We start from the raw sequence: 225,609 nt of genomic DNA, 5'->3' as shown, positions 1-225,609 counted from the left end.
AAACAGGCATGCCCTTGGCTGATCAGGCGTTTTTCCAAAGCAAAGGCCAAGGTAGATTTCCCTGCTCCACTCAAACCTGTCATCCACAGCGTGACCGGATACTGTTTCAGTAGATCGCGACGATGTTCAGGGGTGGTCTGAGGCGACTGCCAGACAAGATTACTCGCAGTGTGAAGTTGATTCATGGCTGGTTCCTGAAAAGGTCAGAGCTTGCCGAGTAAGGCGGCCAGTAACAGTCCCAGATTACCTGGGACGGTCTGTCGATACACCCCGGAACGGCTGATACGCCACAGTCGCAATGGCAATGGAGAGCGTCGGGCTCTGGCGAATGCTTGCAAACGACGTAAGCTTTCTTCGCTAAGCATTTCCCGACAGTGATGCAACGATTCAATGTTGGTCTCGTTCCAACTCTGAAAATGTCCGGCGAACATCCGACGAATGCGATGCAATCGGTCCTTGAGGCTGGAGTTTGAGCCAACCAGGTTGCCTCCGTGCTGGCGGTAGTCTACAGATGGGCTCGCACTGTAATGAACCCGACCTCCGGTACCGCTGACCAAGAGATAGGCCCACCAGTCATGAGAGACGACAGGCAAACTGGCGGTGCGCTCCAGTAATTGCTTAGCGCTGTGGTTGAACACCATGGTGTTACCACCGGCGATGCTTTGCACCAAGGCGTTCTTGAATGATGGCGCTCGAGGGAAAAGAGGCGAAACCCCAAAAGGTTGTCCATCCTCCCGTATCAGGCGAGTCCGCCCACAGTGCAACGCCGGGACAGACGGATCGGCGGATTGCATCCACGCTATCGCTTTGGATAAATGATCAATATGCCAAATGTCATCTTGGTCGCAGAAAGCGAAGTACTCTGCACGAATAAAGGGGGTACTGACCAACGACATGAAGTTGGCTACGAAGCCGCGCCGCGGTCCCGCTATCACCCTTAGTCGGTGTTCGCCGAGTTGCTGTTGATAGCGCAGCAACAGAGTAAGGGTGCCGTCGCAAGAGCCATCATCCGACGCCACTATCATCCAGTTATCGTGGCTTTGTTGAATAATCGACTGCAACTGTTCGGCTAAAAAACGCTCGCCGTTGTAACAGGCGAGCAGGATCGCAACCTTCGGAATGGTTGGGCTGGGTACAACCGAAGAGCGCTCTCGGGCCGTGCTCGCTTCCTGAATGGCCTCGTTATACATACTGCTTCCTCTTTTGGGGATGGAGAGAGCGCTGTTTAAGGATGTGGCAATCGTGCGCCGCTTACCGCTTATGAAGGACACGGCGTCGTTTTGGCGAAGGCGTAGGACCGATTCGCTACACTGCTTTCGCTGCTACTTACTTCCAGCCCTGCCGCTTTGGCGCTAACACTGAAGGCGCGCTCCAAGGCATGAGCCAATGTGCCGTCGACCTGCCCCGCTTCCTCTTCGAAACTGTCCTCTTCCAGCGCAAGGTTGAGCAATGGTAGGAAAGCGCGGGTCTGAGCGAAGAACATCGTGCCCGCGACGAAGTTGAGTGCGCCGAGGTCGTCGGGCTCTACTCCGAGGCGGCAGGCAAGTCCCTCGACGCGGCGTGCGTTTGAGCCCCAATAGAAGCTCATCGGAACCAGGTGCCCGGCAGGACCGAGAATGCCGGTAATCGGCGCTCGAGAGAAATGATCCAGCGCTTGACGCATGGCGTTTTTGGTCAGCAGCTTGTCGTAGAGATCCCGCCGCCAGGTTTCCCCATCGTCCCTGTGTGGGGACTTCTTGGTGTGAACTTTCAGCAGCAGGTTATGGCCGTCGGCGATGATGCGTGGCAGCAGCTTTATGAAAGGCAGTACGTCACGCCCTCGATTGATAACTTCCTCCAAATGCCATGGGTGGCGGCTGCCTGCCAAGAGACCTCTGGTTATGCGTGCTTTATCTGTGGGGCAGGACAGATACAGCTGCAAGGCAACCCCTTCGATTTGTTGCAAATAAGCAAGGATGTCGCGCAGAACGTCCGGATAATAAGCGTGTATTACCACAGCCAGACGCTCGCCGCGCTGGAATACGGGCGGTTGGGGCAGGCTGGCGCGTAGGCTAGCCATGCGCGTGGCCTCGAGAAACCCATAGCCATGACGCTGATCTGGCTCCAGATGGGCCCCTTCGGCCCATTCGTTCCAGGCATTGATGAACACCAAACGCTCATCAGGATTGGATTCGCGCGCCAGCGTATCGCGCATGGCATTGAGCAGCCATTGCTGATAACCGCGTGGCGAACTGTTGACGAACGAGGTGCCGCGATTGCGGCGACGTGCCGTGTTGTCCCATGAGGGGCAAACGCCTCGGAACAGCTTATAGGCAGGCTTGCTGTACTGACCACTGCGCTTGAGGTAGATGCTCCAGTCAAAGACCTGTCCGCGGAAATCTTCCTGTAAGGATCGGACGCGGTCGGTAACCGGCGGTGGTTGTGTGGCATTCGGAGGGAATTCGATAGCGGCATCGAAGCCGAATCGTGAGGGCGCTACGTTATCGAAGGACTGAGTGTAGGCAAGGTAGATCTCACCGATTCCATTTTCCCTGCACCAGGTACGCCAGCGCGATGCGGTGGCCTTCGCATCCGGGAGTTCGCTAGGGCGGTAGACCAGTAGCATCGGCCTGCCATTGACGCGGATATAGCGAGGGTCACGCATGTAGCGCGCTATATAGGCGATAAACGCCAAGTCATCCTCAGCACTGTGGTTCTGTCCAATGAGAATCTCGTTGTCGAGGCCGTCCCAACGACGGCTCCAGTTCTCGTTGGCCCAGCACAGGCAGAACGGCAGATCGAGACTTTCGTCCGCGAGATAGCGCTCGATAGGCGCCTCTAGTAGACGCTTGCCGCCGAACCAATAGAAGTAAAAGCAGAAGCCGCCTAGGCCGTACAGCTTGGCGAGTTCGACTTGGCGCTGCTGTGTCTGTCCATCTAGCAGGTCATAGTAGCCGAGGTCGCCGGGCACATGTGGCTGATAATGTCCCTCATACTGAGGTAGGGCCGGGCGAACATTGGTCCACTCGGTGAAGCCCTCTCCCCACCAAGCATCGTTTTCTGGAATCGGATGAAACTGTGGCAAATAGAAGGCAATCAGCTTGACCGGGGTTGCAGCCGGGGTCTCCGAGGCTAGGCGAGGAACTGCCAGTATCGGTTCATTGAGCCATTTCAACCGGCCGACGGAGGAGGGCGCAGGCTGTAACTCCTGCTCCTGACTCCATAGCCAGTCACGGTAGGCTTGGGTTTTGCTGAACAGCGGGGCTGCGTGAGTGAACAGCCTTTGCTTGATTGCCTGTTTCTGGGAGACGGATAGAGGAATGAGTCGCCACAAGCCGCGGGCGCTTTCCGACAGTACGCTGCGTAACAGCAGGGCCGGATTGCGATGGTGGCGCCGCAAGCCCCGGAATGGCCGCATTAGTCGCCAGGAACGGCTGGCATAGACCCGTGCGAGTTCGGCGCGCAGCTCATCCTGGCGCAAGAGGCAGTTGCTCAGCTCGCTAGCCAGTTCGTGGCGATCTTGCACCGCCTGAGCATGCATATGCCAGGCGGTGCCGCACTCGGTTGTGGCCGTGGCGAGCTGGGTGCGTAGCCGATCCAGCTCTTCGCTGAGACGAAGGGTCATTTCATCATGCCGGGTGCCTAATTGTTCCTGCTCAATGGCATGACGGCGGAGCAACTGTTGGCGCTCATGGTCGGTTTCGTCGAAAGCTCGGCTGAGCGGTTTCAGTTCGCCTAAAGCGGCAGTCAGATCGACGCAGCTTCGGGTTACGCTGTCGTCGAGAAAATCTAGGCGATCAGCGGCGATCTGGCGCATCAGTTGATAGAGGTTGGCGACGGGCTGCAACACCTGCTCGCGATTGGCCAACTGATCGGCATTGTGTTGTGCGTGGCGAAGTCCCTGGCTGAGAAAGTCGTGCGCAAATTCTGTCATCCGCGGCGCATCGGCTGCGGGTAAGGTGAGCTTGAACGCCTCGGCGATTCGCGCCAGCTGTTGGACAGGCTGGTCCATGAGTGCGTCATAATCGACCAGTATCCGGCGCGTACTCTCGCTGTATCTCAAGGCGGACAATTGATACTGGGCCCAAAGCAGCTGTGAGCGCATAGAGGCCATGCCGTCACGCTTTTGCAGCGAGGCGGCAACGCTCAGGGGGTCACGCAGGCAGATGAGGTAGTAGGGCTCGATTGATAGTTCGGCCAATACCGTTTGCCAGAAGGGCAGCAATAGGCAAGTTTGGGGGTCTTTGAAGGCGAACAGAGCTGTGCCGGAAAGCTTGTCGTGCAGGATTTGCCGAGCCTCCTTGCGCCACGCCTCTAACCCCGGAGCCAGCATGAGGGCAGGGGCGATGTCGCCGAGCCGGTCCCAAGCGGTGCCCAATTCCGCCAGCAAGCGGGTGTTGAAACGGTGTATATCCAGGTCTTCGAAAAAGCCCTTCTCATTGTTGTTTTCGGCGGCGGGCATCAGGTTGTCGCCGAGCTCTACACCCAGTACCTCCAGCGCTCGGGTTATGACGCTAGTCCCGCTCCGATGCATGCCGAGGACGACGATTACCTTCGTCAGATCAACACTCATATAAACCTCAACCAAGGCCGTTTATCGGCCCTTTTGTTTTTGTCGAATTCGGTTGTAGGGGCGCGCTCAGGCTACCGCCTGGTGTTTGGCTGCCCGCTCCTTGGCTTGTTCCATTTTCACGGCAATGCGAATGGTCTCCAGATAGCCGCTGATGACCTCGTCCGTGGGGCCGCAGCATAGGCTGCGACCTTCATGAAGCCATAGCACCCGATCACAGAGCGATTGAATCGCCTCCATGCTGTGGGAGACCAGCACTACGGTCTTCTTGGCGCGAATCTTCTCGCGCATAGCCTGGTGGGACTTGAGCTTGAAGCTCTCATCGCCCACGCCTAGCACTTCGTCGATCAGCATGATGTCCGGATCGGCGTGGATGGCCACGGCAAAACCCAGGCGGGCGCGCATGCCGGTGGAGTAGGTACCCACCGGGCGCTCGAAGAATGCGCCGAGTTCGCTGAAGCTGTGTATTTCATCCATGAGCGCGCGGATGCGCTTGAGGGGCAGCCCCAGCAACAGGCCGCCGATGACTACGTTCTCGCGTCCCGATAGCTCGGGTTTGAAGCCGACGCTCAGCGCCAGCAGACTGGCGCTCAGGCCGGGCTGGCGCCAGAGCTTGCCTCTATCGGGTTCGGTGATACCTGCGATCATGCGCAGCAGCGTACTCTTGCCTGCTCCGTTGGCACCGATCACACCGAGTGTTTCGCCGGCATTGAGCGTAAAACTGACATCATCCAATGCCCAAAAATGGTTGTAGCGCAGGACGCCGGTGCGCTGACGATAAGACAGCCCGACATTGCGGGCCTCGAGAATTACCTGCTCGTTCATGCGCGGTCTCAGTACAGCAGTTTGGGGTAGCGGCGTTCGTTGCGTGCCAGTATCAGCAGCGCCACCACCAGGATAGGCAGCGACAGCGCTGCGCAATAGCCGAGCGACTGCCAGTGTGGCCATTGGGCGTGCAGCAGGATGTCACGATAGGCACTGATCAGCAGCACCATAGGGTTGTACTCGAATGCGCTGCGCATGTTCTCCGGTACCTGATCCGCGCTGAAAAAGATGCCGGACATGAACATCATCAACATCAACAGGTTGTCGACCACCAGCTTCAGGTCCTGGGCGAAAGGGATTATCGCGGCCAAGAGCAGGCCAAAGGCGACGATGAGCAGTAGCTGGGTCAAAATCACCGGCAGCAGCCCCAGCCACTGCAGGCTGGGCTTTTTGCCGATGGCCAGCAGGAAACCGAGCAGTAACAGGAGCACGATGGTGAACTTGAAGGTATTGCTGAAGATCTGTATCAACGCGAACAGGCCCTTGGGGACATAGATCTGCTGAACCAGCCCAGCGTTCATTGGAATCGACAGACTGGCCTGGCGGACCGAGCCATCGAACCATTTCCAAGCGATCATTCCGCACAGCAAGAAAGGCACATAGTCGGGGCCGCCCTGACGCAGAGCGAGCCCGAAAACCACATAGAACACGGCCATATACATGACCGGCTCGATGATCCACCACAGGAAACCGAGGAAGCGCCGCGCGATTTCGGTGCGCAAGTCGCTATATACCCCGTACAGCAATATTTCTCCGTAGTTCATCGATTTTGGCTACCAGATTGAAAAGGCTGGGTCATTTAAACACAATGTGCTCGCTCTCCCGCAAGCATCCTGCGGACGGGCGCCGCTTCATATCAACAGCCTTATATCTAGAACAAGAGGCGTACATGCGGTTCATTCGGAATATTTTTTCGCGCTCGGAACGAGTTGTTACGCCGTCGCTTGTACCTTTGCCTTGCCCCGTCATGGTGGTGGGAATGCACCGCAGCGGAACCAGTTTCCTGACCGGTTCCCTGCAGCAGGCCGGGCTGGAACTCGGTAAGTACAGTGCTTGGAACCCGCACAACCTCAAGGGCAATCGGGAGAACCTCGATATTGTTGCGTTCAACGATGCCGTGCTGAACGCCCGCGGTTTTGCTTGGGATAATCCCCCTACGAGCAGCGTCGTATGGACCTCCGAGGAGTATGCTCGGGCGCAAGCCCTGATCGCCGATTTCGCAGGAGCCCCGCATTGGGGCTTCAAGGACCCGCGCTCGCTGTTGTTGGTAGAGGGGTGGCGAGAGCTGCTTCCCGATCTGCGTTTCGTCGGTATATTCCGCCACCCCACCGCCGTAGTGCAGTCGTTGCAAGCCCGTGGCGGCATGCCGGAGGAGCAGGCCCTAGCCCTGTGGGCGGCCTACAACGAGCGTCTGTTGGCGTTGTACCGGCAGAAGCCCTTCCCTCTGCTCTGCTTCGATGAGGACGAGGCGACCTTGCACACCAAGCTCAATCAAGTTCTGCTTGAACTGGGCTTGCAGCCACTTGAGGATGAGCGCTTCTTCAGTGCGGAGCTCAAGCATCACCAGCAGCTCGAGCAACCGCTGCCGAAAGCTTTGCAGACCATGTATCAGCAATTGCGCGCTTATGCGCGCTGAGTGAGGGACGGACATGGCCTTGTTTCGCCGCAAGCCACGGCTTTCGATCGTCGTGATCGTGTACAGGATGCCGGATCAGGCTGAGAAAACGCTCCTTTCGTTGAGCCCTGAATACCAGCATGGCGTGCGGGAGCGCGAATACGAGGTGATAGTGGTCGAGAACCACTCGGACAGGCTCCTAGGGCGTGAGCGGGCGATGCGCTATGCCGGCAACGTTCGCTACTTCCACCGCCAGGAGACTCAGCGCACGCCGGTACATGCCATCAATTTTGGTGCGGCCCAGGCCCGTGGCAGTCACGTTGCGATCATGATCGATGGTGCGCGCATGTTGTCGCCTGGGGTCGTCAGACTGGCGCTGGACGCCTTCCGCCTAGAGTCCGAGGCGGCCGTTTCGGCCCCCGGATACCACATTGGCCACAAGCTGCAGCAGGTGGCGGTCAACGAAGGCTATGACGAGGAGGCTGAAGCGGAGCTGCTCAGGAGCATCGAGTGGCCGCAGGACGGCTATCGCCTGTTTGACATCGCGGTGCTCAGCGGCTCCTGTCAGGGCGGTTTTTTCCAGAGTAATTACGAAAGCAATTTCATTGCAATGTCCGTGCGGAAATGGAAGGCGCTGGGGGGAGTGGATTCGCGCTACAACGACTTCGGCGGCGGCAACGCCAACCTGGACCTCTACAAGCGCCTGCTGGAATACCCAGACACGCCGTTCTACATGCTGTTCGGCGAGGGCTCCTTCCACCAGTTTCACGGGGGCGTTACCACCGGCACGCGCAAAGCCGAGCGTGATGTGATTTACAAGCAGCTGGACGATCAGGATCGCGCATTGCGTGGCGATGATCGCGCGCCGCCCAGCGTACGGCCGATCCTGTTTGGCTCCCCGCACCCGAGCGTCTACCGCTTCATTCGCCATTCGCTGGACAAGGTGCAACCACAATGAGTCGCCCGCTGCTGTCGATCATCGTGATCGTCTACGATATGCCGCGCCAGGCGCTCAATACCTTGATCAGCCTGAGCCCAGGTTATCAGCAGGGTGTCCTGGCCGACGATTACGAAGTGATAGTGGTGGAGAACCGCTCACAGCGAAATATGGACGTCGAGGCGATAGCTGCCCTGCCGGGAAATTTTCGCTACTTCCTGCGTGACGAGCCAGGTGTTTCCCCGGCAGCGGCGATCAACTTTGCCTTTGCTCAGGCCCAGGGGCTATTCATCGGTCTGATGATCGATGGTGCACGCATGGTCACGCCGGGTGTGGTGCAGTATGCGCTGATGGCGCGACGAATAACGTCCGAGGCGATGGCAGTGGTACCCGGCTATCACCTCGGTGAGCACGAGCAGCAATTCCACCTCAGCCGCGGCTACAGCCAAGAACACGAGCAGCGCCTGCTGGAAGGCATCGACTGGCAGCGCAACGGCTATCGCCTGTTCGAGATTTCTTGCCTCAGCGGCGCCAACCCCAACGGAATCTTTCATCCGTTTATGGAGTGCAACTGCCTATTCTTGGACTCTGAGGTATTTCGCGATATCGGCCAGGCCGATGAGCGGTTCGATCTGCCTGGGGGTGGGGCACTAAATCTCTATCTGTATCGTAAGGCGGCCATGCATCCGCGAACCCGCTCGTTCATGTTGGCCGGTGAAGGTTCTTTCCATCAGTTGCACGGTGGAGTGACTACCTCGGAAGTCGCACAGCGCGAGACGATTCTGAATCGTCAGCGCGAGCAGCTTACCGAATTGCTGGGTGAGTCGTTCCGTTCGCCGACCGTGGAGCCGATCCTGTTGGGGAAGATACCGGGTTCCGCGCTGCGTTATCTGAAGCATTCGGTAGAGAGAGGCATGCATCGCGTGCAACGCTGCGCGGAGCGGAACGAGGACATGTATGCCGATGAGCGCAGCAAGGAGCGCAGCAGGGAATTAGCTTTGGATATGACATAGAGTCCCGTAGCAACGGAAAGCGCGACGCAGTATCAGCCGCGACCCGGTCGCGACAACAATCTAGACACTGAGCAGGAACTATAAGAATGACCCATGTGTACATGCCGCCGTCGATCCGTCATTTCGAGCCCTTACATATGGTGTTCAGCACCTGGGTCGATCACCTACCGTTCGGTTATGACCTAGTGGCCGCCATTAGACCGAAGCTGTTGGTCGAACTCGGCACACATAAGGGACTGTCTTATTTCACCTTCTGCCAGTCCATGAAGGAGAACGAAATCGACGGTCTGTGCTATGCCGTCGATACCTTTGAAGGTGACGAGCACACCGACAAATATGATGAGGCAGTGTTCACTGCGGTGAACAACCATAATCGTCAGAACTATCATGGCTTTTCCTACCTGATGCGCATGTTCTTCAACGACGCGCTGCGCCATTTCGACGAAGACAGCATCGAGCTGCTGCACATCGACGGCTTCCACACCTATGAGGCGGTCAGCGAGGATTTCGCCAGTTGGTATCCCAAGGTCAAACCGGGCGGCATCATCCTCTTCCACGACGTACAAGCCCGCTTGCAGGACTTTGGCGCATGGAAATTCTGGGAGGAGATCCGTGGCCAGCATGAAACGTTCACCTTCAATCATGGCTTTGGCTTGGGCGTGTTGCGCAAGGCTGGCGGGGACCGGAGCCAGGACTCTGAGCTGCTCAAGCTGCTTTTTGACGATCGTAGCGACAACACGGCGGCGAAAATGCGCGCGTTCTACGTTCATGCCAGCAAACACTTGGAGAACATGCGCAAACTCAAGCGATTGAATACCGCTGTGGTGGCCAAGCAAGACTGATGGAAAGCTCTTCAGCCCCTGCGGGACTGCGTTCCCCTCAGCGCTATCTGCCGCAGTTAGAGTCCCTGAGGGGCTGGGCCATTATCTTGGTTGTGTTGTTCCACTATGTCGGCATTCTCGGCACGGGCGGTCGTTTCTCGTTCGAGAGTTCACCAGTTTGGATCCAGATAATGGCGGCAGGCAACACTGGTGTCACGTTGTTCTTCGTGCTAAGTGGATTTCTGCTTGTTCAGCCCTTTGTTTTGGCAGCCGGCAGTGGCGAGCGAGTGGATGTTGTTAAGTTTTATTCCGCACGAATACTGAGGGTTGTGCCGCTGTATTATCTGGCGATTTTGGTTGCCTGGTGGATAACTGGTAAAACTGCGGCATTCAAAGCGCTGCTATTCATACCCGTCGGCTTCGAGGTGTTTCCGTTCAGTGTGCCGTGGTGGTCATTGTGCACGGAACTGCAGTTTTACATTCTGCTACCTTGGATCATGCTGGGGTTGCGCTATCGAGTGGGACGCTGGCTGGTGGTGGTAGCTGGCCTGTCTTGGCTGGTTCTGCATATATATTTCTTTCTACAACCACAGTGGCTGGTTGATCATCGCAATGATTGGATTCAGTCCTCTATATTTGGGCGTGGACCAGCCTTTTTGGTGGGTGGATTATGCGGCTGGGTCTACTTGCGCCAAGGCTGTTCTTGGTTGTTGGATTACCCTCGGCGCCAGGCATTGCTGGCCGCGGTATCGCTCGCGGCGCTACTCTGGCTCATGCGTTGGTACGGCATGACAGGCCAGAAGTTGGCACTCACGGTTATGCCGTTCTATCACGACGTAGAGGCTGTGCTTTGGGGCGGCTTGTTGCTTTGCAGTCTAGGACTGGCCAATTGGGTAAAGGGTCTGTTTATCAACCCATTGTTCAATCACTTCGGGTCTATTTCCTACTCCCTCTATCTGGTGCACGTGCCAGTGCAATTCTATCTGCTGTATCCGCTCGTGGCGTCCGCTGATGGCGCATTGCCCGTGTTGCAGACGCTGGCGGCTGTTGTCGTTAGCTTTCTCGTGTCGTGGGGGGGGGGCGATACTTTGCTACAGGTTGATCGAGCTGCCTTTTCTCAAACTCAAAGCCCACCTGGCGGTGTTCAGCGATAGGCTTCGGGAACATCCTGCCAGAGCGTAGCGAAGCCAGGTTCTGCTTCTCCGGTCGGCCGGCCGTTGGTGTAGTAATAGAGCGCCAGCGACTTGCGATAAATGCCGTCAGGGCAGTTCAAAGGCTTGGGATGGCCATGGTAGGAAGTTGCTGTGGTGCTGAACACCACACAGCGATTGAGTATCGGCAGAACACGTTTTGGCGGCCCCTGCATGTCCGAGTCCCAGAGTTCGAGATGCCCGCCGTATTCCTCGGGCCAATTCGGGTTCAAATAGAGTAAGAAGTTGAGCCGTCTGTCGAGGCCGAACTCGCGATGGGTGGCGAAGTCTGCATGCACTTTGAGAAAGCCGCCTCGACCAATCTGGTGGATGCCGGCACCTCGCAAGTTGGGATCGGGAATCAGGTTGTCGATACCGGTCATACTGGCGAGGAAGTCGAGAAAATAGTGTGAATTCAGCTCCCAGATCAATTGGCGATAGCTGGGCGGCATCGCCAGTTGGTTGCGAATGTTGCGTTTGTCTTTCTGAACGTACTCGCCGGTTTGCTTGTCCTTGTGAGTGGCCTCGTTCCAGATTGGCAGGCTCTGATCCTGTGGGTATTCAGCAAGCAAGCGAGCCAGCGTCGAGGCAGGCAAAAAGTCGTCGATGACAATATGGGGAAAGGGCTCGTTGGCACGGTATATTTCGCCCAACTCGGCAGCTATCGTGCTCAGCGCGTCGTAGTTGATCAGCAATCCGGAAGACTCCGGTTGCATGACCTCGTTGCCTGACAACTTGGGAAAGTGTTCTCCATTCATTCGCCAGGGATCCTTTTAGATGAGAGTTCTGTTTCGTTATGGTCGCGGTACGCGCTTGCGTCTCGTGCTACTCGGCATTCTGCTGTGTATGGCCTACTCAGGCAATGCGGCGGAGTCGGATGCAAAGCCGAACATTTTGCTGGTTATGGTCGATGATCTGGGTAACAACGATATAGCAAGTTGGGGAGACGGCAGGGCGCCTACGCCAACACTGGACGCGCTTAGTCGAGGCGCAGTGCGCATGCGTCACCATTACACGGACAGTACGTGCTCGCCCAGCCGAGCCAGCTTGATCAGTGGTCGTCACCCGGTAAGTGTAGGTTTCCAGGCAGACGGCCTTGGGCTGTCACCCGATCTAGTCACCTTGCCCAAGGCTCTGCGATCTCTAGGATACAAGACCCTGCATGTGGGTAAATGGCATCTCGGTGAGGCGCTGGAGTACCAAGAGATTCAGCCTGGCCAGCAGGGTTTCGACTATTGGTTCGGCATGCTCAATCATTTCGTCTTGCAGGGGCCTGGACCCGATGGCCGCCCGTTGCGTCGGCAGCCTACTCATATTGATCCCTGGCTACAGGACAACGGAGCTGCACCAACTCAGCACCACGGTTACTTGGACGACATCCTTACCGGCAAAGCCGTCGAACTGGTAAAGGCTGGGGCGGGCGGAGCGCCTTGGTTCATCAATCTCTGGTTATTCTCGCCGCATACGCCCTACCAGCCGAACCCGGCCTTCAGTCAGCAGTTTCCTGATACACCGGAAGGACGGTACTTCGCCATTCTCAGCCAACTGGATCACAACATCGCGCGACTGCTGACGGCGCTTGAGGAGAGTGGTCAGGCAAAAAATACCGTGGTGATCTTCGCCAGCGACAATGGTGGCGCCAATATTGATATGGATAACAATTATCCACTGGTCGGTAAGAAGGCGACATATACCGAAGGGGGAGTGCGTACACCGCTTCTGCTGCGCTGGCCCGGTCGTTATGAGAATCTGGATATCCGCGAACCGACGGTATTCATGGATTTGTTTCCAACATTGGTAGCCATGGCCGGAGGTAAGCCTCCGGTAGGCTTGGCGGGGCGCGATTTGCGGCCGCTATTCGAAGGCGGTAGCGTTCCGAGTTTCAACGCTCTCTACTGGGCGGGCGACAGCGGCGGGACTTTAGGAATGACTTATTCCGCGCATCTGCTGAACGAAAGTCGATTCTTCTATCGCGAACCCCTAGGGCAACTGCACAGTGGCGCGGTGACCTCGGCGATTGATGGGCGTAAACCCGAGGAGCAAGTGGTGCCGGCGTTCGGCGGGGCGCAGGCCGGCGCCATCATTCGCGATTGGGAGTGGCAAGTCCGGCCGGTTCCTTTGCGCTGGCAGGCTGCGGCCAAGGGCTCGCCGGGGTTATTGACCGGTAGGGACTTCCAGAGGGCGCCGGTATTCGGTGGTTACAGCATGGGGCTTTCGTTGCGAGAGCTGCGTTTCGCCGAAGAGGCGCAAACGCTGCTAGATCAGCCTGGTGTTTGGGGGGTGCGGTTGCTGCCCGATCGGCGAATTGAAGTCCGTCATGGCAGCACGCTTCAGGTCAGTGAGCCAGTGCAGTCGGGCGGACGCTGCGACAGCCTGGTGATCAGTACTCATGTTAAATCTGCAAGCACTTTTCCATTTCCCGGGCCGGCCAGGACCCGCCTGCTGCTCTACTGGAACGGGCGGCCGGTTCTGGACAGCGATCAGGTGCTCGGGCGGCCCGACACGGCAAAGGACCTAGGTAGTCCGACCTATGTTGGGGCGCGTGCCGATGGGGGCGAGGCGTTTCTCGGCGCCCCGCTGGCCGAGCCGTTGCTGATCAACAAGCTCCTTTTACCTGAGCAGGAGGGGCTCGCCTTGGGCGACATGCTCCAACGACTCTGCCGTTGAGGGCCGTTTAAACAAAAACCCCGGCCGAGGCCGGGGTTCGTTTGGCGCCAGGCCTTATTCCACCGCCTTGACCATGTCCTCGATGACCTTCTTGGCATCGCCGAAGACCATCATGGTCTTGTCCATGTAGAACAGTTCGTTGTCCAGGCCGGCGTAACCGGAAGCCATCGAGCGCTTGTTGACGATCACGGTCTTGGCCTTGTAGGCCTCGAGGATCGGCATGCCGGCGATCGGCGACTTCGGATCGTTCTTCGCCGCCGGGTTGACCACGTCGTTGGCGCCGAGCACCAGCACCACGTCGGTCTGGCCGAATTCGGAGTTGATGTCCTCCATCTCGAACACCTGCTCGTAGGGCACTTCGGCCTCGGCCAGCAGCACGTTCATATGGCCCGGCATACGGCCGGCCACCGGGTGGATCGCGTACTTCACGGTCACGCCGCGGTGGGTCAGCTTCTCCGCCAGCTCCATCAGCGCGTGCTGGGCACGGGCCACGGCCAGGCCGTAACCGGGCACGATGACCACGGTGTCGGCGTTGGTCAGCAGGAAGGCGGCGTCGTCGCTTGATCCCGACTTCACGCTGCGCTGCTCCTGACTGCCGCTGGCTGCGCCGGCATCGGCATCGGCGCCGAAACCGCCGAGGATGACGTTGAAGAACGAACGGTTCATCGCCTTGCACATGATGTACGAGAGGATGGCGCCCGAAGAGCCCACCAGAGAACCGGCGACGATCAGCATCGAGTTGTTCAGCGAGAAGCCGATACCGGCCGCGGCCCAACCCGAGTAGCTGTTGAGCATCGACACCACCACTGGCATGTCGGCGCCGCCGATCGGGATGATGATCAGCACGCCGATGACGAAGGCCAGTGCCACCAGGATGGCGAACGAGGTGATGTCGCCGGTGAAGGTGTACACCAGGCCCAGACCGACAATCGCCAGGCCAACGGCCAGGTTGAGCAGGTGCTGACCTTTGAATACCACCGGGGCGCCTTGGAACAGGCGGAACTTGTACTTGCCCGACAGCTTGCCGAAGGCGATCACCGAACCGGAGAAGGTGATGGCGCCGATGGCCGCGCCGAGGAACAGCTCCAGGCGGTTACCGGCCGGAATCGGGTCGGCCATGCTGGCAACGATGCCCAGGGACTGCGGTTCGGCCACCGCGGCGATGGCGATGCACACGGCCGCCAGGCCGATCATGCTGTGCATGAAGGCGACCAGCTCGGGCATCTTGGTCATTTCCACGCGCTTGGCCATGACCGTGCCGATGCTGCCGCCGACCAGCAGGCCAACGATGACGAAGCCCAGGCCCTGCACGGCCAGCTCGCTGCCCAGCTTGTGGATCAGGCCGACCGTGGTGACGATGGCGATGGCCATGCCGACCATGCCGAAAACGTTGCCCCGTCGCGACGAGGTCGGGTGCGACAGGCCCTTGAGCGCCTGGATGAAACACACCGAGGCGACGAGGTAGAGAACAGTGATCAGGTTCATGCTCATGGTCAGTGCTTCTCCGCCTGCGCTTTCGGCGCCTTCTTCTTGAACATTTCCAGCATGCGCCGGGTGACCAGGAAACCACCGAACACGTTGACCGCGGCCAGGGCCACGGCCAGGGTGCCCATGGTCTTGCCCAGCGGGGTGACGGTGAGCGCGGCCGCCAGCATGGCGCCAACGATCACGATCGCCGAGATGGCGTTAGTCACGGCCATCAGCGGGGTGTGCAGGGCCGGGGTGACATTCCACACCACGTGGTAGCCGACATAGATGGCCAGCACGAAGATGATCAGGTTGTAGATGCCGTCGGAAATCAGGTCCATGTCCCTACTCCTTAACCGTTCTTGCGCACGACTTCGCCGGCATTGCACATCAGGCAGGCCGCGACGATGTCGTCTTCGAGGTTGAGCTGGAACTGGCCTTCCTTGTCGATCACGAGCTTGAGGAAGTCCAGCAGGTTGCGTGCATAGAGTGCGGAGGCGTCTGCCGGCACCAGCGCGGCCAGGTTGGTATGACCGACGAGGGTCACGCCGTGCTTGATCACCACCTTGTCAGCCTCGGTCAGCGGGCAGTTGCCGCCTTGCGCTGCGGCCAGGTCGATGACCACCGAGCCCGGCTTCATTTCCTGCACGGTGGCTTCGTGCAGCAGGGTTGGCGCCTTGCGGCCTGGGATCAGCGCGGTGGTGATGACGATATCAGCCTGCTTGGCGCGCTCGTGCACGGCCTTGGCCTGGCGTTCCATCCAGGACTGCGGCATGGGACGGGCATAGCCGCCGACGCCTTGCGCGCACTCGCGCTCCTCATCGGTCTCGAAGGGTACGTCGACGAACTTGGCGCCGAGCGATTCGATCTGCTCCTTCACCGCCGGACGTACGTCGGACGCCTCGATCACCGCCCCCAGGCGCTTGGCCGTGGCGATGGCCTGCAGGCCGGCGACGCCAGCGCCGAGGATCAGCACGCGCGCGGCCTTCACGGTACCGGCAGCGGTCATCAGCATCGGCATGAAGCGCGGGTAGTGGTTTGCAGCGAGCATCACCGCCTTGTAGCCGGCGATGTTGGCCTGCGAACTCAGTACGTCCAGGCTTTGCGCACGAGAGGTACGCGGCGCGGCCTCCAGGGCGAAGGCGGTGATGCCGCGGGCGTTCATGCGCGCAATGGTGTCGTTGCAGAACGGATTGAGCATGCCCACCAGCACGGCCCCGGCTTTCATATGCGCGAGTTCGGCGTCGGTCGGTGCAACCACCTTGAGCACGAGGTCGGCGCCCAAGGCGGCCGAGTCGTTGCCAATGGTGGCGCCGGCTGTTTCATAGGCGCTGTCCGGGATGCTGGCGCTAATGCCAGCGCCGGTCTGGACGGTCACCTGGTGGCCTTGGCCGACCAGTTTCTTGACGGTCTCGGGCGTCGCGGCAACCCGCGTCTCCCCAGCATGGGTTTCGAGAGGAACACCGATGTGCACTTCTAATCTCCTGCGTGATCTTTTTTGTGAACCGGTGCACTGCGCTGGCGCGCCGGCGATTGGGGATCAGCACAAAACCTGCCGTAAGGTGGCGGGCGCGGCGATTGTGCAATCGAACGCAAACCCTTACAAGAAGTTATGGAGTAAAAAAAATGGATTACTACAAGTAATAGGTATATGAGGGATTTTTATACTGCCCGCAGGCCGCGCTCTGGTTGAAGGAAAGCAGGTTTCGCGGGGGCTGCACGAACTGCTCGTCATTCAGAGCGCGAATGACCGTTGGTCGTATTGACTGACGCGTGAAGAGTAGCGAACAGGGTGTTCGAAATAGTGAAATAGCCCGAAAGTACTGGTCGCGACCTGGATTGACCTCTGCGCGCCACTGTAGTGTGACCATAAAATCACTACCTGTTCTGTTTGTGAGCGTTTTGCTCTGAGACGTAGGGGCGCGCCTGTCGCGTGGATGTCATTCCTCTCGGTACGCACGGGCCTGGAGCAGCAGCCAATCGCGAAATGCCTTGAGCGCAGCCGACTCGGTCTTGCGCTCCGGCACCATCAGGTAATAGGCGTGGTCATGGCTCGGGACTGCCCTGTTCAAGGCTATGACCAGGCTGCCCTCGTCCAGTTCGCGTTGAATCAGGAAGGGCGGGATCAGAGCGACGCCCATTTCGTGGCGCGCGGCCTGCGCCAGCATGGAGAACAGTTCCAGGCGCGGACCGGTCATGTCGCGGGGTACGCTCATGCCCTGAGCGGCGAACCACTGACGCCAGGCATAGGGGCGGGTGGTCTGCTGCAGCAGGGGCAGTGCGGCGATGCGTTCGGCAGTGACCGGTTCGTCGCCCAGCAATTTCGGGCTGCAGACCGGCAGCAGATGCTCATGCATTAGAAAGTGCGCCTCGGTGCCCGACCATTCGGCATCGCCATAGTAGATGGCGGCATCAAAATGAGTGTCGGCGAACAGGAAGGGGCGGGTGCGGTTGGTCAGGTGCACCGTCACTTCCGGGTGCAGTTGCTGGAAGGTGCGCAGGCGCGGCAGTAGCCACTGCGTGCCGAAGGTTGGCACCACCGCCAGCTCGATGCTGGTGGTGCCCTGGTTGCCCATCAGCGCCAGGGTGTCGCGTTCCACCGCATCGAGCTGTGCCGCGACCCTGCGGCTGTACGCCACCCCTGCCTCGGTCAGCACCACGCCGCGTCGCGAACGGCGAAACAGCTCGACATTGAGAAAGCTTTCCAGCCCGCCGATCTGTCGGCAGATCGCGCTCTGCGTCAGGTTGAGCTCGTCTGCGGCCTTGGTGAAGCTCTGGTGGCGCGCGGCGGACTCGAAGGCGACCAGGGCAGCGGTGCTTGGGATCTTGCGACGCATCTATGCAAAAGCCTCACTCTTAATCGATAAATCTCCCTGAATAAGCTATCTCGAAGTGAGAAAAAAGCACAGGACTGTGCAAATTCTGCGTTTGTCCAATCAGCGAGTCGGGCCTAGGATCACCTCATTCAGGGTCGGCAGGACTGACCGCTCACTTCACCGTTCGAGGTTTTCGCGATGGCCAAGGCAAGCTTCAACTGGATCGACCCGCTGCTGCTCGATCAGCAACTGACCGAAGAAGAGCGCATGGTGCGTGACAGCGCCCAGCAATTCGCCAATGACAAGCTGGCACCGCGTGTGCTGGAAGCATTCCGTCATGAGCAGACCGACCCGAAGATCTTTCGCGAGATGGGCGAAACCGGTCTGCTGGGGGCGACCATTCCCGAGGTCTACGGTGGCAGCGGCCTGAACTATGTGTGCTACGGCCTGATCGCCCGTGAAGTGGAGCGTATCGACTCCGGCTACCGCTCGATGATGAGCGTGCAGTCGTCGCTGGTGATGGTGCCGATCAATGAGTTCGGCAATGAAGCGACCAAGCAGAAGTACCTGCCCAAGCTGGCCAGCGGCGAATATATCGGCTGCTTCGGCCTGACCGAGCCGAACCACGGCTCCGACCCAGGCTCGATGGTGACCCGCGCGAAGAAGGTCGACGGCGGCTACCGCCTGACCGGCAGCAAGATGTGGATCACCAATAGCCCGATCGCCGATGTATTCGTGGTCTGGGCCAAGGACGATGCCGGCGAGATTCGCGGCTTCGTGCTGGAGAAGGGCTGGCAAGGGCTGTCCGCGCCGGCGATTCACGGCAAGGTCGGCCTGCGCGCCTCGATCACCGGCGAGATCGTCATGGACAACGTGTTCTGCCCCGAGGAGAACGCCTTCCCCGACGTGCGCGGCCTGCGCGGACCTTTCACCTGCCTGAACTCGGCCCGTTACGGCATCAGCTGGGGCGCGCTGGGCGCCGCCGAGTTCTGCTGGCACACCGCGCGCCAGTATGTGCTGGACCGCCACCAGTTCGGCCGGCCGCTGGCGGCCAATCAGCTGATTCAGAAGAAGCTGGCCGACATGCAGACTGAGATCACTTTGGCCCTGCAGGGTTGCCTGCGCCTCGGTCGCATGAAGGACGAAGGCACCGCTGCCGTGGAAATCACCTCGATCATGAAGCGCAACAGTTGCGGCAAGGCCCTGGACATCGCCCGCATGGCGCGCGACATGCTCGGCGGTAACGGCATCAGCGACGAGTTCGGTATCGCCCGCCATCTGGTCAACCTCGAGGTGGTCAACACCTACGAAGGTACCCATGACGTGCATGCGCTGATCCTCGGCCGTGCGCAGACCGGTATCCAGGCGTTTTTCTAACCTTTCGCCCCCACAACGATCCCCGGTGCGCGCGGCGCACCCTACGGAGAAGTTCCATGCCTGGCGCTCTGTCCCATATCCGTGTCCTCGACCTGTCTCGCGTGCTCGCCGGTCCCTGGTGTGGGCAGATCTTGGGGGATCTGGGCGCGGAGGTGATCAAGGTCGAGCGACCGGGAAGCGGGGACGACACTCGGCATTGGGGGCCTCCTTATATAAAGGACGCCGAAGGCAATGATTCGCGTGAGGCGGCTTACTTCCAGAGCGCCAATCGCAACAAACAGTCGCTGACCCTGGACTTCACCCAGCTTGAAGGGCAGCGACTGGTTCGTGAACTGGTCGCGCAGTGCGATGTACTGCTGGAGAACTTCAAGGTCGGCGGCCTGGCGGCCTATGGCTTGGATTATGAATCGCTGAAGGTGATCAATCCGCGTCTGATCTACTGCTCCATCACCGGCTTCGGCCAAACCGGTCCTTATGCCAAGCGTGCCGGTTACGATTTCATGATCCAGGGGCTCGGCGGTCTGATGAGTTTGACCGGGCGTCCCGAAGGTGAAGAGGGGGCGGGGCCGATGAAGGTCGGTGTGGCGCTGACCGATATCCTTACCGGGCTCTATGCGACCGTGGGCGTGCTGGCTGCACTGAATCAGCGTGAGCAGTCCGGTATCGGCCAGCATATAGATGTGGCATTGCTCGACGTCCAGGTCGCCTGTCTGGCCAACCAGGCCATGAACTACCTGGCAACGGGCGTATCGCCCAGGCGTCTGGGTAATGCCCACCCCAATATCGTGCCGTACCAGGACTTCCCCAGCGCCGACGGTAATTTCATCCTGGCCGTGGGTAACGACGGTCAGTTCCGCAAGTTCTGCGAGGTCGCCTGCCTTCCGGCTTTGGCCGACGATCCGCGTTTTTCCACCAATAAGGCTCGGGTCGCGCATCGTGCCGAGCTGATTCCGCTGCTGCGGCAGGCCACGGTATTCAAGACCACGACGCAGTGGATCGAATTGCTGGAAAAGGCCGGTGTGCCGTGCGGGCCGATCAACGACCTGCAGCAGGTGTTCGTCGATCCGCAGGTGCAGGCGCGTGGGCTGCGTATCGACCTGCCCAACGCCATGGGCAGCACTACGCCGCAAGTCGCCAGTCCGCTGCGCCTATCTGCTACGCCAGTGGCTTATCGCTCGGCTCCGCCATTGTTGGGGCAGCACACCGAGGCACTGTTGCAGAGACTGCTAGGTATGAGCGAAACACAGGTTGCAGAGTTGCGTGAGGCGGGTGTGATCTGAGCTTGCTGCCTTATATAGAAGAGGGAAAAGGGGCGCTGATCCGTTTTGCGCAATTTTTTGCATATCAGGGGTTTACAGCTCGCTGTGCTCATGTAGAATGCGCGCCTCGCTGAGACGAACCTAGGTTCGACGAAGCGCTAAGTTGTTGAGATAGAAAGAAAATTTCTTCAAAAACAACTTGACGGAGTAAAGAGGTGCTGTAGAATGCGCGCCTCACCGAAGCGGAAGAGATGAAGCTGAGGTTGCTCTAAGCGGTTGAGTAGAAAAGAGTTTCTCCGGAAATAAATTCGAAAAACAGCTTGACAGAGAGAGGGGCTGCTGTAGAATGCGCGGCCTCGGTTGAGACGAAAAGCTTAACCAACTGTTCTTTAACAACTGAATCAAGCAATTCGTGTGGGTGCTTGTGAGGTAAGACTGGTAGTCGACTGATTATCAGCATCACAAGTAACACTCGTGAATTCGAGAGTTTATTTGCGATTGCTGAGCCAAGTTTAGGGTTTTCTCAAAACCCAAGCAGTATTGAACTGAAGAGTTTGATCATGGCTCAGATTGAACGCTGGCGGCAGGCCTAACACATGCAAGTCGAGCGGATGAAGGGAGCTTGCTCCCTGATTTAGCGGCGGACGGGTGAGTAATGCCTAGGAATCTGCCTGGTAGTGGGGGATAACGTTCCGAAAGGAACGCTAATACCGCATACGTCCTACGGGAGAAAGCAGGGGACCTTCGGGCCTTGCGCTATCAGATGAGCCTAGGTCGGATTAGCTAGTTGGTGAGGTAATGGCTCACCAAGGCGACGATCCGTAACTGGTCTGAGAGGATGATCAGTCACACTGGAACTGAGACACGGTCCAGACTCCTACGGGAGGCAGCAGTGGGGAATATTGGACAATGGGCGAAAGCCTGATCCAGCCATGCCGCGTGTGTGAAGAAGGTCTTCGGATTGTAAAGCACTTTAAGTTGGGAGGAAGGGCATTAACCTAATACGTTAGTGTTTTGACGTTACCAACAGAATAAGCACCGGCTAACTTCGTGCCAGCAGCCGCGGTAATACGAAGGGTGCAAGCGTTAATCGGAATTACTGGGCGTAAAGCGCGCGTAGGTGGTTCGTTAAGTTGGATGTGAAAGCCCCGGGCTCAACCTGGGAACTGCATCCAAAACTGGCGAGCTAGAGTACGGTAGAGGGTGGTGGAATTTCCTGTGTAGCGGTGAAATGCGTAGATATAGGAAGGAACACCAGTGGCGAAGGCGACCACCTGGACTGATACTGACACTGAGGTGCGAAAGCGTGGGGAGCAAACAGGATTAGATACCCTGGTAGTCCACGCCGTAAACGATGTCAACTAGCCGTTGGAATCCTTGAGATTTTAGTGGCGCAGCTAACGCATTAAGTTGACCGCCTGGGGAGTACGGCCGCAAGGTTAAAACTCAAATGAATTGACGGGGGCCCGCACAAGCGGTGGAGCATGTGGTTTAATTCGAAGCAACGCGAAGAACCTTACCTGGCCTTGACATGCTGAGAACTTTCCAGAGATGGATTGGTGCCTTCGGGAACTCAGACACAGGTGCTGCATGGCTGTCGTCAGCTCGTGTCGTGAGATGTTGGGTTAAGTCCCGTAACGAGCGCAACCCTTGTCCTTAGTTACCAGCACCTCGGGTGGGCACTCTAAGGAGACTGCCGGTGACAAACCGGAGGAAGGTGGGGATGACGTCAAGTCATCATGGCCCTTACGGCCAGGGCTACACACGTGCTACAATGGTCGGTACAAAGGGTTGCCAAGCCGCGAGGTGGAGCTAATCCCATAAAACCGATCGTAGTCCGGATCGCAGTCTGCAACTCGACTGCGTGAAGTCGGAATCGCTAGTAATCGTGAATCAGAATGTCACGGTGAATACGTTCCCGGGCCTTGTACACACCGCCCGTCACACCATGGGAGTGGGTTGCTCCAGAAGTAGCTAGTCTAACCTTCGGGGGGACGGTTACCACGGAGTGATTCATGACTGGGGTGAAGTCGTAACAAGGTAGCCGTAGGGGAACCTGCGGCTGGATCACCTCCTTAATCGAAGACATCAGCTTCTTCATAAGTTCCCACACGAATTGCTTGATTCATAGTCGAAGACGATGCTGTAACGCGACCCTGTTATAGGTCTGTAGCTCAGTTGGTTAGAGCGCACCCCTGATAAGGGTGAGGTCGGCAGTTCAAATCTGCCCAGACCTACCAATTGCTTGGTGCAGAAGATTACGGGGCCATAGCTCAGCTGGGAGAGCGCCTGCTTTGCACGCAGGAGGTCAGCGGTTCGATCCCGCTTGGCTCCACCACTCTCGCGCGTTGCGGTAGAAGGAAAGAGTTCAGAAATGAGCGCTTCAGGGTAGACCTGGTGAGTGCTGATTTCTGGTCTTTTGACCGGTAGAAAATCGTTCTTTAAAAATTTGGGTATGTGATAGAAGTGACTAACGACGTGTTTCACTGCACGTTGTTAATCAAGGCAAAATTTGTAGTTCTCAAGACGCAAATTTTCGGCGAATGTCGTCTTCACGATTGAGACAGTAACCAGATTGCTTGGGGTTATATGGTCAAGTGAAGAAGCGCATACGGTGGATGCCTTGGCAGTCAGAGGCGATGAAAGACGTGGTAGCCTGCGAAAAGCTTTGGGGAGTCGGCAAACAGACTGTGATCCAGAGATCTCTGAATGGGGGAACCCACCTAGGATAACCTAGGTATCTTGTACTGAATCCATAGGTGCAAGAGGCGAACCAGGGGAACTGAAACATCTAAGTACCCTGAGGAAAAGAAATCAACCGAGATTCCCTTAGTAGTGGCGAGCGAACGGGGACTAGCCCTTAAGTTGGTTTGAGTGTAGTGGAAGGCTCTGGAAAGTGCCGCCGTAGTGGGTGATAGCCCCGTACACGAAACGCTCTTATCAATGAAATCGAGTAGGACGGGGCACGAGAAACCTTGTCTGAACATGGGGGGACCATCCTCCAAGGCTAAATACTACTGACTGACCGATAGTGAACCAGTACCGTGAGGGAAAGGCGAAAAGAACCCCGGAGAGGGGAGTGAAATAGAACCTGAAACCGTATGCGTACAAGCAGTGGGAGCCCACTTTGTTGGGTGACTGCGTACCTTTTGTATAATGGGTCAGCGACTTATATTCAGTGGCGAGCTTAACCGAATAGGGGAGGCGTAGCGAAAGCGAGTCTTAATAGGGCGCTTTAGTCGCTGGGTATAGACCCGAAACCGGGCGATCTATCCATGGGCAGGTTGAAGGTTAGGTAACACTGACTGGAGGACCGAACCGACTACCGTTGAAAAGTTAGCGGATGACCTGTGGATCGGAGTGAAAGGCTAATCAAGCTCGGAGATAGCTGGTTCTCCTCGAAAGCTATTTAGGTAGCGCCTCGTGTATCACTGCTGGGGGTAGAGCACTGTTTCGGCTAGGGGGTCATCCCGACTTACCAAACCGATGCAAACTCCGAATACCAGCAAGTGTCAGCACGGGAGACACACGGCGGGTGCTAACGTCCGTCGTGAAAAGGGAAACAACCCAGACCGTCAGCTAAGGTCCCAAAGTTATGGTTAAGTGGGAAACGATGTGGGAAGGCTTAGACAGCTAGGAGGTTGGCTTAGAAGCAGCCATCCTTTAAAGAAAGCGTAATAGCTCACTAGTCGAGTCGGCCTGCGCGGAAGATGTAACGGGGCTCAAACCATACACCGAAGCTACGGGTTCATCCTTTGGATGAGCGGTAGAGGAGCGTTCTGTAAGCCTGTGAAGGTGAGTTGAGAAGCTTGCTGGAGGTATCAGAAGTGCGAATGCTGACATGAGTAACGACAATGGGTGTGAAAAACACCCACGCCGAAAGACCAAGGTTTCCTGCGCAACGTTAATCGACGCAGGGTTAGTCGGCCCCTAAGGCGAGGCAGAAATGCGTAGTCGATGGGAAACGGGTTAATATTCCCGTACTTCTAGTTACTGCGATGGAGGGACGGAGAAGGCTAGGCCAGCACGGCGTTGGTTGTCCGTGTTTAAGGTGGTAGGCTGGTTTCTTAGGTAAATCCGGGAGATCAAGGCCGAGAGCTGATGACGAGCGTTCTTTTAGAATGCGAAGTGGTTGATGCCATGCTTCCAGGAAAAGCTTCTAAGCTTCAGGTAACTAGGAACCGTACCCCAAACCGACACAGGTGGTTAGGTAGAGAATACCAAGGCGCTTGAGAGAACTCGGGTGAAGGAACTAGGCAAAATGGCACCGTAACTTCGGGAGAAGGTGCGCCGGTGAGGGTGAAGTATTTACTACGTAAGCCCATGCCGGTCGAAGATACCAGGCCGCTGCGACTGTTTATTAAAAACACAGCACTCTGCAAACACGAAAGTGGACGTATAGGGTGTGACGCCTGCCCGGTGCCGGAAGGTTAATTGATGGGGTTAGCGCAAGCGAAGCTCTTGATCGAAGCCCCGGTAAACGGCGGCCGTAACTATAACGGTCCTAAGGTAGCGAAATTCCTTGTCGGGTAAGTTCCGACCTGCACGAATGGCGTAACGATGGCGGCGCTGTCTCCACCCGAGACTCAGTGAAATTGAAATCGCTGTGAAGATGCAGTGTATCCGCGGCTAGACGGAAAGACCCCGTGAACCTTTACTATAGCTTTGCACTGGACTTTGAGCTTGCTTGTGTAGGATAGGTGGGAGGCTTTGAAGTGGGGACGCCAGTTCTCATGGAGCCATCCTTGAAATACCACCCTGGCAACCTTGAGGTTCTAACTCTGGTCCGTCATCCGGATCGAGGACAGTGTATGGTGGGTAGTTTGACTGGGGCGGTCTCCTCCCAAAGAGTAACGGAGGAGTACGAAGGTGCGCTCAGACCGGTCGGAAATCGGTCGTAGAGTATAAAGGCAAAAGCGCGCTTGACTGCGAGACAGACACGTCGAGCAGGTACGAAAGTAGGTCTTAGTGATCCGGTGGTTCTGTATGGAAGGGCCATCGCTCAACGGATAAAAGGTACTCCGGGGATAACAGGCTGATACCGCCCAAGAGTTCATATCGACGGCGGTGTTTGGCACCTCGATGTCGGCTCATCACATCCTGGGGCTGAAGCCGGTCCCAAGGGTATGGCTGTTCGCCATTTAAAGTGGTACGCGAGCTGGGTTTAGAACGTCGTGAGACAGTTCGGTCCCTATCTGCCGTGGACGTTTGAGATTTGAGAGGGGCTGACCTTAGTACGAGAGGACCGGGTTGGACGAACCTCTGGTGTTCCGGTTGTCACGCCAGTGGCACTGCCGGGTAGCTATGTTCGGAAAAGATAACCGCTGAAAGCATCTAAGCGGGAAACTTGCCTCAAGATGAGATCTCACTGGAGCCTTGAGCTCCCTGAAGGGCCGTCGAAGACTACGACGTTGATAGGTGGGGTGTGTAAGCGCTGTGAGGCGTTGAGCTAACCCATACTAATTGCCCGTGAGGCTTGACCATATAACACCCAAACAATCTGCCCTCAACGCAGAGGGTGTCGATGGTGAAGTCGACAACAGCCGAAAATTTGCGAGAGCTACAGGCCCAAGGGCCAAGCCAAACGACTGTCACATACCCAATATGGGGTCGCGTCTAAACCACGAGACTCCAACCGAATTGCTTGACGACCATAGAGCGTTGGAACCACCTGATCCCATCCCGAACTCAGAAGTGAAACGACGCATCGCCGATGGTAGTGTGGTGCTTCACCATGTGAGAGTAGGTCATCGTCAAGCTCCTATACGAAACCCCAGATCTCGAAAGAGGTCTGGGGTTTCTTCTTTTTGGCTGGAAAACACAGAGCGCGTAGGGGGCGCTGTGCGCACCGATAATAACGCGGTTACAACGGTGCGCGCGGCGCACCCTGCGGTGGGTGTGCCTTGCGGCAGCTTTGCGAGCGGAGCTCGCTGCTATAGGCGATAGATGGCTCCAGCGTGGTGCTTGGCCGAGTTCGAATTTAAGTCTCTGCACGCCATGGTCGCCTTGCGTTGATGAATCACAGGCTATCAATGTGCGGCTTCGCTTCGTATGACGCGCTTGATGGCTCCTGATCTTCGCGATCCAACAAGACGTGGCGAGCACTAAGGCCTTTCTCCTATGCGTCAATCGAGCCGTATCACCTTCCGCTCCACCTTTCGTATCAAGATCAGCGACCGTGAGCGCGATACGTTGATCGGCTACGCCGGTGACGTATCGGAATGCGGGATGAAGTTGCTCGGCGACAGCCTCGTCGAGCCTGGTCGCGAGCTGAAGTTGCGTTTGCGCATGCGCGATCGTGACGGCGAGATGCGTCAGGTGGATGTGGACATGGTCTGCCAGTGGTCGCAGGAGAACAGCCGCACCGGCTTCTTCGAGGCAGGGCTGGCGGTGGTCGGCGAGGCGCCGGCCTATGTGCGCTTGATCGATGGGATGCGCAACAAGCGCAAGGAGCAGGTATAGCAACAGGTATGGCGGACGGAGCGCACGCCGTGCTCGGCCGCGCGACGCCTAGGGAAGAAGCGCAGCAGGTGGATGCGGAAAGCGCCATCCACCCTAGGACAAAAGCGCCGCGATCAGCCCAGGGTACCGAGGATATTGACGCCCACCCGGTCCGGGATCTCGTTCTGCGACAGCACGTGCAGGCCGGGGCTGAAGACCCGGGCGTAGCGCGCCAGCAGCGGGCGTAGCTGCGGCATCACGGTAAGGATCGGTGGATGGCCGTCCTTGCGCAGTTTTTCTTTCACCACTGGCATGGTGTTCTGCAACTGGTTGAGCAGACTTGGTTCCACCGGGATGTTGTCCAGGCTCACCGGACCGGCCTGCTGGGCGATGGCCAGGGCATTGAGCAGGGTGTTTTCCAGCGCATTTTCGAGTATGAACACCGACAGCTCCTGCCGCTCGCCTGCGATCATGCCGACGATGCTGCGCCGCAGCGCGTAACGCACGTCGGACGCCAGCAGCACCGGATCCTTGGTCGACTCGCTGGCTTCCAGCAGGGTGGTGGCGATGGTGACGATATCCTTGAGCGGCACCTGCTCCTGCAGCAACTGGCGGTAGACGCGGTGCTGCTGGGTGTAGCTGAGCTGGTTCTTCAGACTCTCGGCCAGCTTCGGCGCCTGCAGCTGCAGGCGCTGCATCAGATGGTCGACATCGTCGTGCTTGAACACGTCCGGCAGATGTTCGCGGATCACCTTGTTCAGGTGGGTGGCGATGACGCTGGCACAGTCGATCACCTGGTAGCCGAGGTTCAGCGCACGCGCCTTGTCCTCCGGCTGAATCCATACCACCTGCATGCGATAGGCCGGGTCGACCCCGAGAATGCCGTCGATCTCGCCATAGAGCTCCGGCGAGGGAATGGCCATCATGCGGTCGGCGTGCAACTCGGCTCCGTCGATCTTCTCGCCGTTGATCTGGATGCTGTATTGCGAGGCTTTCAGGCGCAGGCTGTCGCGGATCTGCACCTCCGGCAACAGGAAGCCCAGGCTCTCCGACAGGGTCTGGCGGACGCCGCGCACGCGCTGGGTCAGGGGCGCGCCGGCGGCTTCGTTGACCAAACCGACCAGCTTGTAGCCCAGCGATACCGACAGGCGCTCCACCAGCGGGATGTCCTCCCACGCCAGGTTCTGCGCGCGCTCCTGTTCCATCGCCTTGCCCAGGGCTTCGACCTGCTCCAGGCTCGCCGCTTCTTTCGGCGGGCCGTTGCGCGACACCATCCAGGCGATGAAGGCCACCAATGCGGCGAAGCTGATAAAGGCCAGGTGCGGCATGCCCGGCACCAGGGCCAGGGTGAAGAGAATGCCGGCCACGGTGTAGAGCAGCGCCGGCTGGGCCAGCAGCTGGCGGTGCACCTGATCGGTGATGTCCGAGGACTCGTTGATCCGCGTGACGATGATCGCAGCCGCGGTGGACAGCAGCAGCGCCGGGATCTGCGCCACCAGGCCGTCGCCGATGGTGAGCAGGGCGTACTGCTGGAAGGCCTGGCCGGCGCCCAGGTCGTAGACGAACAGGCCGATGGCGAAGCCGCCGAACAGGTTGATCAGCAGGATCAGGATGCCGGCGATGGCATCTCCGCGGACGAACTTCGAGGCGCCGTCCATGGCCCCGTAGAAGTCGGCTTCCTTGGCCACTTCGGCGCGGCGACGCTTGGCTTCGTTCTGCTCGATCAGGCCGGCGTTGAGGTCGGCGTCGATGGCCATCTGCTTGCCCGGCAGGGCATCGAGGGTGAAACGCGCGGTGACCTCGGAGATACGCTCGCCGCCCTTGGTGATGACGATGAAGTTGATGATCATCAGGATCACGAACACCACCAGGCCGACGATGAAGTTGCCGCCGATCACCACCTCGCCGAACGACTCGATCACCTTGCCCGCCGCACCGGTGCCGGTATGGCCCTCAAGCAGCACCACGCGGGTGGAGGCGACGTTCAGGCACAGGCGCAGCAGGGTGGTGATCAGAATCACCGTGGGGAACAGGGAGAAGTCCAGCGGGCTCTTCGACGACACGCTGACCAGCAGCACCAGGATGGCCATGGCGATGTTGAAGGTGAACAGGGCATCGAGCAGCACCGGCGGCAGGGGCAGGATGACCATGGCCAGGATCGACAGGATCAGCACCGGAATGCCGATGCGGCCGCTGCGGAAGGTGGGCGCGAGTTGCTGCAGTAGGTTCATGGATCAGCCCCTGTTGGCCAAGCTGTCGGGAATCGGGAGGTTGCTCGCCAGTTGCGGCTTGCTTCTGCGGCCCTGGCGCCAGGCCTTGAGCTGCAGGATGTAGGTCAGCACATGGGCGACCGCGGTATACAGCGGCGCCGGGATCTGCTGATTGATCTGGGTGGTGAAGTAGATGGCGCGCGCCAGCGGCGGAATCTCCAGCACTTCAAGTTCGTGCTTTTTGGCCATCTGACGCATGTACAGCGCGGTCTCGTCGACGCCCTTGGCCAGCACGAAGGGGGCGGCGGCCTTCTTGCTGTCGTACTTGAGCGCCACGGCATAGTGCGTCGGGTTGACGATGATCACGTCGGCATTCTTGATCACCTTGCTGATCTGACGTTGCAGCATCTGCCGCTGCAGCTGCTTGATGCGCGCCTTGACCTCCGGGCGGCCCTCCTGGTTCTTGTGTTCTTCCTTGCGCTCCTGCTTGGTCATGCGCATCTTCTTGAGGAAGAAGTAACGCTGCAGCGGGATGTCGATAAAGGAAAACAGCACGAACACCAGCATCAGGCAGAGAATCAGGTTGAAGGTCAGGTTCAGTGCGGCCGAGATCGCCTGCACTACGCTGCTGCGCTGCAGGGCGATCAGCTCGGGCAACGCGGCGCGCACCAGCACATAGCCGACGCCGAGCAGCACCAGCACCTTGAGCACCGACTTGAGCAGCTCGCTCCAGTTCTGCGCGGAGAAGATCCGCCCCAGGCCGGTGATGGGGTTGAGCTTGCTCAGCTTTGGCGCGAAGTTCTTCGCCGAGAACACCCAGCCGCCCGGTACCAGCGACAACGCCACCACCAGCACGGAGGTGAGCAGCATCGGTGCCAGCAGCTTGATGAACACCAGCATGTTGTAGCCGAGCAGAGTGTCGAGGTCGTCTAGGCCGATCTCGCTGTGGCCGAACTGGATATAGGACAGACGGAAGCTGTCGCTCAGCCCCTCGAGGAACAGCCCGGCACTGAACTTGAGGATGAACAGGGTGGCGAGCAGCGAGATGGTGGTCGACAGGTCCTTGGAGCGCGCGACCTGGCCGTCTTCCTTGCTCTTCTTCAGTTTGTGCGCGGAGGCCTCTTCCGTCTTTTCCTGGCCGCTGTTCTGCTCAGACATCGCCGCCCTCGCGCAGGATCACGCCGATGCCATTGAGCAGCTCGCGGGTCAGGTGCAGGTAGCTGTCCGGCAGGTTGGGCAGGGTCAGGTAGATGCACAGCAGGCCCATCAGAATGCTGATGGGAAAGCCCAGGGAGAACAGGTTCATCGCCGGCGAAATGCGGTTGAGCAGGCCGAAGCAGAACTGCACCAGGGTCAGGCAGAACACGATCGGCAGGGTCACCAGCACGGCGGCGGCCAATACCCAGGCGAAGGACTGGACGAAGCTCTGCGCGCCCAGGTAATGCAGACCGCTGCCCACCGGCCAGAACAGGAAGCTCTGGTACAGCACGCTGACGGTGACCAGATGGCCGTCGATGGCGAAGAACAGCAGCACCAGCAGGATGAAGTACAGCTGATAGACGATCGATGACGACGACACGCCGTTCACCGGATCGTTGTAGCGCGCCATGCTCATGCCCATCTGCGTCGATACCACCTCGCCGACCAGCATGAAGATGGTGAACACCAGTTGCAGGGTCAGGCCCAGTAGCACGCCGAAGGCGATCTGTTCCAGTGCGGTCATCAGGCCTTGCAGCGACAGCGGGTCGATCGGCGGCATGTCCGGCAATGCCGCGCCCAATGCCACCGTCAGCGCCAGGGCGAGCAGGAAGCGCACACGCACCGATACCGCCTTGTGGTTGAACAAGGGGGCCATGCTGAGCAGCGCCAGGATGCGGCAGAACGGCCACCAGTAAGCCTGCAGGCTGGTCAGATACTGGCTGGCATGCAGCACGGGTTCGGACATGCGTCAGCCCACCAGATGCCCGGCCTGCTTGAAGGTTTCGATGAACAGATCCCCCAGGGTGCGCAGAATCCAGTGGCCGGCGAACACCAGCATCGCCAGGGTGATCAGCAGGCGTGGGAGGAAGCTGAGCATCTGCTCGTTGATCTGCGTAGCCGCCTGGAAAATGCTCACCAGCAGGCCGCCGAGCAGGCTCGGCACCACCAGCACGCAGACGATCAGACCGGTGATGTAGACGGCATGAGCCACCAGCTGGGCGGCGTGTTCGGGCGTGAGCATCGCAAGGCCTCGCTAATAGGGCTGAATACTGCTGGTGAGGGTGCCGACCAGCAGCGTCCAGCCGTCGACCAGCACGAAGACCAGCAGCTTGAACGGCAGCGAGATCATCATCGGCGACAGCATCATCATGCCCATCGCCATCAGCACGCTGGCCACCACCAGGTCGATCACCAGAAAGGGCACGAAGATCATGAAGCCGAGCTGGAAGGCGGTCTTCAGCTCGCTCAGTACGAAGGCCGGCAGCAGTAGAGAAAAGTCCAGTTGAGCGAGGTCCTCAGGCAGCTCTTCGCCGGCCAGGGCGACCAGGGTTTCCAGCGAGTTCTTGCTGGTCTGCGCCAACATGAACTGGCTGATGATGCGCTTGCCTTCGCCCAGACCCTGTTCGAGGCTGATCTGATCCGCTTCGAACGGCACATAGGCCTCGGTGTACATCTCTTGCCACACCGGGCGCATCACCAGCAGGGTGAGGCACAGGGCAATGCCGATCAGCACCGGGTTGGGTGGGCTCTGCTGCAGGCCGATGGCCTGGCGCAGGATGGCCAGGACGATGATGAAGCGGGTGAAGCAGGTCATCATCATCAGCATGGCCGGGAGAAAGCCCAGCAGCGTCATGATCAGCAGGATCTGCAGTTTGACGCTGAGGGTCTGGCCGTCTTCGCTGTCGTTGAAGTTGAACAGGGTGATGTCGCCGCCAGCCGCCTGGGCCAGCAGCGGGCAGCACAGGGCCGCCAGCAGCAGGCCGAGTTGCAGCAGCCGGCGCAGCATCACACGCCCAGCCCGCTGAGGCCGCTACCGGACAGCTCGACGATGCGCAGGCCGTAGTTGCCGTTCATCACCACCACTTCGGCCTTGGCGAACAGGGCGCCGTTGACCTTCACGTCCAGCGGCTCGCCGGCCAGCTTGTCGAGGGCGATCACGCTGCCGGCGTCGACATCCATCAGCTCCTTGAGGGTGATCTCGGTGGAGGCCACTTCCAGGGTGACATTGACCGGAATCTTGCCGAAGAAGCTCAGGTCCTGCTGCGGCAGGCTGGCGGGCGCCTGCTCCGCGACGGGCTCGCTGACGGGCTCGTCGAGGTTGAGGCCGGCATCGTTGATCAGGCTGTCGAAATCATTATCGGAAATGGGGCTACTCATGGGGTCTTCACGCTCTCAAGAGAAGTCAGGAACAAGGAGCCGTCGTCTTCGAAGATGGCGCCGCGAAACAGCTTCTGCTGGTTGATCTGCACGTCGCAGCGCTCCAGCAGGCGCATCGGCAGAATGTCACCGGGACGCAGGGCCAGTACCTGGGCCAGCGGCATCTGCAGGCTGGCCACCACGCAGTCCAGGCGCACCGGCAACTGGCGTATCTGATTGAGCGAATTGCCGCTTTGGGCCACCGGTGCCGGGGGCGTCAGGCGGTTGGTCAGCTCATCGACCAGTTGCGTGTCCAGATAGATGAAGATCGATGCCTGGCTGCCGGTGATGTGGCTGGTGAAGTGGAACTCCGCCACGTACTCCCAGGTCGCCTCTTCGTAGGCGTTGTCGTAAGGCTCGAGCTTGCCGAAGGTCTGCCCGGCGAGAATCGAGCGGGCGAACAGCTGGCTGACGTCCAGGCCCAGGCGCGTACGCATGCGCTGTTCCGAGGTGCTGACCGGCGGCGCTTCGTGGTTGGGCAGGCAGGTGCCGCCGTAGTAGCACTCCAGCGCCTCGGTCAGCAGGGCGCGGTCGATGGCGAAACCGACCTTGCCCAGGGTCGAGCGATAAAGGCATTCGGCTTCTTTATCTACCTGCTCGTGAACATCGACTCGAAGCAGTTCGAGATTGATTCGATAGTTGCGCAGAAAGTAGTCGCTGATGATTCGCGGATACTTGCTGGAAAGCTCGCGAATATAGTGGGGAATCTTGTGATAGTGCCGGCCAAGTTTCTGCGGTTTCAACCGGGTCAGACTGTCGGCGGGCACGCCATGAAGGACTTTTTTAATCCCGGTCATGTTGTGGGCTGTATTCCTGGTTGTAACTGCGCGTGCACCAGGGAGTACTTCGCTGGGCGTGCAGAGGATGTTTTGATGTGCCGGCGGGCCGTAGCAGCATCGCCTTGGCCATGGCGTCGATTGCATCCGGCGCAGCGCTGCAGGCCAGGGATGACGGGGGGAAGTCTAGGCGGAGGGAGGGCGGGAAATTAAATCAATAGATATCAAATGCTGTTTTTGATAGCGCTTGGCCATCATTGATAGCAAATAACAGCAAGTAATTCGGCGATTTTTCGTGCGCTTGTTAACGTTCGCGCCGTGTTCCGTCGCGAGCCTATAAAGGCAGGCCGGCAGTTGCTGCCGAGTTGATCGATAAGGGCGGCGGAAAGTTTCGAAAGATTAAGGGGCCAAGTGAAAAAAATCTGTCATCTGGTTGGCAGTTTTGAACGCGGGGTCGAACGAGCCAGCTGGCAGACAAAGACATCGGGTGATTTACCTTGAAGCACTCAACTCAAACGGTAAGTTACGCCTGCGACGAGCTGTTCGATGAACAGCTGGGGCAGCAACATATAGTCGTGGTCGGTCAGGCCGATGCCGCCAGCGAGCGTCTGCTGACCGGCGGCCTGCAGCGTCGGGGCTTTCCTGTCCGTCGCTTCGCCAGTTGCCTGGAGCTGGATCCGGCCGCGCTGGAAGGTGCCAGCCTGGTGCTGGTGTTCGTCAGCAGCCTGGCCGGCAATACGCTGTATGCCCAGGTGGGCGCCATTCTGCGTCAGGCCAGCCGCGTCGGCGTGGTGCCGGTGGTCGAATATGCCGATCAGGAAAAAGCCGCGGCGCTGCTCGAGCTGGGCTGCGTCGATTATCTGCTGGCGCCGTTCAGCGAGGCCCAGCTCAGTGCACTGCTGCGTCGCCAGGAGTCGGCCAGCGCAGGCGAGGAGGGCTTCGTTTCCTGCTCGCAGGCCGGCCGCCGTCTGCTGGCCATGGCCCAGCGCGTGGCCATGACCCGTGCCCCGATCCTCATCACCGGCGAGACCGGCACCGGCAAGGAGCTGATGGCGCGCTACATCCACCGCTTCTCGACGCAGGACGATGCGCCCTTCATTGCCGTGAACTGCGCGGCTATCCCTGAGCAGATGCTCGAATCCATCCTGTTCGGCCACGAGAAGGGCGCCTTCACCGGTGCGGTCAGCGCGCAGCCGGGCAAGTTCGAACTGGCCAACGGCGGCACCCTGCTGCTCGACGAAATCGGCGAGTTGCCGCTGGGGCTGCAGGCCAAGCTGCTGCGGGTGCTGCAGGAGCAGCGCGTCGAGCGCCTGGGCGGGCGCCGTGAAATCGCTCTGGATGTGCGCATCATCGCCGCCACCAACCGTGACCTGCAGCAGGAAGTGGCCGAAGGCCGTTTCCGCGCCGACCTGATGTTCCGCCTCGATGTGCTGCCGCTGCACATCAGCCCGCTGCGCGAGCGCAAGGAAGACGTGCTGCCGCTGGCGCGCCGCTTCATTCGCCAGTACGCGCCGCAGGACGCGCGCCATGAACTGCTGACCGAAGATGCCTGCCGCGCGCTGCTGGCCTATGACTGGCCGGGCAACGTGCGCGAACTGGAGAACTGCCTGCAGCGCGCGCTGATTCTGCGCAATGGCCTGTATATCCAGGCTCAGGACCTGGGCCTGAGCGTGCCCGTGAGCAGCGCGCCGGAGTCGACGCCGCGCCTGCAGCCGCAACTGCTGGAGGGCGGCAAGGCGGCCCTGCGCGCCAGTGGCAAGTGGGCCGAGTACCAGCACGTGATCGACACCATCCGCCGTTTCGGCGGGCACAAGACCAAGGCCGCCGAAAGCCTCGGCATGACCCCGCGCGCGCTGCGCTACCGCCTCAATGCCATGCGCGAGCAGGGCGTACAGATTCCCGTCTAGGAGACCGCAGGATGAACTCGATTAGTCAGGTGCAGCAGGACCTGCTCGGCCGTATGGAGCAGTTGAAGAACCTCAGCGAAGCGGCGCCGATCAAGCCGGCGCAGGCCTTCGCCGGGCCCGGCGAAGCCGGTTTCGCCGCCGCCTTCGACGACGCGGTGCGTGCGGTGGATGCCCAGCAGCATCGTTCCGGTGCGCTGATGGCGGCCGTCGACAGTGGCCAGAGCGACGATCTGGTCGGGGCGATGATCGAGAGCCAGAAGGCCAGCGTGTCCTTCAGCGCCCTGCTGCAGGTGCGCAACAAGCTGGCCTCGGCCTTCGACGACATCATGAAGATGCCGCTGTAAGCGGACCGGGAGCCTGACGCGTGCTGCAGACCCTGAAAAGCAAGCTGCCCGAAGGCGGCCTGAAACTCGACCCGCGCCTGAGCCTGGTCGGCCTGGCGCTGATCGCCGCGCTACTTGCCGTCGGCGTAGTGTTCTATCTCTGGCGTGACCAGGGCTCTTTCCGCCCGCTGTACGGCACCGGCGAGGCCTACCCGGCCGCCGAGGTGATGCAGGTGCTCGACGGCGACGCCATCAGCTACCGCTTGCATCCGCAAAGTGGTCAGGTGCTGGTGCGCGAGGATCAGCTCGGCCGCGCGCGCATGCTGCTGGCGGCCAAGGGCGTGCAGGTCAAGGTGCCGGCCGGTTACGAGCTGTTCGACAAGGACGAGCCGCTGGGCACCAGCCAGTTCGTTCAGGACGTGCGCCTCAAGCGCAGCCTGGAGGGCGAGCTGGCGCGCACGGTGATGGCGCTCAAGGGTGTGGAAGGTGCCCGCGTGCACCTGGCGCTGCAGGAAAGCAGCTCCTTCGTGGTCGGCAAGCGCGAGCCGGGCAAGGCCTCGGTGATGTTGCAGCTGGCGCCCGGCTACAAGCTGGCGCCGGAGCAGGTCAGCGCCATCGTCAATCTGGTGGCCGGCAGCGTGCCGCAGCTCGATGCGGCCAACGTGCAGGTGGTCGATCAGTACGGCGCGCTGCTGTCGCGCGGCATCGATACCCTCGGCGGTCCGGTGCAGAACTGGCAGGTGGTCGACGACTACCAGAACAAGGCGGTGGCCAACGCCGAGGCGGTGCTGGCGCCGGTTCTGGGTAATGGCAACTACCGCATCAGCGTCGCCGCCGATATCGATTTCAGCCAGAAGGAGGAGACCTTCCAGGCCTACGGCGAGACCCCGCGCCTGCGCAACGAAGTGCTGCGCGACGAAAGCGTGCTCGATCAGCTGGCCCTCGGCGTTCCCGGTTCGCTGGCCAACCGTCCGCCGCAGCCCGCCCCGGAGCCGGTCGAAGGGCAGCCGCCGGCCGAGGGCGAGGCGGCCAGCAAGGCGGCCACCTCGCTGCGCAAGGAATCCAATCGCCAGCTCGATTACGACCAGAGCGTCACCCACGTCAAGCACGCACCGTTCAGTCTGCGCCAGCAGAGCATTGCCGTGGTGCTCAACGCCGCGGCGGCGCCCGAGGGCGGCTGGACCGCCGAGGCGCGCGCGGAGCTGGAAGCCATGGTCAAGAGCGCCGTGGGCTTCAACCAGGCGCGCGGCGATCTGCTGACCCTCAGCGTGTTTCCCTTCACCGCTGCCGGCGCGGATGCGGCGCAGGGCGAGGCGTTGCCCTGGTGGGAGAACGCCAAGGTGCACGAGCTGGCCAGGCTCGGCGTGTTCGCCCTGATCAGCCTGTTGCTGTTGCTGATGGTGGTGCGTCCGGCCGTGCGCAGCCTGACCCAGCGCAGCCAGCCGGGGGGAGCGGCGGCGGTGCAGGGCGACGAGCAGCTGGCGTTGCACGCCGAGCGCGCCGCCGAACGCCTGCTGGCCCGTGTCGGCGACGAACCTCCGGGCGCCACGGTGCTCGGCGAGCTCAGCCCGCTGTCGGAGATCCGCCTGCCGGCGCCCGGCTCGGGCCTGGAGCTACAGATCGAACACCTGCAGATGTTGGCCAAGAACGATCCCGAGCGCGTCTCGGAAGTCATCAAACAATGGATAGGACGCAATGAGCGAGACCTCAACCCAGCCTGACGGCCGCGGTGGTTCCACCGCCAAGGAAATGCGCATGCGCGTGCAGAATCGCTCGCTGAGTTCGTCCGAGCAGGCGGCCATCCTCATGCTGAGCATGGGCGACGAGATTTCCGCCGGCGTGCTCCGCCACTTCTCCCGCGAGGAAATCGTCGCCATCAGCCAGGCCATGGCGCGCCTGTCCAACGTCAAGCAGCCAATGGTCTCCGACGTGATCGGCCGCTTCTTCGAGGACTACAAGGAGCAGAGCAGCATCAAGGGCGCCTCGCGTGGCTACCTGGCCGGCATGCTCAGCAAGGCGCTGGGCAGCGAGATCACCCGTTCGCTGCTCGACAGCATCTACGGCGAGGAAATCCGCGCCAAGATGGCCAAGATGGAATGGCTCGACCCCAAGCAGTTCGCCGCGCTGATCGCCAAGGAGCACGCGCAGATGCAGGCGGTGTTTCTCGCCTTCCTGCCGCCGGGCATGGCCAGCGAGGTGCTCGAGTGCATGCCCAAGGAGCGCCAGGACGAGCTGCTGTACCGCATCGCCAACCTCAGCGAGGTCAACAGCGACGTGATCGCCGAGCTGGAGCAGCTGATCGAACGCAGCCTGGCGGTGCTTAGCACCCAGGGCTCGCAGGTGCGCGGTATCAAGCAGGCGGCGGACATCATGAACCGCTTCAAGGGCGACCGCGGGCAGATGTTCGAACTGCTGCGCGCCCACGACGACCAACTGGTGGAGCGCATCGAGGACGAGATGTACGACTTCTTCATCCTCTCGCGGCAGAACCAGGACGTGCTGCAGGCACTGCTCGAGGCGGTGCCGCTGGAGGAATGGGTGGTCGCCCTCAAGGGCGCCGAACCCGAGCTGGTGCGCGCCATCACTGGCGCCATGCCCAAGCGCCAGGCGCAGCAGATGGAATCGATCAACCGTCGTCAGGGTCCGGTGCCATTGAGCCGCGTCGAGCAGGTGCGCAAGGACATCATGGCCGTGGTGCGGGAAATGTCGGCCAGCGGCGAGCTGCAGGTGCAGCTGTTCCGCGAACAGACGGTGGAATGAGATGACGGTCAAGGTGATCAAGGGCGATACCCGCCAGTGGCGCGCCTACCGCTTTCCGCCACGCAGCAGCCAGCCGGCAGTGGACTGGAGCGGCGATGCCGCCGGCCTGCAGCGGGTCATGGCCGACGGCTTTCAGCAGGGCATCGAGAAGGGCTACCAGGACGGTCTGCAGCAGGGCGAGGAAGCCGGACGCCAGGCCGGCTTCGAGCAGGGTCGGGCCGAGGGCCTGCGCCTGGGCCGTGAGGACGGCCGCAATGAAGGACGGCGCGAATTCGAGCTGGCCGCGCAGCCACTGGAGCGGATCAGCCAAACGCTCGAGCAGTACCTTGGCGAGCTGGAGCACAAGCGTCGTCAGGAGCTGCTGGAACTGGTGAAGAAGGTGTCGCAGCAGGTCATCCGCTGCGAACTCACGCTGCATCCGACCCAGTTGCTGGCACTGGTGGAGGAAGCCCTGAGCAGCATGCCGGGCGAGCCCGAAGACGTGCAGGTGCTGCTCAGCCCCGAGGAATACGCGCGGATCAAGGCGCTGGCGCCGGAGCGCGCGGCCGGCTGGAAGCTGGTGGCCGACGAGCGCCTGGCCTTGGGCGAGTGCCGCGTGATCACGCCGCAGGCCGAGGCCGACGTGGGCTGCCAGCAGCGCCTGGATGCCTGCATCGACACCCTGGCCGAACACCTGCATCTGACCGAGGCCTGATCGCGCATGCTGGATTACAAGCTCGACGAAGCGCTGCGCTCGCTCGACGGCGTGCAACTGGCCAAGGTGGCCGGGCGCCTGGTGCGGGTCTCCGGCATGCTGCTGGAGAGCCTCGGCTGCCAGCGCAGCACCGGCCAGCGCTGCCGCGTCGAGCAGGCCGACGGCAGCCTGCTGGATGCCCAGGTGGTCGGTTTCAACCGCGATATCACCTACCTGATGCCGTTCAAGAAGCCGGTCGGCCTGGCTGCCGGCTCGCGGGTGTTCCCGGCCAAGGACGAGGCGCTGCTGCAGATCGACGAGTCCTGGCTCGGCCGGGTGGTCAACGGCCTCGGCGAGCCGCTGGACGAGCGCGGCAAGCTCTCCGGGCGCGACCCGCTGCCGGTCGAGCTGCCCACGGTCAACCCGCTCAAGCGCCGTCCGGTGGAAGCTGCGCTGGATGTCGGCGTACGCGCCATCAACGCCCTGCTGACCCTGGGCAAGGGCCAGCGCGTCGGCCTGTTCGCCGGCTCCGGCGTGGGCAAGAGCGTGCTGCTGGGGATGATCACCCGGCAGACCAAGGCCGACGTGGTGGTGGTCGGGCTGATCGGCGAGCGCGGCCGCGAGGTGCAGGAATTTCTCCTGCATTCCCTCGGCGAGGAGGGGCTGCGCAAGGCCGTGGTGGTGGTGGCGCCGGCCAACGAGTCGCCACTGATGCGCCTGAAGGCCACCGAGCTGTGCCACAGCATCGCCGCCTATTTTCGCGATCAGGGCCAGGACGTGCTGCTGCTGGTCGACTCGCTGACCCGCTACGCCATGGCCCAGCGCGAGATCGCCCTGGCCCTCGGCGAGCCGCCGGCGACCAAGGGCTATCCGCCTTCGGTGTTCGGCATGCTGCCGGAGCTGGTGGAGAGCGCCGGCAACGGCGAGAGCGGCAGTGGCAGCCTCAGCGCCATCTACACCGTGCTGGCCGAGGGCGATGACCACCAGGACCCGATCGTCGACTGCGCACGCGCCATCCTCGATGGTCATATCGTGCTCTCAAGGCGCCTGGCCGATGTCGGCCACTACCCGGCCATCGACATTTCCGCCTCGGTCAGCCGCTGCATGAGCCAGGTCGGCGAGCCCGCGCACCTGGGCGCAGCGCGCCAGTTCAAGGAGTTCTACAGCACCTATGAAAAGATCAAGGAGCTGATCCCCCTGGGCGGCTACACCCCGGGCATGGACGCCAAGACCGACCGCGCCGTGCAGCTGGCGCCCAGCCTCGAACGCTTCCTGCGCCAGGAGGTCGGCAGCGGCGCCGAGCTCGGCGCCAGCATCGCCACCTTGCAGGGCATCATCAAATGAAACAGCAGATCGAAGTGCTCGGACGCCTGGCCAGCCTGCGCGGCAGCAGGGTGCAGCAGATGCTCGGCCGGGTCAGCTACCAGCAGAACCTGTGCCAGCGCTACCGCAACAACATCACCGGACTCAGCCGTCTGTGCGGCTTCAGCGTGCCGATGACCACGCCGCTGCAACGCGACAACCAGCAGCGCTACAAGGCGACGCTGTACAAGATGGTCGAACTGCAGCGGCGCGAGCTGGCGCTGGCCGAGGAGAATCTGGCACGCATCCAGGGCGAGCTGCTGGCGGCGATGCGCAGCGAGAAGGTCATCGCCCAGTTTCTCGAAGGCAAGATCAACGAATGGCAGGAGCTGCTTGCCCGCCAGGAGCAGAAGATTCAGGATGGCCTGGCCGCCCAGGCCTGGTGGCGGGCGCAGGTGAGTTAATTTTTCTTCGACGCGTTTAAGTCCTTGCCGCGTCTGGTCGCTCTTAGGCCATAACACCACGAGTTGGATTCGAATCATGGAAATCAGCAGGCACCTCAAGCCCAGCCTCAACCTGCCCAGCGACGCCCCGGCGCAGGTGCAGAGCGCGCGCGCGCAGAGCAGTACCGCCTCGCGTGCGGCGGCCAGCGCCGAGCCGCGTCTGGAGCAACTGCAGCAAGCCCTGCGCAGCCTGCCCGAGGTCGATCTGGACAAGGTCGCCCAGCTCAAGGCCGCTCTGGCTCGCGGCGAGCTGAGCAGCGATCCGGCCGCGCTGGCCGGCAGCATGCTCACCTATCACAGCGGTAGCGATGCGTGACCCTCAGTCGTGAGCAACAGCTGCTTCTGGTCGTCGAGCAGGACCTGCAACAGGACTGCGCCGACTACCTGGCCCTGCGCGGCCTGATGCAGGAGCTGTATCAGCAGTTGCTCAAGCGCGACAGCCGGCAGATCGACCTGCTCAACGAGCAGATCCTGCCGCTGGTGGACCAGGCCAAGGCCCGCGCCGAACGGCGCAGCAAGGTGCTCGCCGCCTTTCAGCTGGGCAGCGGCAATAGTGCGATGCAGAAGCTGCTGGCGCGTTATCCACAGGCCCAGCGCAAGCACCTCGAACATACCTGGGAGCAGCTCGGCCAGTTGGCTGGCCAGTGCAAGCGCCTCAACGAGCGCAACGGCAAGCTGCTGGCCATGCATCACGAGATTCTCGAACAGCTGCTCGGCGAGCCGGGCTCGGCGCAGCTGTACACACCGCAACCTTACTGAGTGGGCTAAAGCCCTCCCTACCGGTCTCAAGCGCCCGGCGCAGCGTGCTAGACTCGCGCGCTTCCGATTCGTGGTGATTCTGCCGTGCCTCACGCCGCCCTTGCCCATCCGCCGCGCTGGCTGACCAATGCCCAGCTGCATCCGCAGCCGCCTGCCGGTGTGCGCGACTGGCTGTTCAACGAGGATTCGCTGACCCGCCGCCTGACCGCGCTGTCCAACGACGGTTTCTCGGTAACGCCGCTGCAGGAGGGCTGGCAGCGTCTGCGCAATGACGAGTGCGCCGCCCTCGGCGTGGCCGATGGCAGCCAGGGCTGGGTGCGCGAGGTGTACCTGCGTGGTCACGGTCAGCCCTGGGTATTCGCCCGCAGCGTCGCCGCGCGTAGCGTGCTGGAAGGCTCTGGACTGAACCTGGCCGAGCTGGGCAGCCGCTCGCTGGGTGAGCTGCTGTTCAGCGATCGTGCCTTCGACCGCGGCGAGTTGCAGGCCTGTCGTTATCCGGCGGCCTGGCTGCCGGATGAGGTGCGAGAGGAGCGTCTGTGGGCGCGACGTTCGTGCTTCAGCCGCGGTGCACTCGGCGTGCTGGTGGCCGAAGTCTTTCTGCCGGCCTTCTGGCAGGCGGCCGCGATCGACGCGTAACCGCTCTGCTGCCGCTGGTAGACGGTGGGAGGAGGGCGACCCGAGCGCCTCGGCCGAAACGCTTTTCCCCTTATAATCCGCGCAACCTGCACGGAGACGCTTCGATGTACACCCGCCTGCTGCAATCGACCACCCGCCTGCACCCGCGCGCCTGGGACTTCATTCAGCTGATGCGCCTGGACAAACCCATCGGCATCTACCTGCTGCTGTGGCCGACCCTGTGGGCGCTGTGGGTGGCCGCCGAAGGCGTGCCGAGTGCGAAGAATCTGTTCATTTTCGTGTTCGGCGTGATCCTGATGCGCGCCGCCGGTTGCGTGATCAACGACTATGCCGACCGCAATTTCGACGGTCACGTCAGCCGCACCCGGGCGCGACCGCTGGCCAGCGGCAAGATCCAGCCGCGCGAAGCACTGCTGCTGTTCGCCGTGCTGGTGACCCTGAGCTTCGTGCTGGTGCTGTTCACCAACGCCACCACCATCTGGCTGTCGTTCGGCGGCCTGGCCCTGGCCGCCTGCTACCCCTTCATGAAGCGCTACACCTTTTACCCGCAGGTGGTGCTCGGCGCGGCCTTCTCCTGGGGCATGCCGATGGCCTTTACCGCCGAGACCGGCAGCCTGCCGCCGGAAGCCTGGCTGCTGTACATCGCCAACCTGCTGTGGACCGTGGCCTACGACACCTACTACGCCATGGCCGACCGCGAGGACGACCTGAAGATCGGGGTTAAATCCACCGCCATCCTGTTCGGCGACGCCGACCGCCTGATCATCGCCAGCCTGCAGGGCCTGGCGCTGCTCTGCCTGCTGCTGGCCGGCGCGCGCTTCGAGCTGGGCGTCTGGTTCCACGCCGGCCTGCTGGTGGCCGCCGCCTGCTTCGTCTGGGAATACCACAAGACCCGCAACCGCAAGCCGATGGCCTGCTTCAACGCCTTCCTGCACAACCACTGGGCGGGGCTGGCGATCTTCGTCGGCATCGTGCTGGACTACGCATTGCGCTAAGGCTTGCCGCCTACCTGTCATATCGCTGCAATAATTCCGTTATCTAATGCGGCGCAGACAGTTGAACGAACCGAGGCAGGACCATGGTTGGCAAGAACATCCTGATCGTCGATGACGAAGCACCGATCCGCGAGATGATCGCGGTGGCCCTGGAGATGGCCGGTTACGAGTGCCTGGAGGCGGAGAACACCCAGCAGGCACACGCCGTGATCGTCGACCGCAAACCCGATCTGATCCTGCTCGACTGGATGCTGCCCGGCACCAGCGGCATCGAACTGGCCCGGCGCCTCAAGCGCGACGAGCTGACCAGCGATATCCCGATCATCATGCTCACCGCCAAGGGCGAAGAGGACAACAAGATCCAGGGCCTGGAGGTCGGCGCCGACGACTACATCACCAAGCCGTTCTCGCCGCGCGAGCTGGTGGCCCGCCTCAAGGCCGTGCTGCGCCGTGCCGGGCCAAGCGACAGCGAGGCGCCGATCGAGGTCGGCGGCCTGCTGCTCGACCCCATCAGCCACCGCGTCACCATCGACGGCAAACCGGCCGAGATGGGGCCGACCGAATACCGTCTGCTGCAGTTCTTCATGACCCATCAGGAACGTGCCTACACCCGCGGCCAGCTGCTTGACCAGGTCTGGGGCGGCAACGTCTACGTCGAGGAGCGCACCGTCGACGTGCATATCCGCCGCCTGCGCAAGGCCCTCGGCGATGCCTACGAAAACCTGGTACAAACCGTGCGCGGGACTGGGTATCGTTTCTCCACCAAAGGCTGAGAAGCTGTTTACGATCTGCTGCGCGTCGGCCCTGCTGCGTTGAAAACAGGTTCGGAATGCTCATGTACAAAAGTACACTCCGCTTCCTCACCTGCTTTCGCCTTGCATGGCTCTAGCTCGCGAGATCGTAAATCAGCTTCTGCGGGTTCGCTCTTCTCACAAGGATGCGCTCCATCGTGAATCAAGACTGGCGTGGCGCCGTGGTGCGCCGCCTGTTGCTGCTGGTTGGCGCCTGCCTGCTGCTCGGCTTCATCACCGGCGAATACGCCTGGGCGCTGGCCGTGGGCCTGGCGATTCATCTGGGCTGGACCCTCAGCCAGCTGCTGCGCCTGCACAAGTGGCTGCGCGAGCACAAACCCGACGAGCCGCCGCCGGACGGTTACGGCCTGTGGGGCGAGGTGTTCGACAGCATCTACCATCTGCAGCGCCGCAATCAGAAGGCGCGCGGCCGCCTGCAGGCGGTGATTGATCGCGTGCAGGAGTCCACCGCGGCGCTCAAGGATGCGGTGGTGATGCTCGACAGCCAGGGCAATCTGGAGTGGTGGAACCGCGCGGCCGAGACCCTGCTGGGGTTGAAGACCCCGCAGGACAGCGGTCAGCCCATGGCCAACCTGGTGCGTGATCCGCGTTTCAAGGAGTACTTCGAGCGCGGCAACTACGCCGATGCGCTGGAGATTCCCTCGCCGATCAACGACCGCCGCCGCCTGCAGTTCCATATCACCCGCTACGGCAACCGCGAGCACCTGCTGCTGGTGCGCGACGTCACCCGCCTGTATCAGCTCGAGCAGATGCGCAAGGACTTCGTCGCCAACGTGTCCCATGAGCTGCGCACGCCGCTGACGGTGATCGCCGGCTACCTGGAGACCCTGCTGGACAACGTCGAGGCGGTCAATCCGCGCTGGCTGCGCGCGCTGCAGCAGATGCAGCAGCAGGGCGCGCGCATGCAGACCCTGCTCAACGATCTGCTGCTGCTGGCCAAGCTGGAGGCCACCGACTACCCCTCGGACAACCAGCCGGTGGCGGTCGACCTGATGCTGCTGTCGATCAAGAACGACGCCCAGGCGCTGTCCGGCGAACAGAACCACCGCATCAGCCTGGAGGCCGATCCGCACCTCAAGCTCAAGGGCAGCGAGACCGAGTTGCGCAGCGCCTTCTCCAACCTGGTGTTCAACGCGGTGAAGTACACCCCGGCCGGCGGCGAGATTCGCATTCGCTGGTTCGGTGACGAGCAGGGCGCGCACCTGGCGGTCAGCGACACCGGCATGGGCATCGAAGCCAAGCACCTGCCGCGCCTGACCGAGCGCTTCTACCGGGTTGACTCCAGCCGCGCCAGCAACACCGGCGGCACCGGCCTGGGCCTGGCCATCGTCAAGCATGTGCTGCTGCGCCACCGCGGCAATCTGGAGATCAGCAGCGTGCCGGGCAAGGGCAGCACCTTCACCTGCCATTTCGTACCTGCGCAGGTCGTCCAGCGCGGGCGCTGAGGGCTTGCATTCGTTGTCGCGAGCCCCCACCCTCTAGCGGTCATTGGCCAATTCGAACCTTCATGGACCCCTCCACGAGTCTTCCCGCTTCCGTCTACTTCGCCGACTTCGGTCTCGTTCTGTTCGCCCTGTTCCTGGTCCTGCTCAACGGCTTCTTCGTCGCCGCCGAGTTCGCCATCGTGCGCCTGCGCGCCACCAAGGTCGACGCCCTGGCCGAGGCGCACGGCTGGCGCGGGCACATCCTGCGCACCGTGCACAACCAGATGGACGCCTACCTGTCGGCCTGCCAGCTGGGCATCACCCTGGCCTCGCTGGGCCTGGGCTGGGTCGGCGAGCCGGCCTTCGCCGAACTGCTCACCCCGCTGCTGGCGGCCATCGGCATCGAGTCGCCGAGGCTGATTCACGGCATCGCCTTTTTCACCGCGTTCTCGATCATTTCCTACCTGCATATCGTCGTCGGCGAGCTGGCGCCCAAGTCCTGGGCGATCCGCAAGCCCGAGCTGCTCTCGCTGTGGACGGCTGCGCCGCTGTACGCCTTCTACTGGCTGATGTACCCGGCGATCTTCCTGCTCAACGCCAGCGCCAACGCCATCCTGCGCATCGCCGGGCAGGGCGAGCCGGGCCCGCATCACGAGCACCACTACAGTCGCGAGGAGCTCAAGCTGATCCTGCATTCCAGCCGCGCCGGCGCGCCCACCGACCAGGACCTGCGCGTGCTGGCCTCGGCGGTGGAGCTGGGCGAGCTGGAGGTGGTGGACTGGGCCAACTCGCGCGAAGACCTGGTCTTCCTGGAGCTCAACGCCAGCCTCGATCAGGTGTTCGCCACCTTCCGCCGGCACAAGTACAGCCGCTACCCGATCTTCGACGAGAGCAAGGGCGAGTTCGTCGGCGTGCTGCATATCAAGGACCTGCTGCTGCAGCTGTCGCTGCTGGAGATGCTGCCGTCCGCGCTCAACCTGGCGGATCTGATGCACCCGCTGGAGCGGGTCAACCGGCACATGCCGCTGTCGCAGCTGCTCGAGCAGTTCCGTCAGGGCGGCGCGCATTTCGCCCTGGTCGAGGAGGCCGATGGCAAGGTGATCGGCTACCTGACCATGGAGGACGTGCTCGAAGCGCTGGTCGGCGATATTCAGGACGAGCACCGCAAGGCCGAGCGTGGCATCCTCGCCTACCAGCCGGGCAAGCTGCTGGTGCGCGGCGACACGCCGCTGGCCAAGGTCGAGCGCCTGCTTGGCGTCGACCTCGACCATATCGAGGCCGAGACCCTCGCCGGGCTGATCTACGAGACGCTCAAGCGCATGCCCGAGGAGGAAGAGGTGCTGGAAACCGAGGGCCTGCGCATCATCGTCAAGAAGATGAAGGGGCCCAAGGTGGTGCTGGCCAAGGTGCTCAAGATCGCCTGAGGCAGCCCGTCACCGGCCAGGCTCGCAACGAGCCGGCCGGGTGACCATTCGGTCAACATTTTCTCCTCTGGCGCAGTCTCATTCAGGCTTCGTTCAGTTTCGCAACCACTCATCGGGTTTACCGAATCGCCGTGGTCAGGGGCAGTCTAGGAACTTACGTCCCACCTTTTGTGGTGAGCGGCGTTATCCACTCATTGCCAAGGACATAGTCATGCAGCTGACCAGCATAACCCCCAAAGCTACTCTCGCCCTGTGCCTGGCGGGCGCCTCGCAGGCCTATGCAGACTCGGTCACCGATCCGATTTCCACCCTCGGTGTGATCGCTTCGCACAACCAGTACAAGCTGACCGTGGACGACGAAAGCGACAAGGAACGCCTCAACCAGGGCGGTCTGTTCTTCCACTTCGGCAACAAGCTGACGGGGCAGGAAGGTTTCATCTACCAGGCCGGCATCGAAGGCCAGTACCGTGACAAGGACGATGTGGAATACAAGTCCTCGCGTGCCGACCTCGACCTCGGCCTGCGTGCCGCGCTGAGCCCCAACAACTACGTCGACGTGATCGTCGGTGGCGGTTACGACTGGGGTCGTATCGAGCAGGACGACGTCGGCCCGCTCGACAGCAACGTCAAGCTCACCAGCAAGTCGCCATTCGCCAAGGCCGGGCTGGGTTACAACTACCTGACCCCGGACTACACCCTGCGTCTGGAAGTCGGCGCGCGTTACTCCATCGACCCGGAGGCACGCCTGAAGGTCGACGGCGACAGCGACTCGGTGGACCTGAAGAACAAGGTCAACCCCTACGGCGAGCTGACCATGCTGTGGAACAAGGGCATCAACAACCTGCCGATCAGCACCAGCCTGTACTACACCCAGACCCGCTACGAGCTCGACAGCAACAGCGAACTCGCCGAGCGCAGCAAGCTCAAGCAGGAGCAGGTCGGCCTGCGCGTCGGTCTGGCGTTCTAGGCGCCCGCGGCCCCGATGCCCTCGCGGCATCGGGCCGTTGCCAGGTGTGCGCCGGCCTCAGGCGGAGGAGGACTTCGTGTGGCCGGCGCGCGCCATATCGATGCCGCGTAATGCCGGTCGGCAGCGGCGCAGCAGCAGACCCAGGGTCACGGCGTACAGGCCGATGACCGCCAGCCCCACCCACTGGATCTCGAACGGGGTGAACTTGAACGCCAGCACCAGCGCGCCGAGCAGGGCGAAGTGGCAGGCGATGAAGCGCCCGCGCCCCAGCCGCTGCACGCTCAGCCCCAGGTTGTCGCTGTACAGGCGCACCAGCGAGTCCACCGAGTTGATGACGAAGATCACCCCGACAGCCAGCATGGCCAGCTTCCACTGAGGCGCGACGGCGATGTCCGCGGCGAAATAGTGGTGCAGCACGGCGAACCAGATCGCCAGCGGAATCGACGGGATGATCAGCAGCGCCAAGAGCAGTTGGTAGGTTCGCAGGCCGCCGACGAAGCGCGAGACGAACTGGCCGATCATGATGCTCCAGGCGAACCACCAGAACAGGTAGAAGGCGTGGTAGTCGCTCAGCGGCAGGATGAACCGTGGCAGCTCGGCGAAGTAGCCGCTGCCGATGTCCGCCGCGGCCCTGGCGAGGTGAGCGGGGGTGAACGCGCCGACCAGCGCCATGCCCAGGATCAGCGCGAAGAACAGCCAGGTGGAGGCGACGCTGAGAATCTTCAGGTAACGAATGTCGGTGCTCGAATAGATCGCCGCGAGGAGGATCGCCACCACCGTGAGGTAGTGCCAGGTCTCGCTGACCTCCGGGGCGTACCAGGCGATGTTGACCAGGAACAGGTAGGCGGTGAAGGCACAGGTGGAGACGATCACCAGGTTGTTCACCAGCTTCACCGGGCGCAGCTCGAACAACTTCACCTTGGGCTCGATCACGCAGAAGTAGAAGGTGGTGATGAAGTAGAACGCCCAGATCAGGAAACCCCAGAAGCCGAAGGCCACCGCCAGCGGGTTGGAGAACTGGTAGGGCTCCTCGCTGGCGTAGGTGGGGAATTCGGTGAGCGGGAAGATGATCAGGCCCATGTCCAGGCCGGAAGTGAAGAGAATGGCGAGGAAGGTGAACAGCCCCACCGGCTCGCTGCCGGTGCAGCGCAGCCTGCCCCAGCGCAGCAGTACCCAGAGGGTCAGACCGAGCAGGGCGAGAATCGCAGCGGAGAGGATCAAGGACATCGATGCGTGGCCTCGTGGGTTCTTATAGGTCTTGCCCGGTTTTGCTCCGGGGGGCTCTGGATACTGCGGCAAGCCCGGCGGCTGCACATGTCCGAGGACGTCACCTGGTGCTCCGATTACGGCCTGACCGCCCCCCATCCTCCGGCTGGAGGCGCAGTCGCGCTCTTGGCTGGCGAGGCCTATCTGGAGTAGGGTCGGCTTGGGCAACTGTCGTAGGAGAGAGCGATGCGCAAATGGCAATGCGTGGTCTGCGGCTTCATCTATGACGAAGCCGAGGGGTTGCCCGAGGAGGGCATCGCGCCCGGTACGGCCTGGGAGGACCTCCCTGCCGACTGGGTATGCCCCGACTGCGGCGTCGGCAAGGCGGATTTCGAAATGATCGAAATCGCCTGACCCGCCCGCAACGCCAACCACTGGTGACGGCCGCGCGGGCCGTCGCGTCGTTTTCGCAGAGGAATCACAGCATGAGTGCACCTGTCGTCATCGTCGGTACCGGCCTGGCCGGCTACAACCTGGCCAAGGAGTGGCGCAAGCTCGACGCGCAGACGCCGCTGCTGCTGATCACCGCCGACGACGGACGTTCCTATTCCAAGCCGATGCTGTCCACCGGCTTCGGCAAGAACAAGGACGCCGACGGCCTGGCGATGGCCGAGGCGGGCGCCATGGCCGAACAGCTCAACGCGGAAATTCGCACCCATACCCGCATCACCGGCATCGACCCCGGGCACAAGCGTCTGTGGATCGGCGAAGAGGCCGTGCCTTACCGTGATCTGGTGCTGGCCTGGGGCGCCGAGCCGATCCGCGTGCCGGTGGAGGGCGATGCCCAGGACGCCATCTACCCCATCAATGACCTGGAGGATTACGCACGTTTTCGCAGCGCCGTGGCCGGCAAGCGCCGCGTGCTGATTCTCGGCGCCGGCCTGATCGGCTGCGAGTTTGCCAACGACCTCAGCGCCGGCGGCTATCAGATCGAAGTGCTGGCGCCCTGCGAGCAGGTGATGCCCGGGCTGCTGCACCCGGCCGCCGCTGCTGCCGTGCAGGCTGGCCTGGAGGGACTGGGCGTGGGCTTTCACCTCGGGCCGGTGCTGGCCAGTCTCGATCGTCAGGGCGATGCGCTGCAGGCCACGCTGTCCGATGGCAGCCTGATCGCGTGCGACGCGGTGGTCTCTGCCGTCGGCCTGCGCCCGCGCACCGCCCTGGCCGCAGCGGCCGGCCTCGACATCAATCGCGGGGTGATGGTGGACCGCCAGTTGCGTACCTCCCACGCCAACATCTACGCCCTGGGCGACTGCGCCGAGGTCGATGGCCTCAATCTGCTCTACGTGATGCCGCTGATGGCCTGCGCCCGCGCCCTCGCCAAGACCCTGGCCGGCGAGCCGACAGCTGTCGGCTACGGGCCCATGCCGGTCACGGTGAAGACCCCGGTATGCCCGCTGGTGGTGTCGCCACCGCCGCGTGGCAGCCACGGCGAATGGACCGTGGAAGGCAGCGGTGGCGACATCAAGGCCCTGTGCCGCGATGCTGCGGGCAGCCTGCTGGGCTATGCCCTGACCGGCGCCGCGGTGCAGGAGAAGCTGGCGCTGAACAAGGAATTGCCGCCGCTGCTGGCGTGATCGCCTGGCGTTCTGTCGGATACGCCACGAAATTGCCCGGCTAAAGTGTCGGACAACACTGGCGCAGCGCGATGCGGCATGCCATTCTCCAAGGGTCTGCCGCAGCGCAGAGCTGTTGCGGCGCCTTAGGCGCTGTTCTGGAAGAACAGCACGGACACAACAACAAAAAACCGTCAAAGAGGCATCTATGCGTAAACCGGAACTCGCCGCCGCCATCGCCGAAAAGGCTGATCTGACCAAGGATCAGGCCAATCGTGTACTCAACGCCGTACTGGAAGAAATCACCGGTGCACTGAACCGCAAGGACAGTGTGACCCTGGTGGGCTTCGGTACCTTCGTCCAGCGCCACCGTGGCGCCCGTACTGGCAAGAACCCGCAAACCGGTCAACCGGTGAAGATCAAGGCCAGCAATACCGTCGCCTTCAAACCGGGCAAGTCCCTGAAGGACGCGGTCAACTGAGCCCGCTGCCCGGAGCCGCTCGCCTCCGGGCTTCTCCCGCTTCTCATCAAGCTCCTTCTGCCCAAGGCGCGCCCTGCGTCTCTGACGCTGTAGCCGTGCTTTTGGCAGGCTGTAGTCCTGCAAGAAAACCACTACAATGCGCGGCCATCCTCTTCGATCACTAGGGCCCGTGCATGAAATTCCGTTTTCTTCTGTGGATGCTTGGCCGTCTGATGGCCAAGGCCAGCCGTGACAATCCAGACTTCCGCCAGCAGCTCGAAGGCCGCGACATGGTCTTTCAGCTGCACACCCTCGACGGCAAGGTGGCGCGCCACTTCATCGTTGCCGGCCAGCGTGTGACCAGCAAGCGCGGCGCGGCCAAGGAGCCTGCCTTCGCCATCGGCTTCAGGGATGCCGCCTACGGCTTCGAGACCATGACCGCGAAGAACAAGCAGCTGGCCTTCATGCAGGGTATCCAGAACAAGGACATCCAGATTCAGGGCAACCCGGCGCTGGTCATGTGGTTCCAGGGTCTGACCAAGTACCTGATGCCGAAGAAGAAGAAGGGTGACGCGCCGAAGAAGGCCGCCTGATAGTCATTCCTGCGCGCCGTCGCTGGTCGGCGCGCTGCGCTTTGGTTAGGCTGCCTGGCGAGTCCTAGTGGAAAGCCTGGTCATGCGTTTCTTCCTGTTGCCCTTGCTGTTGCTGGCCGCGCTCTCGGCGCGCGCCGAGCCCGCCGCGTCCCGCGCACTGCTGCCGCTGTTTGAACTGGCCGGTATTCACCTGCTGTGCGAACAGAGTGCGCCCTTGCTGCAGCGCGGTCAGGGTGAAGCCGAGCAGAAGCGCCTCGCTCAGCTGTTTGCGGGCGAGGCCTTCTGTCTGGAGCTGGCCACGCGCGTCGCGGCCCGTTTCGATGCGGTGCAGCAGGCCCGGGAGCGCCTCGATAGCCCGCTGGCGCGGCGTTTCACCGCCCTCGAGCGAGCGGTTGGTGAGCAGCCCGAGGGCCTGGCCGAATATCGCCAGCGTCTGCTTGAGCAACCGCCGCGGGGTGCGCGTCTGGAGTTGGTCAAGCGGCTCGATGCGGCGGCGCGCACCACCGAACTGGCTAGCCTGCTGCGTTACGAGGTGGGCAAGACCCAGGCGCTGCTGGCGCTCAGGGCGCGCGGCGAGAACCTCGACGAGGCCGAGCTGCAGGCGCAGACCCAGAAGCAGGCCGAGGCCATTCGCCAATCCAGCGCGCAAGCGGTGGAGTCCTTCATGCTCTATGCCTACCGGCAGATGCCCAGCGACCAGCTGGCCGAGTACGCCGCGCTCTACGAAGATGCCAGCGTCAGCCGCCTGCTCGCCATCAGTCTGGAAGTGGTGCCGCAATTGTTCGCCGAACGCCGCGAGCAGTTGCGCCGGTAGACCGGCGCCCGCTGTCGCGAGCGCAGGTCAGGCGCGAATTCACCGGCGCGACTGGGCAGGTCGCGACCTCAGTGCGGGTGCTGGAACTGCGCCGCCAGCTCACGCAGCGCTACTTCGGCGCTGAGCACCTTGCTCACGGCGTCTTCGGCCTTTTCCCGGCTCAGGCCCAGGGCCTCGAACAGTTCCTCGGGAATCTCCCCCTGCGGCCCGGCGCCGATACCGCGATTGCGCAGCAGGCTCACGGCCAGGCACACCAGATTGGGGAAGGCGGCGTTGTCGCCGGCGTAGCTCGGGTCGTGCTGGAAGCGCAGGCCGGTGGCCAGTTCCTCCGGCATGTCCCAGTGGCGCATCAGCCAGGCGCCGATCTGTTCGCGGGTGATGCCGAGCAGGTGCTGCTCGATATGGCTGGCAGGCAGGTGCGGGTTGACCTCCAGGTGGCGGCAGATCAGCGAGAAGTGCGGCGGGAACACGTGCGCCAGCACCAGATAGCCGAAGTTGTGCAGCAGACCGGCGAGGTAGGTCAGGCCGGCTTCCGGGCGCTGGGCGCGGGGCATGGCGCGGGTCAGGCCTTCGATCACCGCGGCGGTGTAGATCGCCTGTTGCCAGTAGGGCGTGGCGTGCTGCGGCTGGTCCTTGGGCAGGCTGAGGGTCTTGCCCAACGCCAGGCCAAGGGCCAGGTTGATCACCAGGTCGAAGCCCAGCACGCGGACGATGGCATCTTCCACCGAGCGGATCTTGCCGGGCGCGGCGTAATAGGGCGATGCCGCCCAGCTGATCACCTGAGCCGCCAGCGCCGGGTCGGTTTCCACCACGCCGGTGATGTCGTCGACCGTGGCGTTGGGGTCGACCCGCAGCTTGATGATCTTCTGCGCGGTTTCCGGCAGCGGTGGAATCTCGATGGTTTCTTCCAGTCGCTGCTGGATGCGCCGTGCGGTGAAGGCCTGGACCGCCTGGGTGATCTCGGCGCGGTCGTCATCGGGGCGGTCGAGGTTCGGCCGGATCGCCAGCACCGGCTCGCCGAAGCGCGCCGCGCTGGCCTTGCTCAGCAGGCTCTTGTAGGCCTCGGTGGGAATCTCCAGCAGCACGCCGGGCTGACCGGACTCGATCAGCAGGCTGGGCACCTGCAGCAGGCGCTCCTCGTACAGGCAGGGTGAACTGGTCAGCGGCGGCAGGCCAGGCAGCGCGGTCAGGTTGTGCTTGCCGAGCATGCGCTCCAGGCGCTCCGGTTTGACCGCGGTGAGCTGGCGCCCGGTCAGTTCGGCCAGGCGCGCCAGGTCGAGCAACTGGCTGCGCGGATAGAGCACCAGCAGTGCGCCGACCGCGTCATCCACCAGCACGGCCTGCACCCGAGCCGCCGCCGGCAGGCCGGGCACCTCGGTGCGCGCCTGGAAGGGGACGGCGAGTTTTTCCAGCAGCTGCGCGATCACGGCAGGCGGTTGCGCAGAGGCGTTGGGGGCGAGGGCGGCTTCAGTCATATCGGTATCCGGCGTTGGCACATCTGCCCCGGAGTATAACCAGCGGGCATTTGTGCAAAGGTTCGTGGCGACGGTTGTCCTGTGAACAGGTTCACACTTGACCGTATTGCTGGCCGTGACGCAACCAGCGCTCCAGCAATGGAGCCACATGTTGTGGCCAATGTTCCAATAGTGCCTGCGCGGCATCGCGCACGGCGGGCAGCAGGTCGGCGTCGCGCATCAGGTCGGCGACCTTGAATTGCAGCAGACCGGTCTGCCGGGTACCGAGCATTTCCCCGGGACCGCGCAGCTCCAGATCCTTCTCGGCGATGACGAAGCCATCGGTGGTCTCGCGCATGATCGCCAGGCGTTCGCGGCCCAGTTGCGACAATGGCGCGTGATAGAGCAGCACGCAATGACTGGCGGCGCTGCCGCGACCGACCCGGCCGCGCAGCTGGTGCAGCTGGGCCAGGCCCAGGCGCTCGGGGTTCTCGATGATCATCAGGCTGGCGTTGGGCACGTCGACGCCCACCTCGATCACCGTGGTGGCCACCAGCAGCTGCAGGTGGCCCTGCTTGAACTCGTCCATCACCGCGGCCTTCTCGGCCGGTTTCATGCGCCCGTGGATAAGCCCGACGCGCAGCTCGCCGAGCGCGGCGGAGAGCTCCTCGAAGCTGGTTTCCGCGGCCTGGCAGGTGAGCTCCTCGGATTCCTCGATCAGGGTGCACACCCAGTAGGCCTGGCGCCCCTGCTGGCAGGCATTGCGCACCCGCTCGACCACCTCATCGCGGCGGCTGTCGGCGATCACCAGGGTGTTGACCGGCGTGCGCCCTGGCGGCAGTTCATCGAGGATCGAGGTGTCCAGGTCGGCGTAGGCACTCATCGCCAGGGTGCGCGGGATGGGCGTGGCGGTCATGATCAACTGGTGCGGACAGAGGCGGCCGTCGATGCCCTTCTGGCGCAGGGCCAGGCGCTGCTGTACGCCGAAGCGGTGCTGTTCGTCGATGATCACCAGGGCCAGGCGCTTGAACTTCACTTCGTCCTGGAACAGGGCGTGGGTGCCGACCACCATCGGGCAGCCGCCGGCGATCTGTTCCAGGGCTGCTGCGCGGGCCTTGCCCTTGAGCTTGCCGGCCAGCCAGGCGACGTCCAGGCCCAGCGGTGCCAGCCATTTGCTGAAGTTGAGAAAGTGCTGCTCGGCGAGGATCTCGGTGGGCGCCATCAGTGCCACCTGATAGCCTGCTTCCAGCGCCTGCAGGGCGGCCAGCGCGGCGACCACGGTCTTGCCGGCGCCGACATCACCCTGCACCAGGCGCAGCATGGGCTCGCTCTGCGCCAGGTCATAGGCGATCTCGGCGCCTACGCGCTGCTGCGCGCCGGTGGGGGCAAAGCCGAGATTGGCCAGGTACTGTTGCGGCAGCTTCTGCGCTGGCGGCAGGGCTGGCGCCTGCTGCGCACGCACCTGTTCGCGCAGGCGCTGCAGCGATAGCTGATGGGTCAGCAGTTCCTCGAAGGCCAGGCGATGCTGCGCCCAGTGGCGGCCCTCGGCGAGCTCTTCGAGATCGGCGTCCGGCGGCGGCCGGTGCAGGTAGCGAATGGCCTCATCCAGCGGCGCCAGACGATAGTCACGGGCCAGCTCATCGGGCAGCCAGTCCGGCAGGCTGCGTGGGCCGAGACGCGCCAGTGCCTGCTGGCTGAGCTGACGCAGGCGCTGCTGGGTCAGGCCTTCGGTGGTCGGGTAGATGGGCGTCAGGCTCTGCTCCACCGGAGCCGGCTCGTCGCCGCTCTGCGCGCGGTATTCCGGGTGGTAGATCTCCAGGCCGGTGGCGCCGGGGCGGACTTCACCGTAACAGCGCAGAGCGGTGCCGCGTTTGAGCCCTTCCTTCTGCGCCTGGCTGAAGTGGAAGAAGCGCAGGCTCAGCGTGCCGCTGCCATCCTGCAGGCGCACCAGCAGGCTGCGCCGCCGGCCCATGACCACGTCGGCACCGGCGACGATGCCCTCGACCACCGCATCCTGCCCCGGGCGCAGCGCGCCAATGGGGGTGATGCGGGTGCGATCCTGGTAGCGCAGCGGCAGGTGGAACAGCACGTCCTGCAGGTTTTCCAGGCCGACCTTGGCCAGTTTCTCGGCCAGGGCGGCGCCTACGCCTTTGAGCGCAGTGACGGAAACCGCTGCCAGCTCGCTCACCTCTGGCCTCAGACTGCCTTGGTCTGCGGGCTGCGGGCGACCGAGCAGAGGCGGATCGAGTCGGCCAGCACTTCGATGGCGTTGGGCCGCGGGAAGCTGGCGCGCCAGGCAATGGCCACGGTACGGAACGGCACCGGTGCGCTGAGCGGACGTACTTCGATCACGCCCGGCGCATAGTGGTGGCTGTCCACCGCCGAGAACGGCAGGATCGACACGCCCAGGCCGGAGGCGACCATATGGCGGATGGTTTCCAGCGAGCTGGATTCCACCGTGGTGTGCTTGCCGTGATCGTCACCGCCCTTGCGCAGGGTCGGGCAGGCTTCCAGCACCTGATCGCGGAAGCAGTGGCCCTCGCCGAGCAGCAGCAGGCTCTTGTCGTTGAGCAGCTTGGTGTCGATGGTGTCCAGCGCTGCCCAGGGGTGGCCGGCCGGCAGCAGCGCGTAGAAGGGCTCGTCGTACAGCGGCTTGGTCAGCACATCGGCTTCCTGGAAGGGCAGGGCGATGATGATGGCGTCCAGCTCGCCGGTGCGCAGCTTGTCGCGCAGGATGTGGGTGAAGTTTTCCTCGATGTACAGCGGCATGTCCGGGGCGACCCGGTGCAGCTGCGGAATCAGGTGCGGGAACAGATAGGGGCCGACGGTGTAGATGGCGCCGATCTTCAGCGGGGCGGTCAGCTGGTTCTTGCCGGCCTGGGCCAGCTCGCGAATGCCCTGGGCCTGCTCCAGCACCTTCTGCGCCTGGGTGACGATGCCCTCACCGACCGGGGTCAGGCGCACGGCGCTCTTGCTGCGCTCGAAGATCAGTACGCCGAGCTCGTCCTCCAGCTTCTTCACGCCCACCGACAGGGTCGGCTGGCTGACGTGGCAGCGTTCCGCGGCGCGGCCGAAATGCTGTTCCTGGGCGAGGGTGACGATGTAGCGCAGTTCGGTGAGGGTCATAGTGTTTATCCATTAAGTTGCCGCCAAGCATAGCCTTTGCAAACAGATGAACCAACCGCGCTAACAGGCTGTTGCAAAACTATCTCGATTTAGGCTGATACGGCGCTCTCCGTCCTGTAATCGATGCCGCCGCTGACGGCCTCAAGCGGCCTGTTACACTGCGCCGTCGCATAACAGTCATGGAGAACGGCATGTCGGAATGCAACAGCCTGCTGATCGCCGGGTGTGGCGATGTCGGTACCCGTCTTGGCCTGCGCATGGCCGAGCAGGGCTGGCGCGTGCTGGGCCTGCGCCGCAATGTGGCCGCGCTGCCGGCCGCCATCGAGCCGCTGGCCGGCGATCTGCAGGCCGACGCCTGTCCCGCGGATTGGCCGCAGGGACAGCTGGACTATCTGGTGTACTGCGCCGCCGCCACCCAGCACGATGAAGCCGGCTACCGCGCGGCCTATGTCGACGGCCTGCGCCGCGTGCTGGGCTGGCTGGGGCAGCATGGTCAGCGACCGCGGCGCATCCTGTTCGCCTCCAGCAGCGGCGTTTACGGGCAGCAGGAGGGCGAGTGGATCGACGAGGACTCTGCCGCCGAAGCGCAAAGCTTTTCCGCCGTGATCATGCGCGAGGCCGAACGTGTGGCGTTCGCCAGCGGCCTGCCGGCCACCACGGTGCGCCTGACCGGGCTCTACGGACCGGGGCGCGAATGGCTGCTGAGCCAGGTGCGCGGTGGCTATCGGGTCAGCGAGACGCCACCGCTGTACGGCAACCGCATTCATGTCGATGACGCAGCGGGGCTGCTCGCCACGCTGTTGCAGGCGGACGCCGCCGGCGTGCCCCTGGCTGCTTGCTACCTTGGGGTGGACGACGAGCCGGCGCCGCTGCACGAGGTGGTGGCCTGGTTGCGCGAACGCCTGGGCGTCAGCCACTGGAGCGATGAGCAGCGCGTGCGCCGCGCCGGCAGCAAGCGTTGCAGCAATGCCCGCGCCCGCGCTTTGGGGTGGGCGCCGCAGTATCCCAGCTATCGCGAGGGTTATGCGGCGATCCTCGCCGGGGGCTGAGATGGATGCCAACCGCCTGCTGGCCAAACCCTGGCTGCCGGGAGTCGAGCTGTTCCATGCCGACTTCTCCGGGCAGGCGTTCGGCCGTCACAGTCACGATGCCTTTGCCATCGGCGGTATCGTGCAGGGTGTCGGCGGTTACCAGTGCCGTGGTCAGCGCTATGCGCTGCCTGCCGGAACCTTGTCGCTGATGAATCCCGAGGAGCCGCATACCGGGCATGCCGAGTCGCCGCGCGTGGTGTATCGCATGCTCTATGTCGAGGAGTCGCGGCTGCCGGCGCTGCTCGGGCGCAAGCGCCTGCCCAATGGCTTCAGCACGCTCAACCCGCATGACGACGGCCAGGTCTTGGCAGGCCTGGCGCGTCTGGCGGGCGAGTTCGAGCGGGGCGATGCGCTGGCGCTGGAGAGCGAACTGCTGGCCCTGTTGGAGCTGGTATTCGTCCGCCACGGCGGCTTGCGCGAGGCGCGCCCGGCATTTCGCGACAGCGGGGTGACGGCGTACCTGCGTGATTACCTGGAAGCGCATTACGCCGAGGCCGTCAGTCTGGAGCAGCTGGCCGCATTGGTGCAGCGTCATCCACGCCACCTGATCGACGCCTTCCGCCGTGCCTATGGCGTGCCGCCGCATACCTACCTGCTGCAGCGCCGGGTGCGTGAGGCCAAGCGCAGGTTGCTGCAGGGCCAGGCGCTGGCCGATGTCGCGCTGGACCTGGGGTTCTATGACCAGGCGCATTTCAACGGCGTGTTCCGCCGCTTCACCGGGGTCACTCCAGGCCGTTTTCGCGTGCTGGCGCAAGCCTGATGCGGCGTGGTTGCGGCATCGGTGTGCAGCTCCAGCGCCTCATGGTGCAGGGCTGAACAGCCTCGCTGCGACACTGGTGAGCCTGACTTTCTTCCAATACAGCACTGCCGGCAGTTGTCGACACTGCCTCCGCCAAACGGAGGTTTCATGTTCGCGCTGTTTCTGCTGGTTGCCGGTACTCATTTCGCGGCCTTGCTGTCGCCGGGTCCGGACTTCTTTCTGCTGATTCGCACCGCGCTGGCCAAAGGCCGGCGCCAGGCCGACGGTTGTGCCTGCGGCATCGCCCTGGCCAACCTGCTGATCATGCTGCTGGTGCTGCTCGTCATGGCGTTGTTACCCGCCGAGGGCAGTTGGCTGTGGCGCGGCCTGCAGGTCGTCGGCGGGCTGTACTTCGCCTGGATCGGTCTGCAGGCGCTGGCCTCGCGGCGGGATCTGGTCCTGCCGCAGGGCGAGCAGCTGCGGCTGGGCGGGGTGTGGAAGGGCATGCGCCAGGGCCTGCTGTCCTGCAGTCTCAATCCCAAGGTGCCGCTGTTCTATGCCGGGCTGTTCGGGGTGCTGCGCGAATCGGCGATGCCGGCCTGGGGGTTGGGCCTGGCAATGCTGTGGATGACCCTGGTGGTGCTGTTCTGGGATCTGGCGCTGGTGCGCCTGCTCGATCAGGCACGCTGGCGCGGCTGGTTGCAGCGTCGCGTGCGCTGGCTGGACCGTGGCTGCGGCGGCCTGTTGCTGGCGCTGGGCGGCTGGCTGTTGCTGGGGGCGCTGTAGCGCGGCGCCGCTCCGGCTGGAGGTCGGCGCCTGCCGAATCAGCGGCGCTTGAGCAGCCAGCGCTGCGGACCGGGCTGGTACTCGGGCATCTCGTCGAACTGGGCGCGGTTCTGCGCTTCGAAGATGCGCAGCTGATTGCCCTCATGCACGAACAGCCAGGGGCTGCCCTGGTCGCCGGCCTGCAGCCAGAGGCTGTCATGCTCGCCGCTCATGGCCGCGCAATCGCCAGCCAGGCACAGGGCGAAGCGTTCGGCGCCGGGCAAACCCTGCACCTGGCCGTCGCTGTTGAAACGCACCAGGCCGCCCTGGCCGAGCCCTTCGACGATCAGCCAGTCGCCGCCGAGATAGTCGCGATACAGCGCCTGTTCGAAGCTACTGCCCAGCGGTTTGGTTTCGTCGGGGGCGCGGGCAAAGTGCTGCTCGGGCCAGTAGCCGCTGGCGATCTGCACCAGCTCACCGTTCTGAATGGCGAGTTGCTCCTTGTAGTCGCCGTAGAAGGTCACCTGCCAGCGGCTTTCGCCGGCCGCTTGCAGGCGGCCCTCGGCCAGTTCGAAGCCGTTGCTGTAGCTGGCCTGCTGCCGCTCCGGGTGGATCTGCCATTCGAGGTTCGGGCCGTAGGCGAGCAGCGCTTCGCGCAGGCGACCACTCTCGCGCGCGGCATCGATGGCCGCCTGGTTGATCCAAGTACCGCTGGGGTCGTTGCTCGGTTTGCTGGCGCAACCGGCCAGGAGGGTGCTGCATAGCAGCAGGGCGATCAGGCGCATGGTCGTCTCCATGCCGGCAGGGAGGGGAAGAGGGCGGGGCGTTTGCCCCGCCGCAGGACTTATTCGAGTACCAGAATAGCGTCCATTTCCACCTGCGCGCCGCGCGGCAGCGCAGCGACGCCAATGGCGGCGCGGGCCGGGTAGGGCTGCTCGAAGTAGCGGCCCATGATCTCGTTGACCTTGGCGAAGTGCGACAGGTCGGTGAGGAAGATGTTCAGCTTGACGATGTCCTTGAACGAACCGCCGGCCGCTTCGGCCACGGCCTTGAGGTTCTCGAACACCTGTACGGTCTGCGCTTCGAAGCCTTCGACCAGCTCCATGCTCACCGGGTCCAGCGGGATCTGGCCGGACATGTAGACGGTATTGCCGGCCTTGATCGCCTGGGAGTAGGTGCCGATGGCGGCTGGGGCCTTGTCGCTGGTGATGACGGTCTTGCTCATGAATCGCTCCTTGTGAGAACTGGCTGGATCGAGCGCCCAGCCTACAGCATCGAAATAGGGGAATTGTGTCAGGCGCGTACTCGGGTGATACGCATCACGCCCTTGATCGCGCGCAGCCTCTTGATCACGCGAGCCAGGTGGACGCGGTCATGCACGCTGATCACCAGCTGTACCACGCTGATCCGGCCGTCGCGCTCGTCCATGCCGATCTTCTCGATGTTGCCATCGGCGGCGTTGACGCTGCTGGCCAGCAGGGCGATCAGGCCGCGCTGGTGCTCCAGCTCGACGCGCAGTTCGACATTGAATTCGCCGGCGACATCCTTGGCCCAGTTGAGCTGGATGCATTTCTCCGGGTTGTGGCGGATTTCGCTGATGTTGCGGCAGCTTTCCAGGTGCACCACCATGCCCTTGCCGGCCGACAGGTGGCCGACGATGGGGTCGCCCGGAATCGGCGTGCAGCACTTGGCGTAGCTCAGTACCAGGCCTTCGGTGCCGCGAATGGCCAGCGGGCCTTCGCTGCTCGGCAGGGCCTCGCCACTTTCGGCCAGCAGGCGACGGGCGACTACGTAGGCCATGCGGTTGCCCAGGCCGATATCCTCCAGCAGATCCTCGATCACTTCCTGGCGGTATTCGCCGAGCACAGCTTGTACGCGCTCGGGGGCAATCTTCTCCAGGTGCGTATCGAAGCTGGCCAGCACCTTGTTCAGCAGGCGTTCGCCGAGGCTGATGGATTCGGAACGGCGCTGCTGCTTGAGGGCATGGCGGATGTGCGTGCGCGCCTTGCCGGTGACCACAAAGTTGAGCCAGGCCGGATTCGGCCGGGCGCCCGGCGCGGTGACGATTTCCACCGTCGAGCCGCTTTCCAGCGCCTGTGACAGCGGTGCCAGGCGGCGGTTGATGCGGCAGGCGATGCAGGTATTGCCGACGTCGGTATGCACCGCGTAGGCGAAGTCGACCGCGGTGGAGCCTTTCGGCAGCTCCATGATGCGGCCCTTGGGCGTGAACACGTAGACCTCGTCCGGGAACAGGTCGATCTTCACGCTTTCGATGAATTCCAGCGAATTGCCGGCGCGCTGCTGCAGTTCCAGCACACCCTTGACCCACTGCCGTGCACGGGCATGGTTGCCCTTGGGCACTTCATCCTCGTTGGACTTGTACAGCCAGTGCGCGGCGATGCCGTTGTTGGCCATCTCTTCCATCTCGCGGGTGCGGATCTGGATCTCGATGGGCACGCCGTGCATGCCGAACAGCGTGGTGTGCAGCGACTGGTAGCCGTTGGCCTTGGGAATCGCGATGTAGTCCTTGAAGCGACCCGGCAGTGGTTTGTACAGGTTGTGCACGGCGCCGAGCACGCGGTAGCAGGTGTCGACCTTGTCGACGATGATGCGGAAGGCGTAGACGTCCATGATCTCGTTGAACGCCTTACGCTTGCCGCGCATCTTCTGGTAGATGCTGTACAGGTGCTTCTCGCGGCCGATCACTTCGCCTTCCATGCCCTCGCGCTGCAGGCACATCTGGATCGATTCCTCGATCTTGGCCACGATCTCCTTGCGGTTGCCCCGAGCGCGGCGCACGGCGGCGCGGATGCGCTCGGAGCGCATCGGGTGCATGGCCTTGAAGCCCAGGTCCTCGAATTCCACGCGCATGTTGTGCATGCCCAGGCGGTTGGCGATGGGCGCGTAGATTTCCAGGGTTTCCTTGGCGATGCGCCGGCTCTTCTCGTGCGGCATGGCATCGAGGGTGCGCATGTTGTGCAGGCGGTCGGCGAGCTTGACCAGGATCACGCGGATGTCGCGGGCCATGGCCATGGCCATCTTCTGGAAGTTCTCGGCCTGCGCCTCGGCCTTGGTCTCGAAGTTCATCTGGGTCAGCTTGCTGACCCCGTCGACCAGTTCGGCCACGGTTTCGCCGAACTGCGCGTTGAGCGCTTCCTTGGCGATGCCGGTGTCTTCGATGACGTCGTGCAACATGGCGGCCATCAGGCTCTGATGATCCATGTGCATGTCGGCGAGGATGCTGGCCACGGCCAGCGGATGGGTCACGTAGGCCTCGCCGCTGCGGCGGCGTTGGCCATCGTGCGCCTGTTCGGCGTAGAAGTAGGCGCGGCGGACCAGGTTGACCTGGTCATGGCCGAGGTAGGTCGAAAGCCGATCGGCGAGAGCATCTATGCCGGCCATGGGATGCTCCCTTGCTGACCGGTTTGGCTACGCCTCGAGCGACTTCGACCCGGCTTCATCGACTTACAGAGGCTCGTTGGCCTCTTCCTCGAAGGCGGCGAACAGCGGTTCTTCTTCGACGATGTCTTCCTGGGCGACCACTTCGTAGTCCACCAGGCCGGCAGCGATTTCGCGCAGGGCCACCACGGTGGGCTTGTCGTTTTCCCAGGCCACTTTCGGCTCTTTGCCGCCGGTGGCCAGCTGGCGCGAACGCTTGGTCGCGAGCATGACCAGTTCGAAGCGGTTATCAACGTTGTCCAGGCAATCTTCGACGGTAACGCGAGCCATGGTGTTCCTCGTAACTTGTGCGGATAAGCTTGGCCCGAGTGGGCGAGCGGACTGAATAGTCTAAAAAATCACCAGCGACAATGGAAGCGCTGTTTTACGCCAGCAGTTCGCTGAGCAGGCCGGCATGGCGCTGCTGTTGCTGCGTCTGCGACAACTGGTTGCTGCGAAAGATGGCTTTCAGGTCGCTCAGGGCGTGGTTGAAGTCGTCGTTGATCACCAGGTAGTCGTACTCGACGTAGTGGCTCATCTCGCTGACCGCCTCGCGCATGCGCCGCTCGATGATCTCGCCGCTGTCCTGGCCGCGGTGGGTCAGGCGATGGCGCAGGGCTTCCTGGGTCGGCGGCAGGATGAAGATGGACTTGGCCTGCGGCATCAGTTTGCGCACCTGCTGTGCGCCCTGCCAGTCGATCTCGAGGATCAGGTCGAAGCCCTCGGCCAGGGTCTGCTCGACCCACTTCTGCGAGGTGCCGTAGAAGTTGTCGAAGACCTGGGCATGCTCGAGGAACTCGCTGCGCTCGATCATGGCACTGAACTGCGCGTGGTCGACGAAGTGGTAGTTGACCCCGTCCACCTCGCCCGGGCGCATGGCGCGGGTGGTGTGCGAAACCGAGACGCGGATCTGCGGCTCGCTGTCGATCAGGGCCTTGACCAGGCTGGTCTTGCCGGCGCCGGAGGGTGCGGAAATGATGTAGAGGGTGCCGGTTGTGGCCATGAAAAGGATCCTGGGAAAAGCATTGAACGAAAGATAGCAGCCGTCTGGCTGGCGTTACTCGATATTCTGCACCTGCTCGCGCATCTGCTCGATCAGCACCTTGAGGTTGACCGCGGCCTGGGTGCTGCGCGGGTCGAACGCCTTGGAGCCGAGGGTATTGGCTTCGCGGTTGAGCTCCTGCATCAGGAAGTCCAGGCGCCGCCCGGCAGCGCCCCCGGCCTTGAGCACGCGACGCACCTCGCCGACGTGGGTGCTCAGGCGATCGAGCTCCTCGGCCACGTCGCTCTTCTGCGCCAGCAGCACCAGCTCCTGCTCCAGGCGCTGCGGGTCGAGTTCGGCCTGCATCTCGGCGAAGCGGGTTTCGATCTTCTGGCGTTGCCCGGCAAGCATCTGCGGCACCAGTTCGCGCAGGGCGGCGACTTCGTCGAGGATGGCGTCCAGGCGGTCGTTGAGCAGTTTGGCCAGCTCGGCACCTTCACGGGCACGACCGGCCTTGAGCTCGCCGAGGGCCTGGTCGAACAGCTTCAGCGCGGCGGCGTTGAGCGCCTGCGGGTCGGCCGAGTCGGCCACCAGCACGCCGGGCCAGGCCAGCACTTCCAGCGGGTTGAGCGGCGCCGGTTGCTGGATCAGCGCGGCGACCTGCTCGGCGGCGGCGATCAGTTGGCGGGCGCGCTCGCTGTCGACCTGCAGCGGCTTGCCGGCGGTTTCCTCGGCGAAGCGCAGGGTGCACTCCACCTTGCCGCGTGACAGCCCCTGACGCAGGGCTTCACGCACCGCGCCCTCGAGGTCACGGAAGGCTTCCGGCAGGCGCAGGTGCGGTTCCAGGTAACGATGGTTGACCGAGCGCAGCTCCCAGCTCAGGGTGCCGTGGGCGGTCGCCTGCTCGTTGCGGGCAAAGGCCGTCATGCTGTGAACCATCGGATACCTCAGGGGAAATCGGCTCGAAAGGTCGGCGATTGTAGCTCAGCGGGCCTGCCCTTTTCATTCGCCGGTGCTCGAGTGACTGGAACGGCTATTACGTCGGCCATGGCCAATTCGTCGTGTCGCCCCGCCCGGTGGCCCCCTATAATGCGGATTGTTTTCCTTAGACGAAGTAGGTATCGCTCGATGAAACGTCCCAGTGGCCGCGCCGCCGATCAGTTGCGCCCGATCCGCATCACTCGCAACTACACCAAGCACGCCGAGGGTTCGGTACTGGTCGAGTTCGGCGATACCAAGGTGATCTGCACCGTCAGCGTCGAGACCGGTGTGCCGCGCTTTCTCAAGGGCCAGGGTCAGGGCTGGCTGACCGCCGAGTACGGCATGCTGCCGCGCGCCACCGGCGAGCGTAACCAGCGCGAGGCCAGCCGTGGCAAGCAGGGCGGTCGTACCCTGGAGATCCAGCGTCTGATCGGCCGTTCGCTGCGCGCTGCGCTGGACATGACCAAGCTGGGTGAGAACACCCTGTACGTCGACTGCGACGTGATCCAGGCCGACGGCGGCACCCGTACCGCGTCCATCACCGGCGCCATGGTGGCGCTGATCGACGCGCTGAAGGTGCTGAAGAAGCGTGGCGCGCTCAAGGGCGAGCCGCTCAAGCAGATGATCGCCGCGGTATCGGTCGGCATCTATCAGGGCGAGCCGGTGCTGGATCTGGATTACCTGGAAGACTCCGCCGCCGAGACCGACCTCAACGTGGTCATGACCAACGCCGGCGGTTTCATCGAAGTGCAGGGCACCGCCGAAGGCGCGCCGTTCCAGCCCGACGAGTTCAACGCCATGCTGGCGTTGGCGCAGAAGGGCATGAACGAGATTTTCGAGCTGCAGCAGGCCGCTCTGGCCGACTGAACATTCCCCCGAGCAAGGAGCACCACCATGAGTGACGACGTGCAAAATCCGCTTCCAACGCCCAGTCCGGAAGCCCGGCAGTGGGCGATGTTCTGCCACTTCGCGGCGTTTCTCGGGCTGGTGTTCCCGTTCGGCAACCTGCTGGGGCCGCTGATCGTCTGGCAGATCAAGAAGGACCTCGACCCCTTCGTCGATGCCCAGGGCAAGGAGGCGCTGAACTTTCAGATCAGCGTGGCGCTGGCAGCGATCGTCTGCTTCATCCTGATGGTGGTGATCATCGGCTTCCCGCTGCTGGTGCTGCTGGGTATCGCCGCGCTGGTGCTGACCATCATCGCCGGGATCAAGGCCAACGAAGGCCAGGCTTATCGCTATCCCTTCGCCTGGCGTCTGGTGAAGTAGCCGGCGACAGGTACAAAAAAACGCCGGGAGCGTTTTTTGACGTCGCTTGCGACGGCCCGCAGGGTGGCCGCCAGGGATGGCAGGCCAGAAAAAAGCCGGCGCGATGCCGGCTTTTTTCTAGCGGTCGATCAGACGCTGAGAATCCAGTCGTAGTCGACGATCAGCGGCGCATGCTGGGAGAAGCGCGGCTGGCGCGGCAGGCGTGCGCTGCGCACGCTGCGGCGCATGCCGGGCGTGAGCAACTGGTAGTCGAAGCGATAGCCCAGGTTGAGCATCTCCGCCTGCTCGTTGTCCGGCCACCAGCTGAACTGGTCGCCTTCGCGGCTGACTTCGCGCAGGGCGTCGACATAGCCCATGTTGCCGACCACCTCGTCCATCCATGCGCGTTCGGGCGCGAGGAAGCCGGGTGATTGCTGGCAGTCGCGCCAGTTCTTCACGTCCAGTTTCTGATGCGCCACGTGCAGCGAGCCACAGTAGATGTACTCGCGGCGCTTGCGCCGTTGCTTGTCCAGATAATGGGTGAAGTCGTCCATGAACTTGAATTTCTGATTCAAGCTCTCGTCGCCGTCCCGCCCGCTCGGCAGGAGCAGGCTGGCGATACTTACCTTGTCGAAATCTGCCTGCAGGTAGCGCCCGTAGCGATCGGCCATCTCGAAGCCGAGGCCGCTGATCACCGCCTTGGGTTGCAAACGCGAATAGAGTGCCACGCCACCTTGGCTGGGCACTTCACCATCGCATGCATAGAGGAAATAACCATCCAGTTGGAAGGCTTGGTCGTCCATTTCAAAGGCGGAGGCACGGGTGTCTTGCAGGCAGATCACGTCGGCATTCTGGGCTTGCAGCCAGCTGAGCAATCCTCGCTCGGCCGCAGCCTGAATACCATTCACGTTCACACTGATGATCCGCATAAATGGCCCCCAAAAACACGTGCGTGTATGATACCCGAGCTCACCTCAATTAGCTAAATCCGTGCCGTCCGGGACTTTTCATGCAAGCGTATCAGCGCGATTTCATTCGCTTTGCCATCGAACGCGGTGTTCTGCGTTTTGGCCAGTTCACCCTCAAGTCCGGGCGCACCAGCCCCTATTTCTTCAATGCCGGCCTGTTCGACAGTGGCCTGGCGCTGGCCCAGCTGGGGCGTTTCTATGCGGCTGCCATCGTCGACAGCGGCATCGACTTCGATGTGCTGTTCGGCCCGGCCTACAAGGGCATTCCGCTGGCCGCGACCACTGCGGTGGCGCTGGCTGAGCACCACGGTCGCGATCTGCCCTGGTGCTTCAACCGCAAGGAAGCCAAGGACCACGGCGAGGGCGGCACCCTGGTCGGCGCTCCGCTCAAGGGCCGTGTGCTGATCGTCGATGACGTGATCACCGCCGGCACCGCCATTCGCGAAGTGATGCAGATCATCCAGGGCCAGGGCGCTCAGGCGGCCGGTACCCTGATCGCGCTGAACCGTCAGGAGCGCGGGCAGGGCGAGCTTTCCGCCATTCAGGAAGTCGAGCGCGACTTCGGCATGCCGGTAGTGAGCATCGTGTCACTGCAGCAGGTACTGGAATATCTGGCGGGGGATGCTGAACTGAAGCAATATCTCCCGGCTGTCGAAGCCTATCGCGCCGAGTACGGAATCTAGCCCAAGGTAGCCCCTATGCCTGCACCGCTCCTGACCCGTTGTACGCTGCTGCTTGGTCTGCTGCTGCCGTTGTCCGGGTCGGCTGCGGAGCTGTATCGCTACGTCGACGACAAGGGCGTGACGGTGCTCAGCCGCCAGGGTGTGCCGCCCGAGTTCATCGGCAAGGGTTATGAGGTGCTCAACGATCAGGGCCGTGTGCTGCGGGTCATCCCGCCGGCCCCGACGCCCGAAGAGTTCGCCCGCATGCAGGCGGACAAGGCGCGCGCCAGCAACGATGCGCAGCTGCTGCGTCTGTATACCAATCTCGACGATGTCGACCGTGCGCGCGAGCGCAAGCTGGCTGAGCTCGATGGCGTCACCAGCGTCGCCCGCGGCAACCTGCAGTCGGTGCGTACCCAGCAGGCCAACCTGCAGAGCCAGGCCGCCGAGCATGAGCGGGCCGGGCGCCAGGTGCCCGAACACCTGCTGGCGCAGATCAACAACCTCAAGGAAGAACAGCAGCGGCTGATGCGCGACATTGCCCGCTATCGCGAGGCCCGCACCCAGGCCGAGGCCGACTTCGCCGCCGACCGCGCACGTCTGGCCGAGCTGTTTGGCGAACCCCAGGCCAAGCCGTAACCCCCTGGCGCCTCAGCTCTGCGGCGCCACCCGCTCGAATCCCAGAATCTTCTCTCTCAGCCAGTTCGGCAGTGGCGCGCTGCTGCGCGTGGCGCCGTCGGCGTGCACGTAGACGATCTCGCCGCTGGTCAGCAACTCGCCGTCGCGCCAGATGCCGAGGGCGAAGGTCAGGCTGGAGCGGCCGAGCCGTGCACTGCGAATGCCGATCTGCAACTGCTCGTCGAAACGTGCCGGGGCCCGGTATTCCAGCAGGGTGCGGATGGCGAAGAAGTCGCCGCCATCCGTTGCCAGGTCGCCGGGATAGGCGACGCCGAGGGCGCGGAAATATTCGGTGATGGCGACGTCCGCGTAGGTCAGGTAATGGCCGTTGAAGACGATGCTTTGCGGGTCGACCTCGGCCCAGCGCACCCGCAGGGGGTGGAAGAAGCTGAACTGGCTGAGTTCGGGCAGGCTGCTCATGGGCGTTCCTTGATGAAGGTGGCCTGGCGAGCGTGCATCCTGAGGAGGATTGCGGCAAGCGCGAGTCGCCGTGCCGATGGGCTGCGATAAGCCCGCTCGATGGTCGGCGTCATCTCGTAGGTGCGCCGTGCGCACCGGTTTGCCGGTGCGCTTGCAATACCCTCTCCCGGGGGAGAGGGTCATCAGATGGCCGCGTAGCGGCCGCCGTTAATGGCGCTTGCGGTTGGTGATCAGGGTGCCGACGCCGCTGTCGGTGAAGATTTCCAGCAGCACCGCGTTGGGTACGCGACCGTCAACGATATGCGCGCTGTGCACGCCGCCCTGCACCGCTTCCAGGGCGCAGCGGATCTTCGGCAGCATGCCGCCGTAAATGGTGCCGTCGGCGATCAGGCCGTCGACCTGCTCGGTGGTCAGCCCGGTGAGCACTTCGCCCTGCTTGTCCAGCAGGCCGGCGATGTTGGTCAGCAGCATCAGCTTCTCGGCCTTCAGCGCTTCGGCCACCTTGCCGGCCACCAGGTCGGCGTTGATGTTGTACGACTCGCCGTCCGGGCCGACGCCGATGGGCGCGATGACCGGAATGAAATCGCCCTGCACCAGCATGTTGAGCAGCTCGGTGTTGACCCCGGTAACCTCGCCGACATGACCGATGTCGATGATTTCCGGCTGGGTCATTTCCGGCGTCTGACGGGTGACCTTGAGCTTCTTCGCGCGGATCAGGCCGGCGTCCTTGCCGGTCAGGCCGATGGCGCTGCCACCGTGCTGGTTGATCAGGTTGACGATGCTCTTGTTGACCTGGCCGCCGAGGACCATCTCCACCACGTCCATGGTGGCGGTGTCGGTGACGCGCATGCCGTCGATGAAATGGCTCTCGATGGACAGGCGCTTGAGCAGGTCGCCGATCTGCGGACCGCCGCCGTGTACCACCACCGGGTTGATGCCCACCGCCTTCATCAGCACGATGTCGCGGGCGAAGCCCTGCTTGAGTTCCTCGCTTTCCATGGCGTTGCCGCCGTACTTGATCACCAGGGTCTTGCCGACGAAGCGGCGAATGTAAGGCAGGGCTTCGGACAGTACCTTGGCAACCTGGGCGGCGGCGTCACGCTCGAGGGTCATGCGGGGGCTCCTGGAACAAATCGGTCAAAAGGGCAGTTGCAGATCGGGGGCGACCTTGAGCAGCTGGTTGCGGAACACGTCCTGGATACGCTCCAGTTCCTCCTGGGTGTCGGCCTCGAAGCGCAGCACCAGCACCGGCGTGGTGTTGGAGGCGCGGATCAGGCCCCAGCCCTTGGGATAGTCGACGCGCACGCCATCGATGCTGGTGAGGTTGGCTTCGCCCCACTGACCCTCGCGCTGCAGGCGCTCGATCAGCGGGAACTTGCTCTGCTCGGTCACCTGGATGTTGATTTCCGGGGTGGAGATGTCGCTGGGGAAGGCGCTGAACACCTGCTCGGCGTTGCGCTTGTCCAGGCTGAGAATTTCTAGCAGACGGGCGGCGCTGTAGATGCCGTCGTCGAAGCCGTACCAGCGCTCCTTGAAGAAGATGTGGCCGCTCATCTCGCCGGCCAGCAGCGCGCCGGTTTCCTTCATCTTCTTCTTGATCAGCGAATGGCCGGTCTTCCACATCACCGGGCGGCCGCCGTAGCCGCTGATCAGCGGAGTCAGGCGACGGGTGCATTTGACGTCGAAGATGATGTCGGCGCCCGGGTTGCGCGATACCACGTCCTTGGCGAACAGCATCAGCAGGCGATCGGGGTAGACGATGTTGCCGGTGTTGGTCACCACGCCGACGCGGTCGCCGTCGCCGTCGAAGGCCAGGCCGAGGTCGGCGTTCTCGGCTTTCACGCGGGCGATCAGATCGACCAGGTTCTCCGGCTTGCCCGGGTCCGGGTGGTGATTGGGGAAGGTGCCGTCCACTTCGCAGAACAGTGGGATGACGCTGCAGCCCAGCGCCTCGATCAGTTGCGGGGCGATCACGCCGGCCGCGCCATTGCCGCAATCGACCACCACCTTGAGCGGCTTGGCCAGGGCGATGTCGTCACGGATGGTCTTGAAGTAGCGCTGCAGCACGTCGACCTGCTGCACGTTGCCGACGCCCGTGGCCAGGTCGTTGTTGTCCAGGCGGGTCTTCAACGCCTGGATCTGCTCGTTGGCCAGGGTGTCGCCGGCGATGATGATCTTGAAGCCGTTGTAGTCCGGCGGGTTGTGGCTGCCGGTCAGCATCACGGCCGAACGGCCCTCCAGTACGTTGGCGGCGAAGTACGCCACGGGGGTCGGCACCATGCCGATGTCGGTGACCTCGCAGCCGCAGTCGAGCAGGCCCTGTACCAGTTGTTGCAGCAGTTCGGGGCCGGACAGACGACCGTCGCGGCCGACGATGACCTTGGGTTCGCCCTGAGCCAGGCTCTGCGAACCGATGGCGCGGCCGATCCAGTAGGCGTATTCGGCGGTCAGGGTATCGCCCACCACGCCACGGATGTCATAGGCGCGGAAAATGTCGGCGGGAAGTTTCGGGACGCTTTGGCTAGTAGTCATTGCGGGGCTCTGCTCCAGTCCCAGGAGATCCTGGTCTTCATCGAGAATGTCGATATCGAGGATATCGGTGTCCTGGAACAGCGGGTCTACCAGCTCGGCAGGCTTGGGGGCTGGCTGAGTGGTGGGGGCCGCGACTGTTCCTTTCGCGGGGGTACTGCTGGTGCCTTCTGCGCCGTTACGGCGTGGCAGGCGTGCCAGGCTCTGGGCCAGACCATTGAGGGCCGGGAGGCTCAGGCTGAAGGCTTTGACGTTTTTACCCGCAGAGAGTTCTTTGAGCATTTGCCCCAGTTGCTGCGCGTCACTGTTTACCCGCCGCTGCATCGCGCCTTGCACCAGCATCAGGGCGATCAGCGCACCGCCGAGGGCGAGCAGCGCGGCCAGGCCGAGCAGCAGTGGCGGTACACCGCCGCCGGTCAGGCCCGGGCCGGGGGTGAAACTGATGGTCCAGTACGGGCTGCCGGTGGGAAAGGTCTGCGCCGCGCCATCGCCCGCCTGGCCGCGTTGCAGCAGGACCTGCGCCGGGGTGTTGGCGAACTGCTGCACCAGCTGCACCTGGCCGAGCTCGGCCGGCAGCGGCGGCAGCGCGGCGAGCAGACGCTGCAGGTCGACGGCCAGCAGCAGAGTGCCCTGCGCCGGCTGGTTGTCGCCGAGGCGCAGCGCCACGGCGCTGTAGGCCAGCCAGCGTTGGCCGACGCGGTACGCCTCGACTGCCGGTTGTTGCCCGCTTTCGGCGCGGCGCAGCATGTCCAGGCCGGCGAAGTTCATCGGCGCGGGGCGGCTGGTGTTCTGCACCGCCTCGCCGCGGCGATTGAGGTGAGCATCGACCACGCCGTCCCAGTAGCCCAGGCGCCGCTCGGCATCGCCGATGCGCAGGCTGTCGGCGCTTTGCAGGGCTTGCAGCAGATCAGGGTTACGCGCGGCGGCGAGGCTGTCGGCCTGCAGCTGCTTCAGCGCCTGCTGCACGGCGGCGGCCTGGCTGCTGCCGATGGCCTGCGCCAGTTCGGCCTGGCGTGCCTGCTCGCTGTTGCTCTGGGCGAGCCAGAGCAGGGCGCCGCCGGCGGCCACGCCGATCAATGCGGCCAGCAGGCCGGGCAGCAGTGGGCCCAGCGAGGGCTTGGCCCGCTTGCTCTCGGGCAGGTCGGGAGCAAGGCTGGAAAGGGTGTCGGCTTCCTTGGCGGTACGCTTGAAGAGTTTCACGCAGGTGCTCCTCGGCGGGTCCTGTGGGGAATGGGGGTCAGTGGCTGCCGGAGTGGCCGAAACCGCCGGCGCCGCGTTGGGTCTCGTCGAACTGCTCGACCAGTTCGAAATGCGCCTGCACCACCGGCACCAGCACCAGCTGCGCGATGCGCTCGCCGATGGCGATGGTGAATGGCGTGTGGCCGCGGTTCCAGCACGACACCATCAGCTCGCCCTGGTAGTCCGAGTCGATCAGGCCGACCAGGTTGCCGAGCACGATGCCGTGTTTGTGGCCGAGGCCCGAGCGCGGCAGGATCATTGCCGCCAGGCCGGGGTCGCCGATGTAGATCGACAGGCCGGTGGGGATCAGCACGGTCTGGCCCGGCTCGAGGACGATGTCCTCCTTGAGCATGGCGCGCAGATCGAGGCCGGCCGAGCCCGGCGTGGCGTATTGCGGCAGCGGGAATTCCTGGCCGAGGCGAGGGTCGAGGATCTTGGCTTGCAGAGCGTGCATGGTCAGTTCTTGTTCAGTCGTTCGGCGATAAGGGTGACCAGCTGACGGGCGATCTTGCCCTTGCTGGTCTGGGCGAAGCTGGTTTGCTGCAGCTCGCGGTCGATCACGGTGATGGCGTTCTCTTCACTATTGAAGCCGATGCTGGGGTTGGCCACATCATTGGCAACGATCAGGTCGAGATTCTTGTCACGCAGCTTGCGCGAGGCGTACTCCAGCAGGTTCTCGGTTTCCGCGGCGAAGCCCACGCTGAAGGGGCGATCGTCACGGCCGGCGATGGTGGCGAGGATATCCGGGTTGCGCACCATTTGCAGGAGCATCCCTTCGCCGCTGCTGGGGTCTTTCTTCAATTTGTGCTGGGCGACCACTTCCGGGCGGTAGTCGGCCACCGCGGCGGCGGCGATCAGCACGTCGCAGGGCATGGCGGCCTCGCAGGCGGCGAGCATGTCGCGGGCGCTGACCACGTCGATGCGGCTGACCCGATCCGGCGTCGGCAGGTGTACCGGACCGCTGACCAGGGTGACCCGCGCGCCCGCCTCGGCGGCCGCTTCGGCCAGGGCGAAGCCCATCTTGCCGGAGCTGTGGTTGGTGATGTAGCGCACCGGGTCGATGTTTTCCTGGGTCGGGCCGGCTGTGATCAGGATATGCAGGCCATCGAGCGCCTGGCGCTGGAAGCAGTCGGCCGCCAGCTGGGCGAGATCGTTGGGCTCGAGCATGCGGCCGAGGCCGACATCGCCACAGGCCTGGCTGCCGGATGCCGGGCCGAACAGGCGCATGCCGCGGTCTTGCAGCAGTTCGAGGTTGGCCTGGGTGGCGGCGTCGCGCCACATGGCCTGGTTCATGGCCGGTGCCAGGGCGATGGGGGCATCGGTGGCCAGTACCAGCGTGGTCAGCAGGTCATTGGCCACACCCTGGGCCAGGCGTGCGATCAGGTCGGCAGTGGCCGGGGCGATGAGAATCAGATCGGCCCAGCGCGCCAGTTCGATATGGCCCATCGCGGCTTCGGCGGCGGGATCGAGCAGGTCGAGATGAACCGGGTGGCCGGAGAGCGCCTGCAGGGTCAGGGGAGTGATGAACTCGCGGCCGCCCTGGGTCATGACCACGCGGACTTCGGCGCCCTGATCCTTCAGCCGGCGAACCAGTTCGGCGCTCTTGTAGGCAGCAATACCGCCTCCCACGCCGACGATGATGCGTTTGCGATACAGCCGCTGCATAGGCCTGCCTTTTATATACCGGTGGATGTGCGCCACGTGACCAACGCCTCCCCAGGCCGGCCCCGTGTAAAAAGATGGGCTACGATAGCACAGCGCCCGCAGCGGAGCAGCGGGCGCTTGGCTCGACATGGAGGTGCCCGATGAGCATTCGTGACTGGCCCGCGGCGGAGCGTCCGCGGGAAAAACTCCTGGCGCAGGGCGCGGCCGCGCTGACCGACGCCGAACTGCTGGCGATCTTCCTGCGTACCGGTGTGTCCGGCTGCAGCGCGGTGGATCTGGCGCGCCGGCTGCTCGCCGAGTTCGGCAGCCTGCGTGCGCTGCTCGAGGCGGAGTTGCCCGACTTCAGCCAGCACTTGGGCCTGGGCCCGGCCAAGTACGCGCAGCTGCAGGCCGTGCTGGAGATGGCCAGACGGCACCTGGCTGAGCGGCTGCGTCGCGATTCGGCGCTGGAAAGCCCGCAGGCCGTGCGCGATTACCTCAAGGCGCAGCTGCGCCATGAGCCGCACGAGGTGTTCGGCTGTCTGTTTCTCGATGCCAAGCACCGCGTGCTGGCCTTCGAAGTCTTGTTTCGCGGCAGCATCGACAGCGCCAGCGTCTACCCGCGGCAGGTGGTCAAGCGAGCGCTGGCCAACAATGCCGCGGCCGTCATCCTCACCCACAATCACCCATCCGGCATCTGCGAACCCAGCCAGGCCGACCGCGTGCTGACCCAGCGGCTCAAGGATGCGCTGGCGCTGGTGGAAGTGCGCGTGCTCGATCACTTCATCGTCGGCGACGGCGAGCCGCTGTCGATGGCCGAGCAGGGCTGGATGTAGGGGCGGCGCTCCTGCGGTGCGTAGGGTGGGCTTTAGCCCACCATGATGATGGCTCAGGGAGCCATCTGCACCGAGGCAAAATTCTGCCGGCCAAAGGGACTGACCTTGTAGCCCTGCACCTTGTCGCTGAGCAGCGCGAAGGCGGTGGGATGGGCCAGCGGCAGCCACAGGGCCTGCTCCTGAATGAGCGTCTGCGCCTGCTGATACAGACGGCTGCGTTCGGCCTGGTCGCTGCTGGCCTTGCCATCGGCGATCAGCTTGTCCAGCGTCGCGTCGCAGTAGCGGGCGAAGTTCAGGCCGGATTCGACCGAGGCGCAGGCAAATTGCGGGGTGAGGAAGTTGTCCGGATCGCCGTTGTCGCCGGCCCAGCCCATGAACAGCAGATCATGCTCGCCAGCCTTGGCGCGGCGGATCAGCTCGCCCCACTCGATCACGCGGATTTCGGCGGCGATGCCCACCTTGGCCAGGTCGGCCTGCAGCAGCTGCGCGCCGAGGCTGGGGTTGGGGTTGAGCAGGCTGCCGCTGGGGCGTGTCCAGATGGTGGTCTTGAAGCCTTCGGCCAGACCGGCTTCGGCCAGCAGGGCGCGGGCCCTGGCCGGGTCATGGGCATAGCCGGGCAGCTCGCGGGCAAAGCTCCAGGTATTGGGCGGGTAGGGCCCGCTGGCCGGCTCGGCGCTGCCCTCGAACACCGCCTTGACGTAGCTGGCCTTGTCGAAGGCCAGGTTGATGGCCTGGCGTACCTGCGGCTTGTCTAGCGGCGCATGCTGGCTGTTGATGCCGACGAAGGCGGTCATGAAGGCCGCGGTCTGTGCGCTTTTCAGCCTGGCGTCGCCGGCGATGGCCTGCACGTCCTGCGGCTTGGGCGACAGGGTGATCTGGCATTCGCCGCGGCGCAGTTTCTGCAGGCGTACGGCGCTGTCCGGGGTGATGGCGAAGATCACCCGGTCCACGCCCGGCTTGCCGGCGAAGTAATCGGGATTGGCGCGGTAGCGCACCACGGCGTCCTTCTGGAAGCGCTCGAAGACGAACGGGCCGCTGCCTACCGGTGCGCTGTTGAGCTTCTGCGGTGTGCCGGCGGCCAGCAGCTGGTCGGCGTACTCGGCGGAGTAGATCGAGGCGAAGCCCATGCTCAGGGTGGCGAGGAAGGTGGCATCGCGGCGGGACAGGGTGATGCGCAGGCTGTGCGCATCCGGCGCTTCGAGCTTGGCGATCAGGCTCGGCCACTGCATCGACTGGGCGTGCGGGTAGCCGCTGGCGGCGACCTGGTGCCAGGGGTGCTTGGTGTCGAGCATGCGCTGGAAGCTGAACAGCACGTCGCGGGCGTCGAGTTTGCGGCTGGGCGTGAAGTCGGCGCTGTGATGAAATGGCACGTCGTCACGCAGCTTGAAGTCGTAGACCAGGCCATCGGCGGAGATCGACCAGCTGCGCGCCAGGCTCGGCAGCAGCTTGCCCTGCTCGGCGTCGAACTCCACCAGGCGGTTCATCAGCATGTCGGCCGAGGCGTTGGTGGTGGTCAGCGAGTTGTACTGCACCACGTCGAAACCCTCCGGGCTGGCTTCGGTGCAAACGCTGAGGGTGGCGGCCTGGGCCAGTATCGGGGTGCACAGCAAGGTGGCGAGCAGCAGGCGCATGGCGAACTCCTTGTTCCCGGTGGGACGCTAAGCTTGCAACCCTAGTCGATTTGCGCGGGCATGAATACCGAAACAAGGCGACGAGCGGTCGAGCGCGAGCGAAGGCCCATGGTCCCGGCCCCGGAGGGCGAGCGGCCTATGCCGATGCGTTTTCTCCCGCGTTTTCCCTTGTTGCTCCCAGGGCTTTCTGGTATAAAGCAGCGCTCTTTTCTAGGGGCCCGGTTCTTGCGCTGTCCAGTGCGCCCGGTAAGACCCTCGAGAAACGCGGCGCCGAGCGCCAATGACATTGAGTTTAAGCGGCCAACCCATGCCGGGTTGGGCATGTGGTTTTAGAGGGCTGAGGCATGTCGAGAGTCTGTCAAGTTACCGGTAAGGGTCCGGTAACCGGGAACAACATTTCCCACGCAAACAACAAAACCCGTCGTCGTTTCCTGCCGAACCTGCAGCACCATCGCTTCTGGGTCGAGTCCGAGAAGCGCTTCGTGCGTCTGCGCGTATCCGCCAAGGGCATGCGTGTGATCGACAAGCGTGGCATCGACGTAGTGCTGGCCGAGCTGCGCGCTCGCGGCGAAAAGGTTTAAGGAGAGAGTCATGCGTGAACTGATCCGTTTGGTGTCCAGCGCCGGTACCGGCCACTTCTACACCACCGACAAGAACAAGCGCACTACCCCTGACAAGATCGAAATCAAGAAATACGATCCGGTCGTACGCAAGCACGTGATGTACAAGGAAGCCAAGATCAAGTAATTGATCGGCTGCCTGTCGAAGAAGCCCGCCCCTACCGGCGGGCTTTTTTGTTGCGGTTGCCCGCGCTCATCGCGCTGCGCCTGAGTCATTGCCCCGGCGGACAAGGCCCGCGCTGCGCCATTTTTTGCGCAACTCGACCATCTGCGACTTACGTCCCGCAAAGCCGCGGTTTAGACTGCGCCGTTGCCATGGAACTGACTCATCCATCAGCTTTGCCGCGGATGTGGGCGCATGCGGGTTCGGGCACCCTCCTTTACGTCGTTCGCCCAGAGGCACGCATGACCGCTGCAGTTCATTCCGTGGAAGTTCTGATCGCCGAGGCCGATCCCTGGACCTCCAACCTGCTCCAGCAACTGGTGCTGGACGTGCGCGGCGACGCCCGCGTGCTGCAGGTCAGCGATGGGCAGGCGGCCCTGGCCCGTTGCAAGCGGCGGCTACCGGATCTGGTGATCGCCGACGGCGAGCTGCCCGGGCTCGATGGCGTGGAACTGCTGCGCCAACTGCGTCGCCATCCGCGTACCCCGGCGCTGCCCTTCGTGCTGATCAGTGGCCGCCTCGACGCGCAGAGTGTGCGCGCCGCGCGGCCGCTGGCGCCGAGCGCCTATCTGGCGAAGCCGTTCAACGCCGAAAGCCTGCGTCAGCGCCTGCATGCACTGCTGCCCGCTGCCAGCGGGACGGTCTCGCTGCGCCCGGCGCTGCTGGTCAGCGAGCTGCGCGAGTTCCTCGACACGGTGCGCGAGGAGGGGCAGGGCGCGCCTCTGCTCAGCGATGTGCGCAACGCCGTGAGCCAGGGGCTGCAGTCCGGCGAGCAGGACCTGGGCGAACTGGAGGCGGTGTTCGGTCGTGATCCGCAGATCACCGCACTGCTGATCGCGGCGGCCAGCACGGCGGCGCAGCACCAGGGCGTGCCCTGCCAGACCCTGGCGCAGGCCCTGCAGCGTCTGGGGGTGGCGCGTACGCTGAATCTGGTGCTGGGCCTGGCCCTGCAGCGCAATGCCCAGCTGCGCGATCCGCGTCTGGCCGAACTGGCGACGCGTGCCTGGCAGCAGGCGCGTCGCAGTGCCGAGCTGGCGCGCTGGCTGGCCGGGGAACTGAAGCTGGATGCCGAGCTGTGCTTCACCGCCGGCCTGTTGCACAACCTGGGCGAGTTGGCGTTGCTGCGCAGCCTGCAGGACTGGCTGGAGGCTGGCGGCGAGCTGAACGACGAGCAGATCGATGATGCCATGCGCCAGCGTGCGGCCAGTTTCGGTTCGGCCCTGCGCATCCGCTGGCGTCTGCCCTTCGGCCTGCGCGAGTTGATCGCGGCGTTCTACGGGCTGGGCAGCGGGGTATTTTCCCGCGAGGCGCTGGTGCTCAATCTCAGCGGCCTGCTGCTGGCGCTGCCGGCCAGCGAGCAGCCGACGAGCCTGGCCGAGGCGCGCTGCGTACGCATGTTGCGGCTCGACCTGGGCCTGCTCGAGCGCCTGCCGGCCGAGCTCTACCAGGCTTCCTGAGTGCCGCGGCTGCGGGCGTCGTCGGCCAGCTGGCGCAGCGGCTGCGGGCGGCCGACGAAGTAGCCCTGTGCGTAGTCGATGCCGAGCCGGCGCAGGCAGTCCAGGCTGGCCTGGGTCTCGACGAACTCGGCAACCGTGAGCAGGCCGAGCTGGCTGGCGATCTGGCGCATCGAGCCGACCATGGCCTGGTTGATCGGGTCGGACTCGATGCCACTGATAAAGCTGCCGTCGATCTTCAGGATATCCAGCGGCAGGTGACGCAGATAGGCGTAGGAGGCGAAGCCGCTGCCGAAGTCGTCCAGTGCCACCTTCAGGCCCTTGCTGCGCAGCTCGTCGATCCACTGGGCAGACACGCCCAGTTCGCCGAGGGCGACCATTTCCGTGACTTCGATGCACAGCTTGCCGGGCGGCAGCTGGTGCCGACTCAGCTCCTGTTCCAGCAGTTGGTGAAAGGCGCTGTCGAGCAGCGAGCTGGCGCTGAGGTTGACGTTGACCTGGGCCAGCTGCGCCAGATGACGCGGGTTGGCAGCCAGCCAGGCGCACAGGTGCTGGATCACCCAGCGGTCGATGGCGCCGAGAAAGTCGTAGCGCGCTGCCGCGTCGAGGAACTGCGCCGGGCTGACCCATTCGCCGCTCGCCGGGTCGCGGTAGCGCAGCAGCACCTCGTAGTGCAGGCCGCTGGCGGCGCTTTGCAGGGCCTGTACCGGCTGGAAGAACAGCTCGAAGTGACCGCGCTCGCAGGCTTCGCGCAGGCGGGTGATCCATTGCAGCTGGCGTTGATGCTCGAGCAGTGCGCCATCTTCCGGGTTGAACTGGCACACGCGGTTGCGGCCCTGGTGCTTGGCCAGCTGACTGGCGCTGCTGGCCCAGGTCAGCGCGGTTTCCCAATCGCGCACGCCGGAGCCGAGGGCAAGCAGGCCGATGCTGGTGTGCAGGCGGAAGGGCCGTCCCTGCCAGGTGAAGACGAACTGCTCGACCGCACGCCGCAGCGCCTCGGCCTGCTTGAGGGCCGCTTCGTCGTCGACCTCGCGCAGCAGCACGGCGAACTCGTCGCCGCCGACGCGGGCCAGCTCGGCATGGCGCGGCAGCTGGTGGCCGAGCTGGGTCGCCAGCTGGCGCAGCAGCTGGTCGCCGGCGGAGTGACCGCAGAGGTCGTTGACCTGCTTGAAGCGATCCAGGCTCAGGTGCAGCAGATGGCTGAAGCGGCGCTTGGCGGTGCCGCCCAGCGTCTCCGACAGCAGCCTCTCCAGTTCGCGGCGATTGAGCAGGCCGGTCAGCGCGTCATGTGCGGCCAGTTGCTGCAGGCGTTCTTCCAGCGCGCGGCGCTCGCTGAGATCGACCACTATGCCTTCGATGCAGTCTCGCTGAGGGCGCAGATGCAGCGACAGGTAGACCCACAGGGGGCGCTGGGCCAGGTCGTGCAGCTGGCATTCGCAGCTGACGGTACCGGCCTGGGTGTCGAGCTCCTGCAGCAGCTCGCGCCACTGCGCCTCGCCCAGCAGGCGCTGCAGCGGCAGGCCGACCAGCTGGGTGGCCGGCGTATCGCCGCCGAGCAGGCGTGCCAGGCTCGGGTTGGCTTCCAGCAGCCTGCCGTCGCGGTCGCAGCGGAAGATGCCCTCGCCGCTGTGGCGGAACAGCGCCTGGTACTGCTCCAGGTTGTCGATGGCCTGCGCCTGGCTGCTCAGCAACACCCGGCGTACACGCTCCAGCTGCTTGTCGAGCAGGGCGCCGAACAGCAGCATGCTCAGCGCCGGCAGGTAGGCATACAGCGCATAGAAGCCTGGCGGCAGCGGAATCAGGCCGACCCGGCTCAGCGGCACCAGCAGCATCAGCACCAGCGCCGCGCTCCAGCACAGCAGATAACCCGGCGCGTAGGGTCGGCGCTGGTAGACCCCGAGGCACATCACCAGCAACTGGTAGAGGCCGGTGCAGAGGATCAGCAGATTGAGGGTCTGGTAGGTATAGGCATGGCTGATAGCCAGGCCGCCCAGACACACCAGCAGCACCGCGGCGAACAGCGCGTCGCGCAGCCAGCGCAGGCGCCCCAGCTCCAGGCGCAGGGCGCTGGCGAGAAACAGCGAGCTGAAAATCAGCATGCCGGCGGTGGTCAGGTTGACCAGCCACTTGGGCAGCAGTGGCCACTGCGGCCAGAGCAGCCCGCTGAGGTTGTACAGGCTGACGTTGTACAGCGCCACGCACAGCGCCGTCAGGCTGAAGTAGGCCAGCTGCGGCTCGCGCAGGGTGCTGTACTTGAGCAGATAGAACAGCGCCAGGGCGAGCAGGGCGCCCACCAGCAGACCGCTCTGCAGCCAGCTGTGGGCGATCAGTTGCTGACCCTGCTGCGCGCCGACCAGCTGCAGCGGCAGGGTGATCGCCGAGTGGCTCTGCACGCGCAGCAGCAGGTTGTGCGGGCCTTCGCCCAGACGTGGCAGGCTGATGAGAAACTGTGGATAGGGTTCGCCGCGCTCGTTGAAGGGGCGCAGCGAGCCGCTGTACAGCGGGCCGAGCGGTTGCTGATCGGCGAACAGCCAGATTTCCAGATCGTCGAGGAAGGTCTGGCCGACGATTAGCTGCAGGCGTTCGGCCGGCGGCGCCTGCAACTGCACGGCCAGCCACCAGGCGCTGCGTGAGTAGCCGATGCGCGGTGTGCCCTGTACCGGCCGACCTTCGCGGCCGATGCGCTGCAACACCTCGCTGGCGGTGAGCTGCGCGCCGGGGTCCTCCAGCAGCAGGCTGTGCTCGATGCTCACCGGCGTGGTCAGCTGCTCGTTGCTCAGCTGCAGCAACGGCAGCGCGTCGTCGGCCCGGGCCGTGACGGCGCAGGTCAGCCAGAGCAGAACGAGCAGTGAGCGGAGCAGGTGAACCATCCAGGGCGCCTCAGAAGCCACTTCGAGGGCGCCTCAGTCCGGCGGACGCTGTTCAATCGAGGGAGCGGTCGGGCGCGCCTGAATTCTAGCCGACTGCTGGCGCTGTGATTGCGCGGCGGGTCTCATCCGCCGTGCCCGGCGACGAATGACGTGCGCATGAGACCCTGGCGCGACGCGCGATGCTCAGGCGGTGCTGGCGCGTTCCTGCTGCGTCCGGGCGCGACGGGTCCAGCGATTGGCGCGGGCGAAGGTGCCGAAGTCGTTGAAGCGCACGCCCATCTCGCGCATCACCCGGTGGGCGAAGGGCACGGTGAGCTGGCGGATGTAGAAGGGCTCCTTGACCACGAAATGATGGATCGCGTGGCTGCTGCCGAAGTTGAAGCAGAACGCCTGCAGCGGCCACAGCCACCAGGGGTTGAGCACCTGGGTCTGCTGGATCACGTTGCCCGGTTCGACATCGCCGTAGTAGTGCATGTTGGAGCTGACGAAGTGCAGGCAGAAGGTGCGCAGCACGTTGGGTCCGACCAGCACCACCACGGCGACGTTCACCACCTGCATCACGCTCAGCGTGGTGGCCGACCAGGCGATCGGGGCGCCGAGTGCGGCGGCGGTCCAGTCGAGCAGATGGAAGCCGAGGAACAGGTACCAGGTCGCCCAGTTGAGCAGCCCCAGCGGCGCGTAGACCTTCAGCGTGCGGGTGAGGATCAGCCGGCGGTGTTCGGGGTTCTTCGCCCGCAGCCAGCGGATGAAGGAGCTCATCATGTTGTCGCCCACCATCAGCAGGCGCGCGATGCCCCAGGGTTCGCCGTTGGTGATGGCGCGCTCTTCCATGTCGGCTTCGCTGCCGGAGACCTTGTGGTGGTTCAGGTGCAGGTGGCGGCGCACCCAGGGGTTGATGGTGCTCGGTCGCGCCAGCCAGACCAGCGCCAGCATCAGGTTGTGCGGCAGCGGCTGCTTGCGGAAATACATCGAGTGGATCAGGTCGTGCTCCAGCTCATGGGTCAGCGAGGCGAAGAAGGCGTTGAGCAGCAGGCAGGCCCACCAGGGCAGATGACCGCCGATGTACAGCGCGGCCGAGCCGATCATGCCGCACAGGGCGAAGGCCAGGATGCCGGCGCCGAACGCGTCCTGATGCTGGAGAATGGGATAGCGCTGGCGCAGGGCGTTGCCATGGGCCATCACCTGCTCGCGGATATGTGCGGCGCGTTGCTGGTCATTAAGGCTTGCGGGGGAGGGGGACATGCCGACATCCTCTTGTCATGGGGCCGTGACCTCACTGTGCCGCGACGACCGTCGGTGCGCCCGACCGAGCACGCCAACCTGCCTACCGGATACGCCAATCTGCATGACTGCCGAACCCACCACCCTGGCCAGCTGGACGCGCGCTTTGCGCAAGCAGCTCGACGCCCTCGGCCTGGACAGCGCCGCGCTGTGCCGCGCCGCCGGCCTCGACCCGGCGCTGCTCGACGATCCCAACGCGCGCTGCCCGCTATCGGTCACCACCCGCCTGTGGCAGCTGGCGGTGGCGGCCACGGGCGACCCGGCGCTGGGCCTGAAGACCTCGCAGTTCGTCAGCCCGACCACCTTTCACGCCCTGGGCTACGCGCTGATCGCCAGCAGCAGCCTGCGCGAGATGTTCGAGCGCATCGTGCGCTACCACCGGGTGGTCAGCGATGCGCTTGAGCTGGAGCTTTGCCGGGTGGGCGAGGTCTACGAATTCCGCTTTCGCGTGCCGCCGGGCAGCCCGCCGCCGGCTCCGGAGGCGCTGGATGCCTTCGCCGCGATCTACGTGCGCAGCTGCCGCAACCGCCTGAGTCGTGACTTTTCGCCGTTGCTGGTGCAGTTGCAGCGTCCTCGGCCTGCCGACCCGGCGCCCTGGCAGGCGGTGTTTCGCGCGCCGCTGCAGTTCGATGCCGCAGAAAGCCTGCTGCGCTTTCCTTGCGCCGCCTTCGAGCAGCGTCTGGATGACGGCAATCCCGAGCTGGCCGAGCACAACGAGGCGGTGCTCAAGCGCAGCCTCGAACAACTGCAGGTGGCCAGTTACAGCGAGCGGGTGCGCAGTTGTCTGGAGGCCCGCCTGCCGGATGGCGAACCGTCGGCCGAACGCATCGCCCAGGCCCTGCACCTGAGCCTGCGCAGCCTGCAGCGCCATCTGGCCGAGGAAGGCACCAACTACGAGGCGCTGCTCGGCGACACCCGCCACGCCCTGGCCCTGCGCCATATGCGCGATCCGCGCTGCTCCATCAGCGAGATCGCCTACCTGCTGGGGTTCAGCGACAGCAGCAGTTTCGGTCGTGCCTTCAAGCGCTGGACCGGGCAGACGCCGAGCCAGTACCGCGACGGATCGAGAAAGCCATGAGTCGCTACGACCTGCTGCTGGCTGGAGCCGGCCACGCCCACCTGGGTGTGCTGCGCCGCTGGGCGCTGGTGGAGCGGCCGCCGGGACGCATCGGTGTGCTCGCGCTCGGCCCCGACGCCTGGTACGCCGGCATGCTGCCGGGGCTGATCAGCGGCCGCTTCAGCGAGGCGGACTGCCGCGTGGAACTGCAGCCGCTGTGCCGCGCGGCCAAGGTGGAGCTGATCGAGGGCGAGATCGCCGCGCTGGATGCCGATGCCCGCGTGCTGCACCTGGTAGATGGGCGCAGCCTTGCGGCCGAGTGGTTGTCGCTCAATGTCGGTGCCGGCATGGCCATACCGCCGCAGCAGGGCGATGCCATGCAGGTGCTGGCGGCCAGGCCCATCGGTGCGCTGCTCGAGGGCTGGCGGCAATGGCAGGCCGAGCCACGGCGCATGGCCATCCTCGGCGGCGGCGCGGGAGGCGTCGAGCTGGCGCTGGCACTGGCCGACAAGGTGCCGGGGGTGGCGCTGTTCTGCGGCGGGCCGCTGCTCGCCGGCCTGGCGCCTGGGTTGCGCCTGCGCGCGCTGGGCCTGCTGCGTCAGCGTGGCGTGCAGGTGCGCGAGCACTGCCCGATCGGGCGGATCGAGGACGACTGGCTGCTCAGCGGCGACGAGCCGGTGTGGCGCGGCCGGCGGCTGCTGCTGGCCAGCGGCGCACGGCCCTGGCCCTGGCTGGCCGCCAGCGGCCTGGCGCGCGATGCGGCGGGTTTCGTCGCCATCCGCCCGACCCTGCAGAGCGAGTCGCATGGGCAGATCTTCGCCGTGGGCGACAGCGCCAGCCTCGACGGCATGCGCCGCAGCGGGCGCTTCGCGGTGCGGCAGGCGCCAGTGCTCACGGCCAACCTGCAGGCCGCCCTGGTCGGTCGACCGCTGCGGCCGTATCGCGCGCAATGGCAGAGCCTGGCCTTGCTGGCCACCGGCGATGGCGGAGCGCTGCTCGGTTGGCACGACTGGAGCGCGGGCGGGCAGCTGTATGGGCGCTGCAAGGACTGGCTGGACAGGCGTTTCATCCAGCGCCACCGGCTGGCTGGATGATGCGGCTCGCTGGTGGCGGCCATCTGCGACTAAAGTGTGATGGTGGTGGACCTTCCGGGGTGCTCGAATCGAAACCATCCTGCCCCAAGTGCGCGTCTCTGCCGCCGGGCCTGTCGATCACCTAGCCTGCTGCCCAGGCTGCGTGGGATGTTCGAGGAGAAATCGTCGTGACACCGTCCGCCTACAGCGCCTCACCGCGCCCAAGAACAAGAACTTCGAGGTCGGTCATGCAAGCTGCCTTTATCCGCTCGCCAATTGCCTTTGTCTTGCATGCATTGGGGCTGGCCGCGTTGATGCTGGTCTATCAGCAGACGCAGTTGCCATCCTATGTCAGCGTGCCGTCGTTCCTGCTCCTGGCACTGTGGCCCTGGCTGGGGCCCTGGCAGCGACGCGAGGATGCGTCGCAGTCCGCAGCGCGGCAAACCGCTGGCAACGAGTTCATCGAGCTGAGCCGCGGCCTGTCGCGGCACACCTGCCACAACGCGCTGTCCGCGGCCAAGGTCGCCCATGCGGTCAAGCTGCTGGCCGAGCGCCTGCAATCGCAGTTGGCGGCGGTGCAGCAGGTCAGCCAGGCGGCCGAGGCCATCACCCATACCGAACAGGACAGCGCCGCCCGCGCCGAGCAGACCCTCAGCGCCGCGCGCCAGGTACGCGATGCCAGCGCCAGCGGTCAGGCCGAACTCAGCGAGGCCATCGCCCGCATGCAGCAGCTCAGCGCACAGACCCTGGCCAGCCGGGAGCTGATCGACGGCCTGGGCAGTCGTACCGAGCAGATCGAGCAGGTCACCCAGGTGATCCAGTCCATTGCCAGCCAGACCAACCTGCTGGCGCTCAACGCCGCCATCGAGGCCGCGCGTGCCGGCGAGATGGGCCGCGGCTTTGCCGTGGTCGCCGACGAGGTGCGCAACCTCGCCGCGCGCACCGCCAGCGCCACCGGCGAGGTCAGCCAGATGGTCGCCGACATCCGTCAGCAGAGCGCTGCGGTGGTCGCCCATATCCAGCGCCAGAGCGTCGAGCTGGAACAGGCCGCGCAGCAGATCGAGTCGGCCGGCGGGCAGCTGCACGGCATCGCCGACCAGGCCGAGGAGGTCGAGCAGCAGGTGGCGCAGATCAGCGCCGGCACGGCGGACAATCATCAGCGTCTGGCCAGCATGTCCACCGCCGCGCTGCAGTTGCAGAGCGACGTGCAGGACAGCGAGGGCGAGACCCGCAAGCTGGCCGGTGCCGCCGAGCATCTGGTGGGGCTGGCGGAAACGGTCAGCGAGCAGCTCGCCGAAGTGGGCCTGGACGATTATCACCAGCGTGCCTACGACCTCGCCCGCGAAGGGGCTGCGGCCATCGCCGCGCAGTTCGAACAGGACCTGCAGGCCGGACGCATCGGCATCGACGAACTGTTCGATCGCAACTACCAGCCGATACCCGGTACCCAGCCGCAGAAATATCGCACCCGCTTCGACCAGTATGCCGATCAGGTTCTGCCGGCCTTGCAGGAGCCTCTGCTCAAGCGCCATGAAGGGCTGGTATTCGCCATCTGCACCACGCCGGAAGGCTATGTGCCGACGCATAACGCCGCCTTCAACCATCCGCCCACCGGCGATGCCGCGGTGGATGCCGCCAAGAGCCGCGGCAAGCGCCTGTTCAACGACCGCACCGGCATCCGTTGCGGCAGCCACAGGCAGGCGCTGCTGCTGCAGACCTACATGCGCGATACCGGCGAGCTGATGCACGACCTGTCGGTGCCGATCATGGTGCGCGGGCGGCATTGGGGCGGCTTGCGTCTGGGCTATCGGCCGGAGCCGTAGGGTGCGCTGAGCGCACCGCTGGCTGCCGTTCGGTTAAGGGTGCGCATGGCGCACCCTGCGGGTCGACTTGGTTGGCACGGGCAGGATTGTTTAGCTGGCGCATAACCAAGCGTATGAAAATCCCGATTTAACGCACGTCAAACCCTGTGCGACGCTGCCAAGCCATGAACTCCCCGGCCTGCCAAGTCCATGTTCCGCTCCACCGCGCCCCGGCGCGGCGCCGCCTGCTCGAGCGGCTCAACCCGCTGCTGACCATCATCCTCGCCTTCTGGGCGCTGTGGCATTGCCGCCACGCGCGCCCGCCGGACATCGTCCCCACCCGCTGACTCCGATGGCTGCGCCATGTCCGCAGCCGCTGATGCCCATTTGTCTGCCTGTGCAACCTGTTCGAGAATCGAATGGGCCGTGCGGACACCGAGCGCCCGACTGGCGCAAGCGAGTGCGATATGACGACTTTCGCCCCCGCGCAGGAAGCCTTGGACTTCCTCGCGCACAACCCCGATATCGAGCTAATCGAGCTGTTCATCCTCGACGCCAATGGCGTGCCGCGCGGCAAGCTGCTGCACCGCGAGGAGCTGCTGGCGCTGTACCAGAGCGGCCGGCCACTGCCGAGCACCATGCTCGGCCTGTCCATCCAGGGTGAGGACGTCGAGGACTCCGGCCTGGTCTGGGAGGTGGGCGATATCGACTGCCGCGCCTACCCGCTGCCCGGCAGCCTGGTGCGCCTGCCCTGGCGGCAGATCCCCACCGCCGCGGTGCAGGTATCGATGCACCCCAGCGAAGGCCTGCCGGCCACGCCGGCCGATCCGCGTCAGTTGCTGGTGCGGGTGATCGAGCAGCTCGAGGCCGACGGCTACCACCCGGTGATGGCCTGCGAACTGGAGTTCTACCTGCTCGATCAGAAACGCGATGCCCAGGGCCGCCCGCAGCCGGCGCTGGACGCCGACGGCGGTCGCCCGCGGCAGACCCAGGTCTACGGCCTGCGCGAGCTGGAACAGATCGAGCCGTTCTTGCGTGATCTCTACGCGGCCTGCAAGGCCCAGGGCATCCCGGCGCGCACGGCGATTTCCGAATACGCTCCCGGCCAGGTCGAGATCACCCTGGAACACGGCCCGGCGCTGGCGGCGATGGACCAGGCGGTGCGCTACAAGCGCCTGGTCAAGGGCGTGGCCCACGCCCACGGCATGCAGGCCTGCTTTATGGCCAAGCCGTTCGATGATCTGGCTGGCACCGGCATGCATATGCACGTCAGCCTGGCCGACGGGCAGGGCAACAATCTGTTTGCCAGCGAGGATCCTTCGGGTACGCCGCTGCTGCGCCAGGCGGTCGGCGGCATGCTCGCCAGCCTGCTCGATTCGCTGCTGCTGTTCTGCCCCAACGCCAACTCCTACCGGCGCTTCCAGGCCAACAGCTACGCGCCGCTGGCGCCGACCTGGGGCGTGGACAACCGCACCGTCAGCCTGCGCGTGCCGGGCGGCCCGGCGCCGACCCGGCATGTCGAGCACCGCATCTGCGGCGCCGACGCCAACCCCTATCTGGCCGCGGCGGCGATCCTCGCCGGCATCCACCGCGGCATTCGCGAGGGGCTCGATCCGGGTGAGCCGGTGCAGGGCAACGGCTATGCCCAGGCCAAGGAGCTGCTGCCCACCGACTGGCTGACTTCGATCCAGGCGCTGGAGCGCTCCGGCTGGGCGCGCGACGCCTTCGGCGCGGAGTTCCTCAAGGTGTTTCTCGCGGTCAAGCGCGCCGAGTATCGCCAGTTCATGGGCGAGGTCGGCGAGCAGGACTGGCGCTGGTATCTGAGTAACGCCTGAGTAGGGTGCGCTGGGCGCACCGAACCCATACATGGTGCGCACGGCGCACCCTACGGCGTATAGCCGCTTCGAGGACTTTGCAATGAACGCCATCACCCAACCCGTCAAACCCGCCGCCGAGCGCGCGCCGTCCTATTACTCGGCCTCGCTCAACTTCGAGACCGACTACCCGACGCTGCAGGGCAGCGTGACGGTGGACGTGGCCATCATCGGCGGCGGCTTCACCGGCATCGCCACGGCGGTGGAGCTGGCCGAGCGCGGCCTGAAAGTGGCCGTGGTGGAAACCAACAAGGTCGGCTGGGGCGCCAGCGGGCGCAACGGCGGCCAGGTCACCGGCAGCCTGTCCGGCGACGAGGCCATGCGCAAGCAGATGCGCAACACGCTGGGCGAGGAGGTGGACGACTTCATCTGGCACCTGCGCTGGCGCGGCCACGAGATCATCAAGAACCGCGTGGCCAAATACGGCATCGACTGCGACCTCAAGCACGGCCATCTGCACGCGGCGATGAAGCCCAGCCATATGGACGAGCTCAAGGCTTCCTTCGAGGAGGCGCTGCGCCGCGGCATGGGTGACGAGGTGACCCTGCTCGACGCCGACGGCGTGCGTGCGCAACTGGGCAGCGAGCTGTACTGCGGGGCGATCAGAAACACCCGCAACATGCACCTGCACCCGCTCAACCTGTGCATCGGCGAGGCCAGGGCCGCCGAGAGCCTGGGCGCGCTGATCTTCGAGCATTCCGAGGTGCTGGATATCGTCCACGGCGCGCGTCCGGCGGTGGTCACCCGCGGCGGGCGGATCGAGGCCAAGCAGGTGCTGCTGGCCGGCGACGTCTACCACAAGCTGGAGCGGCGCAAGCTCAAGGGCCTGATCTTCCCGGCCATGGGCGGCATCGTCACCACCGCGCCGCTGGGCGAGCTGGCGAAAGAGATCAACCCGCAGGACCTGGCGGTGTACGACTGCCGCTTCGTGCTCGACTACTACCGCCTCACCGCCGATGGTCGCCTGCTGTTCGGCGGCGGCTGTAACTACTCCGGGCGTGATTCGCGGGATATCGCCGGCGAGCTGCGCCCGTGCATCGAGCGCACCTTCCCGCAGCTCAAGGGCGTGCAGATCGACTACCAGTGGAGCTGCGCCATGGGCATCGTGATGAACCGCATTCCGCAGCTGGGCAAGCTGTCGAGCAACGTCTGGTATTGCCAGGGCTACTCCGGCCACGGCATCGCCACCACCCACATTATGGGCGAGATCATGGCCAAGGCCATCACCGGCGACCTGGAGCAGTACGACACCTTCGCCGCCTGCAGGCACATCAAGGTGCCGCTGGGCGACCAGCTCGGCAACCCGATGCTGGCCGCCGGCATGTGGTACTACCAGATGCTGGAGAAGCTGCGCTGAGCACGGCGCGTCAGTGACGGCTGCCCGGCTGCGCACCTTCGGCACCTGCTGCGCGCAGGCCGACGAGGTTCGGCATGCGGCTGCGGATCAGCTCGGCGAACAGGCGCAACTTGGCCGGGTAGCTGCGCGCATGTGGGTAGATCAGGTAGACCGGCAGGGGCGCGGCCTGCCATTGCGGGATCAACTGGACCAGGCGGCCTTCCTCGATATCGCGGGCGACTATCCAGGCCGAGCTGACGCAGGCGCCGAGCCCGGCGAGCGCGGCGCTGCGCAGGGCATAGAGGCTGTCGGTGCTCATCCGCGGCTGGATCGCAAAGCGGTGCGAGCGACCGTCACGCAGGCAGGTCAGCACCACCTCGTCGGTGTAGTAGGTGCGTAGTGCCAGCCAGGGCAGGCGCTGCAGCTGTTCGGTCGATGCGGCCAGCGGCTCGTCGCCGAGCAGCTCCGGCGCCGCGACCACGATCCGCGGCACTTCGCCGAGGCGGATGGCGACCACCGACGGGTCTTCGATGAAGCCGACCTGAATCGCACAGTCGATGCCCTCGGCGGTGAAGTCGGGGCTGCGATCGTGCAGCACCCACTCCACGCTCACCTTCGGGTAGCGACGCAGGTACTCCCCCAGCGGGGCGATCAGCTGGTCCTGGCCGAAGGCGTGAGGCACCTGCACGCGCAGCGTGCCGCGAGGGTCTTCGCGTGCGCCGATCAGCTCGTCCTCCATCTCCGTCCAGCTTTCCAGCACCTGCCTGGCGTAGGTGTAGCAGCGCTCGCCATCGCCGGTCAGCTGCATGCCGTGGGTGGTGCGGTTGAGCAGCTGCAGGCCCAGCGAGCGCTCCAGCGTCTGCAGGCGACGGCTGACGGTGGGCTGCGTGGTGTTCAGCTGCGCGGCGGCGGCCGACAGGCTGCCGGCGTCGACGATGCGGATGAAGGTGCGCAGCAGTTCGATGCGATCGAGGCTGGTGACGAGTTCGCTCATACGTAAAGTGCATAACTGATTTGCCTGGAAGGCTACTACAGCGCCTTTCGATACGCGATGAGAATGATGCCCTCGTTCAAGCCTCTGGGAAAACGCTCATGACCTCGACACCTTGCTCCCCCGCGCTGGCGCACAGCGCACCCGCGTTATCGCGCGGGCTCGTGCTTCTCCTGGCCACGGGGGCCGGGCTGAGCGTCGCCACCCTCTACTACAGCCAGCCGATGCTGGGTGTGCTGGGCGCCGACATCCAGGCTGGCGAGCGTGCCGTCGGCATGGTGCCGATGCTGACGCAGCTCGGCTACGCCCTGGGCATCCTGCTGCTGGCGCCGCTGGGGGACCGCTACGACCGGCGGCGGATCATCCTGGCCAAGGCCGGCATGCTGATGCTGGCCCTGCTGCTGAGCAGCATTGCGCCGGGCGTGGGGGCCCTGCTGGTCGCCAGCCTGGCCATCGGCCTCGCCGCCACCATGGCCCAGGACATCGTCCCGGCCGCCGCCACCATGGCCCCGGAGAACGAGCGCGGCACGGTGGTGGGCACGGTGATGACCGGTCTGCTGCTCGGCATTCTGCTGTCGCGGGTGATGAGCGGACTGATCGCCGAGCAGTTCGGCTGGCGCGCGGTGTATGGGGTGGCGGCAATCTCCATCGCGCTGTTCGCCATCGGTGCCTGGCGGGGCCTGCCGCGCTTCGCCGCGACCACCTCGCTGGGCTATGGCGCGCTGCTTGGCTCGATGCTCAAGCTCTGGTCGCGCTATCCGGCCCTGCGCCGCGCGGCGCTGGCCCAGGGGCTGTTGTCGGTGGCGTTCAGCGCGTTCTGGTCGACGCTGGCGGTGATGCTGCATGCCCGCTTCGGTCTGGGCAGCGCGGCGGCCGGGGCGTTCGGCCTGGCCGGTGCGGCCGGTGCCCTGGCGGCGCCGCTCGCCGGGCGCCTGGCCGATCGTCGCGGTCCCGAAGGCGTGACCCGCCTCGGCGCGGCATTGACGCTGGGCTCGTTCGCCCTGCTGGGCCTGGTCGAGGCGCTGCCGTTCGAGGCCCAGCTGGGCCTGATCGTGGTCGCCGCCATCGGCTTCGACTTCGCCATCCAGGCGACGCTGGTCGCCCATCAGACCATCGTCTACGGCATCGACCCGCCGGCGCGCAGCCGCCTGAATGCGGTGCTGTTCACCGGGGTGTTCGTCGGCATGGCGAGCGGTGCCGGGCTGGGCAGCATGGCGCTGGCGCAGTGGGGCTGGAGCGGGGTGGTGGCGCTGGCCATCGTCGCCTCCTGCGGTGCGCTGCTGGTGCGGCTGCTGCCGGCATCCAGGCCGTGACGGACCTGGTCGAGCGCATGCCGGTGGAGCGGGGCAGGGCGCTCTGGGACGGGGCGCTGCCGGCCCGGGGTCTGACCCGCTGGACAGCCTCCTCCCGACTTCTGGACACAAAGGGCCGCTGCGCGGGCGCGGGCCGGATAAAACTGTCCGAGATCTTGGAAACGACCTGCGCTTCAGCCCGCCGCTGACGCCAACTCATTGAAAACATTGGGCCTTGCCGGTTGGCATGAATATTCCAAAGACGTCAGGGCGAGCGTCTGGCGGGCAGCCGCAGTTCGGAGCTGTCCCAGGGTGGTTCGCGCACCTCCAGAAAACAACGTCAATAACGGAGTACGCCCATGACCAAGCAATCCTTGCCCCAAGGCATGGCGGATCAGCGTCTTTGCCGCTTTTTCACTGCTGCCCTGTGTTCCCTGCTGATGATCCTGCTGTGGCCGACCACGGTCACGGCGGGGCAAACCTTCTCCTACACCTCCCCGCAACAGGCCTACAGCGGCTCGCGCGAGCGCAGCTACAAGGTGTATGTCCCTACCGGCCTGAGCACGCCTGCCCCCATGGTGATGGCGCTGCATGGCTGCCGGCAGACCAACGACGACGTGCTCAACGACTGGGGCCTCAAGGCGGCGGCGGATCGCTACGGCTTCATTCTGGTGGCGCCCTTCATCACTAGCTACGACGGGCTGCGCAACGAGAACTGCTGGGGCTTCTGGTTCGAGCAGCACATCCACCAGGGTGGCGGGGAGGTCGCGGACCTGCATCGCATCGCCCAGCAGGTGGAAGCCAACTTCGTCATCGACGCCAACCGGCGCTTCATCACCGGCCTGTCGTCCGGCGGCGCCATGTCCCTGGTCGCTGCCGTGGCCTACAACGAGTACTGGGCGGCGGCAGCGCCGGCGGCAGGCCTGCCGTACCGGGAAACGGCGTCTTCGGTCTCGCTGTCCGGGCAATGCCCGGGCTCGGCCACCTTCCGCAGCGTCAGCCAGGTCGCGGCCGACATGCGCAGCGAAGTCAACGACGCCTACCCGATTCCCCTGATGATTCTGCAGAACAGGAACGACTGCACCGTGCTGCAGACCGCGGCCAACAACATGCGCGACGCCCATCTGCAGGTATTCGGCAGCGCCAGCCGCAACACCCCGGCGACCACCAAGGCCTCCGATACCGGTTGCTCGCCCTACCATCAGAACGACTACGGCTGCCGTCACATCGCCTACACCCAGGACGGCACCACGGCGACTCGCTCGCTGGTGGAAACCGTCATCTACGACGGCCCCCTGGCCACGCCCAACCCCCAGGACACCAACCACGGCCACTACTGGATTGGCGGTGCCCAGGGCAACAACGGCAAATGGTCGCTTCAGGTCGGCCCCAGCTATCCCGACATCATCTGGGACTTCTTCAGCCGCCACAGCCGTGACGGTAGCCAGCCGCAGGGGCATCCGGTGATTGTTCTGCAGGGCGACAACCCGCTGTCGGTGCCGCTGGGCAGCACCTTCAATGATCCCGGTGCCAGCGCCAGCGACGCGGAAGACGGCAGCCTGCCGGTCAGCGCCGACTGCAGCGCGGTGAACCCGAGCGTCGTCGGCAGCTACAGCTGCCTCTATTCGGCCACTGACAGCGACGGCAACCGCAGCACGCTCACCCGTACCGTGGAGGTCTACGATCCCAACGCCCCGGTGGAAACCTGCCAGGTCGTCAGCGCCTCGCCCTCCGTCCACATCGGCGCCGGTCGCGCCTACGCCGGCGGCACCTCCAACCTGCGCGCCTACGCCAAGGACGACGGCGTGGACATCGGTGGCTCGTTCGACACCTGGAGCAACGTTCCGCTGTACGAGGGCGAGCCGGGACGCTGGTACGCGCAGCGGCCCGCCGCCTGCGGCGGCAGCGGCCAGGCCTTCACCTGCCAGGAGTGGAACGCCAGCAACCTCAGCCACGTGATGGCCGGCCGTGCCTATTACGGTTACTACACCGTCGGCGGCAACCAGTACCTGGGCAGCCTGTCCGGGCTCAGCACCTGGGTGCGGGAAACGGCTCAGGGCCATTTCCAGGCCGGACGCTGCAGCAACTGAGGCGACGCCTGGCGGGCAGGAGCGTGCCCGCGCACGGCTGAAACGCGAGGCGAGTGCGGCCGACGGCTCGCCTCTTAGGCTGTCCACCGCCGCCAGACATGTCCGTATTTCTGGACATGTCTGGCGGGTGCTTCGCGTAACTGTCCAGATTTCAAGACTTGGCCGCCGTGCTGGCGGTGTGAATGCGCTCTAACTCGCTGTTTTATAAGGGCGCCGGAAGCTGGCATAGAGATCGCATTGCCACACAGGCTACTGGCAGGCGCTGCCGCGGCGCGGAGCATTCCGTGCAGGCGCGAGCGACCTGACCGTTGTTCGAAAACAACTACAACAACAAGAAGGAACTCCAGCATGTCCGTCACACATTCGTTTTCCCGCCTGACCCTGGGTATCTCCGCCGCCGCGCTGCTCGCCGGCAGTCTGCTGGCCAGCCCGGCGATGGCCAGCGAGAAGATCCGCTGGCAGGTGCCCCTGGCCTTCCCCTCCCACCTGGTGGGCCTGACCACCCCGGTCAAGCACCTTTCCGAATCGCTCAAGGCCATCTCCGGCGGCGACATCCAGCTGCGCTACTACGAGCCGGGCGAGCTGGTGCCGCCCTTCGAGATCATGAACGCGGTGAGCAGCGGCAAGTACCCGGCCGGCTACACCTGGATCGGTTATGACCAGGGCAGCATCCCGGCGCTGCCGCTGTACTCCGGCGCGCCCTTCAACATGGAGCCGCCGGCCTACCTGGCCTGGTACTACCAGGGCGACGGCAAGAAGCTGCTGGAAGAAATCTACGCACCGCACAAGATCCACCCGATGCTGTGCAGCATCATCGGCCCGGAAGGCGCCGGCTGGTTCGCCCGGCCGATCGAGCAGCTGAAGGACTTCGACGGCCTGCGCATCCGCTTCGCCGGCATCGGCGGCAAGGTGCTGGAGAAGCTCGGCGCCTCGGTGACCATGATCCCCGGCGGCGAGATCTACCAGGCGCTGGAGCGCAAGACCATCGACGCCACCGAGTTCTCCCAGCCGGCGATCGACAAGATGCTCGGCCTCGACCAGATCATCAAGAACTACATCATGCCGGGCTGGCACCAGACCCTCACCACCTCGCACCTGCTGGTCAACCAGGACGTGTGGAACAAGCTGACGCCGCAGAGCCGCGCGCTGATCGAGATGGGCTGCGAGTCGGCCACGCTCAAGGGCTTCGCCGAGAGCGAATGGGCCCAGCCGGCCGCCCTGGCCGCCTACCAGCAGGAAGGGGTCAAACCGCAGGTGCTGCCCGAGCCGGTGCTGCGCGAACTGCAACGCGTGAGCAACGAGGTGCTGGACGAGATGGCCGCCAAGGACCCGATGTTCAAGCGCGTGCTGAGCAGCCAGCGCGAGTTCATGGCGCAGCACGCCACCTGGCACGGTATGGGTTACCTGCCACGGGACTACTACCAGCACGACTGATCACGCCCAGTGACCCTGCACGGGCCCGGCCATGCCGCGGCCCGTCGCGCCTTCCTGCCCGAGGTTTTCCCGATGCAACACCCCACATCCGCCGCTGCGGCGCTACCCCATAACCGCCTGTCCAGCATTCTGGACCGTCTCGTCGCCGCCATCGGCAAGGCCAGCGCCTGGCTGTGGCTGGCCGTGCTGCTGGTGGTGCTGTGCAACGTGTTCAGCCGCTTCATCCTGTCGCGTGGCTCGATCGCCCTGGAGGAGCTGTCCTGGCACCTGTTCGGCGCCGCCATGATGCTCTCGCTGGGCTACGCCGTGGTGCGCGACGACCATGTGCGCGTCGACGTGCTGCGCGAGAAATTCCCCCTGCGCGCCCAGGCCTGGATCGAGCTGCTGGGCATCGTCCTGCTGGCCCTGCCGGTGATCGTGCTGATGATCGACAGCCTGCTGGCCTACGCCCACACCGCCTTCGTCTACATGGAGCACTCGCAGGCGCCGAGCGGGCTGCCCTATCGCTTCGTGTTCAAGAGCGTGCTGCCGCTGGGGCTGATTCTTGTGGCCATTGCCCTGATCGCCCGCGCCTCGCGCTGCAGCACCCTGCTGCTGCATTTCCCGCGGGCCATCGATGCGCCCGACGAGCCCGCCAACGGCGCTCACCCGCACCCCTGATCACGAGGCTGAAATGATGGGTCTGGAACAAATTCTGGTTATCGCCATGTTCGCCAGCTTCATGGGGCTGCTGCTGCTCGGCTTTCCCGTGGCCTGGTCGCTGGCAGGGGTCGGCCTGATCTTCGCGGTCGTCGGCCATGTGCTGGTGAACTATTTCGACGCCGAACTCTGGTTCACCTGGAGCGGCACCATCGGCGTGCTGGACGCGCGCATCTACGGCATCGTCGCCAACGAGCTGATGGTGGCGCTGCCGCTGTTCATCTTCATGGGCATCATGCTCGACCGCTCCGGCATCGCCGAGCGCCTGATGCACAGCCTGGTGCGCGTGCTCGGCCCGCTGCGCGGCGGCTACGCCATCACGGTGGTCATCGTCGGCGTGCTGCTGGCCGCCTCCACCGGCATCGTCGGTGCCTCGGTGGTGCTGCTCGGCCTGCTCTCGCTCGGCCCGATGCTGCAGGCCAACTACAACAAGAGCCTGGCGGTGGGCACGGCCTGCTCGGTGGGCACCCTGGGCATCCTGGTGCCGCCGAGCATCATGCTGGTGCTGATGGCCGACCGCCTGGGCACACCGGCGGCTTCGGTCGGCAAGCTGTTCATGGGCGCGCTGATCCCGGGCATGCTGCTCGGCGTGCTCTACGTGCTGTACATCCTGATCGCCGCCTGGCTGAACAAGGACTTCGCCCCGGCGCCGAAGGATCGTCAGCCACTGGACATGCGTGCCCTGCTCGACGTGCTGCTGGCCGTGGTGCCACCGCTGGGGCTGATTCTCGCCGTGCTCGGCTCGATCTTCTTCGGCATCGCCACCACCACCGAGGCCTCGGCCGTTGGCGCGGCCGGCGCGGTGCTGATGGCCTGGTTCAGCCGGCGCCTGAATCTGGCGGTGATCAAGGACGCGCTGTACCAGACCAGCCGCACCACTGCGTTCATCTTCGGCATCTTCATCGGCGCCACGGTGTTCGCCGCGGTGCTGCGCGGCCTCGGCGGCGACGACGTGGTGCGTGCGGCGCTGACCAGCCTGCCGTTCGGCCAGACCGGCGTGCTGCTCACCGTCCTGTTCATCACCTTCCTGCTGGGTTTCTTCCTCGACTGGGTGGAGATCACCCTGATCGTCCTGCCGCTGGTGGCGCCGGTGCTGTTCGCCATGGGCGTGGACCCGCTGTGGTTCGCCATCCTCTTCGCCCTGTGCCTGCAGACCTCCTTCCTCACCCCGCCGGTGGGCTTCGCCCTGTTCTACATCAAGGGCGTGTGCCCGCCGGGGATCACCACCCGGCATATCTACCTGGGGGTGCTGCCGTTCATTGCCCTGCAACTGCTCGGCCTGGCCCTGGTGTTTCATTTCGAGGCCCTGGCCACCTGGTTGCCCAACGAGGTGTATGGCGGCCCGTGACCGTCATGGCTGCATGCGCAATGCCCTGCCCACGCGGCAGGGCTTGCGTCATTACCTGGATCAACCGATGGAGGCGCAACTGCCATGGCCATTTCCCGTGACGACCTCGACCAGCACGGCCTGATCATCGGCGTGTCGCCCGAGCGCTTTCGCGCCGTGGCCATGCCGCTGCTGTTCGACCACCTCGACGCCCAGTGCGAGGGCACCATCGCGGTCAATCGCCAGGCGCGCATCGTCTGGATCAACGACAAGTACGCGCAGAAGGTCGGCATCAGCGACCCGCGCAGTGCGCTGGGCAAGGAGGTCGAAGAGGTGCTGCCGGCCAGCCGCCTGCGAGAGGTGGTGGAAAGCGGCCAGCCGAGCATGCTCGACCTGATGGCCTTCGGCGACGAGCACTTCGTGGTCACCCGCATCCCCCTGCGCGACGAGGACGGCACCCTGGTCGGCGCCCTCGGTTTCGTCCTGTTCGACCGCGCCCGCCATCTCAAGCCGCTGATGGCCAAGTACGCCAACCTGCAGAGCCAGCTGCTCGCCACCCAGCACGAGCTGGCCAAGGCGCGTCGTGCGCGCTACACCATCGCCGGCTTCATCGGCGCCAGCGCGGCAGCCAGCGAGGTGAAGCGCCAGGCGCGCCGTGCCGCGCAGCTGGATGCCACGGTGCTGATTCGCGGCGAGACCGGCACCGGCAAGGAGCTGCTGGCCCAGGGCATTCACAACCTGTCGCCGCGGGCCAACGGCCCCTTCGTCGCGGTCAACGTCGCGGCGATCCCGGAAACCCTGGTCGAGGCCGAGCTGTTCGGCACCGCGCCCGGCGCCTTCACCGGCGCCGAGCGCAAGGCGCGCATCGGCAAGTTCGAGGTGGCCAACGGCGGCACGCTGTTTCTCGACGAGATCGGCGACCTGCCGCTGCCGTTGCAGGCCAAGCTGCTGCGCGTGCTGCAGGAGCAGGAGGTGGAGCCGCTCGGCTCCAACCAGGTCAAGCCGCTCAACGTGCGGGTGATCGCCGCCACCCATATCGACCTGGAAGCCAAGGTGGCGGCCGGGCAGTTTCGCGGCGATCTGTACTACCGCCTCAACGTGCTCGCCCTGCAGGTACCGCCCCTGCGCGAGCGGCGCGAGGACATCCCGGCGCTGGTCGAATTTCTCCTCGACGATATCGCCAATCGCTCCGGCCAGGCGCCCATGGAGCTGAGCCACAAGGCGCTGAGCCTGCTCGCCCGCCAGCCGTGGAAGGGCAACGTGCGCGAGCTGCGCAACCTGCTCGAGCGCGCCCAGCTGGATGTCGACGGCCCGCTGCTGGATGTGCCCCAGTTGCAGCCACTGCTGGCCGCTCCCGGCAGCGCCGCGGCGACGGAAACGCCGACCAGCCCGGCCGCGCCCGGTGCCGACGAACCCGTGCAGCCGCTGGCGCAGACCCTTGCCCAGGCCGAGCGGCGTGCCCTGCAGAGCATGCTGGTGGCCTGCAAGGGCAACCGCCGCCGCGCCGCCATGGAGCTGGGCATCTCCCGCGCCAGCCTGTACAGCAAGCTGCAGCAGCACGGCCTGAGCCAGCGCTAGCGCACGGACAACTGGGGCGCACGGCGCACCCGGCGCGCTGTCTGATGAAGTGGACAGCTGTCCGCTGGTGTGGACATCACCGGCCTGTCGCGGCCCCGCGCCGCCCTCCGGTCCCAGTGCGCCAAGGCCCGCCATAGAGCCATCGGCGCCCGTCAGGCGGCTGCCGCCGGGGTGCTGGCACGGGATTGGCTTTGCTACTTCCGCGCCCGTTCGGCGCAGCCTCCCGACAACAAGAAAAAGGACATTTCCATGAGCCCTCTGCGCTACAACCCGTTATCGCGCTGTTTCCTGCCATTGGCGGCGCTGACCGCAACGCTACTCACCACTCCGCTGGCGCAGGCCGCCAGCTGCGCCGGCCTGCTCGGCGTGCAGGTGCCGGAAGAGGCCATCGGCCTGCCGACCCGCGGCGCGCAGGTGGTCTCGGTGACTTCGGTTGCCGCCGGTGGCAGCGCGCCGCAGACCTTCGGCGCCTATTGCGACGTCGCCGCCGAGATCCGTCCGCTCGACCCCGCCGCGCCCACCATCCGCATGCGCCTGGTGCTTCCCGAGCGCTGGAATCGCAAGGCGATGATGTTCGGAGGCGGCGGCTACAACGGCAGCGTGCCCAACGTCGCCGGCAACCTGCCGGCCGGCCCGCTGGACCAGCCCACGCCACTGGGCCGCGGCTATGCGGTGTTCGCCAGCGACTCCGGGCACGTCGCCGATCCCTTCAGCCCCGGCGCGTTCGCCTGGAACGAGGAGGCCCTGGCCAACTACGCCCATGACGCGCTGAAGAAGGCCCGCGACGCCGCCCGGCATCTCATCGCGCTGCATTACGGCAGCCTGCCCGAGCGCAGCTACTTCGCCGGCGGCTCGACCGGCGGCCGCGAGGCGCTGGCGGTGGTGCAGCAGTGGCCGACCGACTTCGACGGCGCCATCGCCCTCTACCCGGCCTACAACGCGCTGGCGCTGAACCTGCAGTTCGGCCGCATCACCCGCGCGCTGGCTGCGCCCGGCGCCTTTCCCAGCCTGGAAAAACGCGCCGCCCTGCTCGAGGCGGCCCTGCAGGCCTGCGACGGGCTGGACGGCGTGCGCGATCGCGTGGTCAGCCACCAGGCCGCGTGCAACGCGCGCTTCGACCCGGCCAGCGCCCGGCTCGACGGTCGGCCGTTGCGCTGCCCCGGTGGCGCCGACAGCTCGCAGCGCTGCCTGTCCGATGCGCAGATCGAGGCGCTGCGGGTGTTCAACACGCCGATCCGCTTCAACTTTCCGCTGGCCAGTGGCGAGACCCACTACCCAGGCTTCAACGCCTGGGGCAGCGACCTCGGCCGACCGGGCGAGGGCGTGCAGCTGGTGGTCAATCGACTCGGCCTCAACACCCTGCAGCCGACCTACCCGATGCCCGTCCACGGCACCGGCTTCGCCGACGGCGCGCCCTACCATTCCGGGTTCTGGGACGAATGGGTGCGCCACTTCGTGACGCGCAACCCGACCTTCGATTCGCTCGGCCTCGACCCCGAGGCGCCCGGCCCCTGGCTGCCGCGCATCAGCGAGCTGTCGCTGCGCCAGGACGTCAACCGGACCGACCTCTCGGCCTTCGCCGATAACGGCGGCAAGCTGCTCATCGCCCACGGCACCGCCGACCAGCTGGTGAGCAGCCGTGCCAGCGCCGAGTACTACGAGCGCATCCGCCGCGACATGGGCCCGGGCAAGACCCGGCGCTTTCTGCGCTACTACGAGATTCCCGGCTACGGCCATGCCGCCAGCACCCTGTTCAACGCCGCCTGGGATTCGCTCAGCGCACTGGAGGATTGGGTCGAACGAGGCCGCGCGCCGCGCGGGCAGATCGTCGCCGACAGCGTCGGCGTGCCGGGCCGCACCCGTCCGCTGTGCGAATACCCCGGCTGGCCGAAGTACCGCGGCAAGGGCGACGTGAACACCGCCAGCAGCTTCGTCTGCGTCGGTAGCCGCAACGGCCACTGAAGCATGGCGCCGGCCGCCCGGGCCGGCGCCGTCCATCGGCCTGGACAGCCAATGCCGGGGCCAGCCGACATGTCCAGCGCAGCGGACACTCCGCGCGCCGGCCCCGACCCCCCAGCATTTGCGCCGAAAGGCTCTGGCCCGCGGCATTGCGCCGACAGGCCGCCTGCCTGGAGGGGCTGGCACGCTTCTCGCTCTGCCTCTTGCGGCCGCGCAACGCGGCCCATAACAACAAGAGGAAATACCATGCGACTGCACCACAGCTCCCTCTGCCAGCTGCTTTGCGGCGGCGCCGTACTGATCGCCGCCAGCCCCGCCAGCGCCGCCTTCGTCGACGACAGCAAGGCCGTACTCGATGCGCGCAATTTCTACTTCAATCGCGACTTCCGCCAGAGCGGCGCGGCGCAGAGCAAGGCCGAGGAATGGGCGCAGGGCTTCATGCTGCGCTTCGAGTCCGGCTACACCGAGGGCCCCATCGGTTTCGGCATCGACGCCATCGGCCTGCTCGGCCTCAAGCTCGACTCCAGCCCGGACCGCATCGGCACCGGCCTGCTGAAAAGCGACCGCGAAGCGCCCAGACGCGCCCAGGACGAATACGGCGAAGCCGGCTTCACCGCCAAGCTGCGCGCCTCCAACAGCACCCTCAAGCTCGGCACCCTGCAACCGCTGCTGCCGGCGCTGATGCGCAACGACAGCCGCCTGCTGCCGCAGACCTTTCGCGGTGCCTGGCTGAGCAGCAACGAGATCGAGGGGCTGAGCCTGGACCTCGGCCGACTGGACCGGGTCAACCAGCGCGACTCCTCGGATAACGAGGAAATGGCCGTGTTCAATGGCGGCCGCCGCAACATCGTGCTGGGCAGCACGCGGACCAGCGACGAGTTCATCTTCGCCGGCGGCCGCTACCAGTGGACCCCGGAGCTGGCCACCAGCTACTACTACGGCGGCCTCGACGGCATCTACAAGCAGCACCTGGTCAACCTGGTGCACCAGCTGCCGCTGGGCGAGGGCCAGAGCTTCAAGTCGGACATCCGCTACGCGCGCTCCACCGATGATGGCGGCAGCAACGTCGACAACGACGCCTTCGGTGCGCTGTTCACCTATCGCCTCGGCAGCCACGGCTTCACCGCCGGCTACCAGCACCTGTCCGGCGACACCGGCTTCGCCTACATCGCCGGAGCCGACAACGCGCTGATCAACCTGGTGCAGATCAACGACTTCGGCAACCAGGACGAGCGCTCCTGGCAGCTGCGCTACGACTTCGACTTCGCCGCCCTCGGCGTCCCCGGCCTGAGCCTGATGACCCGTTACCTGTCCGGCGACAACGTCGACCGCGGCGCCGGGCAAAGCGAGGGCAAGACCTGGGAGCGCAACACCGACCTGGCCTACGTGGTGCAGAGCGGCCCGCTGAAGAACCTCGGCCTGCGTCTGCGCAACGCCACCACGCGCAGCAACTTCGGCCCGGATCTGGACGAGAACCGCTTCATCGTCAGCTACAGCCTGCCGCTCTGGTAAGGCCGCACCCCGCCTATCGCGATTACTCCTCGTGAAAGCCTTGCCGGGCCAGCTGGCCCGGCCTTTTTTCCGGCAAGCGCGAGCGGCGCCGCAGCCGCTGCAGCTTCATCTCACACGACAAGGAACCCCATGATGCTCAATGGAAAGACCGCTCTGATCACCGGCTCGACCAGCGGGATCGGCCTCGGCATCGCCGAGGTGCTGGCGCGCAACGGCGCCAGCGTCATTCTCAACGGTTTCGGCGACTGGCAGGCCGCGGCCGAACAGCTGGCGCGCCACGAAGGACGCGTCGGCTACCACGCCGCCGACCTCGCCGACCCGGCGCAGATCGAGGCGCTGTTCGACTACGCCCGGCGCGAGTTCGGCCGGGTCGATATCCTGGTCAACAATGCCGGCATCCAGCATGTCGCGCCGCTGCAGGACTTTCCGGCCGAACGCTGGGACGCCATCCTCGCGCTCAACCTCAGCGCGGTATTCCATTGCACGCGCCTGGCCCTGCCGGACATGCGCGCGCAGGACTGGGGGCGCATCATCAACATCGCCTCGGTGCACGGCAGCGTCGGCTCGCTCGGCAAGGCGGCCTACGTCGCGGCCAAGCACGGCGTGCTCGGCCTGACCAAGGTGGTGGCGCTGGAAACCGCCCTGAGCGGCGTCACCTGCAATGCCATCTGTCCCGGCTGGGTGCTCACGCCCCTGGTGCAGCGGCAGATCGACGCGCGCATCGCCGCAGGCGAATCGCCCGAGCAGGCGCGCACGGCGCTGCTGGCCGAGAAGCAGCCGTCGCAGGCCTTCGTCACCCCGCAGCAGCTCGGCGAGCTGGCGCTGTTTCTGTGCAGTTCGGCGGCGCAGCAGGTGCGTGGCGCAGCATGGAACATCGACGGCGGCTGGCTGGCGCAATGAGGCGTCCGTCATGCGGCAGGCGCTTGCGCCGCCTCGGCCGGTTCACGAGCGCGCGGCAATTTCCCGCGGCTGGCGCTCCTCGCGCTCGGCGACGAAGGCCACCGGCGGTGATCCGTCGGCGTTGAGCTGGAGGATGCGCCGGGGCCGCCCCTGCTCGTCGAAGAACACCTGGCCGAGGCCGGCGCCGTTCCACAGGCGCTCCCCCGAGCGGCTGCGGTCGGGAATCAGCGGGGTGACGCGCATGCGCCGGCGCTTGGTCAGCCAGTTGAGCGGCGACCAGGGCGCGTAGAGCCAGCGGTTGAGGCGGTCGAACCAGTCCAGCAGGCGCGGCGGGAACTCGTTCTTGATGCCACTGCTGGTGATCTGCCAGATGGTCGGGCTGGCGCGCTTGTGGCGGATGCTCACGCGATAGACGAAGGAGTAGTGCACGTCGCCGGAGAGAATCACGAAATCGCCGGGCGTGCGCGAGTGACGGAAGATGTTCAGCATCACGCTGGCCGCGCCGCGATGGGCCATCCAGTTTTCCGCATCGACCAGCAGCGGATGGCCGGCGTAGGTGAACAGCTTCTGGATGCCCTCGATCAGCTTCACCCCGAACATCGGCGCCGGCGAGACGATGATGCACGCCGGGTGATCGAGCAGCGCCTGCTGGAAGTCGCACAGCGCCTCCCAGTCCATCAGCCCCGAGGGTTTCGACAGGTGCCCTTCGCTGCGCCAGCGGCGCGTGCGGGTGTCCAGCACCAGCAGTGCGGGCGTGGTCGGCAGCACGTAGTCCCAGCGTTCGAAGTGCAGCAGCTGGTCGATCAGCGAATCCTGCATCTCGGCCTGCAGGTGGTTGTCCTGGCGCTGCTGCAGCATCTCGGCAAAGGCCTCCAGCGGCTGCTCGAACACGTCCGGGTTGTTGCCCCAGCCCTGGCACAGCAGGTAGGCGAGCAGGGCGTTGCCGATGATGCGCTTGGAGAAGGGATGGCCGTAGGCGGTCTGCTCCCAGCGCGCCGAGAGGTTCCAGTCGTCGGTGACGTCGTGGTCGTCGAAGATCATCAGCGTCGGCAGGTGCGCGAATACCCGCGCGACCTGGCCGAGTTGGCGGCGGAAGGCGTCGATGCACGCACGCTCCGCGGCGTAGCGCTGCTGCCTGAGGGCATCCAGCGGCGGCTGGTCTTCCTCGATCAGCGTCCAGGGCACGGGCGACCAGACCAGCAGGTACATGGCGATCATCTCGGCGAAGGTCACCAGGTGATTGTCGGCATTGCTGCTGGTGAAGATCGGCTTCTCCACCCCGCCGAAGAACTTGTCGCGCAGGGTCTGGTTGCTCTTCAGCGCCGGCAGCAGCTCGGCCCGCCGGTAGTAGCCGACCGGGTCGGCGTACAGCGCCTGGCTGTCCTCGACCACCGCACCTTCGAGGGTTTCGTCGAACAGGCCGAGGCGGGCGATCAGCTGGTGGATGGCGCACAGCATCGGCCCGGCGACGTCGTCGACGTAGACCTGATCGCCGCTCATCAGCAGCAGGGCCGGGCACTGGCTGGCCTGTGTCTGGTCGGCGAGCAGACGGTCGGCGCACAGCAGGCCGTCGGTGGCGTGGTGATGCGGCTTGCGGCAGGAGCCATGCAGCAGGTGATCGAGGCGCGAGCGCAGGACGAAATCGGCATGCTCGGCGCCCGGATAGAGCAGGTGCGGCGCCCAGTCGGCGAGGCCGCGTGTGCCGGCGTCCTCGACGATCTGCAGGTCATAGGCGATGCGCACATCCTGCGGCAGGGGCTGCTGCAGCGGCAGGTCGATCAGGTGCAGCACGGCATGCCGGCCCAGCGGCAACTGCCGGCAGTGGTCATCCAGCGCGTGCAGCTGCGGCGCCTGGTCGTCGGGGCGCAGCCACAGCTGCAGGCGCAGCGCGCGGCTGGCCACCAGCCACAGCACCAGGCGGCCGGGTTCCATGCGGCGCAGTAGCGGGCCGGCGAGGACATCGGGCAGTGCAGTGGCGGTGGCGGGCATCGAAGCAGGCATCCTGTGGCAAGACGGGCCTTGGACAGTGGCGCAATGCTGGCGGTTCAGCCGGCCAGCTGGCGCAGGCGGTGGCGGTCGAGAATTTCGATTTCGCCGTAGGTCAGGCGGACCACGCCCTGGGCCTCCAGCTCCTTGAGAATCTGATTGGTGGTCTGGCGCGACAGCGCGAGCATCAGCGCCAGCTGTTCCTGAGCCAGGTGCAGCACCCGGCGCGGCTCGCTCTCGCCATAGTTCTCGGCCATCAGCAGCAGGCGCCGGGCCAAACGTGGCGCCGCCGGCAGCAGGCTCATGTCTTCCAGGGCGACGAAGGCCAGGCGCAGCTTGTGCGTCATCAGCAGGGCGAAGTCGCGCCAGTACTGCGGCTGGCGTTCGAGCAGGGCGAGCAGCTCGTGCTGCGGCAACAGCAGCAGGGTGCTGGCGCTGTCGGCGAAGGCGTCGTGGGTGCGCGGCAGGCCGTCGAACAGGGAGATCTCGCCGAACCAGTAGGGCGGCTCCACCAGCGTCAACAGCGCCTCCTTGCCGCTCTCGCTGACCGCGCCGACGCGCACCGCGCCTTCGACCACGGCGTACAGGCCGCAGGGTTTGTCGCCGCGGTGGAACAGGCGCTGCCCGGCCTCCAGACGCTGCACCCTGGCCATGGCCAGCAGCGCCTGGCTCAGTTCATCGGGCAGCGCGGCGAACCAGTGACCCTGGCGTAGCAGCGCGAGAAAGCGGTGTGGATCGGGCATCGCAGCTCCTGTCGGCTGTTGCGGTCGGTACGGCGATCCCTGCCATTGTCGGCTAGCCGACAGAGCGGTGGCACGGGCCGCGGCGATCATGAGCGGGCCTGTTCCACAGCTGAGGACGATAACAATGAAAACCCTCGTCGATCATCTGGCCCAGTATGCGGCCTACCATCGCGACCGGCGCAATATCGCCAGTCATTTCATCGGCATTCCCATGATAGTGCTGGCCGTGGCGGTGCTGCTGTCGCGGCCCGGCTTCGCCATGGCCGGCCTGTGGCTGGCGCCGGCCACCCTGGTGGCGCTGGTTTCGGCCTGGTTCTACCTGCGCCTGGATACCCGTTTCGGCCTGCTGATGGCGGCGCTGCTGGGCCTCTGCCTGTGGGTCGCTGCCGGCCTGGCGCAGGCCTCCACGACGCTCTGGCTGAGCGCCGGCATCGGCCTGTTCGTGGTGGGCTGGGTCATCCAGTTCGTCGGTCATTACTACGAAGGGCGCAAGCCGGCATTCGTCGATGACGTCATGGGCCTGGTGATCGGCCCGCTGTTCGTGGTCGCCGAACTGGCCTTCCTGCTCGGCCTGCGCAAGGAAATCGAGCATGCCGTGGTGGAGATCGCCGGGCCCACCTGCATTCGCGAGAAGAAGGCGCTGGCGTGAACGCGGTGCGCGCGGCGCACCCTACGCTAGAGCCGGCACACTCCGTAGGGTGCGCCGCGCGCACCAACGATCGTGCAATGTCCCTGTCCTGCACGCCCCGGCACTGGGCGCAGATCAACTCGGTGTCGTTGCTGGCGCCGTAACTCCTGGCTGTGCGACCGCGGAGCCCCCGGTGCGCACGGCGCACCCTACGGCGAGCGGCTTTCGCGGCTCGCACTCAGTACATGGTCATCCACTGGCTGCTCAGCGAGCGTGCGTGGCGGTCCACGGTGATCGGCGCGAAGGGGCGGCCGGATACGCTCTCCAGCGTGTTGCTCTGGCTGTTCATGTCGGCCAGGGCGGCGCGCAGGTAGCTCCAGCGGGTCTGCAGCTTGGCCACCTGCGGATCGGACTGATCGCTCAGCGCCTGCAGCTCGCTGTCGATGGCCGGCAGCAGCAGGCGTTCGTCCTGGCCCAGGTAGGTGTCGGGTTGCTCACGGGCGATCTCGAAGGTGCCCAGGTAGGAGCGGCTGAGGTACTGCACGCCGAGGTACTCGACCTTGGCCGCCAGTTCGCTCTGCCCCTGGGCGCCGGGCAGGGCGCGGGCGGCGCTGAGGAAGTCGCGCAGGGCGCGGCTCAGGTCTTCCGGGAAGCGCCAGGGCACGTTGTCGTCGCCGGGGCCATAGGAAACACCGTTGCGCAATTGGGTAACAAGGGCCTGGTGGGCACGGGTGAGCTCGGCGCTGCCCTGCGGCAGGCTCTGCACGGCGGCCGCCAGCGCAGCCAGGTCGGCCTCCAGGCGTTGCTGGTGGGTCTTCTGGAAGCCTTCGCCGCGTAACAGCATCAGACTGCTGGTGGCGCGGCTGGCGTGGATCTGGATCTGTTCCTGCGGGCTCACGGCCTCGGCGAAGGCCAGCGGCGAAAGCCCGGCCAAGAGCCCTAGCGTCCAGAAAAAAGCATGGCGCAACAGTGCTTTACAGCGCATCCGGGTGCTCCTTGTTATTGTTTTGAGCAGGTAGGGACTGGGCGGCGTCAACGACGCAGCGTCAAGACTACTGTGTCGCGCGTCGCAGAGCATGACCCGAAAGAGTGATTTCGTCGGAAAACAGCCGCAGGCGCTGCACGCGCCCGCTACCCGCTGCCGGCCGGCAAGGCGTCACCCCTCGCCCGGTCGCCCGGCCAGTTCGCGCAGGTAGGCGGCGGTGAAGGCATCGGCGGGGAAGAAGGTTTCCAGCGCCAGTTCGGCCAGGGTCACGTCGTTCGGCGTGCCGAATACGGTGATGGTGCTGATCAGGCTCAGCACGCCGTGCTCGCTGTGCAGTTGCAGGGGCACCAGCACCGCATCCGCGTGCGGTTCGGCGACGTCGAGGGGCGCGGGATAGCTGCGCAGCTCGTCGAGCAGGGTGAAAAGCGCCTCGTCGCCGCTGATTTCGGCATCGCGCTGCAGGCGCATCAGCAGGTGCGCGCGCCACTGCGCCAGGTTGGCGATGCGTGGCGCCAGGCCCTCGGGGTGCAGCGACAGGCGCATCACGTTGAGCGGCGGGCCCAGCAAGAACGCCGGCATGTCGGCGATGAAGGTACCCACGGCCGCATTGGCCGCCAGCAGGTTCCACTGCCGGTCGATGGCCAGCGCCGGATAGGGCTCATGGGCCTTGAGCAGCTGTTCGATGGCCTGGCGCGCCGGTGCCAGCGCCGGGTCGGCCAGGTCGTGCTGGCTGTACAGCGGGGCGTAGCCGGCGGCGCCGAGCAGGCGGTTGCGCTCGCGCAGCGGCATGTCCAGCTGTTCCGCCAGGTGCAGCAGCATGTCGCGGCTGGGCTGGGCGCGGCCGGTTTCGACGAAGCTCAGGTGGCGTGTGGAGATTTCGGCCTCGCAGGCGAGGTCGAGCTGGCTCAGGCGGCGCCGCTGGCGCCATTGGCGCAACAGGGCGCCGGCGGTCTGGGAATTGTTCATGGCCAGCAAGATAGTTCAGCGGCGTCATGCCGGCCATTACCTGGCAGGTAATCGACGCCCTGCGCGTTTCGGCGAAATCTGTGCGCCAGGCACCAGCCCGGTGCCGCTTTCAGGAGATTCGCCATGAACGCACTGCAACCTTCCCCGATGCTGCGCAACGCCCTCTTGCTCGATGGCCTGCTCAGCGGTGCCACCGGTCTGCTGCTGGTGCTGGCCGCCGGCTGGCTGGGCGCCTTTCTCGAACTGCCGCGCCTGCTGTTGCTGGTCGCCGGCAGCGCGCTGCTGCCCTTCGCCGCCATGCTGGTGTGGCTGGCCAACCGCGCCGAAATCAGCCGCCAGGCGATCTGGGCGGTGATCGCGGTCAATGCCATCTGGGTAATCGACAGCCTGCTGGTGCTGGTGATCGGCTGGGTGTCACCGAACCTGTTCGGCTACGCCTTCGTCATCGCCCAGGCGCTGGCGGTGGCGCTGCTGGCCGAGTTGCAGTGGTTCGGCCTGAAGCATTCGCAGGTGGCCTGCATCTGATGCGCGGCGCCGTGCAGGCAAAGGGGCTGACGGGCGTCAGCCCCGAGCGCGTGGGCCTTAGCTGGCCGGTGTGCCGACCGGCTTGCCACCCTTGGGCTTGAAGTACAGGGTGGTGCCGCGGGCGAGGTTGTCCAGGCTGACGTGATCCTTGGCCACCTCGGCCTCGATCAGTTCGTCCTGGCCCTCGACCTTGAGGGTGATGCGGGTGATGGCGCCGAGCAGGCGGATGTCGCGCACCTCGCCGCTCTGGTGATCGGCCGCCGGCTGCAGCGACAGGTCGACCTCGTGCGGGCGGAACAGCACGTGATGATCGCCACCGCCGACATAGAGGCGGTTGGCATCGCCGAGGAAGTGATAGACGAAGTCGCTGGCCGGGTATTCATAGACCTCGGCCGGCGTGCCGATCTGTTCGATCACGCCCTTGTTCATCACCACGATGCGGTCGGCCACTTCCATGGCTTCTTCCTGGTCGTGGGTGACGAACACGCTGGTCAGGTGCACGTCGTCGTGCAGGCGTGCCAGCCAGCGACGCAGCTCCTTGCGCACCTTGGCGTCCAGCGCGCCGAAGGGTTCGTCGAGCAGCAGCACCTTGGGCTCCACGGCCAGGGCGCGGGCCAGGGCGATACGCTGGCGCTGGCCGCCGGAGAGCTGCTCCGGGTAGCGGTCGCCGAGCCAGTCGAGCTGCACCAGATCGAGCAGCTCGTGCACCTTCTGCTTGATCACGTCCTCGCTCGGGCGCTCGCGCTTGGGCTTCATGCGCAGGCCGAAGGCGACGTTGTCGAACACCGTCATGTGGCGGAACAGCGCGTAGTGCTGGAACACGAAACCGACGTTGCGATCGCGCACGTCGTGCTCGGAAACGTCCTCGCCGTGGAAGCCGATGGTGCCGCTGTCCGGGGTTTCCAGGCCGGCGATGATGCGCAGCAGGGTGGTCTTGCCGCAGCCGGACGGGCCGAGCAGGGCGACCAGCTCGCCGCTCTGGATGTTCAGGTTGATGTCGTTCAGCGCCTTGAACGCATTGAAGTTCTTGCTGACGTTGCGAATTTCGATACTCATGGCTTATTCCTCGCCAGCACTGGCTTTGCGGCGGTTGATACGGGACTCGCTCCACTGCTTGAGCAGCAGGATGAACAGCGCCAGAAGCAGCAGCAGACTGGCAACGCTGAAGGCGGCGACGTGATTGTATTCGTTGTAGAGAATCTCGACATGCAGCGGCAGGGTGTTGGTGTAGCCGCGGATGTGCCCGGACACCACCGATACCGCGCCGAACTCGCCCATCGCCCGTGCGGTACACAGCACCACGCCGTAGATCAGGCCCCATTTGATGTTGGGCAGGGTGACGTGCCAGAACATCTGCCAGCCGTTGGCGCCCAGCAGGCGCGCCGCCTCTTCTTCCTGCGTGCCCTGTTCCTGCATCAGCGGGATCAGCTCGCGGGCGACGAAGGGCACGGTGACGAAGATGGTCGCCAGGACGATGCCGGGCAGGGCGAAGATGATCTGGATGTCGTGCTCGCGCAGCCAGGGGCCGAAGAAGCCCTGCGCGCCGAACAGCAGCACGTAGATCAGACCGGCGATCACCGGCGACACCGAGAACGGCAGGTCGATCAGGGTCACCAGGATGCTCTTGCCGCGGAACTCGTACTTGCTCACGCACCAGGCGGCGGCCACGCCGAACACCAGGTTGAGCGGCACGGCGATGCCCACGGCGAGCAGGGTCAGCTTCAGCGCGCTGATCGCGTCGGGTTCGAGGATCGAAGCGACGAACACGCCGACGCCCTGCTTGAGCGCCTCGGTCGCCACCACGAACAGGGGCAGCAGCAGGAAGAAGGCGAACACCAGCCAGGCCGAAACGATCAGCAGGCGGCGGCCCAGGGCGTTGCCGCGGCGCGCGGCGTTGTTGGCGGCGCTGGCCGTCAGGGTTGCAGATGACATGCCTGGCTCCTTACGAACGACTGATGCGGCGCTGCAGCAGGTTGATCAGCAGCAGCAGGATGAACGACACCACCAGCATCAGCACGCCGATGGCGGTGGCGCCGGCGTAGTTGTACTGGTCCAGCTGCACCATGATCAGCAGCGGCAGGATCTCGGTCTTCATCGGCATATTGCCGGCGATGAAGATCACCGAGCCGTACTCGCCGACGCCGCGGGCGAAGGCCAGGGCAAAACCGGTCAGCCAGGCCGGCAGCAGCGCCGGCAGCAGCACGTGGCGCGCCACCTGTAATGGCTTGGCACCGAGGCAGGCGGCGGCTTCCTCGACCTCGCGCGGGATGTCGGCCAGCACCGGCTGGATGGTGCGCACGACGAAGGGCAGGGTGACGAAGGTCAGCGCCAGGGTGATGCCCAGCGGGGTGTAGGCGATCTTGAAGCCCAGGGCGGTGGCGAACTGGCCGACCAGGCCACCCGGCGCGTAGAGCGCGGTCAGGGCGATACCGGCAACGGCGGTGGGCAGGGCGAACGGCAGGTCGATCATCGCTTCGATGATCTTGCGACCGGGGAAGGTGTAGCGCACCAGCACCCAGGCCAGCAGGGTACCGATCACGCCGTTGATCACGGCGGCGAGCAGGGCGGTGCCGAAGCTCAGCTTCAGCGCGGCCAGCACGCGCGGTGAGGAAACGATGGCCCAGAACTGATCCCAGGTGAGCTGGGCAGCGTGGACGAACATGGCACCCAGGGGAATCAGCACCAACAGGCTGAGGTACACCAGGGTGTAACCCAGCGTCAGCCCGAAGCCGGGTATGACGGGGGAAGTGCGGCGGGACATGGAGTGAACCTGTACGAAGTAGGGTGCGCCGTGCGCACCACCTGCGCGTCGATTGACGGCTGGTGCGCGCAGCGCACCCTACGGATCAATGGGCCTGGTAGATCTGGTCGAAGATGCCGCCATCGTTGAAGAACTTCGGCTGAGCGCTCTTCCAGCCGCCGAAGTCAGCGTCGATGGTCACCAGCTTGAGCTGCGGGAACTGCTGGGCGAACTCGGCCGCCACCGCCTGGTTGCGCGGACGGTAGAAGTGCTTGGCGGCGATGCGCTGGCCTTCCTCGCTGTACAGGTAGTTCAGGTAGGCCTCGGCGACCTTGCGGGTGCCTTTCTTGTCGACGTTCTGGTCGACCACACTGACCGGCGGTTCGGCAAGGATCGACAGCGACGGCGCGACGATCTCGAAGTTGTCGCCACCTTCTTCCTTGAGGGCCAGGAAGGCTTCGTTTTCCCAGGCCAGCAGCACATCGCCGATGCCGTTGTTGACGAAGGTGATGGTGGAGCCGCGGGCGCCGGTGTCGAGCACCGGGACATTCTTGTACAGCTTCTCGGTGAAGGCCTTGGCCTCGGCTTCGCTGCCGTACTTCTGCTGGGCATAGGCCCAGGCGGCGAGGAAGTTCCAGCGTGCGCCGCCGGAAGTTTTCGGGTTGGGGGTGATCACTTCCACGCCGGGCTTGACCAGGTCATCCCAGTCCTTGATGCCCTTGGGGTTGCCCTTGCGCACCAGGAACACGATGGTCGAGGTGTAGGGGGTGCTGGCGTCCGGCAGGCGCTCCTGCCAGTTTTCCGGGATCAGCTTGCCGAGCTTGTACAGCTCGTCGATGTCGCCGGCCAGGGCCAGGGTCACCACGTCGGCGCGCAGGCCGTCGATCACCGCACGGGCCTGCTTGCCCGAGCCGCCGTGGGATTGCTGGATGGTCACCGCCTCGTTGCCCTGGCCCTGCCAGTGCTTGTTGAACGCGGCGTTGAATTCGGTATAGAGCTCGCGGGTCGGGTCGTACGACACGTTGAGCAGGGTTTGTGCAGCGGCCACCGGGCCGGCGATCAGGGCACTGGCCAGCGCGGCCAGGGCGAAACGACGAAGGGACATGGTGCAGCTCCTAGACTGGCTAAATTCTTGTGTTGGCGTTGGGGCTATCGGGTCAGTGCCCTCTGGTGGTCCAGTCGGGCCGCAGCATGTGTCAGGGGTTTTTCGTGCTCGGTTGTTGCAGGCGAATCTTTTCCTTGCGCTCGATCTGCACTACCTGGCCGTTGTGCACGGTGATTTCCACCGAGCCGAATTTCAGGCCATGCAGGGCGGTCTGGATCTCGCGGAGGATCACGGCTTCGTCCTGGCCTTCCAGGTTTCTCAGCGTCGCGGTCATTTCCAGGCTCCTTGTGACGGATTCGCCACGACGACGGCGGACGGCCGACGCTGGCGTGGAGCGGATAGTAGAGAGGCCGAAATATTCTTAAAAATATTGTTTAAGAACATTTATATGCTTTTTGGAAATATGAGGTGCGATGCGTTTTCTCGTGCTTATGGAATAAGCAAATAAATTCTTATTCTTTTTAGAGTTGAACCATGCTGCCTAGACTGACGCCATTCGATTCAAGGAGGTGCCGTCATGGGCAGCGAAGCAATCCGTTATCTGATTCTGCCGGGCTGGCAGGGCTCGCCCGAGGAGCACTGGCAAAGCCATTGGCAGCGCAGCCTGCCGAACAGCACGCGGGTGGAGCAGGCCGACTGGCTCCATCCACGGCGCGCCGACTGGGTGAGCGAGCTGAACCGCGCCGTTGCCGCCGACCCGCGCCCTGCCATTCTCATTGCCCACAGCCTGGGCTGCGTCACGGTCGCCCACTGGGCGGCGCAGGCACCGATCGATCTGCTGCGTCGCGTACGCGGCGCCCTGCTGGTGGCGCCGGCCGATGTCGAGCGCCCGGGCTGCCCCGCACCGCTGCAGAATTTCGCGCCGATGCCGCGTGATCTGCTGCCCTTCCCCAGCCTGCTGGTGGGCTCCGACAACGACGCGGCGGCCAGCGCTCTGCGCGCCCTGGAGCTGGCGCGTGCCTGGGGCAGCGAGGCGGCGATTCTCACCGGTGCCGGGCATATCAACGTGAAGTCCGGGCACCGCCATTGGGAGCAGGGCTTCGGCTATCTGTATCGCCTGCAGAGCCGCATCGAACAGCAGACGCGCCTGCGCGCCTGAACGTCCCCTCGGGGCGAACCCTTTCGGAGCGGGAACGGGCCAGGCAGCCGCCCGCTCTTTTTTACTCGACTACGGGCTGCGTCCACCGAGGTGCGGCTTTGGAGCTGCAGGTCATGAGTGTTCCACCCGACTTCCCGGCGCCGCTGACCTTCGCCGATTCGGACAAGAGCCCGCTGAGCATTCGGGCCAAGGCGCTGGTATTCGTCGACCCGCGTTCACGTCAGTTGCGCGAGCGCGCCGAGGTGCTGGCGGGCAATGGTCAGCCGCTGCTGATCCTTGGCGAGACCGGCACCGGCAAGGAATTGCTGGCGCGCTACATCCACCGGCAGAGCGAGCGTGGCGGCCTGTTCGTCGCACTGAGCTGCGCGGCGATCAGCCCGCAATGGGGCGAGGCCGAGCTGTTCGGCCATGTCGGCGGCGCCCATGTCGGGGCCGCCAGCAGCCGCGCCGGCTGGTTCGGTTCGGCCAATGGCGGCACGCTGTACCTGGACGAAATCGCCGATCTTTCGCGCCCGTTGCAGAGCAAGCTGCTGGCCGCGCTGGAAACCCGCGAGGTGTATCGCGTCGGTGCCAGCCAGGCCCTGCCGGCAGACGTGCGCCTGGTGGCGGCGAGCAGCATCGACCTGGCCCGCGCCGTGGCGGCCGGCACGTTCGACGAGCGCCTGTACGCCTACCTGTGCGACGGCCAGCTGCTGTTCCCGGCGCTGCGTCAGCGGGTCGGCGACATCCTGCCGCTGGCCGAGTACTTCCTCGGCATCCACGCCTCGCGCCTGGGCCTGGCCATCCCGCCGATCAGCCCAGCGGCGCAGGCCGTGCTGGAAGCGCACCGTTGGCCGGGCAATACCCGCGAGCTGGAGAACGTCATTCACTTCGCCCTGCTGCTGGCTGGAAATGCAGAGATTGGGCCGGAGCATCTGGAGTTGCCAGGTATTGCGTAAGGGATGGGTGAGGCCGATCTTCCTTGCGCTGCGCGTGGGAGCTAGCAACCAACGCGTGATCGGTGCGCGCGGCGCACCCTACGGGGTGTGCCCGCTCTAGCGTAGGGTGCGCCATGCGCACCGGGGCTCCGCGGTCGCACAGCCAGGCATTAAGGTGCCAGCAACGACACCGACTTGATCTGCACCCAGTGCCGGGGCGTGGGACGTTGCACGATCGTTGGTGCGCGCGGCGCACCCTACGGGGTGTGCCCGCTCTAGCGTAGGGTGCGCCATGCGCACCGGGGCTCCGCGGTCGCATAGCCAGGAATTACGGCGCCAGCAACGACACCGACTTGATCTGCGCCCAGTGCCGGGGCGTGAAGGACAAGGACATTACTCGATCATTGGTGCGCGCGGCGCACCCTACGGGATGTACCGGCTCTAGCGTAGGGTGCGCCATGCGCACCGGGGGTCCGCGGTCGCACAGCCAGGAAGTACGGCGCCAGCAATGACACCGACTTGATCTGCGCCCAGTGCCGGGGCGTGCAGGACAGGGACATTGCACGATCGTTGGTGCGCACGGCGCACCCTACGGGGTGTGCCCGCTCTAGCGTAGGTGCGCCATGCGCACCGGGGCTCCGCGGTCGCACAGCCAGGAATTACGGCGCCAGCAACGACACCGACTTGATCTGCGCCCAGAGCGCCTGGCCGGCATGAATGCCCAACTGATCGAAGGAATAGCGGGTGATCCGCGCCAGCAGGCGCTGCTCGCCCAGGCGCAAGGTCAGCAGCATCTGCGCATCGAGCGCCTGCCAGCTTTCCACCGTCGCCGGCAGCAGGTTGAGCAGGCTGCTGCCCTCGGCGCGTTGCAGGCTGAGGCTGACGTCGCGCGCCTTGATCTTCACCCGCACCGGATGGCCGTTGGGCAATGCCGCGTGAGGCAGGCGCAGGCGCGCCTCGCTGCCAGGCAGTCGAAGTTCCAGCAGGTCATAGGCGGCAGCATGGCCGCAGACCTCGCCGTCGATCACCGCCTCGGCATCCTCATCGCTGGCGAAGGGCAGGTCGGCGCGCAGCAAGGTTTCCTTGAGCGCGCCGCTGGCGCGCACCTGGCCGTCGTCGAGCAACACCAGGTGATCGGCCAGGCGCGCCACTTCATCGGGCGCGTGGCTGACATAGAGCACGGGGATGTCCAGTTCCTCGTGCAGGCGCTCCAGATAAGGCAGCACCTCCTGCTTGCGTTTGAGATCCAGCGAAGCCAGCGGTTCGTCCATCAGCAGCAGGCGCGGGCTGGTGACCAGGGCGCGGGCGATGCCGACGCGCTGCCGTTCGCCACCGGACAGCGCCGACGGCATGCGCTCGAGCAGATGACCGATGCCCAGCAGCTCCAGCGCCTGATCCAGCGCCACCCTGCGCTGCGCGGCCGGAATGCGTTTCTGCCCGTACTGCAGATTGCCGCGCACGCTCAGGTGCGGGAACAGGTTGGCGTCCTGGAACACGTAGCCGATGGCGCGCTGGTGCGCCGGCAGAAAGAAACCCCGCTCGCTGTCCTGCCAGAGTTCGCCGGCCACCTGCAGGTAGCCCTGCTGCGGGCGCTCCAGCCCGGCGAAGCAGCGCAGGCAACTGGTCTTGCCCGAGCCGGATTGGCCGAACAGGGCGCTGACGCCACGGGCCGGCAGGTCGAGGTTCACATCCAGGCGAAACTCGGCGTGCTGCAGCACGAAGCGCGCGCGGATACGCCCGTCGTCAGTGACGACAGGCGCCTTGGCCTTGCCGAATCCGAACATCACAGCGCCCTCACTCTGGCGCTGCGGCCGCCGTATAGCGCCAGCAGGACGATGAAGGAGAACGCCACCATGCCGCCGGCCAGCCAGTGCGCCTGGGCGTAGTTCATGGTTTCCACGTGGTTGTAGATCTGCACCGACACCACCTGGGTCTTGCCGGGGATATTGCCGCCGATCATCAGCACCACGCCGAACTCACCGATGGTATGGGCGAAGCTGAGAATGGCGGCGGTGATGAAGCCGGGGCGGGCCAGCGGCAGCACCACACTGAAGAAGCTGTCCCAGGGATTGGCACGCAAGGTTGCGGCAGCCTCCAGCGGGCCGCGGCCGATGGCCTCGAAGGCGTTCTGCAACGGCTGCACGACGAAGGGCAGGGAGTAGAAGATCGAACCGATCACCAGGCCGGTAAAGGTGAAAGTGAAGGTGCCGAGACCAAGGCTCTGCGTCAGTTGGCCGAAGAATCCATTGGGCCCCATGCTCACCAGCAGGTAGAAGCCGATCACCGTCGGCGGCAGCACCAGCGGCAATGCGACGATGGCGCCGACCGGGCGCTTGAGCCAGGAGTCGGTGCGCGCCAGCCACAGCGCGATGGGCGTGCCGATGATCAGCAGCAGCACGGTGGTCAGCGAGGCCAGCTCCAGGGTCAGGAGGATGGCGTCGAGGTCGTTCTTGGACAGCGGCATGCAGGGATTCCGGAAGTGGCGAATGTAACCCGGATGCAATCCGGGGTCCGCTCAGGTGGATGTCGCTACGGCAGTTTATAGCCGAAGGATTCGATCACCCTGGCCGCTTCCGCGCCCTGCAGATACTCGACCAGTGCGGCGGCGGCCGGGTTGCTCGCGCCGTGCTGGAGGATCACCGCATCCTGCCGGATCGGCTCGTACATGGCCTCCGGCACGATCCAGGCCGAGCCGCTGCCGAGCTTGCCATCCTGGTACACCTGCGACAGCGCGACGAAGCCCAGCTCGGCATTGCCAGTGGAGACGAACTGGTGCGCCTGGGTGATGTTCTGCCCCTCCACCAGCTTGCCCTTGACCGCTTCGCTGAGGCCCAGCTTGTCCAGCACCTGCATCGCGGCCAGGCCGTAGGGCGCGGCCTTCGGGGTGGCGATGGCCAGGTGCCTGAACTGGCCGGCCTGCAGCGCCGCGTCCGTGCCATCGAGGTAGCTGGCATCGGCCGACCACAGCACCAGGCCGCCGATGGCGTAGGTGAAACGCGAACCGGGCACGCTCGCGTCCTCGCGCTCCAGCCTGGCCGGCGTGGTGTCGTCGGCGGCGAGCAGCACATCGAAGGGTGCGCCATTCTTGATCTGCGCATAGAACTGCCCGGTGGCGCCGAAGGACGCCACCAGCTTGTGCCCGGTGGCCTTCTCGAACGCGGGCGCGATGGCCTGCAGCGGCGCGGTGAAGTTGGCGGCCACTGCGACCTTGACCTCACCGGCGCTGACGCCGCCGGCGAACGACAGGGCGAGGGCGAGCAGGCTGCGTTGCACTGTCCTGATCAGGAAAACGCCTCGTTCATGCATCTCGATGCTCCGGTGTGGGGCTGCTGGCGGCTCAGGCAGCCATGCTACTACGTTATGTTTTCTTGTATATAGCGGCGGACGAAATCCAGACGCCGGAGACCGGCCGAGCCGTCATGGCGGGCTTTTCGGGCAGGGGTTGGAAGACGTCTGCGGGTGAATCAGGCCCAATGCTGACTCGCAAGTCAAGTGGCCGAGCGTCAGGCGCGTCGCCAAACGCTGGCCAGCCAGGGTTGCTGCTCGCGTGGCAGGCCGGCGGGGCGGTAGTAATGCTCCAGTTCGACGAAGCCGGCGGCGGTGAGGCGGGCGCGCCAGCGCTCGAGGTCGTGGTAGCTGCCGTAGCGCTCGCCGTTCCAGCCTTCTTGGTTGTCGCCACGCGGGTTGGAGCTGAACAGCACGCCGCCGCTCTTCAGTGCTCCGTGCAGCTGGCCGAGCACGCGTGGCAGCTCCTGATCCGGCACATGGAACAGGCTGGCGTTGGCGAAGATGCCGTCGAAATGCCCGGCCGGCAGGTCGAGCGCGAGAAAGCTCTGCTGCCAGACCTCGCAGCCGCTGTCGGCGCGCGCCATGGCGACGAACTCGGCGCAGCCATCCAGACCGATGGCCTCGTGGCCCAGCCCGCTGAAGGTGCGCAGGTCACGCCCCGGCCCGCAGCCGAAATCGAGGATGCGCCAGGGTTTGTCACCCTCGATATGGCGCAGCAGGGCGGCGATGTTCTGGCTCACGTCATGGTCGCGCGTGCCCTCGCGAAAGTCCTCGGCGCAGCCCTGGTAATGGGCCAGGGTCAGGGCGCTGATCTGGGCAAGTTCCTCGGGGCTCAGGGACATGGCGGCGTTCCGGCAAAAGGGCCATTAAACCTGTTCATGCCTATCCGCGGTAGGCCGCGCTGTCGCCGCGCCGCGTCTGCCTTGGCGTTTCACGGGCTTGGATGGCCAGGCGGCACAGTCAGGCGATGCTCGAACCCATGCCAATGTGTCCGTTGCCAGCGTGCAATGGAGCAACCTGTGCAACAGCCTGTTCCCGCGTTTGCCCCGTGGCGGCGCCATGCCGTAGATTGGCCGGCCCACCTCGACCGGAACTGCCCGGTCATGCCTCGAGATTCGCGTCGTGTCTGCTGCCTTTCCCGCTTCCGTCTATCGCCTTCCCGGTTTTCTGCCGTTTCTCATCGCCCGCGTCGTGGTGGTGTTCGCCGTGCAGATCCAGGCCATCGTGGTGGCCTGGCAGGTCTATGACCTGACCCGCGATCCGCTGTCGCTGGCCTATGTCGGCCTGGCCCAGTTCATCCCCATGCTGGTGCTGCTGATGCCGGCCGGCGATCTGATCGACCGCTTTGATCGCAAGCTGATCCTCATGCTCAGCTGGCTGGTGGAGGGGCTGTGCGCCGCCGCGCTGCTGTGGTTGTCGCTGAGCGAGGCGGCGGTGAGCTGGTATTACGCGGTGCTGGTGCTCTACGGCTGCGGCCGTGCCTTCACCGGGCCGGCGCTATCGAGCCTGCTGCCGCAGATCGTGCCGCGCGAGCGCCTGGCTGCGGCCATTGCCGCCAACAGCATGATCATGCGCGCTGCGACCATCTCCGGCCCGGTGCTGGGCGGCGGCCTGTATGCCATCGGTGGCGGCGGGCTGACCTACTCGGTGTGCCTGGTGTGCTTCCTCGTCGGTACCGCGCTGCTGCCGCTGGTGCCGGTGCGCTATGCGGAAAAGATGCAGGCGCTGGAAGCCACCGCCTGGGCGCGGTTCACCGCCGGTATCCATTTCATCCGCACCCGGCCGATCATCCTCGGCACCATCTCGCTGGACCTGTTCGCCGTGCTGCTCGGCGGCGTGGTGGCGCTGCTGCCGATCTACGCCCAGGAGGTGCTGGAGGTGGGGCCGACTGGCCTGGGTCTGCTGCGCAGCGCCATGGCCATCGGCGAAGTGACGGTGGGTCTGTACCTGAGCGTGCGGCCGTTCAACCGTCATGTCGGCCTGGTGATGTTCGCTGCGGTGGCGCTGTTCGGCGTGGCCAACCTGGTGTTCGCGCTGTCCAGCCTGTTCTGGCTGTCGTTCGCCGCGCTGGTGGTGGCCGGCGGTGCGGACATGGTGAGCATGTACATCCGCTCATCCCTGGTGCAGTTCTCCACCCCGGACGCCATGCGCGGCCGGGTCAACGCGGTGAACATGCTGTTCATCGGCTCTTCCAACGAACTGGGCGAATTCCGCGCCGGCACCAGCGCCGCCTGGTTTGGCGTGGTGCCGGCGGCGCTGATCGGCTGCGCCTGCACCCTGGCGGTGACCGGCGGCTGGATGCTCGGCTTCAAGAGCCTGCGCAGGGTCGACCGCTTCGAGGATGCCTCGCCGAGCAAGGCGGCCTGAGCGCTGGTGTCGCAGTTTGACGTGGTGCGCGCTGCGCACCCTACGGGGTAATCGTGTAGGGTGCGCCGCGCGCACCGCCCCCACCCAGCGCCAGATCGGATGCAACCGTAGCCCGGATGAAATCCGGGGAAACCTGCAGCAGAAGACCCCGGATTTCATCCGGGCTACGAAGGTGCATCAGCCCAAGCGCAACAGCGGCCGCAGCTTCAGGCCGAGCACTATGCCGAGCAGGCAGAACAGCCCGAACACCCAGCCCGACGCCGCGCCGGCCATCACCCCGGACAGCAGCGTGCCCACGGTGCAGCCCAACGCCAGCAGGCTGCCCCAGCCCAGCAGCACGCCGCCGAGCAGGCCGCGCAGCCAGTCGCGGGGCGCGCCGCTGCTGGGACGGAAATCGCCGGCGGCCAGGGCGCCGGCCCAGGCCGCGATCACCAGGCCGATGACGAACAGGCCGTTGTTCGACAGCAGCGTCTCCTTGACCACCGTGGCGCAGCCGGAAAAGCCGTCCAGTCCCTCCAGACGCTGTGGCAGCCAGCCCAGGCTGTCCGCGCCGGTGCGCGCCAGGCTGCCCAGTTCGGCCGTCACCCCCAGCGGTGCGACGCGAAAGTAGGCCAGCACCGCCAGCCCACCGATCAGCACGCCGCCGACCCAGGTTGGCCAACGCGCGCCGAACAGCAGCGACCACAGGCCCTGCGCTTCGGCCGACCTGCCCGTCTGGCGATACCGCAGCAGCCAGGTGGCCAGCGCACCCAGCAGCGCCAGTTGCAGCAGCAGCGAGCCGCCGTAACCGAGCCGGCCGGGCAGCCAGAGCACCGGCGCTTCCTGCAGGGCGGCCAGATACAGCGGGTTCCAGCTGAGAAAACCCAGGGCGAAGCCGAGCAGCGCGCCAGCGAGCGCGGCCAGCGAGGCGAAATTGCCCTCGCCGAGGCGATACAGATGCGCGCTGATGCACGAGCCGGAAATCGCCATGCCGAGGCCGAACACCGTGGCGGCCAGAGCCAGCACCCAGCTCAGCGGACCGATATGGGCATCCGGGGGCAGGCGCCCGCCGCTGGGGTCGGGGAGGAAGGCGCCGAACACCGCGTGATAGCCGAGGGTGCCCACCGCCAGGGCAGCGAGCAGGCCGAGCAGGCCGTCCGGTATGCGGCGTTCGACGAAGTCGCGGGTCACGCAGAAGAAGCAGAAGCGCGAACGCTGCAGCAGCAGGCCGAACAGCGCGCCGCTGGCCAGCGAGTAGCTGAAGGCGCGGCCTTCGTTGCTGCCGTCGGCCAGCTGCCAGATGAAGGCGAGCAGGGCGATGGCGATGACGCCGGCCGTGGCGATGGGTAGCGTTGCGCGAGGGGAGGCGATACTTGCGGTCATAGGTTGTCCTTGCTGACCGTAATGATGAAAGCGGCCCCGGTGTTCAGGCCGGGGCCGTGTTGTGCGTGACTGACAATTGTTCGTAGGAGCGGCTTCATCCGCGAAACTCGCGGATAAATCCGCTCCTACAGGAGGCATCAACCTTCATAGCGATGGATCGGTGAGGCGTGATCCACCCTACGCCTGGATCGGTTCAAGCCCTTACTTGCCACCCCAGACGGTGCCCGCCAGGTTCACCACCGGCACGCCCACGGCATTGCCGTACTCGGTCCAGGAGCCGTCGTAGTTGCGCACGTCGTAGCCGAGAATCTTCTTCAGGGCGAACCAGGTGTGGCTGGAGCGCTCGCCGATGCGGCAGTAGGTGATGATCGGCTTGCTGCCGTCGATGCCCACCGTGGCGTAGACCTTCTTCAGCTCCTCGGCCGATTTGAAGGTGCCGTCGGCGGCCACCGCCTGACCCCAGGGCACGTTCACCGCGCCGGGTACGTGGCCGGCGCGCACGGCCAGCTCTTGCACGCCCTGCGGGGCGAAGACCTTGCCGTTGTATTCGTCCGGCGAGCGGATATCCACCAGTTGCACGTCGCTGCGCTTCTCGGCGGCGGCCAGCACGTCCGGGAGGAAGGCGCGCAGCTCCTTGTTGGCGGCCTTGACCGTGACGTTGCCGGCTTTCGGCGTGCTGGCGCGGCTGTCCAGCTGACGGCCTTCGGCCTCCCACTTGGCGCGGCCGCCGTCGAGCAGCTTGACGTTATCCACGCCGTACACGTCGAACACCCAGGCGCCCCAGGCGGCGAACCAGTTGTTGTTGTCGCCATAGAGAATGGTGGTGCTGTCGTCATTCACCCCGGCCTTGCGCAGCAGCTGCTGGAAGGCTTCCTGGCTGGCGATGTCGCGGCGTACCGGGTCGACCAGGTCGCTGTGCCAGGCGAAGTTCACCGCGCCGGGGATATGCCCGCGCTCGTAGACGCCGGGCACCACGCTGACCTCGATGATGCGTACCTTGGGATCTTTCAGGTTCTTTTCCAGCCAGTCGGTACTGACCAGATAGTCGCTGGCGGCCTGCGCCGTCAGCGTGTGCAGCAGGGTGGCGGCGGCCAGCAGGCCGGCGCCGAACAGGGTCTTGATAGTCATTGTCGACGACCTCTCGAAGGTTGGCAGATTTCAGGCTAGTCAGCCTTTATCGAAGCGAGATACCGCTTTTTTCTATGCATATTCCCGGTTGAGCGCACCTCCCTCAGCCGTACAGCGACGGCTGCGGCCCCTGGCCGCTGAGCAGCCAGTGACCGAGGTCGCGCACCTTGTAGTCGATGGGGTCGTGCAGGCTGTGCACCCGCACGTTGCGCCAGAAGCGGTCGAAGCCGTAACGCGAGCTGGTGGCACGGGCGCCCATGGCTTCGAAGATCTGGCTGGTGATCTCCAGCGCGGCGCGTGCCGACACCACCTTGGCCTCACTGATGGCCAGCGCCACCTCGGCGCGTTCGGCGGCGGTCAGCGCCGGTTTTTCCCAGGCGCTCTGCAGGCGCTGGGCGGCGTGCTCGGCCAGAGGCAGGGCGCTGCGGTAGCGCAGCCACAGTTCGCCGTAGCGTTGCTGGATGAAGGGATCGTCACTGGCATTGGCCACGCCTGATGCCGGCCAGGCGCGACTCTGCTCGCGGGTGTAGCGCAGCGCTGCGTCCAGCGCGCCCTGAGCATTGCCCAGGTAGAGCTGGGTGAGGATCAGCTGCGACAGGCAGGCGCGCAGGGTGGTACGCGGGCTGGGGCCGACCGGGCCGAGCAGCTCGCTGGCGTCGACGAACACCTGCTCGAACTGCACCGTGCCGCTGTCGGTCTGGCGCTGGCCGAAGCCGTCCCAGTCGCTGTTCACCGCCAGGCCCTCGCGCTGGCTGGGCAGCACGATGAACACGCGATCCTCCGGGTTCCTGCCGCGCGGTGCGCTGATCACCAGCGCATCGGCGCCCAGCGCGCCGGAGCAGAACGACTTGCTGCCGTTGAGCTCGTAATGCTCCTCGCGCGGGCTGAGCACGAGGCCGGTGTCGCGGCCGTTGGTGGCGTTGCCCCAGAACCAGCGCTCCTGCACCGTACGCGTCAGCCAGTGGCGCTGCTGATCGGGGCTGCCGAACAGCACGATGGTCGCCACCTGCAGGTGCTGGAAGGCGAACAGGTGGGCCAGCGAGCTGTCCACCGCCGCCAGGTAGCGCACGATGCGGTAGATCTCCGGCCAGGCCACGCCCTGGCCGCCGTATTGCTGCGGCACGGCCAGGGTCAGCAGGCCGCTGTCGCGCAGCAGCTCGCGCTCGGCCTGCGGGCTGCCGCCGGCGCGATCACGCTCCACCGCGCTGGCCGCCAGACGCCGGGCCAGGCGTTCGACCTTGGCCGTGCGGTTGCCGAAATCCACCGGGAACAGGTGCGCGGCCAGCAGCGGTTCGTCACGCAGGCTGGGGTGCAGACGGGCCTCGGCACTCATTGCGGGCTCCAGATGCTGACTTCGCGGGCATCCACCGAGGTCGGCAGCAGGCTGGCGCCGAAGAAGGCATCGGCGATCTTCTGCTGTTCGGCGAGGCTGTCTGGTTGCACCAGGCGTACCTGGTAGCTGCGCTTGGCGTTGGCCTGCTCGACGATGGCCGGGGCGAGGTTGCCCCACAGCGGGCCGAGGATTTCAGCCGCCTGGCGCGGGTTCGCGCGCAGCCAGTCGCCGGTCTTCACCAACTCGTCGAACACGGTCTGCAGCACCTGCGGATGGTTCCTGGCGAAGGTGGCGCTGGTCAGGTAGTAGCGCTGGTAGTCGGCCAGGCCCTTGCCGTCGGAGAGGATGCGCGTCGGCAACTGCTGCTGGGCGCTGCTGAGGAAGGGTTCCCAGGTGACCCAGGCGTCCACCTTGCGGTTCTCGAAGGCGGCGCGGCCGTCGGCCGGAGCCAGGTAGGCCGGTTCGATGTCGCTGAATTTCAGGCCGGCCTGCTGCAGTGCGGCGATCAGCAGGTAATGCACGCCGGCCGCCTTGGTCACGGCGACCTTTTTGCCCTTGAGGTCGGCCAGGCTTGTGATCGGTGAATCCTCGCGCACGATGATCGCCTGGGCGCTGGGCGACGGCGCCTCCTGGGCGAAGTAGGCGAGGTCGGCGCCGGCGGCCTGGGCGAACACCGGCACGGTGTCGGCGACATCGGCAGAGAGGTCGATATTGCCGACGTTGAGCGCTTCCAGCAGCGGCTGGCCGTTGGGGAATTCGTGCCAGCTGATGGTGATGTCCTGGTCGGCCAGGGCCTTTTCCAGGGTGCCCTGGCTCTTCAGCAGGCTGATCAGCGTGGAGGATTTCTGGTAGCCGATGCGCAGCTGCTGGGCGGCGTCGGCGATGGGCGCGGCGAGCAGGCCGATTGCCAGGGACACGGCAATCAGTGTGCTGCGCTTGGAAGGGGTCTTGGACATGGCGGCATCTCGATCCAGACACGTACCGGCCATGCGTAGCGGCGGATCACGTGTACTTCAGTGTTGGGAAAGAAGTCCGGTGATCCGGTGAAGAGAAGCTAGTCGATCTAAAAAGCCCTTGTTAAATAATTTTTAGTCATGAGCTAAGGCCGATTTGTCAGGCAGGTCGCCAGCAGTCTTATATTCTTTTTTGTTACTACAAAGTGAAAAATAATTCTTTTTAGGGATTAACGAGTATTTCGTAGATTAGCCACCAGCCGACAGCGGACCACCGCATCGGGCCCGAATCGGGGGCTCTTATTTGTCAACTTCGTCGTGTCGGTCGTCCGTCGAGCCCCTGTGCAGTGCCCAGCCTATAACAGCCTACACAGCACCTGGAGCATCGAGCATGAACAAGTCCAATCTGGCGCTGGCCGTCGCCCTGGCCGCTCTGGCCACCGAAGCGACTGCCGCCGGTTTCATCGAAGACAGCAAGGCCAGCATCGGCCTGCGCAATTTCTATTACGACCTCAACACCAAGAACACCGCCACCAACAACGGCGAGGCGCAGGAGTGGGGGCAGGGCTTCATCTTCAACTACAGCTCCGGTTTCACCGAAGGCACCGTCGGCTTCGGCCTCGACGCCATCGGCCTGCTGGGCGTCAAGCTGGATTCCGGCGGCCGCAATACCAAGACCGGGCGCGACCGCACTCCCGGCCAGCTGTTCCCGCTCGATAGCGACGGCAGCGCGGTGGACGAGTACAGCAAGGCCGGCGTGACCGCCAAGGTGCGCCTGTCCAAGACCGAGGCGCGCCTCGGCACCCTGCTGCCGAAGCTGCCGGTGGTGACCTTCAACGACGGCCGCCTGCTGCCGCAGACCTTCGAAGGCGGGCAGATCACCTCCAACGAGATCGACGGCCTGACCCTGACCGCCGGCCAGCTGGAAAGCACCAAGACCCGCAGCTCCACCGACGACATCGCCCTGCGTATCGCCGGCGCCACCGGTGACGCCGACACCAACAAGTTCTACTTCGCCGGCGGTGACTACAAGCTGACCAAGGACCTGACGCTGCAGTACTACTACGGCAATCTGGAAGACTTCTACAAACAGCACTTCCTCGGCCTGGTGCACAGCTGGGCGATCGGCCCGGGTTCGCTGAAGACCGACCTGCGCTACTTCGACAGCGGTTCCGACGGCAAGAACGGCAGCGCTGCCGGTCGCGCCCAGGGTTACCGCAGCGCCGGCTACTGGCGTGCCGGCGACAGCAGCACGGGCGAGGTCGACAACCAGACCTGGAGCGCGCTGTTCACCTACACCCTGGGCAGCCACTTCGCCAGCCTTGGCTACCAGCAGGTCGAAGGCGACAGCGCCTTCCCCTTCCTCAACCAGGGCGGCGGCTCCTCGTCCTACCTGATCACCGACCGTCAGATCGGCAAGTTCCAGAACGCCGGTGAGCGCACCTGGGTGGCCGAGTACGGCTATGACTTCGCCAAGCTCGGCGTACCGGGCCTGAAGGCCAGCGTCGCTTACCTCAAGGGCGACAACGTCGATTCCGCCAACGGCGACCTGAAGGAATGGGAGCGCGATTTCCGCCTCGACTACACCCTGCAGGACGGCCCGCTGAAAGGCCTCGGCGTGTCCTGGCGCAATGCGACCCAGCGCGGCAACGTCACCACCGATGCCGACGAGAACCGTTTGATCCTGAGCTACACCCTGACCCTGCTGTAAACCCAGTTGTGCCATCTCCTGACCGGCCCGCCAACGGGCCGGAAGGTATTTCATCCAAGTGAGGAGATGACCATGAAGAAGAATGCCTTGCGCGTTGGCTTGGCGGCGCTGTTCGCCGCCTGGTTGCCCGCCGCCGTACATGCTGCACCGCCCAAGGAAGTCCGCCTGGACTACGCCTACTATGCCCCCACCAGCCTGGTGCTCAAGCAACAGGGCCTGCTGGAAAAAGCCCTCGCGCCGCAGGGCATCGCCGTCAAATGGGTGTTCAGCCAGGGCAGCAACCGCTCGCTGGAATACCTCAATGGCGGCAGTACCGATTTCGCCTCCACCGCCGGCCTGGCTGCCGTGCTCAGCCGCGCCAATGGCGCGCCGATCAACACCGTCTATGTCGCCAGCCGCCCGGAGTGGACGGCGCTCGTGGTGCCCAAGGACTCGCCCATCCAATCGCTAGCTGACCTCAAAGGCAAGAAGGTCGCCGCCACCAAGGGCACCGACCCTTTCCTGTTCCTCCTGCAGAGCCTGCAGAAGGCCGGGCTGGACAAGAACGCCGTGGAAATCGTCCACCTGCAACATCCTGACGGTCGCATTGCCCTGGAGCGCGGCGACGTGCAGGCCTGGGCGGGGCTCGACCCGCTGATGGCGGCCAGCGAGCTGCAGGCCGGCTCGCGCCTGCTGTACCGCAATCGTGATTTCAACAGCTACAGCGTGCTCAGCGTCACCGAGAAGTTTGCCAAGGAGCAACCCGAGCTGATCCAGCAGGTGATCGCCGCCTACGAGCAGGCGCGCCAGTGGGCCATCGCCAACCCCGATGCCCTGGCCCAGTTGCTCGCCGACGAAGCCAAGCTGCCGCTGGAAGTGGCCAAGCTACAACTGTCGCGCACCGACTTCAGCAACCCGCAGCCGGGCGCCGAGCACATCAAGGCGCTGAAAGCCGCCGCACCCATCCTGCTCGACGAGCAACTGGTGCGTCCGGGTACCGACGTCGCTCAGGTGGTCGACCAACTGATCCAGCCGCAACTGGCCGCTCAGGTAATCGGCAGCAACGTGGCCAAGGCGGGGAACTGACCGATGGGCGCGCTCAACCTCGTCATCGGTCGCTGGGTCGAACGGCTTCCCGCCTGGCGGCCGGCACTGACCGACCTGCGTGGTTGGGTGGTGCCCCTGCTGATTCTGGCTCTGCTGGAAACCCTGGTGCGCAGCGGCGTATTGCCCGCGCACCAGATGCCTGCGCCGAGCCAGGTGGCGCAAACTCTGTACCTGCTGGCGCAGAGCGGCGAGCTGTGGCGGCATCTGAACGCCAGCCTGCTGCGCGTCAGCGCCGGCTTCGCCATCGGCGCCGTGCTGGCCATCGTCATCGGCACCTGGGTGGGCCTCAGCCGCCGCGCTGAAGCCTATCTGGAGCCGACCTTCCAGGCGCTGCGGGCCATCCCGAGCCTGGCCTGGGTGCCGTTGCTGCTGCTCTGGTTGGGCATCGACGAAACGCCGAAAATCGTGCTGATCGCCTTAGGCGCCTTCTTCCCGGTGTACCTGGCGCTGCTCGCCGGCATCCGCAACATCGACCGCAAGCTGGTGGAAGTGGGCCAGCTCTACGGCCTTTCGCCCATGGCGCTGGTGCGCCGCATCCTTCTGCCGGCCGCGCTGCCGAGTCTGTTCACCGGCTTGCGCGGAGCACTCAGCCTGAGCTGGATGTTCCTCGTCGCCGCCGAACTGATCGCCGCCACCCGTGGCCTTGGCTACCTGCTCAGCGACGGCCGGGAAACCTCGCGACCGGATCTGGTGATCGCTGCCATCCTGCTGCTGGCGCTGCTCGGCAAACTCAGCGACAGCCTGCTCAAGGCCTGGGAAACCCGCGCCCTGCGCTGGCGCGACAGCTTCCAGGGTGGGGAGGGCGGAGCATGAGTGCGCTGCTGAAACTGCAGAATATCCACAAGGCCTTCGCTGACGTACGTGTGCTCGAAGACGTCAGCCTGAGTCTGGCCGCTGGCGAAGTGGTCAGCCTGCTCGGCCCCTCCGGCTGCGGCAAGAGCACTCTGCTGCGCATCGCCGCCGGGCTGGATCAGGATTATCAGGGCGGGCTGGAACTCAACCCGCTGCTCAACTTCGGCCGCGGCAGCGGCATCGGCGTGGTGTTCCAGGAGCCTCGGCTGATGCCTTGGCTGAGCGTGGCGCAGAACGTCGGCTTCGCCGATGGCTGGGTAGCTGATGACCAGTGGATTGAACAGCTATTGCGCGACGTCGGCCTGCACGGGCGTGGCGAGGCGCTGCCCAAGCACCTCTCCGGCGGCCAGGCCCAACGTGTGGCCATCGCCCGCGCCCTGTACGGCAAGCCGCAGGTACTGCTGCTCGACGAGCCCTTCAGCGCGGTGGACGCCTTCACCCGCATGAAACTGCAGGATCTGGTGGTGGTGCTGGCCGCCCGCTACGAGATCGCCGTGCTGCTGGTCACTCATGACCTCGACGAAGCCTTCTACCTCAGCGACCGCGTGCTGATCCTTGGCGGCACACCAAGCCGCCTGCAACGCGAACTGGCCGTGCCCCTGACCCGCCCCCGCGACCGCCGCTCGGCCGAACTGGCCTACCTGCGCGGCGAGGCCCTGACCGAGCTGTACCAGTCGCACGTGCTGTAAACGAACTCTTCAAGGTGGAGTACTTTTTCGGGCCGTCAGGCCCGAATTTTTTGCCCGCGTCGCACGCGCCGGCTTTTCGTAGCCCGGATGTAATCCGGGGCTTTGGTTGTGAGATTTGGTAGGAAATATGGCGGCACTGAAACGGGAAAAAGGGCATTATTTTCAGCTAACGAGGCGGCTCAATAAATATATCCGTCCCCTTTTACGATAGTGTATCTAGTCTTTTAGATATTTCTTGGAAACTTGCGTGGCAATTGTATAAGCCGCAGTGTGGATCATCAAAATCGCCGATTTGTGTGCCCGATACCCATATGCATAGCCGGCCCCATGGTTCAGAAGGCGGTTCTAAATGTGGCTCGATCATCGCCTCAATTGCGAAGTCTGACTTGTTGCCGAAGATCATCCGTGGATTGCCTAACGTTTGGTTAAGGGGCGGGCTTTAGCCCGTCCCAGTGAGCGAAGCGAACGGTTTGAACCAGTTGTTAGGCATCAGAACTTGCGCTGGTTGCTGAACTGAGTGACTTGCCCATAAAGACGCTGAGCGGATGCTCGGGATATGAGCCGAATGCGCCTCGACGCGTATAGCCTTGATTTGTGTAGAACCTCAGTGCCTCCGGTTGATATGGCCCGGTTTCAAGCATGAGCTCTCTGCAGCCTGACTCGTAGGCACTTGCCTCTAGGGTGGCGATGAGTTTCTTTGCAATACCTTTGCCCCTGGCTTCGGGTAGCACATACATGCGCTTGACCTCGCCGTATAAGTCATTCATGACGACAGCGCCACAGCCTAGGGCAGCGTGTTGTTCATCTCTTGCAACGACAAAAAGGACATTGGGTTTGGAGAGTGACGCGAGGTCGAGCGCATAACGCGCCTCTGCCGGATACAGAGAGTCTTGATAAGCATCGAGATCTGCGATGAGAGCTATGACATCCGGCTGATTGGGGGACTCTTGTTCGACGCGCATAGTGGACTCTGATGCCTAACGTTTGGTTAAGGGGCGGGCTTTAGCCCGTCCCAGTGAGCGCAGCGAACGATTTGAACCACTAGTTAGGCTCTCGCGCCGTATTACCTTCATAAAAGTACCAGAAAGCAAATGCTGCTGGAATGCCAAATAGTACTCCGGGAGTAAATGTCTCTTTTAGATATATTAACCAGCCCCACAGGGTTGGCGCACCATTTATATTTTTGACTACGTTGAATCCATATATTTGTGCCTCTATTGTCCCGATGAACTGGCCATCTGGGAAAGGCCATCTATAGATGCCGGTTGGGATGATTGCTATTAAGAATCCGGCCGATATCACATGCTTTAATTTGAGAAGGTTGAATTTATTTAGCAGGGTTAGAGTAGGTAGCCCCATTACGATAAAGTGAGCAGTAGAAATAATTAGACCATATAAGATAAATGTTGGAATTAAACCATCTGAGGGCGACCCGCCAAGCGCTACAGCAGTTAGAGCAATGATGAGCGAAGGCGTAACTATGGCTGCAAGGCTTGCGAAGAACATTAAGATTAGCCTAACGTTTGGTTAAGGGGCCGGCTTTAGCCGGTCCCGAGTGAGCGAAGCGAGCGGCTTGAACCATTTGTTAGAGCGGTGCACGCCGATGGAAACCTAAATATAGCTCTTTGAGTGGTTCAGGCAGGGCGTGCCAGTAGGGAGCTGCTTTTTTGCTTGGAACCTGCCAGAACAAATTTTCAGTAAACGAAACATCAATGCAGTTATAAATTTCTTTTGTGCAATTTTCAAGACTGTTACTGATGAATATGAATAGCTCCGAGTGGCTCTCGTGATTTGTGCCTTTGCACATTTCTGAATTCAGAGCATTAGCCAAACTGCCAAACCAAGAATATGCAAACCCCGGGTCTAGCTCGCCCCAAAGCCGAATGTGCTCACGGTCAGCTTTGGCGGTAATTTCTGGGAAGTTTGATCTGACAAAGTTGTATAGGTCTAGGGGGGCTTCCATGCTTTTAGCTCTAACGTTTGGTTAAGGGGCGGGCTTTAGCCCGTCCCAGTGAGCGAAGCGAACGATTTGAACCAATTGTTAGAAATGGTTCTCCTGATGCTGTGGCTTTCGCGGCGAACTGTTGAAAGATAGAACTGCCGGTACTGAATTTTGCCCGCATGGATTGCATTCAGAATTCCTCAGTTATAACAATGTCTTGATCCATATCGGCAATTTTTTGCATCAGCCACGGTACTTTGTTAATAAAAGCATATTCCCTGAGCTCAATTTCGTACTCTTTATTTTCCAGTCCTTTGATTCGATAGGTTGCAGGGTAGTTGCAGTCGCATCCGATTATGGACGGCACAATGCTTTTGTAACCGAGAACAAGCTTGCTGCCTTCTTCGACTTTATAATTACCAAGCAGCCAAGTTGTTCCGCAGTTCGGCGACAGGATTACATTGATCGTAGCTGTGTTTTCCTTCCAAAGTATTTCCTCTGGACGGGTGGGTTTGCGTGGTTCCGATTCACAAAGGCCGAATGAGAATTCCAGCTCTTCTGGTGGATCATGCCGGAAATACTCGTGCACAATAGTTCCACCGCCAGCTAGATGAAAAAGAATAACTGCTGTCAGCGAAAATAGTGCGCCTAGTGCCCAGGAAAGATATTTTAATACTCGCCACATAGCTGGCTCGACGGTAAATCTAACGTTTGGTTAAGGGGCGGGCTTTAGCCCGTCCCAGCGAGCGGAGCGAGCGATTTGAACCATTTGTTATACGCTTTTGGATTTAGGAAACCAAAAAGAAGCTAACAAAAATAGTAACGTAACCAAAGATTGCGGAGTAGATATTTGTAGTTCAATTGGTATCTCTATCGGAGAATGCTGGATGTTGCCTTTCCTCAATTAAATTAATAACCAGATTATTGGCCAAAATGTTTAATGAGGTGAAAGCGAAGGCGCACCACGTTGCTATTTTGTTGCCTTTATACAAGTAAATTGAACAAGCAGCGAAGATGGCCGCTGGTATCAGAAACTCCCAGTCGGCCGAAATGCATCTGTATAGCCACGATAGAGAGATGCAGGTAACCAGAAAAGATGAAATTTTATTCATTCTGAACTTTTACCGTGTGTGTATAACGATTAAGCTAAAGGGCTGGCTTTAGCCAGTCCCAGCGAACGAAGTGAGTGATTTGAGCGCCTTGTTAGATGCCCCTCGCAGTCTGAACCGCCTCTTTCAGTTGTCCATCAAAGAATTCTGTATCATCCCGTTCCTCGAAAATTAGCCGACGCTCCGCCTCGGCAAGAACCTCTGAGATCGCGATACCTTGCGTCAAAAACGTAGCAATCATTAGATCAGATAGTTCTGGTATGGGCACATCCCAAGCGGACTTACATCGCTCCATTAAGCTAGTTGTAGCATCTCCAGACCAAGGGCCTGCGATATTCAAGACGGTTTGAGGCTTATTCATATCAATATCTAACGTTTGGTTAAGGGGCGGGCTTTAGCCCGTCCCAGTGAGCGAAGCGAACGATTTGAACCAGTTGTTAGAGGCTGCCAGCGATAAGTTTTGCCTTCTGTAACGCAGCTAACACTTTTTGTCGTTTACCGGTACTCACCAAGCCTGGCGGAAGGCGCTCAAACCATTTTTGCCAATAATGCTCAAGACCATTATTGTATTCTCTAGTACTTGGATGTGTTTTTTTAGAGAAGTATGAGATTGCTTCTTGAAGCTGGGGCTCAGATAAGAACTGAAATGTAAATGAGCAGACCTCGACGCAAAGGACTTTCTTAGGTAAAAGGTTGTTTCTCTTCTCAGGCAACACACCTCCAACGTGAGAGGTGCTCATGAAGTCCGCGTGCTGCTTCGGGTTGAATAGCTCAAGCCATACACTAGCCATGGAAAGCCTCTAACGTTTGGTTAAGGGGCGGGCTTTAGCCCGTCCCAGTGAGCGAAGCGAGCGTTTTGAACCACTAGTTAGGCGGTGTGCAAACCATCGCTATTCTTCCAATATAACGCTGATTCGTACTGGAACGAAACCACAAAGTTAGCATCCGTTTTGGTTGCAATGTGCTTTACAAAACGCTCTAGATCACCAAACGCAGAGTAGCCTTCTGGCTCCGGCCCTTTTATTCGTATGTAACAACGAATTGCTACAGGGAAATTCATGCCTTTAGTGTCTTCCGCGTATAGCGTGTGGTCATCTAGTTCGCACGCGGCGCTCACTGATAATCCTGATTCGAAAATTCCTTCGGCCGTATGGTTATCACTGTTTCTATCCAGTGCGCCGAGTTCTTTCAATGCCGTAGAGACAGTGGTTATTGAAAGTCGCTCATCGGCTTCAAGGTGAATGTCGAGACTCATTTTGTAGCCTAACGTTTGGTTAAGGGGCGGGCTTTAGCCCGTCCCAGTGAGCGCAGCGAACGATTTGAACCACTAGTTAGAGGCTGCACAGGTAGTTCTGTTGTTCAATGTGCCAAGACTCAGGATATGGCTGATGATCTTGTTGCTCTGACGTCGTGTATTCGCCTAACTCGTTGAACTGATAGTAAATTTGCATGGCTTCAAAATGAGAGTTTGCAAAAAATAGCCAGATACAGACGCTACCAGGTTCATTTAGCTCGCGTGCGGAATTACCTGCGGGCCCAAAGGGAATACAAGATGGTAGTAGCTCCCCATCGTCACTTGGACATAGCCAGATTTCGTGGATGTAGCCGCGAAAACTCATTGTTGCCTCTAACGTTTGGTTAAGGGGCGGGCTTTAGCCCGTCCCAGCGAGCGGAGCGAGCGATTTGAACCAGTTGTTACGCATTAAGCAACTCGGGATCAAACCATACGTCTTCGAAATTATTGCCGTCAATCTGAAAGCGGTAACCGGCAGGTAGATCAAGATAGCCGGCCACCTCTGGGAGATAGCTGTCGATGTGCTCTATATGCAACGGAGAAAAGAAATCGTCAGCGTCGGACATCTCGGCGCCGCACCATATGTACCAGCCATTAGTGCCATTCTCTGGTTTATGCCTCAGTCCGTTAATTGGAAGCTGTCCCAAGGTGCTTAGAGCCATTCCAAGTTTTGACCCGCTCTCTGGTTTTTGAGGGGCAACATTCTTCTATTCGCAGATGGTCTGTTCCTTCAGGATTTTCACGGTACTACTCCGAAGGTGCATAACTATTAATTAGGCGACACGGCTGTCGCGTTTGCCCACGACAGCTGTCGCATAACCTTCCTTGTCGTCCTGCAAATCCTTGTCTGGCCTGAAGATGCTCGCGGCAAACGCGACAGCACTCTGGGAGAAACGCGACATGGATGACGGCAAGCCCAAGCTGCTGATCGACTGCGTCAGCAGATTCACGCTCGAAACTAGTCCATCCATAGCGAGCCTGTCCATGCTGGCTGGGCAAAATGCCATTGCGCCTACATCGCTATCAGTATCCGCTTGGAAGGGCAGGGATTGAGGTATCCCCTTGCCACCCACAGAATCTGTTAACAGCGCTGTGGATAACCTTTGCAAAAGCGCTTCGCGCCTAGCATTCAAGCGGGCCAGGGCAGGCCGTTCAGTTTTTGCCCAATGACGCTTTGCTGGTGTTATCGCCACACGCTATATCGCGATGAATCAATAAGTTGCGATGATTTTTCAACCGCCTGGCAAGGCGGAGACTTGTTACCTGGCGTCGTGCACAGAATCTGGGGAAAGTGCTGTGGATAAGATGCGGGAAAACTCGTCCGGGCCAGGTGGGGCAAGGGCTGCGTGGGGATGGTGATTTTTCGTTCGGTGTCGCGCGGCGGTCACGTTATGCGGCTATAGTGGCCGGTCGATTTTGTCCACCGATGGAGCCCTTCGATGTCCGAGTCCCCTGAGCGTCCCGCCCCGGTCAGTTTGCTGCAAGCCTTCTGGTTCTGGTTGAAGCTGGGGTTGATCAGTTTCGGTGGGCCGGCGGGGCAGATTTCGATCATGCATCAGGAGCTGGTGGAGAAGCGCCGCTGGTTGTCCGAGCGGCGCTTTCTGCATGCGCTGAATTACTGCATGTTGCTGCCCGGGCCGGAGGCGCAGCAGTTGGCCACCTATATCGGCTGGCTGATGCACCGAACCTGGGGCGGGGTGATCGCCGGGGTGCTGTTCGTGCTGCCGTCGCTGCTGATTCTAGTCGCGCTGTCCTGGGTCTATCTGGTGTTCGGTGACGTGCCGCTGGTGGCCGGGATCTTCTACGGCATCAAGCCGGCGGTGACCGCCATCGTGGTGCAGGCGGCCTGGCGCATTGGCGGTCGGGCGCTGAAGAATCGCTGGCTGTGGGCCATCGCGGCGGCGGCCTTCGTGGCCATCTTCGTGCTGCAGCTGCCGTTCCCGCTGATCGTGCTCGGTGCGGCGCTGCTCGGTTACATCGGCGGGCAGTTGGCGCCGCAGCATTTCGCCGTCGGCGGCGGCCACGGTGCGGCGGACAAGTCCTATGGCGCGGCGCTGATCGAGGACGATACCCGCCTGGCGCATACCCGCTTCCGCCTGCCGCGCCTGGCGCTGATCCTGCTGGTGGGCGCTGCGCTGTGGCTGCTGCCCATGGGCTTGCTGACCCTGGCGTTCGGCTGGGACGGCAGCCTGACGCAGATGGGCTGGTTCTTCACCAAGGCGGCGTTGCTGACCTTCGGCGGTGCTTATGCGGTGCTGCCCTATGTCTATCAGGGCGCGGTCGGCTACTACGGCTGGCTGACGCCGACGCAGATGATCGATGGTCTGGCCCTGGGCGAGACCACACCGGGGCCGCTGATCATGGTGGTGGCCTTCGTCGCCTTCGTTGGCGCCTATGGGCAGCCGGTGTTCGGTGGCGATTCGGCCTTCGCCAGTGGCGCGCTGGCAGCCTGCCTGGTCACCTGGTTCACCTTCCTGCCGTCGTTCTTGTTCATCCTCGCCGGCGGGCCGCTGGTGGAGTCGACCCATGGCGAGCTGAAGTTCACCGCGCCGCTGACCGGCATCACCGCCGCCGTGGTGGGGGTGATCCTCAACCTGGCGCTGTTCTTCGGGTACCACGTGTTGTGGCCGGAGGGCTTCGCCGGCACGTTTGACTGGGTATCGGCGTTGATCGCCAGCGGGGCGGCGTTGGCCCTGTTCAAGTTCAAGCGCGGGGTGATCGAGACCATCGTCGGGTGCGCCGCGGTGGGGCTGGCGGCGCACCTGCTGCTATAGCGTCAGCGCCAGGCGCAGACGGTCGCGGTGTTGCAGGCCGTTCTCGAACAGGGGCTCGGGGTAGTGGGTGAGGAAGTAATCCGGCTCCACCGCCACCACGCGAAAGCCGGCGCGCTGGTAGAAGGTCAGCTGGTGGCCGAAGCTGCCGGTGCCCAGTTCCAGGCGTTTGGCGCCGAGCTGCCGGGCCTGGTCGATGGCGTGGCGCAGCAGCAGGGCGCCGATGCCCCGGCCCTGATGCTCGGGCGCTACGGCGATATTCATCAGCTCCCAGGTCTCGGCGCCCAGCGCCTTGAGCAGATAGACGCCGACGGTCGCTTCGCCCAGGCGTGCCACCACGCAATGGCAGTCGTGCAGGTAGCCGGCGATGAGCTCTGTGCTGGGGTCGGCTTCCAGCAGAAGGTGCAGCGGCGCCTGAACGCTGGGGATGCTGTGCAGGCTGGGATTGGGCATGGGGCGGCTCCATCCGTATTGCGTAAATAGCTTTAAGTTATAAATAAATTTTTATTTATTCTTTTTGTTTCGTTTCGTTCCTGAGCATAGTGGGCACCACGCAAGCCACTGCCAAGGAGCATCTTCATGACCATCCGCCTGGGCGACATCGCCCCTGACTTCGAACAGGATTCCAGCGAAGGCCGCATTCGCTTCCACGAGTGGCTGGGTGACAGCTGGGGCATCCTCTTCTCCCACCCGGCCGACTTCACGCCGGTGTGCACCACCGAGCTGGGCTTCACCGCCAAGCTGAAGGATGAATTCGCCAAGCGCGGCGTCAAGGCCATCGCCCTGTCGGTCGACCCGGTGGATTCGCACCTGAAATGGATCGACGACATCAACGAGACGCAGAACACCGCGGTCAATTTCCCGATCATCGCCGATGCCGACCGCAAGGTGTCCGACCTCTACGACCTGATCCACCCGAACGCCAACGACACCCTGACCGTGCGTTCGCTGTTCGTCATCGACCCGAACAAGAAGGTGCGCCTGACCATCACCTATCCAGCCAGCACCGGGCGCAATTTCCACGAGATCCTTCGCGTGGTCGACTCGCTGCAGCTGACCGACAACTACAAGGTCGCCACTCCGGCCAACTGGCAGGACGGTGAAGAGGTGGTGATCGTGCCGTCGCTCAAAGACGAAGCCGAGATCGCCCAGCGCTTCCCCAAGGGCTACCGCGCGGTCAAACCCTACCTGCGCCTGACGCCGCAACCGAATCGCTAAGGACTGACCATGCATGTCGTATTGCTCACCGGCAGCCCAGCGGCGCGTTCGCGCACCGAAGTGCTGCTGGACCATGTACGCCAGCGCCTGGAGGCGCAGCAGGTGGAAGTGAGCCTGCTGCGGGTGCGCGATTTTGCCGCCGAGGATCTGCTGCATGCGCGCTTCGACAGCCCGGCTGTCCGCCAGCTGCAGGCCGTGGTGGCCAGCGCCGATGGCCTGGTGGTTGGCACGCCGGTGTACAAGGCATCGTTCACCGGCGCGCTGAAGGTGCTGCTCGATCTGCTGCCCGAGCGCGCCCTGGCGCACAAGGTGGTGCTGCCGCTGGCCAGTGGTGGCAGCCCGGCGCACCTGTTGGCGGTGGACTACGCCCTCAAGCCGGTGCTGGCTGCGCTGAAGGCGCAGGAGATGCTCAGCGGCGTGTTCGCCGTGGACAAGCAGATCGCCTACCCGGAAGGGGACAGGCCTGCGCAGATCGACGACGAGCTGCGCGAGCGCCTCGACGAGGCACTGGAACAACTGACCGCCGCCCTGGCGCGGCGGCCGCAACCGATCGACCCGAACGTATTGAACGACCGGCTGGTGAACGCCCGCTGGAGCATCTGAACCACCCGTAACACCCCGCCTTACTCGCCCGCCAACGGGCAAGCAGGCCCACACTCAACTTGCAAAGGAGGTCGCCATGGGCGCCAACACTTTGCGTCGGAGTCTGGTCGCCCTGTTTGCCGCGGCCATTTCCTTCGGCGCCATCACTCAAGCACAGGCCGCTTCTGATAACGAAAGCGTGTTGCGGATCGGCTATCAGAAGTACGGCACCCTGGTGCTGCTCAAATCCAGCGGTGCGCTGGAAAAACGCCTGGCCGAACAGGGCGTCAAGGTGCAGTGGACCGAGTTCCCGGCGGGCCCGCAGCTGCTCGAAGGGCTCAACGTGGGCTCCATCGACTTCGGCACCACGGGCGAGACGCCGCCGGTATTCGCCCAGGCAGCCGGCGCCGATCTGCTCTACGTGGCCTTCGAGCCGCCGGCGCCGCTCAGCGAGGCGATTCTGCTGCCCAAGGATTCGCCGATCGAAACGGTGGCCGAACTCAAGGGCAAGAAGGTCGCCCTGAACAAGGGCTCCAACGTGCATTACCTGCTGGTGCGCGCGTTGGAGGAAGCCGGCCTGAGCATCAGCGATATCACCCCCGTGTACCTGCCGCCTGCCGATGCCCGCGCCGCGTTCGAGCGTGGCAGCGTCGACGCCTGGGTGATCTGGGACCCCTTCCAGGCGGCCGCCGAACAGCAGCTGCAGGCCCGTACCCTGCGCGACGGCCAGGGCCTGGTGAGCAACCACCAGTTCTACCTGGCCGCGCGTCCCTTCGCCGAAAAGCACCCCGAGGTAGTGGTCGCCCTGGTGGACGAGATTCGCAAGACCGGCGAGTGGACTCGCGCCAACGTCGACGAAGCCACCGCCCAGGTTGCGCCGCTGCTGGGTCTGTCTCCCGAGATCACCCGTACCGCGGTGCAGCGGCAGAGCTACGGCGCGCAGCTGATCACCGCCGACGTGGTGAGTGCGCAGCAGAAGATCGCCGACACCTTCAGCGATCTGAAGCTGATCCCCAAGCGCCTGAGCATTACCGAGGTGATCTGGCGGCAGCCGGCCAAGGTTGCCCAGGCCCAGTAACCCGTAGCCCGGATGCGATCCGGGACAGCTGCACGGTATTCCCGGATTGCATCCGGGCTACGTCAACGCTTTCGCAAAAGGAGACCACTCCATGAGCCTCAATATCTTCTGGTTCCTGCCTACCCATGGCGATGGCAAGTACCTGGGCACCGCCGAAGGCGCCCGCGCCGTCGACCACGGCTACCTGGCGCAGATAGCCCAGGCCGCCGACCGCCTCGGTTACAGCGGCGTGCTGATTCCCACCGGGCGTTCCTGCGAGGACTCCTGGCTGGTGGCGGCCTCGCTGATCCCGGTGACGCAGAACCTGAAGTTTCTCGTCGCGCTGCGCCCGGGGATCATTTCGCCGACCGTGGCTGCGCGCCAGGCGGCGACCCTGGATCGCCTGTCCAACGGCCGTGCGCTGTTCAACCTGGTGACCGGCGGCGATCCGGACGAGCTGGCCGGCGACGGTCTGCACCTGTCGCATGCCGAACGCTACGAGGCGTCGGTCGAATTCACCCGTATCTGGCGCCGCGTGCTGGAAGGCGAAACCGTCGACTACGACGGCAAGCACATCCAGGTGAAGGGCGCCAAGCTGCTCTATCCGCCGATCCAGCAGCCGCGTCCGCCGCTGTATTTCGGTGGCTCCTCCGACGCGGCGCAGGACCTGGCCGCCGAGCAGGTCGAGCTGTACCTGACCTGGGGCGAGCCGCCGGCTGCGGTGGCCGAGAAGATCGCCCAGGTGCGTGAAAAGGCGGCCAAGCAGGGGCGTGAAGTGCGCTTCGGCATTCGCCTGCACGTGATCGTGCGCGAGACCAATGAGGAGGCCTGGGCTGCGGCGGATCGCCTGATCAGCCATCTGGACCAGGACACCATCGACCGCGCCCAGGCCTCGCTGGCGCGCTTCGACTCGGTCGGCCAGCAGCGCATGGCCGCCCTGCACGGCGGCAAGACCGACAACCTGGAAGTGTCGCCGAACCTCTGGGCCGGTGTCGGCCTGGTGCGCGGCGGCGCCGGCACCGCCCTGGTCGGCGACGGCCCGACCGTGGCGGCGCGGGTCAGGGAGTACGCGGAGCTCGGCATCGACACCTTCATCTTTTCCGGCTACCCGCATCTGGAGGAGTCGTACCGCGTCGCCGAGCTGCTCTTCCCGCACCTGGATGTGGCCGCGCCTGCGCGCCCGGAGAGTCGCGGTTATGTCAGCCCGTTCGGCGAAATGATCTCCAGCGACATTCTGCCGAAGGCGGCTGCGGCGAGTTGAGGTAAGCGCGGATGAAGGTTTTCCCGGATTGCATCCGGGCTACGGACCTGATCGTAGGGTGCGCCATGCGCACCGCGATTGCCTGCGGTCCCACTGGTGCGCATGGCGCACCCTACGGATCGATGCTCAGGCTCTCCCATTGATGGGGGAGGCTGGGGGGAGAGGGGCTTTCTCAGCCAGTAGCCCGGATGCAATCCGGGGAATACAGACGCTACAAGGTTTTCGAGGCAACCATGAGCAACACGACCCTTAACAAACTGGCCCTGCGCGCTGCGCCCTGGGCCTTGCCGCTGGGGCTGCTGGCCGCCTGGCAGCTGGCGGTGGCCAGTGGCTGGCTGTCCAGTCGCATTCTGCCGGCGCCCAGTGCGGTGCTGGCCGCCGGCTGGGCGCTGCTGGCCTCCGGGGAAATCTGGCAGCACCTGGCGATCAGCGGCCAGCGCGCCGGCATCGGCTTCGCCATCGGCGGCGGTATCGGCCTGCTGCTGGGCTTTATCACCGGCCTGTCGAAATGGGGCGAGCGCTTTCTCGACAGCTCGGTGCAGATGATCCGCAACGTGCCGCATCTGGCGCTGATCCCGCTGGTGATCCTCTGGTTCGGCATCGACGAGGCGGCCAAGGTGTTCCTGGTCGCGCTCGGCACCCTGTTCCCCATCTACCTCAATACCTACCACGGCATCCGCAACGTCGACCCGGCGCTGGTGGAGATGGCGCGCAGCTATGGCCTGTCCGGCTTCTCGCTGTTCCGTCAGGTGATCCTGCCCGGTGCGCTGCCGTCGATCCTGGTCGGCGTGCGATTCGCCCTGGGTTTCATGTGGCTGACCCTGATCGCCGCCGAGACCATCTCCGCCAGCAGCGGCATCGGCTACCTGGCGATGAACGCCCGCGAGTTCCTGCAGACCGACGTGGTGGTGCTGGCGATCCTGCTCTATGCGCTGCTCGGCAAGCTGGCGGACGTCGCGGCCAGGGGCCTGGAGCGTGTGTGGCTGCGCTGGCACCCGGCCTACCAGGCCAAGGCAGGTGGCCAATGACTGCACTGCACAGCATCCGCCAGGGCATCCCCCTGGTAATCGAGAGGATCGAGAAATCCTTCGGTGAGCGTCGGGTGCTCAAGGGCATCGACCTGCATATCCCGGCTGGCCAGTTCGTCGCCGTGGTCGGCCGCAGCGGCTGCGGCAAGAGCACGCTGCTGCGCCTGCTGGCCGGGCTGGATCAGCCCAGCGGCGGCCAGTTGCTGGCCGGCAGCGGCTCGCTCAACGCGGTGCGCGAGGACATTCGCCTGATGTTCCAGGATGCGCGCCTGCTGCCCTGGAAGCGGGTGATCGACAACGTCGGCCTGGGCCTTTCCGGCAACTGGCGCCAGCAGGCTGAGGAAGCGCTGGCCGCGGTCGGCCTGGCGGACCGCGCAGGTGAGTGGCCGGCGGCGCTGTCCGGCGGGCAGAAGCAGCGCGTGGCCCTGGCCCGCGCGCTGATCCATCGGCCGCGCCTGCTGCTGCTCGACGAACCGCTGGGCGCGCTGGATGCGCTGACGCGGATCGAGATGCAGCAACTGATCGAGCGCCTGTGGCAGCAGCATGGTTTCACCGTGCTGCTGGTCACTCACGACGTCGCCGAGGCGGTGGCCGTGGCGGACCGGGTGATCCTCATCGAGCACGGCCAGATCGGCCTCGACCTCGATGTGCAACTGATTCGTCCGCGTCCGCATGGCTCGCCGCTGCTGGCGGCGCTGGAAGCGCGCGTGCTCGACCGGGTGCTGGCGCAGCCGGAGCTGCCGACGCCGCCCGACCCCGTATCACCCCTGCCCACGCAATTGCGTTGGGCGCTGTGAGGCCGTAGCCCGGATGCCATCCGGGTGCGGTTATGCAATTTCCCCGGATTGCATCCGGGCTACATCAGTGGACCATCAGGAGAAACACCATGACCATAAAAGCCATCAACGTGCGTAACCAGTTCAAGGGCAGCATCAAGGAGATCGTTATCGGCGACGTGCTCTCGGAAATCGACGTGCAGACCGCCGCCGGCATCGTCACCTCGGTGATCACCACCCGTTCCGTGCGCGAGCTGGAACTGCAGGTCGGCAGCGAAGTGATCGCCTTCGTCAAATCCACCGAGGTGTCCATCGCCAAGCTCTGATCCCCTCGCGCCGCCCCGGTCGGCCTGATCGGGGCAGGGCGCCTTTCCCTTCGCCTGTGCGGCGACATGCCTTATCCTTGCCGACCCATACGGCCGAGCCTTTTCTGCAGGTTCAGTTATAAACAGATAAGAAAAAGATATTTTTCGGCTATATATCTTTTCTGCAGAATCGAGCCATCAAAACGCCTGCGTGCAGGCCCTCCGTCGATAAGGAAGCCTCAGATGCTGAAGAAGATCGTTCTGGCCACCGTGGCCAGCGCCACCCTGCTGACTGGCTCGCTGAGCCATGCCGCCGCCGATACCCCATTCCACAACGCCTCCTACGACATCGCCCGCGAACTGTTCGGCGAGATCAACCCGCTGTTCGTCGAGCACTGGAAGCAGCAGAGCGGCAAGGAAGTGAAGATCATCCAGTCCTTCGCCGGCACCTCGCGCCAGGCGCAGGACATCATTCAGGGCAAGAAGGTCGACGTGGTCACCTTCAACCAGGTGACCGACGTGGACATCCTGGCCAAGCGCAAGCTGCTGCGCGAGGACTGGGCCCAGCAGTTCCCCAACAACAGCTCGCCGTACTACAGCACCACCGCCTTCCTGGTGCGCGAAGGCAACCCGAAGAACATCAAGAGCTGGGACGACCTGATTCGCGATGACGTGAAGCTGGTGTTCCCCAACCCGAAAACCTCCGGCAACGCCCGCTACAGCTACCTGGGCGCCTGGCTGTTCGCCAACGAGAAGTTCAACGGCGACGAGGAGAAGATCAAGGCCTTCGTCGGCAAGCTGCTGAAGAACGTCGAGAACTTCCCCACCGGCGGCCGTGGCGCCACCGTGGCCTTCGCCCAGAACGGTCAGGGCGACGTGCTGCTGACCTTCGAGTCGGAAGTGATCAACATCGCCAAGGGTGACGAGTTCAAGTCCGCCAACCTGGAAATCGTGGTGCCGGAAGTCAGCGTGCTGGCCGAGTTCCCGGTGGCCATCGTCGACAAGGTGGCCGACGAGCGCGGCACCCGCGAGCAGGCCAAGGCCTTCCTCGACTTCCAGTACAGCAAGGACATCCAGCAGCTGCTGACCCGTTACAACTACCGCGTGCACCACCCGGAAGTGGTCGAGGCGACCAAGGCGCAGTTCGCGCCGGTGCGTCTGATCAACCCGACCAAGCTGCTGGGCAGCTGGGACGAGATCACCGCCAAGCACTTCGACAACGGTGGTATCCTCGACCAGCTTCTGGCTGCCGGTCGCTGACCGGGACGCAAGGCGGGTGTAGCCCGCCTTGGTGTTACGCCACAGATCAGCTGTCGGTCGGACTGCTTTCGTAGGGTGCGCCTTGCGCACCAGGTACGCACCGTAGCCTTCACGGTGCGCGCAGCGACCCTAGCGCAAAGCACCCGACCCCATGTCGGCATTTGATCCGTGTTGTGACACCGGGCAAGCCTGGTATTGGTCCGTTGGCCGCCTTATTGGCGGCCAACTGCATTTGTAGAGCCGAGCTTCTTTCGTGAGTAAACCGACGCTGTTCTTCCTGCAGACCCCGCTGCTGCCAGGTTTCGGCCTGAGCTTCGGCGTCAGCGTGCTGTACCTGTCGCTGGTGATCCTGCTGCCGTTATCGGCGCTGCTGCTGTACGTCAGCGACATGACCTGGGCGCAGTACTGGTTCGCCATCAGCGATCCGCGTGTGGTGCAGAGCTACAAGGTGACCGTCTCGGCGGCGCTCTACTCGACCCTGGCGGTTCTGTTGATCGGCCTGTTGCTGGCCTGGATCATCACCCGCTACGACTTTCCCGGTCGGCGCATCGTCGATGCGCTGGTCGACCTGCCGTTCGCTCTGCCGACTTCGGTGGCCGGCCTGACCCTGGCGGCGTTGCTGGTGCCCAATGGCTGGATCGGTCAGTGGCTGGGCTTCAAGGTGGCCTACGCCTACGCCGGCATCATCGTGGCCATGGTCTTCACCAGCCTGCCGTTCGTGGTGCGTACCGTGCAGCCGGTGTTGCAGGATCTCGGCGCGGAATACGAGGAGGCCGCGCGCACCCTCGGCGCCAGTCGCCTGCAGATCTTCCGCCACGTGGTGCTGCCGACCCTGACCCCGGCGCTGGTCACCGGTGGTTCGCAGGCCTTCATCCGCAGCCTCGGCGAGTTCGGCGCGGTGATCATGATCGCCGGCAACATCCCCTTCCAGACGGAGGTCAGCTCGCTGATGATTTTCGTCCGTCTGCAGGAATTCAATTACCCGGCGGCCGCAGCCATCGCTTCGGTGATCCTGCTCGCGTCGCTGATCCTCCTGTTCGCCCTGCAGGTGCTGCAGGGCCGCATCTTCGCGTGGCAGCGGCAAGGTCGATGAAGAAACCTCAAGGTTGGCGCCAATGGGCGCTGGTAACGCTCGGTCTGACGCTGGTGGCACTGGTGCTGCTGGTGCCGCTGGCGCTGATCTTCAGCAAGGCCCTGGCCGGTGGTCTCGATCTGCTGTGGAGCAACCTGAACGAAGACTACATGCGCCACGCCATCGGCCTGACCCTGCTGGTGGCGGTGATCACCGTGCCGCTGAACCTGTGCTTCGGCATCTGCCTGGCCTGGTGCGTGACCCATTACGACTTTCGCGGGCGCAAGCTGCTGACCACCCTGATCGACATTCCCTACGCGGTGTCGCCGGTGGTCGCCGGCCTCTGCTACCTGGTGGTCTACGGCCTGGAGAGCTTCATCGGCCGCTGGTTCTACGATAACGGCATGCAGCTGATGTTCGCCTGGCCGGGCATCGTCATGGTCACGGTGTTCGTTACCGCGCCCTACGTGGCGCGCATCCTGATTCCGGTGATGCAGGCCCAGGGCCAGGACGAGGAAGTGGCCGCCATGTGCCTGGGCGCCAGCGGCTGGCAGATCTTCCGCCGCATCACCCTGCCGAAGATCAAGTGGGCGCTGCTGTACGGCGTGGTGGTGACCAATGCGCGGGCGGTGGGCGAGTTCGGCGCGGTATCGGTGGTGTCCGGCAGCATCATCAACCAGACCCTGACCCTGCCGCTGCTGGTCGATCAGCTCAACAACGACTACAAGCCCGCCGCGGCGTTCACCGCTGCCGGCCTGCTGGCGTGCATGGCGCTGCTCACCCTGTTCCTGAAAACCTTCATGGAGTGGCGTCAGCGCCAGCTGATGCAACGCGCCGAGGCCTGATCGCCGTCATGCAGGCGCCCGCTTGCGGGCTCCTGCGACGATGTCGATGGTCTGCCGCAATCAATCGTCCGCGATCTGCACCTGATTGCGGCCGCCATGCTTGGCCGCATACAACGCCTTGTCGGCGCGCTCGCGCAGTTGCTCGGCGTTGCTGTGCACGTCGGTGCCGGCAATGCCGGCGCTGAGGGAGCAGGAGAATTCGCCGCCATCGGCGATGAAGCGCAGCTCGGCGAAGCGCTCGCGAATCTCGTCGAGGATCATCCGCGCCTGCTGCGGCGTGCAGTCCGGCAGCACGGCGAGAAACTCCTCGCCGCCGTAACGCCCCAGGCTGTCGACGCGGCGCAGGCGCTGACGCAGCAGGTTGGCCAGGGCGCGGATGACGTTGTCGCCGGCGGCATGGCCATGTTCGTCATTGACCCGCTTGAAGTGATCGATATCCAGCATCACCACGCTGGCGCGCGCGCCGCTGCGCAAGGCGCGCTCCAGTTCGATGGCCACCTGCTCCTTGATATCGCCGTGCTTGAGCAGGCCGGTGAGGCTGTCGCGGGACAGGGCATCGGACAGCAGGCGGGCGCGCTGCGCGCGGGAGAACACCGCGGCGACCAGGGCGTTGTCGGAAATCGGTTTGGTGACGAAATCGTCGCCGGCCTTGATCAGCGCGCTCATCTGTTTGGCGATGTCGGTTTCCGCCGACAGGTAGATGATCGGGATGCGCAGCCAGTCGTCATTGCAGCGGATGATCTGCGCCAGCTCGGGGCCGGTGCAGTCCGGCATGTTGACGTCGAGCAGCATCACCTCCGGATTGAAGTCGCGCAGGTGCTCGAAGATCTGCGCCGGATCGCGCAATACCTCCACCAGCATGCCGGCGCCGCGCAACACCAGGCTGTAGCGGCTGGCCAGGTCCAGGTCGTCGTCGACGATCAGCACCCGGTAGGGCTCGCCCTGCTGCTGGGCGAAGCAGCGCTCCAGCCGGCTTTCCAGCTGGGGAATGTCCACCGGCTTGGCGAAGAAGCCCTGGGCGCCGGCCCGCACCGCCTGCAACTGGGTGGCGAAGTCGTTCTGCTCGGTCAGCACCAGCAGCGGCAGGGGCGCTTCCAGACGCTGCTGCAGGCGTGCGGCATAGTCCAGGCCGCTGCAGTCCTCGCTCGCCAGATTGACGTCGACGATCAGCGCGTCCGGCAGCTGCAGCAGCAGGGCGGCGTCGAGTGCGGCGATGGTGCTGAAGTGTTCGGCCTGATAGCCGAAGTTGCTCAGGGTCAGGCGCATGCTTTCGCCGACGGCGATCTCGTCCTCGAGGATGTAGATGAGGCGCGTATCGACGTCGGTACGGGCCGCCGGCTGCAGCGCTGTCTGTGGCTCGCCCTGGCTGGTCGTGCCGGCCGACTGGCTGCCAAGCTGCTGCAATGCGGCAATGAAGGCGTCGAGATCCTGCTGCTGCCGCAACTGACGTTCCAGCCACAGCTCGGCCTGCTGCTCCAGTTCGCGCGCCTGCTGGCCGAGCGTGTCGAAGCCGAAGGTGCCGGCGCTGCCGGCCAGGCGGTGCAACTGATCGCGCAGTGCCCGCAGCAACTGTCGGCGCTGCTCGTCGCTCGCCTCCGGCAGCTGTTGGGCCTGCTGGGCGAGCTGCGGCAGCTCCTGGCGCAGGCGTTCGGCGAACTGCTCGCCGAGCTGGTGCAGATGCTGCTGCAGGGACTGGGGAATGCCGTTGCCTTCGCGTTTATCCATGGCGCTGGCTCCAGATCTGCCGGACCTGGGCGGCTAGCTGCATGGGGTCGAACGGCTTCACGATCACGTCGAGCGCGCCCAGGCTGCGGTAGTGGGCGACTTCGCCGGGCTGCACCTTGGCGGTCATGAAGGCCACCGGCACCTCGTCGATGTCGATCAGCTCGCGCAGCTTCTCCAGGGTCTGGGGGCCATCCATGCCCGGCATCATCACGTCGAGCAGGATGAAATCGGGAGCGAAGCCCTGCACCTGATCGAGCGCTTCCTGGCCGCTCGAGCAGCTCAGTACCTGGAATCCGCCAACGGCTTCGAGGGCAACCTTGGCCACGGCCTGGATCGAAGGGTCATCCTCGACGTGGAGGATACGCTTGAGGTCAGTCATGGCCGGTCTCCTTGGCAGGTAGCAGGCGGGTGAGCGTGTGCAGGAAGTGTTGCCCATCATTGCGTGATTTGGCCAGCGCGGCGCTCACGCCGGCGAGTTGGCGGCCGTCCAGCTCGCTGGCCGAGAGCACCGCCACCGGTAGACGCGGGCGCTGGCGCTGCAGTTCGTCGACCAGTTCCAGACCGTTGCCGTCGGGCAGGCCGAGGTCGAGCAGGACCAGATCGAAGCGCTGTTCGGCGAGCAGGCGACGCGCTTCGGCCAGGCTCTCGGCGGGGACGAACTCGGCCAGCTCGCGCCCCTGTTCGGCGACGACCAGACGCAGGTCGTGGTCGTCTTCGACATGCAGCACGCGCGGGCTGTGCGGCAGGTGTTGCAGGGCCTGGGCGAGACTGCCGAGCAGGCGCTGGGGATCAATCGGCTTGCTCAGCCAGTCCAGTGCCGGCACACCCTCGAGCGCCAGGCGACCTTCCTCGCAGGCGGCCGATACCACCAGAATCGGCAGGTCGCGGTAGCGCTCGTCGGCGCGCAGTTCCTGCACCAGCTGCAGGCCGTCGCCGTCCGGCAGACGCAGGTCCAGGCTTATGGCCGCCGGCGTTTCCTCGTGCAGGCGGGCGCGCGCCTCGGCCAGGCTGTGGGCCAGGCGCACACGGTAGCCGGCATCTTCGAGCAACTGGCGCAGCAGGGCGGCGATGTCCGGCTCGTCCTCCACCACCAGCAGGCTGGGGCGGCCATCGCCCGGCTCGCTGCGGCCGGCCTCGAGCAGAAGCGGCAGCTCGAACCAGAAGGTGCTGCCCTGACCGACCACCGAGTCGAAGCCGATCTGCCCGCCCATGCGCTCGATCAGTTCCTTGCTGATCGCCAGGCCCAGGCCGGTGCCGCCTTTCTCGCGGCTGTCGCTGGCGTCGGCCTGGGAGAACTTGGCGAAGATGCGATCACGGAAGGCGGCGGCGATGCCCGAACCCTGGTCGCTGACCTCGACTCGCACGCGGGTGCCACGGCGCTCGGCGCGCAGCAGCACTTCACCGGCCGGTGGCGAGTACTTCACGGCATTGGAAATGAAGTTGGCCAGCACCTGTTGCAGGCGCATGTTATCGACCCGTACGCGCACCGGCGGGCAGTCGAGCAGGCGCAGCTGCACCTGGCGCTGGGCGGCGTAGGCCTGGTTGCTGGCCAGCGCCTCCTCGAGCTGGCCGGCGAGTTCGCAGGGCTGCAGATCGAACTGCATCTTGCCGGCTTCCAGCTTGTCCATGTCCAGCAGGTCGTTGATCAGATGGCTGAGGCGCTGGCTGTTGGCCTGGGCGATGCTCAGCATCTGGCGCATGCCTTCCGGCACCACGCCGAGGGCGCCGCCGTTGATCAGGCCGAGCGAGCCGGCGATGGCGGTCAGGGGCGTGCGCAGCTCGTGACTGACGGTGGAGACGAACTCGCTCTTCAGCCGTTCGATGCGCTTGACCTCGCTCTGGTCCATGGCGGTACCGGTGATGCGCAGCGGGTAGCTGCTGGCGTCGCGCTGGATGTAGCCACGCAGCAGGATCGGCAGCACCTGGCCGTCCGCGCAGAGCAGGCGGCATTCCAGGGTGAAGTTGCTGATGCCTTCGCGCAGCACCTGTTTCACCTGCGCGCGGGTGGCCGGCAGGTCTTCCGGGTGCACCAGCTGCTCCCAGCTCAGCGGATCGTCGGCAAAGCCGGGCGGGCCCTGCTCGGGGTAGCCGAGCATCTGCCAGCCGCGCGCCGAGGCGAAGAAGCTGCCGGCCTGGACGTCGATGTCCCACCAGCCGTCGTTGCTGCCCTTGAGGGCCAGGGCCAGGCGCTCTTCGCTGCGGTGCAGCTGCTCGGTGATGCGCTCGGCCAGTTGCTGGACCTGCTCACGGCGCAGGCTGAGGCTGCTGATCAGGAAGAACAGCAGCAGGCTGATGCAGATGCCGAGGGCCAGCAGCGAGCCCTCGCCGCGATGGGCAGCGTCGAGAAAACCCGGGGCGTAGTAGAAGTTCAGGTGCCACTGCTGACCGAACATGTCCAGCTGCCGCTGGGTATCGACCGGCGTGTCGAGGATGCTGTCACTGCTGCTGTAGAGCAGGTTGACGGTGCTGGTATCGGGGCTGGCGTAGAGGGCGAACTCCAGGTCACGTTGGCGCGCACCGAGGATGCCGTGCATCAGATCGTGGGTGCGGTAGGGGCTGTAGGCAAAACCACGCAGCGCGGCCAGGCGCTGCTCGGGCGTGTCCAGTGGCTGCCCGGGCTGGTACACCGGGGTGTACAGCAGCAGGCCAGGCTGCACCTTGCCGTGGGTTTCCTGAACCAGGGTGACACGGCCGGACAGACGGCTCTGGCCGCTGCGGGCGGCGCTCAGCATGGCCGCCTGGCGCACTGGCTCGGACAGCATGTCGAAGCCGAAGGCGGCCAGGTTGCGCCCGGCGAACGGCTCGATAAAGCGGATGGCGCTGTACAGCGCGCGCTGGCCCAGCGGGCGCACGCGGAAGTTGGGATAGCCCTCGGTGCGTAGCTCGGTTTCGAAGGCATGCAATTGCTCGGCGGGCAGCACCTGGCTGAACCCCAGGCCCTGGATGCCCGGGTAGCGTTCCTGCAGATTCAGGCGGCGGGCATAGGTGCGCCAGTCATCGCGGCTGACGTGCTCGCTGGCGTCGAGCATTGCGGCGGCTCCCAGCAGAATGCTTTCCTGGTCATGCATGCGCTGGACGATGGCCTCGCTGATTTCGTCGGCGAGCAGTTCGAGCTGGCGCGTGGCGGACGCGGTCTGGCTCTGGCGCAGACCGTCCCAGGCCAGCAGGGTCGCGCCCAGCGCCAGCGCCAGCACGCCCCAGGCCAGCAGATTGGCGCGGCTGAACAACTGTCCGAGCAGTTGCAGGCGTAGCGTGATGCTGTCGCTCATGGCTGCCCCCCGGCCAATGGCAGCTCGAACCAGAAGGTGCTGCCCTGACCCTCCTGCGAGTCGAAGCCGATCCGCCCGCCCATGCGCTCGATCAGCTCCTTGCTGATCGCCAGACCCAGGCCGGTGCCGCCCTGCTGGCGGGTGTCCCCGGCGTCGGCCTGGGCGAACTTGCTGAAGATGCGCGGCTTGAAGCTGGTCGGGATGCCCAGGCCCTGGTCGCGCACGCTGATTCTGACCCAGCCGTCGCGCAGTGCGGCGGACAGTTCGACAGGCTGGCCGGGGCTGGAGAACTTGGCGGCGTTGGCCAGCAGGTTGGCCAGTACCTGCTCGACGCGCTTGGCATCGGCCAGTACCTGGCAGTCGCTGCCGGCCAGCAGCTGCAGCCGGACCTGCTGGCGTTCGGCATACGGCTGGTTGTCGTGCAGCGCCTGCTGCAGCAGGGGGCGCAGGGCCAGCGGCTGCAGATCGAAACGCATCTTGCCGGCGACCAGCTTGTCCATGTCCAGCAGGTCGTCGATCAGGTGGCGCAGGCGCTGGCTGTTGCTCTGCGCGATTTCCAGCATCTGCTGCATGTTCTCCGGTACCGCGCCGAGGGCGCCGCCGTTGATCAGGCCCAGCGAACCGGCGATGGCGGTGAGCGGGGTGCGCAGCTCGTGGCTGACGGTGGAGACGAATTCGTTCTGCAGCTGCTCGCCGCGTTTGCGTTCGCTGATATCGCTGATGAAACCGTGCCAGAGAACTTCGCCGCCTGGCAGTCGCTGCGGCGCGGCGCGCCCCTCGACCCAGATCAAGCCCCGCTCGGGATGCAGCACGCGGTACTCCTGGTGCCAGGTGGCCAGGCGCTGCGCCGAGTCGGCGATGGCCTCGCGTACTGGCGCGATGTCCTCCGGGTGCAGGCGGGCGAATGCCGAGGCCGCGTCCTGGCAGACCTCCTCCGGCGTGCAGCCGTAGATGTCGCGGATACCGGCGCTGGAATAGGGGAAGCAGCTGCTGCCGTCGGCGCGCAACAGGTACTGGTAGACCATGCCCGGCAGTTGTGCGGCGATGCGCTGCAGGCGCTGGCGGGCCTCGTCGCGCTGGCTGAGGTCGTTGGCCACCAGCAGGTAGCCCTGCAGTGCCTGGCCCTCGGCGCGGATCGGCGAGAGATTCAGGCGCACCGGCAGGCTCTGCCCGTGGCGCGGGCGCAACCGTCCCTCGGCGCTCTGCGGGCCCTTGGCGCAGGCCAGGCACAGGCGCTCGAACTGGCCGGGTTCCTCCAGCAGTTGCGGCAGGTGCTGTTCGTTCAGCGCCTCGGCCGAATAGCCCAGCAACTGCCGGGCCTCGGGATTGCTGCGCTGAACCCGGCCCTGCGGGTCGAGCACCAGCACCGCGCTGCCGGCGTTGTCCAGCATGGCCTGATGCATGGCGCTCTGCTCGGCCTGGCGGCGCGCCTGCAGGCGCAGTTCGAACAGCTCGCCGGTGAGCTGGGCCAGGTGTCGCAGTTGCTGGCGCTGGTGCTCGTCGAGCTGGCGTGGACGGCGGTCGATCACGCACAGGGTGCCCAGGGCCAGGCCCTGGCCATCGTGCAGCGGCATGCCGGCATAGAAGCGGATGCTGGGGTCGGAGGTGACCAGCGGATTGTCGCGAAAACGTGCGTCATCCAGGGCGTTGCCCACTTCCAGCAGGGCATCGGCATGCACGGCGTGGGCGCAGAAGGCCAGCTCGCGGGCGGTCTGCTCGGCATCCAGGCCGACCCGGCTCTTGAACCACTGGCGTTGGGCATCGACCAGCGAGATCAGGGCAATGGGCGTTTCGCAGATTTGCGCAGCCAGTGCGGTGATGTGATCGAACATCGCCTCGGCCGGGGTGTCGAGCAGTTCCAGGGCGTGCAGGGCTGCCAGGCGTTGCTGTTCGTTGCTGGGGATGGGGGCTTGGCTCATCACGCACTCCCTGTGATCGGTAGTTCGAACCAGAAGGTAGCACCTTGACCGGGCGAGGAGTCGAAACCGATGTGTCCGCCCATGCGCTCGATGATTTCCTTGCAGATCGCCAGACCCAGGCCGGTGCCGCCCTGTTGCCGGGTGTCGCCGGAGTCGGCCTGGGAAAACTTGCTGAAGATGCGCGGCTTGAACGCTTCCGGTATGCCGGGGCCGCTGTCCGTCACGCTGACGCGCAGTACCTCGCCGCCATGCTGCAGGCGCACGTCGACGCAGGCGCCCGGCGGCGAGAACTTGGCGGCATTGGACAGCAGGTTGGCCATCACCTGCGCCAGGCGCTGGGCGTCGACCCGCACCTGGGCATCGTCCTCGACCTGCAGGCGCAGCTCGACCTGATGCTGCTCGGCATAGGGCTGATTGTGCAGCAGCGCCTGTTCCAGCAGCGGTTGCAGTGTCCGCGCCTGCAGGTCGAAATGCATCTTGCCGGCCACCAGCTTGTCCATGTCCAGCAGGTCGTTGATCAGCGCGCTGAGGCGCTGGCTGTTGCTGTGGGCGATGGCCAGCATCTGCCGCATGTTGTCGGGAACGGCACCGAGGGCGCCGCCATTGATCAGACCGAGCGAGCCGGCGATGGCGGTGAGCGGGGTGCGTAGCTCGTGGCTGACGGTGGAGACGAACTCGTTCTTCATCAGTTCGATGCGCTTGCGCTCGGCGATGTCGCGAATCACCGCGATGAAGCGCCGCTGGCCCTGGTGGCTGATCTGCGACACGGCCAGCTCCATGGCGAAGCGCTCGCCGTTCTGGCGCATGCCCTCGAGCTCGCGCGCCTGCCCTATGACCCAGGCCTCGCCAGTGCGCAGGTAACGCTGGATGTAGCCGTCATGGGCGCTGCGGTAGGGCTCCGGCATCAGCAGGCGCACGTTGTGTCCGGCCACCTCGCTCTGGCGGTAGCCGAATATGGCTTCGGCGGCGTGGTTGAAGGTCTCGATACGGCCCTGTTCGTCGATGGTGACGATGGCGTCGAGCACGTTGTCGAGCAGGGTGCTGAGGTAGTGTTCGCGCTCGCGTACCGCGCGTTCGGCGGCGACGCGGTCGCTGAAGTCCTGGATCTGCGAGACGAAATGCACCGGGCGCCCCTCGCTGTCGCGTACCAGCGACACGCTGAGCAGGACCCACAGGATGCGCCCCTGCTTGTCCAGGTAGCGCTTCTCCATCTGGTAGGCGTTGATCCGTCCGGCCAGCAGGTCCTCCATGTTCTGTCGGTCGGCATCCAGGTCATCGGGATGGGTGACCTGCTGGTAGGTGCAGGCCAGCAGCTCTTCGCGGCTGTAGCCGAGCATGCGGCACAGCTCGTCGTTGGCTTCCAGCCAGCGGCCGTCCGGGCCGACCAGTGCCATGCCCTGGGGCGCGGTGTTGAAGGCGTTGAGAAAGCGCTGCTGGCTCAGCCGCAGCTCGTCCTCCATGGCCTGGCGTTCGCTGATGTCCCAGATGAAGCCGTCGACCCACAGCAGATGGCCCTGGCCGTCGTACTCGCCACGGCCCTTCTCGCGCACCCAGACGTTATGACCGTCGGCATGGCGCAGGCGGTAGGTGAGCTCGAAGCTCTCCTGGCGCTCGATGGCCTCGCCGGCACGGAAGGTAATGGCCAGGTCGTCGGGATGAACGATGCTGGAAAAGCTGCGTACGCGGTTGTCGATGAAGTCGCTGGCTGGGTAGCCGCAGAGGTTGCGGATCTCGTCGCTGACGTAGCGCATGCTCCATTGGCTATCGTTGGCGCAGCGGTACACCACGCCGGGCAGGTTGGCCACCAGGCCGCGGAAGCGGCTTTCGCTCTTCTGCAACGCGCGGGTGGTCTGCAGCAGCTCGCTGATGTCGCTGGCGATACCGAGAAAGCCGGTGATCTGACCGTTCTCGTCGAATATGGCACTGACGGTGAGGTTGACCTGGCGCAGGCCGCCGTCCTTGTGGCGGTAGGTCCACTGGCGGGTTTCCGGCTCGCCGCCGCGGGCGTTGTGCACGAAGACTTCGAAGCCCTCCACCGCGTGGCCGCTGGCCTCGCTCAGCTCGACGGCACGGGCCTGGACTTCTTCCTCAAGGTGGATGATCGCCGGCGTCTGGCGCCCGATCATCTCTGCGGCGCCGTAGCCCAGCAGGCGTTCGGCGCCGGAATTGAACAGGCTGATGGTGCCGCTTGTGTCGGTGGCGATGATCGACACCCCGGTGGCCGAGTCCAGTACCGCCTGCAGGTAGGCGCGTGCCGCGCGTACGGCGCGTTCCTGCTGCTGGCGCTCCAGAATGGCGCCGACCCAGCGGGCGAACAGACCGAGAAAGTCGCGGTCAGCGGCGTCGAACGGCCGCCTGCGTGGCTCCGGGTTGGCGAAGGCCAGGGTGCCGAAGGGTTTGCCGGCCACGCGCACGGCGGTGCCGATGTAGCTTTCCAGGGCGAACTGGCGATAGCAGGGATGGCGTCGATGCGGCGAGTCGGCCATGTGGGTGATGGCCAGTGCCTCGTCCTGCTGCAGCGCCAGGCTGCAGTAGGTATCACCCAGCTCGAATTGCTGGCCATCGCTCAGCGCGCCGTCGGGGGAGACCTGCACCACTACCTGGTATCGCTCGCCTTCGATGCGGCTGATGATGCCCAGCGGCATGCCGAAATGCTCGGCGCCCAGACGCAGTGCCTGGCGCAGTTGCTCGGTGCGGCTCAGGCTGGGTAGCGCGGCGATCTCGTTGAGCGCACGCAGCGCGGCCTGCTGGCGCTGCATCAGGCGCTGGGTGCTGCGCTGGGTGCTGCGCAACAGGCCCAGCAGCAGGGCCTCGGCACCGCACCAGGCGAGCAGCCACTTGATCACCAGCCAGCGCTTGTCGCGCCGGTGCACGTTGTACTGGTCGCTGATGTCATGCCAGATCAGGGCCACCGCCAGCGGCTCGTCGCTCCGCTGGTGAGCCTGGCGGTAGCTGCTGAGCGCCACCTGATTGACCAGGTAGTGGCGCTCGCCGTCGTCCAGCAGGCGTACGCTGTCGCCCTCCTCGGGCGCGGGCAGCCGCCGTTGCTCTTGCCAGGCCAGCACCTGCTGCCGCGAGTAGTCCATCAGCTGCCAGCGCTGGGCATCACTGGCCAGGCCGCGCAACTCTTCGCCGCTGCCCGAGCCCAGCAGGAGATCTTCGCGCAGCAGCAGGGCCACCCCGCTGTTGAACTCGCGGTCCAGCTGGGCAAGGTTCTCCAGCACGCCCATGGCCACCTCGATGGCTCCGACCTGCTCGGCGCCATGCTTGCCTTCGGCCAACAAAGGGGCAATGGCGCGCATGCCGATGCTGCCGCGGGTCAGGCCCAGGCCGGCCTGGCTGCTGGCGCTGCGCAGCGCTTCCTGCACCATGGGGCGCCAGCCGATCTGCAAGTCGCCGAAGTGTTCGGGCTCGTGTACCCGCAGCAGCACCTTGATGTCCGGCGCCAGATGCACGTACAGGCGAAACGGCTGGTGCGCCTGCAGGTTGCGCCAGCGTGGCGCCAGGCGGGTGTAAAGCTGGCTGCGAATGCTGGCCAGACCTTCCAGGTCGCTCGCCGGCAGGGCGTGGGCCTGGCGCACCAGTTCGGTGACCCAGGCGTCGGCGGCAATGGTTTCGGCGAGTAGCTGCGTGCGCTCCTGCAGCCCGTGCTGGGTGCTGTTCAGGGCCATGCGCTGAATGTCCGCCTGCTTGCCCATCTGCAGTTGCCAGAGGGCTTCGCGCTCGTTGAGCGCCTGGCGTCCCAGAAAGGCGAAGAACAGGGCCAGGCACAGACTGCCGCCAATGACTATCCAGCGACCGGCGTCCCGGCGGCCGGCGTCCCAGCGGCTGAACAGCCATTGCCCAAACCAGCGGTGGCTCAGCCTCGGAGTCATGCGTCGCGCCTCAGGTCAGCCCGGCCAGACGGCGCAGGCGTTGCACTTCCTGGCTCTCGGCGCTGTGCAGTTCGGCGCTGGCCAGACGCATGAGAATAGGTTCGCGGCGGGTGTTGCCCGGCGCCAGGCCATAGCAGGCGCCAATCAGCTCGCGCAGCGGAATGGGCAGGCGCCAGTGGGCCTTGAGCCGGTTGGCCAGCTCGCTGCTGTGTTGTCGCAGGGCCTGCTGCAGCTGAGCGTCGCTCAGGGGCAGCGCGCGGTTGCGCCAGAGCTGCGCCTGCTGCAGCACGGCCAGCTCGCCCATGCCCTGCAGCAGGGCGGCACTCTGCAGCGGCGCGGGGTCCAGCTGACAGGCTTTGGCCAGGTCGCCGACCCGCTGTCGCAAGTTCAGCTGGGTCTCCAGGAGCCCCTGCGCCAGCGCCTTCAGATCGGCGTCCTGCAGGCTGGCCACCGGGCGCAGCGCCAGCCCCTGGATCAAATTCAGCGCGGTGGCGGCGCCCAGGCGCTTGACCGCATCAGCCAGGCTGATGCAGGGCTGCCCGGCACTGTTGTAGAGGCTGCTGTTGGCCGCTGCGATCAGCCGGGCCTGCACTGCCGGGTCCTGCTGCCAGTGCTCGTCGAGTTGCTGCAGGGTGGCAGGGGCTTCGCTCGCCTCGCGCAGCTGCTGACAGAGTTCGTCGCGCAGCGGCAGATCGATTTCCTCGTCTGGCAAGGCGGCGAGGTGGTGAGAAAAATCCTGATCGCTGACGATGGCCACGGCCGGCTCATCATCCTCGGGTAACAGGCGGCGCAGGCAGTCCAGCACCTTGGGCACCTGGAAGGGCTTGGTGATGAAGGCGCTGATGCCCAGCGGGCGTACCTCCAGCACGCTGTCGCGGTCGGCGCGCGCGGTGACCATCACCAGGGCCACCTGGCGATCCTGGCTGCGCACCGCCTGCAGCAGCAGGGTGCCGCTGCCGTCCGGCAGGTTCCAGTCGGCGATCACCAGCTGGGCGGGTTCGCGTTGCCAGGCCGAGATGGCGTCGCTCACCCGCGCCTGACAGTCGATGCGGGCGGCAGGGCGCAGGCTGAGCACGATCTGCTTGAGCAGGTCGGCGATCCAGGGGTCGTCCTCGAGAATCAGTACGCGCATGCTCAGCTCCTCGTATCGGTCTGGCTGGCCTGTGCCACGGTCGCCATCGGCGTGCCGCCATGGTTCGCGGTTACCGGTGCGGGACGGCCGAAGTGATAGCCCTGGCCATAATCGCAGCCGAGGGCGCGCAGGAAGTCCACCTGAGCCGGCGACTCGATGCCTTCGGCCAGTACGTACAGGCCCAGGCTATGGCCCAGCGCGATCACGGCGCGAGCGATGGCGGCGTCCTCGATGTCGTCCGGCAGGCCGCGCACGAAGCTCTGGTCGAGCTTGAGCTTGTCCACCGGCAGACGCTTGAGGCGCGCCAGGGAGCTGTAACCGGTACCGAAGTCGTCGATGGCCAGGCGCACGCCCAGGGCGCGCAGGCGGGTCAGCAGGGAGAGGGCGGCATCGGGATCTTCCATGATCGCGCTCTCGGTCACCTCCAGTTCCAGCTGCTGCGGCGACAGGCCGGTTTCCGCCAGGACCTGGGCCACCTTCAGATCAAGCTCGCCGCGGCTGAACAGGCGGCTGGAGACGTTCACCGCGACGAAGCGCAGGGCAGAGCCTTCGGCATTCCAGCGCATCATCTGGCCACAGGCCTGCTCCAGCACCCAGGCATCGATGGGGCCGATCATGCCGTTGTCTTCGGCGATCGGGATGAACTCCGCTGGGGGAATCAGGCCGCGCTGCGGATGCTGCCAGCGCACCAGCGCTTCCATGCCGACCGGGTTGCCGTTCTCCAAGTCGTGCAGCGGCTGGTAGAACACCCGTAGCTCATGATTGTCCAGGGCGTGGCGCAGGCTGCTGGCCAGCTCCACGCGCTGACGGGCGTAATCGGTCAGTTCCTGCACGTAGAAGGCATAGCCCTCGCGCCCGCTGCTCTTGGCCTTGAACAGGGCCGAGTCGGCGTTGCGCAGCACCTGCTCGACGCTGTCGGCATCATCCGGAAACAGGCTGATGCCGATGCTGGCGCCGATATACAACTCGTGCTCATCGAGGCGAAAGGGCGCCTCCAGACAGCGCAGCAGGTTCTGCGCCAGCTCGGCGGCCTGGGGCGCGCCGGCACAGGTTTCGCTGAGCAGGCCGAATTCGTCGCCACCCAGGCGGGCCAGGGTGCAGCCGCCGGGAAGGTCCTGCTGCAATCGCTCGCCGACGCTCTTGAGCAGCAGGTCGCCGACGTTGTGGCCAAGGCTTTCGTTGATGTGCTTGAAGTGATCCAGATCGATCAGCAGCACGGCGCCACGCAGTTGCTCGCTCTTGCTGCGTTCGAGGGCGTGGGCGATCCGCTCGGTGAACAGCAGCCGGTTGGGCAGGTTGCTCAGCGGGTCGTGATGGGCGAGGTAGTCGAGTTCGCGCTGCGAGCGCTTGAGCGCGGTGATGTCGGAGAACACCGCGACGTAATGGCTGATGCGCCCATGCTCGTCGTGGATGACGCGGATGCACTGCCATTGCGGGTAGATCTCGCCACTCTTGCGCCGGTTCCATACCTCACCGCTCCAGGCGTCACGATTGTGCAGGGCTTGCCACAGGCTCTGGTAGAAGGCGGCGTCGTGACGGCCGGACTTGAGCAGGGTGGGGTGCTGTCCCAGGACCTCTTCGGCGCTGTAGCCGGTGATGCGGCTGAAGGCCGGGTTGACGTGAACGATGCGCTGCTCGGGGTCGGTGACCAGCACGCCTTCCTGCGTGGCATCGAATACGGCCGCAGCCTGGCGCAGGCTTTCGTCGTTGGCGCGTTGCTGGGTGATGTCGCTGGCGATGCCGATGAAACGCTGTGGCCGCCCGCCTTCGTCGCGCAACAGGCGGCCGCGCGAGTGGAACCAGCGATAGGTGCCGTCGGCGTGGCGCAGGCGGTAAACGTTGTCGTAGCTGTCGTACTGCTGGTCGACGGCCAGTGCCTGCAGCACCCGCTCGCGGTCTTCCGGATGCAGGCGTTCGGCCCAGGCATCGCGGGTGTCGCCAAGCGCCTGCGGGGTCAACCCGAGCAGGGCGGCGTAGCTGGGGGAGAAGAACACCCGCCGGGCGGCGAAATCCCAATCCCAGAGCCCGTCGCGGGTGGCATCCAGGGCAAGGCGCAGGCGCTCCTCATTGCTGGTCAGTTGCAGGCGAGCGCGCCGGTACTGCTGGGCGTGCCGATGCAGCACCAGATACAGCAACGCCGCGGTCAGGCCGACGAAGATCAGGCCCTTGAGCGATTGCAGCCGTTCCAGCTGGGCCAGTGACAGGCCCAGCACGGTCAACAGTTGGTCGCTGAGAAGAATCCACAGACCGGCGAGCAGCAGGTAGCCCAGGGTCAGGCGCAAGGCGGCGATGTCGATACGCATGGGCTGGTGGCTGCGCTCCCGGTAAATGCTGGGCAGTATAGATGCTTCGAGGCCGAAACATTCTTATCTAAAAGACCAACTGGTTTTCTGTCTTGGGTCAGCGATAATGCGCCCAGGTGAGTCCTTGTAGGACAAGCCGCGTTTCCCTTTCAAGAGGCATCTGCGTCCATGTGGTACAACGGTTTACTCGACCTTTCGGTCTGGCAGCTGATCGCTGCGACCCTGCTGATGACGCATGTGACCATCGTCAGCGTCACCGTCTATCTGCACCGCTACTCCGCGCACCGTGCGCTGGAACTGCACCCCGCGCTCAAGCATTTCTTCCGTTTCTGGCTGTGGTTGACGACTGGCCAGAACACCCGCGAGTGGACCGCGATTCACCGCAAGCACCACGCCAAGTGCGAAACCGTCGATGATCCGCACAGCCCGGTGATCAAGGGGCTGGGCACCGTGCTGCGCAAAGGCGCCGAACTCTATCAGGAAGAGGCGAAGAACCAGGAAACCCTGCGTATCTACGGCAAGAACTGTCCGGACGACTGGATCGAGCGCAATGTCTACAGCCGCTATCCGATCGGCGGCGTAACGCTGATGGCGATCATCGATCTGGCCCTGTTCGGCGTGCTCGGCATCACCGTCTGGGCAATCCAGATGATGTGGATTCCGGTATGGGCCGCCGGCGTGATCAACGGTCTCGGCCATGCCGTGGGCTATCGCAATTTCGAGTGCCGTGACGCGGCCACCAACCTGGTGCCCTGGGGCATCCTGATCGGCGGCGAGGAGCTGCACAACAATCACCACACCTACCCCAACAGCGCCAAGCTGTCGGTGAAGAAGTGGGAATTCGACATGGGCTGGGCCTGGATCAAGCTCTTCAGCTTCCTCGGTCTGGCCCAGGTGCAGCGCGTCGCGCCCATCGCCCATCGGGTCGAAGGCAAGCGCAGCCTGGACATGGACACCGCCATGGCCATCCTCAACAACCGCTTCCAGATCATGGCGCAGTACCGCAAGCTGGTGATCGCACCGCTGGTCAAGCAGGAAGTGGCCAAGGCCGACGAGTCCGTTCGTCACCTGTTCCGCCGTGCCAAGCGCCTGCTGTCGCGTGAGCCGAGCCTGCTGGAAGAGCAGCACCACGCGCGCATCGCCGACCTGCTGGCGCAAAGCCAGGCACTCAAGGTGATCTACGAGAAGCGCCTGGCGCTGCAGCAGATCTGGGTCAAGACCAGCAGCAACGGCCACGACATGCTCGAGGCCATGAAGCAGTGGGTGCATGAGGCCGAGGCCAGCGGCATCCAGTCGCTGCGCGAGTTCGCCGAGCAGCTCAAGACCTACTCGCTGCGTCCCGCTGCCGCCGCAGTCTAAACCGCTGCGCATTTCCTCCAAGGGCCCGCCGAACGGCGGGCCTTTGTCTTTGTCCAACAGCTCGCACTATGCTCACTTTATGCTTATGCGAGGGATTGGATGGCCGCTGTGATGGATGATCAAGGCAACGGTGTTTCTGAGCTGGAAGAACTGACCCTGGCCCTGCTGCACAGCCGTGCCGAGGTGGAGCGGCTGCGAGAGCGCGAACAGCTGTTCAGCAGCCTGCTCGGCAGCGTCAACGCCGCGCTCTGGGCGTTCGATTGGGATGAGCAGCGGGTGATCTACGTCAGCCCTGCCTACGAACGCATTTTCGGCCGTTCCGCGGCCCTGCTGCTGGCCGACTACGGAGAGTGGCGCAACAGCATCTACCCTGACGATCTCGATTACGCCGCCGAGAGCCTGGCCAAGGTACTGGAAACCGGCGCAGTGGAGTTTCGTGAGTACCGCATCATCCGCTCCGATGGCCAGTTGCGCTGGCTCAGCGACAAGTGCTTCGTTAGCCCACGCTCGGGGGCAGGGCAGGGGTGCGTGATAGTCGGCATCGCCGAGGACATCACCGAGAAGAAGCGTCTGGAAGGCGAGCTGCATCGTCTGGCCACCACCGACGTGCTGACCCAGAGCAGCAATCGCCGGCACTTCTTCGAATGTGCCCGCCGCGAATTCGAGCACGCGCGCAAGTTCGGCAGCCCGCTGGCCTTCCTGCTGCTCGATCTCGACGACTTCAAGAAGATCAACGACCAGTACGGTCATCAGCTCGGTGACCAGGTGCTGCAGCGTCTGGCGCAGTGCGGCGCCAACGCATTGCGTCGCGGCGACCTGTTCGGTCGCATCGGTGGCGAGGAGTTCGCTGCCCTGTTCCCCGGCTGCGAACCGGATGTCGCCCTGCAGGTAGCCGAGCGCTTGCAGCGCGAGGTGCAACGCCTGAGCTTCCAGCATGAGGGCGTCAGCTTCGGCATCACCGTCAGCCAGGGGCTGACCAGCATGCGCGCTGCCGACGTCAACCTCGACGCGCTCTATGCACGCGCCGATGCCGCCATGTACCTGGCCAAGCGCCAGGGCAAGAACCAGATCGTCCTGGGCTGAGGGCTTGGCGATTTTCCGCCTGAGAGGGGGTTCTCATAAGCGGAAAATTGCCGGTCATGCCTGGTCATCAAGCGGTAACTGCTCTGCAGAAAAACTGTAACCTACTGTTCTAGAAGCCTTGCGATGGCCTTGCCTGATTCTGGCGCGGTCCCTGCATAGGGCCCTGGACGATGCCGGCTGGGATGTCGGCGCAAAATAACAACGACGTGAGAGCACCACCATGCACCACTCTGCCCGCCTCATCTCGGCTGCCCCTGCGCGCGCGCCGTTGTTCCGTTCTTCCTGAGTTTCTTCCGCATCCGTTTCGGCCAGGCCTCGAGCCGTGTCCTGGCGTGCGGGTGCGTATGCCCCATTCGTTCCGGCCTGCCTCTTCGTGCCGAAGTCTGTGTCCGGACGAAGCGTCACCTTAAACACACTGGAGAGAAACATAATGAGAAAGACCTCCCTGGCACTGGCCGTAGCCGCCAGCACCCTGGGCCTGAGCCAAGTAGCCGTTGCTGACTTCATCGGTGACAGCAAGGCCAACCTGACTCTGCGCAACTTCTACTTCGACCACAACACCAAGAACACCGCCAACAACAACGGTGAAGCGAAGGAGTGGGGCCAAGGCTTCATCTTCAACTACACCTCCGGTTTCACCGAAGGCACCGTAGGCTTCGGTGTTGATGCGGTAGGCCTGCTGGGTGTGAAGCTGGACTCCGGTGGCCGTGCCAACAAGACTGGTCGTGATCGCACCCCGGGTGCTCTGTTCCCGCTGGAAAGCGATGGCAGCGCCGTTGATGAGTTCAGCAAGGGCGGTCTGACCGGTAAGGTCCGTGTTTCCAAGACCGAGGCACGTATCGGCACCCTGACTCCGCGCCTGCCGATCCTGGTATCCAACGACGGCCGTCTGCTGCCGCAGTTGTTCGAAGGTGGTCAGATCACCTCTAACGAAATCGACAACCTGACCCTGACTGCCGGTCAGATCGAGCACGCCGTAGGCCGTGCTTCGAGCAACAGCACCGGTTTGTCGGTTGCCGGCGGCAGCGAAGCCAGCAACAAGTTCTACTTCGCCGGTGGTGACTGGAAAGTAAACAGCGACCTGACTGCTCAGTACTACTACGCCAACCTCGAAGACTACTACAAGCAGCACTTCGCCGGCCTGGGCCACAACCTGGCGCTGGGTGAAGGCACCCTGAAGACCGATCTGCGCTATTTCCGCACCAATTCCGATGGCAAGAACGGTAAAGAAGCCGGCTACTCGGTGGGCGGTTACACCCGTAATGGCGATGGCAAGATCGACAACAACACCTGGAGCGCCGCGTTCACTTACAGCCTGGGCAGCCATGCCGTGATGCTGGGTCATCAGCGCGTTTCTGAAGACAGCAACTTCGTGCAGCTGAACCAGGGTGGCATCGAAGGTTCCGCTGGTGCCAGCGTGTACCTGCTGACCGACCGCCTGGTTAACAGCTTTACCCGTGCCGGCGAACGCACCACCTTCGGTCAGTACAGCTACGATTTCGCCAACCTGGGTGCTCCGGGTCTGAAAGCGTCGGTGATCTACCTGAAAGGCACCAACATTCAGGTTGCTGGCGCCAACGAGGCCAAGGAGTGGGAGCGCGACATCGCCCTGGATTACGTGTTCCAGGAAGGTGCCCTGAAGGGCCTGGGTCTGGGCTGGCGCCACGGTGTGCTGCGTGGCAACACCTCTACCGCCGACGCCGACCAGAACCGTCTGATCGTCAGCTACACCCTGCCGCTGCTGTAAGTCGGCAGCTCTCCGGAAGGCCTGTTGCAGGCCTGTCGTTCCGGAGGCTTGATGAAAATGCCCGCATCCATTGGATGCGGGCATTTTTTATGAACGCGATATCGGTCGGCTGCAGCGCGAGCCCACTGGCAGAGCCCGTACTAGCTGAATACACCCAATCCGCTGCTGCGCGGCAAGCTCCTTGCGACGCTCGCAAATGGATGCGCTTGCCCCGGCCATATCGGGTGCATCGACCGCCAATTCTGCTTCGCGCTTGCGCTCAGCGTGCGTCGGCGGTGCTGGCATCCAGCGGTGCCGCGGAGGCAGCGAGAATGGCGCTGGCCAGGGCCATGTCGTCGCTATCGCGCAACTGCGGGTTATCGCTGCGCAGCTGCTGTAGCGCCGCTTCCAAATGCGGGCCACGGATCTCTCCGGCGCTGGCGACGAAGCTGCTGGCATCCTCTTCGGCGGCGGCGACCAGCTTGCGATCCTTGAAGGTCAGGTAGGTGGACGCAGTCGTGGCGCCGGAAGACAGAATGTCGCGCAGCAGGCCATCGGCGGCGGCGGTCTGAGCGATCAGGGCGGCGCTCAGCGCCAGGGCGGCTCGGCTCATTACTCGCATGGGGGGGTACTCCTGTGGATTGACTCCCTTGCTCAGAGTCGTGCGGGCCCCTTGTGGTTCCTTGTGGGCGATGGCCGGTCGCCATGACCGGCCACCGTCGAATGGCCTCTTTCGCGTTCGCTCAGGCGTCCTGCTCGACTCGCAGAATCACGCCGTCCTGGGCCACGACCTTGACCTGACTGCCTACCGGCAGGTCAGGTCCGCTGACCAGCCACAGGCTGTCGCCAGCCTTGATCTTGCCGCGACCGCCGACGATGGGCTCGTGCAGGGCGAAGCGCCGGCCGAGCAGTTCGCTGCCGCGGCGGTTGAGGCCGGGCTGGTCGCTGGGGCGCAGCATGCTGCGTTGACGGCGCCACCAGACCACGGCAGTGAGGATGGCCAGCAGGCCGAACAGGAAGAACTGCCAGACCCAGGGCAGCTCGGGAAACAGATAGGTGAGCACGCCGACGCAGGCGGCGGCCAGGCCGATCCACAGCAGGTAGCCGCCAGCGCCGAAGACTTCGAGTATCAGCAGGACAGTGGCCAGCGCCAGCCAGTCCCAGAAAGACAGGTGTTGCAGGTAATGGATCATCGATCAGCCCCGCTTCCCGCCTGTAGCATCGGCGCCGAAGGTGGCCCTGACGATTTCGCCGATGCCGCCCACCGCGCCGATCACCTGGCTGGCCTCCAGCGGCATCAGCACCACCTTGCTGTTGTTGGCCGATGCCAGTTGCCCGAGCGCCTCGACGTATTTCTGGGCGACGAAATAATTGACCGCCTGCACGTTGCCCTCGGCAATCGCCTGGGATACCACGCGAGTCGCCTCCGCTTCGGCCTGGGCTGCCCGCTCGCGAGCCTCGGCTTCGAGGAAGGCGGCCTGGCGCTCGCCCTCGGCACGGAGAATCTCCGCCTGCTTGTGCCCCTCTGCGGTGAGGATGGCGGCCGAGCGCGAGCCTTCGGCTTCGAGAATCTGTGCGCGCTTGAGGCGTTCGGCCTTCATCTGGCTGGCCATGGCCTCGACCAGGTCGGCGGGCGGGCTGATGTCCTTGATCTCGATCCGGGTGATCTTGATACCCCAGGGGGCGGTGGCTTCGTCCACGGTCTTGAGCAGACGCTCGTTGATCGCATCGCGCTGGCTGAGCATGGCGTCCAGCTCCATGGAGCCGAGCACGGTACGGATGTTGGTCATCACCAGGTTGCGGATGGCGTGCTCCAGGTCGTTGACCTCGTAGGCGGCCTGGGCCGCATTGATCACCTGGAAGAAGCACACCGCATCGATCTGCACGATGGCGTTATCGGCGCTGATCACCTCCTGCGGCGGGATATCGAGCACGCTTTCCATCACGTTGAGCTTGCGGCCGATACGGTCCATCACCGGGACGATGATGTTGAGGCCGGGCTTGAGCGTGGTGGTGTAGCGGCCGAAGCGCTCCACCGTCCATTCCGAGCCCTGCGGCACCACCTTGAACCCCATGTAGACGATGGCCACGGCCAGGCCGACGAACAGCAGCAGGACGCCACCGATTTCCATAGTGCGATCTCCCTCGTGCGCATATGAGCGGCCCTGCGCAAGGTGCGCAGTGGCCTTCTGGCATCTAAGCATAGTCGCTATGCGCCTGCCGCCGACCCCTTCTCAGTGCCTGGTGCCGGCGTTGCCGGCTGGGCGCAGACGTGACCTGGCGCTCATTGTCGGCAGAGTGTTCGCTGTCCGTCCGCCGAGCTGCCGCGAGCCTGGCCATTGGGCTATCTTCGCTCGTATGACAGATGTCTTGCGGGAGGAGAGGGCAGGTCGATGTTTCGAGCCATTGGCCGTCATGCTCTGGTGCTGCTGTTCGGTGTGTTTGGCGCCGCGAGCGCGTGCGCCGACGAGCTGTTCGAGGCGCTGACCAGGCAGGCGCCCGAGCTTGAAGTGCAGGCCCTGCGCCAGGCGCTCGGCGCCATGCGCTGTGCGCAGAGTCGGGGCGCAGGGGCTGCCAGTCGGCTGGCGGTGATCGATTACTCGCAGCCCTCCAGCGCACGGCGCCTGTGGATCTTCGACCTGCAGGGCAGGCGCCTGCTGCTGCGCGATCTGGTCGCCCATGGGCGTGGCTCCGGCGAGGATGTCGCCGCGCTGTTTTCCAACGAGCCGGGGAGCCACCAGAGCAGCCTCGGCCTGTTTCGCACCGCGGAAAGCTACAGCGGCAAGCACGGCTACTCGCTGCGCATGGATGGCCTGGAGCCCGGCCTCAACGATCGGGCGCGCGAGCGCGCCATCGTCATCCATGGCGCCGACTACGTGAGCTCCGGCTGGCTGCAGGCGCACGGCCGTCTGGGGCGCAGCCTGGGCTGTCCGGCGGTCAGGCAGGAGGTGGCGCGAACGGTGGTCGATCAGCTGGTGGGCGGTCAGTTCCTCTTCGCCTGGCATTCCGACCCGCGCTGGCTGGATGCGTCCGCGCTGTCGCCGTGCCGCCAACTCGCCGCAGGGGCGCGCTGAACTCAGCGATGCTCGCTCTGCGGCGTGACGCGCAGCACTTCCTCGATGGTGGTCAGGCCCGCGGCGATCTTCTGCGCACCGGACAGGCGCAGGCTGCGCATGCCATCCTTGAAGGCCGCGCGGCGCAGGGCGGTGAGGTCGGTGTCGGCGCTGATCAGCGGCTTGATGGCGTCGTTGATCAGCATGATCTCGTAGACGCCGGCGCGGCCGCGGTAGCCGGTTTCGCGACATTCCAGGCAACCGACGGCGTGGTGCGCCTGGGTCGGCAGTGGCGAGCTCCAGGGCCGGGTCAGGCCGTTCCAGGTGTCTTCGTCCAGCTGCACCGGTGCCTTGCAGTGCGGGCACAGGGTACGCACCAGGCGCTGGGCCATGACGCCGAGGATGGTGGCCTTGAGCAGGTAGTGCGGCACGCCCAGTTCCAGCAGGCGGGTGATGGCGCTGGGGGCATCGTTGGTGTGCAGGGTGGAGAGTACCAGGTGACCGGTGAGTGCGGCCTGGATGGCCATCTCGGCGGTTTCCAGGTCGCGAATCTCGCCGACCATGATGATGTCCGGGTCCTGGCGCATCAGGGCGCGCACGCCGCTGGCGAAGGTCAGGTCGATATTGTGCTGCACCTGCATCTGGTTGAAGGCGCCCTCGATCATCTCGATCGGGTCCTCGATGGTGCAGACGTTCACCTCCGGCGTGGCCAGTTGCTTGAGCGTGGTGTAGAGCGTGGTGGTCTTGCCCGAGCCGGTGGGGCCGGTGACCAGGATGATGCCGTTGGGCTGGCTCGTCATGCTATGCCAGCGGCGCAGATCGTCCGGGGAGAAGCCGAGCTGGTCCGGGCTCTTCAGCAGCACCTCGGGGTCGAAGATACGCATCACCATCTTCTCGCCGAAGGCGGTGGGCAGGGTGGACAGGCGCAGCTCCACCTCGCCGCCGTCCGGAGTCTTGGTCTTGACCCGGCCGTCCTGGGGTTTGCGCTTTTCGGCGATGTTCATGCGGCCGAGGTTCTTCAGGCGGCTGACCACCGCCATGGTGACCTGGGCGGGGAACTGGTAGACGTTGTGCAGCACGCCGTCGATGCGAAAGCGCACGGTGCCCTGCTCGCGGCGCGGTTCGATGTGGATATCGCTGGCGCGCTGCTGGAAGGCGTACTGGAACAGCCAGTCGACGATGTTGACGATGTGCGCATCGTTGGCGTCCGGCTCCTGATCCTGGGCGCCAAGGCTGAGCAATTGCTCGAAGTTGCCGACGCCGCTGATCTTCTGGTCGGTGGCATTGGCACCGCTGACCGAGCGGGCCAGGCGATAGAACTCGGTGGTGAAGCGCTGGATGTCCGCCGGGTTGGCCACCACGCGCTTGATCGGGCGCTTGAGCACGTGGATCAGGTTGGCTTCCCAGCTGTGCACCAGCGGCTGGCTGCTGGCGATGGTCACGCTCTCGCTGTCCACCGCCACGGCAAGGATCTTGTGACGCTGGGCGAAGGCGTAGGACATCAATGGGGTGATGGCCGGTACGTCGATCTTCAGCGGGTCGATGCGCAGGTAGGGTTGGCCGGCGAAGTTGGCCAGCCAGACGGTAAGGGTTTCCAGATCGAGTTTCTTGCCCGGGCGGGTCAGGTCGTCGACCTGCTGCGCCGCGAGGAATTCCAGCGGGTGCTGGGTGTTGTTCAGCGAACTGCGGCGAATCGCCAGGCACTGCTCGGCCACCTCCTGGGCGACCCGGCCCTGGGCAACCAGCTCGCGCAGCAGGTCGCCAAGATCCAGTACGCGGTCTTGGGCGGTGGCGGCAAATGCGGACATGCGGGCTCCTCGGGGTCGGCCTGGACAAGGGTAGCCGAACTAGGATGCCCGAAAAGCGCCGGCAGGGCGAAGGGGCCGGCGTGATCGAGCGCCCGCTTCAGGCCACCTCCGTCTCCAGGCTGTGATCCAGATGCTGCCAATCCACCTGCCACACGCACACCAGACCGCGCAGTTTCTGCGCCAGCACGCCGGCCCGGTGCAGCGAGAGGCCGGGCAGGCGCAGGCTGATGTGCAGGTCGTCCTGCAAGCGTTCCATGTGCAGAGCCTCGGGGAGCAGCTGCAATTGGGCGAACAGCCCGAGCAGGCGGCACATCACGTCGGCTTCGGCATCGGTGCGCAACTGGTATTCGACGCAGGCATCGGCGCGATCCTGCCAGGGATCGCGGCGCTGAGGCAGGGCGGGAAACGGCGTGGTATCGGGCATGGCGGTCACTCGGGCAGGTTTTGCCTAAGTTTCCGCTTTCCGGCGGCAAAAGTTCTGCCTGGTTTAGTGGGAAAACCTAGATCTTGTGGATAGTCTTGCCCTGTATTGGCTGTCTGAGGGATTTTTTATGTCCGTAGCTCTGGATTCGTACGATCAGCGCATTCTTGCCTTGTTGCAGGAGGATGCCGGCCTGTCCACCGGCGAGATCGCCGCGCGCGTCGGCTTGTCGCAATCGCCCTGCTGGCGCCGCATCCAGCGCCTCAAGGAGGAGGGGGTGATCCGCAAGCAGGTGACCCTGCTCGATCGCAAGCGTATCGGTCTGCACACCCAGGTCTTCGCCCAGGTCAAGCTCAACGCCCATGGCCGCTCCAACCTCACCGAGTTCGCCGAGGCCATGCGCGAGTTTCCCGAGGTACTGGAATGTCACGTGCTGATGGGAGCGGTGGACTTCATGCTGCGCATCGTCACCCGTGACATCGAGGCCTACGAGCGCTTCTTCTTCGAGAAGCTGTCGCTGGTGCCGGGGATCCAGGAGGTCAACTCCATCGTCGCCCTGTCGGAGATCAAGTCGACCACCAGCCTGCCGCTGGGCTAGGGGCTGGTCGGTGCTGGCGGGGTCGGCGTGCCGCGTTCGGGATGGCGTTTGCCCGGCGGCGGGGTGAGGCCCATGGAAACGTAGATGCTGGTGAGCTGATCGACGCCCATCTCGGCCGGACGAATCCACGCCTGCGGCACATAGAGCAGGCCACCGCCGACCGGGATCGGCGCGGTGGGGACCAGGATCGCGCAGTAGGGGCGTCCCTCCAGCTCGATGGTTTCCGAGCTGGGGCGCAGGGCAAGTACGGCGACACCCTCGCCGCCGAAGAAGCACCAGACCGGTGCCATGGTGGTGATATCCGGGTTCTTGCTCTTGTCCAGCAGGCCGACGAAGCGGTCGGCCAGGTTGTAGAAGTTGCCGATCAGCGGGGTGCGCCGCAGGGTGCGATCGAGCAGCCAGGACAGCGGCCTGCGCAGCCCCATCTGCACCGCCAGGCCCAGTGGATAAAGGCTGGCCAGCAGCACCAGGCTGCCGAGCAGATAGGCCAGGTAGCTGTTGCTGGAGAACGGCTGGCCGAGTGCGGCGAACAACTGGCCAATCAGGGTCGAGGGCCCGACCAGGCGGTTGAGCAGGCTGAAGATCCAGGCCAGCAGGGCCAGGGTGAGCACCAGGGGCAGCAGTGACAGCAGGCCGGTCAGCCAGGTGGTGACGATGGATTTCAGGCTGCTTCTGATCATGCATCCGGCTCCTTAGCGAGTGTGCAGGCGACTTTACGCCAAGCCGGGCGATTCTGCGCACAACAGCGCGTTGCGAGAGCTGATGGAAGTTGGTGCGGCGCAAAAAAAAAGCCCGGCACTCAGGCCGGGCGGAGTCGGTACACAAAGTACCAAAGAAGCAGCGTTGGATAGCGTGGTTCACATACCGAGCAGGTTCGGCAGGGTCATGGACACGGCCGGGATGTAGGTGATCACCATCAGGAAGCTGATCAGCATCATCAGCCACGGCAGGGCGGCGCGAATCACGTGGGTCAGCGGCATGCCGGTCACCGCCGAGGTGACGAACAGGTTCAGTCCCACGGGTGGCGTGATCAGGCCGATCTCCATGTTCACCACCATGATGATGCCCAGGTGGATCGGGTCGATGCCCAGCTGCATGGCGATGGGGAAGAGGATCGGCGCGAGGATCAGGATGATCGCCGAGGGCTCCATGAAGGCCCCGGCCACCAGCAGCACGATGTTCACCACCAGCAGGAACTGCCAGGGCTGCAGGCCCAGCTCCACCACCCAGGCGGTGATCTGTTGCGGGATCTGCTCGGTGGTCAGCACGTGGGCGAAGAGCATGGCGTTGGCGATGATGAACATCAGCATGATGGTCAGCTTGCCGGACTCCAGCAGCACCTTCGGGCACTCGCGGATGGTCAGGTCCTTGTACACGAACAGCGCGACGAAGCCGGCGTAGACCGCCGCCACGGCCGCGGCCTCGGTGGGCGTGAACATGCCGCTGTAGATACCGCCGAGGATGATCACCATCAGCAGCAGACCCCAGAACGCCTCGCGCGCAGCGCGCAGCCACTCGCGGAAGCTGGCGCGCGGCAGGGCCGGCAGCTTCTTGATGCGCGCGACGATGTAGATCGCGATCATCAGCGCCAGGCCGAGCATCACGCCGGGCACCACGCCGGCCATGAACAGCTTGCCCACCGACTGCTCGGTGGCGGCGGCGTACACCACCATCACGATCGACGGCGGAATCAGGATGCCCAGGGTACCGGCGTTGCACACGATGCCGGCGCCGAAGGCCTGCGGATAACCGGAACGCACCATGCCGGCGATGGCGATGGAGCCGACCGCGGCCACGGTGGCCGGCGAGGAGCCGGACAGTGCGGCGAACAGCATGCACGCCAGCACCGCACCGATGGCCAGGCCGCCACGGATGTGGCCGACGCAGGCGTTGGCGAAGTCGATCAGGCGACGGGCCACGCCGCCGGTGGTCATGAAGGCACCGGAGAGCAGGAAGAACGGGATGGCCAGCAGGGTGTAGTGCTCGGAGGTCTCGAACAGCTTGATCGCCAGCGAGCGCACCGAGTCGGGGCTGAACAGCATGATGGTGATCGAGCCGGCCAGGCCGAGCGACGCAGCGATCGGCACGCCGATGAACATCAGCAGGAACAGCAGCAGGAAGAGGAACAGGACGGTCATTGCTTGGGCTCCTCGTGCTCATTGACCTTCAGGGCGTCGGCGGCCTCGTCGGCCAGACCCAGGCCGGTCTGCTGATTGCGCAGGATGCGCACCAGGATCTCGAGGAAGCGGACGAACACCATGGCGTAGCCGAAGGGCACGATCATGCCGATGTGCCACTGCTGAATGCCGTAGTGGCCGAGGTCTTCGGCACCGATGCCGGCGATGAACAGGGTGCGGACCCAGTCGAAGCTGCCGACCGCGATCAGGCCGGCGTAGCCCAGGCAGCACAGGCAGGCGATCACGCCGATGATGCGCTGGATACCGCGCGGGGCGAGCTTGACCAGGGCATCGACGCCGATGTGGCCGGCGGTGCGCACGCCATAGGCCAGGCCGAAGAAGATCAGCCAGCCGAACAGGGCCTTGGTCAGGGCATTGCTCCAGGTCATCGCCTGGGCCATGTCGAGAATGAAGTCGCCGATAGCGAGCAGAGTCTCGTTACCGCCGAAGGTGTCACCCAGCCAGTAGAACAGGGTGTAGAAGTTGTTGAGGATCACGTAGACGAAAGTGATCAGCGTCATGGCCGCCAGGAGGAAAGCGATGAAGCCTTCCTCGAAGTGCTCCCAGACGCGCCGCAAGGCGTTCATGGTCGGTTCTCCCGAATGGAAAGGGCGTAGGGTGGGGCAGCTGGGCCGACCCACCGGTTGCAGCATGACGGTGCCCGCGCGGGCACCGTGGTGGGTCGCTATCTGCCGATACCGCCCACCCTACGGCTCTCCGGCCTTACTGCTGGTTGGCCGCTTGTGCAGCCTTGATCAGATCGGCGCCGATCTCGCCTTCGAACTTCTTCCATACCGGCTGCATGGCTTCGCGCCACTGATTGCGCTGCTCCGGAGTCAGCGTCAGGATTTCGGTGCTGCCGGCTTCGAGGATGCGCTGCTTGTCGCCTTCGTTGAGGGCGTCAGCCTGCTTGTTCACCTCGACGGTGACCTCGTCCATGATCTTGCTCAGCTCGTCACGCACGTCTGCCGGCAGGCCGTCCCAGAACTTGGTGTTGGTGATCACCATGTAGTCGAGCAGGCCGTGGTTGGACTCGGTGATGTACTTCTGCACTTCGTGCATCTTCTGGCTGTAGATGTTCGAGTAGGGGTTCTCGGCACCGTTGACCACGCCAGTCTGCAGGCCCTGATAGACCTCGGCGAAGCTCATCTTGCGCGGGTTGGCGCGCACGGCCTTGAACTGCTCTTCCAGCACTGCGGAAGCCTGTACGCGGAACTTCAGACCCCGGGCGTCCTTGGGCTCGAGCAGCGGCTTGTTGGCCGACAGCTGCTTCAGGCCGTTGTGCCAGTAGGCCAGGCCGGTGATGCCCTTGTCGGTCATGGAGGTCAGCAGCTTCTGGCCTTCAGCGCTCTTCTGGAAGCGATCCACCGCAGCCATGTCGTCGAACAGGAACGGCAGGTCGAACACCTGCAGCTGCTTGGTGTAATGCTCGAACTTGGCCAGGGACGGGGCGATCATCTGCACGTCGCCGAGCAGCAGCGCTTCCATTTCCTTGCCGTCGCCGAACAGCGAGGAGTTCGGGTAGACCTCGACCTTGACCTTGCCAGCCAGACGCTCCTCGGCCAGTTGCTTGAACAGAACGGCACCCTGACCTTTCGGGGTGTGCTCGGCAACCACATGGGAGAACTTGATGACGATCGGATCGGCAGCGTGAACCACGCCAGCGATGGACAGGGACAGGGCGCAGACCAGCGCCTTGGCAGACAGTTTGAACATGCGGATGCTTCCTCTTGTTGTGTTTATCGCATTGGCGCCGAAGCGCTGCTGACGAACGAACAAGGGCAAGTCTAGGCGGCTTGGGGAAAAACGCCGGGGGCGTCAGCGAGGCCTGGACTTGTACTTGTGGGTTCGCTTGGAGTTTGCCTAGAGCAACCCTTGTGCCAGTCCGCATGAGCGCGCTGTCGGTGCGCCGGTAAAGCCCGTTCTACGGGCCTTGGTGGCATTCTGCCGGCTGCCGGCCGAGGCGTGCCGGCAGCGCGTTTGGCGGTTTGCCGCCAGTCAGTCGAAATCCTCTGGCGAGCTTCCGCCAGCGCCGGAGAAATTCAGGCCGTGCTTGCGCAGCTTGTCGTGCAGGGTCTTGCGCGGCACGCCCAGCGCCTCGGCCAGGCTGCGCAGCGAGCCATGCGGGCGGCTCAGCTCGGCGGCGATCAGCGCCCGCTCGAAGGCTTCGACCTGCTCGCTAAGGCCGCCGTTGACCGGCGGCAGGTTCGGCGCGTTGCTGTCCAGCGCCAGTTCCAGGCCGAGCGCGAAGCGCTCGGCGGCGTTCTGCAGCTCGCGGACGTTGCCTGGCCAGGGGTGACGCAGCAGCAGGGCACGCTGACCCGGCTGCAGCTCTCGCGGCGGCAGCGCATGGCGGGCGGCGGCGCTTTCGGCGAAGTGCTGGAACAGCAACAGGGCGTCCTCGCCGCGCTCGCGCAGTGGTGGAATGGACAGCGGCGCGACGTTGAGGCGGTAGTAGAGGTCGGCGCGGAAACGCCCGGCATCGGCGGCCTGGCGCAGGTCTTCCTTGGTCGCGGCGATCACGCGGATATCCAGCGGGATCAACTGGTTGCCGCCGAGGCGTTCGACCACGCGCTCCTGCAGCAGGCGCAACAGCTTGACCTGCACGTCCAGGCTCATGCTCTCGATCTCGTCGAGGAACAGGGTGCCGCCATTGGCGAACTCGAACTTGCCGATTCTGCGTTTCTGCGCGCCGGTGAAGGCGCCTGCCTCGTGGCCGAACAGCTCGCTCTCCACCACCGATTCGGCCAGCGCACCGGCGTTGATGGCGACGAAGGGGCCGTCGCGGCGGCTGGACAGATCGTGCAGGGCGCGCGCCACCACCTCCTTGCCGGCACCGGTTTCGCCGAGGATCAGCACATCGGTGGCGATGCCGGCCAGGGCGGCGATCTGCTCGCGCAGGCGCTGCATCGCCGGCGACTGGCCGACCAGACGCCCGGCCAGTTGCTGGCGGTCGTTGAGCGCCATGCGCAGGCTGCGGTTGTCCAGTACCAGGCGGCGCAGTTCCAGGGCGCGGCGCACGCTGTCGAGCAGCGCCTCGTTGGCGAAGGGCTTTTCCAGAAAGTCATAGGCACCGGCGCGCATCGCCTGCACCGCCAGCGGCACATCACCGTGGCCGGTGATCAGCAGCACCGGCAGCTCGGTGTCACGCTCGCGCAGTTGCTGCAGCAGTTGCAGGCCGTCGATGCCGGGCATGCGGATATCGCTGACCACCACGCCCGGCCAGTCAGCCGGAATACGCTGGGCCAGGCCCTGGGCATCGCCCAGGCTGAGCACCTTGAGTCCGGCCAGGTCGAGGGTCTGGCTGAGCGCCTGGCGCAGGTGGGCATCGTCGTCGATCAGCAGAACCTGAATGCGGCTGTCGATGGCGCTGTCGCTGGTCATGGCGAAGGGTCCTCAGAAGGTTGCAGGTTGACGCCGGGGCTGGCCAGGCGCAGGCGCAGGGTGATCAGCGCGCCGCCCGCCGGATGATTGGCCAGCAGCAGCTCGCCGTCCAGGGCGCGGATCAGGCTGTCGCAGATGGCCAGGCCGAGCCCCAGGCCCTGAGCGCTGGTCTTGGTGGTGAAGAAGGGTTCGCGGGCGCGCGCCAGGGATTCGGCCGAGAAGCCCGCGCCATTGTCGCGCAGCAGCAGCTCGAGGTGCTGGTCCTGTTGCTGCACGCTGATCCAGATGCGCCGCGGTGGCGCCCTGTCGCTCAGCGCGTCCAGGGCATTGCCGAGCAGGTTGCCGAGCACCTGGCGCAGGCGCGTTTCGCCGGCCTGGACCCAGAGCGTGGCGTCCGGCAGGTCGCGGATCAGCTCCACATCCATGGCCCGGCGGCGTTTGGCGAGCAGGGCGAGGGCGTCGTCCAGCGCCGGCTGCAGGGCGACTCGCTCCGGGGCGTGCTGGTCACGGCGGGCGAAGGCGCGCAGGTGAGCGATGATCGAGGCCATGCGCTCGGTTAGCTCGCTGATCAGCTTGAGATTGGCGCGGGCGTCGTCGTTGCGCTGGTGGTCGAGCAGGGTGCTGGCATTCTCGGCGTAGCTGCGAATGGCGGCCAGCGGCTGGTTTAGCTCATGACTGATGCTCGCACTCATGGTGCCGAGGGCCGACAGCTTGCCGGCCTGGACCAGTTCGTCCTGGGCGCGCACCAGTTCCTGCTGGGCCTGCTCGCGCTCCAGCACTTCCTGTTTCAGTCGGCTGTTGAGGAGTTCCAAGTCGTGCGTGCGTTCGGCCACGCGCTGCTCCAGTTCGGCCTTGGCGCGGGCATCGAGGGCGATGCGTTCGAGGTAGTGGCGGCGGCGCAGGATCAGCAGGCCGAGCAACAGCAGCAGGGCCAGCAGGGCCGCGGCGCCTACCGCTACGGCGCTGCGTACCGGGCGGTCGAGCAGCACGCGCGGGGCAAGGATGCTCACCGTCCAGCCGGTCTCTTCCAGTGCGCGGCTTTGCGTCAGCCAGGCGTCCGGATCGAGATTCAGGGCTGGCGGGGCCTGGGTCGGGTAAGGCTGGTTGGCGGCGATGGCGGCCTGCTCGACACGATCGAGCGGGCGGCTGGCGTGGAAGCGCCAGTCCGGGCGCGAGGTGAGAATCACCACGCCATTGGTATCGGTGACCAGCAGCTGCTCGGGCGTATTGCCCCAGAGGGTCTCGGTGTGGTCGAGGTCGACCTTGACCACCAGTGCGCCGATGTTCTGTTCCCCTTCGCGCACCGGGTAGGCAAAGTAGTAGCCGCGCTTGCCGGAGGTGGTGCCGAGGCCGAAGAAGCGTCCCAGGCGTCCGGCCAGGGCTTCGCGGAAATAGGGGCGGAAGGCGAAGTTGCCGGCGACGAAGCTGTCGGGTTTGTCCCAGTTGGAGGCGGCCAGGGTCAGGCCACGCGGGTTCATCAGGTAGATCACGTCGGCGCCGGTCTGGCTCTTCACCCGGGCCAGCAGGCGGTTGGCGTTGTCCAGCACGGCGGGGTCTTCCGGAGCCTGCAGGGCGGCGCGCAGACCGGGCAGGTCGCCGAGGATCTGCGGCAGCACCTCGTAGCGGCGCAGCGTGCCGAGCAGGTTGGCGACATACAGGTCCAGCGTCTGCCGATTCTGCTCGATCAGCACCTCACGGTAATAACGCTCGGCCAGGTAATGCACCGGCCACAGCAGCGGAGCGAGCAGCAGCGCCAGCAGCACAAGGCTGCGCCAGCGGAGGCGTCGGGGCGTGGCGGGGATCGAGCTCATGGAAAACTGCGCCGGGATGATCGGCGCATTATGCACGTTCCGCCGGGAGCCTTCAGTTCATGCGTTGCAGGCAGGCGTCCAGTGCCGCGCGCCAGTCCGGCAGGCGAACCTGCCATTCCTGTTCCAGGCGCTCGCCATCCAGGCGCGAATTGAGCGGGCGCTGCGCCGGCGTCGGGTACTCGCTGCTGGGGATGGGGCGCAGCCTGGCGCAGGGCTTGCCGGCCGCACGCAGGCGCTCGGCGATGGCGCTGGCGAAACCGAACCAGCTGGTTTCGCCCTGGCAGGTCAGGTGGTAGGTGCCCCAGTGATGGCGACCCTGCTGCCACTTGTCGATCAGCTCGGCGGTGGCGCTGGCGATACTGCCGGCCCAGGTCGGCGCGCCGATCTGATCGTCCACCACGCTGAGCTCCTCGCGTTCCTGCAGCAGGCGCTGCATGGTCAGCAGGAAGTTGCGCCCGTGCTGCGAGTAGACCCAGCTGGTGCGCAGGATCAGGTGGTCGCAACCGCTGATGCGCAGCGCCTGTTCGCCAGCCGCCTTGCTGGCGCCATAGACACCCAGCGGGTGTGGCGTATCGGCCTCGCGGTAGGGTGTGGCCTTGCTGCCGTCGAAGACGTAGTCGGTGGAGTAGTGGATCAGCGGGATGTCCAGCTCGAAGCAGGCATCGGCCATGACGCCCGGTGCCTCGGCATTGACGGTGAAGGCCAGCTCGCGCTCCTGTTCGGCCTGGTCGACGGCGGTATAGGCCGCTGCATTGATGACCAGTGCCGGGCGCTCGCGCAGGATGGTTTCACGCAGACTGTCCGGGCGCGACAGGTCGAATGCCTGACGGCCAAGGCTGACCAGTTCGTGCTCGCGCAGGGCCAGTTGCAGTTCGCGGGCGACCTGGCCGGTGTGGCCGCTGATTAGGATCTTCATGCGAATGTCTCGGCGTCCTGCAGGCTCAGGCCCTGCTGGTCCTTGGCCGACAGTTGCGGCGTCAGCCCGTCCAGCGGCCAGTCGATGGCCAGGCGCGCATCATCCCAGCGGATGCAGCGCTCATGGGCGGGGGCGTAGTAGTCGGTGGTCTTGTAGAGGAACTCGGCGTACTCGCTGAGCACCAGAAAACCATGGGCGAAACCCTCCGGCACCCATAGTTGGCGCTTGTTCTCGGCCGACAGATGCACGCCGACCCATTTGCCGAAGTTCGGTGAGCTGCGCCGCACATCCACCGCCACGTCATAGACCTCGCCAGCGCTGACCCGCACCAGCTTGCCCTGGGCCTGCTGCAACTGATAGTGCAGGCCGCGCAGCACCCCACGCGCCGAGCGCGAGTGGTTGTCCTGGACGAATTCGCGGTTCACCCCGGTGGCTTCAGCAAAGCGCCGCGCGTTGAAGCTTTCGTAGAAGAAGCCGCGCTCGTCGCCGAATACCTGGGGTTCGAGAATCAGCACTTCCGGTAGTGCAGTTGCGATGACTTTCACAACGACTCCTCCGCCAGTTTGTACAGGTACTGACCGTAGCCGGTCTTGCCCAGTGCCTTGGCGCAGGACAGCAGCTTTTCGCGATCGATCCAGCCCTGTTGATAGGCGATTTCCTCCAGGCAGGCGACCTTTAGCCCCTGACGCTTTTCCACCGTTTGCACGTAGTGCGAGGCTTCGAGCAGGCTGTCGTGGGTACCGGTGTCGAGCCAGGCGAAGCCGCGGCCGAAGCGCTCCACACGCAGGCTCCCGCGCGCCAGGTAGGCATTGTTGACGTCGGTGATTTCCAGTTCGCCGCGGGCGGACGGTTTTACGTCCTTGGCGATCTGCACCACGTCGTTGTCATAGAAGTACAGGCCGGTCACGGCAAAGCTGGATTTGGGATCGGCCGGCTTCTCCTCGATCGACAATGCATTACCGGCGGCATCGAACTCCACTACCCCGAAGCGCTCGGGATCGCTCACCCAGTAACCGAATACCGTGGCGCCGCTCGGCTGGCTGGCGGCGCGTAGCAGCATTTCCGTGAAGTGCTGGCCGTGGAAGATGTTGTCACCGAGGATCAGGCATACCGAGTCGTCGCCGATGAACGACTCGCCGATCAGGAAGGCCTGAGCCAGGCCATCGGGAGAGGGTTGCTCGGCATATTGCAGGTCGATGCCGAACTGGCTGCCATCGCCGAGCATCTTCTGGAAGTTGGGCAGGTCTTGCGGAGTGGAGATGATCAGGATCTCGCGAATGCCGGTCAGCATCAGGACCGACAGCGGGTAATAGATCATCGGTTTGTCGTAGATCGGCAGCAGTTGCTTGGACACGCCGAGGGTGATGGGGTGCAGCCGGGTGCCGGAGCCGCCGGCGAGGATGATGCCTTTCATTATTCCTGCTCCTTGGAGCCTGTTTAGGATCTCGCGAGCTAGAGCCATGCAAGGCAAAAACAGGCGAGGAAGCGGAGTTTACGAGTTGTAAATGAGCATTCTGAGCCTGTTTTTAACGCAGCAGGGCCGACGCGCAGCAGATCATCAACAGGCTCCTTAAAGTGCGCCGAGTCGCTCGCCCTGATAACTGCCATCCTGCACGCGGCGGCACCAGTCGAGATTGTCCAGATACCACTGCACCGTCTTGCGCAGCCCGCTCTCGAAGGTTTCCTGTGGCACCCAGCCCAACTCGCGTTCGATCTTGCCGGCGTCGATGGCATAGCGCAGGTCATGACCTGGGCGGTCCTGCACGTAGGTGATCAGGTCTTCATAGCGCGCCACGCCGGACGGCTTGTGCGGTGCCAGCTCTTCCAGCAGTGCGCAGATGGCGCGCACCACATTGAGATTCTTCTGCTCGTTATGCCCGCCGATATTGTAGGTCTCGCCCACCTCGCCTTCGCAGACCACCTTGAGCAGCGCCCGCGCGTGATCCTCGACATAGAGCCAGTCGCGCACCTGCTGGCCGTTGCCGTACACCGGCAGCGGCTTGCCTGCCAAGGCGCTGAGGATCATCAGCGGGATCAGCTTCTCGGGGAAATGGTACGGACCGTAATTGTTCGAGCAGTTGGTGATCAGCACCGGCAGGCCGTAGGTACGCTGCCAGGCGCGCACCAGATGATCGGAGGCCGCCTTGCTCGCCGAATAGGGCGAGCTGGGCGCATAGGGAGTGGTTTCGGTGAAGAGGTCATCGACACCGTGCAGATCGCCATAGACCTCGTCGGTGGAGATATGGTGGAAGCGGAAGGTCGCCTTGCGTTCGGTGTCAAGCTGCTGCCAGTAAGCGCGGGTGCTTTCCAACAGGGCATAGGTGCCGACGATATTGGTCTGGATAAAGGCCGCTGGGCCATCGATGGACCGGTCGACGTGGGATTCGGCGGCGAGGTGCATGATGGCGTCGGGCTGAAACTCGGCCAGTGTCTGCGTCACCAGTGCGCTGTCGGCGATATCGGCACGGACGAAGCGGTAGCGCGGGCTGTTGGCTACTTCAGCGAGCGACTCCAGGTTGCCGGCATAGGTCAGTTTGTCGAGGTTGAGCACCTCATGCTCGGTGTGACGGATCAGATGACGGATCAGAGCCGAACCGATAAAGCCGGCACCGCCGGTGATCAGGATACGCATGGATGATGCCCTTTACCTATGGAACATGAACGCTAGTCGTCGCGGCGGATAATAAGGCAGTCACTCAAAATAGGGGAGGAAAGCTGCTGTGCCGCTCGTGTCACTTGGTTGCCGGCGCCTACCTGTCGCCTCCTCACTAACCCGATCATAGCGGCGCCGCCAGGCGACCCGAGCGCGTTTTCGGCCATGGGATGTCTGGTCCGAAGACGCTTGGCAGCGGCGCTTATCTGACGCCAATTTTTAACTGCATCCTAATATCGGAAGGATGTTGAAATGCCATCATAAAAGTGGTTAAGTCGCACCATAACAGAAGCGACGGCATTCTGTCGTATCGCGTGCAAAACTCTTTCTGCTGCCTTTTTTCTGTCGCCAGCGGGCGAAGCGTCCTCGGAAGATATGGCGGGGGTAAACCATCATGCGTCAGCTTTTGCACGGTAGCTCATTGCTGGCACGTCCTGGCTTTGTCCAGTATTTCCTGGCGGGAATGCGTCTGGTGCATGGCTTTACCGCCGCGCTGCCGGGCTTGCTGCTGCTGTTGTGGTTATCGGAAGAGCGCGCCCTGACGCAAAGCTACAGCGCCGTTCTGCTGTTCTTCGGAGTGCTGACGGTCCTGATGTTTCAAGCGCTGGACGTCTATTCGGAAGATATCTTCAGCAATCTGTTGCGCTTTCGCGTGATGTTTTTCGCCTGGTCGGCGGCGTTCTGTCTGCTGCTGTTCATGCATCAGGCGCTGGAGATGTTCGGCTTCATGGAAGGGCACCTGCTCGCACTGTGGTTTTTTGTCAGTTTATTGGCATTTGGTGCGGAGCGCCTGCTCGTTCTGTCGTTATTCAGGCGCTGGGTCGGTGCCGGGCAGTTCCTGCAGAGTGCCGTGATTCTCGGTGGTACCGAAAATGGCGTGCGCTTGGCCGAGCACATGTCGCGTCACTGCGACATTCGCTCCGGTCTGATCGGATTCATCGATGATCGTATCGGGCGTATGCCAGACACGCTGGCAGGCTTGCCGCTGCTGGGTGACAGCCGTGACCTGGAGAGTCTGATCCGCCGCGAGCGGGTCACTCAGGTGCTGGTGGCACTGCCCTGGTCGGCCGAGAACCGCATCGGCCAGATCGTGCGCGAGCTGCGCAAGTTGCCAGTCAACGTTTTGCTGGTACCGGACATGCTTGCCTTTCGCCACGCACGCAACCGCATCACCGAGGTGGGCGGGCTGCCCATGTTCAACGTATCGGAGCGTCCGCTGGATGGCTGGTCGCCCCTGATCAAGCGCCTCGAGGATCTGGTGCTGGCGAGCCTGGCGCTGGTACCGGCACTGCCGGTGATGGTGCTGGTGGCATTGGCCATCAAGCTCGACTCGCCCGGCCCGGTCCTGTTCCGGCAGAAACGTTACGGCTACAACAATCGCCTGATCGAAGTGTTCAAGTTCCGCTCGATGTACTGCGACCGCGCCGATGCCAACGCCGAGCGCCAGACCACCCGCGGCGATGATCGTATCACCCGGGTCGGCCGCTTCATTCGCAAGACCAGCCTCGACGAGCTGCCGCAACTGTTCAACGTACTGCTCGGCAGCATGTCCATGGTCGGGCCTCGCCCCCATGCCACGGCGACCAAGGCGGCCGGAATCCTGTTCGAGGAAGCGGTCAAGGAGTACACCGCGCGGCATCGTGTGAAGCCCGGCATCACCGGCTGGGCGCAGATCAATGGCTATCGCGGCGAAACCGATACGCTGGAAAAGATCGAGAAACGTGTCGAGTACGACCTGCAGTACATCGAGAACTGGTCGGTCTGGTTCGACCTGTACATCCTCTTCCGCACCTTGCCTGCGGTCATCTTCACCCGCGAGGCCTACTGATGAGCACGCTGATTCCCTGCATCGTTGCCGGTGGTGCCGGCACCCGTCTGTGGCCGGTATCGCGCGAGGCCATGCCCAAGCCTTTCATGCGTCTGGCCGATGGTCTCAGCCTGCTGCAGAAGACCTTCGAGCGTGTCGCTGGCCTGGATGATGTGGCCAGGATGCTGACGGTGATCAATCGGGAGCTGCTGTTTCGCACCCTGGACGACTACCGGCCGTTGAATCGTCGGCGCCTGGGGCTGGATTTTCTCCTCGAACCGATGGGGCGCAACACGGCACCGGCGATTGCCGCGGCAGCGTTGCACGCCGTTCGTCACTACGGTGAGGAGGCGCAGTTGCTGGTGCTGCCGGCCGATCACCTGATTCGTGATCAGCAGGCTTTCGTTTCCGCGGTGGCGCGCGCGCGCGATCTGGCCGAGGCGGGCTGGCTGGTCACCTTCGGCATCCGCCCCGGCCATGCGGAGACCGGTTATGGCTATATCCAGCAGGGTGAAGCGTTGGAGGCCGGTGGGTATCGCGTAGCCAGTTTCGTCGAGAAGCCCGACCTGCAGACCGCGCAGACGTATCTGGAGGGCGGCGAACATCTGTGGAACGCCGGCATGTTCTGTTTCCGCGCCGACGTGCTGCTGCGCGAACTTCGCGAACATGCGCCGCAGGTCGTCGAGGGCGTGGAAAGATGCCTGGCACTGAGTGGGTCCGTCGAAGGCAAGCAGGGCAAGCAATGTGAGCTGGATGCGCCCAGTTTCGCCGAGGTAACGGATATCTCCATCGACTATGCCCTCATGGAGCGTTCCTCCAGGGTGGCTGTCGTGCCTTGCGACCTGGGCTGGAGCGACATTGGCTCGTGGCAGGCGCTGCGCGAGCTGACGCCGGCGGATGCCAATGGCAATCAGATCATAGGTGAGGCGGTACTGCACAACGTACAGGACTGTTACATCGATTCACCCAAGCGGCTGGTGGGCGCCGTGGGCGTGCGTGACCTGGTGGTGGTGGACACGCCAGACGCCCTGCTAATCGCCGACGCGCGCAGCACCCAGGACGTCAAGTTCATCGCCCAGGAGTTGAAGAAGCGCGGCCACGAGGCCTATCGCCTGCACCGTACGGTGACTCGCCCGTGGGGCACCTACACCGTGCTGGAGGAGGGGGCGCGCTTCAAGATCAAGCGCATCATGGTCCGCCCCGGCGAATCCCTGTCGTTGCAGATGCACCACCATCGCAGCGAGCACTGGGTAGTGGTCAGCGGTATGGCTCGGGTGGTGAACGGCGAGCGCGACTTTTTGCTCAACACCAATGAGTCGACCTTCATTCCCGCTGGGCACAGTCACCGCCTGGTAAATCCTGGGGTGATCGACCTGGTGATGATCGAAGTGCAGAGCGGCGAGTACCTCGGCGAAGATGACATCGTGCGCTTCACCGATATCTATGGCCGTGTGCCGGTGGCCGAGACGCTCAGCTGATGTCCGTTGCCCTGATCATTCCCACGCGCAATGCCGGTGCTCACCTCGAGCGCCTGCTGCCTGCGCTCGCCCGTCAGACCTTGCAGCCCGACGAGTTTCTGGTGGTCGACAGCAGTTCGCGCGACGACAGCGTGGCGCGTCTGCGAGGCGCCGGTGCGCGGGTCGAAGTGATCGAGCCGAGCCAGTTCAATCATGGCGGTACGCGGCGTTGGGCCAGTCAGCAGGTTGCAGCGGATGTGCTGATCTACCTGACCCAGGATGCCATTCCGGCAACGCCGGACACCTTTGCCCGCATTGTCGGCGCCCTGCATGGCGAGCCGGATATCGGCGTCGCCTATGGTCGTCAGCTGCCCCATGCGGATGCCGGTTTGCTGGGCGCGCAGGCGCGTCGTTTCAATTATCCGCCGGTCAGCCGGACCAAGCGCCTTGTCGATGCAGGCGAACTGGGGATCAAGACCTGCTTCAGTTCCGACTCCTTTTCGGTCTACCGACGTGATGCGCTGGAGGCGGTCGGCGGTTTTCCCGAGGACGTGATCGGCAGCGAGGACGCCTATGTGGCGGCGCGCATGCTGCTGTCCGGTTATGCGGTGCGCTATGCGGCGGATGCCGAGGTGCATCACTCGCATGATTACCGTCTGCTAGAAGAGTTCCGTCGCTACTTCGATATCGGTGTGTTCTACGGGCGTGAACGCTGGATTGGCGAGGCGTTCGGCGCGGCCAGCGGGGAGGGCCTTCGCTACGTCAAGGCTGAGCTGCAGGCTGTGCTGGCTGCGGGCGCACTCTGGCGCGTGCCGGAAGTGCTGCTGCGCACCGCGGCGAAACTGCTTGGCTACAGGATTGGACAGGGCGAGCGCTATCTTGATGTTGGCTTGAAACGCCGCCTTAGCATGTTTCCGGGGTACTGGAAGTGAATATTGGGGTCTGCAAGGAAAATTCCCTTATGAAAGCGTTTTTGCTGCTCATCGTGACGCTGGGCCTCACGGCCTGCACCACTCCGGCCCGTATCGGCCTACCCGACTCCGATACGCTCGACGCCGGGCACCACGCCGCGTTGACGCTTGCCGATCTACCGCCGGTGCAGGAGCGCATCCACCCTGGCGATACCTTGCGTATCGTCCGCGACAGCGGGGAAACCCCGACGATCTCAGCCTTTACCGCCAACTCCATCTACGAGCTGACGCTGTATACCGTGCTCAATGACGGCACCTTTTCCTACCCATTCATCGGCAAGGTGCAGGCGGGTGGCAAAACGCCGGAGCAACTGTCGGCCGAGCTCAAGGAGCGGCTGACGCCCTTTTACCGCGAGCCCGGCGTAACCGTGAACATCAACCAGGCGCCCGGCAATACCGTGTTCGTGGGCGGCTCCGTGCGCAACCCTCAATCCTATTCCACCAATGTCGTCACCACGCTGGAGCAGGCGATCGTCGCAGCCGGTGGAGTGGAACCCAACGCCGACAGCCGGCACGTCGCGCTGCTGCGATCCGACCCGGACGGCCGCTATCAGGCCTATTTCGTGGATTACAGCCAACTGCTGCAAGGCGGCGCGCAGGGGCGTCAGGCCGTGGCGTTGCAGCGCGGTGACGTGGTGTTCGTACCCAAGTCCGGCGTGGGCAACCGCATCGAGGGCGTCGACCTCTATCTCAATCAGTTAATCCCGTTCGTGAAATCCATTGGCATCGGTGCCAATTACGATCTCCGCCGCAACTAGTCGCTAGGGAACAGCTTCTCATGATCGAAATTCGTACATTCCGTGATCTGTTGCGCCTGTTCTTTATCTTCTTTCGGGAGTTCAAGCTGGCGGTAATCGCAACCCTGGTGGTGGTTCTCTTGGGCGCTTTTTTGTTGCCCACTTCCTATGAATCCAGCGCGCGCCTGCTGATCAAGCCGGGACGGGAAACCAGCACCCTGCCCATCGAGATGGCCGACCGCCAGGCGATCGTCATGCCCGGAGCCATGAGAGATCCCATTCTCGATGAAGAGCGCATGCTGACCGGCCGACCGATCAGTCGGCAGGTGGCCGAACGCTACCTCGAACAGCTGGCCAACGCGCCGAAACCCGATGGTTTCTTTGCCGCCATCAAGTACGGCGTGGGCCAGGTGGCCAATGGTGCGGTGGAGCTGGTGCGCGGTTTCCTGCAGCTGATCGGCCTGACGGAGAAGCAGACGCCGGTCGATCGTCTGGCCACCAAGCTGGAGAAGAAGTTCAGCGTGACGCACGCCAGTGGCTCTTCGGTGATGGAGATCAGCTTTCGCTGGAGCGATCCGGTCGTGGCGCAGGCGGTGGTGCAGAGCTGGGTCGAGCTGTACATGCAGGAGCGTACTCGAGCCCTGGGCCGCAAGAGCCTGTATGACTTCTATCTGACCCAGAGCCAGGCCAGCGAGAAGGAGATTCTCGGCTACAAGCAGCAACTGGCCGACAAGCTCAACGAGCTGGGGGCGGTGAGCATCGACGAGCACCTGCAGGACCTGGCCGAACGCATCAACCAGCTGCGCAGCGACCGCTTCTACACATCGCGCCTGATCTCCTCCACCGAGGGCAGCCTCGCCACCCTCGCCCAGCAGATCCAGGGGCTGCCAAAGGAAGTCAGTACGGTTCGCGAGCTGTCGCTCAACCCCGTGCACCAGAACCTGATGCGCATGCTCAACGACAAGCGTGCCGAGCGTCAGGACCTGCTTCGCACCTTCACCGAGAATGCGCCGCCGGTGAAGAGCATCGACGAGAACATTCTCTACCTGGAGCAGATGGTCAAGGCCGAGGCCGCGACCGTGCAGGCTTCGCAGAACCTCGCCCCGAACCCCATCGCCGAGCGTCTGCGCAGCAATCTCATGGATCAACAGGCCGACCTCGCCCGTCTCAAGGCGCAGCTGCTGCGCCAGGACGGTCATCTGGAAAAGCTCGAGCAGGACCGCGCCAGGGCTCTGGCGGCCGAACCGGAGCTGGCGCGCTTGCAGCGCGTACTGACGGCTGCAGAGCGAAACTTCGCGCTCTACAACGAGAGCCTGGAAAAAGCCCGCATCGATCGGGAACTGGACGACAGCCGCATCAGCAACATCGCCATCATCGAGCATGCGACGCTCAACCCGAGTCGGGTTTTCCCCAAGAGCCTGTTGATGATTTTCCTGGCGTTGCCGCTGAGCGTGCTGGTCGGCTTGCTGGTGCTCTATCTCTGCTACCTGCTCGATCAGCGTATTCATGATGGGGGGCGCATCGAAGAGCGCTTCTCCGTTCCGTTGTGGACCACCCTGCCCGAGATAGAGGAAGGCAAGCCGGGGCAGAACACCGCCTTCCTTGCGGCCTTGTATCGTTTGTATGGTCAGTTGCCGCTGGAGCGTATCGAGCAGCAGGGGCTGACCTTTGGCCTGACGTCCGCTCGCCGCGGCGAAGGCGTCAGCTTCATCGTCGAGCATCTGGCCAAGCTGCTGGCCGAGCGCGGGCTGAAGGTGCGCGTCGACGGTGAGCAGCCATGCCAGGCTGGCGAGGTCGTGCTGCTCGATGCCTCCGGCCTGCTGTCCAACCCGCAAGCCTTCGTGCAGTTGCGCCACGCCGACCTGATTGCCCTGGTGGTGGAAGCGCAGAAGAGCACGGTTCCGACCGTCGAGCATGCGCTGGGTGTGCTCTCCACGGCGTTTGGAAAGGTCGATGGCGTGATCATCAATCGCCGCCGCTTCGAAGTGCCGACGCGGGTGCTGCAACTGATCGCCACAGCCAGAGGCGCCGTTTGATGCGCATCGCCCTGCTTGCACCGCTGCCGCCCGAGCAGACCGGCATAGCCGACTATGCCGCGCATCTCAAGCAGGCGCTGGAGGCCAAGGGGGTCGAGGTGATGACGCCCCTGGCAGGCTGTGGCAACGAGCCGCGAGATGCCGAGGCACGTATCGCGGCCTTCGATTGGCAGGGTATCGACCTGGCGCACGGTGAGCTGGGTGGCGGGCGCCTGGCCGAGTTTCATGCCTTGCGCACGCTGCGTCAGTTGCGGCCGGAGCTGCCCTTGAGCGCGACGGTGCATGATCCCGAGCGCCTGGTGTGGCGACGTGCACAGCTACCCTGGCCGCTGTCTCTAGTGCAGGGCATGCCATCGCCGCTGCCGCAGATGGCGACGGTGATGGCGGATCCGCTGTGCCTGAGCGAAGAGCGCAAGCTGGCGCAAAGCATCGATCGTCTGGTGACGCTGACCCAGACCGGGGCCGGCTACCTGCGCCGTCGCATGCGCTTGCCGACAGAGCAGGTGCGGGTCATCGCCCATGGCAATCAACGTATCGCTGAGGTACCGCTGCCGCCCACAGAGCCCCTGCGTCTGCTCTACTTCGGTTTCATCTACCGCGGCAAGGGCATCGAGGATCTGCTCGACGCCCTGGTGTTGCTGCTGCGCCGCCAGCCCTCCCTGCGTGGGCAGCTGCGCCTGACGCTGGCGGGCGGCAGCGAGCCGGAGACCGCCTTTGCGCCCGGAGGCTCCTATCTCGATGAGCTGCGTCGGCGCATTCGGGGTGAGGGGCTGGATGAGTTGATCGAGTGGGACCTCGACGTGCCGGCGGCCGCCATACCGGCCTTGATTCAGCGTCATCACGTCATGGTTCTGCCCTATCGTGAGTCGAGGAAGCTGCGTCTTCTCGGCTCCATGCGCGGGACCAGCGGCGCCCTGTCGTGGGCGGTGGCCTGTGGGCGCGGGGTGATCACCTCGGATGCGCGATCCTTCGCCGAAGAAGTAGCCAGCGGCAATGGCGCGATGTATCCGCAGGGTCGGGCCGACGCCCTGGCCGAGCAGCTGGCGCGCCTTCTGGCCGAGCCGGGTTTGGCCGCGCAGTGGGCCGAGCGCGCCCGGCTGATAGCCGCCGAGCGGGCCTGGGACATCACCGCCGAACGCTTCGTCCGGCACTTTGAAACCCTGCGCGAGGTGATGCCGCATGTGGCGTAGAACTGTTTTCCTGCTCCCCGCGGTACTCGTGCTTGGCGTCGTCCTTCTGACCCTGCCCTGGAGCCGCCAGGCCGAGGCCGAGGTGACCACGCTGAAGGCGCCGGGGCCGCTGGTATGGCGCGACTTCCTTGGCGTCAACGCGCAGTTCCACTTCTTCGAGCCCGCCATCTATCAGGCGCAGATGCAGCAGTTGAACGAGCTGGGCCTGGAGTGGGTGCGAATCGCCATGCACTGGGCGTACCTGGAGCCGCAGCGCGGGCAGTTCAACCTGACCGCCTTCGACCCCATGGTCGAGGCCATGCAGAAGCATCAGTTGAAACCGGTTGGCTTTCTGGTCGGGTCGGCGCCTTTCGCCACCACCGCTCCGGCCGATTCCCCCTATCAGGATTCCTTCCCGCCCAAGGACAATGCCCTGTACGGCGAGAGCCTGGTGCGCTTGGCCAAGCACTACGATGCCTTCGAGGCCTGGCAGGTCTGGAACGAGCCGAACATATTCCCTTTCTGGCGGCCCAAGGAAGACCCGCAGGCTTACGCCAAACTGCTGTTCCAGAGCGCCGATGCCCTGCGCGCCCATGTCCCCGGCAAGACCGTGGTGGCGGGGGGCATGGCCTACTACAGCAACATGCCCTCGCATGGCGGCGCGCTGATGCTGCAATCCCTGCTGCAGATGGGGGTGGCGCAGAAGAAGCTGGTGATGGCCTACCACCCCTATACCGAACTGCCCGAGGGCGCCTCGCCCAAGCAGCAGGACTATCTGCAGCACTCCAACTTCATCAACAGCGCCCTGCGGGCCCACGGAATCGAGCAGATCTGGGCGACCGAGTGGGGCTGGTCCAGTTACAGCGGGCCCAAGGAAATGCAGGCCATCATCGGCGTCGACGGGCAGGCGGACTATACGTTGCGCCGACTGGCGCTGATGAGCGCGCAGGATTTCGACCGCATCTTCCTGTTCAATCTCAGCGATCTCGATAGCCGCGCCGGCCCGCGTGACCAGGGCTATGGCCTGCTGGATCTGCAGGCGCGACCCAAGCCGGTGTACAACGCCCTGGCCAACCTGCTCAAGGTCACCGGTCCGCGCCTGGAGCCGAGCGACGCCCCGCGTTTCGAGCAGGCGCCAAATGACCTGTACAACGTCACCTGGACTCGCCAGGACGGCAGCCACGTGTGGATGTTCTGGAGTGCCAGCGGCAAGCAGCTCCGCCTTCCGGCGGTGCAGCGCGCCACCCTGCACGATCCGCTCACCGGAGAACAGCGCGAGCTGCAAGGTGGCGAGGGGGTGGTGGTGCCGCTCAAGTCCAGTCTGCAACTGCTGGTCTGGCGTTAGGAGCGAGCATGCGCATCCTCTGGATACTGCCTTACTCGCCCTGGCCGACCAGCAGTGGCGGCAAGACGCGTCAATATCAGCTGATCCGCAGTCTGGCGCAGGCCGGTCATCGCATCACGCTGCTGGTGCAGAGCAAGACGCCGCTCGGTGATCAGGAGCGCGAGGCGCTGTCGCCCTGGCTGGAGCGCCTTGTCGTGCTGCCGCGCCGCCCGCTGCGCAGCCCGGTTACGCTGCTGGCTGCCCTGTTCGCGCCCTATCCGCTGTTGGTCAGCATCAATGGCCTGGCGCCCCGTTTGCAGGCGGTGTTCAGCGACTTGCTGCAGGAGCGCTGGGATGTCATTCAGATCGAGCACAGCTACAGCTTTCAGCCATACGAACGTCTGCTGCGGCAGTCGGGCCAGCCATTCATCCTGACTGAGCACAACGTAGAGTCGGAGCTTGGTGCCGCTACCTACGACCGTTTTCCGTCGTGGCTGAGATGGTTCGTGCGTCTGGACCAATGGCGCTACCGCAGGTGGGAGCGCCGCGTGCTTGCGCAGGCGCAACAGGTGGTCAGCGTGACCGAGGCCGATGCGCAAGTGCTGTCAGCGCTGTCACGCCACCCGAGCCAGGTGGTGGTCAATGGTGTCGACTGTAGCCACTACGCCTCGGTCAGCCCGGACTACCACTCCCGGCGCTTGCTCTTCATCGGCAACTACGAGTACCCGCCCAACGTGGATGCCGTTGAATGGGCGCTCGACGCGGTAATGCCGCTGCTTTGGCAGCAATGCCCCGACGTCCGCTTCGTGATCGCGGGATTCGCCATGCCCGCACATTGGCCTGAGCGCTGGAACGATCCGCGGATCGAGTGGCATGGTTTCGTCCCCGATCTGCGAGAGTTGCAGCGCAGCGTCAGCATCTTCTTTGCGCCCCTGCGGCAGGGCGGCGGTTCCAAGCTCAAGGTCCTCGAGGCGATGGCCGCGGCTTTGCCCGTGGTGACCACGGCGCAGGGGGTGTCCGGCCTGGCGGTAAGCGACGGCGTGCATTACCGCAGGGGCGAGGATCCGCATCGCCTGAGCGCCGCGCTGGTCTCACTATTGCACGCACCGAGCGAGGCGCAGGCCGTCGGCGAGGCCGGACGCGGCTATGTCGTCGCCGAGCACGACTGGTCCAAGGCGGCCCGCCAGCTGGAACAGGTCTACACCACCATCAAGCAGGAAAAGGACGGCATAGCGGCATGCGTGTAGCACTGGATTACCGCCCGGCGATCAGCTTTCCCCATAGCGGCATAGGTCGTCAGACATTGGCGCTCGAGGGCGCCATCGCGGCGCTGCCCGGCGTGGAACTGCAGTTGTTCTCCACCGCTCCGGCCGAGCATCCGCTGCGCCAGCGGGCCCGCTGCCCCGATTGGCCGAGCCCTTTGCAAGGGGTGCACCGGTTGCCCTTGCGCCTGCGCTTCGAGGCGGGGTTCCTGCCGCGCGCGCTGCGCGAGCAGCGCATCGACGTGCATGTGAGCAACTTCAACATGGGCTTGCCGTTGCCGCCGCGACCGCCTGGTGTGCGCTATGTGTTGCAACTGCACGACCTGTTTCAGCTGACCCATCGTAACCGTCATGCCACATCGCTCAGGGCCATGGTCTATGGCGTGAGCGATCGCCTGTCGATCGGCTATTCCGTACGGGTCGCGGACCGCATCTGGACGCCTTCGCAGTTCACTGCCGACGAGGTGGCGCGCTATTTCCCCGCTGTGCGCGACAAGGTCCGCGTTCTGCCGAACCTGGTTTCCGATCTGGCGGACTCGGTGGAGTCCATCGACGCTCTCGGTCTGCCGCCGCGGTACTGGTTGGCGGTAGGCATTCGAGAGCCGCGCAAGAACATTCCCTGGTTCATCGAGGCCTGGCAGGCGGCCCGCCGGCAATGCGCGGCCGTGCCCGAGCTGGTGCTGGTAGGCGCGCGCGAGGAGCTCCCCCAGGAGCAGCGACAAGTGGCCGGGCTGCATGTCGTGCACGGCTTGAGTGATGCGCAGCTGCGGGCTCTGTACCAGCGTGCCGAACGCCTCTGGCAGCCGGCATATGCCGAGGGCTTTGGTCTGCCCGTGGTGGAGGCGCTTGGCCAGGGCACACCGGTGGCCGTTGCGCGCGGGTCGGCGCTGGACGAAGTCGCCCCCCCCGAGGCGCCGCGTTTTGATCCGCGCGATGGTGCGGCCCTGAGTCGTCTGATGGAAACCCTGGCGCAGGAGGCAAAGGGTGCCGGGATCGCATCGAAGGAGTGGGCTGCACGTTTTGCTGAAGCACCCTATCGGGCAAACGTGGCGCGGCTGTTGGAGGAGCTGAGGTCATGAGCATGCCGCTTGGCGTCCCTCTGGCATTGCTCTGTGGCGGCCTTTTCGGTGCGCTGCTCTGGGTACTGCCGGCCAGCAAACTGCTGGTGCTGCTGGCCGGCGCCGCGCTGGGGCTGACCATTCTGCGGCGGCCGCTACTGGGCTTGCTGCTGTTCGCGGTGGTGGGCACCTTTTTGCCATATTCGACGGTCAGCCTAGGCATTCGCACCACGGTGTCCGAGGCACTGCTGATGCTGGTCTGGGTCGGCATCTGGTTCCAGACCCTGCTGGGTGGCCTGCCGCGTGCCCCCGAGTCCCCCGGGCTTCCAGAGCGACTGGCCGTGGCCCTGGCCGTGTATAGCCTGTTTCCGTTGGTCATCGGGCAGGTCATGGTGGACGCCGAAGGCAATGGGCCGATCAACTGGATACGCTGGCTGTTCAACCTGTCCGCGCTGTTTCTGGTGGGGCGGCTGTTGGCCGAACGGAAGGCTCGAGAGCAGGTGGTCATAGCGCTCTTGCTGGGCACCCTGTTCATGCTCTTGCTGTCGATCCCGACCTTCCTGCGTGAGCGCTCGGCGACCAGCATGACGCCCATCCTGGCGGCCCTTGGTTACGGTTCGCTGGAGGTTCTCGGTGACAGCCTGATGGCCCTCGCACCGAGAATGGGCTCGCCCTGGATGCATCCCAACGCCACGGGCGGGGCGCTGGCTCTCCTGCTTCCGCTGGCGCTCTGTTACGGCCTGGCTCGTCGTGGCTGGCCGCGAGCGCTCGGCTTGGCCGTCACCCTGCTCGGCAGCATGGGGTTGCTGCTCACCGGATCGCGAGGCGCCTTGCTGAGTCTGGTGCTGATACTGGTCTGGATGGCGGGGCGGCGCGTGCCCTATGCCGGTCGTCTGCTGTTGATCGGCAGCTTCCTGGGCGTGTTGCTGACCTTGGCGTACCCGCCGTTGCAGGAGCGTCTGCTGACCATGTTCCTGACCAGCAACGAGAGCACCTCGGTGCGATTCGACGAATACGCCAACTTCCCTGCTGCCATGGCGGCTTACCCCTTCGGTGTGGGGTTCAAGGTCGATCCCCCGGTCCCGGGCAGCGGTCTATGGGGCATCTCCAATCTCTGGCTCAACTACATCTACAAGATCGGCCTGCCCGGCATGCTGCTATTCATCGCGGTGACCTGGAGCTGGTGGCGGGTCGTCCGGCCGCGCTCCAGAGTCATCCCGCTGACCGCCGACAACGCCATTTGGCTGGGTACGCTGGGCGGCCTGCTGGCGGCGCTGTTGAGCGGTTTGTTCGACCACTATTTCAGTTTCACCATGGTGCTGGTCGCACTGTTCTGGTTGTTCATGGGGCTCAATCTGCATGAAGCCCGGCGCTTGTACGGGGCCGAGGCGCGGGGGGCTGACGTGGATGAGGCAGGGCCGAATCAGGATTCCCCGGATAAGCAATGGAGGCGGCGATGAAACATCGCATGTACCACTCGAACAATCTGCGCCAGGCCCTGCCCGCGTATGCCCAGCGCCTGGGTTGTAGCGTCGAGGAGCTGGAAAGCGCCTACGACTGGATGCTGCAGAACGACGTCTGCTTCGAGCGCCAGATCAAGGATGACATGCTTTGCTCGATTTCCTACGTGAACATCGAGTCGCGTATCGAGCATCCTCTGGCAAGGCGTTTCTACGCCATGCTGGGCAAAGAACTGCAGGGTGCGCTGGTGCCGCTCTACGGGCTCAACTGGCCAACGTTGCGTGATCGCATGCTGCGTACCTGGGAGCAGATCTACAACATCTTCATCTGCAAGATTCCCAGCCACACTCTGCGTTTGTTCTGGCTGCGTCTGGGTGGCGCGAAGATCGGCAAGGGCTCGAGTGTCTGGCGCAATACGGAAGTGCTGGGGATGGACAGCCTGGTCATAGGTGAAGACAGCGTGGTGGGTTGGCACTGTCTGCTGGATGCACGGGGCGGCCTGACCATTGGCGATCATGTGACCATCGCATCCTACGTTCTGCTGATTGCCGGCGGGCACGATCTGGAGGCCCCCGAGTTCTGGGCCGTCGGTGGGCCGGTGAAGATCGGCAACTATGCCTGGATCTGCAGTCGGGCACTGCTTTCCTTCGGCGCGGACATTGGCGAAGGGGCGGTGGTTACCGGCCAGGCGGTGGTCGCCAAGCGGGTCGAGCCCTACAAGATCGTGGGCGGAAGCCCCGCCAAACCCATGGGCGAGCGTTGTCGCAATCTCAATTACAAGGTGGGGGGCAAGGGCCTCTTCACCCTGCTGCACTGACGCTTCGTGCTCGGCTCGACGCTCTGGTTGACCCTGGCCACCCTGCTCGGCCTGGTGGCAGGCTTTGCCCGTGAGTGGTTGCTGGTGGCGGCATGGGGTGTCGGCTCGCGCAGTGACGCGTTCATCGTCGCTCTGTTTCTGCCCGAGGCTCTGCGCATGGCCTTCGCGGCCGGTCTGCTCAGCGCAGCGGCTTTGCCATTGTTTCAACAGCGTGATGCCGAGCAGCGCGAAGCCTGGCTCTGCAGCCTGTTACCCAGGACAGTGCTGGTGGGCTTGGTGCTGGCGTTGTTGATGAGTGTCGGTGCGCCGCTCTGGGTGGCGGTGGTCGGACCGGGGCTGTCAGGCGAGGCTGCGGCAACGGCACGCGAGAGTCTGATGCTGCTTGCCTGGAGCGCCCCGGGAATCCTTCTGCACGCCCTGCTTTGTGTGCCGCTGCAGGCGCAGTCGCGCTTCGTCCTGGCCGGCCTTGGCTCGCTGACCTTCAACCTTCCGCCGGTGCTGTATCTGCTGGCATGGGGGGCTGACAGCAGCGCAGCTGGGTTGGCGATGGCCTGCCTGGTTGGCAGCCTGTGCATGCCGCTGCTGCTGTTGCGGTCAACCTGGAGCCTGGGTTGGCGCCCGTGGAAGCTGGGGCGGGGCTCCGGCGCAGGACGTGAGCTGCTGGCGCGCATGGCGCCGCTGTTCGGCAGCAATCTGGCCAGCCATGGCCTGGCCTTGCTGGAGCGGATGGTCGCGTCGCTGCTTGGCGAAGGCGCCGTTACCTGGCTGAATCTGGCGCGCAAGCTGATCAATCTGCCGCTGGTCGCTCTGATGAGCCTCAACCAGGTCATGCTCGGCCTGATGAGCGGACGCCAGGGCGAAGAGCGATTGGCTTTGCTGCGTCGTGGTCTGGCCTGCACCACCTTGCTCAGCTTGCCTGCCGTCGTCGGGCTGATCGGCGGGGCTGCTGTGCTGGTGGCCTTGCTGATGCCGTCGCAGGCTCACGATTCCGCCTTGGTCGAACTGGTTGCGTGGTTCGCCGTTCCGCTGTTGTTCAGCGCCTGGAATGCCTTGTTTGCGCGCTACGCCTACGCAGGTGGCGACACCGTACTGCCGCTGCGCTGTGAGCTCAGCGGAAGCCTGCTCAACGCCTGTCTGCTCGGTGTCCTTCCTTTCTATCTGGGTCTGCCGGGCATTTCCCTGGCTGCCTGTGCTGGCGTGACGCTGACAGGTTTGCTGCTGCTACGGCGGCAGGGACTGTGGAGCATCCTTGCCTGGCGTAGTCAGGCAAGCGTCGCGCTGCTCGCAATGGCCCTGGCTGCCTACCTGCTGCCACTGGGCAGCGGGCATCTGGCGCAGCTGTTCAGCAGCGCAGCCGCGGCGCTGATTCTGATGCTGCTTCTGGCGGCGAAGTTGAAGCCCTGGCGGGAATAGTCTCAGAGAACGAAGCGCAATCGGCGGCTGGTCAATATCAGCAGCGCCGAGGCAGGTAGCGTAAGCGCCAATACCATCCAGGCGGTCGACGTGCTCTCCTCGAATCCGATGCCAATCAGCAGAATCAGCAGCAGCGGATGTAGGTAGTAGATCGCCGCAGACAGCTTGGCGGGGATCAAGCTGTGTCCTTCGATCACGTGGCGCAAAGGCAGCAGAAACAGTGCTGGCGCTGCGATGAGAATCGACAACATGCAATCGAAGTTCAGCTTGCGTAGCGAGTCCTGTTGCAACTGATAGTGCAGTGTTGCCTCTGCCAGTACCAGCGCGCAACCAAACAGAAAGAGTGTCAGGGTTTGGCCAGTGGTTATCTTTTCCTGAAGCCGGTTGCGGGCAATCAAAAATCCGAGAGTCATCAAGGGAAAGGCGACAAATAGGAAGTTTCGCCCTACATAATCGTTGTTGTTGATGTGCTGAAGTAAAGGAACGGGAATTTCATAATAAGCGCGCATGTATTGAAGGACCGCTCCGGTGCAGTAGAGCAGGAGGGTGAGGCATAGAAGCGTGCGGTTACTCTGGTGGCGAAGAAGGTAGATCATGACGCCACCGCCAATCATGGCGATGACGTACCACAAATGGAAAAAGCCGATTACCCAATGTTTGATGAGCGCTATGGCGCCTCTTAAACCCTCGAATGTTGCCGGCGTTACATAGAATGGGGCGTAAAGAATCATCCAGAAAACATAGAGAGTGACGGCTCGGCGCAGCCACAACTTGATGCTGTGCGGATCGCGCTGCAGGCTGTGGTACAGGTAATAGCCGCTTATAAGAAAAAAGACCGGCACGGTAATTCTGAAGATGCCACTGTTCAACTGGTAGCCCAGTAGTGTGCCGTTGCCACCGAGAAAGCCGCAATGTACCGCCAGTACCATGCAGGAAAGTGCAACTTTCAGGGCGTCCAGCCCGCCATTGATAACCTTGGCCATACTCGACTTTCCTTAGCGCGGGGCGGAGTCCAGAAGCGTTGGAGCCCTCTGCCTGAACCAGCGATTTCCATACTGATTCAGCAAGTTAACCAAGGGTTTTTCCAATGTTTTATAAGCCAGCCAGCCATAGCTGAGTGCGGCGCCGAACATGAGCGAAACGAACAGGACGTTATCCAGCAGAGTGCTCGGGTCAGGCCCATACCACTGCCAGATCTTTCCGATTACGCCCAGCACCAGTATGTGTGAAAGATAGACGGTGTAAGACATGTCACCTATTGCGCTGAGCGTGGCCGGGGGCGTCCAGTGTTGGCGCTGCTCCAAGAGCGCCAGAGCAAGCAGTAGCAAAGCGAAGCTGCCGCCGCACAGCAGCATGCGCAGTACGCCCTCGGGGCCGGATACTTGTGCGCTGAAGAACCAGGGCAGCGCGATCATCGCCAGTACGGCAAGCAGGCACAGGGGGGGCAGAGGTATACGGTGGGCATGGCGGCTGAAAAAAATCAGCCCTGCCGCGCTACCCAGAATGAACTCAAGGGCGTAGGGGTGCAGCACTATTTTCATCAAGGGAGAGAAGGCTTCGAGATCGGCCGATACGTTGAATATGATCAGCCCCAGCGCCCAGCTCGCCAGCAGGGTGGGTAGCCATTTTTCACGGCACAAGAGAAGGGCGCTGAATACGAGGTAGAACCAGAGTTCGAATATCAGCGACCAGGCGACCATGACCAGTTGAACTTGTTCATTGGGAACAAGGAAAAACGACAGCCAGATATTTGAGCTGCCATGTGATGAATTGACCAGGTGTGGTTGCAACAGTAATACGGAAAGAGTAAGTAGAAAATAGATCCAGTAGTTAGGGTAAATGCGCGCAATGCGATGAAAGAGAAAGCGGCCAAGTTCTCTCGGCTGCTGAAAGCGGTTGCGGGTTACCAGAACCATGACGAAGCCGCTGATGACAAAAAACAGATCGACTCCAAGTTGTAGCCAGAGCGCCTCGTACGCGAGCAGTGTGGCTCCAGCGCTGTATTTGCCTTCCACCGCAATCATATGAAAGAGCAGAACCGCTAGTACGGCTATTCCGCGCAGAGCTTGAAGTGAATGCAGTTTTCCCATTGCCGGCTGTTTCTCGTGGGTTCGCTGTAATATTGGCGCCGGCATGCTGGCGGGGTGATATAAGCAGCATGAATCTTCAGCCGGATCATTTCATCGCGGGATGACGAACTGTCCATGGGGAGGCTGGTCAGCTGGCGATGATGGCAGCATGCCTTTATGGGTGGTTCAATGCAAGGGGATGGTTAATGCCAGAGGTCTGGGATAATGTCTGCGTTTCTTGAAAGTGCCGCTGATCCACGGAGGTGGCAAGTGCGAATGTTTATCTCTGCCCTGACAGCCATTGTTGCTAGTTCGGCTGCGGGTGTCGGCGCGGTGGAACGAATTCCCGTCAACATAAAAAGCGTCGAGAGAAACCATTACCAAACCATTGAAGAAAGCATGCATATCCATACCCGCTATTGCGACGAGATCGCCTACGCGGACAGCGCGCTGCTGGTTTTTGAACCCTATGGCTTGGAGAACAAGTTGGTGTTCCGTTCGGGGGTGACCTGCGAGGTGACCCAGGTCTATGACCGCGATGCCTACTACACCCGTACGGGGCGGTGACGCAGAAAAGAAAAAGCCCCGCGTGAGCGGGGCTTTGAAAGATGGTGCCGGCACCAGGAGTCGAACCCGGGACCTACTGATTACAAGTCAGTTGCTCTACCAGCTGAGCTATACCGGCACGGAAGGGCCGCCATTATATCCATTCATCGGCCTGAGTAAAGCGGGCCGTGTCAGACGTTTCTCCCAGGCTTGGCTATCAGCAGTCGTGGGCTTATGCACAAAGAGAAGGCGAGCCGGATAGCCCCGCCCTGTTTTGGGGCTACTCCTCACAAGAAGGCGCAACTTGTTGTTTTTCAAGGCCTTAGGCGGTTGGTTGAAAAATAATCAGTTGTCGGCGAGGTAATCGGGCAGGGCGTCTGAGGCACTTGCCCAAAAAACATCAACAGAGTTATCCACAGCTTCTGTGGGCAACCTCGTCGCGCTCTGCGAGCAGCAACAGGTTGCGCGGGCTGAGCCGGTAATCGCAGAAGGTTCCCAGCCGGATCTCATAGCCTCGTTCGTGCAGATACAGCGCACGGTCGAGCAGCAGCCAGATCTCCAGGGGGCGACGGAACAGGTTGCGCAGCAGTTCGAGGTTGCGCACTGCAGCCAGCCGTTGCCAACCGCTTGCCTCCAGCGCCGCCCAGTCCTGATCGCCGGGCGGCGGCACTTCGCGCAGTGCCGCCAGGTCTCGGCAGAACGCGGCAAAGGGCTTGCTGAACCAGTCGCTGCTCAGCGAGGGCGTTGGCAGGTACTGATCGATGCCGCGCAGGCGGCGCTGCAGCAGATCGAAGGCCAGGCGCCAGGCCATCGACTGGTCGCGTTGGCGGCGCACTCGGGCGCCGGCGGTGACGGTTTCGCTCAGTGGCAGGCCCAGATCATCGCGTGACAGTATCAGGCGTGATGCCTTGGCGGCGTCCGACAGCGGCTGGTAATGCATGCCGGCGATACGGTTGTAGCAACAGGGTGCGACCGCCAGCTGCTCGCAGCCCTTGCGGCTGGCAAGCTGCAGCAGCCGCACGTGCAGCTCGCCACAGGCGTGCAGGGCTACCGGCGTGTGCTCCGCGAGCAGGCGTTCGCTGCAGTCCGGCGCGAGCACGTCCTGCTGCAGGTGCGCTGCGTTCAGTCGCAGTCGTGCGCTCATCGCTTGGCCCGATTCGACCAGGGCCGGGTCGTATTCCAGGCAGGTCAGTTGCTGACCGCCGTGGCTCAGCCAGCGTCCCAGATGGCCCTTGCCCGAGCACCAGTCGAGCCAGTGGCGAGGTGCCTGGGTGAATTGCAGGTGATTGGCGAAGGCCTGAATCTGCTCCAGCTTGCGTCCTGGCACATCGACGGCGAAGGCGCTCGGACGCTCGTCGAGCGCGGTTATCGGCAGCTCGCCAACGGTACCGAGTGCCCGTGCCTGTTCGGCCAGTTGGCGAAAGGGCGCGGGGGCGTCCAGTTCCCAGGGACTGCCATGGCTGGCCTCGGCCTGCTCCAGCGTGCGGCCACGCAACCAGCGGGCAAGCGCCGGCAGCTCGCTTTCCCAGGGCAATTGCAGGTGATGGAAGGGTCGTGGACGCCACAGCGTCTGGTGTTCAAGCAGAAACGCATCCAGAAGCTGAAAGCGCGCGAGCAGGTCGTTGCTGGTGAGTATCGGCTCGGACATCTGTCTGCTTCCGGTTTGAGCCGGGCCGCCAATTCTGGCGGCCCGCTTGCATCAACGGCCCTGGCAGGCGTCGACGCGCAGCCAGCGTTCCAGCAGGCGGAAGGCACGCACCAGAACGAAGGCGATGGCCAGGTAGAACAGGCCGGCGGCGAAGAAGATTTCCACCGGCAGGTAGGTGCGCGCGATGATGGTACGTGCCATGCCGGTCAGCTCCAGCAGCGTCACGGTGCTGGCCAGGGCGCTGGCCTTGAGCATCAGGATCACTTCGTTGCTGTAGGCCGGCAGACCGATGCGCGCGGCGCGCGGCAGGATGATGTAGAGCATCGCCTGCGCGCGCGACATGCCTAGGGCACGCGCCGCTTCCACCTCGCCGGGCGGCACGGCCTGGATGGCGCCGCGCAGGATCTCGGCGATGTAGGCGGCGGTATGCAGGGTCATGGTGATGATCGCGCACCAGTACGGGTCGCGCAGATAGGGCCACAGCGGCCCCTGGCGCACGGCATCGAACTGCGCCAGGCCGTAGTAGACCAGAAACAGCTGCACCAGCAGCGGCGTACCGCGGAAGAAGAAGATGTAGCCATACGGCAGGGCGCGCACGTACCAGTGCCGGGAGGCGCGGGCGATGCCCATGGGCAGGGCGAGGATCAGGCCGGCAACGACGGCGATGGTCACCAGCTCCAGGGTCAGCAGCGCGCCCTGGGACAGGCGCGGCAGCCATTTGATGATCACCGCCCAGTTCAGGCTCGAGAGGCTCGTCCAGAGCGCCAGTGCGATGAGCAGGCCCGCTGCGAGCCAGGCGATGATGGCGGCGTTCTTTCTCATGACGCGCTCCGGACGAAGCCGCGGCTGGCGCGCTTCTCGAGAAAATGCAGGCCGATCATGGCGAGGATGGTCAGGCCCAGATAGATGAAGGCTGCAACCATATAGAAGGTGAAGGGCTCCTTGCTCGCGGTCACCGCGATTTGCGAGCGGCGCATGATCTCTTCCAGACCGATCACCGAGACCAGCGCGGTGTCCTTCATCAGGATCATGAACAGGTTGCCCAGGCCGGGCAGGGCGATGCGCCACATCTGCGGCAGGATCAGCTTCCAGAGGATGCGGCCCTTGGACATGCCCAGGGCCATGCCGGCTTCGCGATGGCCCTTGGGGATGGCCAGGATGGCGCCGCGAAACACCTCGGTGGCGTAGGCGCCGAAGCACAGGCCGAGGGCGATGGTGCCCGCGGCGAAGGCGGAGAGCTCGAGGCTGGCGACGCCGAGCAGGTCGGCCAGGCTGCGCATCAGGCCGACCGTGCCGAAATAGATCAGCAGCACCCAGAGCAGTTCGGGCACGCCGCGCACGATGGTGGAATAGCTGCCGCCGAGCCACTGCAGCGGCTTGTACGGCGAAGTCTTGGCCAGCGCGCCGAGCAGACCGAGCACCAGACCCACCGCCAGCGCGGAAAGCGCCAGTTTGATGGTCATCAGGGTGCCGGCCGCCAGGGCGGGGCCGAATCCGTGGAGTTCGAAGATCATCGGAGGGCTCGGGCGACTGCGCCGCCGAGTGGGCGGCGCAATGCCTTCAGGTCATCAGTAGATGCTGAACGGGAAGTACTTGTCGTTGATCTGCTTGTAGGTGCCGTCTTCGATGATGGCCTGCAGAGCGGTGTTCAGCTTCTCGCGCAGCGGGTCGCCCTTGCGTACGGCGATGCCGATCTTGTCGTTGTCGAATACCGGGTCGCCCTTGAACTCGAAGTTCTTGCCGGCGTCGCTCTTGAGCCATTCCCAGTTGACAAAGGTGTCGGCCAGCACGCCGTCGAGACGGCCGGAGGCCAGATCGAGGTAGGCGTTTTCCTGGGTGTCGTACAGCTTGATGTCGACCACCTTGCCCAGGTTGTCTTCCAGCCAGGTGCCGGCGATGGTGGCGCGCTGCGCACCGATCACCTTGCCCTTGAGGCTGGCTTCATCGGTCTTGAATTCGGCCGACTTCGGCGCGATGAACTGCAGCTTGTTGGTGTAGTAGGGCTCGGTGAAATCGACCGCGGCCTGACGCTCTTCGGTGATCGACATGGAGGCGATCAGGAAGTCGAACTTCTTGGCGTTGAGGGCGGGGATGATGCCGTCCCAGTCGGAGGTGACCACTTCGCATTCGGCCTGCATCTTGGCGCACAGCGCCTGGCCGATTTCCACGTCGAAGCCGGTGACCTTGCCGCTGGCGTCGATCAGGTTGAAGGGCGGGTAGGCGCCTTCGGTGCCGAGTTTGAGTTTGTCGGCGGCGACAGCGCTGGTGCCGAAAGCCAGGGTAGCGGCCGCGGCCAGCAGGATCTTCTTATAGTTCTGCATGCATGTTGCTCCGTGTTAGCGATTGCTGGACATGAATTGTTTACAGCGTGCCGATTGCGGGTTGTCAAACACCTGGGCGGGTGGCCCCTGTTCCTCGACCAGGCCCTGGTGGAGGAACACCACCTCGCTGGACACCTGGCGGGCAAAACTCATTTCATGGGTGACCAGCAGCATGGTGCGACCTTCATCGGCAAGCGCGCGGATCACGTTAAGCACTTCTTGTACCATCTCCGGGTCCAGCGCCGAGGTGGGCTCGTCGAACAGGATCACCTTCGGCTGCATGGCCAGGGTACGGGCGATGGCCGCACGCTGCTGCTGGCCGCCGGACAGCTGGTTGGGGTAGACGTGACGCTTGTCGGCGATGCCGACCTTGGCCAGCAGCGCTTCGGCCACCTCGATGGCTTCGGCCTTGCTCTGGCCGAGCACGCGGCGCGGCGCCTCGATGATGTTGTCGAGCACGCTCATGTGCGGCCACAGATTGAAATTCTGGAAGACGAAGCCGATTTCGCTGCGCAGGCGGTTGATCTGCTTGTTGTCGGCGGCGACCAGGTCGCCGTTCTTCGCGGCCCTGAGCTTGAGCTCCTCGCCGGCGACGAAGATCTGCCCCTGATGCGGGTTTTCCAGCAGGTTGATGCAGCGCAGGAAGGTGGACTTGCCGGAGCCGGAAGAGCCGAGAATGGAGATGACGTCGCCGTCTTTGGCCGTCAGGGAAATGCCCTTGAGCACTTCGAGGTCGCCGTAGCGTTTGTGCAGGTTGCGGATTTCCAGCGCGGGCGTCGCCTCGGCCATGGGGTGTGATCCTCTTCTTCTTCGAAAGCGCTCCGGCGTGCTGCGGGCCGTCCTGGCTGGCGGCCAAGCTAGCATAGCGTTTCCGTGACCGCCAAGCCGTTTGCCGGGCGATAGAGGGTCTCTGGGTCGCGGGTGTCGCCTGGCTGCAGTTGCTTGTCGCGCAGGCGAAATAATGGCACGGACAAATTGCCGGAGGCGGAAAGCAAAAAGCCCCAGCGCATGGCTGAGGCTCTTCGTTTGCTATTCATGGTGCCCAGGGACGGAATCGAACCGCCGACACGGGGATTTTCAATCCCCTGCTCTACCAACTGAGCTACCTGGGCCAACGGGGCGCTATTAGACGGATTTGAGGGATCAGTGTCAAGCGCGGGTTTGAAAAATATTTAATTATTTCGGGCGCTTAGGTTCGTGAGGGGGAGGGTGCGCCGTGCGCACTGCTATCGAGAGCCGACGGCTGGTGCGCATGGCGCACCCTACTTGAAGCCGTGCACCCTACCTCTTACTCGCTCGGCGGCACGTAGCCTTCGGCCTGGGCGTATTCCTCGCCGGAGAGGAACTTGTCCATCTCGGTCTGCAGGAACTTGCGGTCCTCGGCGTTCATCATGTTCAGGCGACGCTCGTTGATCAGCATGGTCTGGTGCTTCTGCCACTCGTCCCAGGCCTGCCTGGAAACGTTGGCGAAGATGTCCTCGCCTTTCGGGCCGGGGTAGGGCGCGCGATCCAGGCCGGGCAGTTCCTGTTTGTATTTGCGGCACAGCACGGTGCGGGTCATGTCGGTTCTCCAGCGGTAATGGCTTGCGCCGCGCGTTTGAGCAGCTTCTTCACCGGGGCGGCGAGGCCCAGGCGCGGCGGGGTGGCGAGGTTATACCAGAGCCAGTCGCCCGCGGCCACGCGGCTCGGCTGCTCGGTCACCCGCACCAGCCAGGGTTCGATGGCCAGCTGGAAGTGGCTGAAGGTGTGGGTCAGGCCTTCCAGCTCTTGGCGCTCGCCAAGCTCGAGCTGTTGCTGCTGACCGAGGTCGGCGAGCTGCTCGAGGTCGTCCAGTTCCGGCAGGCTCCACAGCCCACCCCACAGCCCGGTGGAGGGGCGGCGATAGAGCAGGATGTCGCCGGCGGCGTTGACCAGCAGCGGCATCAGGGTGCGCTTCTGCGGCAGCGTCTTGCGCGGCTTGGACACCGGGTAGCGGATTTCCAGGCCGAGCAGGTGCGCCTGGCAGCCGCTGCGCACCGGGCACAGCAGGCAGGTGGGTTTGCTGCGGGTGCAGAGGGTGGCGCCGAGGTCCATCATCGCCTGGGTGTAGTGGCCGACCCGTTCGTGCGGCGTGAGGCGCTCGGCGATGTCCCACAGCTGCTTGGCCACCTTCGGTTCGCCGGGATAGCCCTCTTGCGCCACGTAGCGTGCCAGCACGCGCTTGACGTTGCCGTCGAGGATCGGCGCACGTACGCCCATGCTCAGGCTGGCGATGGCGCCGGCGGTGGAGCGGCCGATGCCGGGCAGCTCGGCCAGCGCCTCGACGCTGCGGGGGAACTCGCCGCCGTGCTCGCGCATGATGATTTGCGCGGTCTTCTGCAGGTTGCGCGCGCGGGTGTAGTAGCCCAGGCCGGTCCACAGGTGCAGCACTTCATCCTCGGGCGCTTCGGCCAGGTCCTTCACGGTCGGCAATGCAGCCATAAAACGGTCGAAGTAGCCGAGCACGGTGCTGACCTGGGTCTGCTGCAGCATGATTTCCGAAACCCAGACACGATACGGGGTGATGTTCTGCTGCCAGGGCAGATCCTTGCGCCCGTGCTGGTCGTACCAGGCCAGCACGGCGCTGTTGAACTGCTCCGGACTCATCGATTGAACAGGCCCTTGAGTGCGTCTTTCAGATCCGGGCTGACCTTGTCGCCGAGCTTCTCTTCCAGCTTCTCGGTCAGCTTGTTGCCGGCCAGGCGTGCGGCGATCTTGCCGAGACCGTCCTGATCCAGGCGGCAGGCCTTGGCGCCCAGCTCCAGCGGACCGCGGCAGCGCAGCGGCCATTCGATGCCGACGTAGCGCTCGTTGACCTGGCAGGCCGGGTCCGGCATCTCGCGCTGGTCGCCCTGCAGGGTGATGCCGACCTTGTAGTCGAGACCGAGCACGCGCAGGTCGAGATCGCCATTGCCGCTGACCGCCAGGCCCGGCACCTGGGCCTTGAGGTCCGGGTTGTGGGCAACGCCGTCGCGCACGCTGAGGCTGCCCTTGAGCTCGCGGAAGGGGGTGTCCTTGCCGCTCGGCGGGTTGCTCAGCGCCTTGCGATTGAGGGTGGCGATGCCGCGGCACAGCTGCTGCTCGAGGTTGGCGTCGACCAGCACGCCGTCGTTGAGGACGAAGCTGGCGTTGCCGTTGAGCGCCTCGACCCAGGCTTTCTGGCTGTTGCCGCGGGTGTTGAACTTGGCATCCAGGTCGAGCTGGCCCTTGATCGGCGAGGGTTGGTCGTCCTTCTTCAGCAGCGGCTCCAGCGGCATGCGGCTGAAGCGCTGTTCCAGGCTCAGCATCGGCTCGGCCTGACGCACATCGATGCGCCCGCCGCTGACGAAGCTGCCGCCCTGCAGCTTGCCGCGCAGCTCTTCCACCGTGATCAGGCCGCCGCGGCCGTTGGCCTTGAGGTTGATGTCGCTGAACTGGTGCTTTTCATAGCTGAGCTGGCCCAGGTTCAGTGCCAGTTGCAGATCGAGCTTGCGCAGCTGATCCACCGGCAGCACTTTCTCGCTGCTCCAGGCCTGCTGGGTCGGGGCATTGGGCAGCGGGGTGGTGCCGTCCTTGCCGGCGCCGGCGATGCTTTCCTTGACCTCGGCCTTGCGTGCGGCTCCGGCACTGTCCTGGGCTTTCGGCGGCAGATAGCGGTTCAGGTCGAGCTTGTCGCCCTTGAGGTCGGCGCGCAGCGCCTGCCTGGCGAAGTCGGTCACGCCCAGCTTGCCGGTGAAGGTGCTGCCGTCGAGCTTGAGGTTGAGCTCCTCGAGCATCATGCCCTTGCTCGAGCCGTTCAGGCGGCTGGCCAGTTCGAACTGGCTGAGGCTGTTGGCGGCCTGCATGGGCGGCAGTTCGACGCCGACGCCTTCGAGGAATTCGCGCAGGTTGAGCGGGGCGATGGACAGGCCGCCGGAAAGCTTGGCGTCCTTGTCCAGTTCGCGCGCCTTGATCTCGCCGAGCGCGCGCAGCTGGTTGGCGGAAAGCTTGAGGCCGTTCCATTCGGCGATATTCGCGGCCAGGTCGACCAGCAGCTGGCCCTGGGCAGAGAAGTTCAGGGTCTTGCCCTTGAGCGGCTCACCGGAGGCTTCGCCGGCCAGCTTGAGGTCTTCGAACTGGTAGCGCTTGAGCACGCGGTCGAAGCGCAACTGGCCTTCGACCTCGCTGCGCGCGCGCAGCACCGGTTGGTTGGTGCCGAAGAAGGCGCTGAACTTGACCGGAATGCTGGCGCCTTCGCGGATGGCGCCGGTTTTCAGCTCGATGTTCTCCAGGGTGAATTGCTGGCCCTTCTGCGCGTCGCTGTAGTCGATGCGCGAGTTGCTCAGGGTCAGGCTGTCGATATCCAGCTTGACCGGCTGGCCGGCCGGCTTTTCGCTCGGCTGGCTCGGCGGCGCATCGTCACTCGGTGCGGGTTCGCTGGGCGCGGGTTGCGTGGCGCTGGCCTGGGCCGGGCGGCCGACGCCTTCCCAGTTGCCGCGGCCCTTGTCGTCGCGCTGCAGGTTGAGGTTGAGGCCGTCGACGCGGATGTCGCTCATCTGCACTTCCTTGCGCAGCAGCGGCATCACGCGCACCGACAGGCCGATCATGCGCAGGTCGGCGAAGGGCTTGTCCGGGGTGTCGGCACTGGCCAGGGTGGCGTCGGTCAGTTCCAGGCCCAGCCAGGGGAACAGGCTCCAGCCGATATCGCCCCTGAGCTGCAGCTCGAGGTTGGCCTTGTCGCGGGCGATCTGGCGGATCTCGTCCTTGTAGTCGTTGGGGTCGAACAGATGAGTCAGAGCGAACAGCAGCGCCACTACGATCAGCAGCAAGCCGAGAAGGAAGAGGCCCAGGATCTTGCCGAGCGCTTTCATGGACGAGTCCTTGTTTCGATAACGAAAATTGCGGGCGGCCGAGGGGGGCGCGACCGTCTCTGATGGGCGCCGAGTATAGCCTTACAGAGCCCTGGCGACCCGCTCGGCGATGGCCAGACTGGCGGTGAGTCCTGGCGATTCGATGCCGAACAGGTTGACCAGGCCGGGCAGGCGGTGATCGGCAGGGGTTTGGATCAGGAAGTCGGCAGCCGGTTCCCCGGGCCCGCTGAGCTTGGCGCGCACGCCGGCATAGCCGGGTTGCAGGCGGGTCGCATCGAGTGCCGGGAAGTAGCGGGCGATGGCGGCGGCGAAGGGCGCGCGCAGCTTATCGTCGACCTGGTAGTCGAGGGTTTCCAGCCAGCGCACGTCCGGGCCGAAGCGCAGTTGCCCGGCCAGATCGAGCGTGGCATGGATGCCCAGGCCGGCCGTATTGGCCTCCGGCATCGGATAGATCAGTCGGGAGAACGGCGAACGCCCGCTGTAGCTGAAGTAGCGACCCTGGCACAGATGTAGCGGCGGCAGCGGCAGGCCTTCGATGGTGCTGGCCAGTCCCTGGGCGAAGGGGCCGCCGGCATTGACCACCCGTTGTGCGCGCAGGGAGAAGGCCTCGCCCGCACTGTGGCCGCTGGCGATCCAAGTGTCGCCGTCGCGCTGCAGGCGTTCGACGCGGCTGTGCAGCACCAGTTGTGCGCCGCGGCTCTCCGCCACCGCCAGCAGCGACTGCAGATGGGCATGGCTGTCGATGATGCCGGTGCTCGGCGAGAGCAGGGCGCGTACGCCGCGCAGGGCCGGTTCGAGCTCATGCAGGCGTGGCTGGTCGATCTGCTGCAGATCCGTTACGCCGCAGGCCTCGGCGTTGCCGGCCAGCGCCTCGAGCTTGCCGATTTCGCTCTCCTGCACCGCCACCAGTAGCTTGCCGATCCGCCGATGCGCCACGCCGTGCTGGTTGCACCAGGCGTACAGGCGTTCGCGGCCCTCCAGGCACAGCTCGGCCTTGAGCGAGCCGGGCGGGTAATAGAGGCCGGCGTGAATGACTTCGGAGTTGCGGCTGGAGGTGTGACTGCCGATCAACCCTTCCGCCTCCAGAATCAGCGTATCGGGTTTGCCCAGGCGGGCGGCGCAGGCCAGGCCGAGGACGCCGGCGCCAATGATCAGGGTATCGACTTCGTGCATGGCTCTATCGGTGTGTTTGCTGGTTGGCGGGAGCATAGCAAGAGCCACGTTGCGCTCTCGGGAAAGGGTATGTCGGTCTGCGCGCTTCATCCGACCATCGCCGGTAGCCGTTGCGGCCCCGGCGCGCCTATAATGCTGGCCTTTTTCCGTTGGCAATTCGTGGAGCTGGTGATGGCCGAACGTACGGCATTCGTCGAGCGCAACACCTTGGAGACCCAGGTCAAGGTCTCGATCAACCTGGATGGCACCGGCAAGGCCAAATTCGATATTGGCGTGCCGTTTCTCGAGCATATGCTCGACCAGATCGCCCGTCATGGCCTGATCGACCTCGATATCGAGTGCAAGGGCGATCTGCATATCGACGACCACCACACCGTCGAGGACGTCGGCATCACTCTCGGCCAGGCCTTCGCCAAGGCCGTCGGCGACAAGAAGGGCATGACCCGCTATGGCCATTCCTACGTACCGCTGGACGAAGCGCTGTCGCGCGTGGTGATCGACTTCTCCGGTCGCCCCGGCCTGCAGATGCATGTGCCGTTCACCCGCGCCGTGGTCGGCAACTTCGACGTCGACCTGTTCCAGGAATTCTTCCAGGGCTTCGTCAACCACGCGCTGGTGTCGCTGCACATCGACAACCTGCGCGGGCACAACACCCACCACCAGATCGAGACCGTGTTCAAGGCCTTCGGCCGTGCGCTGCGCATGGCGGTGGAACTGGACCCGCGCATGGCCGGGCAGATGCCGTCGACCAAGGGCTGTCTGTAAATGCAGACGGTAGCCGTAATCGACTATGGCATGGGCAACCTGCACTCGGTGGCCAAGGCGCTGGAACACGTCGGCGCCGGCCGCGTGCTGGTGACGTCCGACGCCAAGGTGATCCGCGAGGCCGACCGCGTGGTGTTCCCCGGCGTCGGCGCGATCCGCGACTGCATGGCCGAGATCAGGCGTCTGGGCTTCGACGAGCTGGTGCGTGAAGTCAGCGCCGACCGTCCGTTCCTCGGCATCTGCGTCGGCATGCAGGCGCTGCTCGAGCGCAGCGAGGAGAACGACGGCGTCGACTGCATCGGCCTGTTCCCCGGCCAGGTACGCTTCTTCGGCAAGGACCTGAACGAGGACGGCGAGCGCCTCAAGGTGCCGCACATGGGCTGGAACGAGGTCAGTCAGGCGGTCAAGCACCCGCTGTGGCACGACATCCCGGACAATGCGCGCTTCTACTTCGTGCACAGCTATTACATCGAGGCCGGCAAGCCGCAGCAGGTGGTCGGTCGCGGCCACTACGGCAAGGACTTCGCCGCGGCATTGGCCGAGGGCTCGCGCTTCGCCGTGCAGTTCCACCCGGAGAAGAGCCACACCCACGGCCTGCAGCTTCTGCAGAACTTCGCCGCCTGGGATGGCCGCTGGTAATGGCCCGCAGCAAGGTTCCCGGTCTCGCGCTCGAGCCTGCCCAGGAGCAGGCCGCGCTGTTGATGCTGAAGCGCTTTCTCGATGAGCGTTTCGAGCTGCAACTGGGCACCTTCGAAGTGCAGGAAATCCTCGACCAGATCACCCGCGAGCTGGCGCCGCACTACTACAACAAGGCGATTCTCGACGTGCAGGCGCACCTGAAGGACAGGTTCGAAAGCATCGAGAGCGACCTCTGGGCGCTCGAGAAGAGCTGAGCGTCTTACCGAATTCAAACTTGAGCAGGTTCAACCGATGCTGATTATCCCCGCTATCGATCTGAAGGACGGCGCCTGCGTGCGTCTGCGTCAGGGCCGCATGGAAGACTCCACGGTATTTTCCGATGACCCGGTGAGCATGGCCGCCAAGTGGGTCGAGGGTGGCTGCCGTCGTCTGCATCTGGTCGACCTGAACGGCGCCTTCGAAGGTCAGCCGGTCAACGGTGAAGTGGTCACCGCCATCGCCAAGCGCTACCCGAACCTGCCGATCCAGATAGGCGGCGGCATCCGTACCCTGGAGACCATCGAGCACTACGTGCGCGCCGGTGTCAGCTACGTGATCATCGGCACCAAGGCGGTGAAAGAGCCGGAGTTCGTCACCGAGGCGTGCAAGGCCTTCCCCGGCAAGGTCATCGTCGGCCTGGACGCCAAGGACGGTTTCGTCGCCACCGACGGCTGGGCGGAAGTCTCAAGCGTGCAGGCCACCGATCTGGCCAAGCGCTTCGAAGCCGATGGGGTGTCTGCCATCGTTTATACCGACATCGCCAAAGACGGCATGATGCAGGGCTGCAACGTCGAAGCAACCGCTGCGCTGGCTGCCGCCAGCAAGATTCCGGTGATCGCCTCCGGCGGCATCCACAACCTCGGCGATATCGAGAAGCTGCTGCTGGCGCGTTCGCCGGGCATCATCGGCGCCATCACCGGCCGCGCCATCTACGAAGGCACCCTGGATGTGGCCGAGGCCCAGGCCTTCTGCGACAGCTTCAAGGGTTAATGGGTAGGGTGCGCGGCGCGCACCGCTGACGGTTTATCGGTGCGCGCGGCGCACCCTACGAGAGAAGTCGACATGGCACTGGCCAAACGCATCATTCCTTGCCTCGACGTGGACAACGGCCGCGTGGTCAAGGGCGTCAAGTTCGAGAACATCCGCGATGCCGGTGACCCGGTGGAGATCGCTCGCCGCTACGATGAGCAGGGCGCCGACGAGATCACCTTCCTCGACATCACCGCCAGCGTCGACGGTCGTGACACCACCCTGCACACCGTCGAGCGCATGGCCAGCCAGGTGTTCATCCCGCTCACCGTCGGTGGCGGCGTACGTACCGTGCAGGACATTCGCAACCTGCTCAATGCCGGCGCCGACAAGGTATCGATCAACACCGCCGCGGTGTTCAACCCCGAGTTCGTCGGCGAGGCTGCCGCGCGTTTCGGCTCGCAGTGCATCGTCGTAGCCATCGACGCCAAGCGCGTGTCTGCACCTGGCGAGCCGGGCCGCTGGGAAATCTTCACCCACGGCGGACGCAAGCCGACCGGCCTGGATGCCGTGGAGTGGGCGCGCAAGATGGAAGGCCTCGGCGCCGGCGAGATCCTGCTCACCAGCATGGATCAGGACGGGGTGAAGAGCGGCTACGACCTGGGCGTGACCCGCGCCATCAGCGAGGCCGTGCGCGTGCCGGTGATCGCCTCCGGCGGCGTCGGCAACCTGCAGCACCTGGCCGACGGCATCCTCGAAGGCAAGGCCGATGCCGTGCTGGCCGCGAGCATCTTCCACTTCGGCGAGTACACCGTGCCGGAAGCCAAGGCTTATCTGGCCAGCCGTGGCATCGTGGTGCGTTAGAGGGCTGCCTGTTCGGACCGCGGCCGTGGTCCGCAGCGGCGCTCGAGCGAGCGCCGAGCCGGCCTGCTCGCCATCCTCAGTAACAAAAGCTGCGGGCGAGTCGACGGCAAAGTGCCAGCGATCCGGCTAACATTGCCCATCATTCCCAAAACTTATAGCCCTGCATTTCGCAGACGGCTATTGCCTGCCGATCTTTCCGACACGGAGTCCCCATGTTCCTCATTCGATTCTTGACCGTCCTGGCCCTGTCGTGTGGCCTCAGCCTGGCGCGCGCCGAGCCGCTGGTGCTGCTCACGGAGAATCTGCCCCCCTTCAACATGTCGATATCCGGCACCAACTACGCCCGCGACGATGGTGTGACCGGCATCAGCTCCGACATCTTGCGTGCGGTGTGCGAGCGCGCCGAGATGGAGTGTCAGCAGATCCTGCGTTTCCCCTGGCAGCGCGTGTATCAGCAGACGCTGGACGATGTCGGTTACGGCCTGTTCTCCACCGCACGCACGGCGGAGCGCGAGGGCCTGTTCAAATGGGTCGGGCCCATCGCCAGGAACGAATGGGTGCTGTTCGCCAAGGGCGACAGCCCGATCCAGCTGGCCAGCATCGAGGACGCGCGCCGTTACCGGATCGGTGGCTACAAGGGCGACGCCAAGACCCAGTTCCTCCTGGACAGAGGCCTGGAGGTGCAGACCGCGCTGCGTGACACCGAGAACGTCCGCAAGCTGGAGCGTGGGCAGATCGACCTGTGGGTAACCTCCAATCAGGCTGGTCGTTTCGTGGCGCGTCAGGAAGGCATGGAGAACCTCAGGGTCGTGCAGCACCTGCATACGGCCGAACTCTATCTGGCCCTCAACCTGCAAACGCCCGATGAGGTGGTGCAGAAGTTGCAGGCTGCGCTGGATGCATTGCGTGCCGAGGGTGCGCTGAAGAACATCGAAGCGCGTTACTGAGGCACACTGCCAGTAATCGCTGGGCCGGGGAGGGCTCGGCGGTTATGCTGATGGCGTCTGCTACACCTAGAAAGAGAAAATGCCATGTTCAAACGCCTGCTACTCGCGCTAGGCGGCACCCTTGTGGTGCTGACCGGTGCTGCGCGCGCCGAAGTGGATCCGAACTACAGCGTGGTCCTGCTGACCGAGAACTTCCCGCCGTACAACATGGCGATCAATGGCAAGAACTTCGCCCAGGAAGACAGCATCGACGGCATCGCCGTGGACATCGTCAAGGAGATGTTCAAGCGTGCCGGGGTCAAGTACAACCTGACGCTGCGTTTTCCCTGGGATCGCATCTACAAGCTGGCGCTGGAGAAACCGGGCTACGGAGTCTTCGTTACGGCTCGTCTGCCGGAGCGTGAGCAGCTGTTCAAGTGGGTCGGCCCGATCGGGCCGGATGACTGGGTGCTGCTGGCCAAGGGCGACAATCCCATCAACCTCGCCAGCCTGGACGAGGCCAAGCAATACCGCATCGGCGCCTACAAGGGCGATGCCATCTCCGAATACCTGACCGAGAAGGGCGTCGAGCACAGCGCCTCGTTGCGTGACCAGGAAAACGCCAGGAAGCTGGTGGCCGGCCAGATCGACCTCTGGGCCACCGGTGATCCCGCGGGTCGCTACCTGGCCAAGCAGGAGGGCATTTCCGGCCTGCGCACGGTGCTGCGTTTCGACAGCGCCGAGCTGTACCTGGCGCTGAACAGGGACGTGCCCGACGAGATTGTCGCCAGACTGCAGGCAGCCCTCGACCAGATGCGCAGCGAAGGCTTCGTCGACGATATTCTCAACAGCTACTTGTAAGCACCGAATATGCGGCCGGCCATGAGCCGGCCGCTTGCCAAGGAATGGCAGAGTCTGCGAGCCCGGCGACCCGGCCTCGGGGGCCATGCACGGATGTCGCTAGCCATAACCACAAATCACGCGAGCGGAACGTCTTATGCTGAATACTCTGAAGAAAAGCCTGTTTGTCGCCCTGTTTCTCGCCACCGGCTTCGCCCACGCGCAGCTGCCGGCGGATTACAAGGTGGTGCTGCTGACCGAGAATTTCCCGCCCTTCAACATGGCGGTGGACGACAAGAACTTCGCCCGCGACGACGGCATCGACGGCATCAGCGCCGACATCGTGCGCGAGATGTTCAAGCGTGCCGGCATCGACTACACCCTGACCCTGCGCTTTCCCTGGGATCGCCTGTACCGCCTGACCCTGGACAAGCCCAACTACGGCCTGTTCTCCACCACCTACACGCCCGAGCGTCAGCCGCTGTTCAAGTGGGTCGGCCCGCTGGCCAAGACCGGTTGGGTGCTGCTTGCGGCGCCGGGCAACGACATCAAGGTGTCGAGCCTGCAGGACGCCGCCCAGTACCGCATCGGCGCCTACAAGAACGATGCGGTCAGCCAGCATCTGGAAAGCCAGGGCCTGCAGCCGATCAATGCCCTGCGTGATCAGGAGAACGTGAAGAAGCTGGTGCGCGGGCAGATCGACCTGTGGGCCACCACCGACCCGGTCGGCCGTTACCTGGCCAAGCAGGAAGAGGTCAGCGGCCTCAATACCGTACTGCGCTTCAACGATGCCGAGCTGTATCTGGCGCTGAACAAGGACACTCCGGACGAGGTCGTCGAGCGTCTGCAGAAGGCGCTGAACGAGATGCGTGCCGAAGGCTATATCGACGATATCACCGAGAATTACCTGTAATTCTGGTCGGTGCGCACGGCCCAGGGGCCTGCGCACCCTAGGCCGGAGCAGCCTCATAGCCGGTGCGCATGGCGCACCCTACGGGGTTTGCGAGCGCCCTAAGCCAAGAAAAAGCCCGGACAGTTGCCCGGGCTTTTTCGTTGCGCCATACGGCCTCAGTTGCCGCGGGTGACGCTCAGGCCCTTGAGCAGGTTGAGCGCCTGGCTCAGCTGGTAGTCGTCGTCCTGCGGGCGTTCGGCGCGAGCGGCCTGCGCGGCCTTGCTCGGGCGATCGGCGCCGCCGTTGCCGTTGCCCAGGTGACGTTGCAGATCGGCTTCCTTGACGCCCTCGATATCCTGTTCGCGAGTCACCTTGGCGCGCGCCACTTCGATGTCGGGGACGATGCCCTGGGCCTGGATCGAGCGGCCGTTGGGGGTGAAGTACAGCGCAGTGGTCAGCTTCAGGGCGCGGTCGTTGTTCAGCGGCAGCACGGTCTGCACCGAGCCCTTGCCGAAACTGTCGGTGCCCATCAGCACCGCGCGCTTGTGGTCCTGCAGGGCGCCGGCGACGATTTCCGAAGCCGAGGCGCTGCCGCCATTGATCAGCACCACCAGCGGCACGCCCTCGCTGGCGTCGGCCGGGTCGGCATTGAAGCGCAGCTCGGAGTTGGCCAGGCGGCCCTCGGTGTAGACGATCAGGCCGCTCTTGAGGAAGTGATCGGTGACTTCCACCGCCGCCTGCAGCACGCCGCCGGGGTTGTTGCGCAGATCCATCACCAGGCCGCGCAGCTTCTTGTTGCCGTTCTCCTGGCGCAGCTTGGTCAGCGCCTTGCCGACTTCCTCGCCGGTGTTGACCTGGAACTGCGAGATGCGCAGGTAGCCGTAGCCGTCCTCGAGCATCTGGCTCTTGACGCTGCGTACCTTGATCACCGCGCGGGTCAGGGTCAGGTCGAACGGGCGGCCGCCGTCGCGTACCAGGGTCAGCTCGATCTTGCTGCCGGCCTTGCCGCGCATCTTGTCCACGGCCTCCATCATCGACAGGCCCTTGGTCGGCTGGCCGTCGATCTTGACGATCAGGTCGCCGGGCTGGATGCCGGCCTTGGACGCCGGGGTGTCATCGATCGGCGAGACCACCTTGACGAAGCCATCCTCCATGCCGACCTCGATGCCCAGCCCGCCGAACTCGCCGCTGGTGCTCTCCTGCAGCTCGAGGAAGGCCTCCGGCTCCAGGTAGGCCGAATGCGGGTCGAGGTTGCTGAGCATGCCCTTGATGGCATTCTCCAGCAGGGTCTTGTCGCTGACCGGCTCGACATAGGCGGCCTTGATGCGGTCCATCACCTCGGCGAAGGTGCGCAGATCATCCAGCGGCAGCGGTGCCTTGCCGCTCGCCGCCGCTGCCGGCGCGGGGGCAGGCTCGGCCGCGTGCAGGGCTGGAACGCCGAGCAGCAGCCCGAGGGCCAGGGCCAGGCAGGTGGGGCGGAAGCGATAAGACATGAAGACAACTCCTAGGTAAATGAAGCGCCACCAGGCTGCAGCCTGATTATCCCTGCGCGCGGCACCACTGTGCCGGATCACTCGGGCGACCGTTCTGGCGAATGGCGAAGTACAGCGCCGAGCTGTCCTGACCGCCGCTACTGCCGACGGTGGCAATGGGTTCCCCTGCCTTGACCAGGTCGCCCGCATTCTTCAGCAGGCTCTGGTTGTGGCCATACAGGCTCAGGTAACCGTTGCCATGATCGAGAATGACCAACAGACCGGCGCCACGCAACCAGTCGGCGAAGACCACGCGCCCACCATGCACGGCGCGCACCTGGCTGCCGGCGGGGGCGCCGATCAGGACGCCATCCCATTTAGTACGAGCGTCGCCGCCGCGCGGGGTTCCGTAGCGTGCTACCAATCGGCCATCGACCGGCCACGGCAGCTTGCCGCGGGCACTGGCGAAGGGCCCGCCGTAGACGGTGCCTGAGCTGACCAGCGGACCGCTGGGCTGCTGGCTGCCCGGGCGCGCCTGCTCGGCCTGCTGGGCCGCCAGCGCGCGCTTGCGCGCCTCTTCGGCTTCGCGAGCCTGGCGGGCCAGGGTTTCCTCGATGGTCTTCAGTACGCGACCAAGCTCGGCCTGTTCCTGCTGGCGTGCTTTCAGGCGCTGATCCCGGTTGCTGAACTCGCTGTTGAGCTTGGCCAGAGCCTGCTGGCGCTCCTTGCGCGCCTCGGCGAGCTTGGCGTGGCGTTCGTCGAGACTGGCCTTCTGCACCTGCAGCTGGGTCTGGTGGGTGACGATTTCCTGCTCGACATTGGCCAGTTGGCGCAGGGTTTCGTTGAACGCGGAGAGCTGTTCGAGACGCGCCTGGCTGAGGTAGTCGTAATAGGTGAGGGTGCGCGAGAACTTTTCCGGGTTCTGCTGGTTGAGCAGCAGCTTGACGTACTCCTGGCGCCCGCTCTGATAGGCGGCGCGGGCCTGGATGGCGATCAGACGTTGCTGTTCAGTGCGCGCGCTCTGGAGTTTTTTTTTCTCCTGGTCCAGGCGCTGGATTTCCTGCTCGCTGCTCTTGAGCTCGCGCTGCAATTCCTTGACCTGACCTTCCAGCGTGCCCATCTCGGTTTCGGTCTTCTTCAGCTGCTGCTGCACGCCGGATTTCTCCTGCTGCAGTTTCTCCAGCATCTTCTTCAGTTCGGCCACATCCTGGCGCGCCGCTTCCAGCTGGCGCTGGGTATCGGCGCGCTGATCGGCGAGGGCCGGAGCGATCAGGCTGCTGAGCAGGAGCAGGGCAAGGATGCGAAGCATGGGCGAGGCGACACCGGAGGGCGAATTGAGGCCTAGTATGCCCGCGCCGCCGGGCAAAAAAAACGCCCCGGGCCTCACGGCGCGGGGCGTTTCCTGTTTTCTGCCGATTATTCGAGCTCGACGATGGTCTTGCCGGTCATTTCCGCGGGCTGCGGCAGGCCCATCAGGGTCAGCAGGGTGGGCGCCACGTCGGCCAGCACGCCGCCTTCGCGGATGCGCGCCGGGCGCTCGCCGACATAGATGAACGGCACCGGCTCACAGGTGTGTGCGGTGTGCGCCTGGCCGGTGCATTCGTCTTCCATCTGCTCGACGTTGCCGTGGTCGGCGGTGATCAGCGCCTCGCCGCCCACCTTCTGCAGCGCCTCGGTGATGCGGCCGACGCAGGTATCGAGGGTTTCCACGGCCTTGACCGCCGCCTCGAACACGCCGGTATGGCCGACCATGTCGCCGTTGGCGTAGTTGACGATGATCACGTCGTAACGCTGGTTCTCGATGGCATCGACGATCCTGTCGGTGACTTCCGGCGCGCTCATTTCCGGCTTCAGATCGTAGGTGGCGACGTCCGGCGAGGGGATGAGGATGCGCTCTTCACCCTCGAACGGCTCTTCGCGGCCGCCGGAGAAGAAGAAGGTGACGTGGGCGTATTTCTCGGTCTCGGCGATGCGCAGCTGGGTCTTGCCGTTCTTCGCCAGGTATTCGCCGAGCACGTTGGTCAGCGCTTCCGGGGCGAAGGCGGCGGGCGCCGGGATGCTCGCCGCGTACTGGGTGAGCATGACGAAGCCGACCTGCGGCGCGCGCTTGCGCTCGAACTCCCGGAAGCCGGGCTCGACGAAGGCGCGGGTCAGCTCGCGGGCGCGGTCGGCGCGGAAATTCATGAACACCACGGCGTCGCCGTCTTCCACCTGCACCGGCGCGCCGATGGTGGTGGCCTTGACGAACTCGTCGCTCTCGCCGCGCTCGTAGGCAGCCTGCAGGCCTTCCACGGCGCTGGCGGCGTTGAACTGGCCGGCGCCGTCGACGATCAGGTGGTAGGCCTGCTCGACGCGGTCCCAGCGGTTGTCGCGGTCCATGGCGAAATAACGGCCGGTGAGGCTGGCGATGCGGCCCTTGCCGAGTCGGGCGAAGGCGGCGTCGAGCAGCTCGATGGACGGCTGCGCGCTTTTCGGCGGGGTGTCGCGGCCGTCGAGGAAGGCGTGCAGGTAGATCTTCTCGGCACCGCGTCTGGCGGCCAGCTCGGCCATGGCGACGATGTGATCCTGATGGCTATGGACGCCGCCGTCGGACAGCAGGCCGAGGATGTGCACGGCCTTGCCGGCGGTCACGGCCTTGTCCACGGCCTGGTTGATCGCCGCGTTATCGAAGAACTCGCCGTCGCGGATCGCCTTGGTCACGCGGGTGAAGTCCTGGTACACCACGCGACCGGCGCCGAGGTTCATGTGACCGACTTCGGAGTTGCCCATCTGCCCGTCCGGCAGGCCCACGTCCATGCCGCTGCCGGAGATCAGGCCATGCGGGTAGGTGGCACGCAGGCGGTCGTAGACCGGCGTGCTGGCGGCGTGGATGGCGTTGTATTCGGGTTTGTCGCTGTGACCGAAGCCGTCGAGGATGATCAGAACCAAGGGTTTTGGCGTGGCACTCATTAAGCTGGCTCGCTCTGCGTCTGAGGGGGCAATGAAACAGCCCGGCATTTTAGGGTCAAGCGCCCGGCGCGTCACTGCCGGACGGGGTTTGGCCGACCTGTGGGCCTGTGTATACTGGCCGGCATTTTACCGTCCTGGGTCATATAGATGTTCGCCAACCTGATTGAATTCATCATTAACCACTATGTACTGAGCGGATTGTTCGTCGTGCTGCTGGTGGCGCTGATCGTCACCGAAATGCGGAAGGGCGGTCAGAGCCTGTCCAGCCGCGAGCTGACCGCGCTGGTCAACAGCGAGCAGGGCGTGGTGTTGGATATCCGTGCGCAGAAGGAGTTCTCCGCCGGGCACATCGTCGATTCCCTGCACATTCCCTATGACAAGGTGGCAGCGCGCATCGCCGAGCTGGAAAAGCACAAGGCCAAGACCATCGTCGTCGTCGACGCCATGGGGCAGCATGCCGGCAGCATCGCCCGCGAGCTGAAGAAGGCCGGCTACACCGCCGCCAAGCTGTCCGGTGGCATCGCCACCTGGCGTGGCGACAACCTGCCGCTGGTGAAGTGACATGGCCGACGTGGTCATCTATTCCAGCGACTGGTGCCCCTACTGCATCCGCGCCAAGCAGCTGCTGGCCAGCAAGGGCGTTGACTATCAGGAGATTCGCGTCGACGGCCAGCCGGCCGTGCGCGCGGAGATGACCCGCAAGGCCGGACGCACCTCGGTACCGCAAATCTGGATCGGCAGCACCCATGTGGGCGGTTGCGACGATCTTTACGCCCTGGAGCGCGCCGGCAAGCTCGACGCCCTGCTGCAGAGCCCCGCATGAAACCGCAACGTTAAGGAAGGCAAACGCCATGACCGAGCAAGCCAACAGCGGCGCCGCCGCTGCCGAGTCGCAGAACCCGCAATTCTCCCTGCAGCGCATCTACGTCAAGGACCTGTCCTTCGAGGCGCCGAAGAGCCCGGAAATCTTCCGTCAGGAGTGGACCCCGAGCGTCGGTCTGGACCTCAACACCCGTCAGAAGACCCTGGAAGGCGACTTCCACGAAGTGGTGCTGACCCTGTCGGTGACCGTGAAGAACGGCGAAGAAGTGGCCTTCATCGCCGAAGTGCAGCAGGCCGGCATCTTCCTGATCAAGGGCCTGGACGCTGCCTCCATGAGCCACACCCTCGGTGCCTTCTGCCCGAACATCCTGTTCCCCTACGCCCGTGAGGCGCTGGACAGCCTGGTGACCCGCGGCTCCTTCCCGGCGTTGATGCTGTCGCCGGTGAACTTCGACGCCCTGTACGCTCAGGAGCTGCAGCGCATGCAGCAGGCTGGCGAAGCCGCCGCGCACTAAGCGACGCTCCGCTTGCAAACGCCGCGTTCCTGGCAACAGGTTCGCGGCGTTTTGCTTTTTGCAGGGTGCGCTGCGCGCACCGGTGACGGGGAGCGTGCCTTACTCGGCTTCGGCAAAGCCGTTCTGTCGCCAGGCCTCGTAAACGGTCACGGCCACGGTGTTGGACAGATTCAGGCTGCGGCAACCAGCGCGCATCGGCAGGCGCACGCGCTGCTCGGGTGGCAGGGCGTTGCGTACTTCCTCCGGCAGGCCGCGGCTCTCCGGGCCGAACAGAAAGGCATCGCCCGGCTGGTAGGCGATCTCGTGGAAGGGTTGCGAGCCCTTGGTGGTGAAGGCGAACAGGCGCGGCTGACCGAGGCTGTCCAGGCAGCTCTGCAGATCGGCGTGGCGCTTGAGCGTGGCGTACTCGTGATAGTCCAGGCCGGCGCGGCGCAGGCGCTTGTCGTCCAGTTCGAAACCCAGTGGCTCGATCAGGTGCAGTTGGCAGCCGCTGTTGGCGCACAGCCTGATAATGTTGCCGGTATTGGGTGGAATTTCCGGTTGAAAGAGGATGACGTGGAACATGCAGGGCTCCGAACACAGGGATGACCGCCATTCTACGCCGGTCGAGGATCCTCGGCCGCGACTTCGCTGGCGCTTCGTGGGCTCGGTGATGCTTATCGCCTTTCTCGTCGGCATGATGCTCGGCCGGCTGTTCGACCCGCCGCCACTGCGCATCGAGGATGTCGAGCCCTGGGCCGAGGGGCTGCAGCTGCATTTCAACCGCGAGCCGCAGGCACATGCCGAGCCTGTCGGCGGCGCCCTGGTGTATCGCTACGAGAATGCCTACGGGCGCGAGCGTGAGGGCCAGTTGAACCTGGCGCTGGGGCTGGTCAACTGGCGCGTGCAGCGTGATGGACGGGATCTGCTGCTGGTGCTGGTGTCACCGCGCCCGCTGGCGGGGCAATGGCACGGTGCGCAGGAGGATGGACGCTGGCGTGCCCGACTGGCACTGCGTCCCGAATAAAGAGGGGGATTCCCCGGCCTGCCTGTACCAAGGTCCCCGAAACGGGTGGCGCCGTGCTCGTTGGCGAGCGGCGGCGCGTTGCACATGACGCGCGGTGGCGTCGCATAAAGAAGGGGATTCCCCGGCCTGCCTGTACCAAGGTCCCCAAAACTGGGTTTGCCTTAGCCTATGCAGGGCGTGTGCCAATTTTATTACCGGGTCTGGAAAGCCTGTTTATCGCGGGCTGTAGGGCCCCAGGCGAGGGTCATGGCGCCATTTGCGGCGCCACGGTGCACCAGCTTGCAGCGCGATGCACCGATGGCGCACCACGCTGTGTTCCGGATCGCTGCCCCAGTCAGCGCGGCAGCAGCTTCAGCGTCGCCCGGGCGTGCGCGGCCACGTCCGCTTCGCTGAGGTGTTGCGGCTGGTACTGGCCGGCCACGTGTGCCGCTGCCTGATCCTGGTAATGGGCATCGAACGGCACGCCGCTCTGCCCTACCGGAATGCCGCCCAGCGCCTTGTCGGCGTCGGCCAGATCCACCAGGCGCCGAGTCGAGGGGCCGTATACCACCGGCCAGGGCGCGGGGCCGACCTTGTGCGACAGGTTGTTCGGCGTTTCATGGCCGCCGGGCGCGGCGAACGGACCGACATTGAACAGCCGGTTCAGCGGCTGCTGCTGACCCAGCGGATGTTCGTGCGTCAGGGTGTGGGCACGGCCCCAGGTCCATGCGCGGCTGTCGTCGCCGAGCTGGCCGCGCAGGTGGGCGAGGCTGGCGCGCCAGGCCGCGGCGACGATCTGCGCACGTGTCTCGCGCTGCCCGCTGCCCTGGCGATTCCACCAGGGCGAGTCGGCAGCCGCGGTCAGGCGCGGCAGGGCGGTGTCCAGCACGCGGGTCAGCAGCAGGCTGTCGAACAGGGCCTCGCCCAGCTCGTCGGCCATCGCCTCGCGGGCCAGTTGGTAGGTCAGCTGATTGAACAGGGTGGCGGCCACTGAATCGAGCGGGTGATCGCCATTCCACTCGGCCAGCAGCTGCACCAGCGCGCGCTCCTGATCGTCTGCGGCGGCGTCGCGCAACTCGTCCAGCAGCGGTGCCAGCAGGCGCGGGCCATAGCCGGTGCCGGGGTCGAGCTGCAGCGCCTGGCTGTTTTCCAGGTCCCATTTCACCGCGGCGTCGCCGAGGCGCTGGTTCAGGCGCTGGCCGCGGTCGGGCAGGTTGTAGTAGCCGGGAATCTCGATGCCGCTGGCGGGTACCGGCTGGTAGTTGGCCGAGAGGATGTAGCCGCGCGCCGGGTTCTCTTCCTGCGGGTTGGCGCTGAACGGATGCCAGCCGGGTTTCTCCGCTTCGCCGCTGGCGCCGTCGAGGATGAAGTTCGGATTGACTCCGGCGGGGCGCAGCGGCAGCCGGGCCGCCGCCCACCAGCCGATGTCGCCGCTGGCGTTGGCCCAGACCACGTTGAGCCCGGGCGCTTCGATCTTCTGCGCGGCGGCGCGGGCCTTGTCCAGGCTGTCGGCGCGGTTCAGCTGGTAGAAGGCGTCGAGAATCGGGTTGTCGGTTTCCAGAAAGGCCCACCACAGGGCGATCGGCGTGCTGCCGGCGTTCTCGCCCAGGGCATCGTTTATCAGCGGGCCGTGCGGCGAGCGGCGCAGAGTCAGCTGCACCGGCTCGCCGTCCTTGACCTCGATGGTTTCGCTGCGGCTTTGCAGGTCCACCCAGCGGCCCTGATACCAGACCTGGGCGGGGTTGTTCGGGTTGACCCGCTCGGCGATCAGGTCGACGTCATCGTTCTGGAACATGGTCAGGCTCCAGGCGAAGTCGCGGTTGTGCCCCAGCGAGGCGACCGGGTTGAGCGCCTGGTGGTAGCCGTACAGCTCGAAGCCGGGCGCCTGCAGATGTGCCTCGTACCACACCGCCGGTACGGCGAAGCGGATGTGCGGGTCGCCGGCCAGCAACGGCTTGCCGCTGGCGGTGCGGTTGCCGGCGACAGCCCAGGCGTTGCTGCCTTCGAACTGCGGCAGTCCGCTGCCCTGCAGCGCCGCGTGGCTGAGGCGGGCGATGGCGGCCAGGTCCTGCCAGTCGCCATCGGCGAGCGCGGGGCCGACCACGCCCTGCGGATGCCAGTCGAGGTCGAACACCTCGAGGTAATCGGCGCCGAGCTGGTCGCGCACGTGGGTCAGCAGCGGCTCGGTACGGAAGGCGGCGGCGAAACTGTAGGCCATGTAGCCGGCCACGCTGAGGGTGTCGGCGACGCTGAAGGGGCGCGGCTCGATGCCCAGCAGGTCGAACTCCAGCGGCAGGGGGCGGCTGGTCTGGTACTGGTTGATGCCGTCGAGGTAGGCCAGCAGGGCACGG

The 225,609-nt window shown here is 64.5% G+C and carries 207 protein-coding genes, 4 tRNA genes and 3 rRNA genes (2 of these 214 only partly in view); 110 read left to right on the top strand and 104 right to left on the bottom strand.

What is annotated here, in order from left to right; genetic code table 11:
* The 5 genes from cysC to L1F06_RS23990 form a co-directional block, all read right to left on the bottom strand.
* Positions 1–185: the 5' end (the start) of an adenylyl-sulfate kinase gene (gene cysC, locus L1F06_RS24010; protein ID WP_129483768.1), read on the bottom strand. The gene continues 451 nt to the left of window position 1, outside the view; 185 of the gene's 636 nt are visible here — the first part of the coding sequence; the start codon lies at positions 183–185; the stop codon falls past the left edge of the window.
* Between the two features lie 18 nt (positions 186–203).
* Positions 204–1,190, bottom strand: coding sequence for a glycosyltransferase family 2 protein (locus tag L1F06_RS24005; protein ID WP_129483767.1), 987 nt, complete (start codon positions 1,188–1,190; stop codon positions 204–206).
* Between the two features lie 68 nt (positions 1,191–1,258).
* On the bottom strand, positions 1,259–4,552 hold the full coding sequence (locus L1F06_RS24000; RefSeq protein ID WP_129483766.1) for a glycoside hydrolase family 99-like domain-containing protein: 3,294 nt from the start codon (positions 4,550–4,552) through the stop codon (positions 1,259–1,261).
* A gap of 66 nt (positions 4,553–4,618) precedes the next feature.
* On the bottom strand, positions 4,619–5,374 hold the full coding sequence (locus tag L1F06_RS23995; protein WP_003241079.1) for an ABC transporter ATP-binding protein: 756 nt from the start codon (positions 5,372–5,374) through the stop codon (positions 4,619–4,621).
* A gap of 8 nt (positions 5,375–5,382) precedes the next feature.
* The gene (locus L1F06_RS23990; RefSeq protein ID WP_051002206.1) at positions 5,383–6,138 is read right to left on the bottom strand and encodes an ABC transporter permease; all 756 of its coding nucleotides are present in this window, start codon (positions 6,136–6,138) and stop codon (positions 5,383–5,385) included.
* Between the two features lie 215 nt (positions 6,139–6,353).
* On the opposite strand from L1F06_RS23990, the gene L1F06_RS23985 reads away from it, so the two are divergent.
* The 5 genes from L1F06_RS23985 to L1F06_RS23965 all read left to right on the top strand — a co-directional run bounded on the left by L1F06_RS23985 (position 6,354) and on the right by L1F06_RS23965 (position 10,914).
* On the top strand, positions 6,354–7,010 hold the full coding sequence (locus L1F06_RS23985) for a sulfotransferase family protein (RefSeq protein ID WP_232531478.1): 657 nt from the start codon (positions 6,354–6,356) through the stop codon (positions 7,008–7,010).
* Positions 7,011–7,023: 13 nt separating this feature from the next.
* Positions 7,024–7,947: a glycosyltransferase family 2 protein gene (locus L1F06_RS23980; protein ID WP_129483765.1), complete on the top strand. Its 924-nt coding sequence runs from the start codon at positions 7,024–7,026 to the stop codon at positions 7,945–7,947.
* The gene (locus tag L1F06_RS23975) at positions 7,944–8,939 is read left to right on the top strand and encodes a glycosyltransferase (protein ID WP_129483764.1); all 996 of its coding nucleotides are present in this window, start codon (positions 7,944–7,946) and stop codon (positions 8,937–8,939) included. Before L1F06_RS23980 ends, L1F06_RS23975 begins: the two co-directional genes overlap by 4 nt.
* An 86-nt stretch (positions 8,940–9,025) precedes the next feature.
* On the top strand, positions 9,026–9,781 hold the full coding sequence (locus tag L1F06_RS23970) for a class I SAM-dependent methyltransferase (protein ID WP_129483763.1): 756 nt from the start codon (positions 9,026–9,028) through the stop codon (positions 9,779–9,781).
* Positions 9,781–10,914: an acyltransferase family protein gene (locus L1F06_RS23965; protein WP_129483762.1), complete on the top strand. Its 1,134-nt coding sequence runs from the start codon at positions 9,781–9,783 to the stop codon at positions 10,912–10,914. The genes L1F06_RS23970 and L1F06_RS23965 overlap by 1 nt, the downstream gene beginning before the upstream one ends.
* Here L1F06_RS23965 and L1F06_RS23960 read toward each other — a convergent pair.
* A complete protein-coding gene (locus L1F06_RS23960) occupies positions 10,905–11,708 on the bottom strand; it encodes a 2OG-Fe(II) oxygenase (protein WP_080589449.1) in 804 nt (267 codons plus the stop codon). The two genes, L1F06_RS23965 and L1F06_RS23960, sit on opposite strands and share 10 nt — an antisense overlap.
* A 19-nt stretch (positions 11,709–11,727) precedes the next feature.
* Between L1F06_RS23960 and L1F06_RS23955 the strand changes: the two genes are divergently transcribed.
* On the top strand, positions 11,728–13,617 hold the full coding sequence (locus L1F06_RS23955) for a sulfatase family protein (protein WP_129483761.1): 1,890 nt from the start codon (positions 11,728–11,730) through the stop codon (positions 13,615–13,617).
* A gap of 54 nt (positions 13,618–13,671) precedes the next feature.
* On the opposite strand, the gene L1F06_RS23950 is transcribed toward L1F06_RS23955, so the two are convergent.
* The 4 genes from L1F06_RS23950 to L1F06_RS23935 all read right to left on the bottom strand — a co-directional run bounded on the left by L1F06_RS23950 (position 13,672) and on the right by L1F06_RS23935 (position 17,921).
* The gene (locus L1F06_RS23950; RefSeq protein WP_096825220.1) at positions 13,672–15,108 is read right to left on the bottom strand and encodes an NAD(P)(+) transhydrogenase (Re/Si-specific) subunit beta; all 1,437 of its coding nucleotides are present in this window, start codon (positions 15,106–15,108) and stop codon (positions 13,672–13,674) included.
* A 2-nt stretch (positions 15,109–15,110) separates the two neighbouring features.
* The gene (locus tag L1F06_RS23945; RefSeq protein WP_003241061.1) at positions 15,111–15,425 is read right to left on the bottom strand and encodes an NAD(P) transhydrogenase subunit alpha part 2; all 315 of its coding nucleotides are present in this window, start codon (positions 15,423–15,425) and stop codon (positions 15,111–15,113) included.
* Positions 15,426–15,436: 11 nt separating this feature from the next.
* Positions 15,437–16,558, bottom strand: a complete 1,122-nt coding sequence (locus tag L1F06_RS23940; protein WP_003241059.1) for a Re/Si-specific NAD(P)(+) transhydrogenase subunit alpha — start codon at positions 16,556–16,558, stop codon at positions 15,437–15,439.
* Between the two features lie 466 nt (positions 16,559–17,024).
* The gene (locus L1F06_RS23935) at positions 17,025–17,921 is read right to left on the bottom strand and encodes a LysR family transcriptional regulator (RefSeq protein WP_129483760.1); all 897 of its coding nucleotides are present in this window, start codon (positions 17,919–17,921) and stop codon (positions 17,025–17,027) included.
* 177 nt (positions 17,922–18,098) lie between these two features.
* Between L1F06_RS23935 and L1F06_RS23930 the strand changes: the two genes are divergently transcribed.
* From L1F06_RS23930 to L1F06_RS23895, 8 genes are all read left to right on the top strand, one after another.
* Positions 18,099–19,277 carry an acyl-CoA dehydrogenase gene (locus L1F06_RS23930; protein ID WP_129483759.1) on the top strand — a complete coding sequence of 393 codons (1,179 nt, stop codon included), beginning with the start codon at positions 18,099–18,101 and terminating at the stop codon, positions 19,275–19,277.
* A gap of 56 nt (positions 19,278–19,333) precedes the next feature.
* Entirely contained in the window at positions 19,334–20,557 is a 1,224-nt protein-coding gene (locus L1F06_RS23925; RefSeq protein ID WP_129483758.1) for a CaiB/BaiF CoA transferase family protein, read from the top strand.
* A 521-nt stretch (positions 20,558–21,078) separates the two neighbouring features.
* Positions 21,079–22,614: ribosomal RNA gene (locus tag L1F06_RS23920) — 16S ribosomal RNA — on the top strand.
* Positions 22,615–22,699: 85 nt separating this feature from the next.
* Positions 22,700–22,776 (top strand) — tRNA-Ile (locus tag L1F06_RS23915).
* 22 nt (positions 22,777–22,798) lie between these two features.
* Positions 22,799–22,874, top strand: a tRNA-Ala gene (locus L1F06_RS23910).
* A gap of 253 nt (positions 22,875–23,127) precedes the next feature.
* Positions 23,128–26,020, top strand: a 23S ribosomal RNA gene (locus tag L1F06_RS23905).
* Between the two features lie 159 nt (positions 26,021–26,179).
* A 5S ribosomal RNA gene (rrf, locus tag L1F06_RS23900) occupies positions 26,180–26,295 on the top strand.
* The 16S, 23S and 5S rRNA genes sit together here with 2 tRNA genes alongside, the layout of an rRNA operon.
* Positions 26,296–26,656: 361 nt before the next feature.
* Entirely contained in the window at positions 26,657–26,998 is a 342-nt protein-coding gene (locus tag L1F06_RS23895) for a PilZ domain-containing protein (RefSeq protein ID WP_129483690.1), read from the top strand.
* 113 nt (positions 26,999–27,111) lie between these two features.
* Here L1F06_RS23895 and flhA read toward each other — a convergent pair whose 3' ends face one another.
* The 7 genes from flhA to L1F06_RS23860 are packed head-to-tail and all read right to left on the bottom strand — an operon-like array spanning position 27,112 to position 33,380.
* Complete coding sequence (gene flhA, locus L1F06_RS23890; RefSeq protein ID WP_129483689.1) at positions 27,112–29,208, bottom strand: flagellar biosynthesis protein FlhA; 2,097 nt, start codon at positions 29,206–29,208, stop codon at positions 27,112–27,114.
* Between the two features lie 3 nt (positions 29,209–29,211).
* On the bottom strand, positions 29,212–30,345 hold the full coding sequence (gene flhB, locus L1F06_RS23885; protein WP_012020178.1) for a flagellar biosynthesis protein FlhB: 1,134 nt from the start codon (positions 30,343–30,345) through the stop codon (positions 29,212–29,214).
* Positions 30,338–31,132, bottom strand: coding sequence for a flagellar biosynthetic protein FliR (fliR, locus tag L1F06_RS23880; protein ID WP_129483688.1), 795 nt, complete (start codon positions 31,130–31,132; stop codon positions 30,338–30,340). Before fliR ends, flhB begins: the two co-directional genes overlap by 8 nt.
* A 3-nt stretch (positions 31,133–31,135) precedes the next feature.
* Entirely contained in the window at positions 31,136–31,408 is a 273-nt protein-coding gene (locus L1F06_RS23875; protein ID WP_012020176.1) for a flagellar biosynthetic protein FliQ, read from the bottom strand.
* A gap of 12 nt (positions 31,409–31,420) precedes the next feature.
* On the bottom strand, positions 31,421–32,173 hold the full coding sequence (gene fliP / locus L1F06_RS23870) for a flagellar type III secretion system pore protein FliP (protein WP_012020175.1): 753 nt from the start codon (positions 32,171–32,173) through the stop codon (positions 31,421–31,423).
* Positions 32,173–32,544 carry a flagellar motor switch protein FliN gene (fliN, locus tag L1F06_RS23865; RefSeq protein ID WP_012020174.1) on the bottom strand — a complete coding sequence of 124 codons (372 nt, stop codon included), beginning with the start codon at positions 32,542–32,544 and terminating at the stop codon, positions 32,173–32,175. Before fliN ends, fliP begins: the two co-directional genes overlap by 1 nt.
* Positions 32,541–33,380 carry a FliM/FliN family flagellar motor switch protein gene (locus L1F06_RS23860; RefSeq protein ID WP_129483687.1) on the bottom strand — a complete coding sequence of 280 codons (840 nt, stop codon included), beginning with the start codon at positions 33,378–33,380 and terminating at the stop codon, positions 32,541–32,543. Before L1F06_RS23860 ends, fliN begins: the two co-directional genes overlap by 4 nt.
* Positions 33,381–33,856: 476 nt before the next feature.
* Between L1F06_RS23860 and L1F06_RS23855 the strand changes: the two genes are divergently transcribed.
* From L1F06_RS23855 to L1F06_RS23785, 15 genes are all read left to right on the top strand, one after another.
* Positions 33,857–35,266: a sigma-54 interaction domain-containing protein gene (locus L1F06_RS23855; protein ID WP_129483686.1), complete on the top strand. Its 1,410-nt coding sequence runs from the start codon at positions 33,857–33,859 to the stop codon at positions 35,264–35,266.
* An 11-nt stretch (positions 35,267–35,277) separates the two neighbouring features.
* Positions 35,278–35,610 carry a flagellar hook-basal body complex protein FliE gene (gene fliE / locus L1F06_RS23850; protein ID WP_129483685.1) on the top strand — a complete coding sequence of 111 codons (333 nt, stop codon included), beginning with the start codon at positions 35,278–35,280 and terminating at the stop codon, positions 35,608–35,610.
* Positions 35,611–35,630: 20 nt separating this feature from the next.
* The gene (fliF, locus tag L1F06_RS23845; RefSeq protein ID WP_129483684.1) at positions 35,631–37,310 is read left to right on the top strand and encodes a flagellar basal-body MS-ring/collar protein FliF; all 1,680 of its coding nucleotides are present in this window, start codon (positions 35,631–35,633) and stop codon (positions 37,308–37,310) included.
* Positions 37,285–38,349 (top strand): FliG C-terminal domain-containing protein, encoded by a 1,065-nt coding sequence (locus L1F06_RS23840; RefSeq protein ID WP_012020169.1) that lies wholly within the window; start codon positions 37,285–37,287, stop codon positions 38,347–38,349. The genes fliF and L1F06_RS23840 overlap by 26 nt, the downstream gene beginning before the upstream one ends.
* Before the next feature lies 1 nt (position 38,350).
* A complete protein-coding gene (gene fliH / locus L1F06_RS23835; RefSeq protein WP_012020168.1) occupies positions 38,351–39,043 on the top strand; it encodes a flagellar assembly protein FliH in 693 nt (230 codons plus the stop codon).
* A gap of 6 nt (positions 39,044–39,049) precedes the next feature.
* Positions 39,050–40,366, top strand: coding sequence for a flagellar protein export ATPase FliI (gene fliI, locus L1F06_RS23830; RefSeq protein ID WP_012020167.1), 1,317 nt, complete (start codon positions 39,050–39,052; stop codon positions 40,364–40,366).
* The gene (locus tag L1F06_RS23825; RefSeq protein WP_129483683.1) at positions 40,363–40,788 is read left to right on the top strand and encodes a flagellar FliJ family protein; all 426 of its coding nucleotides are present in this window, start codon (positions 40,363–40,365) and stop codon (positions 40,786–40,788) included. The genes fliI and L1F06_RS23825 overlap by 4 nt, the downstream gene beginning before the upstream one ends.
* A gap of 76 nt (positions 40,789–40,864) precedes the next feature.
* Positions 40,865–41,143, top strand: coding sequence for a flagellar biosynthesis anti-sigma factor FlgM (gene flgM, locus L1F06_RS23820; RefSeq protein ID WP_012020165.1), 279 nt, complete (start codon positions 40,865–40,867; stop codon positions 41,141–41,143).
* The gene (flgN, locus tag L1F06_RS23815; RefSeq protein ID WP_012020164.1) at positions 41,140–41,586 is read left to right on the top strand and encodes a flagellar export chaperone FlgN; all 447 of its coding nucleotides are present in this window, start codon (positions 41,140–41,142) and stop codon (positions 41,584–41,586) included. Before flgM ends, flgN begins: the two co-directional genes overlap by 4 nt.
* An 84-nt stretch (positions 41,587–41,670) precedes the next feature.
* Positions 41,671–42,222 (top strand): chorismate--pyruvate lyase family protein, encoded by a 552-nt coding sequence (locus L1F06_RS23810; RefSeq protein ID WP_003242588.1) that lies wholly within the window; start codon positions 41,671–41,673, stop codon positions 42,220–42,222.
* A 104-nt stretch (positions 42,223–42,326) separates the two neighbouring features.
* The gene (gene ubiA / locus L1F06_RS23805; RefSeq protein WP_129483682.1) at positions 42,327–43,217 is read left to right on the top strand and encodes a 4-hydroxybenzoate octaprenyltransferase; all 891 of its coding nucleotides are present in this window, start codon (positions 42,327–42,329) and stop codon (positions 43,215–43,217) included.
* Between the two features lie 83 nt (positions 43,218–43,300).
* Positions 43,301–43,990, top strand: a complete 690-nt coding sequence (gene phoB / locus L1F06_RS23800; RefSeq protein ID WP_003242584.1) for a phosphate regulon transcriptional regulator PhoB — start codon at positions 43,301–43,303, stop codon at positions 43,988–43,990.
* Positions 43,991–44,154: 164 nt separating this feature from the next.
* A complete protein-coding gene (gene phoR / locus L1F06_RS23795) occupies positions 44,155–45,474 on the top strand; it encodes a phosphate regulon sensor histidine kinase PhoR (protein ID WP_012020161.1) in 1,320 nt (439 codons plus the stop codon).
* Positions 45,475–45,536: 62 nt separating this feature from the next.
* Positions 45,537–46,877, top strand: coding sequence for a hemolysin family protein (locus L1F06_RS23790; RefSeq protein WP_012020160.1), 1,341 nt, complete (start codon positions 45,537–45,539; stop codon positions 46,875–46,877).
* A 211-nt stretch (positions 46,878–47,088) separates the two neighbouring features.
* On the top strand, positions 47,089–47,844 hold the full coding sequence (locus L1F06_RS23785) for an outer membrane beta-barrel protein (protein WP_003242579.1): 756 nt from the start codon (positions 47,089–47,091) through the stop codon (positions 47,842–47,844).
* Positions 47,845–47,901: 57 nt separating this feature from the next.
* Here the strand turns inward: L1F06_RS23785 and L1F06_RS23780 are convergent, their stop codons facing one another.
* Complete coding sequence (locus L1F06_RS23780) at positions 47,902–49,071, bottom strand: BCCT family transporter (protein WP_012020159.1); 1,170 nt, start codon at positions 49,069–49,071, stop codon at positions 47,902–47,904.
* A 225-nt stretch (positions 49,072–49,296) separates the two neighbouring features.
* On the opposite strand from L1F06_RS23780, the gene rd reads away from it, so the two are divergent.
* From rd to L1F06_RS23755, 5 genes are all read left to right on the top strand, one after another.
* Positions 49,297–49,464 carry a rubredoxin gene (rd, locus tag L1F06_RS23775; RefSeq protein ID WP_012020158.1) on the top strand — a complete coding sequence of 56 codons (168 nt, stop codon included), beginning with the start codon at positions 49,297–49,299 and terminating at the stop codon, positions 49,462–49,464.
* Between the two features lie 71 nt (positions 49,465–49,535).
* Positions 49,536–50,684, top strand: a complete 1,149-nt coding sequence (locus tag L1F06_RS23770) for an FAD-dependent oxidoreductase (RefSeq protein ID WP_129483681.1) — start codon at positions 49,536–49,538, stop codon at positions 50,682–50,684.
* A gap of 187 nt (positions 50,685–50,871) precedes the next feature.
* The gene (locus L1F06_RS23765) at positions 50,872–51,144 is read left to right on the top strand and encodes an HU family DNA-binding protein (RefSeq protein WP_003242571.1); all 273 of its coding nucleotides are present in this window, start codon (positions 50,872–50,874) and stop codon (positions 51,142–51,144) included.
* 173 nt (positions 51,145–51,317) lie between these two features.
* Positions 51,318–51,716 (top strand): helicase, encoded by a 399-nt coding sequence (locus L1F06_RS23760; protein WP_129483680.1) that lies wholly within the window; start codon positions 51,318–51,320, stop codon positions 51,714–51,716.
* An 82-nt stretch (positions 51,717–51,798) separates the two neighbouring features.
* A complete protein-coding gene (locus L1F06_RS23755; RefSeq protein WP_177491269.1) occupies positions 51,799–52,530 on the top strand; it encodes a hypothetical protein in 732 nt (243 codons plus the stop codon).
* A gap of 68 nt (positions 52,531–52,598) precedes the next feature.
* Here the strand turns inward: L1F06_RS23755 and L1F06_RS23750 are convergent, their stop codons facing one another.
* The 3 genes from L1F06_RS23750 to L1F06_RS23740 form a co-directional block, all read right to left on the bottom strand.
* Positions 52,599–54,005 (bottom strand): aminoacyl-tRNA deacylase and HDOD domain-containing protein, encoded by a 1,407-nt coding sequence (locus tag L1F06_RS23750; protein WP_003242565.1) that lies wholly within the window; start codon positions 54,003–54,005, stop codon positions 52,599–52,601.
* 91 nt (positions 54,006–54,096) lie between these two features.
* Complete coding sequence (gene recG, locus L1F06_RS23745; protein WP_129483678.1) at positions 54,097–56,172, bottom strand: ATP-dependent DNA helicase RecG; 2,076 nt, start codon at positions 56,170–56,172, stop codon at positions 54,097–54,099.
* Between the two features lie 8 nt (positions 56,173–56,180).
* Entirely contained in the window at positions 56,181–57,110 is a 930-nt protein-coding gene (locus L1F06_RS23740) for a hydrogen peroxide-inducible genes activator (protein WP_003242562.1), read from the bottom strand.
* A gap of 191 nt (positions 57,111–57,301) precedes the next feature.
* On the opposite strand from L1F06_RS23740, the gene L1F06_RS23735 reads away from it, so the two are divergent.
* The 3 genes from L1F06_RS23735 to L1F06_RS23725 all read left to right on the top strand — a co-directional run bounded on the left by L1F06_RS23735 (position 57,302) and on the right by L1F06_RS23725 (position 59,726).
* A complete protein-coding gene (locus L1F06_RS23735) occupies positions 57,302–58,159 on the top strand; it encodes an NAD-dependent epimerase/dehydratase family protein (RefSeq protein WP_012020152.1) in 858 nt (285 codons plus the stop codon).
* A 1-nt stretch (position 58,160) separates the two neighbouring features.
* The gene (locus L1F06_RS23730) at positions 58,161–58,961 is read left to right on the top strand and encodes a helix-turn-helix transcriptional regulator (RefSeq protein ID WP_129483677.1); all 801 of its coding nucleotides are present in this window, start codon (positions 58,161–58,163) and stop codon (positions 58,959–58,961) included.
* A gap of 147 nt (positions 58,962–59,108) precedes the next feature.
* Positions 59,109–59,726, top strand: a complete 618-nt coding sequence (locus L1F06_RS23725) for a LysE family translocator (protein ID WP_129483676.1) — start codon at positions 59,109–59,111, stop codon at positions 59,724–59,726.
* A 38-nt stretch (positions 59,727–59,764) separates the two neighbouring features.
* Here the strand turns inward: L1F06_RS23725 and L1F06_RS23720 are convergent, their stop codons facing one another.
* From L1F06_RS23720 to L1F06_RS23695, 6 genes are all read right to left on the bottom strand, one after another.
* Complete coding sequence (locus L1F06_RS23720) at positions 59,765–60,490, bottom strand: hypothetical protein (RefSeq protein WP_129483675.1); 726 nt, start codon at positions 60,488–60,490, stop codon at positions 59,765–59,767.
* Between the two features lie 59 nt (positions 60,491–60,549).
* The gene (locus tag L1F06_RS23715) at positions 60,550–60,930 is read right to left on the bottom strand and encodes a RidA family protein (protein ID WP_003242553.1); all 381 of its coding nucleotides are present in this window, start codon (positions 60,928–60,930) and stop codon (positions 60,550–60,552) included.
* Between the two features lie 68 nt (positions 60,931–60,998).
* Complete coding sequence (gene spoT / locus L1F06_RS23710; protein WP_129483674.1) at positions 60,999–63,107, bottom strand: bifunctional GTP diphosphokinase/guanosine-3',5'-bis pyrophosphate 3'-pyrophosphohydrolase; 2,109 nt, start codon at positions 63,105–63,107, stop codon at positions 60,999–61,001.
* Positions 63,108–63,170: 63 nt separating this feature from the next.
* Positions 63,171–63,434, bottom strand: a complete 264-nt coding sequence (gene rpoZ / locus L1F06_RS23705) for a DNA-directed RNA polymerase subunit omega (RefSeq protein ID WP_003242550.1) — start codon at positions 63,432–63,434, stop codon at positions 63,171–63,173.
* Positions 63,435–63,528: 94 nt separating this feature from the next.
* Positions 63,529–64,146 carry a guanylate kinase gene (gmk, locus tag L1F06_RS23700; RefSeq protein ID WP_096825235.1) on the bottom strand — a complete coding sequence of 206 codons (618 nt, stop codon included), beginning with the start codon at positions 64,144–64,146 and terminating at the stop codon, positions 63,529–63,531.
* A 54-nt stretch (positions 64,147–64,200) separates the two neighbouring features.
* Positions 64,201–65,064 (bottom strand): YicC/YloC family endoribonuclease, encoded by an 864-nt coding sequence (locus tag L1F06_RS23695; RefSeq protein WP_129483673.1) that lies wholly within the window; start codon positions 65,062–65,064, stop codon positions 64,201–64,203.
* A gap of 189 nt (positions 65,065–65,253) precedes the next feature.
* Between L1F06_RS23695 and rph the strand changes: the two genes are divergently transcribed.
* Positions 65,254–65,973, top strand: a complete 720-nt coding sequence (gene rph, locus L1F06_RS23690) for a ribonuclease PH (protein WP_003242545.1) — start codon at positions 65,254–65,256, stop codon at positions 65,971–65,973.
* 27 nt (positions 65,974–66,000) lie between these two features.
* Positions 66,001–66,372, top strand: coding sequence for a DUF4870 domain-containing protein (locus L1F06_RS23685; protein ID WP_003242544.1), 372 nt, complete (start codon positions 66,001–66,003; stop codon positions 66,370–66,372).
* 128 nt (positions 66,373–66,500) lie between these two features.
* On the opposite strand, the gene crc is transcribed toward L1F06_RS23685, so the two are convergent.
* Complete coding sequence (gene crc / locus L1F06_RS23680; protein ID WP_096825238.1) at positions 66,501–67,280, bottom strand: catabolite repression control protein Crc; 780 nt, start codon at positions 67,278–67,280, stop codon at positions 66,501–66,503.
* A gap of 80 nt (positions 67,281–67,360) precedes the next feature.
* Here crc and pyrE point away from each other — a divergent pair, with 80 nt between their 5' ends.
* A complete protein-coding gene (gene pyrE, locus L1F06_RS23675; RefSeq protein WP_003242540.1) occupies positions 67,361–68,002 on the top strand; it encodes an orotate phosphoribosyltransferase in 642 nt (213 codons plus the stop codon).
* Between the two features lie 15 nt (positions 68,003–68,017).
* A complete protein-coding gene (locus tag L1F06_RS23670; protein WP_003242538.1) occupies positions 68,018–68,620 on the top strand; it encodes a DUF4124 domain-containing protein in 603 nt (200 codons plus the stop codon).
* Between the two features lie 12 nt (positions 68,621–68,632).
* Here L1F06_RS23670 and L1F06_RS23665 read toward each other — a convergent pair whose 3' ends face one another.
* From L1F06_RS23665 to coaBC, 5 genes are all read right to left on the bottom strand, one after another.
* Complete coding sequence (locus L1F06_RS23665) at positions 68,633–69,079, bottom strand: acyl-CoA thioesterase (RefSeq protein WP_129483672.1); 447 nt, start codon at positions 69,077–69,079, stop codon at positions 68,633–68,635.
* A gap of 207 nt (positions 69,080–69,286) precedes the next feature.
* Positions 69,287–70,192 (bottom strand): acetylglutamate kinase, encoded by a 906-nt coding sequence (gene argB, locus L1F06_RS23660; protein WP_003242534.1) that lies wholly within the window; start codon positions 70,190–70,192, stop codon positions 69,287–69,289.
* A 24-nt stretch (positions 70,193–70,216) separates the two neighbouring features.
* Entirely contained in the window at positions 70,217–71,611 is a 1,395-nt protein-coding gene (gene algC, locus L1F06_RS23655) for a phosphomannomutase/phosphoglucomutase (RefSeq protein WP_252576798.1), read from the bottom strand.
* Between the two features lie 1,234 nt (positions 71,612–72,845).
* Positions 72,846–73,301: a dUTP diphosphatase gene (gene dut / locus L1F06_RS23650; protein WP_012020141.1), complete on the bottom strand. Its 456-nt coding sequence runs from the start codon at positions 73,299–73,301 to the stop codon at positions 72,846–72,848.
* 2 nt (positions 73,302–73,303) lie between these two features.
* Positions 73,304–74,512, bottom strand: a complete 1,209-nt coding sequence (coaBC, locus tag L1F06_RS23645; RefSeq protein ID WP_129483670.1) for a bifunctional phosphopantothenoylcysteine decarboxylase/phosphopantothenate--cysteine ligase CoaBC — start codon at positions 74,510–74,512, stop codon at positions 73,304–73,306.
* Between the two features lie 140 nt (positions 74,513–74,652).
* Between coaBC and radC the strand changes: the two genes are divergently transcribed.
* The gene (gene radC / locus L1F06_RS23640; RefSeq protein WP_129483669.1) at positions 74,653–75,327 is read left to right on the top strand and encodes a RadC family protein; all 675 of its coding nucleotides are present in this window, start codon (positions 74,653–74,655) and stop codon (positions 75,325–75,327) included.
* 53 nt (positions 75,328–75,380) lie between these two features.
* On the opposite strand, the gene L1F06_RS23635 is transcribed toward radC, so the two are convergent.
* Positions 75,381–76,958 (bottom strand): ABC transporter substrate-binding protein, encoded by a 1,578-nt coding sequence (locus L1F06_RS23635; RefSeq protein WP_129483668.1) that lies wholly within the window; start codon positions 76,956–76,958, stop codon positions 75,381–75,383.
* Between the two features lie 344 nt (positions 76,959–77,302).
* Between L1F06_RS23635 and rpmB the strand changes: the two genes are divergently transcribed.
* The 3 genes from rpmB to L1F06_RS23620 all read left to right on the top strand — a co-directional run bounded on the left by rpmB (position 77,303) and on the right by L1F06_RS23620 (position 79,198).
* On the top strand, positions 77,303–77,539 hold the full coding sequence (gene rpmB / locus L1F06_RS23630) for a 50S ribosomal protein L28 (protein WP_003242523.1): 237 nt from the start codon (positions 77,303–77,305) through the stop codon (positions 77,537–77,539).
* A gap of 10 nt (positions 77,540–77,549) precedes the next feature.
* A complete protein-coding gene (gene rpmG, locus L1F06_RS23625) occupies positions 77,550–77,705 on the top strand; it encodes a 50S ribosomal protein L33 (protein WP_003242516.1) in 156 nt (51 codons plus the stop codon).
* Positions 77,706–77,983: 278 nt separating this feature from the next.
* On the top strand, positions 77,984–79,198 hold the full coding sequence (locus tag L1F06_RS23620; RefSeq protein WP_129483667.1) for an HDOD domain-containing protein: 1,215 nt from the start codon (positions 77,984–77,986) through the stop codon (positions 79,196–79,198).
* On the opposite strand, the gene L1F06_RS23615 is transcribed toward L1F06_RS23620, so the two are convergent.
* Both L1F06_RS23615 and L1F06_RS23610 read right to left on the bottom strand, forming a co-directional pair.
* Positions 79,183–82,065: an EAL domain-containing protein gene (locus tag L1F06_RS23615; protein ID WP_129483666.1), complete on the bottom strand. Its 2,883-nt coding sequence runs from the start codon at positions 82,063–82,065 to the stop codon at positions 79,183–79,185. The two genes, L1F06_RS23620 and L1F06_RS23615, sit on opposite strands and share 16 nt — an antisense overlap.
* Before the next feature lie 183 nt (positions 82,066–82,248).
* On the bottom strand, positions 82,249–83,307 hold the full coding sequence (locus tag L1F06_RS23610; protein ID WP_129483665.1) for a fatty acid desaturase: 1,059 nt from the start codon (positions 83,305–83,307) through the stop codon (positions 82,249–82,251).
* 103 nt (positions 83,308–83,410) lie between these two features.
* On the opposite strand from L1F06_RS23610, the gene L1F06_RS23605 reads away from it, so the two are divergent.
* The 6 genes from L1F06_RS23605 to L1F06_RS23580 all read left to right on the top strand — a co-directional run bounded on the left by L1F06_RS23605 (position 83,411) and on the right by L1F06_RS23580 (position 90,509).
* Positions 83,411–84,424 (top strand): AraC family transcriptional regulator, encoded by a 1,014-nt coding sequence (locus L1F06_RS23605; RefSeq protein WP_129483664.1) that lies wholly within the window; start codon positions 83,411–83,413, stop codon positions 84,422–84,424.
* Positions 84,421–85,497 (top strand): FAD-dependent oxidoreductase, encoded by a 1,077-nt coding sequence (locus L1F06_RS23600; protein WP_129483663.1) that lies wholly within the window; start codon positions 84,421–84,423, stop codon positions 85,495–85,497. Before L1F06_RS23605 ends, L1F06_RS23600 begins: the two co-directional genes overlap by 4 nt.
* 227 nt (positions 85,498–85,724) lie before the next feature.
* Positions 85,725–87,299, top strand: coding sequence for a methyl-accepting chemotaxis protein (locus tag L1F06_RS23595; protein ID WP_177491266.1), 1,575 nt, complete (start codon positions 85,725–85,727; stop codon positions 87,297–87,299).
* Between the two features lie 146 nt (positions 87,300–87,445).
* Entirely contained in the window at positions 87,446–87,625 is a 180-nt protein-coding gene (locus L1F06_RS23590) for a hypothetical protein (RefSeq protein ID WP_129483662.1), read from the top strand.
* 120 nt (positions 87,626–87,745) lie between these two features.
* On the top strand, positions 87,746–89,113 hold the full coding sequence (locus tag L1F06_RS23585; RefSeq protein ID WP_129483661.1) for a glutamine synthetase family protein: 1,368 nt from the start codon (positions 87,746–87,748) through the stop codon (positions 89,111–89,113).
* Between the two features lie 82 nt (positions 89,114–89,195).
* Positions 89,196–90,509 carry an NAD(P)/FAD-dependent oxidoreductase gene (locus L1F06_RS23580; RefSeq protein WP_129483660.1) on the top strand — a complete coding sequence of 438 codons (1,314 nt, stop codon included), beginning with the start codon at positions 89,196–89,198 and terminating at the stop codon, positions 90,507–90,509.
* Positions 90,510–90,519: 10 nt separating this feature from the next.
* On the opposite strand, the gene L1F06_RS23575 is transcribed toward L1F06_RS23580, so the two are convergent.
* The gene (locus tag L1F06_RS23575; protein ID WP_129483659.1) at positions 90,520–91,482 is read right to left on the bottom strand and encodes a LysR family transcriptional regulator; all 963 of its coding nucleotides are present in this window, start codon (positions 91,480–91,482) and stop codon (positions 90,520–90,522) included.
* A 98-nt stretch (positions 91,483–91,580) separates the two neighbouring features.
* Between L1F06_RS23575 and L1F06_RS23570 the strand changes: the two genes are divergently transcribed.
* The 9 genes from L1F06_RS23570 (at position 91,581) to L1F06_RS23530 (ending at position 104,270) form a co-directional block, all read left to right on the top strand.
* On the top strand, positions 91,581–92,792 hold the full coding sequence (locus L1F06_RS23570) for an MFS transporter (protein WP_129483658.1): 1,212 nt from the start codon (positions 91,581–91,583) through the stop codon (positions 92,790–92,792).
* 338 nt (positions 92,793–93,130) lie between these two features.
* A complete protein-coding gene (locus L1F06_RS23565) occupies positions 93,131–94,861 on the top strand; it encodes an extracellular catalytic domain type 1 short-chain-length polyhydroxyalkanoate depolymerase (protein WP_129483657.1) in 1,731 nt (576 codons plus the stop codon).
* A gap of 348 nt (positions 94,862–95,209) precedes the next feature.
* A complete protein-coding gene (locus L1F06_RS23560) occupies positions 95,210–96,295 on the top strand; it encodes a TRAP transporter substrate-binding protein (protein WP_012020127.1) in 1,086 nt (361 codons plus the stop codon).
* Between the two features lie 72 nt (positions 96,296–96,367).
* Complete coding sequence (locus L1F06_RS23555) at positions 96,368–96,955, top strand: TRAP transporter small permease subunit (RefSeq protein WP_012020126.1); 588 nt, start codon at positions 96,368–96,370, stop codon at positions 96,953–96,955.
* 16 nt (positions 96,956–96,971) lie between these two features.
* Entirely contained in the window at positions 96,972–98,342 is a 1,371-nt protein-coding gene (locus tag L1F06_RS23550; protein WP_003242484.1) for a TRAP transporter large permease, read from the top strand.
* Between the two features lie 84 nt (positions 98,343–98,426).
* Positions 98,427–99,899 carry a sigma-54 interaction domain-containing protein gene (locus L1F06_RS23545; protein WP_129483656.1) on the top strand — a complete coding sequence of 491 codons (1,473 nt, stop codon included), beginning with the start codon at positions 98,427–98,429 and terminating at the stop codon, positions 99,897–99,899.
* A gap of 249 nt (positions 99,900–100,148) precedes the next feature.
* Entirely contained in the window at positions 100,149–101,861 is a 1,713-nt protein-coding gene (locus tag L1F06_RS23540; RefSeq protein WP_129483655.1) for a tannase/feruloyl esterase family alpha/beta hydrolase, read from the top strand.
* A 243-nt stretch (positions 101,862–102,104) separates the two neighbouring features.
* Positions 102,105–103,370: an OprD family porin gene (locus tag L1F06_RS23535; RefSeq protein ID WP_012020122.1), complete on the top strand. Its 1,266-nt coding sequence runs from the start codon at positions 102,105–102,107 to the stop codon at positions 103,368–103,370.
* Between the two features lie 129 nt (positions 103,371–103,499).
* Positions 103,500–104,270, top strand: a complete 771-nt coding sequence (locus tag L1F06_RS23530; RefSeq protein WP_012020121.1) for a 3-hydroxybutyrate dehydrogenase — start codon at positions 103,500–103,502, stop codon at positions 104,268–104,270.
* A gap of 42 nt (positions 104,271–104,312) precedes the next feature.
* On the opposite strand, the gene L1F06_RS23525 is transcribed toward L1F06_RS23530, so the two are convergent.
* Positions 104,313–106,259 (bottom strand): metallophosphoesterase family protein, encoded by a 1,947-nt coding sequence (locus tag L1F06_RS23525; protein WP_129483654.1) that lies wholly within the window; start codon positions 106,257–106,259, stop codon positions 104,313–104,315.
* 56 nt (positions 106,260–106,315) lie between these two features.
* Positions 106,316–106,999 carry a Crp/Fnr family transcriptional regulator gene (locus L1F06_RS23520; protein ID WP_129483653.1) on the bottom strand — a complete coding sequence of 228 codons (684 nt, stop codon included), beginning with the start codon at positions 106,997–106,999 and terminating at the stop codon, positions 106,316–106,318.
* A 124-nt stretch (positions 107,000–107,123) separates the two neighbouring features.
* Here L1F06_RS23520 and L1F06_RS23515 point away from each other — a divergent pair, with 124 nt between their 5' ends.
* Positions 107,124–107,648 carry an Mpo1 family 2-hydroxy fatty acid dioxygenase gene (locus L1F06_RS23515; protein WP_003242470.1) on the top strand — a complete coding sequence of 175 codons (525 nt, stop codon included), beginning with the start codon at positions 107,124–107,126 and terminating at the stop codon, positions 107,646–107,648.
* 217 nt (positions 107,649–107,865) lie between these two features.
* On the opposite strand, the gene L1F06_RS23510 is transcribed toward L1F06_RS23515, so the two are convergent.
* Together L1F06_RS23510 and L1F06_RS23505 are read right to left on the bottom strand one after the other, a co-directional pair.
* Positions 107,866–108,612 carry a hypothetical protein gene (locus L1F06_RS23510; RefSeq protein WP_003242467.1) on the bottom strand — a complete coding sequence of 249 codons (747 nt, stop codon included), beginning with the start codon at positions 108,610–108,612 and terminating at the stop codon, positions 107,866–107,868.
* Positions 108,613–108,783: 171 nt separating this feature from the next.
* On the bottom strand, positions 108,784–109,578 hold the full coding sequence (locus tag L1F06_RS23505; RefSeq protein WP_129483652.1) for an MmyB family transcriptional regulator: 795 nt from the start codon (positions 109,576–109,578) through the stop codon (positions 108,784–108,786).
* Between the two features lie 123 nt (positions 109,579–109,701).
* Between L1F06_RS23505 and L1F06_RS23500 the strand changes: the two genes are divergently transcribed.
* Entirely contained in the window at positions 109,702–110,103 is a 402-nt protein-coding gene (locus L1F06_RS23500; RefSeq protein WP_129483651.1) for a hypothetical protein, read from the top strand.
* A 57-nt stretch (positions 110,104–110,160) separates the two neighbouring features.
* On the opposite strand, the gene L1F06_RS23495 is transcribed toward L1F06_RS23500, so the two are convergent.
* From L1F06_RS23495 to oscA, 5 genes are all read right to left on the bottom strand, one after another.
* Positions 110,161–111,159: a sulfate/molybdate ABC transporter ATP-binding protein gene (locus L1F06_RS23495; protein WP_003242463.1), complete on the bottom strand. Its 999-nt coding sequence runs from the start codon at positions 111,157–111,159 to the stop codon at positions 110,161–110,163.
* A 3-nt stretch (positions 111,160–111,162) separates the two neighbouring features.
* Complete coding sequence (cysW, locus tag L1F06_RS23490) at positions 111,163–112,035, bottom strand: sulfate ABC transporter permease subunit CysW (protein ID WP_024310018.1); 873 nt, start codon at positions 112,033–112,035, stop codon at positions 111,163–111,165.
* A 10-nt stretch (positions 112,036–112,045) separates the two neighbouring features.
* The gene (cysT, locus tag L1F06_RS23485) at positions 112,046–112,864 is read right to left on the bottom strand and encodes a sulfate ABC transporter permease subunit CysT (RefSeq protein WP_003242461.1); all 819 of its coding nucleotides are present in this window, start codon (positions 112,862–112,864) and stop codon (positions 112,046–112,048) included.
* A gap of 85 nt (positions 112,865–112,949) precedes the next feature.
* Positions 112,950–113,948: a sulfate ABC transporter substrate-binding protein gene (locus tag L1F06_RS23480; protein WP_096825260.1), complete on the bottom strand. Its 999-nt coding sequence runs from the start codon at positions 113,946–113,948 to the stop codon at positions 112,950–112,952.
* A 91-nt stretch (positions 113,949–114,039) separates the two neighbouring features.
* On the bottom strand, positions 114,040–114,222 hold the full coding sequence (gene oscA, locus L1F06_RS23475) for a sulfur starvation response protein OscA (RefSeq protein ID WP_003242459.1): 183 nt from the start codon (positions 114,220–114,222) through the stop codon (positions 114,040–114,042).
* A 243-nt stretch (positions 114,223–114,465) separates the two neighbouring features.
* Here oscA and L1F06_RS23470 point away from each other — a divergent pair, with 243 nt between their 5' ends.
* On the top strand, positions 114,466–115,047 hold the full coding sequence (locus L1F06_RS23470) for an RBBP9/YdeN family alpha/beta hydrolase (RefSeq protein ID WP_003242458.1): 582 nt from the start codon (positions 114,466–114,468) through the stop codon (positions 115,045–115,047).
* A 113-nt stretch (positions 115,048–115,160) separates the two neighbouring features.
* Complete coding sequence (locus L1F06_RS23465) at positions 115,161–115,985, top strand: sigma 54-interacting transcriptional regulator (RefSeq protein ID WP_096825262.1); 825 nt, start codon at positions 115,161–115,163, stop codon at positions 115,983–115,985.
* A gap of 638 nt (positions 115,986–116,623) precedes the next feature.
* Here L1F06_RS23465 and modC read toward each other — a convergent pair.
* The 4 genes from modC to L1F06_RS23445 all read right to left on the bottom strand — a co-directional run bounded on the left by modC (position 116,624) and on the right by L1F06_RS23445 (position 120,094).
* A complete protein-coding gene (modC, locus tag L1F06_RS23460; RefSeq protein WP_129483650.1) occupies positions 116,624–117,748 on the bottom strand; it encodes a molybdenum ABC transporter ATP-binding protein in 1,125 nt (374 codons plus the stop codon).
* On the bottom strand, positions 117,748–118,428 hold the full coding sequence (gene modB / locus L1F06_RS23455) for a molybdate ABC transporter permease subunit (protein WP_129483649.1): 681 nt from the start codon (positions 118,426–118,428) through the stop codon (positions 117,748–117,750). The genes modC and modB overlap by 1 nt, the downstream gene beginning before the upstream one ends.
* Positions 118,429–118,493: 65 nt before the next feature.
* Positions 118,494–119,270: a molybdate ABC transporter substrate-binding protein gene (gene modA, locus L1F06_RS23450; protein ID WP_129483648.1), complete on the bottom strand. Its 777-nt coding sequence runs from the start codon at positions 119,268–119,270 to the stop codon at positions 118,494–118,496.
* A 197-nt stretch (positions 119,271–119,467) separates the two neighbouring features.
* Complete coding sequence (locus L1F06_RS23445) at positions 119,468–120,094, bottom strand: class I SAM-dependent methyltransferase (protein WP_129483647.1); 627 nt, start codon at positions 120,092–120,094, stop codon at positions 119,468–119,470.
* 280 nt (positions 120,095–120,374) lie between these two features.
* Here L1F06_RS23445 and L1F06_RS23440 point away from each other — a divergent pair, with 280 nt between their 5' ends.
* Positions 120,375–121,619 carry an MFS transporter gene (locus L1F06_RS23440; protein WP_129483646.1) on the top strand — a complete coding sequence of 415 codons (1,245 nt, stop codon included), beginning with the start codon at positions 120,375–120,377 and terminating at the stop codon, positions 121,617–121,619.
* A gap of 177 nt (positions 121,620–121,796) precedes the next feature.
* Here the strand turns inward: L1F06_RS23440 and L1F06_RS23435 are convergent, their stop codons facing one another.
* The 4 genes from L1F06_RS23435 to L1F06_RS23420 all read right to left on the bottom strand — a co-directional run bounded on the left by L1F06_RS23435 (position 121,797) and on the right by L1F06_RS23420 (position 126,398).
* Positions 121,797–122,981 carry a YeeE/YedE thiosulfate transporter family protein gene (locus L1F06_RS23435; protein ID WP_129483645.1) on the bottom strand — a complete coding sequence of 395 codons (1,185 nt, stop codon included), beginning with the start codon at positions 122,979–122,981 and terminating at the stop codon, positions 121,797–121,799.
* Between the two features lie 201 nt (positions 122,982–123,182).
* Positions 123,183–124,109, bottom strand: a complete 927-nt coding sequence (locus L1F06_RS23430) for a sulfurtransferase (RefSeq protein WP_129483644.1) — start codon at positions 124,107–124,109, stop codon at positions 123,183–123,185.
* Positions 124,110–124,212: 103 nt separating this feature from the next.
* Complete coding sequence (locus L1F06_RS23425) at positions 124,213–125,442, bottom strand: acyl-CoA dehydrogenase family protein (RefSeq protein ID WP_129483643.1); 1,230 nt, start codon at positions 125,440–125,442, stop codon at positions 124,213–124,215.
* Positions 125,439–126,398 carry an aliphatic sulfonate ABC transporter substrate-binding protein gene (locus L1F06_RS23420; protein WP_129483642.1) on the bottom strand — a complete coding sequence of 320 codons (960 nt, stop codon included), beginning with the start codon at positions 126,396–126,398 and terminating at the stop codon, positions 125,439–125,441. The genes L1F06_RS23425 and L1F06_RS23420 overlap by 4 nt, the downstream gene beginning before the upstream one ends.
* 388 nt (positions 126,399–126,786) lie before the next feature.
* On the opposite strand from L1F06_RS23420, the gene L1F06_RS23415 reads away from it, so the two are divergent.
* The 4 genes from L1F06_RS23415 (at position 126,787) to L1F06_RS23400 (ending at position 130,733) form a co-directional block, all read left to right on the top strand.
* Positions 126,787–128,106 (top strand): OprD family porin, encoded by a 1,320-nt coding sequence (locus tag L1F06_RS23415; protein WP_129483641.1) that lies wholly within the window; start codon positions 126,787–126,789, stop codon positions 128,104–128,106.
* 72 nt (positions 128,107–128,178) lie between these two features.
* The gene (locus L1F06_RS23410) at positions 128,179–129,171 is read left to right on the top strand and encodes an aliphatic sulfonate ABC transporter substrate-binding protein (protein ID WP_129483640.1); all 993 of its coding nucleotides are present in this window, start codon (positions 128,179–128,181) and stop codon (positions 129,169–129,171) included.
* Positions 129,172–129,174: 3 nt separating this feature from the next.
* Positions 129,175–130,005, top strand: a complete 831-nt coding sequence (locus L1F06_RS23405; RefSeq protein ID WP_129483639.1) for an ABC transporter permease — start codon at positions 129,175–129,177, stop codon at positions 130,003–130,005.
* A complete protein-coding gene (locus L1F06_RS23400) occupies positions 130,002–130,733 on the top strand; it encodes an ABC transporter ATP-binding protein (protein ID WP_096825274.1) in 732 nt (243 codons plus the stop codon). Before L1F06_RS23405 ends, L1F06_RS23400 begins: the two co-directional genes overlap by 4 nt.
* Positions 130,734–130,935: 202 nt before the next feature.
* Here the strand turns inward: L1F06_RS23400 and L1F06_RS25065 are convergent, their stop codons facing one another.
* From L1F06_RS25065 to L1F06_RS23360, 9 genes are all read right to left on the bottom strand, one after another.
* Entirely contained in the window at positions 130,936–131,097 is a 162-nt protein-coding gene (locus tag L1F06_RS25065; RefSeq protein WP_492759479.1) for a hypothetical protein, read from the bottom strand.
* A 118-nt stretch (positions 131,098–131,215) separates the two neighbouring features.
* Complete coding sequence (locus L1F06_RS23395; protein WP_252576700.1) at positions 131,216–131,695, bottom strand: GNAT family N-acetyltransferase; 480 nt, start codon at positions 131,693–131,695, stop codon at positions 131,216–131,218.
* A gap of 79 nt (positions 131,696–131,774) precedes the next feature.
* Entirely contained in the window at positions 131,775–132,239 is a 465-nt protein-coding gene (locus L1F06_RS23390; RefSeq protein ID WP_129484126.1) for a hypothetical protein, read from the bottom strand.
* Positions 132,240–132,318: 79 nt separating this feature from the next.
* Complete coding sequence (locus L1F06_RS23385) at positions 132,319–132,696, bottom strand: DUF7674 family protein (protein WP_129484127.1); 378 nt, start codon at positions 132,694–132,696, stop codon at positions 132,319–132,321.
* Positions 132,697–132,865: 169 nt separating this feature from the next.
* Positions 132,866–133,360, bottom strand: coding sequence for a hypothetical protein (locus L1F06_RS23380; protein ID WP_129484128.1), 495 nt, complete (start codon positions 133,358–133,360; stop codon positions 132,866–132,868).
* An 861-nt stretch (positions 133,361–134,221) separates the two neighbouring features.
* On the bottom strand, positions 134,222–134,524 hold the full coding sequence (locus tag L1F06_RS23375) for a hypothetical protein (protein ID WP_129484129.1): 303 nt from the start codon (positions 134,522–134,524) through the stop codon (positions 134,222–134,224).
* 128 nt (positions 134,525–134,652) lie between these two features.
* Positions 134,653–135,039, bottom strand: coding sequence for a hypothetical protein (locus L1F06_RS23370; protein WP_129484130.1), 387 nt, complete (start codon positions 135,037–135,039; stop codon positions 134,653–134,655).
* Between the two features lie 440 nt (positions 135,040–135,479).
* Positions 135,480–135,740, bottom strand: coding sequence for an immunity protein Imm33 domain-containing protein (locus L1F06_RS25050; protein WP_435301308.1), 261 nt, complete (start codon positions 135,738–135,740; stop codon positions 135,480–135,482).
* A gap of 111 nt (positions 135,741–135,851) precedes the next feature.
* Positions 135,852–136,028 carry a hypothetical protein gene (locus L1F06_RS23360; RefSeq protein WP_157786536.1) on the bottom strand — a complete coding sequence of 59 codons (177 nt, stop codon included), beginning with the start codon at positions 136,026–136,028 and terminating at the stop codon, positions 135,852–135,854.
* A gap of 489 nt (positions 136,029–136,517) precedes the next feature.
* Here L1F06_RS23360 and chrA point away from each other — a divergent pair, with 489 nt between their 5' ends.
* Positions 136,518–137,852 (top strand): chromate efflux transporter, encoded by a 1,335-nt coding sequence (gene chrA / locus L1F06_RS23355; RefSeq protein WP_129484132.1) that lies wholly within the window; start codon positions 136,518–136,520, stop codon positions 137,850–137,852.
* On the opposite strand, the gene L1F06_RS23350 is transcribed toward chrA, so the two are convergent.
* Entirely contained in the window at positions 137,847–138,302 is a 456-nt protein-coding gene (locus L1F06_RS23350) for a GNAT family N-acetyltransferase (RefSeq protein ID WP_129484134.1), read from the bottom strand. The genes chrA and L1F06_RS23350 overlap by 6 nt on opposite strands.
* Before the next feature lie 126 nt (positions 138,303–138,428).
* On the opposite strand from L1F06_RS23350, the gene L1F06_RS23345 reads away from it, so the two are divergent.
* The 10 genes from L1F06_RS23345 (at position 138,429) to cysW (L1F06_RS23300) (ending at position 147,253) form a co-directional block, all read left to right on the top strand.
* Positions 138,429–139,067 carry a peroxiredoxin gene (locus L1F06_RS23345; RefSeq protein ID WP_012020099.1) on the top strand — a complete coding sequence of 213 codons (639 nt, stop codon included), beginning with the start codon at positions 138,429–138,431 and terminating at the stop codon, positions 139,065–139,067.
* A 9-nt stretch (positions 139,068–139,076) separates the two neighbouring features.
* A complete protein-coding gene (ssuE, locus tag L1F06_RS23340; RefSeq protein ID WP_129484136.1) occupies positions 139,077–139,670 on the top strand; it encodes an NADPH-dependent FMN reductase in 594 nt (197 codons plus the stop codon).
* 76 nt (positions 139,671–139,746) lie between these two features.
* On the top strand, positions 139,747–140,727 hold the full coding sequence (locus L1F06_RS23335) for a sulfonate ABC transporter substrate-binding protein (protein WP_129484138.1): 981 nt from the start codon (positions 139,747–139,749) through the stop codon (positions 140,725–140,727).
* A gap of 91 nt (positions 140,728–140,818) precedes the next feature.
* Positions 140,819–141,967, top strand: a complete 1,149-nt coding sequence (gene ssuD / locus L1F06_RS23330) for an FMNH2-dependent alkanesulfonate monooxygenase (RefSeq protein ID WP_129484140.1) — start codon at positions 140,819–140,821, stop codon at positions 141,965–141,967.
* A 233-nt stretch (positions 141,968–142,200) separates the two neighbouring features.
* Positions 142,201–142,995, top strand: coding sequence for an aliphatic sulfonate ABC transporter permease SsuC (ssuC, locus tag L1F06_RS23325; RefSeq protein WP_129484141.1), 795 nt, complete (start codon positions 142,201–142,203; stop codon positions 142,993–142,995).
* Positions 142,992–143,792, top strand: coding sequence for an aliphatic sulfonates ABC transporter ATP-binding protein (ssuB, locus tag L1F06_RS23320; RefSeq protein WP_129484142.1), 801 nt, complete (start codon positions 142,992–142,994; stop codon positions 143,790–143,792). The genes ssuC and ssuB overlap by 4 nt, the downstream gene beginning before the upstream one ends.
* 89 nt (positions 143,793–143,881) lie before the next feature.
* Entirely contained in the window at positions 143,882–144,097 is a 216-nt protein-coding gene (locus tag L1F06_RS23315) for a TOBE domain-containing protein (protein WP_003242436.1), read from the top strand.
* A gap of 222 nt (positions 144,098–144,319) precedes the next feature.
* Positions 144,320–145,336 carry a thiosulfate ABC transporter substrate-binding protein CysP gene (gene cysP, locus L1F06_RS23310; RefSeq protein ID WP_129484143.1) on the top strand — a complete coding sequence of 339 codons (1,017 nt, stop codon included), beginning with the start codon at positions 144,320–144,322 and terminating at the stop codon, positions 145,334–145,336.
* Between the two features lie 253 nt (positions 145,337–145,589).
* A complete protein-coding gene (gene cysT / locus L1F06_RS23305; RefSeq protein WP_096825288.1) occupies positions 145,590–146,429 on the top strand; it encodes a sulfate ABC transporter permease subunit CysT in 840 nt (279 codons plus the stop codon).
* Positions 146,426–147,253: a sulfate ABC transporter permease subunit CysW gene (cysW, locus tag L1F06_RS23300; protein ID WP_012020091.1), complete on the top strand. Its 828-nt coding sequence runs from the start codon at positions 146,426–146,428 to the stop codon at positions 147,251–147,253. The genes cysT (L1F06_RS23305) and cysW (L1F06_RS23300) overlap by 4 nt, the downstream gene beginning before the upstream one ends.
* A gap of 60 nt (positions 147,254–147,313) precedes the next feature.
* Here the strand turns inward: cysW (L1F06_RS23300) and L1F06_RS23295 are convergent, their stop codons facing one another.
* The 7 genes from L1F06_RS23295 to L1F06_RS23265 are packed head-to-tail and all read right to left on the bottom strand — an operon-like array spanning position 147,314 to position 161,476.
* A complete protein-coding gene (locus tag L1F06_RS23295) occupies positions 147,314–148,978 on the bottom strand; it encodes a diguanylate cyclase domain-containing protein (protein ID WP_129484144.1) in 1,665 nt (554 codons plus the stop codon).
* Positions 148,971–149,357: a response regulator gene (locus L1F06_RS23290; RefSeq protein ID WP_003242430.1), complete on the bottom strand. Its 387-nt coding sequence runs from the start codon at positions 149,355–149,357 to the stop codon at positions 148,971–148,973. Before L1F06_RS23290 ends, L1F06_RS23295 begins: the two co-directional genes overlap by 8 nt.
* The gene (locus L1F06_RS23285; RefSeq protein WP_129484145.1) at positions 149,350–152,247 is read right to left on the bottom strand and encodes a CHASE domain-containing protein; all 2,898 of its coding nucleotides are present in this window, start codon (positions 152,245–152,247) and stop codon (positions 149,350–149,352) included. The genes L1F06_RS23290 and L1F06_RS23285 overlap by 8 nt, the downstream gene beginning before the upstream one ends.
* On the bottom strand, positions 152,244–154,166 hold the full coding sequence (locus tag L1F06_RS23280) for an ATP-binding protein (RefSeq protein ID WP_129484146.1): 1,923 nt from the start codon (positions 154,164–154,166) through the stop codon (positions 152,244–152,246). The genes L1F06_RS23285 and L1F06_RS23280 overlap by 4 nt, the downstream gene beginning before the upstream one ends.
* Entirely contained in the window at positions 154,166–158,041 is a 3,876-nt protein-coding gene (locus L1F06_RS23275) for a PAS domain S-box protein (protein ID WP_129484147.1), read from the bottom strand. Before L1F06_RS23275 ends, L1F06_RS23280 begins: the two co-directional genes overlap by 1 nt.
* A 10-nt stretch (positions 158,042–158,051) precedes the next feature.
* On the bottom strand, positions 158,052–159,173 hold the full coding sequence (locus L1F06_RS23270; RefSeq protein ID WP_012020085.1) for an HDOD domain-containing protein: 1,122 nt from the start codon (positions 159,171–159,173) through the stop codon (positions 158,052–158,054).
* Positions 159,174–159,175: 2 nt separating this feature from the next.
* A complete protein-coding gene (locus L1F06_RS23265) occupies positions 159,176–161,476 on the bottom strand; it encodes a putative bifunctional diguanylate cyclase/phosphodiesterase (RefSeq protein WP_129484148.1) in 2,301 nt (766 codons plus the stop codon).
* Between the two features lie 168 nt (positions 161,477–161,644).
* Here L1F06_RS23265 and desA point away from each other — a divergent pair, with 168 nt between their 5' ends.
* The 3 genes from desA (at position 161,645) to L1F06_RS23250 (ending at position 165,665) form a co-directional block, all read left to right on the top strand.
* The gene (gene desA, locus L1F06_RS23260) at positions 161,645–162,835 is read left to right on the top strand and encodes a delta-9 fatty acid desaturase DesA (RefSeq protein WP_003242424.1); all 1,191 of its coding nucleotides are present in this window, start codon (positions 161,645–161,647) and stop codon (positions 162,833–162,835) included.
* Between the two features lie 111 nt (positions 162,836–162,946).
* Positions 162,947–163,918, top strand: coding sequence for a GGDEF domain-containing protein (locus L1F06_RS23255; RefSeq protein WP_129484149.1), 972 nt, complete (start codon positions 162,947–162,949; stop codon positions 163,916–163,918).
* Positions 163,919–164,348: 430 nt separating this feature from the next.
* Positions 164,349–165,665: an OprD family porin gene (locus L1F06_RS23250; protein WP_129484150.1), complete on the top strand. Its 1,317-nt coding sequence runs from the start codon at positions 164,349–164,351 to the stop codon at positions 165,663–165,665.
* A 259-nt stretch (positions 165,666–165,924) separates the two neighbouring features.
* Here L1F06_RS23250 and L1F06_RS23245 read toward each other — a convergent pair whose 3' ends face one another.
* From L1F06_RS23245 to L1F06_RS23235, 3 genes are all read right to left on the bottom strand, one after another.
* Positions 165,925–166,266: a DUF2388 domain-containing protein gene (locus L1F06_RS23245; protein WP_012020080.1), complete on the bottom strand. Its 342-nt coding sequence runs from the start codon at positions 166,264–166,266 to the stop codon at positions 165,925–165,927.
* A 121-nt stretch (positions 166,267–166,387) separates the two neighbouring features.
* Positions 166,388–166,837: an NfeD family protein gene (locus L1F06_RS23240; RefSeq protein WP_003242420.1), complete on the bottom strand. Its 450-nt coding sequence runs from the start codon at positions 166,835–166,837 to the stop codon at positions 166,388–166,390.
* 3 nt (positions 166,838–166,840) lie between these two features.
* Positions 166,841–167,776 (bottom strand): SPFH domain-containing protein, encoded by a 936-nt coding sequence (locus L1F06_RS23235; RefSeq protein WP_003242419.1) that lies wholly within the window; start codon positions 167,774–167,776, stop codon positions 166,841–166,843.
* A 261-nt stretch (positions 167,777–168,037) separates the two neighbouring features.
* Between L1F06_RS23235 and L1F06_RS23230 the strand changes: the two genes are divergently transcribed.
* The gene (locus tag L1F06_RS23230) at positions 168,038–168,718 is read left to right on the top strand and encodes a murein L,D-transpeptidase catalytic domain family protein (RefSeq protein ID WP_129484151.1); all 681 of its coding nucleotides are present in this window, start codon (positions 168,038–168,040) and stop codon (positions 168,716–168,718) included.
* 2 nt (positions 168,719–168,720) lie between these two features.
* Here the strand turns inward: L1F06_RS23230 and tfpB are convergent, their stop codons facing one another.
* Together tfpB and L1F06_RS23220 are read right to left on the bottom strand one after the other, a co-directional pair.
* Positions 168,721–170,505: a type IV pilus assembly ATPase TfpB gene (gene tfpB, locus L1F06_RS23225; RefSeq protein ID WP_003242416.1), complete on the bottom strand. Its 1,785-nt coding sequence runs from the start codon at positions 170,503–170,505 to the stop codon at positions 168,721–168,723.
* A gap of 97 nt (positions 170,506–170,602) precedes the next feature.
* Positions 170,603–170,929, bottom strand: coding sequence for an ACT-like domain-containing protein (locus L1F06_RS23220; protein WP_003242415.1), 327 nt, complete (start codon positions 170,927–170,929; stop codon positions 170,603–170,605).
* 127 nt (positions 170,930–171,056) lie between these two features.
* On the opposite strand from L1F06_RS23220, the gene L1F06_RS23215 reads away from it, so the two are divergent.
* Entirely contained in the window at positions 171,057–171,524 is a 468-nt protein-coding gene (locus L1F06_RS23215) for an Lrp/AsnC family transcriptional regulator (protein ID WP_129484152.1), read from the top strand.
* Here L1F06_RS23215 and L1F06_RS23210 read toward each other — a convergent pair.
* From L1F06_RS23210 to rfbB, 10 genes are all read right to left on the bottom strand, one after another.
* The gene (locus L1F06_RS23210; protein ID WP_129484153.1) at positions 171,521–172,204 is read right to left on the bottom strand and encodes a DUF502 domain-containing protein; all 684 of its coding nucleotides are present in this window, start codon (positions 172,202–172,204) and stop codon (positions 171,521–171,523) included. The two genes, L1F06_RS23215 and L1F06_RS23210, sit on opposite strands and share 4 nt — an antisense overlap.
* A gap of 177 nt (positions 172,205–172,381) precedes the next feature.
* Positions 172,382–173,662 carry a C4-dicarboxylate TRAP transporter large permease protein DctM gene (gene dctM, locus L1F06_RS23205; RefSeq protein ID WP_012020076.1) on the bottom strand — a complete coding sequence of 427 codons (1,281 nt, stop codon included), beginning with the start codon at positions 173,660–173,662 and terminating at the stop codon, positions 172,382–172,384.
* Positions 173,659–174,288: a TRAP transporter small permease gene (locus tag L1F06_RS23200; protein WP_252576699.1), complete on the bottom strand. Its 630-nt coding sequence runs from the start codon at positions 174,286–174,288 to the stop codon at positions 173,659–173,661. Before L1F06_RS23200 ends, dctM begins: the two co-directional genes overlap by 4 nt.
* A 136-nt stretch (positions 174,289–174,424) precedes the next feature.
* The gene (gene dctP, locus L1F06_RS23195; RefSeq protein WP_012020075.1) at positions 174,425–175,417 is read right to left on the bottom strand and encodes a C4-dicarboxylate TRAP substrate-binding protein DctP; all 993 of its coding nucleotides are present in this window, start codon (positions 175,415–175,417) and stop codon (positions 174,425–174,427) included.
* 282 nt (positions 175,418–175,699) lie between these two features.
* Complete coding sequence (locus L1F06_RS23190) at positions 175,700–177,085, bottom strand: sigma-54-dependent transcriptional regulator (protein ID WP_004374076.1); 1,386 nt, start codon at positions 177,083–177,085, stop codon at positions 175,700–175,702.
* Positions 177,082–178,896, bottom strand: a complete 1,815-nt coding sequence (locus L1F06_RS23185) for a sensor histidine kinase (RefSeq protein WP_096825303.1) — start codon at positions 178,894–178,896, stop codon at positions 177,082–177,084. The genes L1F06_RS23190 and L1F06_RS23185 overlap by 4 nt, the downstream gene beginning before the upstream one ends.
* Positions 178,897–178,948: 52 nt before the next feature.
* Positions 178,949–179,812: a dTDP-4-dehydrorhamnose reductase gene (gene rfbD / locus L1F06_RS23180; protein WP_129482443.1), complete on the bottom strand. Its 864-nt coding sequence runs from the start codon at positions 179,810–179,812 to the stop codon at positions 178,949–178,951.
* Positions 179,809–180,357, bottom strand: coding sequence for a dTDP-4-dehydrorhamnose 3,5-epimerase (gene rfbC / locus L1F06_RS23175; protein ID WP_004374071.1), 549 nt, complete (start codon positions 180,355–180,357; stop codon positions 179,809–179,811). The genes rfbD and rfbC overlap by 4 nt, the downstream gene beginning before the upstream one ends.
* A complete protein-coding gene (gene rfbA, locus L1F06_RS23170) occupies positions 180,354–181,226 on the bottom strand; it encodes a glucose-1-phosphate thymidylyltransferase RfbA (RefSeq protein WP_129482444.1) in 873 nt (290 codons plus the stop codon). The genes rfbC and rfbA overlap by 4 nt, the downstream gene beginning before the upstream one ends.
* A gap of 156 nt (positions 181,227–181,382) precedes the next feature.
* Positions 181,383–182,444: a dTDP-glucose 4,6-dehydratase gene (gene rfbB, locus L1F06_RS23165; RefSeq protein WP_129482445.1), complete on the bottom strand. Its 1,062-nt coding sequence runs from the start codon at positions 182,442–182,444 to the stop codon at positions 181,383–181,385.
* 415 nt (positions 182,445–182,859) lie between these two features.
* Here rfbB and L1F06_RS23160 point away from each other — a divergent pair, with 415 nt between their 5' ends.
* From L1F06_RS23160 to L1F06_RS23105, 12 genes are read left to right on the top strand one after another with little or no spacing between them, the layout of a single operon-like run.
* On the top strand, positions 182,860–184,293 hold the full coding sequence (locus L1F06_RS23160; protein WP_096825307.1) for an undecaprenyl-phosphate glucose phosphotransferase: 1,434 nt from the start codon (positions 182,860–182,862) through the stop codon (positions 184,291–184,293).
* Entirely contained in the window at positions 184,293–185,750 is a 1,458-nt protein-coding gene (locus L1F06_RS23155; protein WP_129482446.1) for a mannose-1-phosphate guanylyltransferase/mannose-6-phosphate isomerase, read from the top strand. Before L1F06_RS23160 ends, L1F06_RS23155 begins: the two co-directional genes overlap by 1 nt.
* The gene (locus tag L1F06_RS23150) at positions 185,750–186,661 is read left to right on the top strand and encodes a glycosyltransferase family 2 protein (protein ID WP_129482447.1); all 912 of its coding nucleotides are present in this window, start codon (positions 185,750–185,752) and stop codon (positions 186,659–186,661) included. Before L1F06_RS23155 ends, L1F06_RS23150 begins: the two co-directional genes overlap by 1 nt.
* A gap of 29 nt (positions 186,662–186,690) precedes the next feature.
* A complete protein-coding gene (locus L1F06_RS23145; RefSeq protein ID WP_004374045.1) occupies positions 186,691–187,458 on the top strand; it encodes a polysaccharide biosynthesis/export family protein in 768 nt (255 codons plus the stop codon).
* A gap of 20 nt (positions 187,459–187,478) precedes the next feature.
* Positions 187,479–189,473 (top strand): exopolysaccharide transport family protein, encoded by a 1,995-nt coding sequence (locus tag L1F06_RS23140; protein ID WP_129482448.1) that lies wholly within the window; start codon positions 187,479–187,481, stop codon positions 189,471–189,473.
* On the top strand, positions 189,473–190,663 hold the full coding sequence (locus L1F06_RS23135) for a glycosyltransferase (protein ID WP_129482449.1): 1,191 nt from the start codon (positions 189,473–189,475) through the stop codon (positions 190,661–190,663). Before L1F06_RS23140 ends, L1F06_RS23135 begins: the two co-directional genes overlap by 1 nt.
* Entirely contained in the window at positions 190,653–191,987 is a 1,335-nt protein-coding gene (locus tag L1F06_RS23130; protein WP_129482450.1) for a cellulase family glycosylhydrolase, read from the top strand. The genes L1F06_RS23135 and L1F06_RS23130 overlap by 11 nt, the downstream gene beginning before the upstream one ends.
* A gap of 8 nt (positions 191,988–191,995) precedes the next feature.
* Positions 191,996–193,213 carry a glycosyltransferase family 4 protein gene (locus tag L1F06_RS23125; RefSeq protein WP_129482451.1) on the top strand — a complete coding sequence of 406 codons (1,218 nt, stop codon included), beginning with the start codon at positions 191,996–191,998 and terminating at the stop codon, positions 193,211–193,213.
* The gene (locus L1F06_RS23120) at positions 193,204–194,307 is read left to right on the top strand and encodes a glycosyltransferase family 4 protein (protein ID WP_129482452.1); all 1,104 of its coding nucleotides are present in this window, start codon (positions 193,204–193,206) and stop codon (positions 194,305–194,307) included. The genes L1F06_RS23125 and L1F06_RS23120 overlap by 10 nt, the downstream gene beginning before the upstream one ends.
* A 2-nt stretch (positions 194,308–194,309) precedes the next feature.
* Positions 194,310–195,746: an O-antigen ligase family protein gene (locus L1F06_RS23115; protein WP_435301321.1), complete on the top strand. Its 1,437-nt coding sequence runs from the start codon at positions 194,310–194,312 to the stop codon at positions 195,744–195,746.
* Positions 195,743–196,564 (top strand): acyltransferase, encoded by an 822-nt coding sequence (locus L1F06_RS23110; RefSeq protein ID WP_004374030.1) that lies wholly within the window; start codon positions 195,743–195,745, stop codon positions 196,562–196,564. The genes L1F06_RS23115 and L1F06_RS23110 overlap by 4 nt, the downstream gene beginning before the upstream one ends.
* 6 nt (positions 196,565–196,570) lie before the next feature.
* Positions 196,571–197,977 carry a lipid II flippase MurJ gene (locus L1F06_RS23105; RefSeq protein WP_129482454.1) on the top strand — a complete coding sequence of 469 codons (1,407 nt, stop codon included), beginning with the start codon at positions 196,571–196,573 and terminating at the stop codon, positions 197,975–197,977.
* A 2-nt stretch (positions 197,978–197,979) separates the two neighbouring features.
* On the opposite strand, the gene L1F06_RS23100 is transcribed toward L1F06_RS23105, so the two are convergent.
* Positions 197,980–198,960 carry an acyltransferase family protein gene (locus L1F06_RS23100; RefSeq protein WP_129482455.1) on the bottom strand — a complete coding sequence of 327 codons (981 nt, stop codon included), beginning with the start codon at positions 198,958–198,960 and terminating at the stop codon, positions 197,980–197,982.
* A 12-nt stretch (positions 198,961–198,972) separates the two neighbouring features.
* A complete protein-coding gene (locus L1F06_RS23095; protein WP_129482456.1) occupies positions 198,973–200,067 on the bottom strand; it encodes an acyltransferase family protein in 1,095 nt (364 codons plus the stop codon).
* 255 nt (positions 200,068–200,322) lie between these two features.
* Here L1F06_RS23095 and L1F06_RS23090 point away from each other — a divergent pair, with 255 nt between their 5' ends.
* Positions 200,323–200,613, top strand: a complete 291-nt coding sequence (locus L1F06_RS23090) for a hypothetical protein (RefSeq protein ID WP_252576698.1) — start codon at positions 200,323–200,325, stop codon at positions 200,611–200,613.
* A 42-nt stretch (positions 200,614–200,655) separates the two neighbouring features.
* Here the strand turns inward: L1F06_RS23090 and L1F06_RS23085 are convergent.
* From L1F06_RS23085 to L1F06_RS23035, 11 genes are all read right to left on the bottom strand, one after another.
* Positions 200,656–200,731: transfer RNA gene (locus L1F06_RS23085), tRNA-Thr, on the bottom strand.
* 270 nt (positions 200,732–201,001) lie between these two features.
* Positions 201,002–202,240, bottom strand: coding sequence for a methyltransferase (locus L1F06_RS23080; protein ID WP_129482458.1), 1,239 nt, complete (start codon positions 202,238–202,240; stop codon positions 201,002–201,004).
* 51 nt (positions 202,241–202,291) lie between these two features.
* Positions 202,292–202,981, bottom strand: coding sequence for an ABC transporter permease (locus tag L1F06_RS23075; RefSeq protein WP_129482602.1), 690 nt, complete (start codon positions 202,979–202,981; stop codon positions 202,292–202,294).
* A 77-nt stretch (positions 202,982–203,058) separates the two neighbouring features.
* Positions 203,059–203,754: an ABC transporter permease gene (locus L1F06_RS23070; protein WP_012020052.1), complete on the bottom strand. Its 696-nt coding sequence runs from the start codon at positions 203,752–203,754 to the stop codon at positions 203,059–203,061.
* 54 nt (positions 203,755–203,808) lie between these two features.
* Positions 203,809–204,561: an ABC transporter substrate-binding protein gene (locus L1F06_RS23065; protein ID WP_004374017.1), complete on the bottom strand. Its 753-nt coding sequence runs from the start codon at positions 204,559–204,561 to the stop codon at positions 203,809–203,811.
* A 15-nt stretch (positions 204,562–204,576) separates the two neighbouring features.
* Positions 204,577–205,350: an ABC transporter ATP-binding protein gene (locus L1F06_RS23060; protein ID WP_004374016.1), complete on the bottom strand. Its 774-nt coding sequence runs from the start codon at positions 205,348–205,350 to the stop codon at positions 204,577–204,579.
* 247 nt (positions 205,351–205,597) lie between these two features.
* Positions 205,598–205,673, bottom strand: a tRNA-Phe gene (locus L1F06_RS23055).
* Between the two features lie 176 nt (positions 205,674–205,849).
* A complete protein-coding gene (locus L1F06_RS23050; protein WP_092378458.1) occupies positions 205,850–206,122 on the bottom strand; it encodes an oxidative damage protection protein in 273 nt (90 codons plus the stop codon).
* Positions 206,119–207,186 (bottom strand): A/G-specific adenine glycosylase, encoded by a 1,068-nt coding sequence (gene mutY / locus L1F06_RS23045; protein WP_092378456.1) that lies wholly within the window; start codon positions 207,184–207,186, stop codon positions 206,119–206,121. Before mutY ends, L1F06_RS23050 begins: the two co-directional genes overlap by 4 nt.
* Positions 207,183–209,408: an AsmA family protein gene (locus L1F06_RS23040; protein WP_129482459.1), complete on the bottom strand. Its 2,226-nt coding sequence runs from the start codon at positions 209,406–209,408 to the stop codon at positions 207,183–207,185. Before L1F06_RS23040 ends, mutY begins: the two co-directional genes overlap by 4 nt.
* 81 nt (positions 209,409–209,489) lie before the next feature.
* Complete coding sequence (locus tag L1F06_RS23035; protein ID WP_129482460.1) at positions 209,490–210,581, bottom strand: NAD(P)/FAD-dependent oxidoreductase; 1,092 nt, start codon at positions 210,579–210,581, stop codon at positions 209,490–209,492.
* A gap of 171 nt (positions 210,582–210,752) precedes the next feature.
* On the opposite strand from L1F06_RS23035, the gene hisB reads away from it, so the two are divergent.
* From hisB to L1F06_RS22995, 8 genes are all read left to right on the top strand, one after another.
* A complete protein-coding gene (hisB, locus tag L1F06_RS23030) occupies positions 210,753–211,346 on the top strand; it encodes an imidazoleglycerol-phosphate dehydratase HisB (RefSeq protein ID WP_004374009.1) in 594 nt (197 codons plus the stop codon).
* Positions 211,347–211,985 carry an imidazole glycerol phosphate synthase subunit HisH gene (gene hisH / locus L1F06_RS23025; RefSeq protein WP_100547363.1) on the top strand — a complete coding sequence of 213 codons (639 nt, stop codon included), beginning with the start codon at positions 211,347–211,349 and terminating at the stop codon, positions 211,983–211,985.
* Entirely contained in the window at positions 211,985–212,239 is a 255-nt protein-coding gene (locus L1F06_RS23020; protein WP_129482461.1) for a DUF2164 domain-containing protein, read from the top strand. Before hisH ends, L1F06_RS23020 begins: the two co-directional genes overlap by 1 nt.
* Before the next feature lie 37 nt (positions 212,240–212,276).
* On the top strand, positions 212,277–213,014 hold the full coding sequence (hisA, locus tag L1F06_RS23015; RefSeq protein WP_012020037.1) for a 1-(5-phosphoribosyl)-5-[(5-phosphoribosylamino)methylideneamino]imidazole-4-carboxamide isomerase: 738 nt from the start codon (positions 212,277–212,279) through the stop codon (positions 213,012–213,014).
* 72 nt (positions 213,015–213,086) lie between these two features.
* Entirely contained in the window at positions 213,087–213,857 is a 771-nt protein-coding gene (hisF, locus tag L1F06_RS23010; RefSeq protein WP_004374000.1) for an imidazole glycerol phosphate synthase subunit HisF, read from the top strand.
* A gap of 212 nt (positions 213,858–214,069) precedes the next feature.
* The gene (locus L1F06_RS23005; RefSeq protein WP_004373998.1) at positions 214,070–214,804 is read left to right on the top strand and encodes a substrate-binding periplasmic protein; all 735 of its coding nucleotides are present in this window, start codon (positions 214,070–214,072) and stop codon (positions 214,802–214,804) included.
* An 84-nt stretch (positions 214,805–214,888) separates the two neighbouring features.
* Entirely contained in the window at positions 214,889–215,644 is a 756-nt protein-coding gene (locus L1F06_RS23000) for a substrate-binding periplasmic protein (protein ID WP_129482462.1), read from the top strand.
* Between the two features lie 136 nt (positions 215,645–215,780).
* Positions 215,781–216,536 (top strand): substrate-binding periplasmic protein, encoded by a 756-nt coding sequence (locus L1F06_RS22995; RefSeq protein WP_004373994.1) that lies wholly within the window; start codon positions 215,781–215,783, stop codon positions 216,534–216,536.
* A gap of 155 nt (positions 216,537–216,691) precedes the next feature.
* Here L1F06_RS22995 and L1F06_RS22990 read toward each other — a convergent pair whose 3' ends face one another.
* The 3 genes from L1F06_RS22990 to gpmI all read right to left on the bottom strand — a co-directional run bounded on the left by L1F06_RS22990 (position 216,692) and on the right by gpmI (position 220,936).
* A complete protein-coding gene (locus L1F06_RS22990) occupies positions 216,692–218,008 on the bottom strand; it encodes a S41 family peptidase (protein ID WP_129482463.1) in 1,317 nt (438 codons plus the stop codon).
* Positions 218,009–218,054: 46 nt separating this feature from the next.
* A complete protein-coding gene (locus tag L1F06_RS22985; protein WP_129482464.1) occupies positions 218,055–219,296 on the bottom strand; it encodes a murein hydrolase activator EnvC family protein in 1,242 nt (413 codons plus the stop codon).
* Between the two features lie 107 nt (positions 219,297–219,403).
* Positions 219,404–220,936, bottom strand: coding sequence for a 2,3-bisphosphoglycerate-independent phosphoglycerate mutase (gene gpmI, locus L1F06_RS22980; protein WP_129482465.1), 1,533 nt, complete (start codon positions 220,934–220,936; stop codon positions 219,404–219,406).
* A gap of 147 nt (positions 220,937–221,083) precedes the next feature.
* Here gpmI and L1F06_RS22975 point away from each other — a divergent pair, with 147 nt between their 5' ends.
* The 3 genes from L1F06_RS22975 to secB are packed head-to-tail and all read left to right on the top strand — an operon-like array spanning position 221,084 to position 222,273.
* Positions 221,084–221,497: a rhodanese-like domain-containing protein gene (locus L1F06_RS22975; protein ID WP_004373988.1), complete on the top strand. Its 414-nt coding sequence runs from the start codon at positions 221,084–221,086 to the stop codon at positions 221,495–221,497.
* A gap of 1 nt (position 221,498) precedes the next feature.
* Positions 221,499–221,759, top strand: coding sequence for a glutaredoxin 3 (gene grxC, locus L1F06_RS22970; protein ID WP_004373986.1), 261 nt, complete (start codon positions 221,499–221,501; stop codon positions 221,757–221,759).
* 28 nt (positions 221,760–221,787) lie between these two features.
* Positions 221,788–222,273, top strand: a complete 486-nt coding sequence (secB, locus tag L1F06_RS22965) for a protein-export chaperone SecB (RefSeq protein ID WP_004373984.1) — start codon at positions 221,788–221,790, stop codon at positions 222,271–222,273.
* Positions 222,274–222,372: 99 nt separating this feature from the next.
* Here secB and trmL read toward each other — a convergent pair whose 3' ends face one another.
* Positions 222,373–222,837: a tRNA (uridine(34)/cytosine(34)/5-carboxymethylaminomethyluridine(34)-2'-O)-methyltransferase TrmL gene (trmL, locus tag L1F06_RS22960; protein ID WP_004373981.1), complete on the bottom strand. Its 465-nt coding sequence runs from the start codon at positions 222,835–222,837 to the stop codon at positions 222,373–222,375.
* Between trmL and L1F06_RS22955 the strand changes: the two genes are divergently transcribed.
* Positions 222,836–223,279 carry a hypothetical protein gene (locus L1F06_RS22955; RefSeq protein ID WP_012020032.1) on the top strand — a complete coding sequence of 148 codons (444 nt, stop codon included), beginning with the start codon at positions 222,836–222,838 and terminating at the stop codon, positions 223,277–223,279. The genes trmL and L1F06_RS22955 overlap by 2 nt on opposite strands.
* A gap of 334 nt (positions 223,280–223,613) precedes the next feature.
* Here the strand turns inward: L1F06_RS22955 and L1F06_RS22950 are convergent, their stop codons facing one another.
* Positions 223,614–225,609, bottom strand: the 3' portion of a protein-coding gene (locus L1F06_RS22950) for a penicillin acylase family protein (protein WP_129482466.1). Its footprint extends 383 nt past the window's final position; 1,996 of the gene's 2,379 nt are visible here — the last part of the coding sequence; its start codon lies beyond the right edge, outside the window; the stop codon is at positions 223,614–223,616.

It is taken from the genome of Pseudomonas hydrolytica, from assembly GCF_021495345.1.
Lineage (GTDB): Bacteria > Pseudomonadota > Gammaproteobacteria > Pseudomonadales > Pseudomonadaceae > Aquipseudomonas > Aquipseudomonas hydrolytica.
Note: the sequence above shows the minus strand (reverse complement) of the source record. Positions and strands in the feature narration are given on the sequence as shown.

Coding starts and splice junctions, on each gene's coding strand:
- L1F06_RS23270 (WP_012020085.1), bottom strand. CDS start 159,173: ATGCGCGTACTGATTCTCGAGGACGACCCCTGGATCGCCGACCTGCTC.
- L1F06_RS23425 (WP_129483643.1), bottom strand. CDS start 125,442: ATGAGTGCCGAGGCCCGTCTGCACCCCAGCCTGCGTGACGAACCGCTG.
- L1F06_RS23765 (WP_003242571.1), top strand. CDS start 50,872: ATGCGTAAACCGGAACTCGCCGCCGCCATCGCCGAAAAGGCTGATCTG.
- L1F06_RS23130 (WP_129482450.1), top strand. CDS start 190,653: ATGTGGCGTAGAACTGTTTTCCTGCTCCCCGCGGTACTCGTGCTTGGC.
- L1F06_RS23315 (WP_003242436.1), top strand. CDS start 143,882: ATGACCATAAAAGCCATCAACGTGCGTAACCAGTTCAAGGGCAGCATC.
- L1F06_RS23735 (WP_012020152.1), top strand. CDS start 57,302: ATGTCGGAATGCAACAGCCTGCTGATCGCCGGGTGTGGCGATGTCGGT.
- L1F06_RS23760 (WP_129483680.1), top strand. CDS start 51,318: ATGAAATTCCGTTTTCTTCTGTGGATGCTTGGCCGTCTGATGGCCAAG.
- fliR (WP_129483688.1), bottom strand. CDS start 31,132: ATGTCCGAACCCGTGCTGCATGCCAGCCAGTATCTGACCAGCCTGCAG.
- L1F06_RS23960 (WP_080589449.1), bottom strand. CDS start 11,708: ATGAATGGAGAACACTTTCCCAAGTTGTCAGGCAACGAGGTCATGCAA.
- radC (WP_129483669.1), top strand. CDS start 74,653: ATGAGCATTCGTGACTGGCCCGCGGCGGAGCGTCCGCGGGAAAAACTC.
- L1F06_RS23505 (WP_129483652.1), bottom strand. CDS start 109,578: ATGAACAATTCCCAGACCGCCGGCGCCCTGTTGCGCCAATGGCGCCAG.
- rfbA (WP_129482444.1), bottom strand. CDS start 181,226: ATGAAAGGCATCATCCTCGCCGGCGGCTCCGGCACCCGGCTGCACCCC.
- L1F06_RS23825 (WP_129483683.1), top strand. CDS start 40,363: ATGAAACAGCAGATCGAAGTGCTCGGACGCCTGGCCAGCCTGCGCGGC.
- L1F06_RS23115 (WP_435301321.1), top strand. CDS start 194,310: ATGCCGCTTGGCGTCCCTCTGGCATTGCTCTGTGGCGGCCTTTTCGGT.
- L1F06_RS22995 (WP_004373994.1), top strand. CDS start 215,781: ATGCTGAATACTCTGAAGAAAAGCCTGTTTGTCGCCCTGTTTCTCGCC.
- modC (WP_129483650.1), bottom strand. CDS start 117,748: ATGTTCGGATTCGGCAAGGCCAAGGCGCCTGTCGTCACTGACGACGGG.
- L1F06_RS23695 (WP_129483673.1), bottom strand. CDS start 65,064: ATGGTTCACAGCATGACGGCCTTTGCCCGCAACGAGCAGGCGACCGCC.
- L1F06_RS23605 (WP_129483664.1), top strand. CDS start 83,411: ATGACTGCCGAACCCACCACCCTGGCCAGCTGGACGCGCGCTTTGCGC.
- hisA (WP_012020037.1), top strand. CDS start 212,277: ATGCTGATTATCCCCGCTATCGATCTGAAGGACGGCGCCTGCGTGCGT.
- L1F06_RS23090 (WP_252576698.1), top strand. CDS start 200,323: ATGTTTATCTCTGCCCTGACAGCCATTGTTGCTAGTTCGGCTGCGGGT.
- L1F06_RS23670 (WP_003242538.1), top strand. CDS start 68,018: ATGCCTGCACCGCTCCTGACCCGTTGTACGCTGCTGCTTGGTCTGCTG.
- L1F06_RS23585 (WP_129483661.1), top strand. CDS start 87,746: ATGACGACTTTCGCCCCCGCGCAGGAAGCCTTGGACTTCCTCGCGCAC.
- L1F06_RS23385 (WP_129484127.1), bottom strand. CDS start 132,696: ATGGAAGCCCCCCTAGACCTATACAACTTTGTCAGATCAAACTTCCCA.
- hisH (WP_100547363.1), top strand. CDS start 211,347: ATGCAGACGGTAGCCGTAATCGACTATGGCATGGGCAACCTGCACTCG.
- L1F06_RS23875 (WP_012020176.1), bottom strand. CDS start 31,408: ATGCTCACGCCCGAACACGCCGCCCAGCTGGTGGCTCATGCCGTCTAC.
- L1F06_RS23600 (WP_129483663.1), top strand. CDS start 84,421: ATGAGTCGCTACGACCTGCTGCTGGCTGGAGCCGGCCACGCCCACCTG.
- L1F06_RS23155 (WP_129482446.1), top strand. CDS start 184,293: ATGAGCACGCTGATTCCCTGCATCGTTGCCGGTGGTGCCGGCACCCGT.
- modA (WP_129483648.1), bottom strand. CDS start 119,270: ATGCATGAACGAGGCGTTTTCCTGATCAGGACAGTGCAACGCAGCCTG.
- L1F06_RS23555 (WP_012020126.1), top strand. CDS start 96,368: ATGCAACACCCCACATCCGCCGCTGCGGCGCTACCCCATAACCGCCTG.
- L1F06_RS23160 (WP_096825307.1), top strand. CDS start 182,860: ATGCGTCAGCTTTTGCACGGTAGCTCATTGCTGGCACGTCCTGGCTTT.
- L1F06_RS23100 (WP_129482455.1), bottom strand. CDS start 198,960: ATGGCCAAGGTTATCAATGGCGGGCTGGACGCCCTGAAAGTTGCACTT.
- phoB (WP_003242584.1), top strand. CDS start 43,301: ATGGTTGGCAAGAACATCCTGATCGTCGATGACGAAGCACCGATCCGC.
- L1F06_RS23080 (WP_129482458.1), bottom strand. CDS start 202,240: ATGTCCGAGCCGATACTCACCAGCAACGACCTGCTCGCGCGCTTTCAG.
- L1F06_RS23235 (WP_003242419.1), bottom strand. CDS start 167,776: ATGGAAATCGGTGGCGTCCTGCTGCTGTTCGTCGGCCTGGCCGTGGCC.
- L1F06_RS23770 (WP_129483681.1), top strand. CDS start 49,536: ATGAGTGCACCTGTCGTCATCGTCGGTACCGGCCTGGCCGGCTACAAC.
- L1F06_RS23730 (WP_129483677.1), top strand. CDS start 58,161: ATGGATGCCAACCGCCTGCTGGCCAAACCCTGGCTGCCGGGAGTCGAG.
- L1F06_RS23565 (WP_129483657.1), top strand. CDS start 93,131: ATGACCAAGCAATCCTTGCCCCAAGGCATGGCGGATCAGCGTCTTTGC.
- L1F06_RS23520 (WP_129483653.1), bottom strand. CDS start 106,999: ATGCCCGATCCACACCGCTTTCTCGCGCTGCTACGCCAGGGTCACTGG.
- L1F06_RS23980 (WP_129483765.1), top strand. CDS start 7,024: ATGGCCTTGTTTCGCCGCAAGCCACGGCTTTCGATCGTCGTGATCGTG.
- L1F06_RS23345 (WP_012020099.1), top strand. CDS start 138,429: ATGACCATCCGCCTGGGCGACATCGCCCCTGACTTCGAACAGGATTCC.
- L1F06_RS23375 (WP_129484129.1), bottom strand. CDS start 134,524: ATGAGCACCTCTCACGTTGGAGGTGTGTTGCCTGAGAAGAGAAACAAC.
- L1F06_RS23995 (WP_003241079.1), bottom strand. CDS start 5,374: ATGAACGAGCAGGTAATTCTCGAGGCCCGCAATGTCGGGCTGTCTTAT.
- L1F06_RS23780 (WP_012020159.1), bottom strand. CDS start 49,071: ATGTCCTTGATCCTCTCCGCTGCGATTCTCGCCCTGCTCGGTCTGACC.
- L1F06_RS23860 (WP_129483687.1), bottom strand. CDS start 33,380: ATGACCGGGATTAAAAAAGTCCTTCATGGCGTGCCCGCCGACAGTCTG.
- dctM (WP_012020076.1), bottom strand. CDS start 173,662: ATGACCGTCCTGTTCCTCTTCCTGCTGCTGTTCCTGCTGATGTTCATC.
- gpmI (WP_129482465.1), bottom strand. CDS start 220,936: ATGAGTGCCACGCCAAAACCCTTGGTTCTGATCATCCTCGACGGCTTC.
- L1F06_RS23925 (WP_129483758.1), top strand. CDS start 19,334: ATGCCTGGCGCTCTGTCCCATATCCGTGTCCTCGACCTGTCTCGCGTG.
- L1F06_RS23480 (WP_096825260.1), bottom strand. CDS start 113,948: ATGTCCCTTCGTCGTTTCGCCCTGGCCGCGCTGGCCAGTGCCCTGATC.
- desA (WP_003242424.1), top strand. CDS start 161,645: ATGTGGTACAACGGTTTACTCGACCTTTCGGTCTGGCAGCTGATCGCT.
- L1F06_RS23725 (WP_129483676.1), top strand. CDS start 59,109: ATGTTCGCGCTGTTTCTGCTGGTTGCCGGTACTCATTTCGCGGCCTTG.
- L1F06_RS23580 (WP_129483660.1), top strand. CDS start 89,196: ATGAACGCCATCACCCAACCCGTCAAACCCGCCGCCGAGCGCGCGCCG.
- L1F06_RS23755 (WP_177491269.1), top strand. CDS start 51,799: ATGCGTTTCTTCCTGTTGCCCTTGCTGTTGCTGGCCGCGCTCTCGGCG.
- L1F06_RS23215 (WP_129484152.1), top strand. CDS start 171,057: ATGTCCGTAGCTCTGGATTCGTACGATCAGCGCATTCTTGCCTTGTTG.
- L1F06_RS23715 (WP_003242553.1), bottom strand. CDS start 60,930: ATGAGCAAGACCGTCATCACCAGCGACAAGGCCCCAGCCGCCATCGGC.
- L1F06_RS23635 (WP_129483668.1), bottom strand. CDS start 76,958: ATGCGCCTGCTGCTCGCCACCTTGCTGTGCACCCCGATACTGGCCCAG.
- argB (WP_003242534.1), bottom strand. CDS start 70,192: ATGACCCTCGAGCGTGACGCCGCCGCCCAGGTTGCCAAGGTACTGTCC.
- cysT (WP_003242461.1), bottom strand. CDS start 112,864: ATGTCCCGCCGCACTTCCCCCGTCATACCCGGCTTCGGGCTGACGCTG.
- secB (WP_004373984.1), top strand. CDS start 221,788: ATGACCGAGCAAGCCAACAGCGGCGCCGCCGCTGCCGAGTCGCAGAAC.
- fliN (WP_012020174.1), bottom strand. CDS start 32,544: ATGAGTAGCCCCATTTCCGATAATGATTTCGACAGCCTGATCAACGAT.
- flhA (WP_129483689.1), bottom strand. CDS start 29,208: ATGAACCTACTGCAGCAACTCGCGCCCACCTTCCGCAGCGGCCGCATC.
- L1F06_RS23370 (WP_129484130.1), bottom strand. CDS start 135,039: ATGAGTCTCGACATTCACCTTGAAGCCGATGAGCGACTTTCAATAACC.
- L1F06_RS23190 (WP_004374076.1), bottom strand. CDS start 177,085: ATGACCAGCGACAGCGCCATCGACAGCCGCATTCAGGTTCTGCTGATC.
- rd (WP_012020158.1), top strand. CDS start 49,297: ATGCGCAAATGGCAATGCGTGGTCTGCGGCTTCATCTATGACGAAGCC.
- L1F06_RS22955 (WP_012020032.1), top strand. CDS start 222,836: ATGCAGGGCTCCGAACACAGGGATGACCGCCATTCTACGCCGGTCGAG.
- L1F06_RS23415 (WP_129483641.1), top strand. CDS start 126,787: ATGAACAAGTCCAATCTGGCGCTGGCCGTCGCCCTGGCCGCTCTGGCC.
- L1F06_RS23930 (WP_129483759.1), top strand. CDS start 18,099: ATGGCCAAGGCAAGCTTCAACTGGATCGACCCGCTGCTGCTCGATCAG.
- L1F06_RS23610 (WP_129483665.1), bottom strand. CDS start 83,307: ATGTCCCCCTCCCCCGCAAGCCTTAATGACCAGCAACGCGCCGCACAT.
- L1F06_RS23535 (WP_012020122.1), top strand. CDS start 102,105: ATGCGACTGCACCACAGCTCCCTCTGCCAGCTGCTTTGCGGCGGCGCC.
- L1F06_RS23430 (WP_129483644.1), bottom strand. CDS start 124,109: ATGACTATCAAGACCCTGTTCGGCGCCGGCCTGCTGGCCGCCGCCACC.
- L1F06_RS23275 (WP_129484147.1), bottom strand. CDS start 158,041: ATGACTCCGAGGCTGAGCCACCGCTGGTTTGGGCAATGGCTGTTCAGC.
- L1F06_RS24005 (WP_129483767.1), bottom strand. CDS start 1,190: ATGTATAACGAGGCCATTCAGGAAGCGAGCACGGCCCGAGAGCGCTCT.
- L1F06_RS25050 (WP_435301308.1), bottom strand. CDS start 135,740: ATGGCTCTAAGCACCTTGGGACAGCTTCCAATTAACGGACTGAGGCAT.
- fliE (WP_129483685.1), top strand. CDS start 35,278: ATGAACTCGATTAGTCAGGTGCAGCAGGACCTGCTCGGCCGTATGGAG.
- L1F06_RS22985 (WP_129482464.1), bottom strand. CDS start 219,296: ATGCTTCGCATCCTTGCCCTGCTCCTGCTCAGCAGCCTGATCGCTCCG.
- L1F06_RS23515 (WP_003242470.1), top strand. CDS start 107,124: ATGAAAACCCTCGTCGATCATCTGGCCCAGTATGCGGCCTACCATCGC.
- L1F06_RS23200 (WP_252576699.1), bottom strand. CDS start 174,288: ATGAACGCCTTGCGGCGCGTCTGGGAGCACTTCGAGGAAGGCTTCATC.
- rpmG (WP_003242516.1), top strand. CDS start 77,550: ATGCGTGAACTGATCCGTTTGGTGTCCAGCGCCGGTACCGGCCACTTC.
- L1F06_RS23570 (WP_129483658.1), top strand. CDS start 91,581: ATGACCTCGACACCTTGCTCCCCCGCGCTGGCGCACAGCGCACCCGCG.
- L1F06_RS23545 (WP_129483656.1), top strand. CDS start 98,427: ATGGCCATTTCCCGTGACGACCTCGACCAGCACGGCCTGATCATCGGC.
- L1F06_RS23390 (WP_129484126.1), bottom strand. CDS start 132,239: ATGTTCTTCGCAAGCCTTGCAGCCATAGTTACGCCTTCGCTCATCATT.
- L1F06_RS23150 (WP_129482447.1), top strand. CDS start 185,750: ATGTCCGTTGCCCTGATCATTCCCACGCGCAATGCCGGTGCTCACCTC.
- L1F06_RS23230 (WP_129484151.1), top strand. CDS start 168,038: ATGTTTCGAGCCATTGGCCGTCATGCTCTGGTGCTGCTGTTCGGTGTG.
- L1F06_RS23350 (WP_129484134.1), bottom strand. CDS start 138,302: ATGCCCAATCCCAGCCTGCACAGCATCCCCAGCGTTCAGGCGCCGCTG.
- L1F06_RS23550 (WP_003242484.1), top strand. CDS start 96,972: ATGGGTCTGGAACAAATTCTGGTTATCGCCATGTTCGCCAGCTTCATG.
- L1F06_RS23560 (WP_012020127.1), top strand. CDS start 95,210: ATGTCCGTCACACATTCGTTTTCCCGCCTGACCCTGGGTATCTCCGCC.
- rfbD (WP_129482443.1), bottom strand. CDS start 179,812: ATGAAGATCCTAATCAGCGGCCACACCGGCCAGGTCGCCCGCGAACTG.
- L1F06_RS23245 (WP_012020080.1), bottom strand. CDS start 166,266: ATGCGAGTAATGAGCCGAGCCGCCCTGGCGCTGAGCGCCGCCCTGATC.
- L1F06_RS23185 (WP_096825303.1), bottom strand. CDS start 178,896: ATGAGCTCGATCCCCGCCACGCCCCGACGCCTCCGCTGGCGCAGCCTT.
- L1F06_RS23250 (WP_129484150.1), top strand. CDS start 164,349: ATGAGAAAGACCTCCCTGGCACTGGCCGTAGCCGCCAGCACCCTGGGC.
- L1F06_RS23005 (WP_004373998.1), top strand. CDS start 214,070: ATGTTCCTCATTCGATTCTTGACCGTCCTGGCCCTGTCGTGTGGCCTC.
- L1F06_RS23290 (WP_003242430.1), bottom strand. CDS start 149,357: ATGACTGACCTCAAGCGTATCCTCCACGTCGAGGATGACCCTTCGATC.
- fliH (WP_012020168.1), top strand. CDS start 38,351: ATGACGGTCAAGGTGATCAAGGGCGATACCCGCCAGTGGCGCGCCTAC.
- L1F06_RS23400 (WP_096825274.1), top strand. CDS start 130,002: ATGAGTGCGCTGCTGAAACTGCAGAATATCCACAAGGCCTTCGCTGAC.
- mutY (WP_092378456.1), bottom strand. CDS start 207,186: ATGAGTCCGGAGCAGTTCAACAGCGCCGTGCTGGCCTGGTACGACCAG.
- L1F06_RS23135 (WP_129482449.1), top strand. CDS start 189,473: ATGCGCATCGCCCTGCTTGCACCGCTGCCGCCCGAGCAGACCGGCATA.
- L1F06_RS23785 (WP_003242579.1), top strand. CDS start 47,089: ATGCAGCTGACCAGCATAACCCCCAAAGCTACTCTCGCCCTGTGCCTG.
- L1F06_RS23990 (WP_051002206.1), bottom strand. CDS start 6,138: ATGAACTACGGAGAAATATTGCTGTACGGGGTATATAGCGACTTGCGC.
- L1F06_RS23615 (WP_129483666.1), bottom strand. CDS start 82,065: ATGGTTCACCTGCTCCGCTCACTGCTCGTTCTGCTCTGGCTGACCTGC.
- L1F06_RS23965 (WP_129483762.1), top strand. CDS start 9,781: ATGGAAAGCTCTTCAGCCCCTGCGGGACTGCGTTCCCCTCAGCGCTAT.
- trmL (WP_004373981.1), bottom strand. CDS start 222,837: ATGTTCCACGTCATCCTCTTTCAACCGGAAATTCCACCCAATACCGGC.
- coaBC (WP_129483670.1), bottom strand. CDS start 74,512: ATGCAGCGGCTGTATCGCAAACGCATCATCGTCGGCGTGGGAGGCGGT.
- L1F06_RS23530 (WP_012020121.1), top strand. CDS start 103,500: ATGATGCTCAATGGAAAGACCGCTCTGATCACCGGCTCGACCAGCGGG.
- hisF (WP_004374000.1), top strand. CDS start 213,087: ATGGCACTGGCCAAACGCATCATTCCTTGCCTCGACGTGGACAACGGC.
- phoR (WP_012020161.1), top strand. CDS start 44,155: ATGCGCTCCATCGTGAATCAAGACTGGCGTGGCGCCGTGGTGCGCCGC.
- L1F06_RS23285 (WP_129484145.1), bottom strand. CDS start 152,247: ATGAGCGACAGCATCACGCTACGCCTGCAACTGCTCGGACAGTTGTTC.
- L1F06_RS25065 (WP_492759479.1), bottom strand. CDS start 131,097: ATGATCGAGCCACATTTAGAACCGCCTTCTGAACCATGGGGCCGGCTA.
- L1F06_RS23265 (WP_129484148.1), bottom strand. CDS start 161,476: ATGCGTATCGACATCGCCGCCTTGCGCCTGACCCTGGGCTACCTGCTG.
- L1F06_RS23470 (WP_003242458.1), top strand. CDS start 114,466: ATGGGCAGCGAAGCAATCCGTTATCTGATTCTGCCGGGCTGGCAGGGC.
- L1F06_RS23280 (WP_129484146.1), bottom strand. CDS start 154,166: ATGAGCCAAGCCCCCATCCCCAGCAACGAACAGCAACGCCTGGCAGCC.
- L1F06_RS23255 (WP_129484149.1), top strand. CDS start 162,947: ATGGATGATCAAGGCAACGGTGTTTCTGAGCTGGAAGAACTGACCCTG.
- cysP (WP_129484143.1), top strand. CDS start 144,320: ATGCTGAAGAAGATCGTTCTGGCCACCGTGGCCAGCGCCACCCTGCTG.
- L1F06_RS23335 (WP_129484138.1), top strand. CDS start 139,747: ATGGGCGCCAACACTTTGCGTCGGAGTCTGGTCGCCCTGTTTGCCGCG.
- L1F06_RS23950 (WP_096825220.1), bottom strand. CDS start 15,108: ATGAGCATGAACCTGATCACTGTTCTCTACCTCGTCGCCTCGGTGTGT.
- L1F06_RS23395 (WP_252576700.1), bottom strand. CDS start 131,695: ATGCGCGTCGAACAAGAGTCCCCCAATCAGCCGGATGTCATAGCTCTC.
- L1F06_RS23240 (WP_003242420.1), bottom strand. CDS start 166,837: ATGATCCATTACCTGCAACACCTGTCTTTCTGGGACTGGCTGGCGCTG.
- ssuB (WP_129484142.1), top strand. CDS start 142,992: ATGACTGCACTGCACAGCATCCGCCAGGGCATCCCCCTGGTAATCGAG.
- L1F06_RS23050 (WP_092378458.1), bottom strand. CDS start 206,122: ATGACCCGCACCGTGCTGTGCCGCAAATACAAACAGGAACTGCCCGGC.
- rpmB (WP_003242523.1), top strand. CDS start 77,303: ATGTCGAGAGTCTGTCAAGTTACCGGTAAGGGTCCGGTAACCGGGAAC.
- rpoZ (WP_003242550.1), bottom strand. CDS start 63,434: ATGGCTCGCGTTACCGTCGAAGATTGCCTGGACAACGTTGATAACCGC.
- L1F06_RS23970 (WP_129483763.1), top strand. CDS start 9,026: ATGACCCATGTGTACATGCCGCCGTCGATCCGTCATTTCGAGCCCTTA.
- ssuE (WP_129484136.1), top strand. CDS start 139,077: ATGCATGTCGTATTGCTCACCGGCAGCCCAGCGGCGCGTTCGCGCACC.
- L1F06_RS23840 (WP_012020169.1), top strand. CDS start 37,285: ATGAGCGAGACCTCAACCCAGCCTGACGGCCGCGGTGGTTCCACCGCC.
- grxC (WP_004373986.1), top strand. CDS start 221,499: ATGGCCGACGTGGTCATCTATTCCAGCGACTGGTGCCCCTACTGCATC.
- L1F06_RS23790 (WP_012020160.1), top strand. CDS start 45,537: ATGGACCCCTCCACGAGTCTTCCCGCTTCCGTCTACTTCGCCGACTTC.
- L1F06_RS23750 (WP_003242565.1), bottom strand. CDS start 54,005: ATGACTGAAGCCGCCCTCGCCCCCAACGCCTCTGCGCAACCGCCTGCC.
- flhB (WP_012020178.1), bottom strand. CDS start 30,345: ATGTCTGAGCAGAACAGCGGCCAGGAAAAGACGGAAGAGGCCTCCGCG.
- L1F06_RS23575 (WP_129483659.1), bottom strand. CDS start 91,482: ATGAGCGAACTCGTCACCAGCCTCGATCGCATCGAACTGCTGCGCACC.
- ubiA (WP_129483682.1), top strand. CDS start 42,327: ATGTACACCCGCCTGCTGCAATCGACCACCCGCCTGCACCCGCGCGCC.
- L1F06_RS23000 (WP_129482462.1), top strand. CDS start 214,889: ATGTTCAAACGCCTGCTACTCGCGCTAGGCGGCACCCTTGTGGTGCTG.
- L1F06_RS23500 (WP_129483651.1), top strand. CDS start 109,702: ATGAACGCACTGCAACCTTCCCCGATGCTGCGCAACGCCCTCTTGCTC.
- L1F06_RS23420 (WP_129483642.1), bottom strand. CDS start 126,398: ATGTCCAAGACCCCTTCCAAGCGCAGCACACTGATTGCCGTGTCCCTG.
- pyrE (WP_003242540.1), top strand. CDS start 67,361: ATGCAAGCGTATCAGCGCGATTTCATTCGCTTTGCCATCGAACGCGGT.
- rfbB (WP_129482445.1), bottom strand. CDS start 182,444: ATGCGTATCCTGATCACCGGCGGTGCCGGCTTTATCGGTTCGGCTCTG.
- dut (WP_012020141.1), bottom strand. CDS start 73,301: ATGCACGCTCTGCAAGCCAAGATCCTCGACCCTCGCCTCGGCCAGGAA.
- L1F06_RS23620 (WP_129483667.1), top strand. CDS start 77,984: ATGACCGCTGCAGTTCATTCCGTGGAAGTTCTGATCGCCGAGGCCGAT.
- L1F06_RS23740 (WP_003242562.1), bottom strand. CDS start 57,110: ATGACCCTCACCGAACTGCGCTACATCGTCACCCTCGCCCAGGAACAG.
- L1F06_RS23540 (WP_129483655.1), top strand. CDS start 100,149: ATGAGCCCTCTGCGCTACAACCCGTTATCGCGCTGTTTCCTGCCATTG.
- L1F06_RS23935 (WP_129483760.1), bottom strand. CDS start 17,921: ATGCGTCGCAAGATCCCAAGCACCGCTGCCCTGGTCGCCTTCGAGTCC.
- L1F06_RS23595 (WP_177491266.1), top strand. CDS start 85,725: ATGCAAGCTGCCTTTATCCGCTCGCCAATTGCCTTTGTCTTGCATGCA.
- gmk (WP_096825235.1), bottom strand. CDS start 64,146: ATGGCCACAACCGGCACCCTCTACATCATTTCCGCACCCTCCGGCGCC.
- L1F06_RS23435 (WP_129483645.1), bottom strand. CDS start 122,981: ATGACCGCAAGTATCGCCTCCCCTCGCGCAACGCTACCCATCGCCACG.
- L1F06_RS22990 (WP_129482463.1), bottom strand. CDS start 218,008: ATGTCTTATCGCTTCCGCCCCACCTGCCTGGCCCTGGCCCTCGGGCTG.
- L1F06_RS23110 (WP_004374030.1), top strand. CDS start 195,743: ATGAAACATCGCATGTACCACTCGAACAATCTGCGCCAGGCCCTGCCC.
- L1F06_RS23220 (WP_003242415.1), bottom strand. CDS start 170,929: ATGCCCGATACCACGCCGTTTCCCGCCCTGCCTCAGCGCCGCGATCCC.
- cysW (WP_012020091.1), top strand. CDS start 146,426: ATGAAGAAACCTCAAGGTTGGCGCCAATGGGCGCTGGTAACGCTCGGT.
- crc (WP_096825238.1), bottom strand. CDS start 67,280: ATGCGGATCATCAGTGTGAACGTGAATGGTATTCAGGCTGCGGCCGAG.
- L1F06_RS23120 (WP_129482452.1), top strand. CDS start 193,204: ATGCGTGTAGCACTGGATTACCGCCCGGCGATCAGCTTTCCCCATAGC.
- L1F06_RS23095 (WP_129482456.1), bottom strand. CDS start 200,067: ATGGGAAAACTGCATTCACTTCAAGCTCTGCGCGGAATAGCCGTACTA.
- L1F06_RS23405 (WP_129483639.1), top strand. CDS start 129,175: ATGGGCGCGCTCAACCTCGTCATCGGTCGCTGGGTCGAACGGCTTCCC.
- L1F06_RS23140 (WP_129482448.1), top strand. CDS start 187,479: ATGATCGAAATTCGTACATTCCGTGATCTGTTGCGCCTGTTCTTTATC.
- L1F06_RS23445 (WP_129483647.1), bottom strand. CDS start 120,094: ATGTCCCTGAGCCCCGAGGAACTTGCCCAGATCAGCGCCCTGACCCTG.
- ssuC (WP_129484141.1), top strand. CDS start 142,201: ATGAGCAACACGACCCTTAACAAACTGGCCCTGCGCGCTGCGCCCTGG.
- modB (WP_129483649.1), bottom strand. CDS start 118,428: ATGCCGCTGTCCAAGAACGACCTCGACGCCATCCTCCTGACCCTGGAG.
- L1F06_RS24000 (WP_129483766.1), bottom strand. CDS start 4,552: ATGAGTGTTGATCTGACGAAGGTAATCGTCGTCCTCGGCATGCATCGG.
- L1F06_RS23145 (WP_004374045.1), top strand. CDS start 186,691: ATGAAAGCGTTTTTGCTGCTCATCGTGACGCTGGGCCTCACGGCCTGC.
- L1F06_RS23465 (WP_096825262.1), top strand. CDS start 115,161: ATGAGTGTTCCACCCGACTTCCCGGCGCCGCTGACCTTCGCCGATTCG.
- L1F06_RS23985 (WP_232531478.1), top strand. CDS start 6,354: ATGCACCGCAGCGGAACCAGTTTCCTGACCGGTTCCCTGCAGCAGGCC.
- L1F06_RS23380 (WP_129484128.1), bottom strand. CDS start 133,360: ATGTGGCGAGTATTAAAATATCTTTCCTGGGCACTAGGCGCACTATTT.
- L1F06_RS23525 (WP_129483654.1), bottom strand. CDS start 106,259: ATGCCCGCCACCGCCACTGCACTGCCCGATGTCCTCGCCGGCCCGCTA.
- flgM (WP_012020165.1), top strand. CDS start 40,865: ATGGAAATCAGCAGGCACCTCAAGCCCAGCCTCAACCTGCCCAGCGAC.
- fliP (WP_012020175.1), bottom strand. CDS start 32,173: ATGCTGCGCCGGCTGCTGCAACTCGGCCTGCTGCTGGCGGCCCTGTGC.
- L1F06_RS23495 (WP_003242463.1), bottom strand. CDS start 111,159: ATGAGTATCGAAATTCGCAACGTCAGCAAGAACTTCAATGCGTTCAAG.
- L1F06_RS23210 (WP_129484153.1), bottom strand. CDS start 172,204: ATGATCAGAAGCAGCCTGAAATCCATCGTCACCACCTGGCTGACCGGC.
- ssuD (WP_129484140.1), top strand. CDS start 140,819: ATGAGCCTCAATATCTTCTGGTTCCTGCCTACCCATGGCGATGGCAAG.
- L1F06_RS23665 (WP_129483672.1), bottom strand. CDS start 69,079: ATGAGCAGCCTGCCCGAACTCAGCCAGTTCAGCTTCTTCCACCCCCTG.
- L1F06_RS23040 (WP_129482459.1), bottom strand. CDS start 209,408: ATGAAAGCGCTCGGCAAGATCCTGGGCCTCTTCCTTCTCGGCTTGCTG.
- L1F06_RS22975 (WP_004373988.1), top strand. CDS start 221,084: ATGTTCGCCAACCTGATTGAATTCATCATTAACCACTATGTACTGAGC.
- chrA (WP_129484132.1), top strand. CDS start 136,518: ATGTCCGAGTCCCCTGAGCGTCCCGCCCCGGTCAGTTTGCTGCAAGCC.
- spoT (WP_129483674.1), bottom strand. CDS start 63,107: ATGGCCGGCATAGATGCTCTCGCCGATCGGCTTTCGACCTACCTCGGC.
- L1F06_RS23125 (WP_129482451.1), top strand. CDS start 191,996: ATGCGCATCCTCTGGATACTGCCTTACTCGCCCTGGCCGACCAGCAGT.
- L1F06_RS23510 (WP_003242467.1), bottom strand. CDS start 108,612: ATGCGCTGTAAAGCACTGTTGCGCCATGCTTTTTTCTGGACGCTAGGG.
- cysW (WP_024310018.1), bottom strand. CDS start 112,035: ATGTCATCTGCAACCCTGACGGCCAGCGCCGCCAACAACGCCGCGCGC.
- L1F06_RS23410 (WP_129483640.1), top strand. CDS start 128,179: ATGAAGAAGAATGCCTTGCGCGTTGGCTTGGCGGCGCTGTTCGCCGCC.
- L1F06_RS23065 (WP_004374017.1), bottom strand. CDS start 204,561: ATGCAGAACTATAAGAAGATCCTGCTGGCCGCGGCCGCTACCCTGGCT.
- L1F06_RS23295 (WP_129484144.1), bottom strand. CDS start 148,978: ATGGATAAACGCGAAGGCAACGGCATTCCCCAGTCCCTGCAGCAGCAT.
- L1F06_RS23070 (WP_012020052.1), bottom strand. CDS start 203,754: ATGATCTTCGAACTCCACGGATTCGGCCCCGCCCTGGCGGCCGGCACC.
- oscA (WP_003242459.1), bottom strand. CDS start 114,222: ATGACCGCGACGCTGAGAAACCTGGAAGGCCAGGACGAAGCCGTGATC.
- L1F06_RS23685 (WP_003242544.1), top strand. CDS start 66,001: ATGAGTGACGACGTGCAAAATCCGCTTCCAACGCCCAGTCCGGAAGCC.
- dctP (WP_012020075.1), bottom strand. CDS start 175,417: ATGTTCAAACTGTCTGCCAAGGCGCTGGTCTGCGCCCTGTCCCTGTCC.
- algC (WP_252576798.1), bottom strand. CDS start 71,611: ATGACTACTAGCCAAAGCGTCCCGAAACTTCCCGCCGACATTTTCCGC.
- L1F06_RS23895 (WP_129483690.1), top strand. CDS start 26,657: ATGCGTCAATCGAGCCGTATCACCTTCCGCTCCACCTTTCGTATCAAG.
- L1F06_RS23975 (WP_129483764.1), top strand. CDS start 7,944: ATGAGTCGCCCGCTGCTGTCGATCATCGTGATCGTCTACGATATGCCG.
- L1F06_RS23945 (WP_003241061.1), bottom strand. CDS start 15,425: ATGGACCTGATTTCCGACGGCATCTACAACCTGATCATCTTCGTGCTG.
- fliI (WP_012020167.1), top strand. CDS start 39,050: ATGCTGGATTACAAGCTCGACGAAGCGCTGCGCTCGCTCGACGGCGTG.
- L1F06_RS23060 (WP_004374016.1), bottom strand. CDS start 205,350: ATGGCCGAGGCGACGCCCGCGCTGGAAATCCGCAACCTGCACAAACGC.
- tfpB (WP_003242416.1), bottom strand. CDS start 170,505: ATGTCCGCATTTGCCGCCACCGCCCAAGACCGCGTACTGGATCTTGGC.
- L1F06_RS23035 (WP_129482460.1), bottom strand. CDS start 210,581: ATGCACGAAGTCGATACCCTGATCATTGGCGCCGGCGTCCTCGGCCTG.
- L1F06_RS23720 (WP_129483675.1), bottom strand. CDS start 60,490: ATGCGCCTGATCGCCCTGCTGCTATGCAGCACCCTCCTGGCCGGTTGC.
- hisB (WP_004374009.1), top strand. CDS start 210,753: ATGGCCGAACGTACGGCATTCGTCGAGCGCAACACCTTGGAGACCCAG.
- L1F06_RS23020 (WP_129482461.1), top strand. CDS start 211,985: ATGGCCCGCAGCAAGGTTCCCGGTCTCGCGCTCGAGCCTGCCCAGGAG.
- L1F06_RS23955 (WP_129483761.1), top strand. CDS start 11,728: ATGAGAGTTCTGTTTCGTTATGGTCGCGGTACGCGCTTGCGTCTCGTG.
- rph (WP_003242545.1), top strand. CDS start 65,254: ATGAAACGTCCCAGTGGCCGCGCCGCCGATCAGTTGCGCCCGATCCGC.